General features: G+C 62.6%; 245 protein-coding genes, 5 tRNA genes and 2 pseudogenes (2 of these 252 cut by a window edge). 158 read left to right on the top strand and 94 right to left on the bottom strand.

The annotated features are described in order from the left end of the window. Positions 1–1398: the 3' portion of an ArnT family glycosyltransferase gene (locus AC0NIH_RS23545; protein ID WP_473465979.1), read on the top strand. The gene continues 252 nt to the left of window position 1, outside the view; only the last 1398 of its 1650 coding nucleotides appear in the window; its start codon lies beyond the left edge, outside the window; it ends in the stop codon at positions 1396–1398. 75 nt (positions 1399–1473) lie between these two features. Further along, positions 1474–2244: a phosphatase PAP2 family protein gene (locus AC0NIH_RS23540; RefSeq protein ID WP_473465977.1), complete on the top strand. Its 771-nt coding sequence runs from the start codon at positions 1474–1476 to the stop codon at positions 2242–2244. Positions 2245–2251: 7 nt separating this feature from the next. Here the strand turns inward: AC0NIH_RS23540 and AC0NIH_RS23535 are convergent, their stop codons facing one another. Both AC0NIH_RS23535 and AC0NIH_RS23530 read right to left on the bottom strand, forming a co-directional pair. Further along, positions 2252–2920, bottom strand: a complete 669-nt coding sequence (locus AC0NIH_RS23535) for an FMN-binding negative transcriptional regulator (protein WP_473465974.1) — start codon at positions 2918–2920, stop codon at positions 2252–2254. Positions 2921–2963: 43 nt separating this feature from the next. Further along, positions 2964–3638, bottom strand: coding sequence for an alpha/beta hydrolase (locus AC0NIH_RS23530; protein WP_013895905.1), 675 nt, complete (start codon positions 3636–3638; stop codon positions 2964–2966). 238 nt (positions 3639–3876) lie between these two features. Between AC0NIH_RS23530 and AC0NIH_RS23525 the strand changes: the two genes are divergently transcribed. The 7 genes from AC0NIH_RS23525 to sufA all read left to right on the top strand — a co-directional run bounded on the left by AC0NIH_RS23525 (position 3877) and on the right by sufA (position 11207). Then, positions 3877–5055 (top strand): cysteine desulfurase family protein, encoded by a 1179-nt coding sequence (locus AC0NIH_RS23525; RefSeq protein ID WP_473466066.1) that lies wholly within the window; start codon positions 3877–3879, stop codon positions 5053–5055. A gap of 243 nt (positions 5056–5298) precedes the next feature. Next, complete coding sequence (gene sufB / locus AC0NIH_RS23520) at positions 5299–6816, top strand: Fe-S cluster assembly protein SufB (protein ID WP_023776296.1); 1518 nt, start codon at positions 5299–5301, stop codon at positions 6814–6816. 26 nt (positions 6817–6842) lie between these two features. Next, a complete protein-coding gene (gene sufC, locus AC0NIH_RS23515; protein ID WP_023764151.1) occupies positions 6843–7598 on the top strand; it encodes a Fe-S cluster assembly ATPase SufC in 756 nt (251 codons plus the stop codon). A 25-nt stretch (positions 7599–7623) separates the two neighbouring features. Then, the gene (sufD, locus tag AC0NIH_RS23510; protein ID WP_473465970.1) at positions 7624–8892 is read left to right on the top strand and encodes a Fe-S cluster assembly protein SufD; all 1269 of its coding nucleotides are present in this window, start codon (positions 7624–7626) and stop codon (positions 8890–8892) included. A 188-nt stretch (positions 8893–9080) separates the two neighbouring features. Then, positions 9081–10322 carry a cysteine desulfurase gene (locus AC0NIH_RS23505; protein WP_473465967.1) on the top strand — a complete coding sequence of 414 codons (1242 nt, stop codon included), beginning with the start codon at positions 9081–9083 and terminating at the stop codon, positions 10320–10322. A 5-nt stretch (positions 10323–10327) separates the two neighbouring features. Next, a complete protein-coding gene (locus AC0NIH_RS23500) occupies positions 10328–10720 on the top strand; it encodes an SUF system Fe-S cluster assembly protein (protein ID WP_023776294.1) in 393 nt (130 codons plus the stop codon). A gap of 106 nt (positions 10721–10826) precedes the next feature. Next, a complete protein-coding gene (gene sufA, locus AC0NIH_RS23495) occupies positions 10827–11207 on the top strand; it encodes a Fe-S cluster assembly scaffold SufA (RefSeq protein ID WP_013895897.1) in 381 nt (126 codons plus the stop codon). A gap of 135 nt (positions 11208–11342) precedes the next feature. On the opposite strand, the gene AC0NIH_RS23490 is transcribed toward sufA, so the two are convergent. After that, on the bottom strand, positions 11343–11840 hold the full coding sequence (locus AC0NIH_RS23490; RefSeq protein ID WP_287268704.1) for a GFA family protein: 498 nt from the start codon (positions 11838–11840) through the stop codon (positions 11343–11345). Between the two features lie 92 nt (positions 11841–11932). On the opposite strand from AC0NIH_RS23490, the gene AC0NIH_RS23485 reads away from it, so the two are divergent. Next, entirely contained in the window at positions 11933–12256 is a 324-nt protein-coding gene (locus AC0NIH_RS23485; protein ID WP_473465963.1) for a TfoX/Sxy family protein, read from the top strand. A 24-nt stretch (positions 12257–12280) separates the two neighbouring features. Here AC0NIH_RS23485 and AC0NIH_RS23480 read toward each other — a convergent pair whose 3' ends face one another. Both AC0NIH_RS23480 and AC0NIH_RS23475 read right to left on the bottom strand, forming a co-directional pair. After that, on the bottom strand, positions 12281–13198 hold the full coding sequence (locus AC0NIH_RS23480; RefSeq protein ID WP_473465960.1) for a pseudouridine-5'-phosphate glycosidase: 918 nt from the start codon (positions 13196–13198) through the stop codon (positions 12281–12283). Positions 13199–13271: 73 nt separating this feature from the next. Beyond that, a complete protein-coding gene (locus tag AC0NIH_RS23475) occupies positions 13272–14216 on the bottom strand; it encodes a carbohydrate kinase family protein (RefSeq protein ID WP_473465957.1) in 945 nt (314 codons plus the stop codon). Between the two features lie 280 nt (positions 14217–14496). Between AC0NIH_RS23475 and recA the strand changes: the two genes are divergently transcribed. The 4 genes from recA to AC0NIH_RS23455 all read left to right on the top strand — a co-directional run bounded on the left by recA (position 14497) and on the right by AC0NIH_RS23455 (position 20308). After that, the gene (gene recA, locus AC0NIH_RS23470) at positions 14497–15597 is read left to right on the top strand and encodes a recombinase RecA (protein ID WP_013895892.1); all 1101 of its coding nucleotides are present in this window, start codon (positions 14497–14499) and stop codon (positions 15595–15597) included. Positions 15598–15859: 262 nt separating this feature from the next. Next, the gene (gene alaS / locus AC0NIH_RS23465) at positions 15860–18526 is read left to right on the top strand and encodes an alanine--tRNA ligase (protein ID WP_473465954.1); all 2667 of its coding nucleotides are present in this window, start codon (positions 15860–15862) and stop codon (positions 18524–18526) included. A 10-nt stretch (positions 18527–18536) separates the two neighbouring features. After that, entirely contained in the window at positions 18537–19832 is a 1296-nt protein-coding gene (locus tag AC0NIH_RS23460; RefSeq protein ID WP_287268716.1) for an SDR family oxidoreductase, read from the top strand. Beyond that, positions 19829–20308: a DUF2269 family protein gene (locus tag AC0NIH_RS23455; RefSeq protein WP_473465951.1), complete on the top strand. Its 480-nt coding sequence runs from the start codon at positions 19829–19831 to the stop codon at positions 20306–20308. The genes AC0NIH_RS23460 and AC0NIH_RS23455 overlap by 4 nt, the downstream gene beginning before the upstream one ends. On the opposite strand, the pseudogene AC0NIH_RS23450 reads toward AC0NIH_RS23455, so the two are convergent. The 4 genes and pseudogenes from AC0NIH_RS23450 to AC0NIH_RS23435 all read right to left on the bottom strand — a co-directional run bounded on the left by AC0NIH_RS23450 (position 20305) and on the right by AC0NIH_RS23435 (position 22970). Continuing rightward, positions 20305–20892 (bottom strand): annotated as a pseudogene (locus tag AC0NIH_RS23450) (demethoxyubiquinone hydroxylase family protein). The gene AC0NIH_RS23455 and the pseudogene AC0NIH_RS23450 overlap by 4 nt on opposite strands. A gap of 20 nt (positions 20893–20912) precedes the next feature. After that, positions 20913–21527, bottom strand: coding sequence for a glutathione S-transferase family protein (locus AC0NIH_RS23445; protein WP_287268720.1), 615 nt, complete (start codon positions 21525–21527; stop codon positions 20913–20915). Between the two features lie 10 nt (positions 21528–21537). Then, positions 21538–22749 (bottom strand): NADP-dependent isocitrate dehydrogenase, encoded by a 1212-nt coding sequence (locus tag AC0NIH_RS23440; RefSeq protein ID WP_013895889.1) that lies wholly within the window; start codon positions 22747–22749, stop codon positions 21538–21540. A gap of 74 nt (positions 22750–22823) precedes the next feature. Beyond that, a complete protein-coding gene (locus tag AC0NIH_RS23435) occupies positions 22824–22970 on the bottom strand; it encodes a hypothetical protein (RefSeq protein WP_473465948.1) in 147 nt (48 codons plus the stop codon). Here AC0NIH_RS23435 and AC0NIH_RS23430 point away from each other — a divergent pair. Both AC0NIH_RS23430 and murI read left to right on the top strand, forming a co-directional pair. After that, positions 22963–23880 (top strand): RNA methyltransferase, encoded by a 918-nt coding sequence (locus tag AC0NIH_RS23430; RefSeq protein WP_473465946.1) that lies wholly within the window; start codon positions 22963–22965, stop codon positions 23878–23880. The genes AC0NIH_RS23435 and AC0NIH_RS23430 overlap by 8 nt on opposite strands. Further along, on the top strand, positions 23873–24700 hold the full coding sequence (gene murI, locus AC0NIH_RS23425) for a glutamate racemase (protein WP_013895887.1): 828 nt from the start codon (positions 23873–23875) through the stop codon (positions 24698–24700). Before AC0NIH_RS23430 ends, murI begins: the two co-directional genes overlap by 8 nt. Here the strand turns inward: murI and AC0NIH_RS23420 are convergent. Further along, a complete protein-coding gene (locus AC0NIH_RS23420; RefSeq protein ID WP_473465943.1) occupies positions 24670–26049 on the bottom strand; it encodes an RNB domain-containing ribonuclease in 1380 nt (459 codons plus the stop codon). The genes murI and AC0NIH_RS23420 overlap by 31 nt on opposite strands. A gap of 112 nt (positions 26050–26161) precedes the next feature. Here AC0NIH_RS23420 and AC0NIH_RS23415 point away from each other — a divergent pair, with 112 nt between their 5' ends. Continuing rightward, positions 26162–26350 carry a DUF3008 family protein gene (locus tag AC0NIH_RS23415; RefSeq protein ID WP_023810328.1) on the top strand — a complete coding sequence of 63 codons (189 nt, stop codon included), beginning with the start codon at positions 26162–26164 and terminating at the stop codon, positions 26348–26350. 73 nt (positions 26351–26423) lie between these two features. On the opposite strand, the gene AC0NIH_RS23410 is transcribed toward AC0NIH_RS23415, so the two are convergent. Continuing rightward, positions 26424–26621 carry a hypothetical protein gene (locus tag AC0NIH_RS23410; RefSeq protein WP_013895884.1) on the bottom strand — a complete coding sequence of 66 codons (198 nt, stop codon included), beginning with the start codon at positions 26619–26621 and terminating at the stop codon, positions 26424–26426. A gap of 376 nt (positions 26622–26997) precedes the next feature. On the opposite strand from AC0NIH_RS23410, the gene rpsD reads away from it, so the two are divergent. The 5 genes from rpsD (at position 26998) to AC0NIH_RS23385 (ending at position 30422) form a co-directional block, all read left to right on the top strand. Continuing rightward, on the top strand, positions 26998–27615 hold the full coding sequence (gene rpsD / locus AC0NIH_RS23405; RefSeq protein ID WP_023759539.1) for a 30S ribosomal protein S4: 618 nt from the start codon (positions 26998–27000) through the stop codon (positions 27613–27615). A 133-nt stretch (positions 27616–27748) separates the two neighbouring features. Beyond that, entirely contained in the window at positions 27749–28624 is an 876-nt protein-coding gene (gene ttcA, locus AC0NIH_RS23400; RefSeq protein WP_473465939.1) for a tRNA 2-thiocytidine(32) synthetase TtcA, read from the top strand. After that, positions 28614–29441 (top strand): inositol monophosphatase family protein, encoded by an 828-nt coding sequence (locus tag AC0NIH_RS23395; RefSeq protein ID WP_473465936.1) that lies wholly within the window; start codon positions 28614–28616, stop codon positions 29439–29441. The genes ttcA and AC0NIH_RS23395 overlap by 11 nt, the downstream gene beginning before the upstream one ends. 198 nt (positions 29442–29639) lie before the next feature. Then, the gene (locus tag AC0NIH_RS23390; RefSeq protein ID WP_287387301.1) at positions 29640–29924 is read left to right on the top strand and encodes a hypothetical protein; all 285 of its coding nucleotides are present in this window, start codon (positions 29640–29642) and stop codon (positions 29922–29924) included. A 63-nt stretch (positions 29925–29987) separates the two neighbouring features. Further along, positions 29988–30422, top strand: a complete 435-nt coding sequence (locus AC0NIH_RS23385; protein ID WP_473465933.1) for a VOC family protein — start codon at positions 29988–29990, stop codon at positions 30420–30422. A gap of 58 nt (positions 30423–30480) precedes the next feature. On the opposite strand, the gene AC0NIH_RS23380 is transcribed toward AC0NIH_RS23385, so the two are convergent. The 5 genes from AC0NIH_RS23380 to purL all read right to left on the bottom strand — a co-directional run bounded on the left by AC0NIH_RS23380 (position 30481) and on the right by purL (position 35521). Further along, positions 30481–31749, bottom strand: a complete 1269-nt coding sequence (locus tag AC0NIH_RS23380; RefSeq protein WP_434221411.1) for a multidrug effflux MFS transporter — start codon at positions 31747–31749, stop codon at positions 30481–30483. 173 nt (positions 31750–31922) lie between these two features. Beyond that, on the bottom strand, positions 31923–32258 hold the full coding sequence (gene grxD / locus AC0NIH_RS23375) for a Grx4 family monothiol glutaredoxin (protein ID WP_013895877.1): 336 nt from the start codon (positions 32256–32258) through the stop codon (positions 31923–31925). A 152-nt stretch (positions 32259–32410) separates the two neighbouring features. After that, on the bottom strand, positions 32411–32644 hold the full coding sequence (locus AC0NIH_RS23370) for a BolA/IbaG family iron-sulfur metabolism protein (protein ID WP_010909092.1): 234 nt from the start codon (positions 32642–32644) through the stop codon (positions 32411–32413). Positions 32645–32768: 124 nt separating this feature from the next. Continuing rightward, positions 32769–33293: a hypothetical protein gene (locus tag AC0NIH_RS23365; protein ID WP_473465929.1), complete on the bottom strand. Its 525-nt coding sequence runs from the start codon at positions 33291–33293 to the stop codon at positions 32769–32771. Then, positions 33290–35521 carry a phosphoribosylformylglycinamidine synthase subunit PurL gene (gene purL / locus AC0NIH_RS23360; protein ID WP_473465926.1) on the bottom strand — a complete coding sequence of 744 codons (2232 nt, stop codon included), beginning with the start codon at positions 35519–35521 and terminating at the stop codon, positions 33290–33292. Before purL ends, AC0NIH_RS23365 begins: the two co-directional genes overlap by 4 nt. A 163-nt stretch (positions 35522–35684) precedes the next feature. Here purL and AC0NIH_RS23355 point away from each other — a divergent pair, with 163 nt between their 5' ends. After that, positions 35685–35849, top strand: a complete 165-nt coding sequence (locus AC0NIH_RS23355) for a hypothetical protein (protein ID WP_023764173.1) — start codon at positions 35685–35687, stop codon at positions 35847–35849. Positions 35850–35909: 60 nt separating this feature from the next. On the opposite strand, the gene AC0NIH_RS23350 is transcribed toward AC0NIH_RS23355, so the two are convergent. Next, on the bottom strand, positions 35910–37325 hold the full coding sequence (locus AC0NIH_RS23350; RefSeq protein WP_473465924.1) for an aminotransferase-like domain-containing protein: 1416 nt from the start codon (positions 37323–37325) through the stop codon (positions 35910–35912). A 93-nt stretch (positions 37326–37418) separates the two neighbouring features. Between AC0NIH_RS23350 and AC0NIH_RS23345 the strand changes: the two genes are divergently transcribed. Then, positions 37419–37664 (top strand): DUF1127 domain-containing protein, encoded by a 246-nt coding sequence (locus tag AC0NIH_RS23345; RefSeq protein ID WP_473465921.1) that lies wholly within the window; start codon positions 37419–37421, stop codon positions 37662–37664. A 6-nt stretch (positions 37665–37670) separates the two neighbouring features. Here AC0NIH_RS23345 and AC0NIH_RS23340 read toward each other — a convergent pair whose 3' ends face one another. The 7 genes from AC0NIH_RS23340 to purC form a co-directional block, all read right to left on the bottom strand. Continuing rightward, entirely contained in the window at positions 37671–38312 is a 642-nt protein-coding gene (locus AC0NIH_RS23340) for a Pr6Pr family membrane protein (RefSeq protein WP_473465918.1), read from the bottom strand. Between the two features lie 2 nt (positions 38313–38314). Beyond that, on the bottom strand, positions 38315–38722 hold the full coding sequence (locus AC0NIH_RS23335; RefSeq protein WP_473465915.1) for a hypothetical protein: 408 nt from the start codon (positions 38720–38722) through the stop codon (positions 38315–38317). Beyond that, positions 38719–39384 carry a glutathione S-transferase family protein gene (locus AC0NIH_RS23330; protein ID WP_473465913.1) on the bottom strand — a complete coding sequence of 222 codons (666 nt, stop codon included), beginning with the start codon at positions 39382–39384 and terminating at the stop codon, positions 38719–38721. Before AC0NIH_RS23330 ends, AC0NIH_RS23335 begins: the two co-directional genes overlap by 4 nt. 70 nt (positions 39385–39454) lie before the next feature. After that, positions 39455–40123: a phosphoribosylformylglycinamidine synthase subunit PurQ gene (gene purQ, locus AC0NIH_RS23325; RefSeq protein WP_140780367.1), complete on the bottom strand. Its 669-nt coding sequence runs from the start codon at positions 40121–40123 to the stop codon at positions 39455–39457. Then, positions 40120–40374: a hypothetical protein gene (locus AC0NIH_RS23320; RefSeq protein ID WP_473465910.1), complete on the bottom strand. Its 255-nt coding sequence runs from the start codon at positions 40372–40374 to the stop codon at positions 40120–40122. Before AC0NIH_RS23320 ends, purQ begins: the two co-directional genes overlap by 4 nt. A gap of 19 nt (positions 40375–40393) precedes the next feature. Continuing rightward, on the bottom strand, positions 40394–40636 hold the full coding sequence (gene purS / locus AC0NIH_RS23315) for a phosphoribosylformylglycinamidine synthase subunit PurS (protein WP_013895864.1): 243 nt from the start codon (positions 40634–40636) through the stop codon (positions 40394–40396). 29 nt (positions 40637–40665) lie between these two features. Next, entirely contained in the window at positions 40666–41460 is a 795-nt protein-coding gene (gene purC, locus AC0NIH_RS23310) for a phosphoribosylaminoimidazolesuccinocarboxamide synthase (protein WP_013532127.1), read from the bottom strand. A 276-nt stretch (positions 41461–41736) separates the two neighbouring features. Here purC and AC0NIH_RS23305 point away from each other — a divergent pair, with 276 nt between their 5' ends. Then, a complete protein-coding gene (locus tag AC0NIH_RS23305; RefSeq protein ID WP_013895863.1) occupies positions 41737–42057 on the top strand; it encodes a DUF1476 domain-containing protein in 321 nt (106 codons plus the stop codon). 165 nt (positions 42058–42222) lie between these two features. Then, the gene (locus AC0NIH_RS23300) at positions 42223–42996 is read left to right on the top strand and encodes an HpcH/HpaI aldolase family protein (RefSeq protein WP_023776270.1); all 774 of its coding nucleotides are present in this window, start codon (positions 42223–42225) and stop codon (positions 42994–42996) included. A 31-nt stretch (positions 42997–43027) separates the two neighbouring features. On the opposite strand, the gene AC0NIH_RS23295 is transcribed toward AC0NIH_RS23300, so the two are convergent. After that, positions 43028–43237 carry a hypothetical protein gene (locus tag AC0NIH_RS23295; RefSeq protein WP_031249726.1) on the bottom strand — a complete coding sequence of 70 codons (210 nt, stop codon included), beginning with the start codon at positions 43235–43237 and terminating at the stop codon, positions 43028–43030. 107 nt (positions 43238–43344) lie between these two features. Beyond that, positions 43345–43893: an RBBP9/YdeN family alpha/beta hydrolase gene (locus tag AC0NIH_RS23290; protein ID WP_352711770.1), complete on the bottom strand. Its 549-nt coding sequence runs from the start codon at positions 43891–43893 to the stop codon at positions 43345–43347. Positions 43894–44133: 240 nt separating this feature from the next. Here AC0NIH_RS23290 and AC0NIH_RS23285 point away from each other — a divergent pair, with 240 nt between their 5' ends. Next, a complete protein-coding gene (locus tag AC0NIH_RS23285; protein WP_473465904.1) occupies positions 44134–44946 on the top strand; it encodes a VOC family protein in 813 nt (270 codons plus the stop codon). Between the two features lie 194 nt (positions 44947–45140). On the opposite strand, the gene purB is transcribed toward AC0NIH_RS23285, so the two are convergent. Genes purB through AC0NIH_RS23270 form a run of 3 tightly spaced genes read right to left on the bottom strand, consistent with a single transcriptional unit; the run spans position 45141 to position 47742 of the window. Further along, on the bottom strand, positions 45141–46448 hold the full coding sequence (gene purB / locus AC0NIH_RS23280; RefSeq protein ID WP_023764185.1) for an adenylosuccinate lyase: 1308 nt from the start codon (positions 46446–46448) through the stop codon (positions 45141–45143). A 59-nt stretch (positions 46449–46507) separates the two neighbouring features. After that, positions 46508–47020: a hypothetical protein gene (locus AC0NIH_RS23275; protein WP_473465901.1), complete on the bottom strand. Its 513-nt coding sequence runs from the start codon at positions 47018–47020 to the stop codon at positions 46508–46510. Next, complete coding sequence (locus tag AC0NIH_RS23270) at positions 47017–47742, bottom strand: DUF2259 domain-containing protein (protein ID WP_473465898.1); 726 nt, start codon at positions 47740–47742, stop codon at positions 47017–47019. The genes AC0NIH_RS23275 and AC0NIH_RS23270 overlap by 4 nt, the downstream gene beginning before the upstream one ends. Before the next feature lie 133 nt (positions 47743–47875). Between AC0NIH_RS23270 and AC0NIH_RS23265 the strand changes: the two genes are divergently transcribed. Next, the gene (locus AC0NIH_RS23265; RefSeq protein ID WP_013895855.1) at positions 47876–48130 is read left to right on the top strand and encodes a DUF2171 domain-containing protein; all 255 of its coding nucleotides are present in this window, start codon (positions 47876–47878) and stop codon (positions 48128–48130) included. Between the two features lie 9 nt (positions 48131–48139). On the opposite strand, the gene AC0NIH_RS23260 is transcribed toward AC0NIH_RS23265, so the two are convergent. Beyond that, positions 48140–49165 carry a P1 family peptidase gene (locus AC0NIH_RS23260; protein WP_473465895.1) on the bottom strand — a complete coding sequence of 342 codons (1026 nt, stop codon included), beginning with the start codon at positions 49163–49165 and terminating at the stop codon, positions 48140–48142. 16 nt (positions 49166–49181) lie between these two features. Next, positions 49182–50249: a branched-chain amino acid ABC transporter substrate-binding protein gene (locus AC0NIH_RS23255; protein WP_473465892.1), complete on the bottom strand. Its 1068-nt coding sequence runs from the start codon at positions 50247–50249 to the stop codon at positions 49182–49184. Positions 50250–50429: 180 nt separating this feature from the next. Here AC0NIH_RS23255 and AC0NIH_RS23250 point away from each other — a divergent pair, with 180 nt between their 5' ends. From AC0NIH_RS23250 to AC0NIH_RS23220, 7 genes are all read left to right on the top strand, one after another. Beyond that, a complete protein-coding gene (locus AC0NIH_RS23250; protein ID WP_473465889.1) occupies positions 50430–50957 on the top strand; it encodes a flavin reductase in 528 nt (175 codons plus the stop codon). Beyond that, complete coding sequence (locus AC0NIH_RS23245) at positions 50954–51883, top strand: AAA family ATPase (protein ID WP_023764191.1); 930 nt, start codon at positions 50954–50956, stop codon at positions 51881–51883. The genes AC0NIH_RS23250 and AC0NIH_RS23245 overlap by 4 nt, the downstream gene beginning before the upstream one ends. Before the next feature lie 3 nt (positions 51884–51886). Continuing rightward, entirely contained in the window at positions 51887–53185 is a 1299-nt protein-coding gene (locus AC0NIH_RS23240; protein ID WP_473465885.1) for a vWA domain-containing protein, read from the top strand. Further along, positions 53182–53520: an XdhC family protein gene (locus AC0NIH_RS23235; RefSeq protein ID WP_023764193.1), complete on the top strand. Its 339-nt coding sequence runs from the start codon at positions 53182–53184 to the stop codon at positions 53518–53520. The genes AC0NIH_RS23240 and AC0NIH_RS23235 overlap by 4 nt, the downstream gene beginning before the upstream one ends. A gap of 6 nt (positions 53521–53526) precedes the next feature. Further along, on the top strand, positions 53527–54231 hold the full coding sequence (locus AC0NIH_RS23230; protein ID WP_473465882.1) for an XdhC family protein: 705 nt from the start codon (positions 53527–53529) through the stop codon (positions 54229–54231). Then, positions 54228–55838: an NTP transferase domain-containing protein gene (locus AC0NIH_RS23225; RefSeq protein ID WP_473465879.1), complete on the top strand. Its 1611-nt coding sequence runs from the start codon at positions 54228–54230 to the stop codon at positions 55836–55838. Before AC0NIH_RS23230 ends, AC0NIH_RS23225 begins: the two co-directional genes overlap by 4 nt. Positions 55839–56068: 230 nt before the next feature. Beyond that, positions 56069–56920 (top strand): alpha/beta hydrolase family protein, encoded by an 852-nt coding sequence (locus tag AC0NIH_RS23220; protein WP_473465876.1) that lies wholly within the window; start codon positions 56069–56071, stop codon positions 56918–56920. Between the two features lie 28 nt (positions 56921–56948). Here AC0NIH_RS23220 and AC0NIH_RS23215 read toward each other — a convergent pair whose 3' ends face one another. Then, the gene (locus AC0NIH_RS23215) at positions 56949–58001 is read right to left on the bottom strand and encodes a DUF1176 domain-containing protein (RefSeq protein WP_473465874.1); all 1053 of its coding nucleotides are present in this window, start codon (positions 57999–58001) and stop codon (positions 56949–56951) included. A 140-nt stretch (positions 58002–58141) separates the two neighbouring features. Here AC0NIH_RS23215 and AC0NIH_RS23210 point away from each other — a divergent pair, with 140 nt between their 5' ends. Continuing rightward, positions 58142–58648, top strand: coding sequence for a DUF1993 domain-containing protein (locus AC0NIH_RS23210; RefSeq protein ID WP_023764198.1), 507 nt, complete (start codon positions 58142–58144; stop codon positions 58646–58648). Between the two features lie 53 nt (positions 58649–58701). Here AC0NIH_RS23210 and AC0NIH_RS23205 read toward each other — a convergent pair whose 3' ends face one another. Then, on the bottom strand, positions 58702–58866 hold the full coding sequence (locus tag AC0NIH_RS23205; protein ID WP_013895844.1) for a hypothetical protein: 165 nt from the start codon (positions 58864–58866) through the stop codon (positions 58702–58704). 496 nt (positions 58867–59362) lie between these two features. On the opposite strand from AC0NIH_RS23205, the gene AC0NIH_RS23200 reads away from it, so the two are divergent. From AC0NIH_RS23200 to AC0NIH_RS23190, 3 genes are all read left to right on the top strand, one after another. After that, the gene (locus AC0NIH_RS23200; protein ID WP_473465871.1) at positions 59363–59782 is read left to right on the top strand and encodes a hypothetical protein; all 420 of its coding nucleotides are present in this window, start codon (positions 59363–59365) and stop codon (positions 59780–59782) included. Positions 59783–59902: 120 nt separating this feature from the next. Then, on the top strand, positions 59903–60970 hold the full coding sequence (locus tag AC0NIH_RS23195) for an aldo/keto reductase (RefSeq protein ID WP_473465868.1): 1068 nt from the start codon (positions 59903–59905) through the stop codon (positions 60968–60970). A 48-nt stretch (positions 60971–61018) separates the two neighbouring features. Continuing rightward, entirely contained in the window at positions 61019–62287 is a 1269-nt protein-coding gene (locus AC0NIH_RS23190) for a cysteine desulfurase-like protein (RefSeq protein ID WP_473465865.1), read from the top strand. 15 nt (positions 62288–62302) lie between these two features. Here AC0NIH_RS23190 and AC0NIH_RS23185 read toward each other — a convergent pair whose 3' ends face one another. From AC0NIH_RS23185 to AC0NIH_RS23165, 5 genes are all read right to left on the bottom strand, one after another. Next, the gene (locus tag AC0NIH_RS23185; RefSeq protein ID WP_352711801.1) at positions 62303–63331 is read right to left on the bottom strand and encodes a histone deacetylase family protein; all 1029 of its coding nucleotides are present in this window, start codon (positions 63329–63331) and stop codon (positions 62303–62305) included. After that, a complete protein-coding gene (locus tag AC0NIH_RS23180; RefSeq protein WP_473465862.1) occupies positions 63328–63831 on the bottom strand; it encodes a GNAT family N-acetyltransferase in 504 nt (167 codons plus the stop codon). Before AC0NIH_RS23180 ends, AC0NIH_RS23185 begins: the two co-directional genes overlap by 4 nt. Positions 63832–64052: 221 nt before the next feature. After that, positions 64053–64982, bottom strand: coding sequence for a 3,5-dioxohexanoate:acetyl-CoA acetone transferase (gene kce, locus AC0NIH_RS23175; protein WP_473465859.1), 930 nt, complete (start codon positions 64980–64982; stop codon positions 64053–64055). A 4-nt stretch (positions 64983–64986) separates the two neighbouring features. Then, the gene (locus AC0NIH_RS23170; RefSeq protein WP_473465856.1) at positions 64987–66372 is read right to left on the bottom strand and encodes an aminotransferase family protein; all 1386 of its coding nucleotides are present in this window, start codon (positions 66370–66372) and stop codon (positions 64987–64989) included. A gap of 1 nt (position 66373) precedes the next feature. After that, a complete protein-coding gene (locus tag AC0NIH_RS23165) occupies positions 66374–68014 on the bottom strand; it encodes a N,N-dimethylformamidase beta subunit family domain-containing protein (protein ID WP_473465855.1) in 1641 nt (546 codons plus the stop codon). Between the two features lie 157 nt (positions 68015–68171). On the opposite strand from AC0NIH_RS23165, the gene AC0NIH_RS23160 reads away from it, so the two are divergent. From AC0NIH_RS23160 to AC0NIH_RS23150, 3 genes are all read left to right on the top strand, one after another. Continuing rightward, the gene (locus tag AC0NIH_RS23160) at positions 68172–68420 is read left to right on the top strand and encodes a ParB N-terminal domain-containing protein (protein ID WP_008875526.1); all 249 of its coding nucleotides are present in this window, start codon (positions 68172–68174) and stop codon (positions 68418–68420) included. 168 nt (positions 68421–68588) lie between these two features. Continuing rightward, entirely contained in the window at positions 68589–69074 is a 486-nt protein-coding gene (locus tag AC0NIH_RS23155) for an SRPBCC family protein (protein ID WP_473465853.1), read from the top strand. A 44-nt stretch (positions 69075–69118) separates the two neighbouring features. Beyond that, positions 69119–70069, top strand: coding sequence for an alpha/beta fold hydrolase (locus AC0NIH_RS23150; protein WP_473465850.1), 951 nt, complete (start codon positions 69119–69121; stop codon positions 70067–70069). Positions 70070–70117: 48 nt separating this feature from the next. On the opposite strand, the gene AC0NIH_RS23145 is transcribed toward AC0NIH_RS23150, so the two are convergent. Then, a complete protein-coding gene (locus AC0NIH_RS23145) occupies positions 70118–71161 on the bottom strand; it encodes an isopenicillin N synthase family dioxygenase (RefSeq protein ID WP_473465847.1) in 1044 nt (347 codons plus the stop codon). Between the two features lie 114 nt (positions 71162–71275). On the opposite strand from AC0NIH_RS23145, the gene AC0NIH_RS23140 reads away from it, so the two are divergent. The 6 genes from AC0NIH_RS23140 to AC0NIH_RS23115 all read left to right on the top strand — a co-directional run bounded on the left by AC0NIH_RS23140 (position 71276) and on the right by AC0NIH_RS23115 (position 76129). Further along, on the top strand, positions 71276–71674 hold the full coding sequence (locus AC0NIH_RS23140; protein ID WP_013895825.1) for a GFA family protein: 399 nt from the start codon (positions 71276–71278) through the stop codon (positions 71672–71674). Between the two features lie 151 nt (positions 71675–71825). Further along, complete coding sequence (locus AC0NIH_RS23135; RefSeq protein WP_013895824.1) at positions 71826–72023, top strand: hypothetical protein; 198 nt, start codon at positions 71826–71828, stop codon at positions 72021–72023. Positions 72024–72250: 227 nt separating this feature from the next. Continuing rightward, positions 72251–73123, top strand: coding sequence for an undecaprenyl-diphosphate phosphatase (locus tag AC0NIH_RS23130; protein ID WP_473465845.1), 873 nt, complete (start codon positions 72251–72253; stop codon positions 73121–73123). A 143-nt stretch (positions 73124–73266) separates the two neighbouring features. After that, complete coding sequence (locus AC0NIH_RS23125) at positions 73267–73893, top strand: transglutaminase-like cysteine peptidase (RefSeq protein WP_023764212.1); 627 nt, start codon at positions 73267–73269, stop codon at positions 73891–73893. Positions 73894–74052: 159 nt separating this feature from the next. Next, positions 74053–74844: a phosphodiester glycosidase family protein gene (locus AC0NIH_RS23120; protein ID WP_473465842.1), complete on the top strand. Its 792-nt coding sequence runs from the start codon at positions 74053–74055 to the stop codon at positions 74842–74844. A gap of 217 nt (positions 74845–75061) precedes the next feature. Next, positions 75062–76129, top strand: a complete 1068-nt coding sequence (locus tag AC0NIH_RS23115) for a glycoside hydrolase family 25 protein (protein ID WP_023776241.1) — start codon at positions 75062–75064, stop codon at positions 76127–76129. Between the two features lie 33 nt (positions 76130–76162). On the opposite strand, the gene AC0NIH_RS23110 is transcribed toward AC0NIH_RS23115, so the two are convergent. Further along, the gene (locus AC0NIH_RS23110; protein WP_473465839.1) at positions 76163–76351 is read right to left on the bottom strand and encodes a hypothetical protein; all 189 of its coding nucleotides are present in this window, start codon (positions 76349–76351) and stop codon (positions 76163–76165) included. A gap of 399 nt (positions 76352–76750) precedes the next feature. Then, positions 76751–77140 carry a VOC family protein gene (locus AC0NIH_RS23105; RefSeq protein WP_473465835.1) on the bottom strand — a complete coding sequence of 130 codons (390 nt, stop codon included), beginning with the start codon at positions 77138–77140 and terminating at the stop codon, positions 76751–76753. A 111-nt stretch (positions 77141–77251) separates the two neighbouring features. On the opposite strand from AC0NIH_RS23105, the gene AC0NIH_RS23100 reads away from it, so the two are divergent. Continuing rightward, complete coding sequence (locus AC0NIH_RS23100; protein WP_473465833.1) at positions 77252–78217, top strand: DUF3592 domain-containing protein; 966 nt, start codon at positions 77252–77254, stop codon at positions 78215–78217. A 13-nt stretch (positions 78218–78230) separates the two neighbouring features. Here the strand turns inward: AC0NIH_RS23100 and AC0NIH_RS23095 are convergent, their stop codons facing one another. Next, positions 78231–78590 (bottom strand): hypothetical protein, encoded by a 360-nt coding sequence (locus AC0NIH_RS23095; RefSeq protein ID WP_473465831.1) that lies wholly within the window; start codon positions 78588–78590, stop codon positions 78231–78233. A gap of 196 nt (positions 78591–78786) precedes the next feature. Here AC0NIH_RS23095 and AC0NIH_RS23090 point away from each other — a divergent pair, with 196 nt between their 5' ends. The 3 genes from AC0NIH_RS23090 (at position 78787) to AC0NIH_RS23080 (ending at position 80295) form a co-directional block, all read left to right on the top strand. Further along, the gene (locus AC0NIH_RS23090) at positions 78787–79065 is read left to right on the top strand and encodes a TfoX/Sxy family DNA transformation protein (RefSeq protein WP_473465828.1); all 279 of its coding nucleotides are present in this window, start codon (positions 78787–78789) and stop codon (positions 79063–79065) included. A 95-nt stretch (positions 79066–79160) separates the two neighbouring features. Then, complete coding sequence (locus AC0NIH_RS23085; RefSeq protein ID WP_473465825.1) at positions 79161–79682, top strand: hypothetical protein; 522 nt, start codon at positions 79161–79163, stop codon at positions 79680–79682. Then, complete coding sequence (locus tag AC0NIH_RS23080; RefSeq protein WP_473465823.1) at positions 79675–80295, top strand: hypothetical protein; 621 nt, start codon at positions 79675–79677, stop codon at positions 80293–80295. The genes AC0NIH_RS23085 and AC0NIH_RS23080 overlap by 8 nt, the downstream gene beginning before the upstream one ends. Before the next feature lie 23 nt (positions 80296–80318). On the opposite strand, the gene AC0NIH_RS23075 is transcribed toward AC0NIH_RS23080, so the two are convergent. From AC0NIH_RS23075 to AC0NIH_RS23040, 8 genes are all read right to left on the bottom strand, one after another. Then, entirely contained in the window at positions 80319–80525 is a 207-nt protein-coding gene (locus AC0NIH_RS23075) for a type II toxin-antitoxin system HicB family antitoxin (RefSeq protein WP_473465820.1), read from the bottom strand. A gap of 4 nt (positions 80526–80529) precedes the next feature. Further along, on the bottom strand, positions 80530–80730 hold the full coding sequence (locus AC0NIH_RS23070) for a type II toxin-antitoxin system HicA family toxin (RefSeq protein WP_473465817.1): 201 nt from the start codon (positions 80728–80730) through the stop codon (positions 80530–80532). A 6-nt stretch (positions 80731–80736) separates the two neighbouring features. Further along, entirely contained in the window at positions 80737–84519 is a 3783-nt protein-coding gene (locus AC0NIH_RS23065; protein WP_473465814.1) for a vitamin B12-dependent ribonucleotide reductase, read from the bottom strand. Between the two features lie 663 nt (positions 84520–85182). Continuing rightward, positions 85183–85494 carry a PilZ domain-containing protein gene (locus AC0NIH_RS23060; RefSeq protein WP_023764226.1) on the bottom strand — a complete coding sequence of 104 codons (312 nt, stop codon included), beginning with the start codon at positions 85492–85494 and terminating at the stop codon, positions 85183–85185. A gap of 108 nt (positions 85495–85602) precedes the next feature. Further along, positions 85603–86091 (bottom strand): NUDIX hydrolase, encoded by a 489-nt coding sequence (locus tag AC0NIH_RS23055; RefSeq protein ID WP_023776232.1) that lies wholly within the window; start codon positions 86089–86091, stop codon positions 85603–85605. A 213-nt stretch (positions 86092–86304) separates the two neighbouring features. Then, positions 86305–86805: a xanthine phosphoribosyltransferase gene (gene gpt / locus AC0NIH_RS23050; protein ID WP_013895807.1), complete on the bottom strand. Its 501-nt coding sequence runs from the start codon at positions 86803–86805 to the stop codon at positions 86305–86307. 116 nt (positions 86806–86921) lie between these two features. Then, positions 86922–87755, bottom strand: a complete 834-nt coding sequence (locus AC0NIH_RS23045) for a universal stress protein (protein ID WP_023764228.1) — start codon at positions 87753–87755, stop codon at positions 86922–86924. Between the two features lie 139 nt (positions 87756–87894). Further along, positions 87895–88638 carry a competence/damage-inducible protein A gene (locus tag AC0NIH_RS23040; protein WP_473465810.1) on the bottom strand — a complete coding sequence of 248 codons (744 nt, stop codon included), beginning with the start codon at positions 88636–88638 and terminating at the stop codon, positions 87895–87897. Positions 88639–88797: 159 nt separating this feature from the next. On the opposite strand from AC0NIH_RS23040, the gene AC0NIH_RS23035 reads away from it, so the two are divergent. Both AC0NIH_RS23035 and AC0NIH_RS23030 read left to right on the top strand, forming a co-directional pair. Next, on the top strand, positions 88798–89814 hold the full coding sequence (locus AC0NIH_RS23035; RefSeq protein WP_473465807.1) for an alpha/beta fold hydrolase: 1017 nt from the start codon (positions 88798–88800) through the stop codon (positions 89812–89814). Between the two features lie 53 nt (positions 89815–89867). Further along, positions 89868–90155 (top strand): hypothetical protein, encoded by a 288-nt coding sequence (locus tag AC0NIH_RS23030; protein ID WP_023776229.1) that lies wholly within the window; start codon positions 89868–89870, stop codon positions 90153–90155. Between the two features lie 111 nt (positions 90156–90266). Here AC0NIH_RS23030 and AC0NIH_RS23025 read toward each other — a convergent pair whose 3' ends face one another. From AC0NIH_RS23025 to AC0NIH_RS23010, 4 genes are all read right to left on the bottom strand, one after another. Further along, complete coding sequence (locus AC0NIH_RS23025; protein WP_013895802.1) at positions 90267–90506, bottom strand: DUF2188 domain-containing protein; 240 nt, start codon at positions 90504–90506, stop codon at positions 90267–90269. A 28-nt stretch (positions 90507–90534) separates the two neighbouring features. Continuing rightward, positions 90535–90813 (bottom strand): DUF982 domain-containing protein, encoded by a 279-nt coding sequence (locus tag AC0NIH_RS23020; RefSeq protein ID WP_013895801.1) that lies wholly within the window; start codon positions 90811–90813, stop codon positions 90535–90537. Between the two features lie 170 nt (positions 90814–90983). Then, positions 90984–91301 carry an SH3 domain-containing protein gene (locus AC0NIH_RS23015; RefSeq protein ID WP_473465803.1) on the bottom strand — a complete coding sequence of 106 codons (318 nt, stop codon included), beginning with the start codon at positions 91299–91301 and terminating at the stop codon, positions 90984–90986. 130 nt (positions 91302–91431) lie between these two features. Beyond that, on the bottom strand, positions 91432–92535 hold the full coding sequence (locus AC0NIH_RS23010; protein ID WP_473465800.1) for an NADH:flavin oxidoreductase/NADH oxidase: 1104 nt from the start codon (positions 92533–92535) through the stop codon (positions 91432–91434). A 157-nt stretch (positions 92536–92692) separates the two neighbouring features. On the opposite strand from AC0NIH_RS23010, the gene AC0NIH_RS23005 reads away from it, so the two are divergent. Continuing rightward, positions 92693–93289 carry an NUDIX domain-containing protein gene (locus AC0NIH_RS23005; RefSeq protein WP_023764235.1) on the top strand — a complete coding sequence of 199 codons (597 nt, stop codon included), beginning with the start codon at positions 92693–92695 and terminating at the stop codon, positions 93287–93289. Positions 93290–93963: 674 nt separating this feature from the next. Here the strand turns inward: AC0NIH_RS23005 and AC0NIH_RS23000 are convergent. Together AC0NIH_RS23000 and AC0NIH_RS22995 are read right to left on the bottom strand one after the other, a co-directional pair. Then, a tRNA-Leu gene (locus AC0NIH_RS23000) sits at positions 93964–94049 on the bottom strand. 284 nt (positions 94050–94333) lie between these two features. Continuing rightward, entirely contained in the window at positions 94334–94999 is a 666-nt protein-coding gene (locus AC0NIH_RS22995; RefSeq protein ID WP_023764267.1) for an outer membrane protein, read from the bottom strand. Between the two features lie 273 nt (positions 95000–95272). Between AC0NIH_RS22995 and ade the strand changes: the two genes are divergently transcribed. Next, positions 95273–97090: an adenine deaminase gene (gene ade / locus AC0NIH_RS22990; protein WP_473465796.1), complete on the top strand. Its 1818-nt coding sequence runs from the start codon at positions 95273–95275 to the stop codon at positions 97088–97090. Positions 97091–97110: 20 nt separating this feature from the next. Here ade and AC0NIH_RS22985 read toward each other — a convergent pair whose 3' ends face one another. Beyond that, a complete protein-coding gene (locus AC0NIH_RS22985) occupies positions 97111–98268 on the bottom strand; it encodes an alpha/beta hydrolase (RefSeq protein WP_352711891.1) in 1158 nt (385 codons plus the stop codon). Between the two features lie 143 nt (positions 98269–98411). Next, positions 98412–99485 (bottom strand): alpha/beta hydrolase, encoded by a 1074-nt coding sequence (locus tag AC0NIH_RS22980; RefSeq protein ID WP_031257478.1) that lies wholly within the window; start codon positions 99483–99485, stop codon positions 98412–98414. 411 nt (positions 99486–99896) lie between these two features. Here AC0NIH_RS22980 and ilvA point away from each other — a divergent pair, with 411 nt between their 5' ends. Both ilvA and AC0NIH_RS22970 read left to right on the top strand, forming a co-directional pair. Beyond that, the gene (gene ilvA, locus AC0NIH_RS22975) at positions 99897–101153 is read left to right on the top strand and encodes a threonine ammonia-lyase IlvA (RefSeq protein WP_140780359.1); all 1257 of its coding nucleotides are present in this window, start codon (positions 99897–99899) and stop codon (positions 101151–101153) included. Continuing rightward, a complete protein-coding gene (locus AC0NIH_RS22970; RefSeq protein WP_473465792.1) occupies positions 101150–101704 on the top strand; it encodes a DUF1697 domain-containing protein in 555 nt (184 codons plus the stop codon). The genes ilvA and AC0NIH_RS22970 overlap by 4 nt, the downstream gene beginning before the upstream one ends. Before the next feature lie 2 nt (positions 101705–101706). Here the strand turns inward: AC0NIH_RS22970 and AC0NIH_RS22965 are convergent, their stop codons facing one another. Both AC0NIH_RS22965 and gloA read right to left on the bottom strand, forming a co-directional pair. Then, positions 101707–102000, bottom strand: a complete 294-nt coding sequence (locus AC0NIH_RS22965; RefSeq protein ID WP_013895789.1) for a DUF2218 domain-containing protein — start codon at positions 101998–102000, stop codon at positions 101707–101709. Between the two features lie 139 nt (positions 102001–102139). Further along, positions 102140–102580, bottom strand: coding sequence for a lactoylglutathione lyase (gene gloA / locus AC0NIH_RS22960; protein WP_023764274.1), 441 nt, complete (start codon positions 102578–102580; stop codon positions 102140–102142). A 216-nt stretch (positions 102581–102796) separates the two neighbouring features. On the opposite strand from gloA, the gene AC0NIH_RS22955 reads away from it, so the two are divergent. From AC0NIH_RS22955 to AC0NIH_RS22940, 4 genes are read left to right on the top strand one after another with little or no spacing between them, the layout of a single operon-like run. Next, positions 102797–103393 (top strand): cold-shock protein, encoded by a 597-nt coding sequence (locus AC0NIH_RS22955; protein WP_013895787.1) that lies wholly within the window; start codon positions 102797–102799, stop codon positions 103391–103393. A 22-nt stretch (positions 103394–103415) separates the two neighbouring features. Next, positions 103416–103976, top strand: a complete 561-nt coding sequence (locus tag AC0NIH_RS22950) for a DUF192 domain-containing protein (RefSeq protein ID WP_224686774.1) — start codon at positions 103416–103418, stop codon at positions 103974–103976. Positions 103977–103996: 20 nt separating this feature from the next. After that, positions 103997–104764 (top strand): alpha/beta fold hydrolase, encoded by a 768-nt coding sequence (locus AC0NIH_RS22945; RefSeq protein WP_023764276.1) that lies wholly within the window; start codon positions 103997–103999, stop codon positions 104762–104764. A gap of 53 nt (positions 104765–104817) precedes the next feature. After that, positions 104818–104967, top strand: a complete 150-nt coding sequence (locus AC0NIH_RS22940) for a hypothetical protein (protein ID WP_473465788.1) — start codon at positions 104818–104820, stop codon at positions 104965–104967. Between the two features lie 32 nt (positions 104968–104999). Here AC0NIH_RS22940 and AC0NIH_RS22935 read toward each other — a convergent pair whose 3' ends face one another. After that, positions 105000–105605 carry an HD domain-containing protein gene (locus AC0NIH_RS22935; protein ID WP_473465786.1) on the bottom strand — a complete coding sequence of 202 codons (606 nt, stop codon included), beginning with the start codon at positions 105603–105605 and terminating at the stop codon, positions 105000–105002. 145 nt (positions 105606–105750) lie between these two features. Here AC0NIH_RS22935 and cysE point away from each other — a divergent pair, with 145 nt between their 5' ends. Then, positions 105751–106599, top strand: coding sequence for a serine O-acetyltransferase (cysE, locus tag AC0NIH_RS22930; RefSeq protein WP_013895783.1), 849 nt, complete (start codon positions 105751–105753; stop codon positions 106597–106599). Between the two features lie 152 nt (positions 106600–106751). Further along, entirely contained in the window at positions 106752–106955 is a 204-nt protein-coding gene (locus AC0NIH_RS22925; RefSeq protein WP_023764279.1) for a DUF3126 family protein, read from the top strand. Between the two features lie 57 nt (positions 106956–107012). Here AC0NIH_RS22925 and AC0NIH_RS22920 read toward each other — a convergent pair whose 3' ends face one another. Further along, positions 107013–107744 carry a hypothetical protein gene (locus tag AC0NIH_RS22920; protein ID WP_013895781.1) on the bottom strand — a complete coding sequence of 244 codons (732 nt, stop codon included), beginning with the start codon at positions 107742–107744 and terminating at the stop codon, positions 107013–107015. A 123-nt stretch (positions 107745–107867) separates the two neighbouring features. Between AC0NIH_RS22920 and AC0NIH_RS22915 the strand changes: the two genes are divergently transcribed. Both AC0NIH_RS22915 and AC0NIH_RS22910 read left to right on the top strand, forming a co-directional pair. Continuing rightward, on the top strand, positions 107868–108209 hold the full coding sequence (locus AC0NIH_RS22915) for a DUF6949 family protein (RefSeq protein WP_473465782.1): 342 nt from the start codon (positions 107868–107870) through the stop codon (positions 108207–108209). A 20-nt stretch (positions 108210–108229) separates the two neighbouring features. Then, positions 108230–108757, top strand: a complete 528-nt coding sequence (locus AC0NIH_RS22910) for a gamma carbonic anhydrase family protein (RefSeq protein WP_473465779.1) — start codon at positions 108230–108232, stop codon at positions 108755–108757. 43 nt (positions 108758–108800) lie between these two features. On the opposite strand, the gene AC0NIH_RS22905 is transcribed toward AC0NIH_RS22910, so the two are convergent. From AC0NIH_RS22905 to AC0NIH_RS22890, 4 genes are all read right to left on the bottom strand, one after another. Then, positions 108801–109361 carry an ankyrin repeat domain-containing protein gene (locus AC0NIH_RS22905; protein WP_473465776.1) on the bottom strand — a complete coding sequence of 187 codons (561 nt, stop codon included), beginning with the start codon at positions 109359–109361 and terminating at the stop codon, positions 108801–108803. A 279-nt stretch (positions 109362–109640) separates the two neighbouring features. Beyond that, positions 109641–110249, bottom strand: coding sequence for a transglutaminase-like cysteine peptidase (locus tag AC0NIH_RS22900; protein ID WP_473465773.1), 609 nt, complete (start codon positions 110247–110249; stop codon positions 109641–109643). Positions 110250–110530: 281 nt separating this feature from the next. Then, positions 110531–111148 (bottom strand): PilZ domain-containing protein, encoded by a 618-nt coding sequence (locus AC0NIH_RS22895; protein WP_013895776.1) that lies wholly within the window; start codon positions 111146–111148, stop codon positions 110531–110533. Positions 111149–111266: 118 nt separating this feature from the next. Next, the gene (locus AC0NIH_RS22890) at positions 111267–111899 is read right to left on the bottom strand and encodes a PAS domain-containing protein (protein ID WP_023764285.1); all 633 of its coding nucleotides are present in this window, start codon (positions 111897–111899) and stop codon (positions 111267–111269) included. 393 nt (positions 111900–112292) lie between these two features. Here AC0NIH_RS22890 and AC0NIH_RS22885 point away from each other — a divergent pair, with 393 nt between their 5' ends. Continuing rightward, positions 112293–113048 carry a rhomboid family intramembrane serine protease gene (locus AC0NIH_RS22885; RefSeq protein WP_473465770.1) on the top strand — a complete coding sequence of 252 codons (756 nt, stop codon included), beginning with the start codon at positions 112293–112295 and terminating at the stop codon, positions 113046–113048. Between the two features lie 87 nt (positions 113049–113135). Next, entirely contained in the window at positions 113136–113567 is a 432-nt protein-coding gene (locus AC0NIH_RS22880; RefSeq protein WP_023764287.1) for a CBS domain-containing protein, read from the top strand. Between the two features lie 46 nt (positions 113568–113613). Here the strand turns inward: AC0NIH_RS22880 and AC0NIH_RS22875 are convergent. Next, positions 113614–113730: pseudogene (locus AC0NIH_RS22875) on the bottom strand (YjhX family toxin); the annotation flags it as partial. Between the two features lie 192 nt (positions 113731–113922). On the opposite strand from AC0NIH_RS22875, the gene gatB reads away from it, so the two are divergent. The 3 genes from gatB (at position 113923) to AC0NIH_RS22860 (ending at position 116773) form a co-directional block, all read left to right on the top strand. Continuing rightward, a complete protein-coding gene (gene gatB / locus AC0NIH_RS22870) occupies positions 113923–115422 on the top strand; it encodes an Asp-tRNA(Asn)/Glu-tRNA(Gln) amidotransferase subunit GatB (protein WP_023776208.1) in 1500 nt (499 codons plus the stop codon). 4 nt (positions 115423–115426) lie between these two features. Further along, on the top strand, positions 115427–115918 hold the full coding sequence (locus AC0NIH_RS22865) for a GNAT family N-acetyltransferase (protein WP_224689746.1): 492 nt from the start codon (positions 115427–115429) through the stop codon (positions 115916–115918). A gap of 156 nt (positions 115919–116074) precedes the next feature. Then, on the top strand, positions 116075–116773 hold the full coding sequence (locus AC0NIH_RS22860; protein WP_473465767.1) for an AIM24 family protein: 699 nt from the start codon (positions 116075–116077) through the stop codon (positions 116771–116773). Between the two features lie 13 nt (positions 116774–116786). On the opposite strand, the gene panC is transcribed toward AC0NIH_RS22860, so the two are convergent. Then, entirely contained in the window at positions 116787–117638 is an 852-nt protein-coding gene (panC, locus tag AC0NIH_RS22855) for a pantoate--beta-alanine ligase (protein WP_473465764.1), read from the bottom strand. Beyond that, positions 117635–118483 (bottom strand): 3-methyl-2-oxobutanoate hydroxymethyltransferase, encoded by an 849-nt coding sequence (panB, locus tag AC0NIH_RS22850; RefSeq protein ID WP_473465761.1) that lies wholly within the window; start codon positions 118481–118483, stop codon positions 117635–117637. The genes panC and panB overlap by 4 nt, the downstream gene beginning before the upstream one ends. A 230-nt stretch (positions 118484–118713) precedes the next feature. Here panB and AC0NIH_RS22845 point away from each other — a divergent pair, with 230 nt between their 5' ends. The 3 genes from AC0NIH_RS22845 to AC0NIH_RS22835 all read left to right on the top strand — a co-directional run bounded on the left by AC0NIH_RS22845 (position 118714) and on the right by AC0NIH_RS22835 (position 120333). Next, on the top strand, positions 118714–119112 hold the full coding sequence (locus tag AC0NIH_RS22845; protein ID WP_023764293.1) for an NADH:ubiquinone oxidoreductase subunit NDUFA12: 399 nt from the start codon (positions 118714–118716) through the stop codon (positions 119110–119112). A gap of 160 nt (positions 119113–119272) precedes the next feature. Then, positions 119273–119866, top strand: a complete 594-nt coding sequence (locus AC0NIH_RS22840; protein WP_473465758.1) for a DUF2155 domain-containing protein — start codon at positions 119273–119275, stop codon at positions 119864–119866. A gap of 77 nt (positions 119867–119943) precedes the next feature. After that, positions 119944–120333: a hypothetical protein gene (locus AC0NIH_RS22835; RefSeq protein ID WP_023764295.1), complete on the top strand. Its 390-nt coding sequence runs from the start codon at positions 119944–119946 to the stop codon at positions 120331–120333. A gap of 3 nt (positions 120334–120336) precedes the next feature. On the opposite strand, the gene aat is transcribed toward AC0NIH_RS22835, so the two are convergent. From aat to AC0NIH_RS22805, 6 genes are all read right to left on the bottom strand, one after another. Then, complete coding sequence (gene aat, locus AC0NIH_RS22830) at positions 120337–120954, bottom strand: leucyl/phenylalanyl-tRNA--protein transferase (protein WP_473465755.1); 618 nt, start codon at positions 120952–120954, stop codon at positions 120337–120339. Between the two features lie 12 nt (positions 120955–120966). Continuing rightward, positions 120967–122310, bottom strand: a complete 1344-nt coding sequence (accC, locus tag AC0NIH_RS22825) for an acetyl-CoA carboxylase biotin carboxylase subunit (protein ID WP_023764297.1) — start codon at positions 122308–122310, stop codon at positions 120967–120969. A 10-nt stretch (positions 122311–122320) separates the two neighbouring features. Further along, positions 122321–122779, bottom strand: a complete 459-nt coding sequence (accB, locus tag AC0NIH_RS22820) for an acetyl-CoA carboxylase biotin carboxyl carrier protein (RefSeq protein WP_013895761.1) — start codon at positions 122777–122779, stop codon at positions 122321–122323. 26 nt (positions 122780–122805) lie between these two features. Beyond that, positions 122806–123240 carry a type II 3-dehydroquinate dehydratase gene (aroQ, locus tag AC0NIH_RS22815; protein ID WP_013895760.1) on the bottom strand — a complete coding sequence of 145 codons (435 nt, stop codon included), beginning with the start codon at positions 123238–123240 and terminating at the stop codon, positions 122806–122808. A 145-nt stretch (positions 123241–123385) separates the two neighbouring features. Then, entirely contained in the window at positions 123386–124225 is an 840-nt protein-coding gene (locus AC0NIH_RS22810; protein WP_473465751.1) for a DsbA family protein, read from the bottom strand. Between the two features lie 64 nt (positions 124226–124289). Further along, positions 124290–125681 (bottom strand): M48 family metalloprotease, encoded by a 1392-nt coding sequence (locus AC0NIH_RS22805; protein WP_023764299.1) that lies wholly within the window; start codon positions 125679–125681, stop codon positions 124290–124292. A gap of 145 nt (positions 125682–125826) precedes the next feature. On the opposite strand from AC0NIH_RS22805, the gene AC0NIH_RS22800 reads away from it, so the two are divergent. Continuing rightward, positions 125827–126975: a pyridoxal phosphate-dependent aminotransferase gene (locus tag AC0NIH_RS22800; RefSeq protein WP_473465748.1), complete on the top strand. Its 1149-nt coding sequence runs from the start codon at positions 125827–125829 to the stop codon at positions 126973–126975. A 118-nt stretch (positions 126976–127093) separates the two neighbouring features. After that, positions 127094–127981 (top strand): glutaminase, encoded by an 888-nt coding sequence (locus AC0NIH_RS22795; RefSeq protein ID WP_249491038.1) that lies wholly within the window; start codon positions 127094–127096, stop codon positions 127979–127981. A 105-nt stretch (positions 127982–128086) separates the two neighbouring features. On the opposite strand, the gene AC0NIH_RS22790 is transcribed toward AC0NIH_RS22795, so the two are convergent. After that, a complete protein-coding gene (locus tag AC0NIH_RS22790) occupies positions 128087–131074 on the bottom strand; it encodes an Rne/Rng family ribonuclease (RefSeq protein WP_473465743.1) in 2988 nt (995 codons plus the stop codon). Between the two features lie 652 nt (positions 131075–131726). Here AC0NIH_RS22790 and AC0NIH_RS22785 point away from each other — a divergent pair. The 5 genes from AC0NIH_RS22785 to AC0NIH_RS22765 all read left to right on the top strand — a co-directional run bounded on the left by AC0NIH_RS22785 (position 131727) and on the right by AC0NIH_RS22765 (position 138085). After that, complete coding sequence (locus tag AC0NIH_RS22785) at positions 131727–132986, top strand: N-acetylmuramoyl-L-alanine amidase (protein ID WP_473465740.1); 1260 nt, start codon at positions 131727–131729, stop codon at positions 132984–132986. 213 nt (positions 132987–133199) lie between these two features. Continuing rightward, entirely contained in the window at positions 133200–135644 is a 2445-nt protein-coding gene (locus AC0NIH_RS22780; protein WP_473465738.1) for a penicillin-binding protein 1A, read from the top strand. Between the two features lie 163 nt (positions 135645–135807). Then, a protein-coding gene (prfB, locus tag AC0NIH_RS22775; RefSeq protein ID WP_150111225.1) for a peptide chain release factor 2 occupies positions 135808–136939 on the top strand; the annotation gives its coding sequence in 2 pieces (ribosomal slippage) (positions 135808–135873 and positions 135875–136939; 1131 coding nt in all). 34 nt (positions 136940–136973) lie between these two features. Continuing rightward, positions 136974–137396 carry a GFA family protein gene (locus AC0NIH_RS22770; RefSeq protein ID WP_473465735.1) on the top strand — a complete coding sequence of 141 codons (423 nt, stop codon included), beginning with the start codon at positions 136974–136976 and terminating at the stop codon, positions 137394–137396. 311 nt (positions 137397–137707) lie between these two features. Continuing rightward, positions 137708–138085, top strand: coding sequence for a hypothetical protein (locus AC0NIH_RS22765; protein ID WP_473465732.1), 378 nt, complete (start codon positions 137708–137710; stop codon positions 138083–138085). A 76-nt stretch (positions 138086–138161) separates the two neighbouring features. Here the strand turns inward: AC0NIH_RS22765 and AC0NIH_RS22760 are convergent, their stop codons facing one another. Then, positions 138162–139031: an NmrA/HSCARG family protein gene (locus AC0NIH_RS22760; protein WP_473465730.1), complete on the bottom strand. Its 870-nt coding sequence runs from the start codon at positions 139029–139031 to the stop codon at positions 138162–138164. Positions 139032–139135: 104 nt separating this feature from the next. Here AC0NIH_RS22760 and AC0NIH_RS22755 point away from each other — a divergent pair, with 104 nt between their 5' ends. From AC0NIH_RS22755 to AC0NIH_RS22740, 4 genes are all read left to right on the top strand, one after another. Beyond that, the gene (locus AC0NIH_RS22755; protein ID WP_473465727.1) at positions 139136–140026 is read left to right on the top strand and encodes a LysR family transcriptional regulator; all 891 of its coding nucleotides are present in this window, start codon (positions 139136–139138) and stop codon (positions 140024–140026) included. Between the two features lie 106 nt (positions 140027–140132). Further along, the gene (locus AC0NIH_RS22750) at positions 140133–140501 is read left to right on the top strand and encodes a GFA family protein (RefSeq protein ID WP_023764310.1); all 369 of its coding nucleotides are present in this window, start codon (positions 140133–140135) and stop codon (positions 140499–140501) included. Between the two features lie 152 nt (positions 140502–140653). Further along, the gene (locus tag AC0NIH_RS22745; protein ID WP_023764311.1) at positions 140654–141304 is read left to right on the top strand and encodes a YiaD family glycine zipper/OmpA-like lipoprotein; all 651 of its coding nucleotides are present in this window, start codon (positions 140654–140656) and stop codon (positions 141302–141304) included. Between the two features lie 246 nt (positions 141305–141550). Next, positions 141551–142156 carry a hypothetical protein gene (locus AC0NIH_RS22740; RefSeq protein WP_023776187.1) on the top strand — a complete coding sequence of 202 codons (606 nt, stop codon included), beginning with the start codon at positions 141551–141553 and terminating at the stop codon, positions 142154–142156. 84 nt (positions 142157–142240) lie between these two features. On the opposite strand, the gene AC0NIH_RS22735 is transcribed toward AC0NIH_RS22740, so the two are convergent. The 3 genes from AC0NIH_RS22735 to glf all read right to left on the bottom strand — a co-directional run bounded on the left by AC0NIH_RS22735 (position 142241) and on the right by glf (position 146599). Beyond that, a complete protein-coding gene (locus tag AC0NIH_RS22735) occupies positions 142241–143851 on the bottom strand; it encodes a DEAD/DEAH box helicase (protein WP_031249699.1) in 1611 nt (536 codons plus the stop codon). Between the two features lie 192 nt (positions 143852–144043). Then, positions 144044–144817, bottom strand: a complete 774-nt coding sequence (locus tag AC0NIH_RS22730; RefSeq protein WP_023764314.1) for an NAD kinase — start codon at positions 144815–144817, stop codon at positions 144044–144046. A 597-nt stretch (positions 144818–145414) separates the two neighbouring features. Continuing rightward, entirely contained in the window at positions 145415–146599 is a 1185-nt protein-coding gene (glf, locus tag AC0NIH_RS22725) for a UDP-galactopyranose mutase (RefSeq protein ID WP_473465723.1), read from the bottom strand. Between the two features lie 117 nt (positions 146600–146716). Here glf and AC0NIH_RS22720 point away from each other — a divergent pair, with 117 nt between their 5' ends. From AC0NIH_RS22720 to AC0NIH_RS22705, 4 genes are all read left to right on the top strand, one after another. Next, positions 146717–147772, top strand: coding sequence for a hypothetical protein (locus AC0NIH_RS22720; protein WP_473465720.1), 1056 nt, complete (start codon positions 146717–146719; stop codon positions 147770–147772). Positions 147773–148173: 401 nt separating this feature from the next. After that, positions 148174–149208: an extracellular solute-binding protein gene (locus AC0NIH_RS22715; RefSeq protein WP_473465718.1), complete on the top strand. Its 1035-nt coding sequence runs from the start codon at positions 148174–148176 to the stop codon at positions 149206–149208. Between the two features lie 111 nt (positions 149209–149319). Further along, the gene (locus AC0NIH_RS22710; RefSeq protein WP_473465715.1) at positions 149320–150747 is read left to right on the top strand and encodes an amidase; all 1428 of its coding nucleotides are present in this window, start codon (positions 149320–149322) and stop codon (positions 150745–150747) included. 48 nt (positions 150748–150795) lie between these two features. Continuing rightward, on the top strand, positions 150796–151512 hold the full coding sequence (locus tag AC0NIH_RS22705) for a TetR/AcrR family transcriptional regulator (RefSeq protein ID WP_473465712.1): 717 nt from the start codon (positions 150796–150798) through the stop codon (positions 151510–151512). Between the two features lie 18 nt (positions 151513–151530). Here the strand turns inward: AC0NIH_RS22705 and AC0NIH_RS22700 are convergent, their stop codons facing one another. The 5 genes from AC0NIH_RS22700 to AC0NIH_RS22680 are packed head-to-tail and all read right to left on the bottom strand — an operon-like array spanning position 151531 to position 156133. Next, the gene (locus AC0NIH_RS22700; RefSeq protein WP_473465709.1) at positions 151531–152292 is read right to left on the bottom strand and encodes an MBL fold metallo-hydrolase; all 762 of its coding nucleotides are present in this window, start codon (positions 152290–152292) and stop codon (positions 151531–151533) included. Positions 152293–152294: 2 nt separating this feature from the next. Next, entirely contained in the window at positions 152295–153359 is a 1065-nt protein-coding gene (locus tag AC0NIH_RS22695; protein WP_473465706.1) for an ABC transporter ATP-binding protein, read from the bottom strand. Beyond that, positions 153356–154138: an ABC transporter permease gene (locus tag AC0NIH_RS22690; protein WP_473465703.1), complete on the bottom strand. Its 783-nt coding sequence runs from the start codon at positions 154136–154138 to the stop codon at positions 153356–153358. The genes AC0NIH_RS22695 and AC0NIH_RS22690 overlap by 4 nt, the downstream gene beginning before the upstream one ends. Positions 154139–154140: 2 nt before the next feature. Then, positions 154141–155028: an ABC transporter permease gene (locus tag AC0NIH_RS22685; protein ID WP_473465701.1), complete on the bottom strand. Its 888-nt coding sequence runs from the start codon at positions 155026–155028 to the stop codon at positions 154141–154143. Positions 155029–155041: 13 nt separating this feature from the next. Further along, on the bottom strand, positions 155042–156133 hold the full coding sequence (locus tag AC0NIH_RS22680) for a polyamine ABC transporter substrate-binding protein (RefSeq protein WP_473465698.1): 1092 nt from the start codon (positions 156131–156133) through the stop codon (positions 155042–155044). Between the two features lie 90 nt (positions 156134–156223). Here AC0NIH_RS22680 and AC0NIH_RS22675 point away from each other — a divergent pair, with 90 nt between their 5' ends. From AC0NIH_RS22675 to AC0NIH_RS22665, 3 genes are all read left to right on the top strand, one after another. Then, on the top strand, positions 156224–156838 hold the full coding sequence (locus tag AC0NIH_RS22675) for a TetR/AcrR family transcriptional regulator (RefSeq protein WP_473465694.1): 615 nt from the start codon (positions 156224–156226) through the stop codon (positions 156836–156838). A gap of 115 nt (positions 156839–156953) precedes the next feature. Continuing rightward, positions 156954–157523: a DUF2569 domain-containing protein gene (locus AC0NIH_RS22670; RefSeq protein ID WP_473465691.1), complete on the top strand. Its 570-nt coding sequence runs from the start codon at positions 156954–156956 to the stop codon at positions 157521–157523. 134 nt (positions 157524–157657) lie between these two features. Further along, complete coding sequence (locus AC0NIH_RS22665) at positions 157658–158845, top strand: IS481 family transposase (protein WP_023764329.1); 1188 nt, start codon at positions 157658–157660, stop codon at positions 158843–158845. Between the two features lie 37 nt (positions 158846–158882). On the opposite strand, the gene AC0NIH_RS22660 is transcribed toward AC0NIH_RS22665, so the two are convergent. Continuing rightward, positions 158883–158958: transfer RNA gene (locus tag AC0NIH_RS22660), tRNA-Thr, on the bottom strand. A gap of 158 nt (positions 158959–159116) precedes the next feature. On the opposite strand from AC0NIH_RS22660, the gene AC0NIH_RS22655 reads away from it, so the two are divergent. The 3 genes from AC0NIH_RS22655 to AC0NIH_RS22645 all read left to right on the top strand — a co-directional run bounded on the left by AC0NIH_RS22655 (position 159117) and on the right by AC0NIH_RS22645 (position 160201). Continuing rightward, entirely contained in the window at positions 159117–159284 is a 168-nt protein-coding gene (locus tag AC0NIH_RS22655) for a hypothetical protein (RefSeq protein WP_473469700.1), read from the top strand. 196 nt (positions 159285–159480) lie between these two features. After that, positions 159481–159672 carry a hypothetical protein gene (locus AC0NIH_RS22650; RefSeq protein ID WP_473469702.1) on the top strand — a complete coding sequence of 64 codons (192 nt, stop codon included), beginning with the start codon at positions 159481–159483 and terminating at the stop codon, positions 159670–159672. Positions 159673–159895: 223 nt separating this feature from the next. Next, positions 159896–160201, top strand: a complete 306-nt coding sequence (locus tag AC0NIH_RS22645) for a BA14K family protein (protein ID WP_473469704.1) — start codon at positions 159896–159898, stop codon at positions 160199–160201. A gap of 68 nt (positions 160202–160269) precedes the next feature. Here AC0NIH_RS22645 and AC0NIH_RS22640 read toward each other — a convergent pair whose 3' ends face one another. Continuing rightward, positions 160270–160665: a hypothetical protein gene (locus tag AC0NIH_RS22640; protein WP_473469705.1), complete on the bottom strand. Its 396-nt coding sequence runs from the start codon at positions 160663–160665 to the stop codon at positions 160270–160272. A 164-nt stretch (positions 160666–160829) separates the two neighbouring features. On the opposite strand from AC0NIH_RS22640, the gene AC0NIH_RS22635 reads away from it, so the two are divergent. Beyond that, positions 160830–161189, top strand: a complete 360-nt coding sequence (locus AC0NIH_RS22635; RefSeq protein WP_473469707.1) for a hypothetical protein — start codon at positions 160830–160832, stop codon at positions 161187–161189. Here AC0NIH_RS22635 and bhcR read toward each other — a convergent pair whose 3' ends face one another. Continuing rightward, on the bottom strand, positions 161190–162011 hold the full coding sequence (gene bhcR, locus AC0NIH_RS22630) for an HTH-type transcriptional regulator BhcR (RefSeq protein WP_473469709.1): 822 nt from the start codon (positions 162009–162011) through the stop codon (positions 161190–161192). Between the two features lie 213 nt (positions 162012–162224). On the opposite strand from bhcR, the gene gcl reads away from it, so the two are divergent. From gcl to AC0NIH_RS22615, 3 genes are all read left to right on the top strand, one after another. After that, complete coding sequence (gene gcl, locus AC0NIH_RS22625; RefSeq protein ID WP_473469711.1) at positions 162225–164006, top strand: glyoxylate carboligase; 1782 nt, start codon at positions 162225–162227, stop codon at positions 164004–164006. 10 nt (positions 164007–164016) lie between these two features. Then, complete coding sequence (otnI, locus tag AC0NIH_RS22620) at positions 164017–164814, top strand: 2-oxo-tetronate isomerase (protein WP_473469713.1); 798 nt, start codon at positions 164017–164019, stop codon at positions 164812–164814. Between the two features lie 218 nt (positions 164815–165032). Further along, positions 165033–165914, top strand: coding sequence for a 2-hydroxy-3-oxopropionate reductase (locus tag AC0NIH_RS22615; RefSeq protein ID WP_473469715.1), 882 nt, complete (start codon positions 165033–165035; stop codon positions 165912–165914). A gap of 133 nt (positions 165915–166047) precedes the next feature. Here AC0NIH_RS22615 and AC0NIH_RS22610 read toward each other — a convergent pair whose 3' ends face one another. Next, entirely contained in the window at positions 166048–166893 is an 846-nt protein-coding gene (locus AC0NIH_RS22610; protein ID WP_473464399.1) for a TrmH family RNA methyltransferase, read from the bottom strand. A gap of 200 nt (positions 166894–167093) precedes the next feature. On the opposite strand from AC0NIH_RS22610, the gene AC0NIH_RS22605 reads away from it, so the two are divergent. Together AC0NIH_RS22605 and AC0NIH_RS22600 are read left to right on the top strand one after the other, a co-directional pair. Beyond that, positions 167094–167178, top strand: a tRNA-Tyr gene (locus tag AC0NIH_RS22605). A gap of 91 nt (positions 167179–167269) precedes the next feature. Further along, positions 167270–167343 (top strand) — tRNA-Gly (locus tag AC0NIH_RS22600). A gap of 130 nt (positions 167344–167473) precedes the next feature. Here the strand turns inward: AC0NIH_RS22600 and AC0NIH_RS22595 are convergent. After that, a complete protein-coding gene (locus AC0NIH_RS22595) occupies positions 167474–167938 on the bottom strand; it encodes a YidB family protein (RefSeq protein WP_473464402.1) in 465 nt (154 codons plus the stop codon). A gap of 128 nt (positions 167939–168066) precedes the next feature. On the opposite strand from AC0NIH_RS22595, the gene AC0NIH_RS22590 reads away from it, so the two are divergent. Continuing rightward, on the top strand, positions 168067–168324 hold the full coding sequence (locus AC0NIH_RS22590; protein ID WP_473464405.1) for a GlsB/YeaQ/YmgE family stress response membrane protein: 258 nt from the start codon (positions 168067–168069) through the stop codon (positions 168322–168324). Between the two features lie 87 nt (positions 168325–168411). Here the strand turns inward: AC0NIH_RS22590 and AC0NIH_RS22585 are convergent, their stop codons facing one another. Next, positions 168412–169299 carry a DMT family transporter gene (locus AC0NIH_RS22585; protein ID WP_473464407.1) on the bottom strand — a complete coding sequence of 296 codons (888 nt, stop codon included), beginning with the start codon at positions 169297–169299 and terminating at the stop codon, positions 168412–168414. A 289-nt stretch (positions 169300–169588) separates the two neighbouring features. Here AC0NIH_RS22585 and tuf (AC0NIH_RS22580) point away from each other — a divergent pair, with 289 nt between their 5' ends. The 8 genes from tuf (AC0NIH_RS22580) to AC0NIH_RS22545 all read left to right on the top strand — a co-directional run bounded on the left by tuf (AC0NIH_RS22580) (position 169589) and on the right by AC0NIH_RS22545 (position 175375). Continuing rightward, positions 169589–170764, top strand: a complete 1176-nt coding sequence (tuf, locus tag AC0NIH_RS22580) for an elongation factor Tu (RefSeq protein WP_013895701.1) — start codon at positions 169589–169591, stop codon at positions 170762–170764. A gap of 163 nt (positions 170765–170927) precedes the next feature. After that, positions 170928–172571, top strand: coding sequence for a COG3904 family protein (locus AC0NIH_RS22575; protein ID WP_473464410.1), 1644 nt, complete (start codon positions 170928–170930; stop codon positions 172569–172571). Positions 172572–172660: 89 nt separating this feature from the next. Beyond that, positions 172661–173146 (top strand): group II truncated hemoglobin, encoded by a 486-nt coding sequence (locus AC0NIH_RS22570; protein WP_473464412.1) that lies wholly within the window; start codon positions 172661–172663, stop codon positions 173144–173146. A gap of 31 nt (positions 173147–173177) precedes the next feature. Beyond that, on the top strand, positions 173178–173732 hold the full coding sequence (locus AC0NIH_RS22565) for a putative glycolipid-binding domain-containing protein (protein WP_473464414.1): 555 nt from the start codon (positions 173178–173180) through the stop codon (positions 173730–173732). Positions 173733–173817: 85 nt separating this feature from the next. Then, positions 173818–173893, top strand: a tRNA-Trp gene (locus AC0NIH_RS22560). A gap of 98 nt (positions 173894–173991) precedes the next feature. Further along, positions 173992–174579, top strand: a complete 588-nt coding sequence (locus tag AC0NIH_RS22555; RefSeq protein ID WP_473464416.1) for a cation efflux transmembrane domain-containing protein — start codon at positions 173992–173994, stop codon at positions 174577–174579. Between the two features lie 95 nt (positions 174580–174674). Then, positions 174675–175058, top strand: coding sequence for a type II toxin-antitoxin system RelE/ParE family toxin (locus AC0NIH_RS22550; RefSeq protein ID WP_473464419.1), 384 nt, complete (start codon positions 174675–174677; stop codon positions 175056–175058). Further along, positions 175055–175375: a helix-turn-helix domain-containing protein gene (locus AC0NIH_RS22545; protein WP_224690386.1), complete on the top strand. Its 321-nt coding sequence runs from the start codon at positions 175055–175057 to the stop codon at positions 175373–175375. The genes AC0NIH_RS22550 and AC0NIH_RS22545 overlap by 4 nt, the downstream gene beginning before the upstream one ends. A 405-nt stretch (positions 175376–175780) precedes the next feature. Here AC0NIH_RS22545 and AC0NIH_RS22540 read toward each other — a convergent pair whose 3' ends face one another. Further along, entirely contained in the window at positions 175781–176230 is a 450-nt protein-coding gene (locus AC0NIH_RS22540; protein ID WP_474025069.1) for a gamma-glutamylcyclotransferase family protein, read from the bottom strand. 736 nt (positions 176231–176966) lie between these two features. Between AC0NIH_RS22540 and secE the strand changes: the two genes are divergently transcribed. The 9 genes from secE (at position 176967) to AC0NIH_RS22495 (ending at position 190028) form a co-directional block, all read left to right on the top strand. Beyond that, entirely contained in the window at positions 176967–177170 is a 204-nt protein-coding gene (gene secE, locus AC0NIH_RS22535; RefSeq protein ID WP_013895711.1) for a preprotein translocase subunit SecE, read from the top strand. Between the two features lie 27 nt (positions 177171–177197). Continuing rightward, a complete protein-coding gene (gene nusG / locus AC0NIH_RS22530) occupies positions 177198–177725 on the top strand; it encodes a transcription termination/antitermination protein NusG (protein WP_013895710.1) in 528 nt (175 codons plus the stop codon). A 188-nt stretch (positions 177726–177913) separates the two neighbouring features. Next, entirely contained in the window at positions 177914–178342 is a 429-nt protein-coding gene (gene rplK / locus AC0NIH_RS22525) for a 50S ribosomal protein L11 (protein ID WP_010909262.1), read from the top strand. A 4-nt stretch (positions 178343–178346) separates the two neighbouring features. Further along, entirely contained in the window at positions 178347–179045 is a 699-nt protein-coding gene (gene rplA / locus AC0NIH_RS22520; protein ID WP_287268997.1) for a 50S ribosomal protein L1, read from the top strand. 373 nt (positions 179046–179418) lie between these two features. After that, complete coding sequence (gene rplJ, locus AC0NIH_RS22515; protein ID WP_013895708.1) at positions 179419–179937, top strand: 50S ribosomal protein L10; 519 nt, start codon at positions 179419–179421, stop codon at positions 179935–179937. A gap of 54 nt (positions 179938–179991) precedes the next feature. Next, complete coding sequence (gene rplL, locus AC0NIH_RS22510; protein ID WP_006202136.1) at positions 179992–180369, top strand: 50S ribosomal protein L7/L12; 378 nt, start codon at positions 179992–179994, stop codon at positions 180367–180369. Between the two features lie 264 nt (positions 180370–180633). Continuing rightward, entirely contained in the window at positions 180634–184770 is a 4137-nt protein-coding gene (rpoB, locus tag AC0NIH_RS22505; protein ID WP_013895707.1) for a DNA-directed RNA polymerase subunit beta, read from the top strand. A 129-nt stretch (positions 184771–184899) separates the two neighbouring features. Next, entirely contained in the window at positions 184900–189096 is a 4197-nt protein-coding gene (gene rpoC, locus AC0NIH_RS22500) for a DNA-directed RNA polymerase subunit beta' (RefSeq protein ID WP_287269004.1), read from the top strand. A 266-nt stretch (positions 189097–189362) separates the two neighbouring features. Further along, positions 189363–190028 carry an O-methyltransferase gene (locus AC0NIH_RS22495; protein WP_473464425.1) on the top strand — a complete coding sequence of 222 codons (666 nt, stop codon included), beginning with the start codon at positions 189363–189365 and terminating at the stop codon, positions 190026–190028. Between the two features lie 157 nt (positions 190029–190185). On the opposite strand, the gene AC0NIH_RS22490 is transcribed toward AC0NIH_RS22495, so the two are convergent. Together AC0NIH_RS22490 and AC0NIH_RS22485 are read right to left on the bottom strand one after the other, a co-directional pair. Continuing rightward, complete coding sequence (locus AC0NIH_RS22490) at positions 190186–191112, bottom strand: Gfo/Idh/MocA family protein (protein ID WP_473464428.1); 927 nt, start codon at positions 191110–191112, stop codon at positions 190186–190188. A 167-nt stretch (positions 191113–191279) separates the two neighbouring features. After that, complete coding sequence (locus AC0NIH_RS22485; protein WP_023776149.1) at positions 191280–191561, bottom strand: hypothetical protein; 282 nt, start codon at positions 191559–191561, stop codon at positions 191280–191282. A gap of 492 nt (positions 191562–192053) precedes the next feature. Here AC0NIH_RS22485 and rpsL point away from each other — a divergent pair, with 492 nt between their 5' ends. From rpsL to AC0NIH_RS22290, 39 genes are all read left to right on the top strand, one after another. Then, positions 192054–192425 carry a 30S ribosomal protein S12 gene (rpsL, locus tag AC0NIH_RS22480; protein WP_006333356.1) on the top strand — a complete coding sequence of 124 codons (372 nt, stop codon included), beginning with the start codon at positions 192054–192056 and terminating at the stop codon, positions 192423–192425. 71 nt (positions 192426–192496) lie between these two features. Beyond that, positions 192497–192967 (top strand): 30S ribosomal protein S7, encoded by a 471-nt coding sequence (rpsG, locus tag AC0NIH_RS22475; RefSeq protein WP_008875664.1) that lies wholly within the window; start codon positions 192497–192499, stop codon positions 192965–192967. A 29-nt stretch (positions 192968–192996) separates the two neighbouring features. After that, entirely contained in the window at positions 192997–195087 is a 2091-nt protein-coding gene (gene fusA / locus AC0NIH_RS22470; protein ID WP_013895702.1) for an elongation factor G, read from the top strand. A 67-nt stretch (positions 195088–195154) separates the two neighbouring features. Continuing rightward, entirely contained in the window at positions 195155–196330 is a 1176-nt protein-coding gene (gene tuf / locus AC0NIH_RS22465; protein ID WP_013895701.1) for an elongation factor Tu, read from the top strand. Between the two features lie 69 nt (positions 196331–196399). Continuing rightward, the gene (gene rpsJ, locus AC0NIH_RS22460; protein WP_010909272.1) at positions 196400–196708 is read left to right on the top strand and encodes a 30S ribosomal protein S10; all 309 of its coding nucleotides are present in this window, start codon (positions 196400–196402) and stop codon (positions 196706–196708) included. A 61-nt stretch (positions 196709–196769) separates the two neighbouring features. Beyond that, entirely contained in the window at positions 196770–197483 is a 714-nt protein-coding gene (gene rplC, locus AC0NIH_RS22455; RefSeq protein WP_013895700.1) for a 50S ribosomal protein L3, read from the top strand. Further along, positions 197483–198103, top strand: coding sequence for a 50S ribosomal protein L4 (gene rplD, locus AC0NIH_RS22450; protein ID WP_013895699.1), 621 nt, complete (start codon positions 197483–197485; stop codon positions 198101–198103). Before rplC ends, rplD begins: the two co-directional genes overlap by 1 nt. After that, positions 198100–198393, top strand: coding sequence for a 50S ribosomal protein L23 (locus tag AC0NIH_RS22445; RefSeq protein WP_010909275.1), 294 nt, complete (start codon positions 198100–198102; stop codon positions 198391–198393). The genes rplD and AC0NIH_RS22445 overlap by 4 nt, the downstream gene beginning before the upstream one ends. Positions 198394–198416: 23 nt before the next feature. Beyond that, positions 198417–199250, top strand: a complete 834-nt coding sequence (gene rplB / locus AC0NIH_RS22440; protein WP_013895698.1) for a 50S ribosomal protein L2 — start codon at positions 198417–198419, stop codon at positions 199248–199250. 16 nt (positions 199251–199266) lie between these two features. After that, positions 199267–199545: a 30S ribosomal protein S19 gene (gene rpsS / locus AC0NIH_RS22435; RefSeq protein WP_006205463.1), complete on the top strand. Its 279-nt coding sequence runs from the start codon at positions 199267–199269 to the stop codon at positions 199543–199545. 2 nt (positions 199546–199547) lie between these two features. Continuing rightward, the gene (gene rplV / locus AC0NIH_RS22430) at positions 199548–199937 is read left to right on the top strand and encodes a 50S ribosomal protein L22 (protein ID WP_006205462.1); all 390 of its coding nucleotides are present in this window, start codon (positions 199548–199550) and stop codon (positions 199935–199937) included. After that, positions 199937–200662, top strand: a complete 726-nt coding sequence (rpsC, locus tag AC0NIH_RS22425) for a 30S ribosomal protein S3 (RefSeq protein WP_473464433.1) — start codon at positions 199937–199939, stop codon at positions 200660–200662. The genes rplV and rpsC overlap by 1 nt, the downstream gene beginning before the upstream one ends. Positions 200663–200689: 27 nt before the next feature. Next, entirely contained in the window at positions 200690–201103 is a 414-nt protein-coding gene (gene rplP, locus AC0NIH_RS22420) for a 50S ribosomal protein L16 (RefSeq protein WP_006205460.1), read from the top strand. Positions 201104–201116: 13 nt separating this feature from the next. Then, positions 201117–201317, top strand: a complete 201-nt coding sequence (gene rpmC / locus AC0NIH_RS22415; protein ID WP_006205459.1) for a 50S ribosomal protein L29 — start codon at positions 201117–201119, stop codon at positions 201315–201317. 11 nt (positions 201318–201328) lie between these two features. Beyond that, positions 201329–201568, top strand: a complete 240-nt coding sequence (rpsQ, locus tag AC0NIH_RS22410; protein WP_010909280.1) for a 30S ribosomal protein S17 — start codon at positions 201329–201331, stop codon at positions 201566–201568. A gap of 85 nt (positions 201569–201653) precedes the next feature. After that, positions 201654–202022, top strand: coding sequence for a 50S ribosomal protein L14 (gene rplN, locus AC0NIH_RS22405; protein WP_006205457.1), 369 nt, complete (start codon positions 201654–201656; stop codon positions 202020–202022). A 12-nt stretch (positions 202023–202034) separates the two neighbouring features. Beyond that, positions 202035–202349 carry a 50S ribosomal protein L24 gene (rplX, locus tag AC0NIH_RS22400; protein WP_006205456.1) on the top strand — a complete coding sequence of 105 codons (315 nt, stop codon included), beginning with the start codon at positions 202035–202037 and terminating at the stop codon, positions 202347–202349. Further along, positions 202342–202920 (top strand): 50S ribosomal protein L5, encoded by a 579-nt coding sequence (rplE, locus tag AC0NIH_RS22395; protein WP_013895696.1) that lies wholly within the window; start codon positions 202342–202344, stop codon positions 202918–202920. Before rplX ends, rplE begins: the two co-directional genes overlap by 8 nt. A gap of 27 nt (positions 202921–202947) precedes the next feature. Then, entirely contained in the window at positions 202948–203253 is a 306-nt protein-coding gene (gene rpsN / locus AC0NIH_RS22390) for a 30S ribosomal protein S14 (protein ID WP_013895695.1), read from the top strand. Between the two features lie 12 nt (positions 203254–203265). Beyond that, positions 203266–203664 carry a 30S ribosomal protein S8 gene (gene rpsH / locus AC0NIH_RS22385; protein ID WP_006205453.1) on the top strand — a complete coding sequence of 133 codons (399 nt, stop codon included), beginning with the start codon at positions 203266–203268 and terminating at the stop codon, positions 203662–203664. An 89-nt stretch (positions 203665–203753) separates the two neighbouring features. Next, the gene (gene rplF / locus AC0NIH_RS22380) at positions 203754–204287 is read left to right on the top strand and encodes a 50S ribosomal protein L6 (protein ID WP_473464440.1); all 534 of its coding nucleotides are present in this window, start codon (positions 203754–203756) and stop codon (positions 204285–204287) included. 140 nt (positions 204288–204427) lie between these two features. After that, positions 204428–204787, top strand: a complete 360-nt coding sequence (gene rplR, locus AC0NIH_RS22375) for a 50S ribosomal protein L18 (protein ID WP_010909284.1) — start codon at positions 204428–204430, stop codon at positions 204785–204787. Positions 204788–204863: 76 nt separating this feature from the next. Further along, the gene (gene rpsE / locus AC0NIH_RS22370; RefSeq protein ID WP_006333394.1) at positions 204864–205427 is read left to right on the top strand and encodes a 30S ribosomal protein S5; all 564 of its coding nucleotides are present in this window, start codon (positions 204864–204866) and stop codon (positions 205425–205427) included. Positions 205428–205451: 24 nt separating this feature from the next. Continuing rightward, positions 205452–205649 carry a 50S ribosomal protein L30 gene (rpmD, locus tag AC0NIH_RS22365; protein WP_006205449.1) on the top strand — a complete coding sequence of 66 codons (198 nt, stop codon included), beginning with the start codon at positions 205452–205454 and terminating at the stop codon, positions 205647–205649. A gap of 22 nt (positions 205650–205671) precedes the next feature. Then, positions 205672–206145, top strand: a complete 474-nt coding sequence (gene rplO / locus AC0NIH_RS22360; RefSeq protein ID WP_023768599.1) for a 50S ribosomal protein L15 — start codon at positions 205672–205674, stop codon at positions 206143–206145. Between the two features lie 194 nt (positions 206146–206339). Continuing rightward, the gene (gene secY, locus AC0NIH_RS22355) at positions 206340–207680 is read left to right on the top strand and encodes a preprotein translocase subunit SecY (protein ID WP_013895692.1); all 1341 of its coding nucleotides are present in this window, start codon (positions 206340–206342) and stop codon (positions 207678–207680) included. Beyond that, the gene (locus AC0NIH_RS22350; protein ID WP_140576791.1) at positions 207677–208285 is read left to right on the top strand and encodes an adenylate kinase; all 609 of its coding nucleotides are present in this window, start codon (positions 207677–207679) and stop codon (positions 208283–208285) included. Before secY ends, AC0NIH_RS22350 begins: the two co-directional genes overlap by 4 nt. A 206-nt stretch (positions 208286–208491) precedes the next feature. Continuing rightward, positions 208492–208860: a 30S ribosomal protein S13 gene (gene rpsM / locus AC0NIH_RS22345; protein ID WP_006205445.1), complete on the top strand. Its 369-nt coding sequence runs from the start codon at positions 208492–208494 to the stop codon at positions 208858–208860. A gap of 161 nt (positions 208861–209021) precedes the next feature. Further along, positions 209022–209411, top strand: a complete 390-nt coding sequence (rpsK, locus tag AC0NIH_RS22340) for a 30S ribosomal protein S11 (RefSeq protein WP_006205444.1) — start codon at positions 209022–209024, stop codon at positions 209409–209411. Positions 209412–209511: 100 nt separating this feature from the next. Continuing rightward, the gene (locus tag AC0NIH_RS22335; RefSeq protein ID WP_006205443.1) at positions 209512–210522 is read left to right on the top strand and encodes a DNA-directed RNA polymerase subunit alpha; all 1011 of its coding nucleotides are present in this window, start codon (positions 209512–209514) and stop codon (positions 210520–210522) included. 104 nt (positions 210523–210626) lie between these two features. Next, a complete protein-coding gene (gene rplQ / locus AC0NIH_RS22330) occupies positions 210627–211058 on the top strand; it encodes a 50S ribosomal protein L17 (RefSeq protein WP_013895690.1) in 432 nt (143 codons plus the stop codon). Positions 211059–211239: 181 nt separating this feature from the next. Beyond that, complete coding sequence (locus AC0NIH_RS22325; protein ID WP_023776148.1) at positions 211240–212733, top strand: DegQ family serine endoprotease; 1494 nt, start codon at positions 211240–211242, stop codon at positions 212731–212733. Positions 212734–212774: 41 nt separating this feature from the next. Continuing rightward, positions 212775–214082, top strand: coding sequence for a replication-associated recombination protein A (locus AC0NIH_RS22320; RefSeq protein ID WP_023776147.1), 1308 nt, complete (start codon positions 212775–212777; stop codon positions 214080–214082). Positions 214083–214087: 5 nt separating this feature from the next. After that, positions 214088–214765 (top strand): DUF930 domain-containing protein, encoded by a 678-nt coding sequence (locus AC0NIH_RS22315; protein WP_473464450.1) that lies wholly within the window; start codon positions 214088–214090, stop codon positions 214763–214765. A 159-nt stretch (positions 214766–214924) separates the two neighbouring features. Beyond that, positions 214925–215755: an aspartyl/asparaginyl beta-hydroxylase domain-containing protein gene (locus AC0NIH_RS22310; protein WP_224731338.1), complete on the top strand. Its 831-nt coding sequence runs from the start codon at positions 214925–214927 to the stop codon at positions 215753–215755. 340 nt (positions 215756–216095) lie between these two features. Next, positions 216096–217754, top strand: coding sequence for a hypothetical protein (locus AC0NIH_RS22305; RefSeq protein ID WP_473464452.1), 1659 nt, complete (start codon positions 216096–216098; stop codon positions 217752–217754). A 67-nt stretch (positions 217755–217821) separates the two neighbouring features. After that, positions 217822–218196: a fluoride efflux transporter CrcB gene (crcB, locus tag AC0NIH_RS22300; protein WP_473464455.1), complete on the top strand. Its 375-nt coding sequence runs from the start codon at positions 217822–217824 to the stop codon at positions 218194–218196. 61 nt (positions 218197–218257) lie between these two features. Then, on the top strand, positions 218258–219238 hold the full coding sequence (locus tag AC0NIH_RS22295) for an RluA family pseudouridine synthase (protein ID WP_473464457.1): 981 nt from the start codon (positions 218258–218260) through the stop codon (positions 219236–219238). Between the two features lie 41 nt (positions 219239–219279). Beyond that, a protein-coding gene (locus AC0NIH_RS22290; RefSeq protein WP_473464852.1) for a DMT family transporter crosses the window boundary here: on the top strand, positions 219280–219337 show its start. 815 nt of this gene lie beyond the right edge of the window; 58 of the gene's 873 nt are visible here — the first part of the coding sequence; the start codon lies at positions 219280–219282; its stop codon lies off the right edge, out of view.

Here is a 219337-nt window from a genome sequence, read left to right as displayed (position 1 = left end):
TGGGTCTACCGCACGGTGTCGGCGCTTGGCATCGCCATTGCCGTGCTGGCGATCGCCTGGACGGGAACCAATCTTTTCGGAGCGAATGCCGGTGTCGTCGCCGGCCTGGTGCTGGCCGCGATCTTCGCCACCGCCTTCGAGGGACGCGATGCCAAGACCGACGCGATGCTTTTGGCCTGCTGCGTGGCCGCGCAAGGCGCGCTGGCGCAGATCTACCTGGCATCGCGCCGCAACGAACCGGTCGCCGGCCATCTCTGGTGGATTTTCTGGATCGCGCAAGGGGCTGCGATCCTCATCAAGGGGCCCATCGCGCCGCTGCTTTCGGCGCTGACCATCGCGGTGCTGTTTGCCTTCGAGCGCGATGGGCGCTGGCTGTCGAAGCTCAGGATCGGGCGCGGCCTGCTGCTTGTCGTTGTGATTGCGCTGCCCTGGCTCGCCGCGATCACCTGGAAAAGCCATGGCGCGTTCCTGCAGCAGGCCGTCGGCAAGGACATGCTTGGCAAGGTCGCGTCGGGTGAGGAATCGCACGGCTTGCCGCCGGGCTTCTATATGCTGACCTACTCGCTGTTCATGTGGCCGTTCGGCCTGATCGCGGTCGGCGCCGGGCTGCAAGCTCTCAACCGGTTGCGCGACGACCCCAGGCTGCGCTTCTGCCTTGCCTGGTACATCCCGTTCTGGCTGGTCTTCGAGTTGATCCCGACCAAGCTGCCGCACTATGTCCTGCCGGCCTATCCCGGCATGGCGCTGCTGATCGGCTGGCTTTTGACCTTGCAGCCCGAGGATGCCAATGCGCCGCTCAAGCGCTGGCAGACCTGGTTATGGTGGTCGACGGCATTTGGCCTGGTCGTGGTCAGCCTCGGTCTGGCGGCGGTCTGCGTGGGCGCACCGATCTACCTCACGCACACATTCTCATGGTGGAGCATCCCGGCCGCGGTGGCGGCGCTCGGCGCCGGCTACCTCGCTTTTTCGCGGCAATTGCAGGTGCCGCTGCCCCGCATCGGCGCCATCGCAGCCTGTGCGGGCATCACCTATGGCTTGCTGTTTGGCGTCATCGCGCCGTCGCTCAAGCCGATCTGGCTGAGCCCGGCCATCGAGGCGGCGGTCAGCGCCAACAAGCCTTGCGACACGACGGTGCTGGCTTCGGCTCGGTATCAGGAACCGAGCCTGGTGTTCCTGGTGGGCACCAAAACGGTGCTGACCGATGTCGGCGGCGTCGCGGAGCACCTGCTTTCCGATCCCGCCTGCGCACTGGGACTGGCACCGACCGAGGACGAGCAGAAACTGAACGGCATGCTGTCTGTGCAAGGCAAATCCGTGAACCGCGTCGCCGAGGTCGATGGCCTCAACTATTCGTCGGGAGACAAACTGTCGCTCGGCCTCTATCGTGTGGCGCCATGACGGCTGGTCCATGACGGGGTCGAATTCCCAATGCTCGTGAAAACGCGCCCTTCCGTTTTCGCAAGGCTTGTTGCGGTGAGACGCCGCTCCCTCGACAATTTTCGCGACACGTTGCGGATCGTGAGAAGGCGCTTTGCCGTTCGTCCGGCGCGTTACCCCAACGTCGCATGGCCGGTTTGGGTCGTGGTTTGGGTGTTGCTGACGGCGGCCGCCTTTGTTCGCCTCGACACACCGGCAGGGATTGCTCATGGCCAATGGTCGGGGGCAAGGTTTGCCGACTTCATGACCCAGTTCGCTCTCGGCGGCTGGTATCTGATCCCATCGGCGCTCTTGCTCGTGGCGGCCAATCTGATCGATTGGCGAAGCCTTTCACGGCGATCGTTGATGCTTGTCTACAACTGGACCTGCCTGGCATTCCTGGTGCTGAGTTCGGTTGGCCTTTCCGGCTTGCTGGTCAATGTCCTGAAATATGCGATCGGCCGCGCCCGCCCACTCTACTTCCAGGATTTTGGTGTCCTGGCCCTGCATCCTTTTGCCTTCGATGCGCGCTTCGCCGGTTTTCCATCCGGCCATGCCACGACCATGGGCGCCGTGTTCGGCGTCCTTCTGCTCTTGTTTCCACGACGCTGGACCGTCGCCCTTGTGGTCACGGCCTGCATCGCCTCGACCAGGGTCTTCGTCGGCGCGCACTATCCGAGCGACACCGTTGCCGGCTTCGGCCTCGGCTGCGCCTTCGCGCTCGCATGCGGGCTGGTCTTTGCCAGGCTGGGCTTCATTTTCCGCCCGGCAGCCGCGGGCCTGCCGGTCCGTAAAGCGTCATTCCGGCTGATTGCTCCGAGGAACTAAGTCGCGACTAATTGCCGTCCAGGCCGCCATAGGACCGCACCAGGCGAGCCATGTCGGCTGCGTTGGCCACTTCGCTTTCAAGTCCGTGCGCGACGCCGACGCGATCGGCGACGGGACGGTTCTGGCTCACCTTCCACTTGCCGTGGATCTCGCCGATCTCGATCTCCAGCCCAATGATGCCCTTGATCTGCGACTGGATGAAAGGCGCCGGCGCGTCCGTCACCGCCCAGGGCGCCTCGCGAACGCCTTCCTGCGAGGCGGTCAGATCGGCGATCTGCCGCGCCAGCCAGTCCTGGTCATCTATCACCTTGACGGTGCCGCGCACCTGCACGATGGCGTAGTTCCAGGTCGGCACCACCTTGCCGGTCTCGCGCTTGGTCTCGTACCAGGACGGCGTCACATAGGCATCGGTGCCCTGGAAGACGATCAGCACGGGCGACGCCGGATTGTCGGCGATGAGGCGCCATTGCGGGTTGGCCCTGGCCAGGTGCGCGCGCAGCCTGCCGTTCGGCGGCAGGCTTTCACTAAGTTCAGAGGGGGCATCGAGCAGGAACGGAATGGCGTTGGCGACCGGGCCGTCCGGCCCGTTCGAGATCAGCATGCCGAGCGGATGCGCCCGGATCAGTCCGTGCAGGACATCAGGCCGCATTTCCTGGAACTGGGGAGGCTCATACATCCGCGCTCGTACCTTCCTTTTGCTTATCTCAGCCGCCCTTTTGCTATCTCAACCGCTTGGGCCGCGGATCCGACAATTCTCCAGCCAGCCGGCGGTCGAGGTAGTCGGAGCATTCCTCGATCAGCAGATCGGCGTCGTTGGCGAAGAAATGATTGGCGCCGGGCAAGGTCTTCTGCGTGATGGTGATGCCCTTCTGGGTGTGCAGCTTGTCGACCAGGCCCTGCACATCCTTCGGCGGCGCCACCTTGTCGGCGTCGCCATGGATGATCAGGCCCGATGACGGGCAGGGCGCCAGGAACGAGAAGTCATAAGTGTTGGGCTGCGGCGCGATCGAGATGAAGCCTTCGATTTCGGGCCGGCGCATCAGGAGCTGCATGCCGATCCACGAGCCGAAAGAATAACCGGCGACCCAGCAGCTCTTGGAATCCGGATGCAGCGACTGCACCCAGTCGAGCGCCGCCGCCGCGTCCGACAACTCGCCGGTGCCGTGGTCGAATTCGCCCTGGCTGCGGCCGATGCCGCGGAAATTGAAGCGCAGCGTGGTGAAATCGCGCTTCTGGAACATATAGAAGAGGTCGTAGACGATCTTGTTGTTCATCGTGCCGCCGAACTGCGGATGCGGGTGCAACACGATGGCAATCGGCGCGCTCTTTTCCTTGGAGGGTTGGTAGCGCCCCTCCAGACGGCCGGCCGGACCGGTGAAAATGACCTCAGGCATGAAATACTCCACTTGTAATACGAATGCGCGGCGCCCGGAACGAACCTTCCTCTGGCCTTGACGCAGGGCGAGCGTCTTCCTAGAAGCTAGTTTAGAACTGTTCAAAACTGAGTGGCCAGACGTCGAGCCCGGCCACCCGCGCCGCAAGCCGCGTAAATAGGACGGCTCGCCTTGGAATTTCAAGGAAATAACGCCATACGACAACCGAATGGCTTCTGACGGGACCAACTGGACGAAAATGGCCGCAAAACGCGTCTATCTCGACTACAATGCCAGTGCGCCGCTGCTTGCCGCGGCGCGCGAGGCCATGGTCGCGGCACTTGATGTTGCCGCCAACCCGTCATCGGTTCACGCGGAGGGGCGCGCCGCGCGGCGCCTGATCGAGACGGCGAGGCGTGAGGTGGCGGCGCTGGTGAATGCCAGGCCCGAACATGTCGTGTTCACCTCCGGTGCGACCGAAGCCGCCTCGACGCTGCTTTCGCCCGAGTGGCAGATGGGACGCGGCAGCGTGCGCATAAGCCGGCTCTACGTCTCCGAGGCGGACCATCCCTGCCTTTTGAACGGCGGGCGCTTTCCCGCGGCGCAGGTGACGCGCATCGGCGTCGATGCCAACGGCATTGCCGATCTCGGCGCGTTGGCCACGGCGCTTGGCGGTCACGACAAGGCCGACGGCCTGCCGCTGGTCGCGATCCATGCCGCCAACAACGAGACCGGCGTCATCCAGCCGATCGATCGCATCGCCGAAATCGTCAAGGCGGCAGGCGGCGTCCTGGTGGTTGACGCAGTCCAGGCCGCGGGCCGCGTTTCGATCGATGTGTCAGCGGGTTACGCAGATTATTTGATTCTGTCGTCGCACAAGGTCGGCGGCCCCAAGGGTGTCGGCGCCATTGTCGCCGCCGCGGACCTGATGATGCCCAAGCCCCTGGTCAATGGCGGCGGCCAGGAAAAGGGCCATCGCGGCGGCACGGAGAACCTCGCCGCCATTGCCGGTTTTGGCGCTGCTGCGCGTGAGGCCCTGAGCGGGCTGCAGGCGATCGATACGGTGCGCAAGCGCCGCGACGAGATCGAGGCCATTGTGAAAACCCTGGTGCCCGAGGCGGAAATCTTTGGAACCGGCGCGCCAAGGCTTGCCAACACGACATTCTTCGCTATTCCCGGCATCAAGGCCGAAACCGCGCAGATCGCCTTCGATCTTGCCGGCGTGGCGCTGTCGGCGGGCTCCGCCTGTTCGTCGGGCAAGGTCGGGCCGAGCCATGTGCTGAAAGCCATGGGTTATGGTGACGGTCTTGGCGCCTTGCGCGTGTCGATCGGTTCGGCGACGGGCGCCGAGGATATCGAGCTGTTCAGGACCGCTCTGGCGGGCATCGCTGCAAGGCAGGCCGCCAGGGAAAAGGCGGATAGAGAAGAAGCCGCGTAGCGGTTGGGAGCATCGGACCGAAAAGTGCGTAGCGGTTTTCGGGAAAATCCGATGCTTGACTAAAATGTTTTGGGTCTTTTTGACCTGGTAGAGCCGTGCGTTTCATGTTGGCCGGGTGAATTTCCGGTCGAGACGCACTATATGGAACTTACGCTGCCGCGAGCGCTTCTTTGGCGGTCATTTCGGCGGTGCCATAGTTTGAAAACTGTCGGGCCTTGACCCCGGCGTGGATGGAGAACGCATATGCCTGCTGTGCAGGACACGATCGATCGGGTCCGAAAGATCGACGTCGACCAATACAAATATGGATTCCAGACCGAGATCGCCGTCGACAAGGCTCCCAAGGGGCTGAGCGAAGACATCATCCGTTTCATTTCGGCCAAGAAGGACGAACCGTCCTGGATGCTGGAGTGGCGCCTGGAAGCCTATCGGCGCTGGCTGACGCTGGAAGAGCCGACCTGGGCGCGCGTCAACTATCCCAAGATCGATTTCCAGGACATCTACTACTACGCGGCGCCCAAGAGCACGCCCGGCCCGTCGTCGCTCAGCGACGTCGATCCCGAACTCTTGAAGGTCTACGAGAAGCTCGGCATTCCGCTGCGCGAGCAGGAAATCCTTGCCGGCGTGCAGAAGACGGATGTTTCCGAGCTCGAGGAAGCCAGCGACAATGTCTACAAGTCGGGCCGTGTCGCCGTCGACGCGGTGTTCGATTCCGTCTCGGTGGTCACGACCTTCAAGAAGGAACTGGCGCAGGCCGGCGTCATCTTCTGCTCGATCTCGGAAGCCATCCGCGAGCATCCGGAACTGGTGAAGAAATATCTCGGCTCGGTCGTGCCGACGTCGGACAATTTCTATGCCACGCTGAATTCGGCTGTCTTCACCGACGGCTCGTTCGTGTTCGTGCCCAAGGGCGTGCGCTGCCCGATGGAGCTGTCGACCTATTTCCGCATGAACGAGAAGAACACCGGCCAGTTCGAGCGCACGCTGATCATCGCCGAGGAGGGGGCTTACGTCTCCTATCTCGAAGGCTGCACGGCGCCGCAACGCGATGAGAACCAGCTTCACGCCGCCGTCGTCGAACTGGTCGCGCTCGACGATGCCGAGATCAAATACTCGACGGTGCAGAACTGGTACCCCGGCGACGCCGAGGGCAAGGGCGGCATCTACAATTTCGTCACCAAGCGCGGCGATTGCCGTGGCGACCGCTCGAAGATTTCGTGGACGCAGGTCGAGACCGGCTCGGCCATCACCTGGAAATATCCGAGCTGCATCCTGCGCGGCGACGATTCCCAGGGCGAGTTCTATTCGATCGCCGTGTCGAACGGCTACCAGCAGGTCGATAGCGGCACCAAGATGATCCATCTCGGCAAGAACACGTCGAGCCGGATCATCTCCAAGGGCATCGCCGCCGGCTTCTCGCAGAATACCTATCGCGGCCAGGTTTCGGCGCACCGCAAGGCGACCAATGCCCGCAACTTCACCAACTGCGACTCGCTGCTGATCGGCGACCAGTGCGGCGCGCACACCGTGCCCTACATGGAGGCCAAGAACTCGACGGCGCAGTTCGAGCATGAGGCGACGACCTCGAAGATTTCCGAGGACCAGAAATTCTACGTCATGCAGCGCGGCATTCCCGAAGAAGAGGCGATAGCGCTGATCGTCAACGGCTTCGTCAAGGACGTCATCCAGCAACTGCCGATGGAATTCGCGGTCGAGGCGCAGAAGCTGATCGGCATCTCGCTCGAGGGCTCGGTCGGCTGACCGGACAATATTCAGGAAACAAAAGAATGCTTGAGATCAAGAACCTGCACGCCCGCATCGTTGATGATGGCACCGAGATCATCCGCGGCCTGAACCTGACGGTGAAAGCCGGCGAGGTCGCCGCGATCATGGGACCGAATGGCTCGGGCAAATCGACGCTGTCCTACATCCTCGCCGGCCGCGAGGACTATGAGGTGACCGAGGGCGACATCCTCTACAACGGCCAGTCGATCCTCGAAATGGATCCGGCCGAGCGCGCCACGTCGGGCATCTTCCTGGCCTTCCAATACCCGATGGAAATACCGGGCGTGGCGACCATGGAATTCCTGAAGGTGGCGATGAACGAGCAGCGCAAGGCGCGCGGCGAGGAACCGCTGAAAATCCCTGAATTCCTGAAGCGGGTGAAAGAAGCGGCAGCCTCGCTCAACATGGACATGGCGATGCTGAAGCGGCCGCTCAATGTCGGCTTCTCCGGCGGCGAGAAGAAGCGTGCCGAGATCCTGCAGATGAAGCTCCTGGAGCCGAAGCTCTGCGTGCTCGACGAGACCGATTCCGGCCTCGACATCGATGCGCTGAAGATCGTTTCCGACGGCGTCAACGCGCTGCGCGCGCCGGACCGGGCGTTCCTGGTCATCACCCACTACCAACGCCTGCTCGAACACATCGTGCCCGACAGCGTGCACGTGCTCTACAAGGGCCAGGTCATCAAGTCCGGCGACAAGTCGCTGGCGCTCGATCTGGAAGCCAACGGCTATGCCGGCGTGATCGGGCAAGCCGCGTGAGATGCCAGAAGGCAAGGTCAAACTGATGAATATGCACACACAACCGCAGCGGACACCGGCCGAGACAGCGTTGATCGACGCCTTCGGCGACCGTCTGTCGCTGTTGCCGGGCGATGGCGCGGTGATGCTGAAGCGCGACGACGCCATTGAAGCGATCAAGCACGGCCTGCCGACGCGGCGCGTCGAATCCTGGCACTACACGGACCTTCGGCGGCTGCTGAACGCGGTGCCGGACTTCGATCCGGCCGCCGCCCCCAAGGCCGTCGCGCCGATCGTCGAAGGCTCTGCCGTGTTGGCGATCCTGAACGGTAAGTCCGATGCGAAGACGCCGGCTGTGGACGGCGTCGCCGTTGAGCGCCTGTCGGAAAAGCTGACCGACGGCAGCATCGCGCCGGAGCTCGATCCCTATGGCAGCGACGATGCCATTGGGGCGCTGAACACGGCTTTCGTCGCCGATGGGTATTTTGTCGACATCGCCGACGGTGCCGAACTGGAAAAGCCGATCGAATTGCAGAATTTACAGGCCGGCGGCCAGACGCACGTACGCCTGCCGGTGCGTGTCGGTGCCGGCGCCAAGGCGGTCATCGTCGAACGCCAGGCCGGCGAGGGCGCGGCGTTGACTAGTTCGGTCAGCCAACTCGTGCTCGGCGAGGGCGCCGAGGTGACATGGCTGATCGTCCAGGAACAGCCCGAGACCGCGACGCATCTGGCGCAGTTCAAGGCCCATATCGGCAAGGACGCGAAACTGACCCTGTTCGTCATGAATGCCGGCGGCAGGCTGGTGCGCCAGGAGATCGTGGTCAGGACAACCGGCGAAGGCGCCGATTTCAAGCTGCGCGGCATCAATCTGCTGGCTGGCGACACCCACACCGACGTGACCATGGTGCTCGATCACGCCGTGCCGCACACGACCTCGACCGAGATCGTCCGCAACGTGGTGACGGGCAAGGCGCGCGGCGTCTTCCAGGGCCGCATCAACGTCCATCAGTATGCCCAGAAGACCAACGCCAAGATGGCCTGCAACACGCTGCTGTTGTCGGACGATGGCGAGTTCTCGACCAAGCCTGAGCTCGAAATCTTCGCCGACGACGTCGTCTGCGGCCACGGCGCGACGGTCACCGAGATCGACCACGACCATCTGTTCTACCTGATGGCGCGCGGTGTCGACGAGAAGAGCGCCCGGGGCCTTCTGGTCAAGGCGTTCGTCGCCGAGGTGATCGAGGAACTGGATGACGAAGCGATCGTCGACGCGCTCGAAGCGCGGCTCGACGGGTGGTTCGTGGCGCACGGGTAATTATTGGATGGGGCCCGGCAAAGCCACCCCTCATCCGTCTCGGCGCTATGCGCCGATCCACCTTCTCCCACAAGGGGAGAAGGTTGGGCGCTCTTCCTTCTCCCCTTGTGGGAGAAGGTGGCCGAGCGAAGCTCGGTCGGATGAGGGGTGTTGCGAGGAACGCGGCCTAGGACGGCAAGGACTTTGAAATGGACCAGAAAGTCGAAAATATCCCTTACGACGTCGAGGCGATCCGCCGCGACTTCCCGATCCTGTCGCGGGAAGTCTATGGCAAGCCGCTGGTCTATCTCGACAATGGCGCCTCGGCGCAGAAGCCGCAGGTGGTGCTGGATACGATCCAGCATGCCTATTCCCAGGAATATGCCAACGTCCATCGCGGCCTGCATTTCCTGTCCAATGCGGCGACCGACGCCTATGAAAAGGCGCGGGAAACGGTGCGTCGCTTTCTCAACGCGCCAAGTACCGACAACATCGTCTTCACCTCGAACACGACCTCGGCGATCAACACAGTCGCCTATGGCTATGGCATGCCCAACATCGGTGAGGGCGACGAGATCGTGCTGTCGATCATGGAGCATCACTCCAACATCGTGCCCTGGCATTTCATCCGTGAGCGGCAGGGCGCAAAGCTGGTCTGGGTGCCGGTCGACGATCTCGGCATCTTCCACATCGAGGAATTCGAGAAGCGCCTGACCGATCGCACCAAACTGGTCGCCATCACGCAGATGTCGAACGCGCTGGGCACGGTGACCCCGATCAAGGAAATCGTGCGCATCGCGCACGCGCGGGGCATTCCGGTGCTCGTCGATGGCAGCCAGAGCGCTGTTCATATGCCCATCGACGTCCAGGATCTCGACTGCGACTTCTTCGTCTTCACCGGCCACAAGGTCTACGGCCCATCGGGCATCGGCGTGCTCTATGGCAAGAAGGATATTCTCCAGGGCATGCGCCCCTTCATGGGCGGCGGCGAAATGATCGAGGAGGTGACGGAAGACGTCGTCACCTACAACGAGCCGCCGCATCGCTTTGAGGCCGGCACGCCGCCGATCGTCCAGGCGATCGGGCTCGGTGCCGCGCTGGAGTATATGGAAAAAGTCGGCCGCGAGCGCATTGCCGCGCATGAGGAAGGCCTCAAGATCTATGCTCATGAACGGCTGCGCGCCATCAACTCGCTGCGCATTTTCGGCGACGCTCCAAGCAAGGGCGCGATCATCTCCTTCGAACTGCAGGGTATTCATGCCCATGACGTGTCGATGGTGATAGACAGGCAAGGTGTGGCGGTCCGCGCCGGCACCCATTGCGCCCAGCCGCTGTTGAAACGCTTCGGCGTAACCTCCACATGCAGGGCATCGTTCGGCATGTATAATACCAGGGCCGAAGTCGACGCTTTCGCCGAGGCGCTTGAAAAAGCGCGCAAATTCTTCGGGTGACGATGATGGATGACGCGAGCACCACTGCCGAGACCACCGCGGAAACCGCCGCCAACGCCGTGGTTTCGGCGTCCGCCATTCCCGCCGACGAACTGGCGCGGTTGACCGACGACATCGTCTCCGCGCTGAAGACGGTCTACGACCCGGAAATCCCCGCCGACATTTACGAGCTCGGCCTTGTCTACAAGATCGACATCGAGGACGACCGCTCGGTCAAGATCGACATGACGCTGACCGCCCCCGGCTGCCCGGTGGCAGGCGAAATGCCGGGCTGGGTCGAAAATGCCGTTGGCGCCGTCGAAGGCGTTTCCGGCGTCGAGGTCAACATGACCTTCGACCCGCCCTGGTCGCCCGACCGCATGTCAGAAGAGGCGCAGGTCGCGGTGGGCTGGTATTAAGTGCAAGCCGGAGGGCGCACTTGCGCCAGCGGTAAAACTTCACCATTTTAAGGTGAGGAATCATTCGGCAGGCCTTGAACCTGCATGGAATGGAGAAGGAAAAAGAATGGGACGCTTTGCCGTCATCACCATGACCGAAAAGGCCGCCGACCGGGTGCGCGAGATCGTGGCCACGCGTGAAAACGCACATGGCATCCGCCTCGGCATCAAGAAGGGTGGCTGCGCCGGCATGGAATACACGGTTGACCTGGTGACCGAACCCAACACCAAGGACGACCACATCGAGCGCGACGGCGCCCATGTCTATGTGGCACCCGAGGCCGCGCTTTTTCTGTTCGGCACCGAGATGGATTTCGAGCAGACGACGCTGCGCACCGGCTTCACCTTCCACAACCCGAACCAGAGTTCGGCCTGCGGCTGCGGCGAATCCGTCGAGCTGAAGCCGGCCGACCTGAAGGCGCTGGCCGAGGCACGCGCTAGCGCCTGATTTTGCCTTCTCCCCGTTCACGGGGAGAAGGTGTCACGAAGTGACGGATGAGGGGCAGCGCTTCCCTATCCGAAGTTTGCTCCGCCCCTCATCTGCCTGCCGGCATCTTCTCCCCGTAAAACGGGGAGAAGGACGCTACTTCACCCACATCCCCGTCCGCTTGTGCCAGTCGGCGATCGATTCCTCGGGATAGACGTCAAAAGTCTTGTCGCCTTTGCCGACATCCGGCTCGACCCAGTTCGCCTTGTATTTCAGCATCAGATGCACCTTTTCAGGCGGTTTCGGCAGGTCGCTGTCGATCGCCGAGGCGAAGGGATGCACCAGCTCCGGCCAGGTCGGGTCGTAGAGCCAAAGTGCTGATCCACATTTCTTGCAGAAATTGCGCTCGCCGGTCGAGACTTCGCAATGCGGATGCTCGTCGTCCTCGATCTCGGCACGGTAGACGCCAAGGCTCGTCTTGCCCCGGATGTTCAGGGTCTCATAGTCGGCGCCCAAATTGATGGCGAAACCGCCGCCGCCTTGCTGCTTTCGGCAGATCGAGCAGTAGCACAGCATGAACGGCACCGGCGTGTGGCTTTCCACCTCGAAACGGACGGCATTGCAGCGGCAGGAGCCTTTGAGCAGGACAGGCATGGCGGGAAACTCCGATCGATCCTCTTTCAACCTGTCAGCATGATTTTGGTTGCGGCGATGACAAGGCCTGACGCCGATGACATGATCGCGGCATGGACAATGAACGCATCGCCGAACTCTTCGAGGGCCTCGGACCGGTCAGCATCCGCAAGCTGTTCGGCGGCAAGGGCATCTATTTCGACGGCGTCATCGTCGCCATCGTGCTGCGCGGCGAATTGCTGCTGAAGGCCGACGAGCAAAGCGCACCCGACTTCGAAGCTGCCGGCTGCAGGCAATGGACCTACACCGGCTCGCGCCACGGCAAGCCGGTCGCCATGCCCTATTGGAGCGTTCCAGACAGTGCTTTCGATGATCCCGACGAGATGACGGTGTGGGCGCGCCGTGCGTATGAGGCGGGGCGGCGGGCTGGGAAGTGATGCCAACTTGCGGATGTCGGTGGGCTACAGCGCCTTCGCGATCCTCGCCGCCAGCCGTGCATTGTTCTCAACCAGCGCGATGTTGGTCTTCAAACTGCGGCCGCTGGTCAGTTCGAGGATTTTCGACAACAGGAACGGCGTCACCGCCTTGCCCGTCACATTGAGCGCCTCTGCCGCCTTCTGAGCCGCCTCGATGTAGCCAGCCATCTCCTCAGCCGGGATTTCGTGGTTTTCCGGCACCGGATTGGCGATCAGCATGCCGCCATTCAAGCCTAGTGCAGCCCTGGTCCGGAAGAAATGCGCGATCTCTTCCGGCTTGTGCAGGGTCAGCGGCGCGCGGAACGGCGACTGCCGTGACCAGAAGGCCGGCATCGTTTCGCAGCCAGCGCCGACGACAGGCACGCCGCGCGTCTCCAGCACCTCCAGCGTCTTTTCGATGTCGAGGATCGCCTTGGCGCCGGCCGAGACGACGATGACCGGCGTGCGCGCCAGTTCGTCGAGGTCGGCCGAGATATCGAAACTCTTTTCCGCCCCCTTGTGCACGCCGCCGATGCCGCCGGTGGCGAACACTTTTATGCCGACCATGTGCGCCGCGATCATGGTGGCGGCGACCGTGGTGCCGCCGGTGCGCCCTTGCGCGACGGCAAAGCCGAGATCGGCGCGCGACAGCTTCATGGCGTCACCCGTCATGGCCAGCGATTCCCGCTCTCCATCCGACAGGCCGATCTTGATGCGGCCGCCGACCACGGCGATCGTCGCCGGCACGGCGCCGCCGTCGCTGATGATCTTTTCCACATCCGCCGCCATGGCGCCATTGTCGGGGTAGGGCATGCCATGGGTGATGATGGTGCTCTCCAGCGCCACCACCGGCTGGCCGGCGGCGAGGGCCCGCGCCACCGGCGCATGGACGTCGATGAAGGGGTGGGCGGTTTCCGGGTTCATCTGGATCTCCAAGCTGGAGCGCCCGCATCTATCTCGACGCTGGCCGGCGCTGCGGACCATGAATTTGCCGGTCTCATGCCATTTCCTGCGCATCCGGCACAAGGGCCAGTGCTTGCACGAAGGATGCCTCGCTGAAATCGGGAACGGCGTCGGCGCTTTCGATGGCCAGCGTCGCCGCCGCGACTCCGTCGCGCAAGGCCGCGCGAAAAGGCAGACCGCGCAGCAAGGCCGCGATCGTTGCACCTGCCAATGCGTCGCCGGCTCCGGTGACATCGGCGATTTTTCTCGGGGCAGGCGGCAAGATCGAAAAGGCGCCTGCTTGGTCGAAACCCAGCACCGCGCCGCCACCTGCGGTGACCACACCGCTTCTGAGACCGCTGCAGCGCAGCCCGTCGACGACAGCCGGATTCGCGGCATTTGCGTTGACGCCCGCCAGCACGATGGCCTCGCTCCGGTTCATGAAGACCAGCGCCAGCGCGCCGAGCACCGGCATCAGCCGCACCACCTTGGCCGGCGAAATGGCAATCGCGTACACCGGCTTGCCCGAAGCGAGTGCGACGAGCCGCTCCAGCGCCGAGGACGGCAAATTGGCGTCGCACAAGATGGCATCGGCGGCCGCGACCACCTCCCGCACCTTGGAACGCCTGATCTGCTTGGGGAACGCCATGTCGTAGAGAGCCATGTCGGCAAAGCCGACGATCAGTTCGCCCTCGCGGTCGATCAGCGCCGTATAGCTCGGCGTGGTTCGGTCAAGGAACACCGCCGAGAGATCGGCGATGCCAGCTTCCGCTATGGCGCGCGAAACGGTGTCGCCCGCCGCATCGCCGCCGCGCATCGACATCAGCGAGGCCGATACGCCGCGCCGCACCGTGCTGCGCAACGCATTGAAGACGCCGCCGCCGACATCCTCGCGCATCGTGCCGGGATTGGACGCGGCGGGCACATAGGCGCCGGACACCTGGCCACGCCGGTCTATGTGGGCGCCGCCCACGGCCAGTATCTTTGCGGATTTCACCATGCCGGCGATATGCCCTTTGTTATTCCTGCCGCACAAGCGTTAGGCTGCGGATGGAGTTTCGCACGCAAGGCAGCGATTCGGCGAACCGAAACAATCGAACTGTCTGGCCCAATGCGAGGTGCATTGCTGTTCGATCTCTTGGTACGAAAAAAGAACAAATCCGGATATCACTTGTTTTTCAGATGTTTGATCCCTCTTGCCAAACGAGAACAAAAAAGGTACAAAATGGTAGGGATTACGGATTGTCCGGCCTTCATTGACGACCAAGGGGTGATGTATCATGGCTCAGAATTCTTTGCGGCTTGTAGAGGATAAGGCAGTGGACAAATCAAAGGCTCTGGATGCGGCGCTGTCGCAAATCGAGCGGGCTTTCGGCAAGGGCTCGATCATGCGGCTCGGCGCGAACGAGCAGGTCGTCGAGATCGAGACGGTGCCAACGGGCTCGCTCGGCCTCGACATCGCGCTTGGCGTCGGTGGCCTGCCGCGCGGCCGCATCATCGAGATCTACGGGCCGGAAAGCTCGGGCAAGACGACGCTGGCGCTGCACACGGTGGCGGAAGCCCAGAAGAAGGGCGGCATCTGCGCCTTCGTCGATGCCGAGCATGCGCTCGATCCGGTCTACGCCCGCAAGCTCGGCGTCGATCTCGAAAACCTCCTGATCTCGCAGCCCGACACTGGCGAGCAGGCGCTGGAAATCTGTGATACGCTGGTGCGTTCCGGCGCCATCGACGTGCTGGTGGTCGATTCGGTCGCGGCGCTGACGCCACGCGCCGAAATCGAAGGCGAGATGGGCGATTCGCTGCCGGGTCTGCAGGCCCGTCTGATGAGCCAGGCGCTGCGCAAGCTCACCGCCTCGATCTCGCGCTCCAACACCATGGTCATCTTCATCAACCAGATCCGCATGAAGATCGGCGTCATGTTCGGCTCGCCCGAAACCACCACTGGCGGCAATGCGCTGAAGTTCTACGCTTCGGTGCGCCTCGACATCCGCCGCATCGGTTCGGTCAAGGACCGTGACGAGGTCGTCGGCAACCAGACCCGCGTCAAGGTGGTCAAGAACAAGCTGGCGCCGCCCTTCAAGGTGGTCGAGTTCGACATCATGTACGGTGAAGGCGTGTCCAAGACCGGCGAACTGGTCGATCTCGGCGTCAAGGCCGGCGTGGTCGAGAAATCGGGCGCCTGGTTCTCCTACAATTCGCAGCGTCTCGGCCAGGGCCGCGAAAATGCAAAACTGTTCCTGCGCGACAATCCCGATACGGCGCGTGAGATCGAACTGGCGCTGCGGCAGAATGCCGGGCTGATCGCCGAGAAATTCCTCGAAAATGGTGGCTCTGAGGGCAATGGCGACGACGGTTTCGAGGATGAAGCCGGCGCGATGTAGGCTAATGGCCGGAGTTCGGACATAATTCCTGCCTATGATCCAATGCTTATGTAATCGAGTTCTTTAGTACCGCGTCCAAAACCGCCGGCCTTCGAGCCGGCGGTTTTTGTTTTTGGACTGCCGGCAAGCTGGTGGATTGGCCCAATTCCGTGTTTCTGGACAGGGTGAAGCGTGCCCGCTAAAAGGCCCAGTCTATCTCTGCAAAAAGCAGAGCCCATTTCCGCCGGGTCGCCGGCGGTTTTCGCAAAAAAAGGCAGCAGTCATGAGTGGCGTGAACGAAATCCGGTCGACATTCCTCGACTATTTCCGCAGGGAGGGCCACGAGGTCGTCGCCTCGAGCCCGCTCGTGCCGCGCAACGACCCGACATTGATGTTCACCAATGCCGGCATGGTGCAGTTCAAGAACGTCTTCACCGGTTTGGAGAAGCGGCCCTATTCGCGCGCCACGACTGCTCAGAAGAGCGTTCGCGCCGGCGGCAAGCACAACGACCTCGACAATGTCGGCTACACCGCGCGCCACCTGACCTTCTTCGAGATGCTCGGTAATTTCTCGTTCGGCGATTACTTCAAGGAACGCGCCATCGAACTTGCCTGGAACCTGATCACCAAGGAGTTCGGGCTGAAGAAGGACAAGCTGCTGGTCACCGTCTATCACACCGACGATGAGGCGGCCGGCTTCTGGAAGAAGATCGCCGGTTTTTCGGACGACCGCGTTATCCGCATCCCGACCTCGGACAATTTCTGGGCGATGGGCGACACCGGTCCATGCGGCCCGTGCTCGGAAATCTTCATCGATCGTGGCGAGCATATCTGGGGCGGTCCTCCCGGCAGCCCCGAAGAAGATGGCGACCGGTTCCTCGAATTCTGGAACCTGGTGTTCATGCAGTATGAACAGGTGACGAAGGAGGAGCGCATCGACCTGCCGCGTCCCTCGATCGACACCGGCATGGGCCTGGAGCGCATGGCCTCCATCCTGCAGGGTGTGGAAAGCGTCTTTGAGACCGACCTGTTCCGGTACCTGATCGACGTGGCGTCCTCCGCACTCGGGCGCGCTCCCGATGCGGAAACCGTGGCCTCCTACCGCGTCATCGCCGATCACCTGCGCTCGTCCTCCTTCCTGGTCGCCGACGGCGTGCTGCCGTCGAACGAAGGACGCGGCTATGTGTTGCGCCGCATCATGCGCCGCGCCATGCGCCACGCGCAGTTGCTCGGCGCGAACGAGCCGCTGATGTGGAAGCTGGTGCCGGCGCTGGTGCGCGAGATGGGCCAGGCCTATCCCGAACTGCTGCGCGGCGAACAGTTGATCACCGAGACGCTGAAGCTCGAGGAGACGCGCTTCCGCAAGACGCTGGTGCGCGGCCTCGGCCTGCTCTCGGAGGCGACGGAAACTTTGCATGCCGGCGACATGCTGGACGGCGAGACGGCCTTCAAGCTCTACGACACCTACGGCTTCCCGCTCGACCTGACGCAGGACGCGCTGCGCCAACGCAACATCTCGGTCGACCTTGCCGGCTTCACCAATGCGATGGAGCAGCAGAAGGCCGAGGCGCGCAAGCATTGGACCGGATCCGGCGAGGCCGCCACCGAGACGGTCTGGTTCTCCGTGCGTGAAAAGACCGGCGCCACCGAGTTCCTCGGCTACGAGACCGAGCAGGCGGAAGGCCTCGTCCAGGCGCTGGTCAAGGACGGCAAGACCGTCGACGCCGCCGGCAAGGGCGATGCGGTTGCGGTGGTCGTCAACCAGACGCCGTTCTATGGCGAGTCCGGCGGCCAGATGGGTGACACCGGCATCATCTCGGGCGAAGGGTTTTCGATCGAGATCTCCGACACGCAGAAAAAGGCCGACGGGCTGTTCGTGCATCTCGGCAAGGTGGCAAGCGGCACCGTCAAGGTAGGCGCTGCCGTCGAACTCAAGGTCGACCATGCGCGGCGCACCAGGCTGCGGGCTAACCACTCCGCGACGCACCTGATCCATGAGGCGCTGCGCGAGGTGCTGGGCACCCATGTCGCGCAGAAGGGCTCGCTGGTCGCGCCCGAGCGCCTGCGTTTCGACATCTCGCACAACAAGCCGATCTCACCGGAGGACCTCGAAGAGGTCGAGCGCATGGCCAATGAGATCGTCGTCCAGAACGGCCCGGTGACCACGCGCCTGATGTCCGTCGACGACGCCATCGCCGAGGGCGCCATGGCGCTGTTCGGCGAGAAATACGGTGACGAGGTGCGCGTCGTCTCGATGGGCACCGGTGTGCATGGCGCCAAGGCCAACCGGCCCTATTCGGTCGAACTCTGTGGCGGCACCCATGTCCGGGCGACCGGCGATATCGGCTTGGTGCGTGTCGTGTCGGACAGCGCCGTCGCCGCCGGCGTGCGCCGCATCGAGGCACTGACGGGCGAAGCCGCGCGCAAACATCTCGATGAACAGGACAGGCGTTTGAAGGCGACGGCAGCCGTGTTGAAGATTTCGCCCGCCGATGTGCCGGCGCGCGTCGAGACGCTGCTCGAAGAGCGCAAGAAGCTTGAGAAGGAATTGACCGAGGCGCGCAAGAAACTGGCGCTCGGCGGTGGTGCCGCGGCGGACGCTCCAGCCACCAACGAGACCGTCGCCGGTATCGGCTTCCTCGGCAAGGCGGTCTCCGGTGTCTCGCCGAAGGATCTGAAGCCGCTGGCCGATGCCGGCAAGACGTCACTCGGCTCCGGCGTCGTCGTCTTCGTTGGCGCCGGCGAGGACAACAAGGCCAGCGTCGTCGTCGCCGTCACTGACGACCTCGTCGGCCGCTTCAGCGCCGTCGATCTCGTCCGCGTCGCGTCGGCCGCGTTGGGCGGGCAGGGCGGTGGCGGACGGCCGGACATGGCGCAAGCCGGAGGCCCGGATGCGTCGAAGGCCGGTGATGCGATTGCAGCGGTAAGGGCGGCACTCGAAGCGGCTTGAAAGCCACGACATGAAAATTCTCGTCCTCGGTGGCTATGGTTTGATCGGGGACGCCGTCATTGGCCGTTTGCTTCGCGACGGTCACCATGTGGCCGGTCTTGGTCGCGATATTCTGGATGCGCAACGACGCCGGCCAGTGGTTCGCTGGATCGCGGCAGACATGTCCAAATTGCTTGCTGCTGAAGATTGGCTGCCGGTGGTCGCAGGGATGGACGCGGTCGTCAATGCAGCAGGCGCGCTGCAGGACGGCCCGCGCGATCGTCTCGACGCCGTTCACCGGGGTTCGGTGGTGGCGCTGGTCGCGGCCTGCGAACAGGCCGGCGTGCGCCGTTTTGTGCAGATTTCCGCGATCGGCACCGACCCTGCCTCGGCAAATCCTTTCTTCAGCACCAAGGCGGAAGGCGACAAGGCCGTCACAAGCTCGTCGCTGGAATGGACGATCCTTCGCCCGGGTTTGGTGATCGCGCCTGCCGCCTATGGCGGGACAGCACTTCTGCGCGCTCTCGCGGCCTTCCCGGGCTTTATCCCCGCCGTCATGTCGCGCCAGCCGATCCAGACCGTGTCGGTGACCGACGTTGCCGAGGCGGTCTCGCGCGCGGTTGCCGGAGCACTGCCGCCGCGCTCTGCTCTCGATCTGGTTGAAACCGAGGCGCACTCGCTCGCCGACGTTCTCCTGGCCTTCCGCGCATGGCTTGGCCTCCCACCGGCCCGCATTGTGCCGATACCGGCCTTTCTCGGCCGGATCGCGGCTGTTGTCGCCGATGGCCTCGGCTTGCTTGGCTGGCGATCGCCTCTGCGCAGCGCAGCGTTGGTCGCGCTGGCGCGCGGCGTGACCGGCAATACCAGGTCCTGGAACGAGATTTCCGATCATAGGCTGCAGCCGCTTGAGGCAACGCTGGCCGCCATGCCGGCGCATGTCCAGGAGCGATGGTTTGCTCGCCTGTGGCTTCTGAAACCGCTCGTGTTCGGCGTCCTTTCGCTGTTCTGGCTGGTTTCCGGCATCGTCGGCTTGATCAGGCAGGATGCGGCCGCCGACATTCTGGTCTCGCATGGCCTGTCGCCGGCGCTTGCGCTGGGAACGGTGCTTGCTGGAAGTGTTGCCGACGTCGTTGTCGGAGCTGCTATTCTGGTGCGATCCTTCGCACGTGCCGCGCTGATGGGGATGATTGCCATCACCTTGGGTTATCTCAGCGCGGCAACCATGCTAGCACCCGATCTGTGGCTCGATCCTCTGGGGGCAATGGTCAAGGCGATACCCGCGCTTTGCCTTGTCCTGGTGGCCTTGGCTATTTTGGACGAGCGATGAGCCTCTGGATCGACATACTGCGCTGGCTGCATATCATCGGTGCGACGGTTCTCTTCGGCACCGGCGCCGGCATCGCCTTCTTCATGCTGATGGCGCAGCGCACCGGTCGCGCCGACCTCGTCGCTCATGTCGCGGGCACGGTCGTCATCGCTGACACCATTTTTACGGAAACCGCCGTCATCGTGCAGCCGATCACGGGTGTGCTGCTCGCGCAGGCAGTGGGCTGGTCGCTCTCCGAAGGCTGGATTTTATTGTCCTTGCTGCTTTATGTCGTGACCGGTCTGTTCTGGCTGCCGGTGGTCCGGATTCAGATCCGGATCCGCAATCTGGCGCGACAGGCGGCCATCGAAAACGCGCCGCTGCCCGCCGAAGAGAAGCGCCTGTTTCGCATCTGGTTTGCGTGCGGCTTCCCGGCTTTTGCCGCCGTGCTTGCCATTCTCTGGCTGATGGTCACCAGACCCGAAATCGGACTTTAGACCTGGCTCTGTTTCGCCGCCTTCAGCGCGTGCGTCATTCTGCTGGAATCGCCCCAGGTGGACAGCCAGATCAGCACATCAGTGGCGATCGAAATCAGCGACCGCAGAAGGTTCAGCGCCGGGCCGGACGATTTCAGCTGCTCTTCGGCGTGATGGAGATGGGCTAGCTCTTCCTCGCGGATTGCCAGGATGATGCCGTGAAGGTCGCGGTCGCGGTCGGCCAGAAAGAAAAGCTGGTCGTCTAGATGCCGGTGGACTGCCGCCTCGACCGCCGCTGTGCAGGCCCAGATGCCTTACGGGCCGAGCAGGGCGGTCACAAAACCCAACAGCCAGCCGCCCCAGCTCCAGAATTGCATCACCCGGCAGGGTCGCGACCGCCGCGCCGGCATGGCTCCGCGGAAAGCAGCGCAGTGAGTACGCTCATGCCCGAGCATCTCCGATAGGGATGGCACGCAATCCGGCCAGAAGCGCCTGGCGACCAGAATCTGCGCCGAATAAATCCTGATCGCACCGAACTCACCGGCGTGGTTGACCCTGACTATTCTGGCAATGGTGAGCGCATCGTGGCGAGAAAGCTCAGCCATGGGCGCTCCCCAACCCCATGTCAGCCCGCCGCCAGGCTCGAACGTTGTGCGATGCGGTCCCACCAGGCCTGGATATCGGCAAACGCGGCAAGCAACTTTTGCCCCTCGGGGGCCTTGAGGAAATAGCCAACGATGGATGCCGCATGCAGGTCGGCCAGCGTCAGCTGATCGCCGAGCAGCCACGGCCCGGGCGCTTTGAGTGCGGTGAGCACTTTGAGCACTGTATCTGCCTGGCGCAGCCCGTTGGCGACCAGCGCCTCGTCGGGCGCTTCCTTCTCCAGCCGCTCGACGGCGACGTCCCAGACCATCGACCGGTAGCCATAAGCGTCGAGCATGCCGATGATCTGGTTCATGGTTGCGCGGGTACGGGCGTCTTTGGGCTGCAATGCCGGGCCGTCGAACGCTTCGTCGACATAACGCGCGATCGCGCTGGTCTCGAACAGGCGAAAGCCGTCGTGCTCGAAGGCCGGGATACAGCCGAACGGATGATGCTCGAAATACCAGGCGGGAGTGCCTTCGGCGGCAAAGACATCGACCGGCACAAGCTCGTAGTCGATGCCTTTTTCCGTGAGCACGAGGCGGACGATGCGCACATAGACGCTGTAGTCCGCCCCGTAGACAACCGGCTTGGCCATGGCTGCCGGCTTACGCCATCGCCTTCTGCAAATTCTCGTCGATCTTGTCGAGGAAGCCGGTGGTCGAGAGCCATGGCTGGTCGGGGCCGATCAAGAGCGACAGGTCCTTGGTCATGAAACCGGACTCGACGGTCTGGATGCAGACCTTCTCCAGCGTGTCGGCAAACCGCTTCAGCTCGGCATTGTCGTCGAGCTTGGCGCGGTGGGCGAGGCCACGTGTCCAGGCGAAGATCGAAGCGATCGAGTTGGTCGAGGTTTCCTCGCCCTTCTGGTGCTGGCGATAGTGGCGAGTGACGGTGCCGTGCGCGGCTTCGGCTTCCACCGTCTTGCCGTCCGGCGTCATCAGCACCGAGGTCATCAGGCCGAGCGACCCGAAGCCTTGCGCCACCGTGTCGGACTGGACGTCGCCATCGTAGTTCTTGCAGGCCCAGACATAGCCGCCCGACCATTTCAGGGCGGAGGCCACCATGTCGTCGATCAGGCGGTGTTCGTACCACAGCTTCTTCGACTTGAACTCGGCCTCGAATTCGGCCTCGTAGACTTCCTGGAAAATGTCCTTGAAACGGCCGTCATAGGCCTTGAGGATGGTGTTCTTGGTCGACAGGTAGACCGGATAGTTGCGCAGCAGGCCGTAGTTCAGCGAGGCGCGGGCGAACTCGCGGATGGATTCGTCGAGATTGTACATGGCCATGGCGACGCCGGCGCCGGGCGCATCGTAGACATCGTGCTCGATCACCTGGCCGTCCTCACCGACGAACTTGATGGTCAGCTTGCCCTTGCCGGGGAAGCGAAAATCGGTGGCGCGGTACTGGTCGCCGAAGGCGTGACGGCCGACGATGATCGGCTTGGTCCAGCCGGGCACCAGGCGCGGTACGTTCTTCATGATGATCGGCTCGCGGAAGATCGTGCCGCCGAGGATATTGCGGATGGTGCCGTTCGGCGACTTCCACATCTTCTTCAGCTTGAATTCCTCGACGCGCTGCTCGTCGGGGGTGATCGTCGCGCATTTCACGCCGACACCGTATTTCTTGATGGCGTTGGCCGAATCGATCGTCACCTGGTCGTTGGTGGCGTCGCGATGCTCGACGCCGAGGTCGTAATATTCGAGCTTGAGGTCGAGATAAGGGTGGATCAGCTTGTCCTTGATAAACTGCCAGATGATGCGGGTCATCTCGTCGCCGTCGAGTTCGACGACCGGGTTCGCCACCTTGATCTTCGCCATGGAAAGAATGCCTCGTTGCTGGGATATGGACGGCCTTGCCCGCGTGGCGTTCGGCCGGGGGATGCGCCCGTATATCAAAGCGTTTTTGGCCACGCAAACGGCGATCCGTCACGAATGCGAGCCAAGACCGCGATCATTTGCGAATGCTTCATTTTCGCGGCCGAATATGGCAGGGGACGCTGAAATGCCGCAAACAGCAGTTCATTGACAATCATGCCCATCACCAAAGATCCCGACAACGCTTCAGCCGCCGGTCCGGCCATCATCCTCGTCGAGCCGCAGCTTGGTGAGAACATCGGCATGGTCGCTCGCGCCATGGCCAATTTCGGCCTCTCCGAGCTGCGCCTGGTCAACCCGCGCGACGGCTGGCCCAGCGAGAAGGCACGCGCGGCCGCCAGCCGTGCCGATCACGTCATCGATGCGGTCAAGGTGTTCGACGATCTCGCCTCGGCCCTTGCCGACCTGAATTTCGTTTTCGCCACCACTGCAAGGCAACGCGATGGCTTCAAGACCGTGCGCGGCCCGGTCGAAGCGGGCAGGGTGCTGCGGGCCCGTCACGGAATGGGCCAGCGCACCGGCATCCTGTTCGGCCGCGAGCGTTTCGGCCTCTACAATGACGAGGTCGGCCTCGCCGACGAGATCGTCACCTTCCCGGTCGATCCCGACTTCTCCTCGCTCAACATCGCCCAGGCAGCACTTCTGATGTCCTATGAGTGGATGAAGTCAGGCCTCGAGGACGAGACCAGGACGAATTTCTCCGGTCCGGACATGAAGCCGGCCAGCAAGGAAGAACTGCACGGCCTGTTCGCCTATCTCGAAGGCGCTTTGGAGGCACGCGGCTATTTCCGGCCGGCGCCGAAGAAGCCGAAGATGGTCGACAATCTGCGCGCCGTGCTGACGCGCGCCGGCTTTGCCGAGCCGGAGCTGAAAGTGCTGCGCGGCATTATCTCGTCGCTCGACAGGTTCTCACCGGCAATGCCGCGCGGCGATGGTTCGCCGGGCGACGATCCACGGCGGCTTCCGGCAGCCGCGCGCGCCGCCAAGGCAGAGGCCGATCGCCAGGCTCACCGGCCGGCCGGCGACGATGAAGACACGCCGCCGCTCGGCGGCAAGGGAACCGACAATGACTGACCAGCCGATCCTAATGTTCGATTCCGGCGTCGGTGGCCTAACCGTGTTGCGCGAGGCGCGCGTGCTGATGCCGGACCGCCGTTTCGTCTATGTCGCCGACGATGCGGCCTTTCCTTTCGGCGCCTGGGAAGAACCGGCGCTGCGCACCCATATACTGGAACTGTTCGCCAGGCTGCTCGACCGGTTTTCACCGGTCATTTCGGTCATCGCCTGCAACACCGCCTCGACGCTGGTCATCGATGCGCTGCGCGACAGATTTCCCGGCCACCCCTTTGTCGGCACGGTGCCTGCGGTCAAGCCGGCGGCGGAGCGCACGCGCTCGGGCCTGGTCTCTGTGCTGGCCACGCCGGGCACGGTCAAGCGGCAATACACGCGCGACCTGATCAGCAAATGGGCGCAGAAATGCCATGTCCGCCTGGTCGGCAGCGACAGGCTGGCGGGGCTTGCTGAGGCCTATATGCGCGAGGGCTTCGTCGACGAGGAGGCCGTGCGCGCCGAGATCACCCCCTGTTTCATGGAACATGACGGGCGCAGGACCGACATCGTCGTGCTGGCCTGCACCCACTATCCATTTCTGGTCAATCGCATGCGCAAGACCGCGCCCTGGCCGGTCGACTGGATCGATCCGGCCGAAGCGATCGCGCGGCGGGCGCTTTCCCTCCTGCCGCCCGTCGATGGGGCGCTGCCGCAAGGTGAGCCTGATATCGCCGTGTTCACCTCGGGCAAAGCGGATTTCGCCGTCAGCCGGCTGATGCAGGGCTTTGGACTGGTGGCGGAAGCGTCCGCTGTTCAGGCAGGTTCGAACACGATTCGGCGTTGATCCGGATCGGCCAGGACCAGCCTTAGCGTTAGGCCGTCACCCTGTCCGAGCCCGGTCGCGTTCAGGTTGGCAACGACAGGCATGTCGGCAAGCTGGACGCGCACGCCATGGTTGACGTCGGTCACGACGGCCTTGAACGTTTCCCCCTCGCGTCCCCTGAGCATGACGGCCTCGGCAAGGTCGATGGCCGCATGGTTGATCTGCGAAGCGCGGGCACCCGCCCGTCCCATCACTTTCGGCGATCTGGTGAACGCATCGGTGACGGCGTGCGGTGCGGGCTGGCCGTTGGCGATTGCCAGCACGCAGCGCACGACGTAGCGATCGGCCAGTCGCCTGAGCGGCGCGGTTGCATGGGCATAGGTCGCCGCCATCGCCTCATGCCAGGGGACGACACCCTCCTGATAGGGTTGGTAAGACGCGCCGGGGCTCGCATGGCGGATTTCCAGCATCAGCGCCGCCTGTTGCGGATCGGCCGGGTCAAGGGTTCGCTGGTAGTCGTGCAAGCTGGTGGAGGCCGGCCAGGACAGCCCCAGAGCCAGTGCCGCGTTGCGCAGTCTTTGCACCTTGGAAGCATCCGGCTCCGACATCACACGGAACAACCCGGTATGGTGCGCAAGCATGGCGTCGGCAATCGCCATGTTGGCGGCCAGGGAAAGCGCGGCGTTGTCTTGCTCGGATTGCAGCAGCGGTCTGAACGAAAGCCGGAACGTGCCGTCGGCGAGCCTTTCCACCTCCTGCTCGGGCGGGTCGACGCGGGACGCGCCACGCCGCTTTTCGTTCATCGCCATGCGCCGTGCCATTTCGGCGAAGCCGGCCGGGAGATCGGAGGCCTGCACGCTGTCATAGGCGAGCTTGGCGCGGCTTTGAATGATTGCCCGCTCCGCGCCGTCCAATTTCACCAGACCGTCCTCGGCGACCCGGACGGTGAAGACGACCGCCGGGCGCGGTCCATCCGGCAACAGGCTCGCTGCACCTTCGGCAAGTGCCGGCGGGTAGAGCCCGGCCTTGCCGTCCGGGAAGTAAAGCGTCTCGCCCCGCGTCCACGCCTCGAGATCGATCGCGTCGCCGTCCTCGACGAACCAGGCTACGTCGGCAATGGCATAATGCAGCAGAAGATCGCCGCCGCTCGCCTCGATTGAAAACGCCTGATCAAGATCGGTGGAGCTTGCCGGATCGAGTGTGACGAAGGGCATCGCTGTTCGATCGCTGTGCTGGTTGGGCACGCGTTTGGCCGCCGCCTCCGCTGCGGCCATTACGACTGCCGGAAATCCTTCCGGCACGTGGAATTCGGTGCGGATTTTCGCTAGGCCCGTGGAGAGTGCTTGCGAGGGATCGGTCAGTGATTTCATGCCGCCGTCCTACACTGGCGCTCCGGACACGGGAAGGCGGGAACTGCGCCGCTGGCGAGGGAACCGCCGCCAAGGCGCGGGCGTTTCTCCTGACAGCAAAGGAGTAACGGCCATGCCAGCCACCTCGAAAGCCCAGCAGAAAGCCGCCGGCGCCGCCCTGTCGGCCAAGCGCGGAGAGACGAAAAAGAGCGAACTCCAGGGCGCTTCCAAGGGCATGTATGAATCGATGAGCGAAAAGCAGCTTGAGGAATTCGCCGAGACCAAGCGCAAGGGACTGCCGGAGAAAAAATCCAAGGATTGAGCGCTTCGAGCCAGCCTGATCATTGAAAAGGCCAGCGACGGTTCGCTGGCCTTGGATTGTTGCTTGGGGCAGCTTACCAGCGGTGGCAGCGCCTCACCCTCTGTACGATCACCCGGCGATGGCCGTGCCGCCATACCACCCTTTTCTTGACGATAACGCGGCACACCTGTTTGTGCCCGTGCCAATGACGGGCCATCGCCGGCTCCGGCGCAACCGCCATCGACCCGGCCAATACCGCGGCACCGGCCAAGGTAAGGAAGAACTTTTTCATGCTAATTGGACTCCTCTAACTCCAGTCGCTTCCTGGTGCCGTTGGCGCAAACCTCCCGCCACAACCGGCATCGCATCTACGTCCCGGACGGTATAGGCTTGCGCTACGCCGCGCCACTCACAAGCTTGACACCGGTTAAATCTCGGTTTAACCAGCCGCCAACGCCGGGCAGCGATGTCCGGTGTTTGTTTTGTATGCGCAAGGTCGGCGACCCTGGTTGTTTCTGGTCTTGTTTGAACTGACGTGTCCCGTGGGTTTTCCGCCGCGTTGCGTGGGAAAACCCTGTCAGGTCTCGAAAACGGAGGCCAGAGGAGGGCGCGTTTCCTTCACCCGGACCATGAGGTGCCGGGTGTGTTGTTTTTGAAAAGGGAATGCGATGAGCAAGCGCGAATCCGCGAAATACAAGATCGACCGCCGTCTCGGCGAAAATATCTGGGGCCGCCCGAAGTCCCCGGTCAACAAGCGTGAATACGGCCCCGGCCAGCACGGCCAGCGCCGCAAGGGCAAGCTTTCGGACTTCGGCCTGCAGCTGCGCGCCAAGCAGAAGCTGAAGGGTCACTATGGCGACGTTTCGGAAAAGCAGTTCCGCAAGGTCTATGAAGAGGCGGACCGCCGCAAAGGCGACACCTCGGAGAACCTGATCGGCCTGCTCGAATCGCGTCTCGACGCGGTCGTCTACCGCGCCAAGTTCGTGCCGACCATTTTCGCCGCCCGTCAGTTCGTCAACCACGGCCACGTCAACGTCAACGGCAAGCGCGTCAACATCGGTTCGTACCGCTGCAAGCCGGGCGACGTCGTCGAAGTGCGTGAAAAGTCGAAGCAGCTGGTGATCGTCCTGGAAGCGGTCGGTCTCGCCGAGCGCGACGTTCCGGACTACATCGAAGCCGATCACAACAAGATGGTCGCGACCTTCTCGCGCATCCCCGGCCTGGCGGATGTTCCGTTCGCCGTGCAGATGGAGCCGAACCTGGTCGTCGAATTCTATTCGCGCTAAGCGAACGCTTTTCTGCGATATCGGAAAGGCCGCCCTCGAGGCGGCCTTTTTGTTTCGTGCATTCGCTTTGCCGTTTCGGTTTTCCTGCCGATGCGCTAATCCGGTCGGTAGTTACATACGGGGCCGTCGCGCCATGAACATGCAGCCGGACATCGAAACGCTTGAACCGATCGCCGAAGGTGGTTTCCACCCGCTGTTCGCCGATGTGCCGTCCTCGGTCGAGTTCAACAAGCTGCGCAAGCGGCTGCTGCGGCTGACCCGCCAGGCGATCGAGGATTTCTCGATGGTCAGGCCTGGCGAGCGCTGGCTGGTCGCGCTGTCGGGCGGCAAGGATTCCTACGGCCTGCTTGCCGTGCTGCTGGACCTCAAATGGCGCGGACTGCTGCCGGTCGATTTGCTTGCCTGCAATCTCGACCAGGGCCAGCCGAATTTCCCCAAGAACATCCTGCCGGACTATCTCAACGCCAACGGCATCGCGCATCGGATCGAATACCAGGACACCTATTCCGTCGTCACCGACAAGCTGCCGCAGGGCAGCACCTACTGCTCACTGTGCTCGCGGCTGCGCCGCGGCCATCTCTACCGGATCGCGCGCGAGGAGGGGTGTTCGGCCCTGGTGCTTGGCCACCACCGCGAGGATATCCTCGAGACCTTCTTCATGAACCTGTTCCATGGCGGCCGGCTCGCCGCCATGCCGCCAAAGCTGCTCAACGACGACGGCGACGTCATGGTGCTGCGGCCGTTGAGCTACTGCGCCGAGATCGACCTCGAAAAATTCGCTGCCGCGATGCGGTTCCCGATCATTCCCTGCGACCTCTGCGGAAGCCAGGAGGGCCTCCAGCGCAATGCCATGAAGGCGATGCTGGACGACATCGAAAAGCGCATGCCTGGCCGCAAGGACACGATGCTGCGTGCGCTCTCCAACTCCAGGCCGTCGCATCTGCTGGACCGGAAACTGTTCGATTTTGCTGCCCTCAACGAAACCCCCAGGCAAGCCGATGACATTTGACGATACTGCGATCGACTGGCTGGCCAGCCTGCTGGCTGAAGCAGCCGACACCGAAATCATGCCCCGCTTTCGCCGGCTGGGCGATGGCGACGTCAGGCAGAAGACCTCCGCCGCCGACCTGGTGACCGAAGCGGACGTCAATGCCGAACGGTTGATCACCGCCAGGCTGCGCCAACGCTATCCCGGCGCCATGGTTGTCGGCGAGGAGGCCTGTTCCGACGATCCGGCGCTGCTCGACGGTCTGGGCGACGCCGATCTTGCTTTCGTCATCGACCCGGTCGACGGCACCTTCAACTTCGCTTCCGGGGTGCCGCTGTTCGGCGTCATGCTTGGCGTGGTGGTCAAGGGCGAGACGGTCGCCGGCATCATCCACGATCCGGTCGGCAAGGACTGGCTGATCGGCGCCAGGGGTGCCGGCAGCCATATCCGTCATGCGCATGGCACGCTGGAGAAAGTCCGGGTTGCCGCGAGAGCGCCGCTCTCTGAGATGACCGGCGCGGTCTCCTGGCAATACATGGCCGAGCCCGACCGCACGCGGCTGGCCCGCAACCAGACCAAAACGCTGTCGCAGTTCAACTACCGCTGTGCCGCCCACGAATACCGCTTGCTGGCCAGCGGCCACGGCCATTTCGTCGTCTACAACAAGCTGATGCCCTGGGATCATCTGGCCGGCGTGTTGATCCATGCCGAGGCGGGCGGCCATGCCGCGCGGTTTGACGGCACGCCCTATCTGCCGTCGCATGTCGGCGGCGGTCTGCTGGTCGCGCCCGACCGGGAAAGCTGGCAGGAATTGCGCCGCGAACTGTGGTCGGAATAGCTCAAATTTCCGCGGGCGGCGTTCGCGCCGCCGGCTTTTACCGGCAAAGAAGTGATGCGGCCACCCGCGAACCCAAAGATCCGGCGAATATGGTGCGCGGTGGTCGCGGCGGCCATCGCCTTGTTTGCGGGCTCCAGTGAGGCCTGGGCACGGCAACGGGGTTGCCGCAGCCCTGATCCCATCGACACCATCGAGGAAATGTCCAAGGCCATCTTCGCGTGTTGGAAGCCGCCAGCTGGAACCGCCGGCATGTCCCTGACATTGCAGTTCTCGCTTCGCCGAAACGGCACACTGATCGGCAAGCCTCGCGCCACCTATTCCGATCTCGGGACTGATGCCCGGCTTAGCCGTGCCTTCGTGGCTTCCATCCTCAAGGCTCTCGATGATGCCTTGCCATTGCCCTTTTCGGACAGCATGGGCGGGGCAATCGCCGGGCGTATGCTGACCCCTCGCTTCACGGCAACTCTTGAAGGTGCCTCCTAAGCGCAGCGGTTTTGGGACAGTTTTATGAGTTGCGGCCTGGACGGCACCTTGTAGATTGGACGCATGGCACTCAAGCGGATGGACAACATAGGAATCGTCGTCGATGACCTCGAAGAGACGATCGATTTCTTTCGCGAGCTCGGCCTTGAGCTCGAAGGGCGGGCCACGATCGAAGGAGAATGGGCCGGACGTGTCACTGGACTGGGCGATCAGCATGTCGAAATCGCCATGATGCGCACGCCGGACGGCCACAGCCGGCTCGAACTTTCCCGCTTCCTCGCGCCGCCTGTCGTGGCGGATCACCGCAACGCCCCTGTCAACGCCCTGGGCTACCTCCGCGTAATGTTCACCGTGGACGATCTCGACGAGACGCTTGAAAGGCTCCGCAATCGAGCGCGGCTCGTAGGCGAAGTCGTCCAGTATAAGGACGTGTATCGGCTCTGCTACATCCGCGGGCCTGGAGGACTTCTCATCGGCCTCGCCCAGGAACTCGGCTGAGCGCAATACGACGACGATGACAAAGGGCGACCAGCGTCAGCGTCTCGTCTAAACCAGACTAATGCAGGTCGGTGATGTGCCCCGAAACCGGCGGGTTGTGCGGCTGGAACATCTTGCCGCGCTCGGCGATGAGGATCATCAGCAGCGCTGCGACCGAAACACTGCAGAAGCCGGCGGCAAGCGGCGTCACCGTGCCGTTGAAGGCCTGGCCGATCAACGTGCCGAGAATGCCGCCGAGAAAAGTCTGCATGAAACCCAGGATCGATGACGCCGTGCCGGCCAGTTGCCCGAGCGGCTCCATGGCCAACGCATTGAAATTGGCGCCGAGCGCACCGAACGGCAGCATGGCGCCGGCAAAGAAGGTGACGAACAGCCACAGCGGCATCTTCAATTCCAGCGACACGACCAGCCATGCAAGACTGATGGTCAAGAACAGCAGCAGCGCGCTTTGCGACAGACGGCGCATGCCGATGCGGCCGACGAGGCGCGAGTTCAGGAAGTTCGAGAAGGCGAGCACGCCCGCAACCCCGGCGAAGATGAGCGGGAACATCTCGCCGACGTTGAATATGTCGACATAGATCTGCTGCGCCGAGGCGATGAAGCCGAACATGGCTGCGAAGATGAAGGTGCTGGCGAAGGCGTAGCAGAGCGCGACGCGGTTGGTGAGCACGATGCGGAAACCGCCAAGGACGGATGATGCCGTCAGCGGCCGGCGGTGTTCGGGACGCAGCGTTTCAGGCAGGCGCAGCAGTGACCATGCCGACACCAGCAGCGCCCCGACGGCCATCGTGATGAAGATCCAATGCCAGGTGGCAAACAGCATGATGAACTGGCCGATCCCCGGCGCAATGACCGGTATCGCCATGAACACCATGAAGATCAGCGACATCACCTCGGCCATGCGTCGGCCTTCGAATGTATCGCGCACGATCGAGACGGCGATGACGCGGGTAGCCGCGGCCCCGACGCCTTGCACGACGCGGCACAGCAAAAGTGTTTCAAAGCTGGGTGCGATGGCTGCCGCGCCCGCCGCCGCCACGTAGATGATCAAGCCGGCGACCAATGGCGCGCGACGCCCGAACCGGTCCGAGATCGGCCCGAAGAAAAGTTGGCCGCCGCCGAAGCCGAGCATATAGGCGACCACGACATATTGCCGGTGGTTTTCGTTCTCGACGCCGAGCGAGGCGCCGATCTGCTGCAGCGCCGGCAGCATGATGTCGATGGCCAGCGAATTCAGCGCCATCAGCGCCGCGCACAGCGCGATGAATTCCCAGCGCGGAATAGACAATTTGCTTGCCGATTGCGGCGCTATCGATTGCTGGTCCACGGCAAGTCCGATCTCTAAAAACGAAAACGCGCCGGCGGGCCGGCGCATTGGCTCGTCCTGGTCCCGATATCAGGGGCCTGACATCAGGATGTAAAAATTGCCGAGGTGGGGCCGCCCCGGTGCCCACAAACAGAAGTCAGGCATGTCGACAGCGACATGCCCAAAAACTGGAATCAGGCGGCGCCTTTGACGCTCACGCCTTTTTCGACCAGGAAGGTCTGCAACTCGCCGGCCTGGAACATCTCGCGGATGATGTCGCAGCCGCCCACGAACTCGCCCTTGACGTAGAGCTGCGGGATCGTCGGCCAGTTGGAATAGTCCTTGATGCCCTGGCGCAGTTCGGCCGAGTCCAGAACGTTCACGCCTTTGTAGTCGGCGCCGATATAGTCGAGGATCTGGACGACCTGGCCGGAAAACCCGCACTGCGGGAAACCGGGCGTGCCCTTCATGAAAAGGACGACGTCGTTGCCCTTCACTTCATTGTCGATGTAGTCGTTGATACCGCTCATGGAATATCCTTTCACGCCTGTGGGAGTCAGGCTCGAAGCATGCCTTTCAAATAAACCCATAGGTTGCCCGAAACAAGAGTTTAGCCAAGTCATCGGCCAAATGGCGCAAAGGATGGGGCGTTTTGGGCCAAGCGGGTCTGAGGCTGTATGCCTCAGTCGGGAACGCTGGTCTGCAGCGCCAGTGCGTGCAGCACGCCGCCCATATTGCCCTTCAGCGCGTCATAGACCATCTGGTGCTGCTGGACGCGGCTCTTCCCGCGAAAGCTTTCGGCCACGACCTCGGCCGCGTAGTGGTCACCGTCGCCGGCGAGATCGCGGATCGTCACCTTTGCGTCCGGAATGCCGTCCTTGATCAGTTTTTCGATGTCGTGGGCGTCCATTGCCATGAAAGAAATTCCTGTTTTCGGGCGGGCGGCGGCGTGGCTGCCCGTGCGATGAGAGTCGGTATAAACCTAGAGCCTTTCCGGCCGGGATTGAAGCCGTTCCGTCCAGCACCGTCGCGATTGTGGCCTACGGCGCATTCTCATCGGGACGGATAGCGTCGGCTGGAGGATCGTCTTCGCGCATCGAGAAGGTGCGGCCGAGGCTGAAGGCCAGCACATAGAGCGGGATGTTGACCGCCAGGTTGGCAATCGGCAGATAGCTGGTCGTCCGCCAGGCGGGCGAGAAGAACGGCCGGCCGTAGCCATCGCAGACAAGTGAAGAGCCATACTCCCACAGCGCTCCCAGGATGGCCGCTACGGCGAAAAGCTTGATGCAGGTGATGACGTGCCTGGTCCGCGCCTGGTCCGGCAAGAGCCGGCTCCACAGCACCAGGCAGATGAGCGGAACCGCATAGATGAGGTTCTGCAGCACCAGCATCGGAAGCGTGCCATTGGCCGCTGCGAGGAACTCGGCGCGCGTTTCCAGCCTGGGGCAAACCTCGCTGGAGGTCGTCGACAGCAGGAAAAAGACGAACGGCCCGAGGAACCAGAAGAAGAACAGCGACGGCCAGAAAACGACTGCGAGCAGCGCCCGGGCAGCCAGTCTGCTCAACTGGCCTGATCCATGAAGCGCGGGAACCAGCCTTCGTGAGCGGCGGTCAGATCGCTGACCGGGATCGCCCTGGCATCGCCGAGCTTCAGCGTCTTGCCGCCGGTCGAGCCGATCCACGGCGCGAAAATGCCGAGTTCGCCCTGCTGCTTGCGGATGGCATCCCATTCATCGCCATGCGGATCGATCGACAGCGTCAGGAGATAGCGCCCCTGGTCCTCGCCGAACCAGACCGGAATGGGATCGGTGCCGACGAGGCCGGGAACGGTCGCGCCGATGCCCGACGCCATCGCCATCTCGGCCAAAGCGACCGCGATGCCGCCATCGGAAACGTCATGCGCCGCGGTGACGATGCCGGACGCGATCAGCGAGCGCACATGGTCGCCGACGCGCTTCTCGTGCTCGAGGTCGACCGGCGGCGGCGGACCGTCGGAACGGCCGTGGATGTCCCTGAGATAGACCGACTGGCCAAGATGCGTTCCCCAGGAAGCAGGTGCGCCGACCAGAAGGATCATCTGAGATTCGGCGGCAAAGCCGGTTCGCACCATTTTCGACCAATCGGCGATCAGGCCCACGCCGCCAATGGTCGGTGTCGGCAGGATGCCCCGGCCGTTGGTCTCGTTGTAGAGCGAGACATTGCCCGACACGATCGGGAAGCCGAGCGCGCGGCAGGCATCGCCGATGCCTTTCACCGCGCCGACCAGTTGGCCCATGATCTCGGGCCGTTCCGGATTGCCGAAATTGAGATTGTCGGTGGCGGCGAGCGGCACGGCGCCCGTGGCGGTCAGGTTGCGCCAGCATTCGGCCACCGCCTGCTTGCCGCCTTCATAAGGATCGGCCTCGCAATAGCGCGGCGTGACGTCGGAGGAGAAGGCGAGTGCCTTGGTCGGATGACCCTCGACGCGCACCACGCCGGCATCGCCGCCGGGAAGCTGCAGCGAGTTGCCCTGGATCAGCGTGTCGTATTGCTCCCACACCCAGCGGCGCGAGGAGAGATCCGGTCCGCCGAGCAGCTTCAGCAGCGCATCGGCGACATCGGCCTGCGGAACGTCGTCGGCGGCAAGCGGCGCCGGCTTCTGCGGCTCGACCCACGGCCGGTCGTACTCCGGAGCCTTGTCGCCGAGATCCTTGATCGGCAGGTCGGCGACCTGGTCGCCCTGGTGCAGCACACGGAAGCGCAGGTCGTCGGTGGTCTTGCCGACGATGGCGAAGTCGAGCCCCCATTTGTGGAAGATCGCCTCGGCTTCCTTTTCTTTTTCGGGGCGCAGCACCATCAGCATGCGCTCCTGGCTTTCCGACAGCATCATCTCGTAGGCGCTCATACGCTCCTCGCGCACCGGCACCTTATCGAGGTCGAGTTCGATGCCGAGGTCGCCCTTGGCGCCCATCTCGACCGCCGAGCAGGTGAGGCCGGCCGCGCCCATGTCCTGGATGGCGATAACCGCCCCCGAGGCCATCAGTTCAAGGCTAGCCTCCAGCAGGCATTTCTCGGTGAAGGGATCGCCGACCTGCACGGTCGGGCGCTTCTCGTCGATCTTGTCGTCGAATTCGGCCGAGGCCATGGTGGCGCCGCCGACGCCGTCGCGGCCGGTCTTGGCGCCCAGATAGACGACCGGCAGGCCGACGCCCTTGGCCTCCGACAGGAAGATCGCATCGGTCTTGGCCAGGCCCGCGGCAAAGGCGTTGACCAGGATGTTGCCGTTGTAGCGGGCGTCGAAATTGACCTCGCCGCCGACCGTCGGCACGCCGAAGGCGTTGCCGTAGCCGCCGACGCCGGCAACCACGCCTGAGACGAGGTGCCTGGTCTTGGGATGGTCGGGTGCGCCGAAGCGCAGCGCGTTCATTGCCGCGATCGGCCGCGCGCCCATGGTGAAGACGTCGCGCAAGATGCCGCCGACGCCGGTCGCCGCACCCTGGTAGGGCTCGATGTAGGAGGGGTGATTGTGGCTCTCCATCTTGAAGACGACGCAGTCGCCGTCACCAATGTCGACCACGCCGGCATTTTCGCCTGGGCCCTGGATGACCTGCGGCCCGGTGGTCGGCAGCGTGCGCAGCCATTTCTTCGAGGATTTGTACGAACAATGCTCGTTCCACATCGCCGAGAAGATGCCGAGCTCCGTAAAGCTCGGCTCGCGGCCGACAAGATCGAGGATGCGCTGATACTCGTCGGGCTTCAGCCCATGCGCGGCAATGAGCTCTGGGGTGATCGGCACGGAATTGGAAATGGTCATGGGCGGCGATTGATGTCCATGGGAGCGGGGATTTTGAGTCCCCTCTTATCGCAAGCTTTGCGACCGATACACCCGTCGATCGAGGAAAAAGACAGAAAGCAACATTGGGAACGCCAAGGATGTCCCCGTCGTTAGGGTCTCAACCACCGAGGAGACCCGCACCATGGCTGACAAGCAAGCCAAGAACGACAATCGCCTCTCGGACAAGGAGGCCCTCCATATCGCGGAGACCACCGACGTTTCGCCCCGGCAAGCCAAGGAACTGGCTGAGAAGCACGGCAAGGAGAAGGCCAAGAAGGAAGCCAAGAACTTCAAGGCCGAGGGCTGATCCGAGATCAGGCTCCCGAGAGGCCCAGTTTCGTAAGCTGCCAGTGGAATCGCGAATGGCTCAGGAGAAGCTGTCGTAGCCGGCGCGGCCCTCGTCGAGGAGGCGCCGGATAACCGCAACGCCGTCGGCGACGTCCCCGTGCTGTCTCGGCTGTGAAACGCCGAAGCGGACGCCGTGGAAAACCTGCTCGGAGCGACCGGCCTTGAACTGGTCCTCATCATTGATCAGCACCCCGTGCTCGAGGCAGGCATTCTTGAAGGTGCCGGAAAGCCACGGGTCGGGCAGGGTAAGCCAGACAAAGGGCACCTTCACGTGCGACTTGAACGCGAAGCCGGCCAAAGTCTTGCGCACGATCGCGATGCGGGCGCTAATTTCAGCGATGCTGCGCTTGCGGATATCGCTGGCCTGACCGGAAAGCACCAGCCGCGCATTCACCTCCGCCAGCAGGAAGGGCATGCCGCCTGTCATCATCTTGTGGGCGACACGGATGCGGTGGCGATAGGCGGGCGGACAGGAGAGCCAGCCGCCGCGAACGCCGGCCGCGACCGACTTCGACAGGCCGCCGGCGACAATGGTCCGTTCAGGGGCATATTCAGCGAGCAACGGTGTCGGGTCGTCGGTCAGATGACCATAAAGATCGTCCTCGATCAGGATGACATTGTATTCGCGCGCAACCCGAGCGATCGCCTCGCGACGCGCCGCCGACAAGGTCGCCAGCGTCGGGTTCTGCACCGTCGGCATCAGGAAGATCATCTTGGGATGTTTTTGCGCGCAGACGCGCTCGAAATCATCTGGGTCGAGGCCTTCATCGTCCGATGCCACCAATGCCGTCCGTCGGCCGATCAGGCTGGCGCTGCGGGAAACCTGTGAATAGGTGAGGTGCTCGAAGGCGACATAATCGCCAGGGGTGGTCAGCGCGGCGATCGCTGACATCACCGCGGCAAGCGTGCCGAGCGTCGGGACAACGGCGTCGGCATTTGGGTGGAAAGAATTGCGTGACAGCCAGCGGGCGCCGGCCTCGTACCAGCGGTCGGGAAAATCGCGCGTGTAGCTTGATATCTCATGGGGATGGTCCTGCGCCACGCGCGACAGGACATCGGCGACATCAGCGCCCTGGCCGATGTCGGGCGCCGCCATGCTGTCGAAACGCAGTTCGCCGCGCGGCGCGTCGATAGTGCGTGTGCCTTCACCACCGACGTCCGGAGCCAGGAAGTCCGGTTTTTCGCCATCGGCGCGCTGGCCGACCACATAGGTTCCGCGCCCGACTTCGCCGCTCACCAGCCCCCGTTCGCGGAGCAATTGATAGGCCCGGCCGACCGTGCCGACCGTTGTGCCGATGTCATAGGCGAGGTCGCGCTGTGGCGGCAGTTTTGCGCCAGCATCGATCACGCCCCGGTCGATATCCGTTTCGATGGAATCCGCCAGCCTTTGATACAGCGGACCGGAGCCGGTGAGGTCGGGAAGCCAATTTGTCATGGTAACAATTTTCTACATTGCACCGAATTGTGAGTCAATACATATGGGTCATGTGCCAAAAAGGGTGCAATCAAGACAATTGGCAGAAAGAAAATGGATACAATCGCGACAATACGTCATTCGAGAGCTGAGGGCCAGATTATGCGCCCGTCCGCCCAGCGCGGCTTCGTCAGCCGTCTGGCGCGGCTGGCCAGGTCGCTGGCGAGGTGGATCGACTATCTGCTGGATCGCCGGCGCAGCCGACTGGCATTGCTGGAAATGACCGACGATCAGCTCAAGGACATCGGCATCTCCCGCTGCGACGCCCATCGCGAGGGCATCAGGCCGATTTGGGAATAGACCTGTCTAGCGGACGGTTTTGGTCCGCAGGCGGGCAACTCCCTGGTCTGTCGGGACGGCAACGACGCATATCACCAGGAACAGCCCGGTGATGGCCAACGACGCCATGGCGACGCTGCCCGCGCCGTTCTTGGCGACATCGAGGAACGGGTAGGGCACCTCGCCGGCGAGCGGTGCCCGCGCCAGCGCATAAATCAGATAGACGATGGGATAGAGCACCCACCAGGAGATGTCGCTCCAACGCGTCCTGCCGTCGGCGCCCGACATCAGCCACCACAGCACGAACAGCACCGGTGTCACATAGTGCAGCAGGACATCGCAGAGCAGGAACAGGCCCTGCGGCTGCCAGAGGCGTGCCAGCACCGTGGCATAGACGATCATGACCATGGCGATCGAAACCGCGACACCCGCACGCATCCGTGGCCCGGCGAAGGCAGGCAGCCATGCGTAGCCGGTGGGCGACAGCAGCGAGACGTGCACCAGCACCGCGCCGATGTTGGTCAGGATGGTGAAGAAGCTGAAATAGAAGACGATCGAGCCGAGCAGACCGCGGCCGGCTTCCATCGACGCCGGAACGGTGATGCAGAACTGCAGGACAAGTCCGGCCAGACCGATGATCAGACCAGCGACCTGCAGAAAGCGGCCCACGGCTAGGCGGTTGCCCCGCAGGCCGTATTGCCTGTCTGCCAGCGGGCAATGTCCGAACCGATGCGCGCGCCGAGCGGATCGTTCATCAGCGGTCCGAAGACGTCGACGCGGCTCGAATTGCCTTGCGCCTGCACGACCAGCAAGGGCTTGCCGCCATAATGCTTGGCCGGCACCAAAAGGAAACGCGGCGTGCCGCTGAACGAATTCAGTTCATTGGCCATTTGATATTGCTTGAAGGCCGGGTCCTTGCTGGCGATCCAGCATTTGTGGGCTGCTATCGCCACTTGCTCCATGGCCAGCAGCGCCGCACTTTTGCCCGAAGGGACCGGCGCGCTCTTGGGGGTGGATTGGCAGGAAGCAAGGGCAAAGCCTGCCGCGGCAACCAAAGCGATCGTTCTGGTCTTTATCAAGCGGCACCCATCTCGAGCTCGGATAGAAAGCTCTTCTGGCCATCGGTCATCTCGCCCCACACCCGTGACAACGCCGGATGCTGCAGGGCGATCTGCTCATAGGCATCGAATTTGGGATAGGCGTCGAGCAGGTCGTTGCGGCCTGTCATGGCGCGGAAATTGTTGAAGACGAACCGCGTTGGGGTCAGCCAGGCATCGGCGAAGCTGATGTCGTTGCCGAGCGCGAAGGGGCCTTGCGCCATGCGCGCCTCGATCGCCGCCAGCCCATGGTGCAGGCGGGCGAATTGGGCCTCGATCTCGACATTGTCGCGCTTCGGCACGGAATGCAGTTTGAAGAGCTTCATCATCGGCGTCAGCACGTCGAGATCGGTGATGCGCGCGAACATGCGCACCAGTGCGCGGTCCTTGGAATCGGGTGGCAGCAGCGCCGGCTCCGGAAAGCGCTCCTCGAGATATTCGGCGATGACGACCGATTCGACGATCGTTTCACCCGAGCCGGTGATCAGCACCGGTATCCGGTTCATCGGCGAGATGGCGCGAAATCCTTCAGGGATCGGAAAACCCGGCGGCGGCGCGATGATCTTGATCGGCACGTCCTTGACGTAGGCGAGCGCCCGCACGATCGACGAGTAGGGCGACAACGGCCGCGAATAGAGTTTCATGACCGTCTCTCTCCCCAGAGCAATGGACTTGATGTCCTTGTAAACTTTAGCGCATTCTCGGCTGAAATCGTCAAGCGGCGATGCCGAGCGCGCTCTCGAACAGCGCACGGCCGTCGCTGCCGCCATGGGCGGCTTCGATCAGGTTTTCGGGGTGCGGCATCAGGCCGAGCACATTGCCCTGGTCGTTGATGATGCCCGCGATGTCGTTGATGGAGCCGTTGGGGTTGGTGCCCTCGGCATAGCGGAACACGACTTGTCCTTCGCCTTCGAGGCGCGCAAGTGTGCCGGCATCGGCAAAATAATTGCCGTCGTGATGCGCCACCGGCGAGCGGATGATCTGGCCCGGTTTGTAGCGGCTGGTGAACATGGTGTTGGCATTGGTGATTTCGAGCTTCACCTGCCGGCAGACGAATTTCAGCGAGGTGTTGCGCATCAAGGCGCCGGGCAGCAGGCCGGCCTCGACCAGGATCTGGAAACCGTTGCAGACGCCGATGACCGTCACGCCCTTGGCCGCCTTTTCGGCGACCGCCCGCATGACTGGCATGCGCGCCGCGATCGCGCCGCAACGCAGATAGTCACCGAACGAGAAGCCGCCGGGGATGGCGATCAGGTCGACATCGGGGATTTCAGTGTCGGTCTGCCAGACCGTAACCGGCGGTTTTCCCGAAATCTTGGTCAGCGCCGCGATCATGTCGCGGTCGCGGTTGAGGCCGGGGAGGAGGACGACGGCTGATTTCATTTCGGTTCGTAAGGCCTTTGTGCTTCGGCGAGTTCGCGCAACTCGAGGCGCTGCTCAATCCGTTCGAGACGTTGATCGATGCGACCTGTTATCGCGTAGATATTGTTAATGTCCGTTTGCGTGCTCAACGCCTGCAGCCTGATCGCGACAATCTCGTGCTTGACTTCGCCTAGGCCATTCTCAAGTCGATCCATTCGTGAATGGATTTTCTTCAGAAACTCGTACATCAACTCATTCGTGACTTCAGGCATCCGTGCCTCCGGCACAACCTTAGGTAAGCGTCACACTATAATTCTCAATCACCGTGTTCGCCAGCAGCTTGTCGCACATGGCTTTCAGGTCTGCCTCGGCCTTTGCCTTGTCGCTTTCCGCCAGCTCGACGTCGAACACCTTGCCTTGCCGCACCGCGCCGACGCCATCAAAGCCCAGTCCGGACAGTGCATGTTCGATCGCCTTGCCTTGCGGGTCGAGCACGCCATTCTTGAGGGTAACGGTAATGCGGGCCTTGATCACGCTGGACATGCTCCTGTTCGAACTCTTGGTTAGTGCGGCTTGCCTTTGAGGCCGTCGGTCGAGGCGACAAGCACCGGGCCGGTCGGGCGCGGCGGCTCGTTCTCGTTCATGATGCCGAGGCGGCGGGCGACTTCCTGGTAGGCTTCGACCAGGCCGCCCATGTCGCGGCGGAAACGGTCCTTGTCGAGCTTGTCCTGCGTCGCCACGTCCCATAGGCGGCAGGAGTCCGGCGAAATCTCGTCGGCGACGACGATGCGCATCATGTCGCCCTCGAACAGGCGCCCGCATTCGATCTTGAAGTCGACGAGCTGGATGCCGACACCCATGAACAGGCCGGAGAGGAAGTCGTTGACGCGGATGGCCAGCGCCATCACGTCGTCGATCTCCTGCGGGCTTGCCCAGCCGAACGCCGTGATGTGCTCTTCCGACACCATCGGGTCGTCGAGCGCATCGGCCTTGTAATAGAATTCGATGATCGAGCGCGGCAGAACCGTGCCTTCCTCGATGCCGAGGCGCTTGGACAGCGAGCCGGCGGCGACATTGCGCACCACCACTTCCAGCGGAATGATCTCGACTTCCTTGATCAGCTGCTCGCGCATGTTGAGCCGGCGGATGAAGTGGGTCGGAATGCCCATGCGGTTCAGGTGATTGAAGATATATTCGGAAATGCGGTTGTTGAGCACGCCCTTGCCGTCGATGACCTCGTGCTTCTTCTTGTTGAACGCGGTTGCATCGTCCTTGAAGAACTGGATCAGCGTGCCCGGCTCGGGTCCCTCATAGAGGATCTTGGCCTTGCCTTCATAAATGCGGCGGCGATTTTTCATCTGAATTTTTCTCTGGATTTGCGGGCAGGCGGCAAGCGACCAGTTCCTGTCCGTCTGCCTAAATTAGTATGGCGACGGTTGGGTTCAATGCCGGGTCTATCCCAATCACATCGTTTGCTCAATCCGCAAATCCTTCCAATCAACCGCTTTCGGGACCGAAATGCCGCAGCGCAGCATGCGACGAAGCGTATTGACCGGCCCGCGACCTTTTGGTTTGTGCTTTGGCAACACACATATCCTTTTGCAAACGAATCGCATTTGACCCGGAGGGACGCCATGAGCAGCATGAAAGACCGCGAAGAGGGCTTCGAACGCAAATTCGCATTCGACGAGGAGCTTAGGTTCAAGGCCTCGGCCCGCCGCAACAAGGCGCTCGGCCTTTGGGCCGCCGAAAAGCTCGGAAAATCGGGCGCTGACGCCGATGTCTACGCCAAGGAAGTGGTGGTTTCCGATATCGAGGAAGCCGGCGACCACGACGTGTTCCGCAAGATCCGCAAGGATTTCGATGCCGCTGGCGTCGACCAGTCCGACCATCAGATCCGCCGCACCATGGACGAGTTGATGGCGCAAGCGATCGAGCAGATCAAGAACACCTGATCCGGCCGAATCTGGTTTTCGCAAAAGTGTCCCACGGTTTTGCGACGGAGCCTGCGACAAAAAGAATAACTGGACCAATCGACCGCCCGGTCCAGCCGGGCGGTTTTTCTTTGCCTTTGCCATGGTTTCCGGCTGAAACTGCGATCGTTAACAAGGAAAGTGTCCATGTCCCTGAAGTCCCGTCTCGCCGCCGATGAAACGCTGGTCACCGCATGGTCGGGCGTGCCCGACGCACTGACCGTCGAGATCCTCGCCAAGCAGGGCTTCGATGCCGTGACGCTGGACATGCAGCATGGCGGCCATCACGAGGACAGCGTCCTGCGCGGTCTGATGCCGGTGCTTGCCGCGAACAAACCCGCGCTGGTGCGCATACCGGTCGGCCGTTTCGATATGGCGAGCCGTGCGCTCGATTTCGGCGCCGAGGCCGTCATCGCCCCGATGGTGAACTCGGTGGCCGACGCAAGGCTGTTCGCCGCGGCGATGAAATATCCGCCGCTCGGCGAGCGTTCGTGGGGTCCGACCTACGCCTTTCCACGCCATGGCAAGGGCGACCAAGCCGAATGGCTGCGCGACACCAATCAACGCACCATGGCCTTCGCCATGGTGGAGACGCGCGCCGCGCTCGACGCGCTCGACGGCATTCTCGACACGCCGGGCATCGATGGCATTTTCCTCGGTCCTTCGGATTTCTCGATCGCCTGGACCAACGGCGCTACGGTCAATTCCACGCTGGAGAGCATGATGGAGACGGTGGCGTCGGTTGCCGAGCGCACGCGCAAGGCCGGCAAGCATGCGGCTATCTATGTCGTCGAACCGGCAATAGCCGGTCGTGTCGTGTCGATGGGTTATCGCCTGCTCGCCACGGGCTCGGAGCATGCGCTGATTTCGCTGGGCGCAAAGACCCTGCTCAAGAGCATCAAGGATTCGATCGGATCCTGAACCCGACCCGGCTGCCGCAAGCGTCGCGTGGTCAGGCCTTGGCTGCCGCTGGCCCCGCTGCGATAGGTGCGCCGCGCCTGAACCTGTTGAACAAGGCGCCGACCACCCGGACCCACCAGTTGTTGAAGATCATGAGTGGTAACGCCGCGAGGATCGAACCCAGTATGGCGGCGGCGGCACCGAGTGCGGTGGAACCGCTGGCCAGCACCACGCCCTCCGGCAATGGCGCGAAAGCACGCAAACAATTCCCATTCAGAACAACGAGTGCGGCCTCTCAACAATTCGAGTGAAGCATCCTTGCGCGATGGCCTGCCGAGCAGCTTCGTGTTCAGGCCTTGAACGTATATATTACAGGTCCGTCAGGAACTTGGCGAAGGTCATGGAACCTTCGGGCCAAGGGCCGAAGCCCGAATCCTCGCTGAGATGCCCGGTCTCGCCGGCATCGATGAACAGCGAGCCCCAGGCGCCGGCAATGTCCTCGGCGACATCGAAGGCGCAGAACGGGTCGTTGCGGCTGGCGATCACGATCGAAGGAAAAGGCAGCGGTTCGCGCGGGTAGGGACCGAAGGTCATCAGGTGCCTTGGCTTGATCTTTGGATTGGCGACATCGGGCGGCGCCACGAAAAAGGCCCCGGCGACCCGCTTCTGGAACCGCGGAATGGCTTGCACCGCCGCGGCGACCCCCAGCGAATGGGCGACGATGACAACCGGCCTCTCAGCCTCGTTGACCGCTTTGGCCACGCTCGCCGTCCAGTCCTCGCGCACCGGCTTAGACCATTCCGCCTGCTCGACCCGCCGCGCCGTCGACAATTTCGATTGCCAGCGGGTCTGCCAATGCTCGGGTCCGGAATTGGTGTAGCCCGGAACGATCAGAATATCTGCGTCTTTGACTTTCATGGCGCTGAGATAGCGAGAGCGCTTGTCTCATGCAACCGCTGATGGGCGCCCCTCGTAATGGTGAACACGATGTTCGCTTTTCGCTGTCTTGTGTGAACGATCTCTATCGACGATTTGTCATTGGGAAAGAAACAGCCGTGAAGGACCGGGATTTTGGCGCTGACACGACGTAGGATGATCGGCGGCGCAGGGCTCTTGGCTTTTGGAGTTCCGTGGAGCGTGGCCGCAACGGAGACAATGATGAGCGAACTGCCATTTGCTGCCACCACGCCGGTGAGCGTAGCCCGCGTCGGGCTGAAGGCGCGCGATGCCGAAGGCCTCGCAACCTATTACCGCAGGGTCGTCGGCCTGCAGGAGTTGAGCCGTGCCGATGGCGCGATCACGCTCGGCGCCGGCAGCCGTCCGTTGCTGGTCCTCGAAGCGGATGCTTCCGCCAAGCCGGACGATCCGCGCAGCGCCGGCCTGTTCCATACGGCTTTCCTGCTGCCCAGCCGCGCCGATCTCGGCCGCTGGATCAACCATGCCATATCGGACAAGATCGCCATCGAAGGTGCTTCCGACCATCTGGTCAGCGAAGCGCTGTACCTGACCGATCCCGAAGGCAACGGCATCGAGATCTATGCCGACCGCCGTCCGCAGGACTGGAAATGGAACGGCGACAAGATCGCCATGGCGACCGAGCGCCTGAACATTCCCTCCGTCGTTGCCGAAGTGCCGGCCGGCGATGCCGGCTGGCAAGGTGCGCCGGAAAACAGCATTGTCGGCCACGTTCACCTGCGCGTCGGCAGGCCGGAAGAAGCTGAAGCCTGGTGGAACCAGGAACTCGGCTTCGACACGATGGCCAGATATGGTGGCCAGGCAGTGTTTCTGGCGTCCGGCGGCTACCACCACCACATCGGCGCCAATGCCTGGCAGAGCTCCGGTGCGGGCCGCCGCGACCGGTCACGATCGGGTCTCGCCTGGGTCGAGATGCGTTCGGACAATGTGTCTGGTGAAACGACCCGCGAGGACCCCTGGGGCACGGTGATCAGGACCGTGCGTGGCAAGGCTTGATTTGACGTCGGAACAGCTTCTTTCTCCCCGTCACTATACGGGGAGAAATGCCCGGCAGGGCAATGAGGGGCGCCGCCGAGGTTGGGAGGTTATCGTTTCTGCACAAAGCGATGGGTAGCTTTAGCCGCCGAAGTCCCCGCCGCCCTCATCCGCCCTTCGGGCACCTTCTCCCCGTAAACGGGGAGAAGGAAAGCTCAAGCCTCGCCGAACACCCGCCTGAAAATCGTGTCGACATGCTTGGTGTGGTAGCCCAGGTCGAATTTCTCGCGGATTTCCGCCTCCGGCAGCGCTGCGGTCACTTCCTTGTCGGACAAAAGTTCTTCAAGAAAATCAGCGCCTTGTTCCCACACTTTCATGGCGTTGCGCTGCACCAGCCGGTAGGAATCCTCGCGTGACAGGCCGGCCTGCGTCAACGCCAGCATGACGCGCTGGGAATGCACAAGACCGCGGAACTTGTTCATGTTCTTCAACATGTTCTCGGGATAGACGACCAGCTTGTCGACGACGCTGGTCAGCCGCGACAGCGCGAAGTCGAGCGTCACCGTGGCATCCGGACCGATCATCCGCTCGACCGAGGAATGCGAGATGTCGCGCTCGTGCCAGAGCGCCACATTCTCCATCGCCGGCAATGCCATGGAGCGCACCATGCGGGCGAGGCCGGTAAGGTTTTCCGTCAGCACCGGGTTGCGCTTGTGCGGCATGGCCGACGAGCCTTTCTGGCCGGGCGAGAAAAACTCTTCCGCTTCCAGCACTTCGGTACGCTGCAGATGCCGCACCTCGATCGCCAGCCGCTCGATCGACGAGGCGATGACGCCGAGCGTGGCGAAGAACATGGCGTGGCGGTCACGCGGGATCACCTGCGTCGACACCGGCTCCGGCTTCAGGCCGAGTTTTGCCGCCACATGCTCCTCGACATAGGGTTCGATGTTGGCGAAGGTGCCGACCGCACCCGAAATGGCGCAGGTGGCGATATCCTCCCGCGCATGCACCAGCCGCTCGCGGCAGCGCGAGAATTCGGCATAGGCCTGCGCCAGCTTGATGCCGAAGGTCGTCGGCTCGGCATGGATGCCGTGGCTGCGGCCGATGGTGACGGTGTCCTTATGCTCGAAGGCACGGCGCTTGAGCGCCGCGAGCAGCCCGTCGATATCGGCGAGCAGGATGTCGCTGGCGCGGGTCAACTGCACGGCAAAACAGGTGTCGAGAACATCCGAAGACGTCATGCCCTGGTGGATGAAGCGGGCGTCCGGCCCGACGAATTCGGCGAGATGGGTCAGGAACGCGATGACGTCATGCTTGGTGACGCGCTCGATCTCGTCGATCTTCTCGACGTCGAATTTCGCGGCACCGCCTCTTTCCCAGATGGTTTTCGCGGCCTCTTTCGGAATGACGCCGAGTTCGGCCAGCGCGTCGCAGGCATGGGCCTCGATTTCGAACCAGATGCGGAACCGGGTTTCGGGCGACCAGATGGCGACCATTTCCGGCCGGGAATAGCGTGGGATCATCGGTCAGTCCTGACATATAGAGAGGTTTGCCCGCGTCCTAACAGAGGCGGACAAAATGCTCAACGCCGCCGCCGCGCAAACCAGACGCTCGCGGCGAACAAGGTGATGAAACCGAGCGGGAAGTAAAGCCGGATGCCCAGCACCACGAACTGGTAGAACGCGATCAAGGTCGTGAAGATGAGCTCGAGAGCCCAGGTGTGGGTGAGGGCGGGCGCATGCCACTCGGCATAGTAGGAGCGGTATTGCAGGGCATAGAGCCCGCCGGTCAAGCCGATCGTCGCGGCGGCGAGGCAAACGAACGCTGCCGCGAACGCAACTTCCCGGCGCCTTCCGAGAGACAGCAACTGCGCCGCAAACAGGCCAAACGGAAAAGCGAGGGTTCCACCCATCGCAAAGAGCAGCGACACGGTTCGTATCTTCTCCGGCGTCTCCCAATCGTCCAGCAGCAGATTGAGAAGCGCGCTGCCGCCCATCACCACGGCCCACACCAAGGCGCCGAGAAACGCCGTCCGCCACCCCGGCAAGGCGCGGCGGAAATAGTTCGGGCCGGGGCTGGCGGCGTGCGGTGTCACAGGCGGCCCGTCACGGCAATCCAGCGATAGTCCGGCCCCTCGAAACCGTATTGGCGCACCGCGATCACCACCGCATAGGCGCTGAGGCTGTCCATCGAGAACGTCTGGACCGCACCGATGCTGTAGCCGTTCGGGCAGCCGCGGCTTTTGGGAATCGACTTGTCCTCGTGCAGCAGCTTGGTGGTGCCGCCGTCTCGCGCCTCGACCCGCAGCAACCGAAAGCCGTTGATCTCGCCCTGGCTCTCGCAGCCTTCGGTGTTGTTCATGCCCAGCTCGTCCAGCCGGAATTCGAGCGGCTGGTCGACCGGTGAGAAGATCGGGCGTGGGTTGACCACCATGCGGTGCGGATCGGCCGAAAGTTCGGTCACCGGATTGAAACCGGCGGTGATGCCGCGGTTGGCGCTCAACTCGGCCTGGCTGATAATGGCCTCGCCTTTCTGCCGGGCCTGAAGGCGCGCCGCCTCGATCGTGGCGGTCTCGTCGTCAAGCCGCACACGGATCGGCGTTCCCTTGAGAAAGCTGTCGTCATTGGTGTCGATGTAATAGCGGTTGGCGTAGGGGAACCCGGACCCATCCTGGACGCCATATTCCTCGAAAGCGAACACGCCGCCGTCCTTGGTGAATCCCAGGACTTCGAGCTCGGCGACATCGCCGGCACGGGTCAGGATCGGCGTCGTGACCTGTGCTAACAGGCAAACGACAAACAGCAAAAGGATCCGCATCGTCTTTCACCCCCGGTGTTCGTGATCGTCTAGTCCCTAGCATGATGGAATCAAAACGTCGTGCTGCCTGAAAGCCGATGCATCCAATCGGTCGGTCGTTTGTTATTGTCGGCAATCCCAATGGAGAACCACCATGACCGACACCAGCAAAATTCGTGAGCATATGGAAGTCGTTGGCGCCGATGGCGTACATATCGGCACCGTCGACAAGGTCGACGGCCAGCGCATCAAGCTGACCAAGGCCGACAGCGGCGAGGGTGCTCACAAGGGCCATCACCATTACGTCCCTCTGGCCTTGGTTGCCGAAGTCGACGGCAAGAAGGTTTGGCTGTCGGCGAATTCCGATGTCGCGGTGACCTTCGAGGAAGAAAGATCCGATCGTGTGTGATCGACCGGTTCAGCCCGGGCGCGACGACCAGACCGGGAAAAGATCGTTTTCGGCAGGCGTCGCGGCGAATACGCCGCGGCTGATGGCGCGCGCCATGGTGGCGCCGGCAGCGGCATAGAGGTCGACTGCCGCGTCGGCTTCGAGCCGGATACCGCTCTTGCCGGTCGCCAGCGCGAACACCAGGTCGCCATCGGCTGGCGTGTGCGTCGGCCAGATGGCGCGCACGAAGCCGTCATGCGCCGATATCGCCAGGCGCTTTGCAGCAGCCTTGGTCAGGACCGCATCGGTGGCGATGACGGCGATGGTCGTGTTGCCGCCGGTCTCCATCTGCCTCCCGGCATGCTGGTCGCGGTATTTCAGCAAAATCCTCTTTGCATCGTCCGGCATTGGCGAGGGATAGCCGAGCCCGCCGAATTCGTCGTCGATTTCGAAAGGTGCCGCCCAGAAATAGCGCGTGCGGCCAACGGTCACCGAGCCGGTCGGGTTGACGGCAGCCAGCGCACCGATGGTGACGCCATTGTCCAACAGCGTCGAGGCCGAACCCAGGCCGCCCTTCAGCCCCGCGGTCAGCGCGCCGGTGCCGGCGCCGGCCGTACCGAGCTGGAAATCCATTGCCGCGGTTTGCGCTGCCTCATAGCCGAGGTCGCGGTAGGGTGGATAGCGGCCCCAGTCCTTGGCGCCGCCATTGCGCAGGTCGAACAGGATCGCAGCAGGCACGATCGGCACGCGAAAGCCGCCGACCTCGAAGCCGATACCGCGCTCGCGCAATGCCGCCTGCACGCCGGACGCCGCGTCGAGGCCGAAAGCCGAACCGCCCGACAGCACCACTGCATGCACCGCCTCGACCGAATTGTGCGGTTCGAGCAAGTCCGTCTCGCGAGTACCCGGCGCGCCGCCCAGGATTTGCACGCCGGCGATCGCCGGCTCGTCGCAAAGGACGGTCGTCACCCCGGACTTCAACAGGGCGTCGGTCGCATTGCCGACGCGCAGGCCGGCGACATCGGTGATCAGGTTGCGCGGGCCGGTCCGGAACATCAGTTGCTTTCCAACATCAGTTGCCTTCCAGGGGCACGAAGCGCGTGCCGTCGAAGCGGAACACGCGATAGGGGCTCTGACTGAGGTCGCCCTTGGCGTCGAAGCGGATCGGCCCGATCGCCGTGGTAAAATCATGCCCGGTCAGCACCTCGGTCAGCGGCGTGCCCGAGGATAATGCCGATGCCGCCTTGGCGATTTCGATCGCCGCATAGGCCGGCAGCGTGTAGCCGTCCGGCACGATCTTTTGCGCGGCGAAGCTTTCCAGCACCTTGGGATCGGCGACATCGGCCCATTCGGGCGGCGCGATCATCAGCGTGCCCATCGCATAGGGTACCTCGCCGGGCGGCGTGCGCAGGTTTTCACCGCCGGCAAAGACGATGCCCGCCTGGAGCTGTGCGGCATCGCGGCCCATGATGGCGATGTCGTCGCCATCGCCGCCGGCAAAGACGTGCGTGGCGCCGGCCTTCTTCAGCCGGCCGATCAGGCCGATCTGGTTGTCGAGCTGCGGCCGGAACGTGTCGACGAAGACGGGTTTCAGCGCCGCTTGCTCCGCCGCGGCGCGAAACGTCTCGGCCATTTCGCGGCCATAGATGGTGCCGTCGTCGATAATGGCGAACAGCTCGTTTTGCCACAGGCGGGTGAGGCTGGAGGCAACGGCGTTGCGCTCATCGTCGCCGCGCGGCCCCAGGCGATAGACCGGCCAACCGGTCTTGGCGCGGCGGTCGGTCAGGCTTTCGGTTCGCACGCCAACGGTGATCACGGGAATGTTGGCGTCCTTCAGGATCGGCATCGCCGCCTCGATCGCGTCGGTGCAGAGGAAGCCGACGACGATATTGACCTTGGCCGCCACGAAGTCCCTGGCCGCGGCCGCGCCGCCATCGGCGGTACAGGCGTCATCCACGGTCTTGAGTTCGACACCGTTTGCTTCCGCCGCGAGCCCGGCACCGGCCTCGACCTGCTTGCCGAGAATGGCCGATGGTCCCGACAAGGGTGCGGCAACGCCGATCGTGAGCGTCTGGGCGTTGGCGGCGCCGGCCAGCAGCAGCCAGGCCAGCGCGGCCGATATCGTTGCCCGGGATCGCATCCTGCCGAAGTGTTCCTCCAAGCCCGCGACATCGCGCAGGCACCAGTTCCCGCCAAGACCTAAAGGCTGCCCGGCCTCGGTGCAACACGCGAATTTGGCGAGATGGGCCAAGCACTTCGCTTGTGGCATGTCATGTCTAGCCATATATAGCGGTGAGGTTTCTGGCTGTGGAAAATTCTGGTGCTGAAGAAGAATGACATTGGACCTCAGGCCTATCGCGACGCGATGAGCCATTTTGCCGGTCACGTCCATGTGGTTACCACCGACGGGCCAGCCGGCAAACGCGGCGCGACGGTGATCGCGGCCTGCTCGGTATCGGACACGCCGCCGACCATTCTGGTCTGCCTCAACCGTGAGAATCCCAAGAATGAGCCGTTCGTGAAGAACGGCCAGTTTGCCCTGAACACGTTGGCTTCGCACCAGGAGCCGCTGTCGGTCGGGTTTTCAGGCATCACCGGCCTGCCGGTCGAGGAGCGTTTCGCGCTCGGCGAATGGGATGTGATTTCCACCGGAGCGCCGACCTTGAAAGGCGCGCTCGCCGTTTTCGACTGTGAGCTGATCGACACCAAGGACCTGGCCACCCATCGTGTGCTTTTTGGCAAGGTGACAGGTCTGCGCATGGGCGATAATTTGCGGCCGCTGATCTACCACGCCCGCGGCTACCATGTTCTGGACAGCGGAGCAGCGGCGTTCACGGAGAAAGAATGAACGAGCTGAAACCGCGAGCCGTGCCGCGGACGATCGACGAAACGCTCGATCTTCTGACTGGCGCGGACTATGTAGCGGACCGGTCGCTGGCGACCGTGCTTTTCCTGTCGCTGCGCATGAACCGGCCATTGTTCCTCGAGGGCGAGGCCGGCGTCGGCAAGACCGAGATCGCCAAGGTGTTGGCACAGGCGCTTGGCCGCCGGCTGATCCGCCTGCAGTGCTACGAGGGGCTCGATGTCTCCTCGGCGGTCTACGAGTGGAATTACGCCGCTCAGATGATCGAGATCCGCATGGAGGAGGCGGCCGGGAAGGTCGAGCGCTCCGCCATGGAACGCAACGTGTTCTCGGAAAAATACCTGATCCGCCGCCCGGTGCTCGACGCGCTGACCGGCAAGGCGGGTGCGGCCCCGGTCTTCCTGATCGACGAGCTCGACCGCACCGACGAAGCCTTCGAGGCCTTCCTGCTCGAAATCCTCTCCGACTTCCAGGTGACGGTGCCCGAGCTCGGCACCATCAAGGCGGAAGAGCCGCCGATCGTGATCATCACCACCAACCGCACCCGCGAGATCCACGACGCGCTGAAGCGGCGCTGCCTCTATCACTGGGTCGATTATCCCAACGCCGAGCGTGAGCTTGAGATCGTGCACCGCAAGGTGCCGCAGGCCAACCAGCGGCTCTCGGCCGAGGTGGTCTCCTTCATCCAGAAACTGCGCCAGATCGAGCTGTTCAAGGTGCCTGGCGTCGCCGAAACCATCGACTGGGCCGGTGCGCTGACCGAACTCGACAAGGTCGCGCTCGATCCGGAGACGGTATCCGACACGATCGGCGTGCTGTTGAAATACCAGGACGACATTGCCCGCATCGAACAGGGTGAAGGCCGGCGCATCCTCAACGAGGTGAAGGCCGAGCTTTCGGCGGCGGAGTAGGCGATGCCGCGCCCCGAACCGAAAGAGGCGACAGCGGATGGCCGGATCGCCGACAACATCGTCTATTTCGCCCGCACCTTGCGCAAGGCCGGCATGCGCGTCGGGCCAGCCTCGGTCAAGGATGCCATCGAGGCGGTGCTCGTCGCCGGCATCGGTTCGCGCGATGATTTCTACTGGACGCTGCACGCCGTGCTGGTCTCGCGGCACGAGGATCACGCCATCTTCGACGAAGCTTTCCGGCTGTTCTGGAAATCGCGCGAGTTGATCGAGAAGATGCTGGCGATGTTTTCGCCGGTGGCGCCCGACGCCAGGGAGAAGCAGAAGCCGCGCGCGGCCGAGAACCGCGTCAGCCAGGCGATGTTCGAAGGCCACCAGAAGAACCAGCCGCCGCGGGAAATCCCCGAGATTGAGGTCGATGCCCGCTTCACTTTTTCCGGCAACGAGGTCTTGCGGGGCAAGGATTTCGCCCAGATGAACGCCGCCGAGATCGCCGACGCCAGGAAGGCGATCGCCGGGCTGCGTCTGCCCGTCGACATGGTGCGTATCAGGCGCTTCAAGGCCGATGCGTATGGCCGCCGTATCGACCCGCGCGCCATGATGCGTTCGGCCGCGCGCACCGGCGGCGAACTGATCCTGCCGAAATTCCGCTCGGCCCGTGAAGTCCATCCGCCGCTGGTGGTGCTGGCCGACATATCGGGCTCGATGAGCCAGTACACCCGCATCTTCCTGCATTTCCTGCATGCGTTGACCGAAAAGCGCCGGCGCGTGCACACTTTCGTTTTCGGCACGCGGCTGACCAATCTGACCAGGCAGATGCGCCACCGCGATCCCGATGCGGCACTTGCCGACTGTTCGGCGGCGGTCAAGGACTGGTCGGGCGGCACGCGCATCGGCGATACGCTGGCCGAGTTCAACCTGATTTGGTCGCGGCGCGTGCTGGGGCAGGGCGCGGTGGTGCTTTTGATCACCGACGGGCTGGAGCGCGACGATGTCGCCGGGCTTTCGGAGGAGATGGAGCGCCTGCACAAATCCTGCCGGCGGCTGATCTGGCTGAACCCGTTGCTGCGCTTTGACGGTTTTCAGGCGCGCGCCCGCGGCGTCAAGGCGATGCTGCCGCATGTCGACGAATTCCGTTCGGTGCACAATCTCGACGCGCTCGCCGACCTCTGCGCCTCGCTGGACAAGAAATCGGCGCTGTCGGTCGATCCGCGGCGATGGATGGATGCTGGCGAGAGGCATGCCGCACAACCATATGTTTTCCCTGTTCCCTGGAAAAACAGACCCTGTGAGAAGCAACTATGAGTGACAGTCTTTATCTCGATGAAGCCCGCGATCCGCTGATCATCGCCGAAGGTTGGATGAAGGACGGCAAGGATGTCGCTATCGCGACGGTGGTCGAGACCTGGGGTTCGGCGCCGCGCCCGGTCGGCAGCCACCTTGTCATCGATGCCGAAGGTAATTTCCACGGTTCGGTTTCGGGTGGCTGCGTCGAGGGCGCCGTGGTGACCGAGGCGATCGACGTCATCGGCTCCGGCAAGGCCAGGATGCTGGAATTCGGCGTTGCCGACGAGGCCGCCTGGCAGGTCGGCCTGTCCTGTGGCGGCCGCATCAAGGTGTATGTCGAGCGGTTAGGCTGATCTCAGATGGATCCATATACTCTAAAAACCTTGAATGCCGAGCGCCGCGCCCGCCGTGCGGCGATCCTCGTCACCGATCTTGGTGACGGCCGCGATCGTATCGTGCGAGAGGGCGACCACGTCGCCGGCGATCTCGGAACGGCGATCGCCAAGGCGTTTCGATCGGGCAATTCCGGTTCCGTCGAGGCGGAGGGGCGGACATTCTTTCTCAACGCGCATCTGCCGCAGCCGCGCCTGCTGGTCATTGGCGCCGTCCACATCAGCCAGGCGCTCGCCCCGATGGCACGGATTGCCGGCTATCCCCTGGAGATTATCGATCCGCGCACCGCCTTTGCCACGCCTGACCGCTTTCCCGATGTCGGCTTGCATGCGGAATGGCCCGAGGATGTGCTGACGCGCCAGCCGCTCGACAGCTATACGGCGCTCGCCGCCGTCACCCATGACCCCAAGATCGACGATTTCGCGCTCAAGGCCGCACTCGACGCCAAATGCTTCTATGTCGGGGCGCTTGGCAGCCGCAAGACCCATGCCAAGCGCGTCGAACGCCTGCTGGCGCTGGGCGCGAGCGCCGACCAGATCGCCCGCATCCATGCGCCGATCGGCCTCGATATCGGTGCCGCGAGCCCCGCCGAGATCGCCGTCGCCATTCTGGCGCAGACCATCCTTGCCTTCCGCTCGCGCGGCCTCGATGTAAAAGGTGCGGCAGCGTGAAATTCGGTCCAATTCCGATCGACGCGGCCGAAGGCGCGGTGCTGGCGCATGCCACCACCGCCGGCGAACGGCGGTTTCGCAAGGCGCACAGGCTGACCGCCGAAGACATCTCCATACTCAAGGGAGCCGGGATTTCGCAGGTCGTCGCGGCCGTGCTGGCCCCGGACGATCTGGGCGAGGACGCTGCGGCGCAAAGAATTGCCGAGTGCATGACATTCAGCGGCATCGAGGCGAGGTCCGCCGCCACGGGCCGCGTCAATCTCCACGCCAGGGCGGCCGGCATCTTCACGGTCAATGCCTCGATGATCGATGCCATCAACGCCGTCGATCCCGCCATCACCATTGCCACGCTGGCCCAGCACGCACCGGTCGAGAAAGGGCAGATGGTCGCGACTGTCAAGATCATCCCCTTCGCCGTCGCCTCCATTTTGGTCGACACAGTGACCAAACTCTGCGCCGGCGGCGAGATCTTTGCCGTCAATGTCTACCAGCCGGTGCGCGTCGCCGTCATCCAGACGGTCTTGCCGGGCACCAAGCCTGGCGTGCTCGACAAGACGCTGCGCGTCACCGAAGCGCGGTTGGCGCGCTCGGGTGGCCGGTTGACGGCGGAGCGCCGCACGCCGCATGAGATCGCGCCCGTGGCGGAGGCCGCGGCCGCGCTGGCGCGCGACAACGACATGGTGGTTATCTTCGGCGCCTCCGCGATGAGCGATTTCGCCGATGTCGTCCCGGCGGCGATCGAAAGGGCCGGCGGTACGGTGATCCGCGCGGGCATGCCGGTCGATCCCGGCAATCTTCTGGTGCTCGGCACGCTCCGCGGCAAGCGCGTCATCGGCGCGCCCGGCTGCGCCCGCAGCCCCAAGGAAAATGGCTTCGACTGGGTGCTTGACCGATTGGTCGCCGGCCTCGACGTCACCGCGCGCGACATCGCAGGTATGGGAGTCGGCGGGTTGCTGATGGAAATCCCGACCCGGCCGCAGCCGCGCGAACCGGTGCCGGCCAAGAACCAGCTCAAGGTCGCGACCGTGCTCCTGGCGGCAGGCCGGTCGAGCCGCATGGGCGGGCCGAACAAGCTGCTGGCGCTGTTCGACGGCAAGCCGCTGGTGCGCCGCACCACCGAGCGCGCGCTCGCCTCGAAGGCCGCGGGCACGATTGTCGTCACCGGCCATCAGCGCGAACGGGTGCGCGCGGCATTGTCGGGTCTCGATGTCACCTTCGCCGACAATCCCGATTTTGCCGATGGCCTGTCCACGTCCCTGAAAGCCGGGATCGCCTATCTGCCGCAAGACACTGCCGGCGTGATGATCGTTCTCGGAGACATGCCGGGTGTCGCGTCCGAAGATCTCGACCGGCTCATCGACGCATTCCGTCGGGCCGGAGCAAATTCCGTGGTCCGCGCCTCGCATCTTGGGAAGCGCGGCAACCCGGTGCTTCTGCCGCGCTCGCTATTCCCGGCCATCGCCCATCTCGAAGGCGATACCGGCGCACGCCATCTGGTCGAAGCCGAAGGGCTCGACGTCGTCGACGTCGAGATCGGCGAGGGGGCAGCGGTCGATGTCGACACCCGCGAGGCGCTGGAAGGCGCCGGCGGGGTGCTGCAGGATTGACAAACCCGAACTGAATTAAGCATGGCTTGGGGATGGCTATTCGTACCGTCGCACCCCCCTCTGGCCTGCCGGCCATCTCCCCCTCAAGGGGGGAGATTGGCAGCTTCCGCGTCGACACTCTTTCTCCAGCGGTGGTGATTGGCGAAAGCCGTGATGACATCCGATCTCCCCCCTTGAGGGGGAGATGGCCGGCAGGCCAGAGGGGGGCGTGCCGCGCTGTCCTAGCTGCCTTGCTTTTCTTGTTTTCTTCAGCCGCCAACGCCGACACGTTGTCCCTAAAACCCTTCAAGGATGATCTCTTCGCCTATCCGGCCGCGCTTTCCTCCGACACCAACGGTGCCTACACGGTCATCGACTATCGCGAAATGCGCGACATCAACCAGCGCGACGAGGTGCCGGAAAAGCGCGTGCATGCGCAGTACACCGACACCGGCGTGCGCAAGGTGCAGCAGGATCTGCTCCTGAGGACCGATGCCGGCGACGTCAGGCATGTCGCTGTCGGCAAGACTGAGGGTGCCGGCATCATCGTGCTTTACCTGCACGGGCAGGGCGGCAGTCGCAAGCAAGGCGTCGACGACTTCACCTTCGGCGGCAATTTCAACCGCCTCAAGAACCTGATGGCCGCCAATGGCGGCCTCTATCTCAGTCCCGATTTTCCCGATTTCGGCGACAAGGGCGCGGCACAGGTGGCGGCGCTGGTCGATCACTACGCCGAACAGTCGCCGGGCGCGAAGATCTTCGTCGCCTGCGGCTCGATGGGCGGTGCGCTGTGCTGGAAGCTCGCCGGACGCAACGATACCGGCCGGCGCATCGACGGGCTGCTGCTGCTTGGCTCGCTGTGGGACGACAGCTTTTTCGCCAGCCCTGCCTTCAAGCGCCGCGTGCCGGTCTTCTTCGGCCAGGGCAGCCATGACGTGGTCTTTCCCGTGGCAAGCCAGGAGACCTTCTTCCGTTCCATCATCGCCAAGTCGAAAGCCTATCCGACCCGGTTCGTCCGCTTCGAGACCGGCACCCATGGCACGCCGATCCGCATGGTCGACTGGCGCGGGACGCTCAACTGGATGCTGTCGAAGACGCCGTGATCGACGCGGGCTTGAAGCAGAGCGGCGCTCAGGGCGCGGTGTTGTAGTCGACGACCGTCTGCGGGTTCTCCTCGCCGTCATAGGATGCGTCGACGTCGTACTGGACCAGCGAGAAATTCCCGTTGCGGAACAGATAGGTTCCGGTGTCCGAGGCATCGCCGACGCCGCGCCACTTGTTGAACGTGGTGATCGTATGGGCATCCGGTTCATAGTCGGAATTGACCGCCCAGCCGCTGGTCTGGAAGCCGACGATGCTCATGCCCAGCAATTTGCCATCGCTGTCATTGTTCTCGTAGCGGATATCCATCTTGGGTTCGGCGAACTGCAATTGCTGCACGGCCGACAACTCGTCGGTCATGTAGTAGACCGAGCTTTCATTGTAGGCGGCGGCCGAGCAGGAAAAATGGAACAGCCGCGTCTCCTTGTCGGGATCTCCGGGCTGGGCATCCTTGTCCTTGTACTTGATCGAAAAGACCTCCGGCTCATTGGCCACGAGATCCTTGTCGCACTGGTCGCCATAGGTCGCCAGAAAAGCCTTCTTGGCCTGCTCGAGCGCGGTATCCTTCTTCGGCGGCGGCGGCCCGTCGCCGCAGCTAGGCGGCACGGCCTCCTCGAAATCGGCGGTGGAGGGCTTCAGCGCGCCCTTTTCGATGTGGATCGGGTCGAAAGGCGGCGCGGCCTGGATCTGGGCATTGACCTGGCGCAGTGTGTAGCAGCCGGCGAAAACCGTTTCGCCGCCGGTCTTGTCGGTGGCGCGGATGGCGATTGGGACGTTGTAGAAAATGCTGCCCGCGGCACCTTCGTCCGAGATCGCGCCGGTCTCGACCTCGACCTTGGCGGTGCCGTCATAGCCCTTGACGAAGCTGTCAAAATCCTTTGCCGGCTTTGCATCGCCGAAATAACTCCATGCGCGGGCGAATTCGTGCCGGTTGATGGCGCTGTAGAGCGAATGGATGACCGCCTCGGCGCTCGAACGATCATCGACATAGGGCGCTTCGGCGGCATCATCGGCGGCGAGGGCCGTTTGGCCAGTCGTGGCAAGGGAGAGAAGGGCAGTCGCTGCGAGAAGGGCGCGTCTCATCGGGAATCTCCGCTCGATAACGAAGATTCTACCATGGTGATTGCGGCGGCCTGGTGACGCTGCGTCGCCGGCGCTTGAAGAATCGAGCGCGAAGGCGCTACCTGCCGACCGCCGGCGTTCGGCCGGACGGGAGATTTGACGTGACGATATCGATGTATGAGGCATCCGTGCCCGTGTTTTCAGCCCGGCTGAAAGCACTTTCCAATGTGCTGGCATCAGCCGAACAGAATGCGCTTGACCGCAAGATCGACCCGCAGGTGTTTTTGACGGCGCGACTCGCGCCCGACATGTTCGCGCTGACCCGGCAGGTGCAGATCGCCACCGACCATGCCAAGGGCGCGCCGTCGCGGCTGGCCGGCCGCGAAGTGCCGAAATATGAAGACAATGAGGCAAGTTTTGCCGATCTCGAGGCGCGGATCGCCAAGACGCTCGCGCTTCTGGCAACGTTCTCGGCTGCCGATATCGATGGTTCGGACGACAAGATGATCGAGTTGAAGCTCGGCGGGCGCGAAACCACATTGGGCGGCATGCAGTATCTGCTGCATGTTGCCATGCCCAACTTTTACTTCCACCTCACCACCGCTTACGACATTCTTCGCCACAATGGCGTGCCGCTGGGCAAGTCGACATTCCTCGGATCGCGCTGAGGAATTGGACGTTGAGATGTCCCGGCCGATCCGGGACATCTCGCAATATGTATTTAGCGAATGGACATTTCGCGGGCGATGCGCGGAAAATCGGCGGGCTTGACGCCGATGTCGGCACGGTCGGCATTGCTCATCGAATGAAGCAGCGCGAGAGCCGCGCGATATCTCAGATGTTCCTGCGGGCGCGGCCGGGCGAACATTTCAGTGAAGAAACCCATGACTCAGGCTCCTGGTTGGTCCTCCACATCCGGCAATATAGATGAATCGTGACAATTGTGCAGTGCAGCATTTGCATGCCTGCCATGTCTGAATGATTTGCATAAAATATTTTTGGGCCCGGTGAAACTTTTGGGCGGCAAGACCCGTAGGCTTGAACGCTGGCACATGGCCAGTTTTTCCTCGCCAACTCCTTGCGAATTTCCGGGCTGCATGGAAAGTGCAGTCCGGCTTTTGTTTGAGCAGCTTTGCTCGGGCGGCAATCCTCGCAACGGCTAAATTCCTTAAGATCGGTGGCATGTATTTTTAACGAGCCGGTTCTATGGTCTGTAACCCAGACAGTCGGGCAAGTGGGAGGCTGACATCGCTACCAGCGCCAAGCGCGATTTCGCTTCGCTGCTCGACGACCTCTTCGTTGCGTCCGACAAGGGTGACGGCATCGGGGGTGACGGCATCGGGGGTGACGGCATCGGAGGCGACGGCATCGGAGGAGACGGCATGGAGGGCGACGGGGCCAGTGCGCGTCCATCCATTCCGTTCGATTATCTGTCTGTTGCCGATGAACTGCATTCCGGCCGTATCAAGGTGTCCGCGGCCGAATATCGTGAGGCGGGTACCGACCTGGCGAGCGAATTCGCTGCCTTGCTCGAACACGCCAAGCTCGCTCTGGCCGGCGAAGAACCAAAGCCCGAGGAGAAATTGCCGCCGATCGATCTTGAATCGATCGCGGTCGAACTGGGACTGGATCAGCCAAAGAGCATCGCCGATTTCGGCCGTATTCGCCGCGGCTTCGCCTTCGCCAACCATCCGGACCGTGTCGCCCCGCATCTGCGCCAGCGCGCCATGATCCGCATGCAGGTGGCCAACATGCTGATCGACGAAGCCAAGCGCCGCGCGGTGGCCGGCGCTCGCCGCTAGACAACCCCAACTCACGCAAAAGTCGGCCTGCCGAGGCTTGGAGAGCGCCGCCGCTTTCCCTATAGATGCTGACCTCATTCCCGCGCTGCCGCGCACGCTTTCCCTCGGAGCAGAAATTCCATGCACAAACGCCGTCTCGGTGGGACCGATCTCCTTGTTACCCAGATCTGCCTGGGTTCGATGACCTGGGGTCAGCAGAACACGGAAGCCGAGGGGCATGCTCAGATGGACCTCGCCTTCTCGCGTGGCGTCAATTTCATCGACACCGCTGAACTCTATCCGATCCCGCCGAAGGCCGAGACGCAAGGGCGGACCGAAAAGATCATCGGCAGCTGGATGAAGGCCAAGGGCAACCGCGACAAGGTGATCCTTGCCTCGAAGGTCGTCGGCCGCACCGCCAACAGCTGGTTTCGCGGCGACAGGCCGTCGCAACTGGTGCGCGCCGATATCCTTGACGCCATCGACAAATCGCTGGCCAAGCTCGGCACCGATTATCTGGACCTTTATCAAATTCATTGGCCGGAAAGGGACATTCCGTGGGGCGCCAACCCGACACGCGTCGGCGCCGTAGCGCGTCGTCCCGATGCGATCGGTGCGCCCGCGGACGAAACGCCGATAAAAGAGACGCTTGCCGTCTTCGAGGAACTGGTGAAGGCGGGAAAAATTCGCCATTTCGGCCTGTCGAACGAGAGTTCCTGGGGTGTGATGCGGTTCCTTGCCGAGGCCGACAAGGGCGTTGGTCCGCGCGTCGCTTCGATCCAGAACGCCTACAATCTGGTCAACCGCACCTTCGAGGTGAACCTCGCCGAGGTCTGCGAACGCGAAGGGGTTTCGTTGCTCGCCTATTCGCCGCTGGCACAGGGCTACCTCACCGGTAAATACGACCATGGCGCCCGCCCGCAAGGATCGCGCTCACAGCTGTTCAATCGTGGCCAGCGCTACGAGACGCCAAATGCCGCGGAGGTGCAACTCGAATACAATGAGTTGGCGCGTTCGTTTGGGCTGGAGCCGGCGCTGTTTGCCAATACCTATGTGTCGAGCCGGCCGTTCGTCACCTCGAACATCGTCGGCGCCACGACCATTTCGCAGTTGGAAATGGCGTTGTCCTCGGTGGATGTCGTCTGGACCGAAGAGATGCAGAAGGCGGTGGATGCGATCCATCAGCGGGTCGGCAATCCTTGTCCTTGATTGGTGCAAGGTACGGAATTAATCAGGAATAACAAAAGGGTGGAGACAATGGCGGACTTTCCGATCGAGGCGGTGCGAGCAAGATTCCCGGCTCTGTCCCTGACCGACAAAGGGCGTCGCCGCATCTATCTCGACAACCCCGCGGGCACGCAGGTGCCGCAGGCTGTCGCCGACGCGGTGTCGCGCTGCCTGCTCACCACCAACGCCAATCTCGGCGGCTATTTCGAAACGACGATCGCCGCTCAACAAGTCGTCGATGACGCGCATCAGGCAATGGCCGATTTCCTCGGTGCGCCGAGCCGCGAGGAAATCATCATCGGCGCCAACATGACGACGCTGACCTATCACATGTCGCGCACGCTCGGCCGCACCATGAAGCCCGGCGACGAGATCATCCTCACCCGCATGGACCATGAGGGCAATGTCTCGCCCTGGCTGCAGCTGGCCGAGGATCTTGGCCTCGTGGTGCGCTGGCTGCCCTTCGACGAAAAGAGCTGGCAGGTCGAGGAGGCGACGCTGAATGATCTGCTATCCGACAAGACGCGGCTGGTTGCATTGAACTATGCCAGCAACCTGACCGGTTCGATCAACCGGGTTAAGTCCCTGACTGCCATCGCAAAACAGGCCGGCGCGCTGGTCTATGTCGACGCCGTCCAGTTCGCGCCGCACGGCCTGATCGACGTGCAGGAACTCGGCTGCGATTTCCTGATCTGCTCGGCCTACAAATTCTTCGGCCCGCATATGGGCATATTGTGGGGACGGCTGGATATCATCGATGGCCTGAAGGCCTACAAATGCCGCTGCTCGTCCAATGGCCTGCCGGAGCGGTTCGAACTCGGCACGCCGCAGATCGAGCTGATGGCCGGTCTTACGGCGGCGGTCGATTATTTTGCTGACGTTGGAGCTTCGGCGGGCGAGGGCGGTTCGCGCAGGCAGAAGCTCGCGAGGGCGTTCGAAGCCTCCATTGCCTATGAAAACCGGCTGGCGCAGAGGCTGATCGATGGCCTGGCCGACATTTCAGGCCTGACTATCCACGGGATCACCGACCCGAAGCGGCTCGGAGATCGCGTACCGACAGTCTCCTTCACTGTTGACGGCATCGTTCCCGAAACCATCGTCCGGCAGATGAATGCCGAAAACATCTTCCTGTGGTCCGGCCATAACTACGCTTGGGAGATCGTCCACCAACTGGGCATTCCGGCCGAGCAAGGCGTCGTGCGCATCGGCATCGCACACTACAACACATCCGACGAGATCGACGAGACGCTGGAGAGCGTGCATCGGGTCGTCGCCATGCTTAGGCAGCAGCGATCCTAAAGCCGGTTTGAATTGTCACCGCGCCTTGCCGCCGAAACCGGTGAGGAAGGCGGTGAGATTGTCGCCGAGTGCGTCGCAGAGATAGCCGCCTTCCTGGACGATGACGCTCGGCAGGCCGCGCTCGGCGATCGCCTCGCCAATGCGCGAGAAGCCGGGCGTGGTCACCGAGAGACCGCCGAACGGATCGCCCTCGAACGCATCGAGGCCGAGCGCCACCACCAGCGCATCGGGCGAAAAGGCACGGATGCGCTGGAATGCGACCTCGAGCGCTTCGAGGAACGCCGCGTCGGCGGATTTGCGTGGCAGCGGCAGGTTGAAATTATAGCCGAGGCCCGGCCCTTCGCCACGCTCGTCGGCATGACCCCAGAAGAACGGATAGAAGCGTACCGGGTCGGCGTGCAGCGAAACGGTGAGCACATCGGGCCGTGCATAGAAGATGCCTTGCGTGCCGTTGCCGTGATGCAGGTCGACATCGAGGATTGCCACGCGGGCCGCGTTTCTGCGCAGAACCTGAGCCGCAACGGCCGAGTTGTTGATGAAGCAGAAGCCGCCGGCGACATCGGCAAAAGCGTGGTGGCCGGGCGGGCGGCACAGCGCATAGGCGGCCGGTGCGCCAGCCATCACCGTTTCGGCGGCTTCGACCGCGCTCCAGGCGCTCCACAGCGCGCTTTGCCATGTCTCGCCGGAGATCGGGCAAGCCGTATCGGCCATGTGATAGCCGGCCTGGCCGACCGCCGAGGCCGGATAGGAACCGTTGCGGGCGATCGGGTGGATATTGGGGATCACCTCGGCGGATGCGCCATCGATGCGTTGCCAGCGTTCAAAGATATGCTCGAGAAAGTCGAGATATTCGGGTGTATGCACCGCCGAAACAGGACCGAGCCCGTGATCGCGCGGCCGTTCGATCGCACAGCCTGCAGATTTTGCGCCGGCTAACAATCTCTCGACCCGTTCGGGTCTTTCCGGATTGGGCTGTGCGGCACCGCTGGAAAGAAAGGCCTTGGGGTCGTGGCGCTTCTGCTCCTGCGCATAAAAGGCTTTCATTCCTGCTCCCCATTTTCCGGCGCATCGGCGAAGGCGAAGAAGGCTTCACCAATGATCTTCTGCGTCTGTTCATAGCTCGACCAAGCAATGCCCAGCCTTTCATAGAAAGCCTTGGCGCCTTCATTGTCGGTGTCGACGGACAGTCTGAGATAGACCCCGCCTTCTTTCCGGCATTCAGCCGCGACGCGCCGCAACAGCCGCTCGCCGATCTTGCGGCCGCGAAACCGGTCCTCGACGTAGAGATCCTGCACATAGACGCCAGGCCGCCCCATCCAGGTCGAGAAGATCGGGAAATGCAGGCACAGCCCGGCGAATTCGTCGCCGACTTCGGCGATCAGTGTCGAGAAGGCGGGCTTTGCGCCGAAGCCCCAGGTTCTGAGATCTTCCGCCGTCGAGACGATTTCCTCGGGAGCGCCGATGTGGGTCCCGAGTTTCAGGATTGCCGCGTGTATGGTTTCGACGTCTTCGATGCGGCCGGGGCGGAGGAGGATTTTGGGCAAAACGGCAGTCACTGGAGGTACGGTGCCAAGGCGCCCCCCTCTGTCCTGCCGGACATCTCCCCCTCAAGTGGGGAGATTGGCCATCTTGATCTCGCCCACCATTCTAAACCGTTGGAAATTGGCGAAAGCCGAAATGGCATCCAATCTCCCCCCTTGAGGGGGAGATGTCCGGCAGGACAGAGGGGGGTAGGACTGGACGCCATCATCTCAGATCAATCGTCTCAAAACGCCACCCTATCCCCGCCCTTGAGCGCCAGCATGTGGCGCGCTTCGGCCGGTGTGGCAACTTCCAGCGACAGCCCGTCGAGAATGCCGCGGATGCGCCGCACCTGGTCGGCGTTGGATTTCGCCAGCTGGCGGCCATCATAGAGGCTGTCTTCCAGCCCGACGCGGACATTGCCGCCAATGACTGCCGCGATCGAGATCAGCGGCATCTGGTTGCGGCCGGCGGCCAGCACCGAAAACTGGTAGCTGTCGCCGAACAATTTGTCGGCGATGCGCTTCATGTGGATGAGATTGTCCGGGTCTGCGCCGATGCCGCCCAGGATGCCCAGCACGAACTGGATGAACAGCGGCCCCGACACCAGGCCCCGGTCGCGGAAATGCGCCAGCGAATAAAGGTGGCCGACGTCATAACACTCGAACTCGAAGCGCGTGCCGCAGCCTTTTCCGAGTCTTTCGAGCACGCCCTCCATGTCGGCGAAGGTGTTCTTGAAGATGGTGTCGCGGGTGGCTTCTAGCAGTTTCGGTTCCCATTCGTGCTGCCACTCCCGTGGTTTGTCCAGCATCGGGAACAGCGCGAAGTTCATCGAGCCCATGTTGAGCGAGCACATTTCGGGCTCGGCGCGGAGCGGCGCAGCCAGGCGTTGGTCGAGCGTCATCAGCGACGAGCCCCCGGTGGTGATGTTGATCACCGCGTCGGTTGCCTGCTTGATGCGCGGCAGGAACTGCATGAAGACGTCCGGATCGGCGGTCGGGCGGCCATCCCTGGGGTCGCGTGCGTGGAGGTGCAGGATCGAGGCCCCGGCTTCGGCCGCGGCGATGGCATCCGCCGCGATATGGTCCGGCGTCATCGGCAGGTAGGGCGACATCGACGGCGTATGCACCGAACCGGTGACCGCGCAGGTGATGATGACTTTTCGCGGCGCCATTCCCTTACCCCCGGCCTTCGACCGGCAGGTCGAGCTCGGAAGCCAGAACCTCCAGCGCATCACCGATGATGGAGACGATTTCGCCGACCTGTTCGCTGGTCACGATCATTGGCGGCGCGACCATGAAATTGTCGCCGTCGACGCCACCCTTGACCCTGCGGCCATAGATGATCAGCCCGCGTGCATAGGAAAGGTCGAGCAGCCGCTGCGTCGCTCTCTTGTCCTGGTCGATCGGCCGCAGCGTCTCTGGATCGGCGACCATCTCGGCGCCGGTGAGCAGACCCTTGCCGCGCACGTCGGCGATAAACGGGAAGCGCTTGGCAAGTCCCTTCAATCCGTCCATCAGCACATCGCCCATGGCAGCCGCATTGGCGATCAGGTCGAGCCGGTCCATTTCACCCAGAACCGCAAGGCCGGCGGCGCAGGCCAGCGGATTGCCGGCATAGGTGTGGCCATGCTGGAAGCCGCCGGAGGCGAGCAACGGCTGCACCAGCCGCATCGGTGCGGCGAGCGCGCCGAGCGGCGCGTAGCCCGAGCCCAGTCCCTTTGACAGCGCGATGATATCGGGCCTGCAGTTCCAGTGGTCGCCGCCGAGGAATTTGCCGGTGCGGCCGGCGCCACTCATCACTTCGTCATGGATGAGCAGGATGCCGTGGCGGTCGCAGATCTCGCGAATGCGGGCATAGTAGCTGTCCGGCGCCACCAGGGCTGCTGTGGCGGCACCCCCGATCGGCTCCATGATGAAGGCGACCACGCTTTCCGGCCCCTCGGCCAGGATCTTCTCCTCCAGCATGTCGGCATAGCGAACGCCGCGCTGCTCCATCGAAAGATTGTCGCGGTCGCGCCAGGCGGTCGGCGCCGGCACGGTCGGCATCGGCCGCATCATCGGCGCAAAGGTTTCGGACAGCGCATCGTCGCCGGTGATCGAGAGCGAACCCAGCGTGCCGCCATGGTAGGAGGGGAAGCGGGTGATCACCTTCCAGCGGCTGGCCTGTCCGGTGGCGACCGCCCATTGCCGCGCCAGCTTGATGCAGGATTCGGTCGCTTCCGAGCCGCCCGAGACAAAGAAAATGCGGTCCATGCCCTCCGGCAGTTTCCCCGCGAGTTCCCGCGCGAGTTCTTCCGCCGGCTCGTTCTCGAAATGCAGCCGATAGGCGAAGGTGGCGCGGTCCATCTGCCGCTTCATGGCATCGAGGACGTTGCGGTGGGAATGGCCGATATTGGCGACCATCGGCCCGCTCGATCCATCGATGAAGCGGCGGCCGTCCTGCGTCCACATGTAGATGCCCTCGGCGCGGTCGATCAGCGGTCGGCGCAAGCTGGAGAGATAGAACAGATGCGAGTCTCGCCGGACTTCAGTCGGTTGAGCGGCGGTCTGGACTTTCGACATGTCAGGACTTTCCGAGATAACGATCGAGGACATTTTTTGTGACGCGTTCGACCATCGGGTCTTGTCGTAGCAGGCCGGCAACCCATTCGCAGCTTCCGGCGTGGAACACCTCGCCCTTGCCGCGCGGAAAATTGACGATCATGCCGTTGCCGCGTTTGACTTTCTCCAGATTGGCGTCGCTGCCCTCGCCGAACAGCGTTTCGGCACTGAAGCGGCCATCCTCGTCGGTGAGGAACTGGTCCTCGATCGGGATATCGGCGCTTTCCTCGACCTGGGAGGCCATGCCGACGGCGAGAACCTGCAATCCATCCGGCGCGCCGCTGTGTGCGGTGGGGTAGGGCAGCCCGCCGCGTATCTCGAAGTCGAGCCCGTCCACCTCATAGCCATAGACGTGGCTGTCGGCGCCCAGCAGGTCGCCGTAGTAGATGCCGGCGCCGGCAAAGGCCCAATGCTCCGGTCGATAGACCGGGAAACCGCGCACGCCGCGCGGCGCGCAGCCGCCCCAGCCGGCATAAAGGCCACGGGTGGCATTCAGCCCGAAAGTCGCCGAGCCCGGCCGGCCGATTTCGGGCGCTTCCCAGGAGTTGGTGGCGCGGGTCACGTCGCCGCCGCGATAGGCGGGATCCTCGGCGCGGGCACGGTATTTGTAGCAGACCTGGCGGCGCCCCTCGTCCTCCAGCCGCGTCTGCCACATGAAATTGCCGGCAAAGCGCGCCGCGTGGCCACCGCGCTCCACATAATTGTCGACCGCGTCGCGCATTTCCCAGGTCCAGTACTCGTCATGGCCGACGAAGACGGCGCAGTCATAGCCGTCGAGGATGTCGGGCGAGAAATGCAGGTCGTGCTGGCTGGCGAGGTCGACGGCATAGCCGGCGCGCTCGGCGAAGCGGAAGAAATGGCTGTCGTAGCTGGCCCAACCCGACGAAGCGTATTTCTTCGAATGGCCGGTGGCGAGCGCCCATTCCATGTGAGGATAGCGCGGCACCGTCTTCGGCGGCACGGCGACTTCCAGCGGCACGCGCGGCGCATCCTTGGGCAGCATGACAAAGCCCCGGCACCAGGGGCGCTGCGTCGACACGATGGGCGAATACTGATTGCGGTCAGGTCCGGTGATGCCCTGATAGTGGTTGGAGCCGCCCCAGGTGTTGTAGGCGAGCCAGGTGCCCGTCGCCGCAACCTGCAGCACGCGGCCGGGCTTCTTGCCAGGTTGCGGGCTGACGATGAACAGATGGTGGCACTGGATCGGCTTGCCGTCGCGGCCGCTGGCGGTCAGCTTCACCCGATAGGCGCCGGACGGCCAGTCGCCGCCGATGCGAAATTCGAACGAAGCCTCCCAGCCGCAGCCCTCGGCCGAGCATTGGTCCGGACTGTCCTGCCAGCGTACCGCGATTCCCGATTTCTCGAACACTTTCGTCTCGGTGCAGCCGTCGCGGATGATCGTCATGCCGAAGGATGGAGCCGTCGAACTGACATGCAGCGTCACCGTCTCGCCGGCGCGATAGGAAAATCGGTCCGAGTAGCACCAGATCTCGCCGCGCTCGCCATCCATCCCAGGCCATTCGTAGTAGTGGCCGCGCACCGCGTGGCGGCGCTGCTCTGGCGTCAATCCGAAATCGGGGAATTCCGTGGGTAGATGGGTCATGAACACCGAAGAAGTGGCAAGCCGTCATTTCGGCGATCTGCAGGGCAAGCGTCAAATGGAAACGATCGGGCCAGCATTCGTTGGCCGCGCTCTTGGCCGCCGTTGCCAAAAAGACTATTTCCACAAACGGCGGCGTTTTTCCGCCACGGGGATCGGCATGCTCAGAGTGCAAAAGGTCAAGGTCGACGACATCTACGTGCCGACGGCGCGCAAGAAGACATTGCACCCCGAGACCGTCCGGCATCTCGCCGAGGACATATTGGAGAACGGCATGAAGACGCCGATCCAGGTCCGCCACGACGGCAAGCGCCATATACTGGTCGAAGGCCTGCATCGGCTCGAGGCCGCGAAGTGGCTCGGCGAAACCGAGATCGACGCCTATCTGGTGCAAGCCAAGCGCCACTGACACGGGCCGCTTTCCCGCCCACCCTCCAATCATACAAGCAGTGGCCAGATTTTCTCCAGTCGCCAGATTTTTTCACTGGCGGTGTCGGGTTGCGTTGCATCGGCTCGTCCTTGGGACGGAAGCCGGATCAACCCCCAGATCAAACAGATCAAACCCGAGGAGACCACCGTGGCCACCAAGCTCGACATTGCCCCCGACAACGACCGCGAACTGGTTCTTGCCCGCATCATCGATGCATCGCGCGACAGCGTCTATCGCTGCTGGACCGAGCCGAAGCTGGTCACGCAATGGTTCTCGCCAAAACCGTGGACGACGCCGCGCGCCGAGATGGATGTGCGCACCGGCGGCTCGACTCTGGTTGTCATGGCTAGCCCGGACGGCAATGAGTTTCCCAACCCCGGTGTCTTCCTGGAAGTCATTCCCGGCAAGAAGATCGTCTTCACCGATGCCTACACACAGGCTTGGAAGCCGTCGGAAAAGCCATTCATGACCGTCGTGCTGACCTTCGAGGACGAAGGCGATGGCAAGACCCGCTACATCGCGCGCGTCCGGCACTGGAGCGTCGCCGACCGCGAGCAGCACGAAGCGATGGGTTTTCATCAGGGTTGGGGCCAGTGCGCCGACCAGCTTGAAGGCCTCGCCAAGACGCTTTGACACCGACACGACGCTTTGAACCGGAAGGACTGGAGGAGACCGATATGTCCAGAAACCTGTTTTTCGTCATTCTTGCTTCGGCCACGGCGTTTCTCGCCTGCCCGGGCACCACCAATGCAAAGGAACCTGCCATGACGACCGAAACGAGAACACCGCTGAAGCCGGGAAAGTCCGGCCTGCTGCCGATCAACGGCCTGAATTACTATTACGCCGTCTACGGCAAGGGCGAGCCGCTGCTTCTGTTGCATGGCGGTCTTGGCTCTACCGACATGTTCGCGCCGATCCTGCCCAAATTCGCCGAAAATCGCACCGTCATCGGCGTCGACCTGCAAGGCCATGGCCGCACGGCGCTCGGCGACCGGCCATTCAGCGTGGAGGCGATTGGTGACGACATGGCCGATATCGTCAAGGCGCTCGGCTACGACAAGGTCGACGTCATGGGCTATTCGCTCGGCGGCGGTGTCGCTTTCCGCATGGCGGTCCGCCATCCCGAGATGGTGCGCCGCCTTGTGCTGGTCTCGACCGGCTATGCCACGGACGGGTTCTATGACGAGATGCGCCCGCAGCAGGCTCAGGTGAGCGCCGCCGCCGCGCCGTTCATGAAGGACACGCCGATGTACAAGTCGTACGTGGCGGTCGCGCCGCATCCGGAAGACTTTCCCAAGCTGCTTGACGCGCTCGGCAATTTCATGCGCCAGAATAGGGACTTCTCGGCCGATGTTCCCAAGCTGAAGATGCCGGTCATGCTGGCCTACGGCGACAGCGACATGTACAAGCCCGAGCATGAGATCAAGTTCTACCAGATGCTCGGCGGCGGACTGAAGGACGCCGGCTGGATGCGCGAAAACCTGTCGCGGAACCGCCTGGCGATCCTGCCCAACCGCACCCATTACGACGTCTTCTTCGCCCCGGAACTGACGGCCGCCGCGCTGCCGTTCCTCAACGGCGAGACCAAGGTGAAGAGCTGGGACGAGGTGGTCAGCGAAACGGAGTAGCCTGTCATTTCCCCGCCGGACGTCTCTGCAACGAGAGGCTGGCGTTGCCTATGAAGCCTTGGCGCGGCGCGGCTGCCTGAGATGCTTGATGCCGCTCATCTCGACGAAATTCGTCGCCGCTTCCCAGAGATAGTCACCGTAGAGAAACGGCTCGAAGGGCTCGGCGCCTTTCAATGGCAGCGGCGCAATTTCCGCATCGACGCGGGGTTCGTAGAAGAACGGGATCGACAGCCGCACCGTCTTCGGCGCGATCACCCGGTGCCGCGTCGCACGGACGCGCCCGCCGGTCCAGCGCTCCAGCAACTGACCGAAATTGACCGCCAGCGTGCCGTTCGCCGGCGGCACGTCGATCCATTCGCCGGCGAGGTTTTTGGCCTGCAGGCCTTCGAGGCCGTCCTGCGCCAGCAAGGTGACGAAACCGGAATCGGCGTGCTCGCGCCCGATAATGGTGCGCGTCTCGCCCTTGTGGATCACGGAAAACTCCGGGCCGCTGGTGTCGACGCCGGCATTGGCATCGCGCAGGGGATAGCGGATCAGGCGCAGCGTCGAGATGCCGTCATCGAAACAGGCATCGAAGATCGTTTCCGGCAGGCCAAGCCCACGCGCGATCGACCGCATCAGCGCATTGCCGACGCTCTCCATCGACCGGTAGTAGTCCGCCGCCGCGGCGCGCCAGCCGGGCAGGGCGTCTTCGGCCGGCAATGGCGTCGGCTCAAGCAGCGGATCGTCGGAGGTCGAAACACCTCCGGCATCGGCGATATCCGGTCCCATGATATCTCGCCCTATGTCGATGCCCTCCTTGTAGGAAACGGCTGTCGGCTGCAGCGGGAACCAGCCGCGGTAGACGTTCTTTCTGGTCGGGTCGAAATTCCAGCGCAGCAGCTTCTGCTTCTCGGCTTCGGACAGCGCGAAGATGCGCAGCAATTGTGCTCGCCTGTCCGGCGTCAGCCAGTGATCGCCGGGAAAATCGCGGACGGCCATGAAACCGATCCCCGAGGCGGCGGCCATGATCCTGGTATCAACATGGTCGCGAGCCGGCGAGGGCGGCTCGAACAGGTCGGCAATTCCGATGGTCTCGATCTCTTGCGCCACGACAAACTCCATCGCATTCCGATTATCGATGGCATCGTATCAAGGCTTTTCAATTGACCCTGTCGGCCGTGCGACTACCTTGCCGCTTATTTTCTCGATTTGCGGAACAAGACGATGGCTAAACATCAGGGCGGCTGCCTGTGCGGAGCGGTGCGCTACAGCACCGACGCGGCTCCTATCAACGAACGCATCTGCCACTGCAGGCTGTGCCAGAAGGCGATCGGCGCTGCCTTCAACGCGCGCGTGCTGTTTCGCATCGACGATGTGACGATCGAGGGACCGCTGGCGACGGTGAACAGCTCGCCGGATCTCGAGCGCGGTTTTTGCCCGGGCTGTGGCACGACAATGTTTTCCAGGCGCGCAACCGCCGGCATCATCGGCGTCACCACCGGTTCGCTCGACGACCCGTCGGCCTTCAGGCCGCAGATGCACATCTTCACCGCCTCGAAACAGCCTTGGGTGGTGCTCGATGATGGCTTGCCGCAATATGAAGGCGCTCCGCCACCAGCCTAGACTTTCCCTCGCCACGCGGCGACGCCAGGACAGTAAGGCGATGAACAAAATTTAATCCAAAACATCACGCGATAGCCGGCAAAACGTCATTGGCGGGCCATGATTGTCTTCCTATCTATGCTGCGCGGGCCGGCATTCGAGGAGACGACGGATGAACGACAGCATCAGCACCCTGGACGAGCTTTTGAGCGATCCGATGGTCCTGCTTGTGATGGAGCGCGATCGTGTGCGCCCTGAACAGGTGCGCATGCTGCTCGAACGGGCTCGCCGGCCTTCCGTCGACGAACCCGTCGTTCCGCCGGCGCATGTGATCGCCAGGACCTGCCAGAAGCTCTGGCTGTGTCCGTAATCGCCTTGTCTTTTTCTCCTGCGGGAACACTCCCGGTGAGACCATAGGCCGGCCCATTGGGCCGGTACTGACCGATGCGCGCTCGGTGCTGCGTCACCAGCTTACAAATCCGTAAATTGATTATCCCGTCCATGACGGTAAAGGCTTGCCTGCGACAGGCCAAGGCGCGACGGGCCAAGGCCGGTCGCTCCCGCGCAAGTTCGATCCTCTCACACACGGAACCCGATATGGCTGACATCTGTACCCAAGGCCTGGATACGGGCTTTGTCGGCCTGGGATATGCCAGGGTCGCCTTTCTCGGCCTTGTGCAGGGCATTACCGAACTGCTGCCGATCTCCTCGACCGCCCATATGCGTATCGTGCCGGCGGTGCTCGGCTGGCAGGATCCTGGGTCGGCCTTTTCCGCCGCCATGCAGCTTGCGGCCCTTGCCGCCGTGGTCAGCTATTTTTGGGGCGATGTCAGGGACCTGCTGTTCGGTTCCATCGACGCCCTCACACGCCGCGATTTTGCCGACCGGCATTTCCGGCTGGCTTCCTGGATCGTGTTGGCGACGATCCCGATCGTCATTGCCGGCGTGGCGCTGTCGGGCATCCTCAATGCCTGCGGTTCGCCGCTGCGCAGCCTGAGCGTGATCGGCTGGTCCTGCATCGTCATGGCGGTCCTGCTGGCGCTGGCCGAGATTTTCGCCCGCCACCGGCGCACCATGGGGGAATCCTCGCTCGCCGATGCACTGCTCGTCGGTGTCGCCCAGATCGGCGCGCTGATACCCGGCGTCTCGCGCTCGGGCTCGACCCTGACGGCAGCACTTGGGCTCGGCTTCAAGCGGGCCGAGGCAGCGCGCTTCTCGTTCCTGCTCGGGCTGCCGGCCATCGCTCTCGCCGGCCTCAAGGAGCTTTGGGAACTGCACAAGGTCCATCTCGATGCCCACGGATGGTCGGTTCTCGCCACCGGACTGGGCGTCGCCTCGATTTCCGCCTTCTTCGCCATATGGGGCCTGATGCGCGTGCTGGAACGCTTTTCCGCCTGGCCTTTCGTCATCTATCGTGGCCTGCTCGGCATCGTCTTGCTGCTGGGCGTTGCGATGGGGTGGCTTGCCTAGGCTCGCGGTCGGCTCTGTGTTGCGCGGGAGCAACCCTGAAACCTCCACGCTTCGGCCCGCAAAGATGTGATCAGCCGGCTTGATTGACTTCGGTAGGTAACAGCCCTTAACGTTCTGTTAACAAAACAGATGGGCGGGGCCGGATGGCATCCTCGAAGGGTTGGCGCCGAAAGGCGAAGGGGCTGGGGCTGGCGGTTGCTCTGACCGCGTTGTGTTCAGCAGCGAGTTTCGCCTACGCGGCTCCTGTTTCCATGGTTGTCGGCGGCTCGACCTCCCAGCCGATTGGCCACTATGATTTCTGCAAGATCCATGCCGCCGAGTGTTCGATCCGCTCGCACGACAGCGTGCCGGAACAGATGACCGGCAAGCTGCTGCACGAAATCTCAGCCGTAAATCTCTCGGTCAACACGCGCGTCAAGCCGATGAGCGACGTGGACAATTACGGCAAGGACGAGTGGTGGGCCTATCCGGACAACGGCTTCGGCGACTGTGAGGATTACGCGCTGGAAAAGCGGCGTGAACTGAACAGGCTGGGCATTGCCATAGCCAATCTGCTGATGACGGTGGTTCGCAAGCCTGATGGCGAAGGTCATGCCGTGTTGACGGTGCGGACGGACAAGGGCGACTTTATCCTCGACAATCTGACCGACAAGGTCCGGCTCTGGAACGAGACCAGCTACCGCTACCTGAAACGGCAGGCGAGCGACGACACCGGGCACTGGGTCTCCATTCTTGGTGGCGACGAACAGCTGGTCAGTGCCGTCAAATAGTCTCGTCGGCTCCGCGGCCAGTCCCGTCGGCTCCGCGGCTAGTCCCGTCGGCTCCGCGACATCCCATCGCCGGTTCTGAACCGCGCCGTTCCAGGCCGAGCTTCCACAATGCCGGCCCGCGATGCTATCCACGGTGGCTCGTTGGAGCTGGGTAGGTGCATGGATTTTCTGACGCTTTTCAATTCCGCGCCGCTGCTGCTGGCCTTGCTCAAGGCCGCGTTGCCGCAGGCGGTCGCCACGACGGTGGCATTCGGCCAATGGTTCGCGACGGTGCCGCCGTGCCGCGACTTTACCTTCGAGGCGACCAGCTATCTGGTCTGCGAGGTCGACCCCAAGCAATATTCGGTCGAGCTGTTCTGGAAGGACCAGACAGGCAAGCCATTTCAGTCGCTGCACAATCTCGACGCCGCCCAGCGCATGGCTGGCCGCACGATGCTGTTTGCCATCAATGCCGGCATGTATCATCCCGACCTCAGGCCGGTCGGCCTCTATGTCGAGCGTGGCCGGGAAATGGCGACGGTCAAGACGGGATCGGGCAGCGGCAATTTCTCGCTGCAGCCAAATGGCATCTTCTATGTCAGCGACGGCAAGGCAGCAGTCCGGGCGACCAGGGATTTCGTTAGCAAGCGGCCGGCAACCGACTATGCGACGCAATCGGGGCCGATGCTGGTGATCGACGGTCAGCTTCATCCGAAATTTCAGGCCGACGGCACATCGCGCAAGACCCGCGATGGGGTCGGGGTGCGCAAGGACGGTGTCACGGTCTTCGCCATTTCGAACGGCACGGTGACGTTCCATGCGTTCGCCCGGCTGTTCCGCGATGCGCTCGGCTGCGACAACGCGTTGTTTCTCGACGGTACGATATCGAGCCTGCTCGCCCCGGCGATCGGCCGCAACGACGACTACTGGAATCTGGGGCCGATGATCGGCGTCTTCAGGAAAAGTGGCTAGAATATGGCCAGGTTCGCGCGGCCCGCCAGCCACGCAGCCTGACGACAATCGTCGCGACCTTGATCGTTGCGATGGCGCCGGCGGCGAATGTCCGAAACCGGTCACAGGCATGGTAAAAAACTTGATTCAATCTTTATTGGTAATTTCTCATTCATAACTGGTCCGGTTGTCCGTCGGCCATTGCCCTCGGTCTGTTGCGTTTCGAGTACAGGTCCAGATGCGGTTACCAGGCGTCGTCAGTTTCATGATCGCATCGCTGTTCCTTGCCGGCTGCTCGTCGACATCGGGGATGGACGCGCTCGACGTGCAGAGGCCATCGAACGAGACGACCAGTTCGGTGGTGCGGCCAAGCGCGCCGATCACATCCGTCCCGGTGGCGAAGGCCAGCAATGTGCGCAGGCTGGCCGAGGCCGCGCCAGTGGACGACAATGTTCAGCCTTTCGGCCTGGCGGAGGAGGAGACGGTAGCCTTTCCAGCGCCCGAATTGCCCGACAGCGCCGATGCTCCGGTCGAGCCGGCAGCCTTGGTCTCGCCGCCGAAACTGTTGTCGCGGGCAGCCCCTGCCATGCTCGCCGGTCCGGTCACGCGCTACGGCTTTCGCGACGCCAAGCCGATCAATTTCGGCCGCTCCTCGCCACGGCACCTTGCCGTGCATGGCGTCGACGTGTCGCGCTGGCAGGGCAACGTGAACTGGGAGAAGCTGCGCGCCCAGGGCGCCAATTTCGCCTACATCAAGGCGACCGACGGCGGCGACCATCTCGATCCGATGTTCATGAAAAACTGGCGCAATGCCGACGCCGCCGGGCTGAAGCGCGGCGCCTACCACTTCTTCTACTGGTGCCGCACCGCCGGCGAACAGGCCGACTGGTTCATCCGCAACGTGCCGAAGGTCGACGGCGCCTTGCCGCCGGTGATCGATGTCGAGTGGAACGGCGAGTCCAGCTGCAAGCGACGCCCGTCGCGCGAAAAGGTGCTGGAGAAGATGCAGGTGTTCATGGACAAGCTCGAGCGCCATTACGGCCAGCGGCCGATCATCTACACCGCGCCCGATTTCTACCGGGACAATCTCAGGGGCCAATTCCTCGACTACCCGTTCTGGCTGCGCGCGGTGGCCAGGCATCCCTCAAAGGTCTATCCCGACCGCAAATGGCTGTTCTGGCAATATTCCGGCTCCGGCCTGTCGCATGGCGTCACCGGCCGTATCGACCTCAACGTCTTCAATGGCGACGAGCGGCAATGGCGCGCCTGGGCCGGCGGCCGGCAGATGGTGGCCGACGCGGACTAGCGCTTTTCGCGCGTTGCTGCTCGTTCCGGCTGCCTATTGGAGCTGGTTGCCCCGCTCGTTCCGCTCCTCGCTCAGCCGCAGGCTCCTCCTCAAGGCCATGATCTCGGCAATCGCGGCATCGATCATGGTGAGAAGCGTGGTCGTATCGTGCTGAGTGGGATCGGCCCTGACATAGGCGAGCTGGTTGACGATGTCGGCGTCGTCCTCGGTTTCGTCGCTCATGGCCGCGTTCCGGTTGTTATCTTCCAGACGTTCTCATTCCACCCGATCCGTCGTCAAATTGCACCTATATCACTTCGTCGTGTGCATGGCCGCCCGACCGCCCATCCAACCGGTCCTTTCGCCTTATCTTGGGTGGCGGCGACGCGATTCGTCGAAGGTGGCAAAGGCCAGGACACCGGAAAATGATGCGAAGCTGAGCAGGACTGCGGCGACAACCATGAGGTCGTAAGTCGACATGTTCGTTCTCCCTGGGACGATAGCCGAGGAGACAGCACTGACGACGAGCCTGCGTTGATTTGGATCAACTCGCAGAGCGCCATGCGCGACATTGGGTGACTGTGGCAGAGCCGGAGACTGGCAGGAGCGAGGTACATGTCGCCCTTTCGTTATTCTCGCCGCCTATCGAGGCTGCTGCACCGACGGCTCGTTGATCATCGCCTCGATGTTGTAGCCGTCGGGGTCCAGCACAAAGCAGGCGTAGTAATTCTCGGCATAGTCCGGACGCCGGCCGGGCGCCCCATTGTCTTTGGCTCCGGCCGCCAGTGCTGCCCTATGGAACGCATCGACCTCTGCCTTGCTACCGACGCGGAAAGCGACGTGCAGATGGGATAGCGGTGGCGCTTCGCCGGTTCGCTGGATCTCGAACAGGCAGCCATTGCCGACATCGAAAGCCCAGAACACGCCTTCCTTGCCGAAGGACAGGCTATACTTCAGGGGCGCGAAAGCGCGTTCATAGAAGAGCTTGCTCTTCTCCAGATCACCCACTTCGATGGTTATGTGATCGATCATTTGGTGCTCCGTCTGGGATGTGATGGGGTTGCCTCGCGATTTTGCGAATAAGCGAGACATTGCCGTCGCGGTGCTGTCTAGTGCCGGTTCCTGCACTCCGGGGGGATCAGGGTGGAACTCAAGATTCTGCTTGTCGGCTTTGTCTGCGCGGTCGCCGCCATGTTGTCGTTCATCACCGTCGTGAAATGGCGGGAGGTGCAGGCGCTCAGCCACTGGTTGCCGACGCCGGGAAAGATCATCTCGTCGCGCGTCGAGGCGCGTGAAGTCAGAAGCTCGGGCGCTGGCTCGGACAGCAGCGATACCTCCGAGATGCGCAATTTTCCGGCGATCACCTTCGAATACAAGGTGGGCGGCAAGAAATTTCAAGGCTCGCGCTACAGCGTGAAGGAAAATCTGGGGAATTTCGAGGTTGCCGAGACGCTTGCGCAGTTTCCGCGCGGCGCCGAGGTGACCGTGTTCTACAACCCGGCCGATCCGAGCAAAGCCGTGATCGAGCGCACCATGCCGGACGGCGCCTTCAAGTTCATGTTCCAGCTTTCGGCCGGGCTGGTGATCGGCGCGCTGGTTCTGGTGTTTTCCGTCGGCGGTCTGCTGGAGGCGATCCGGCCGCATCTGCCCAAGCCGCAGAATCTCGGCGCCGCGGCACTGCTGCTGTTCATGGGTCTGTTCGCGCTGCGCATGGGTTTCGCCCAGAAGTCGCTTGCCGAGCAGGCCGCGAAATGGCCGGTCGCCGCCGGCCGCATTGACGCCTCGGGCCTGCAGGCGCTCCGCAACCACAGCGACTATCGACGCTGGCACACCGTCTTCAAATCCCGCATCGTCTACAGCTATGGCGTCGCCGGCCAGCGCTACACCTCCGACCGCGTCACCTTCGGCGCCACGGTCACCGCTTCGCTGCCCGCCCTCGTCAGCGGCCAGGCACGAAGCTATGCCGAGGGCAGCAAGGTCGAAGTCCACTACGACCCCGCCAATCCCGCCTCGGCGGTGCTGGAATGCCGGGTGCGCGGGCTCTGGCTGCTGTGGGTCTGTTCGGCGGGCTTTCTTGGCGGCGCGGCGTTGCTGGTCGGGCTGGTTTGAGACGCCGATTGCTTCAGCAGCGCATGAGCGGCCCGCTGTCGAAGCCAGGCCAGGTGAACCGCAACATGGCGCCATGCCTCTCGATATGGATGACACGAGCGAACGGCTCCTCCAGTGCCGGGTCGGAGCCGTAGCACTGGCTCGCATGCACCACCCAGCCCGTGGCTGTTTTGCGAAAGGCCGCATGCTCGCAACCGAATTCGGGAAGCGACAGAGCCGCTTTGTCCACCGTGAAGACCGTCTGGCGTTGAACGTCGGCGGCCGCACTACAGTTCAGCCGCTCGTGGGACCAGGTCCCGACATAAGGTGGCGCGGCCAGCGCGGTGCCGCTCGCGCATGCGGACATTGCCATCGTCATTGCCAAGCGCCGCATCACCTGTCTCCTCGATCCGCCATGCTCGATCGTATAGCAGTGGTGGGATTTGTGCGGAGTATTCGTCCAGCAGAAAATGCGGCCATTCCGGATTCCGCTTTTGGCCGGATGATGCGACTGTGTGCGACGGCGGTCCAAACAAATCGCCAAATCCTGGAGACTATCTCATGCGCCCTCAACGCTCTGAGGCCCGGCGATGAGCACTCGCATCGAAGACATGATGAACCTCGGACCGGCCATGGCGCGGAAGCTGGCGGAAATCGATATTCTCAGTGAGGAGGATCTGCGCGGTTTCGGCGTGGTTGAAGCTTACCACCGGCTGAAGTTCCGTTTCGGGCGGCAGGTGACGATTCTCGCACTCTATGCGATGGAGGCCGCACTTCGCGGTTGCGATTGGCGAGTGCTTGATACCGAAACCAAGGAGCATCTGCGTGAGCAGGCGCACCGGAACAGCCAACCGGCAGGGAGTGGATAAACGCAGCTGCGCCGAATTTCGCTTATGCTTTTGCGCGGATGATGCGACTGTGCGGGCTGGCACGCGGCCGGGCAACGCTTTCCCAGAGACATTTGATGATCACCCGCAAACTGGTCTTCGTTTTCCTCGGCCTGTTCGGCCCGATGCAGGCAGCGACCGCCAAGGAATGCCTGCTGAGCCATGCCACCTATCGCGAGCCGCGCTCGGGCGCGGTGATGCAATTCCGGCCGATCGACAACGAACCGGCGGCGCTGACGGCCGAGGTGTTTTCGCTGACCGTCCCCAACACCGACAAAAACCTGCCGGCCGACATCACCTGGACCAATGGCAAGAATTCCTTTCCGCTCGGCACCATCCGCCACGCCTGCACCGATGACGACCGCGAGGCGGGCCTGCAGGATGGCAGCGGGCTGTGCAGGCTATGGGATGGCCAGGTCTATGCCTTGACTGGAGGCGGCGCCGAGCAGTTGAACTCGCGCGAAGCGACACCGGCGCCGAAAGGGCTGCTTCTGCCCGATTTCGGCGTGGCTTTCACCGAATGGGCCGATTTCGCCAACGCCAATCCGGAAGGCTCCGCATGGGATGCCTTCGCCCTGACAGGATGCAGCGATGAATAGCGCCGTGAGATCGATCGCCTGGGCCTGTGCCCTGTCTGCGTCCGCGACGCTATCAGCCGTGGCGGACGAGCCGGCGCCGTCGCGCCCGCCGATCGACAAATGCGTCTGGGAAAGGCTGGCCGACAAGACGATCGGACTGGCCGCCTGGGCACAGCGCTGCGATTTCGGCTTCCGCCAGATCCATTTCGAATTCGCCGGCAACGCGCTCGCCATCAAATACAGCGACGGCGGCGCGGCCGATCCGCTGGTCGAGCTATTCGACATTAAACCGGGCGAGACCGCCGAGGCTGCCTTGCAGCGCCTGTTCCTGGAAAAGACCGACAAGACCGTCAGCGATCGCTGTGTGCTCACGCCCTACGCCGAGGGCGCCGTTCCCGCCGGCATCAAGCGCTACACATTCAGCCCCGACGCCGCCTACGCGAAAGAGCTGGAAGCGCTCACCAATCCCGACGAGGTTCCCGAACCGCCCTGCGGCGAGTGGGGCGAAATGCCTGACGGCATCCAGTATTTCGAGGTGCCGGCGGGCGAGGAGCAGAAGCTGCTGTTCGTGCGTGCCGGCCAGGACGAGCCGCTGTTTGATGAGCAGACGCTGCGGGTGTTGCCGGCGGGCTGAGATTCGGATCGCAGCGTTTACGTTTACGCCTCTACGTACTCGGCGAGGCTGACACCATTAGGCACATCCAGTCCATCGGCGCGCAAGCCTTCGATATGGAAGCGTATTGCGTCGCGAATTTCGATTTCCACTTCCGGCACCGTCGCAGCGGTCGCGATGCAGCCGGGCAAGTCGGGCACATAAGCAGAAAAATTGCTTCCCGCTTTTTCAATCACCACCGCGTAGCGCATACCATCACTCCTTCAAACCGGACTGCTTGAGGATGCTGTTCAGTGTTCCTGGTGCAACCTCTTCAGACGGTTTGCCGGCCACGGTGACGCGGCCGGCTTTGACCATGTGCTTATATTGGCGATGGCTGCCTTTGGTTGCAACCAGATACCAGCCGTCGGCCTCCAGCAGGCGAATGACTTCGCGAACCGTAAGCCGAGGTGGCATCAGGCCTCAGCTGCACCCGCTCGTGGCGCCGCACGTATCGCACTTCTCGCAGGTTCCGTTGCGCACCATGGTGAAGTTCTGGCACTCGGAGCAGGAATTGCCGGTGTAGCCTTGGAGCAGCGATTTCGCGCGGCGGTCGGCGGCGAGTTTCTTCGCTTCGGCCGCTTCGTTCGCTGCTGCGTCGGTGAACAGGGTCGCGGTCGCATCCGCTGAAACGCTGGCCGCGTCGGCCGCTTCCTCGAAGGCGATGTCTTCCGCCAATTCCTTGGCCCGGTCCTCATAGTCGCGCTTGTAGGCGACCGCCTCGTCGCTGGCCGGCTTCAGCGCCAGCACGTTGGAGCCGGAGAAGGCTGTCGGCGCCGAACGGGCAGGGGTGCCGGCACCGGCAAAGCCCTTCGGATCGTTGCCGCTTGCCCTGGAAACCAGCTTCACCGGCGAACCGCGGGTCAGGCCCTTGGAAACGGCGTCGGTCTTGCCTTCGCTGATGTTGCGGCCAAGTGCGGTGTTGGAGAAGTCCGACTGGTCGACATGGGCGAGGTCGTTGCGGCCGAGATAGGAAATCGCCAGTTCCCGGAACACGTAGTCGAGGATCGACGTCGCGCTCTTGATCGCGTCATTGCCCTGCACCATGCCGGCCGGCTCGAACTTGGTGAAGGTGAAGGCGTGCACATACTCGTCGAGCGGCACGCCGTATTGCAGGCCGAGCGAGATGGCGATGGCGAAGTTGTTGAGAAGGCCACGCAGCGTGGCACCCTCCTTGTTCATGTCGATGAAGATCTCGCCGAGGCGGCCGTCATCATATTCGCCGGTGCGCAGGAAGATGGTGTTGCCACCGATCTTGGCCTTCTGCGTATAGCCCTTGCGGCGGCCGGGCAGCTTTTCCTGCTCGCGCGACACGCGCTCAATGATGCGCTCGACGATCCGCTCGGTGATCTGCGCGGCGCGGGCGGCGGCCGGTGCCTGGATCAGCTGATCGAGGGCTTCGTCCTCGTCGTCCTCGACATCGGCGAGCAGCGAGGAGTTCAGTGGCTGCGACAGCTTCGAGCCGTCGCGGTAGAGCGCGTTGGCCTTCAGCGCCAGCTTCCACGACAGCATGTAGGCGCCCTTGGCGTCTTCCACCGTCGCGTCGTTCGGCATGTTGATGGTCTTGGAGATGGCGCCCGAGATGAAGGGCTGCGCCGCCGCCATCATCTGGATGTGGCTGTTGATCGAAAGCGAGCGCTTGCCGATCTTGCCGCACGGGCTGGCGCAGTCGAACACCGGCAGGTGTTCGGCCTTGAGGAAGGGCGCGCCTTCCAGCGTCATGGCACCGCAGACATGGATGTTGGCAGCCTCGATGTCCTTCCTGGAGAAGCCGAGCGCCGGCAGCATCTCGAACGAGAAGTCGTTGAGCTGCTCGTCGGTGAAGCCAAACGTCTCCTTCACCCAGTCGGCGCCGAGCGTCCACTGGTTGAAGACAAACTTGATGTCGAAGGCCGACTTCAGCGCGGCATTGAGCGCGGCAATCTTGTCATCGGTGAAACCCTTGGCCTTGAGCGAGCCGGGATTGATGCCGGGCGCCTGGTTGAGGTTGCCGTGGCCGACCGCATAGGCCTCGATCTCGGCGAGCTGGGCTTCGGAATAGCCGAGCGTGCGCAGCGCTTCCGGCACGGCGCGGTTGATGATCTTGAAGTAGCCGCCGCCGGCGAGCTTCTTGAACTTCACCAGGGCGAAGTCGGGTTCGATGCCGGTGGTGTCGCAATCCATGACCAGGCCGATCGTGCCGGTCGGCGCGATCACGGTCGCCTGTGCATTGCGGTAGCCATGCTCCTCGCCAAGCTCGATGGCGCGGTCCCAGGCGGCTTTCGCATGCTCGGCCAGCGCCTGCTGCTTGAGGTCGGAGGCGACCAGAGGCACCGGATTGACGGCCAGCTTCTCATAGCCGTCCTTGTCGCCATAGGCGGCGCGGCGATGGTTGCGCATGACGCGCAGCATGTTCTGGGCGTTGCGGTCGTAGTCCGCGAAGGCACCGAGCTCGGAGGCCATTTCGGCCGAAGTGGCATAGGCGGTGCCGGTCATGATCGCGGTGAGTGCGGCGCAGATCGCGCGGCCCTCGTCGGAATCATAGGGAATGCCCGAGGTCATCAGCAGGCCGCCGATATTGGCGTAGCCGAGGCCGAGCGTACGGTATTCATAGGAGAGCTTGGCGATCTCTTTCGACGGGAACTGCGCCATCATCACCGAGATTTCGAGCACGATGGTCCACAGCCGGACCGTATGCTCATAGGCGGCGATATCGATCGTGCCGTCGGCATTGCGGTAGGGCAAAAGGTTGATCGAGGCGAGGTTGCAGGCCGTGTCGTCGAGGAACATGTATTCCGAGCACGGGTTGGAGGCCCGGATCGCACCGGCCGACGCGCAGGTGTGCCAGTCGTTCATCGTCGTGTTGAAATGCAGGCCCGGATCGGCCGAAGCCCAGGCGGCGTAGCCGATCTTTTCCCAGAGGTCCCTGGCCTTCAGCGTCTTCAAGACCTTGCCGTCCTTGCGGGCGGTCAGGTGCCAGTCGCCATCCTGCTCGACGGCGCGCAGGAAATCGTCCTTCAGCGACACCGAATTGTTGGAGTTCTGGCCCGAGACCGTCAGGTAGGCATCCGAATCCCAGTCGGTGTCGTAGGTCTTGAACGACATCGAGGTGTAGCCCTGCTTGGCGAACTGGATGACGCGGTAGATGTAGTTCTCCGGCACCGCCGACTTCTTGGCCGCCTTGATCTCGCGCTTCAGCGCGGTGTTGATGGCAGGATCGAAGCAGTCGTCGTCATGGCCTTCGCAGTTGACGCAGGCCTTCATGATCGCTTCGAGATGCTTCTTGACGATCTTGGAGCCGGTCACCAGCGAGGCCACCTTCTGCTCTTCATTGACCTTCCAGTCGATGAATTCCTCGATATCGGGGTGGTCGGCGTCGACAATGACCATTTTCGCCGCGCGGCGCGTCGTGCCGCCCGACTTGATGGCGCCCGCCGCGCGGTCGCCGATCTTGAGGAAGCTCATCAGGCCGGAGGAACGGCCACCGCCGGACAGCTTTTCGCCTTCGCCGCGCAGAAATGAGAAGTTCGAGCCGGTGCCGGAGCCATATTTGAACAGGCGCGCTTCACGCACCCACAGATCCATGATGCCGCCCTCGTTGACGAGGTCGTCCTGCACGCCCTGGATGAAGCAGGCATGCGGCTGCGGATGCTCGTAGGAGGACTTCGACTTGGTCAGCTTGCCGGTGAAGGGGTCGACATAGAAGTGGCCCTGGCTCGGACCGTCGATGCCATAGGCCCAGTGCAGGCCGGTGTTGAACCATTGCGGCGAATTCGGCGCCACGCGCTGCGTGGCCAGCATGTAGGCAAGCTCGTCACGGAAGGCGAGCGCGTCGTCCTCCGACTTGAAGTAGCCGCCCTTGTAGCCCCAATAGGTCCAGGTGCCGGCCAGCCGGTCGAAGACCTGGCGGGCGTCGATCTCGGAACCGAAGCGCTCGGCTTCCGGCAGCTTGGCAAGCTCGGCCTCGTCGGCGACCGAGCGCCACAGGAAGGAGGGGACGTCGTTCTCTTCGACCTTCTTCAGCCGCGCGGGGACACCGGCCTTGCGAAAATACTTCTGTGCCAGGATGTCGGCGGCGACCTGGGAGAACTGCGCCGGCACATCGATGTTGTCGAGACGGAACACCACCGAACCATCCGGATTCTTGATCTCGGAAAGCGCCTTGCGGAATTCGATCTCCGCGTAAGCAGATTGTCCCGGCTTGGTGAAACGACGCTCGATGCGCATTGGTCCTGTCCCTTTTGTCTATATATAGCGCTTTCGTCAGGGGATTTCTGCCCCGGATGCGAAACACGCATGTCCGCCGTCTGCCGGCGTTCGAAAACGGCCGGCTCTCCATTTCGCGGTCTCCGTCGGTCCTTGCTGGTCAGGCTCCTTGCGAAGCGTATGTCCAGCGTCCGACGGACTCTCGCGGGTCCCTCAAATCTGATTTTTTCGATTCCCTCACTCGAGGGAAATTCACACTATCTAGCGTCGAACCTACCTGCAAACACTAAATATAGTGTTAACAGACAATTTATTCCAGTCCGACAATTCTCCCTTTCGTCGCCCCGCCACCCACAATCCCAACGCTTCCGCCGGCCTCGTAAACAGGCGGAAATGCGGGCAAAACTCACATAATCCGGGAAAAAGACCGGGCTCAGAACTTTCCGGTCGCGCTCTCAACAGGAGCACATGGCCTATAAAAGGCGACTCGTTTTGCGCCGTCAAGGATTCGTTTGCGTAGCTTTTGTGACCCCAACATCTTGTGTGTCACATATGTGGATAACGGGGACAGATTGACCCGCCGCGATCACTATTTTTCCGGCGACGGGATGCGCGCCGCCGATGGTCGGCGCGATGGCACTCGAAAACGCTTCAGCTCACAGCAAAAGCGGCAGTCCCGAAAAATCAGCCGTAGTGCAACTTCGGCTTTGGCTCGATGCCGGTGAACTTCACGCCAATCCGGTCGTTGCGGCGCCAGCGGACCTCGCAGCGATAGGCGACGCCGTCGAGCGGCACATAGAGAAGAAAACGATCCGGAACCCGGGACTCGAGCGGTACCTTCAACTCGGCGCCGCCCGCATGCTGATTGCGCACGGTAACGCCGACTTCCGAGTTTTGAATGCCGGTGATGATAGTTCCGCCCTTGAGCACGCGCGGACGATGCTCGCGCTGCGGCTCGCCGGGACCTTGCTGAAGGTTGTCTACGGGCTTCATCATCAATCAAACGCCAGATTGATCGATTTGTAGCGGAGAAAAATTAGCAAACCATTCATGGACACAACCAGAAGGTTGTAAATCGGCCATGATGCACGCGTAAGGGGTGGGTTAGGAGAACCTGTGCGGGTCGGCGCAGAAATAGGCGATGATCTGGCAAAGGTCCGGTTCGTTGACCATGCGCACCGCTTCGCTGGAATTGACCCATTTGCGGGTGCGGGCGCGCTTTTCCTTCCAGCGGTCGGCGATCTTTTCGACGTGCAGCGGAAACACCAGCACCTCGCAGGGCACTTCTTCACCAGAAGCCAGCACCTTGGCATAGAAGTAACGGCCGGCTTCGAGATGTGACACGGTTCCGCGCAATCCGGCTTCCTCGCCGGCCTCGCGCGCTGCCGCCTCGCAGAGCGGCTCCCTGGCCTCCGGCCAGCCCTTGGGCAGCACCCAGCGGCCGGTGTCGCGGCTGGTGATCAGCATGATCTCGACACCGTTCCCGGTATCGCGCCAGGGCAGGGCGGCAACCTGCAGACGGCACGGCGCAGTGCCGAAGAGTCGCCGGACCCTTTCGGCCAGATGGTTGTGCGTCGTTGGCCTCGTCAACATCGGAGAAGCTAGCCCCAGCCTCCAGAATCGTTTGCCGTCTCACGAATCTTACGGCGAATCGTAATCTATAAAAGTAAAAAACTTCATATAGACCGGTAAAAATTGCGCCATCGCCCCCTGATCCCACAAAATATTGTGCCTTCAGCTGCCTATTTGGCAGCAAAAGGCACTTGCCGAACTCGTGCCGAGTAGAACGGGGGTTTGTTCTGCGAATCAGCCGGCGTGATCGTCGGCGATCGGCTTCTGATAGGTGAAGCCCATATCCCAGGGGAAATAGATCCAGGTGTCCTGGCTGACCTCGGTGACGAAAGTATCCACCAGCGGCCGGCCCTTGGGCTTGGCGTAGACGGTGGCGAAGTGGGCCTTCGGCATCATTGCCCGCACGATGCCGGCGGTCTTGCCGGTATCGGTCAGGTCGTCGATGATCAGCACGCCGACGCCATCGTCGGCCAGCAGCGCCGGCGTGACTTCCTTGAGCACCTGCAACTGCCCCTGGCTGGTGTAGTCGTGATAGGAGGCGACGCAGACCGTTTCGATGACGCGGATGCCGAGTTCGCGCGAGATGATCGCCGCGGGCACCAGTCCGCCGCGCGTGATGCAGACGATGGCCTTCCATTGACCCTTGTTGGTGCCGGCAAGCCGCCAGGCAAGCGCGCGGGCGTCGCGGTGGAACTGGTCCCAGGAGACCGGGAAAGCTTTTTCGGGAAGGGACATGTCTCGCGCACTCCGCAGCACGCGAGGACCGCGTGCGAGAAAACAGGGGAATGCGCGCGGAATTAACTGGAAAACCTTGGGCTTGGCAAGGGCGGTCGGCAGTGATCGCTGTGGACTTATCGCGACAGGAAGGCCGCCACCTGCGTTGTGCGCAACACCGTGCGCGTCACGCCGCCGAACAGGAGCTGGCGCAGCCACGAGTGGCTGTAGGCGCCGAGAACCAGAAGATCGGCGCCGGTCTCGGCGATCCTGTTCTGGATCATGTCGTCGACCGACGTGCCGCCCGATTTCTGCACCGAGACGCTGACCGTGGCACCGTGGCGTGACAGGGCCGACGCGATCTCGGCACCGGCGGCTTCCGGGCTTTCGTCGAGTGTTTCGGGCGGATCGATGACCAATATGTCGGTTTTCTCCGCCTCGATGATGAAGGGCAGGGCGTCGAAGGCGGCGCGCGCAGCCTCCTTGCTGCCGTTCCAGGCAAGCAGCACGTGCTTGAAGGTGGTGACCAGCGGCCCTGCATGCGGCACCACAAGCACCGGTCGTCCGGCATCATAGACCAGCGTGTCGACATCCGCGCCCGGATCGCCTCCGGTGTCGCGCTGGGCGGCGACAATAAGATCGGCGGCGCGCACCGTCGAAATGCCGGTCAGCGCGCTGTCGCCGGAGAAGCTCTCCAGGCTGCGCCATTCGAAAGAAAGGCCGGAATCCTCAATGCGCCTGAGGAAGACGGCCTGCAGCTTGTCGGCGCGCTCCCGGTTCATGTCGGCCGACACCTGCAGGAACTCGGTATCCGGAAAGCCGGTCGCCGATGTGTAGGGCACCGGAAGCGCCTCGGCGTGGATGCCGATCAGATGGCTCTGGAAACGGCTGGAGAGCGGAATGGCGCAATCAAGCACGCGCTCGGCGTCTTGCTCGTTCTGCAGAATGGCAACGATGGTCTTGAAACGCATGGCGATCCCTCAATCTGGCGAGGCGTTCGATCTCGCGTGCAGGGAAACGCCGCGATGTCTTGCTTGGTTCCGGCTGGAGCCATCCCCTGGGGGAATTGCGCCAAACGGGAATTGCGTCAAAACAAGGAGATAGAGCGGATCAGCCTGCCTTGGCGGCGAAACCCGCGACCATTGCCTCGACATCGGCGCGGGCGGCGTCCAGTGCCTCCTGACTGCGGGCCCGCACGACCAGTTCGGTCCAGAACTTGCCGTCGCCATATTTCGGATAGGAGCCGATGATGGTGTCCGGATGCGCTTTCTGGATATCGCCCAGCGGTCCGCCGACAAGCCCTTCGCCAAACGGACAGTGCACCGTCGCCGACAGCATCTTCGTACCGGCTCTCAGCGTCGGCACGACATTGTCGAGCATGGCCTGGAAGATCGAGGGCACGCCGGCCATGACGTGGACGTTGCCGATGCGGAAGCCGGGCGCCACGGACACCGAGTTGTCGATATGGTCGGCGCCGCGCGGCATCCTCGACATGCGCTTGCGTGCCTCGGTGTATTCGATGCCGCGCTCGGCATAGCTCGCTTCCAGCAGCGCATAGGCCTTGGCATCGTATTCGCAGGGCACGCCGAACGCCTTGGCAATCGAATCGGCGGTGATGTCGTCATGGGTCGGGCCGATGCCGCCGGTGGTGAACACATAGGTGTAGCGTGCGCGCACCGCATTCACCGCCGCGACGATCTCGTCTTCCTCGTCGGGAACGATGCGCACTTCCTTCAGGTCGATGCCGATAGCCGTCATGATGTCGGCGAGGTGGCCGATGTTCTTGTCTTTGGTGCGGCCGGACAGAATCTCATCGCCGATGACAAGCATGGCGGCGGTCACGATTTCAGGCATGGAAGGCTCCGGCAGGACGGGTCGCCTGAAATAGCGCGGCGCGCGGCTGTCGGCAATGCCGGCCGAGCGATGATATCCGGCAATGTCCTGTCCGCTTCGACGCGAGGTTGCGGCGCGACCGGATGCAGCTAAGCTGACCTCGTCTGATCCGGGTGAACGATGCTCCTGTCGATACTGTCGTGGCTGCTGGCCGTTCTGTTGCTGCTGGCGGTCCTCGCCATCGGCTGCCTTGTGCTGGCGACATTGTGGATCGCGGCCAAGGCCGAAAGGCTGGTGCCGCCGGTCGGAAAATTCATCGAGATCGACGGCAACCGCATTCACTATGTCGATGTCGGCGATGGACAGCCGATTGTCTTCCTGCACGGGCTTGGCGCTCAACTCCACCACTTCCGCCACACGCTGTTCGCGCATTTCGGCCCGGGCTACCGGCTGATCGCGCTCGATCGTCCGGGATCGGGCTATTCGGTTCAGGCGCGCGGCGCGACGGGCCGGTTGCCCGAACAGGCAGAGCTCGTGCGGCGTTTCATCGAAACGCTGGGCTTGGAGAAGCCGCTGGTGGTAGGCCATTCGCTGGGCGGCGCCATCACGCTGACACTGGCCGTGGAACATCCCGAAGCGATTTCGGGCATCGCCTTGCTGGCGCCGTTGACCCATATGCAAGCCGGCATGCGCGAGAACTCCGGCTTGCTCAATATTCCATCACCACTCCGGCGCTGGATCATGGCCTACACGGTCGCGATACCGACGAGCCTGCGGTATGCGCGGCCGACCATGGAATTCATCTTCGCCCCGCAGGCTTTTCCAGCAGACTACATGGTCGACGGCGGCGGCTGGCTCGGGCTGCGGCCAGCCCATTTCCAGGCAACATCCGCCGATGTCGTGGCCATCGAACGCGATCTCTGCCGCATCGAGCAACGCTATGGCGAGATCGCCATGCCCGCCGGCATCCTTTTCGGAACCGCCGATGGCGTCATCGACATCGGCATCCATGGCGAGCCGATGCAAGGCAAGATCGAAGGGCTCGACTTCGAACCCGTCGACGGCGTCGGCCACATGCCCCAATTCGTCGAACCGGAACGGGTCGCGGCCTTCATCCAACGCATGGCCGCTCACGCATTTCGTGATGCAACTTCACCGCCGCTTCACAAGGAATTCAAGGAACCATTCGGCGGATGACCGGTTTGCCGAGTGTCGCACCCAAGGCGACAAAGACGAAACGGAGTGATCCAATGTACAAGAAACTTCTCGCAGCGTCCGTTCTGACGATCGGTCTCGCCACATCTGCCATGGCGCAGTCGTCGGACGGCACCTATTCCAACGAACAAGATTGGCTTCACCACAACTGGCTCTGGGGCAACGAAGACTCCTCGAGCGTTGACCGGACCACGACCGGAAGCATCAATGCGGACGGTTCCGGGCTGAACACCTACGGCAACACTGGACCCTGCGCCTTCAATACCCCTGGTCCAGATGCCAATGCCCAGGGCAACATCAACGACCAGTACTGCGGCAAATAGCCAGCCGGGGCCCCGTGCTGGCCGCGGGACGTTTTTCTCTCCTTACGTCCGCGGCCGGCGCGCGACGATCAGGCGATCAGGCTTAAGATTGCATATCAATAGGCTGCGAAATCAGTCGGAGACCTCGGTCTGCGGCCGATCGCGGCCATCAGCCAGTTCCTCGTGCCATTTGCCCTCGGCATCCTCATATTGGATGCCGTCCGTGGAGCCCGCCACCTGTTGCTCGGCTGAAGCGATTTCGGCTGCGCGCAACGCGTCCTGATGCGTGGGAAACGTCTCCGAGAAAGTAGCGCCGACCTTGTAAGCCCAGCCGCCGTCATGTTCGACGATCTTGTAAGTCAGCTTCGCCATGAAAATCTCCGGTTGAAAGTCCGCCTGCTCAATGCAGCCGGTCGTCGGACAGTCTGTCGTCTGGCACCAGCACTTCCGATTCCCTTGCGGCCTCGATCAGTGCTCGACGCGCATCCGCTGTCGAACGATAACCTTCCAGCACTTTGAGGCAAGTGTCGAGGGCATCACGATGGCGCGGGCCGCGATTGAGCGGCCACACCGTCATCAGGCATTCCGCCGCCTCCTGGGCGCTGCGGATTTGCCGATATTTGCCGACATGGCCCAACTCGACCACGACGGGCGTTTCAAAAGGTTTGTTGTCCATCATGGCCGCAACGCAAAGCAGCCAATTTGGTTGCAAAAATGGCCTTCAGCCTGCGCCCAAAAGTCGCGTCGCGCTTGCGACACGCTTCAGTCTTCGTCTTGTGCATGTCCTGCATGTCCCAAAATCACGTGTCCCAAAACCGGATCCAGTTTTGGGCGACATGCGCGGCCACCTCAGTAGCCGCAATCGTTGCGCAGCCAGCGCGCGTTCGCCCATCCGGTCGTGCCGCCGATTTCGACCCGGTACCAATTGCCGCGCCGATCGAAGATCTCGGTGTGATCGCCATTGAACAGCTGCCCGATCATCCGCGACGACGAGTTTGGCCGCGTCCGCACGGCGAGAAAACCGCTGCCCGTCGCCAGATTGTAGCGGCCGGACAGGCCGTGCACAGTACCTTCGCAATATTGCGCGCCGGCCGGCGTCGACGCGTTAAGCCAAAGCCCGGCCGCAGCCACGAACGCAGTTGCCGGCAAGAATGCCCTCATCGACATGATGTCCTCCCCAAGCCCGGCCGCGCCCGCCGCAGCCTTACCCAACGTAACAGGTTGCGGCCGGAATTGAAGCGGGCGAACTGCCCAGGATCGCGGGCAGGAGAGCGCCGGTTTCAGGAAAACGGGCCAGTCAGCCCACCGCTTTCATCCAATGTTCCATCGTCGTCACCGAGCGGGCGAGCTGCGGCGCCGGATGGATCTTTTCGCTGAACGTGGCGGCCGCACGCCATCCCCAGCGCGGGTCGGCGAGGAAGGCACGCGCCAGCGCCACCATGTCGGCGCGGCCCTCGGCGATAATTGTCTCGGCCTGCTTCGGATCGTCGATCAAGCCGACCGCGCGGGTCGGGATACCGGCGCCCCTGCGCACGGCTTCCGCCAGGTGCACCTGGTAGCCGGGGCCGCTGGGCAATTTCTGCAATGGCGAATTGCCGCCGCTGGAGCAGCAGAGATAAGCGACACCCTCGGCCTTCAGGGCTTTCGCCACCTCGATCGCGTCCTCGACGTCGAAGCCGCCATCGACCCAGTCCTTCACCGACAGCCGTGTGCCGAGCATCAGCTTCGGCACCGCTCGCCTCACCGCCCTGGCGATTTCCACGACAAGACGCATCCGGTTTTCCAGCGAGCCGCCCCAGCGGTCCGTGCGCTGGTTGGACAGCGGCGACAGGAACTGGAAGATCAGGTAGCCATGCGCGGCGTGCAGCTCGATGAAGTCGAAGCCGGCGCGTTCGGCCCGCCTCGCGGCCTCGGCGAACCGCTCGATGAGTTGCAGGATCTCCTCGTCCTCCAGGGCGTGCGGCACGTTCCACCCGCTGTCGTAGGCGATGGCCGAGGCCGAGACGGTCTGCCAGGGATCCTCGTCTGGCTGCAGCGGGCCGCCACCCTCCCAGGGCTTGCGGTTCGAGGCCTTGCGGCCGGCATGGGCAAGCTGCGTGCCGAATTTCGTGCCGGGAGCGGCCACCCGCCTGGCGGCGTCCAGCGTCCGCCGCGCGGCGGCTTCATTGTCCTCGGAATAGAGGCCGAGGCAGCCATGGGTGATGCGCCCGCGCCGCTCGACATCGGTCATCTCCACCGTGACCATGCCGGCGCCGGACATGGCAAGGTTCATCCAGTGGTAGAGATGCCAGTCGCTGGCCGATCCATCCTCGGCGGAATACTGGCACATCGGCGCCACCGCTATGCGGTTGGGGAAGGTCAGCCCGTCGAGCGTGATCGGCTGGAAAAGCGATGTCGTCATGAAGAAAACTCCGGGAGGGGAATGCGCTATTTAGGCAGCGGATCTCTTCCATACCACACACGAGACAGTGAAGCGCACTGGACCAATCGCTGGTCCGATTGCGCCGGCGCCGGTTCGCGGCTACGCCTGCATCCGCCAGCAAGCACCGAGGTATCCCATGGAAGATCGCGTTCGCATCCGCTCGGAAGAGGTTCTGTCTGACGACTGGGCGGTCCTGAAGAAGACCGTGCTCGACTATCGCCGGCGTGACGGGCAGTGGGAGACGCAGATCCGCCAGACCTATGATCGCGGCGACGGCGCGGTGATCCTGCCCTACGACCCTCAGCGTTCGACCGTGCTCCTGGTGCGCCAGTTCCGCTATCCGGCCTACGTCACCGGCCACCGTGAACCGCTGATCGAGGCCTGCGCCGGCCTGCTCGACGAAAACGATCCCGAGACCGCCATCCGCAAGGAGGCCGAGGAAGAGCTCGGTTACCGGCTGAAGGATATCGAGCGGCTGTTTTCGCCGTATATGAGCCCCGGCAGCGTCACCGAGCGGCTCTGGTTCTTCATCGCCCGCTATTCACCCGCCGATCGCATCTCGGCGGGCGGCGGCGCGGCCGAAGAAGGCGAGGACATCGAAGTCCTGGAAATGCCGCTCGACGAAGCGCTGGCCGGCATTGCCGATGGCCGCATTATCGATGCCAAGACGATTATTCTGATCCAGCATCTGAAGCTGAACCCGATGGCGCCGGCTGGCTCGAAAGCAACCTAATTCAGGCGCGAGCGTTCAAACAGGGATATGGCGCCAATCGAGAGTGCATATGGGCCCTGGTGAAAAGGCTACTCTGCCGTTCGAGGCTGAACGCGAAGCCCGTCTCGCCAAGAATGCCCGTCTCAGGGAGCTTCGATCTCATGCGTCTTGGCTTGCGCTCGATCCTGACGCTCCGTTTCATGACGAGATCGACCTCTCAGCTGTCTTCGAGGAAAACACATTCGGCAACCGCTAGGTAAGCGGCGTTTTTGCGGCGGATTCTAATGGGAGCAGGGAGCTTCTGGCGCTGCTGTGAAGTGGGCGGAGGTTTTCTATTTCCCAAATATCGCGCTTGAAAGACGAAGGGCCTGAGCCGCCACTATCGCGATCCAGGCCCTTGGCCGTCGGGTTCATCAGTGACATTGCGCCTACTGGAGGCCTGTCACAAGCTGGACCTTGGTCCCCCGGTCTAATGCCTGTTAAGCGGCCCGGCTGCTTTTCCTTCGGGGAGACAACAGCCGGGCCATGCCGGGAAAGTCGAGAGCCCCAGCCTAGCTTTGGAGGTCCCGGGCTGCATGGGTGAAAAGCAGCACGACAAGCAGAACGATGACTGCAGATGCAAACTCGGTAACGAGAGCCGTCCCAACAAACGTTGTTGGCGGTCGGTATGCTCCAAGAGAAAACGGCCGACGTTATGGTGCGGACGACGGGAATCGAACCCGTACGATCAGAGATCGAGGGATTTTAAGTCCCTTGCGTCTACCAATTCCGCCACGTCCGCAGGCCAGCCCTTTTCAGACGCCAGACGCAGGCCGTCAAGTCGTGTTCTTGGCAGTCCGAACGCCGCTCATCCCAGAGGAAGGGGCGTAACGATACTGGTGTGATCGCGGAATTTAGCGCGCCGCGCGCAATGCGTAGGGTGTTTGCACGGCGGACTTGATCCACCGAGGCCGGCGTCTACCAGGCCCAACCCATTCCCCCGCCCACTGGGGGCGCCGGCCGCCCCTCTCATCGCAATTGCCAATCACGCCATATCGGTCGTTCGCCGACCGATATTGGCGATGTTCAGAACTTGTAGCTCAGATTGACGCCGACGGTGTTCAGCTTCGTATCTTGGTCGCGGTCGGTGAAGCCGTTGGATCCATCAAAGTGCTCCGAGCCGAAATCGTAGTAGCGATACTGCGCGCCGACGACGAATTTGTCGGTCAACGCATAGTCGACGCCGGCGCCCACGGTCCAGCCGACATTCGTACGTGTTTCGGAGAAGGCGGCGCCCGCGGCTTGCGAGGTTTCGATGCCGGCGAAGGCGACGCCGCCTATGCCATAGACAAGCACGCGGTCCATGGCATAGCCGGCCTTTGCATTGACCGACCCGAACCACTTGACGTCGGTACCGAACGTGTTTCCCGCGCCTAGGTCGGCCGTCCCGTCGACGGAGGAATAGTTGAGGTCGGCCTCGGCGCCGATCACCGCCTGGTCGAATTGCCACAGCCCGGCGACGTGGCCGCCGACGAAGCCGCCGTCGATGTCGGGCGAGACGGAAAACGGTCCGCCGTCGGTTCCGGAGATATCGGATTGGCCCCAGCCATAACCCGCCTGCATACCGGCATAGTAGCCGGTCCAGTCGAAGCCGGGCGCGGTCATCGGCACATCGACTGCCGGGTCGGCTGCCAAAGCCGGCACGGACAGGGCTGCAAGAAGACCGGCACTTGCGACGATCAGGCGGTACATCGAACTCCCCGGACGAAGAGCCAGAAAAATACTTGCGGGCAACGTAACCTGATTTGCCGCAAAACGGAATCAGATTTCCTATGCCGCCTGCCGCACCCCTGCGGTGGCAAGCCGAAGCCCCGCGACCGGCGAACTCCATCGCCTCGCGGAATGGATTTCGGCCGGCGGGCGCGATAGCCGTGGTGAAGGCTGCGTAGGCCTCACCCTATCCGCGGTTTGGCGCTGGTCAAAACCAGGCAGGATTGGCACAGTCGCGCAAACAGGAGTTCCTTCATGGCAAAGAAGCCGGCGGCGCATGCGACGAAACCCAAGCCCTGGACCGAGATGGCGACCCATCTCGTCGACGTCGCCATGGGTCGCAAGCCCGCCGATCTCGTCATCCGCAACGGCCGCTGGGTAAATGTTCATTCCGGCGAGATCATCGCCGGCACCGACATCGCGATTGCCGGCGGCCGCTTCGCCTATTGCGGACCGAATGCCAGCCACGCGATCGGCCAGGGCACCAAGGTGGTCGACGCCGGCGGGCGCTATCTGGTGCCCGGGCTCTGCGATGCGCACATGCATGTCGAGAGCGGCATGGTGACGGTGACCGAGTTTTGCCGCGCCGTCATCCCGCACGGCACCACCTCGATGTTCATCGACCCGCACGAGATCGCCAATGTGCTGGGCCTGCCCGGCGTGCGGCTGATGCATGACGAGGCGGTGGCGATGCCTGTCAACGTGCATGTCCAGATGCCGTCCTGCGTGCCCTCGGCGCCGGGGCTCGAACATGCCGGCGCCGAACTGACGGTCGCCGATGTAGCGGAAGCGATGAGCTGGGAAAACATCATCGGGCTCGGCGAAGTGATGAATTTCCCTGGTGTCGTGGCCAACGATCCGGTGATGTCGGGCGAGATCGCGGCGACAGTTCATGCAGGCAAGACGGTCGGCGGGCATTATGCCTCGCGCGATCTCGGCCTGCCGTTCCACGGCTATGTCGCCGGCGGCCCCGAAGACGACCATGAAGGCACGCGCGCCGAGGACGCTATCGCCCGCGTGCGTCAGGGCATGAAGGCGATGCTGCGGCTGGGCTCGGCCTGGTACGATGTCGCCTCGCAGATCAAGGCGGTGACCGAAGGCGGCATCGATCCGCGCAATTTCATCCTGTGCACCGACGACAGCCATTCCGGCACGCTGGTTCACGAAGGCCACATGGACAGGGTGGTGCGCCACGCCATCAGCCAAGGGCTGAAGCCGGTGACGGCGATCCAGATGGCGACGATCAACACCGCCCAGCATTTCAGGCTGGAGCGCGAGATCGGCTCGATCGCGCCGGGGCGATTGGGCGACCTGCTGATCGTCTCCGATCTCGCCGCGATGACCATCGACGAGGTCTATGCGCGCGGCGTCAGGCTGGCCAAGGGTGGCAAGCTCGACATCGATATTCCCGCCTATGACTATCCGAAGACGGCGAAGAACACCGTCAAGTTGGGCAAGAAGCTGAAGGCCGGCGATTTCGATATCGCGGCGCCCAAGGGCGCCAACGAGGTGCGGGTGCGGGTCATCGGCGTCATCGAGAACCAGGCGCCGACGCGGGCGCTGGAGGCCGATCTTCCAGTCGAGGACGGGCTGGTCGCCATGGATCGCCGCAACGACATCTGCCAGATCGCGCTGGTCGAGCGGCACAGGGGCACCGGCGGCGTCACCAACGCCTTCGTCTCCGGCTTCGGCTATATGGGTGACTGCGCCATGGCTTCCAGCGTGGCGCATGACGCCCACCACATCATCTGCGTCGGCACCAACAAGCAGGACATGGCGCTGGCGGTCAACCGGCTGGGCGAGGTCGGCGGCGGGGTCGTGCTGTTCTCCAAGGGCAAGGAACTGGCGCTGGTCGAAATGCCGATCGCCGGCCTGATGTCGGACGAGCGGGCCGAGATCGTCGCCGCCAAGGCGGACAAGCTGACCGAGGCGATGCGCAAGATGGGCTGTTCCCTGAACAACGCCTACATGCAGCACTCGCTGCTGGCGCTGGTCGTCATTCCGGAGCTCAGGATCTCCGACGTCGGCCTGATCGACGTCACGACGTTCCAGAAGGTCGATCTTTTCGTCTAGATCAGCCGCCGGTGGCCTGCTTAACCGCCGGTAGCGATGGTCAGCACCTTGAACGGTGTCGTGATGATGACTTCGGCGGCGGAGCCGACGGCCTTGCCTAGGCCTTGGCCGATATTGGCAAGCTGGGCGGGCTCATCGGCAGCCAGGCCAGCCGGCGTACGCAGCCGGTCACCGAGCAATTGCACCAGGAACGGGTTGTCGGCAAACTTCGCGTGGTTGAGGCCACCGTCGCCGCCCTTGGTCTTGGTCAGGTCGACCACGGCCACGCCGTAGCTGGCGAGATCGGCCGCGTTGCCGTAGTCGCCGACACGCGGTTTGTCGCCGGAGATGAATGAAGACAATTTGAGCGCCCGGTCATCGCCTGAAAGCAGCACGGCAAACGGCTTGTCTGGCTTGCCATAGCGGATCATCTGCTTCTTGAACACGTCGACATCGATGTCCGGCGAAGCCAGAATGACGTAACCGAGCTTGCCGCCGAGATCGCGGTCGCCGGTGATGGCAAGCTGGCGCAGCGCCTCCATCGTCAGCCAGGTTCCCATCGAATGCGCGATGATGTCGATGCTCTTGACTCGGGTCTTGGCGAGCATCCTGAGCGTCGCCTCGAGATCGTCACGGGCGGCGGTTGAGCTGTCCTTGTCGTAGATATAGCCCGTGGTCTTGGCGCTCGAGGCCCAGGAAAACAGCACTGGCGTGCCCGGATATTTCGTGTCGTGGGCGATCTGCGTCAGCCGGTAGATGCCGTCGTCGAACCCGTTGTTGAACCCGTGCACGAAAACCAGCGCGCGGTCGCCGCGCATGGCGATGTCGGCGCCGACCGCTTTGGCGAATTGCGGAGCGCCCTCATAGTAGGTGACGTTTTTGGCGGTGAAATCCTTCGCCGGATTGCTGTTGGCCGACCCCTTAACCCGCTCGATGGCGCCGACCTGATGACTTCTCGGAACGGTGACGTCGACGCGGGCGTAGCTGGTGGTCAGAGAACGATCACCGTCGAACACCTGCCGCGGATCTTTCGTTGCCCTCTGGCGCGTCGTTGCAACGAAAATCTCATGCGTAGCCGCGATGTCCGAAGCTGGCGCGGCGACGGTGGTCTTGTTGAGGAGGTCATGCGTAGGGCCCGCGCAGCCGGCGATGGCGAGCGCAAATGCGACGACGAGCAAACCCTTCAAACGCACAGTCACACGCCGGCTCCCGTTGAGGGGGACGTCAGACGCATGACGTCGCTGACTATCCCGATAAGGCCAGAGGCCGGCGCGGTCCAGTTCAAAGTGGATTGATGGCTCGGCAATGGTGAACGGGCACGGCGAAATCCGCTGCGCCGCATCTATTGTCCAAGCAGGCTGATGCGGTCGGTCACGTCGCGGTCGCTGGCAAAGCCGTCATCCTCGCGCAGCCGCTGGCCGATCATCTTTACCAGGGCCGGATTGTCGGCGAATTTCGTATGGTTGAAGCTGTCGCTGCCCTTGACCTTGGAGAGGTCGACCACCGTCACGCCATAGGAGGCAAGATCGGCGGCGTCCTTGTAGTCGCCGACGCGTGGGCGCGCACCGGCGATCAGGCCGGAGAGCCTGAGCGCCCGGTCGTCGTCCGACAAAAGCAGGATGAACGGCTTGTCCGGCTTGCCGTAGCGGCGCATCTGGCTCTTGAACACGTCGACATCGATGTCGGGCGAGGCAAGCACAACGTCGCCGAGCTTGCCGCCGAGGTCGCGGTCGCCGCTGATGGCCATCTGGCGCAGCGTTTCCATGGTCACCCAGGTTCCCATCGAATGCGCGACAATGTCGATACGCCGTGCGCCGGACTGCTGCAGCATGCGCAAGGTCACTTCGAGCTGGTCGCGGGCGGCACTGGCACTTTCCTTGTCGTAGACATAGTCGGTGGTCTTGGCGCCCGAGGCCCAGGAGAACAGCACCGGCGTGCCGGGATAACCGGAATCATGGACGATCTGGGTCAGGCGGTAGACGGCATCGTCGAAGCCGGTGTTGTAGCCATGGACGAAGACCATGACGCGGCCGCCGCGCGCGGCGATGTCGGCGTTGAGCGCGCTGGAGAATTTCGGCTGGGTGTCGTAGCCGACGACCTCGGAGGCCATGAAATACTTGGTCGGATCGTTCGATTTGCCGCGCGAGCGCCGCTCGATCTGGCCGGTCTGGTGGACGCCTGGCACGGTGACGTTGACGCGCGCGTAGTTCAGCGTCGCCGAGCGTTCGCCATCGAAGACCTTGTTTGGATCATCGGATTTCTTGCGCGTCGTGGCGATGAAGATCGAGTGGTTGCCGGCGATTTCCGTCACCGGTACGGCCATGACCGCGCTACCGAGCAGTTCCTCGGTTTGGCGGCCGCCGCAGCCTGCCACCAGCAAGGCAAGCGCAAGAATGCAAATCGTCTTCAAATGCACGTCAAAATTCCACGTCAAAATTCCACCGGGCCCAAACAAGGGCCGTCCACCCTCCGCGATATCTCCCCAGCAGGCCAAAGTGCGGCGGAAGTAAGTCGTGTCCAGCCGAAATCTCATCGGCGTCCGGCGACGGCCCTCCGACTGTTGCGCGAAAGCCAACGCGGCGGCGGGAGGGCTGGAACGCCGCGCAAGGCCAGCACCCCGGAGCCTCGGCCGGATGCCGCGAGCGGCACCGACGATGCGCGCCCGCACCGTTTGCAGAGGACATCAACAAACGCTTTCAAGTGACTGCAATTATGACAGGAATATGTTGCAATTGGCGCGACGCCAATCTGACAATGGTCTTGCCCTGCCGGATGTGCAATAGGGTTGTGTCTAACTCGCCTGCGGGCGGTCCGGGATGATCTTGCCATGACCAGCTTTTCCTCGCGAGTCGCCACCGCTGCTGCCGCGATCCGTCAGATTTTTCCGGAGACGCCGCTGCAGGAGAATGACTATCTGTCGAAAAAGACCGGCGCGCGGGTGCTGCTGAAGCGCGAGGATCTGAGCCCCGTGCGGTCCTACAAGATCCGTGGCGCTTTCAACTTCTTCCGAAAGGCGCTTGCCGCCGGCAACCAGGCCGAACTGTTCGTCTGCGCTTCCGCGGGCAACCATGCGCAGGGCTTCGCGTTCGTCTGCCGCCATTTCGGCAGGAAGGGCGTGGTGTTCATGCCTGTGACCACCCCGCAGCAGAAGATCGACAAGACCAGGCTGTTCGGCGGCGACTTCGTCGAGATCAGGCTGGTCGGCGACTTCTTCGACGACTGCTACCGCGCCGCCTTCGAATTCACCGAAAGTTCCGGCGCCCACATGGTGCCGCCCTTCGATCACAAGGACATCATCGAGGGACAGGCGACGGTCGCTTATGAGATCGCGGACCAGATGCCGGGCGCGCGCATGCCCGACATCGTCATGCTGCCGGTCGGCGGCGGGGGCCTGGCCGCCGGGGTGACGCACTACTTCGCCGATCAGGGCCGGGAGGCGCGGTTCGTCTTCTGCGAGCCGGCCGGGGCGCCCAGCCTGCGCGAGAGCCTTGCGGCGGGAAAACGGCTGAAGCTCGCCAAGGTCGACAATTTCGTCGACGGCGCCGCGGTCGCCGAGATCGGCCGCGAACCGCTGCGGCATCTCAAGGAGTTCGCAGCCGACACGGTGCGGCTCATCCCGGAAAACCGGCTCTGCGCCACCATGATCGAAATGCTCAATGTCGAAGGCGTCGTGCTGGAGCCGGCCGGCGCGCTGGCGATCGATGCGCTGAAGGACTTTTCCAGGAAGGAGATCCGGGGCAAGACCATTGTCGCGGTCGTCTCGGGCGGCAATTTCGATTTCGAGCGGCTGCCGGACGTCAAGGAGCGGGCGCTGCGCTTCGAGGGATTGAAGAAATACTTCATCATCCGCTTTCCGCAGCGGCCGGGCGCGCTGCGCGACTTCCTCGAACTGCTGGGTCCGGACGACGACATCGCGCGCTTCGAATATCTGAAGAAGTCGGCGCGCAATTTCGGCTCGGTTCTGATCGGCATCGAAACCAAGGATCGCCGCAATTTCGATCTGCTGAAGGCGAATTTCGAGGCCGAGGGCGTCCAGTATCAGGACATCACCGACAACGAGACGTTGGCGGGGTTCATCATTTGAGCGCAAAAACCTTCGTCGCCCTGTTTTCCGGGATCAATGTCGGCGGCAACCGCATCGTCAAGATGGCGGAGTTGCGGACGTTCTTCGAGGATCTCGGCTTTTCCGACGTCGCCACCTATGTGCAGAGCGGCAATGCCGTGTTCCGGGCCGGGAAGGGCGATGCCGCCACGCTCGCAAAGCAGATCGAGGCGGCCTTCGAGAAGAAATGGGGTTTTCATTCGCGCATCATGGTGCGCGATCTCTCCTGGTTCGAACGGCTGGTGAACGAAAATCCCTATCCGGAAGCGGCCGCTGACCACACCAAGCTCCATGCCTATGCGCTGGAGCGCGAGCCGACCGCCGAAGAGGTGGCGCGGCTCGCCGAAAAGTGCACCGGCCCCGAGCGCTTCGAAGTCAAGGGAGACGTGCTCTATCTCAGCGCGCCGGACGGGCTCGGCAAATCGGTATTTGCCAACCTCATTCCGCGCGTTCTGAAGGTGCCTTGCACCGCGCGCAACTGGCGCTCGGTGCTGGCGTTGCTGGAAATGGCCGGTAAGGCCGGCAAGAACTAGGATTACGCCGCCGGAGCCCGCTTCCAGTCGAAACTCAACTCTTCGCGGAAGGCAAAGCGCTTGATATGATCGGCAACAACGCTTTCCAGGCGCTCGAGCGAGCCTGCTTCGTCAGTCGATACCGCGATGTGCAGCGCACTTGCATCGGCATCCATTGTGGTGCGGCCGAGCGAGAGATCGATCGTGCCATGGGTGGGATCGAACTCGACCGGGAATTTGTGCGCCCAGTGCTTGCACAATTGCTGCAAATAGCGGCTGGCATGTTCGGTGGCGACGTCGGCATGGCTGGACGGCATGACTGGCTTCTCCGCGGGCGGGCGCCCATTGGCAAGACAAGGCGCCGGCGTTCTCAAAGCCGGCGCGACATCGGACAGATAGGCGCTGCGTTGCCGAACGCCAGAGGCCGGGCAATATTCGTCCGGCACGGTTGGAAGCTTACCAGCTTCCGGTGTTCGCCATCGAAGCCCAGGGCTCGGCCTTGGCCTTGGCCGGACCTTTCTGCAAAAGCTCGATGGAAATGCCGTCGGGTGACCTGACGAAGGCCATGTTGCCGTCACGCGGCGGCCGGTTGATGGTGACGCCGCTGTCCATCAGCCGCTGGCAGGTGGCATAGATGTCGTCGACCTCATAGGCGAGGTGGCCGAAATTGCGCCCGCCCTTGTAGTCCTCCGAATCCCAATTGTAGGTGAGTTCAACCAGCGGTGCCTTCTCGTTGATGCCGCTTTGCTCGTCTTCCGGCGCGGCGAGGAAGATCAGCGTGTAGCGGCCCTGCTCGTTTTCATAGCGGCGCACTTCCTTCAGGCCGAGCTTGTTGCAGTAGAAATCGAGCGAGGCATCGACATCGGCGACGCGGACCATGGTGTGCAGATAGCGCATGTGTTTTCCTCGATTTGTTGGGTTGCGGCGCAACATAGGGTCGGGTCGCTCAAAGGGCAATCGTCGGGCCGCGGAGATGCCGGCAAAGAACAAATACGGTATTCCCGCAATGAACCGTGAAAAAAGGCACGTCAGGTCTTGCACACACGGGAAGCGCCGGTGTTAATCTGGTATCAAGAATCAGTTGCGGTGTTCTTGAAAAGAGGGGGCATTCTTATGGGGGAAAAGGCCTCTTTGACGGGGCGGGCCGATACCCTTGGCGACGCCTTGACGCGCGACGAAGGCGGCGATGCCGCCGACCTCGTCGAAATAGCCGGCGCCATCAAGTGGTTCGATGTGGCCAAGGGGTACGGGTTCATCCTTCCGGATGACGGTATCTCGGGCGATATCCTCCTCCATGTGACATGTCTTCGACGGGACGGTTTCCAGACAGCCTTGGAAGGCGCGCGCGTGGTCTGTCTTGTCAAGCAGGGCGAGCGCGGCCTGCAGGCCTTCCGCGTGCTGTCCATGGATGTCACCACCGCCGTCCATCCCGCGGAAATGCAGGAGCAGCGCACCCATGTCTCGGTGACGCCGGAGAGCGGGCTCGAACGTGCCTTGGTCAAATGGTTCAACCGCACCAAGGGATTTGGCTTCCTGACCCGCGGCGAGGGTACCGAGGACATTTTCGTCCATATGGAGACCTTGCGCCGCTACGGCATCACCGAGCTTCGGCCCGGACAGGTCGTGCTGGTCCGTTTCGGGCGCGGTGACAAAGGCCTTATGGCCGCCGAAATTCACCCCGATATGGGTACCTTGCCGGTCTCGCATTAGGCGACCCGGCCGAGGAATTCGAATGGCTCATAGGAACTGGCTGACGGCGGGCGTGATCTGCGCCGTTGCTGCCGTCATCATCGCCGCAGGCGCTTTCTTCTATTTTCAGGTACCCAGCGCGGCCGAAGGCCGGGCGATGGTCCTTCCTGTCGATCCGACACCGCTGGTCGCGGTCACGAAAAGCGGCGAACGCTCCTTTTCGATCGAAGTCGCCGATAACGAGGCAGAGCGGGAGGCCGGCCTGATGTTCCGCGAGGACATGGCCGACGATCACGGCATGCTGTTCGTCTTCGACGAGACCCGCGAGGTCAATTTCTGGATGAAGAACACGCCGATGCCGCTCGACCTGATCTTTGTCGGCCAGGACGGCAGGATCCGGGCGATCGAGGAAGGCGAGCCGCAATCCGAGGCGATCGTGTCGCCCGGCGAGCCGGTCCGCTTCGTGCTCGAACTCAAGGCCGGCACGGCCGCCCGGGACGGTATCGCGGACGGCGATCTTTTGCGCCATCCGGCGATCGGCACCGCATCGGGGCCTGGCATGCCGCCGGCCGACAAGGGCGATGCGCCCAGCGGCGGCGGTTGAATACGCAGGCGGGATCGCTGATGCAGTATTTTTCACATGACGGGTTCGATCTTGCCTTCCTCGACCGCCAGCCGGCATCGGGCGAGGGCGATCCCGTGCTGATGATCCACGGCTTCGCTTCGAGCCATTATGTCAATTGGGTGTCGCCCGGCTGGTTCAAGACGCTCAACGATGCCGGTTACCGCGCCATCGCCTTCGACAATCGCGGCCACGGCTCGTCGTCCAAAAGCTATCAGGAGGCAGACTACACGCCCGACGCCATGGCCTCCGACGCGGCCGCCCTGCTGGATCATCTCGGCATCGGACGTGCGCACGTGATGGGTTATTCGATGGGCGCGCGTATCGCGGCGTTCCTGGCGCTGTCCGATCCCGACAAGGTGGCGACGCTGGTCTTCGGCGGCCTCGGCATCGGCATGATCGACGGTGTCGGCGACTGGGATCCGATCGCCGCGGCCCTTCTTGCCGACGATCCGGCCACGACCACGCATCCGCGCGGCCGCTCGTTTCGTGCCTTCGCCGACCAGACCCGCAGCGACCGCCGGGCGCTTGCCGCCTGCATTGTCAAATCGCGGGAGTTGTTGAGCGAGGACGATATTGCCCGCATCGCCCAACCGACGCTGATCGCCGTCGGCACCACCGACGACATTGGCGGTTCCCCGGACGAGCTTGCCGCCCTGATGCCGAACGCCAGGGCTTTTCACATCGAGGGCAGGGACCACATGCTGGCGGTCGGGGACAAGACCTTCAAGCAGCGCGTGCTGGAGTTCTACGCCGAAAATCCGCTTTGAAGCTGCGCGCCAGTGCTGGGCCCAGTCTCGGCCCCTTGCGCCTTGAACCGACTTTGCGAGCACGCACAGCGATCAGGCCGAGGGCCTACACGTTCAGTTCCATCCACCGGGTCGCCTACCGCAAGACCAATGCCCAGCGCTCGCTTGTCCAGGCGTTTCTCGGGGCTCTGTTCGATACGATCCCGGTGGCACGAACCACGTAAGGTGGCCCACGCAAGGGCGTCAGGGGGACCGATCACGCAGGCTTCTGCAGCGCCTCCAGCGACCGCGCCATGTTCAGCCTGGCCTGCGGCTCGAAACGCCGGCGAAATTCCTCCGTGTGGAAGATATGCGGACGGGCAAGGAAACTCGTCAGCACCGCGCCGCGGCCGGCACGCCACATAGGCTCCTCGACCCAGTGATATTCGCGGCGAACCGCGCGCTCATAGGCATCGAAGGCATCCGGCTCGGCGCCCAGGATCGACAGATCCATGTCCAGGAAGAGGCTGGCATCCCGCGTCGCCGTCGCGTCGTCGAACCGGGGCAGTTCATGCGTTGCGGTGGCCAGGATCATCGCGCTGATGCGGCTCATGCGCCCGGCATCGATGCGGCCCGCGAGCCATTTTTCGGCAAGCGCCGCGCTTTTGGCCTCGTTGTCCTTGGCCTTGCTGTCGTAGATGGCGTCGTGGAACCAGATCGCCGCCTCGACAGCCTGGGGGTCGCCGAGCAGCCCCCGATAGTCGCCAGCCAGCGCCAGCATCGCCTCGATATGGGCAAGGTTGTGATAGTGGCGATCCTCGGCCTGGTAGAGCGCCGAAAGTTCGGTTTTCACTGCATTGTCGATCAAGGGTTCGTTTTCCATGGCTGCTTGAATTCCTGCGAACCAAATCCATTTGACAGAGCACTAAGGAAAATTGAGTTCAATCGTGCTATGATCTGGCCTATATGTGCGGCCAGATAGCAGGCAGCACCACAGGCAAGCTAGCAGGACGCAGGACAAGACGTCGATGAACAGCATCAGCATTTCCCGCCACAGCGCGTTGCAGCCGGTCGATCCGATCTGGCGTTCGATCCGTGACGAAGCGATGGAAGCGGTCAACCGTGATCCGCTGCTTGCCGCCTTCCTCTATTCGACGATCCTCAATCAGGAGAGCCTGGAAGAGGCCGTGATCCACCGGATCGCCGAGCGGCTCGCCCATCAGGATATCGGCTCCGACCTCATCCGCCAGACCTTCAAATCGATGCTGGCCGACGACAAGGGCTGGCCGACCACGGTGCGCGTCGACATCCAGGCCTATTATGATCGCGACCCGGCCTGCGACCGGTTCATCATGCCGGTTCTCTATTTCAAGGGCTTTCACGCCATCCAGACCCATCGGCTGGCGCATTGGCTGTGGAACCAGGGCCGCAAGGATTTCGCGCTCTACCTGCAGAGCCGCTCTTCCTCGGTCTTCCAAACCGACATCAACCCGGCCGCGCGCATCGGCATGGGCATCTTCATCGATCACGCCACCGGCCTCGTCGTCGGCGAGACCGCGGTCATCGAGGACGATGTGTCGATCCTGCACGGCGTGACGCTGGGCGGCACCGGCAAGGCCGGCGGCGACCGCCACCCCAAGATCCGCCGTGGCGTGCTGATCGGCGCCGGCGCCAAGATCCTCGGCAACATCGAGATCGGCCACTGCTCCAAGATCGCCGCCGGCTCGGTGGTGCTGTCACCGGTGCCGCACAACAAGACCGTTGCCGGCGTGCCGGCCCGTGTCGTCGGCGAGACCGGCTGCGATCAGCCTTCGCGCCAGATGGACCAGTTGCTGCCGTCGCAGACGATGGACCAGGTGGTCAGCTTCGACATCTGATTTTCCACGCCGGCGCGCTGCCTGGCGTGATCGCGATTGCCCTGCGGCGCTGCGGCTTCCGGTGCAATACAGCCGGCTTGCCTTTACATCGCCATTGTCGACGTGCCAGAAGCGCCCTTCAAACCAGCAAGCCCGATGATCGGAGAAGACTGTTGAAGCCGGACGAAATCAGAAAGCTGGACGCCTATTTCAAGCGCGTCTTCCAGAACCCCAAGCTTGTGGTCAAGGCACGGCCGCGCAAAGAGGATTCGGCCGAAGTCTATGTCGGTGAAGAGTTCCTCGGCATCGTCTTCAAGGATGAGGACGACGGCGACTACAATTTCTCGATGGCGATCCTCGACATCGATCTGGCCTGAGCCAGCATTGTTTCACGGCGGGCCGCGTCGAGCGCGGCCGGCCTCGGCACCTGTCCGTCAGTGCCCGGTTTTCAGGATTCGCGCGGCCTCGTCCGTCATTGCCGCGTCGAGCGCCTGCCAATCATCGAGAAACTCTTTCGGAAAACGATAGGTGAGGCTGAGATCCTCGCCGACGTGGATGTCTCGCTCGCAGGGCGCCAGCGATTCGCCGGCGCTCGGCCCGCTCAGGCATCGCGCCACGAAAGGGTCCTTGCCCTCCCGCTTGCCGACGACCAGCACCTCGTTCAGGTACCCTGACTTCTCGTTGAAGCCATAGACCGTCGTGCCGCCTGGCCCGGGAATGCCGGGCTGGACGATCAGCGCACTGTAGATCGGCGCGAACCGGCCGCTCATGTCGCGCGACATCATCTGCTGTTCGAAGGACAGGAAAATGATGTTCTTGGCTGTTCCGGTGTGATTGAAGTCGTCGCTCGCCGCCGCACTGAAGCCGTCCATCTGCGGATAGCGAAGATAAAGGTCGAGACGCGAGGCGATGCCGTCGCGCCGGGCCTGGGCGAACCGGATGGTGTTGGCTGGGACGGCAATGACATTGTTGCCGATCACCACCTGATGGATGGTCGGATCGTCCGTATAGCCGGCCATGGCGATGGAGTGGCCGAACCATTTGCCGCCAAGGCTGATGGCGATCGACAGCAAGGCCAGCGCCGCGAAGGCGTAGAACACCCGCTTCATCAGCACGGAATCGACCACGGTGAGTTCGGGGCCGTCGGCGATCGTTGCCTGCTTCATCTCGGTCCTCGGATCCAGCTTGCCATGCGCCTTGGGTGTCCCTCGGCGGCACACATCGCTCGGCACGGCTCTTGCAGCCTTGCTGAAACGACTGTGCGATTTCATGGTAAATGGAAGGTTAAGATGACTGATATGGAACCCTTCCTGTTCGCTTTTGTCGTCGGGCTGACGGTCTGCGGGCTGATCGGCTCGACGATGGAGCTGGTGTCAGGCCGCAAGGTCGCCTTCGCGGAACCCTATGTATCGCCCTCGCATGTGCTGCGCTCGCTGGCGGCGACCGCCGGCGCCGGGCCCTTCATGCTGATCAACGATGCCCTGGATGCCCGGCGCCAGAACCGCATTTCGACAGTGGCGCTCTTGTCATGCGGTTGCACCGCGATTGCCTGGTCCCTGGCGCTGGGTATCGTCGTGCTTGCCATTGCCTCATGGACGATCCGTCTCCTAGGGTCCGGCATTCCAGCCTGAAGGCGATTCGGAGGCCGAAAATGCCGCTCTATGCGATCGATGGAACGGAGCCCAGCTTCGTGGAAGCCGGCTCGAACTGGATCGCACCCGATGCGACGCTGATCGGCAATGTCAGGGTCGGCCGCAATGCCGGGTTCTGGTTCGGCGTCGTCGTCCGCGGCGACAATGAGCCTGTTGTCATCGGCGCCGACACCAATGTGCAGGAACATACGGTCATGCACGCCGATCCCGGCTTTCCGCTGACCATCGGCGAAGGCTGCACGATCGGCCACCGGGCGATGCTGCATGGCTGCACGATCGGCGACAACAGCCTGATCGGCATGGGCGCCATCGTGCTGAACGGAGCAAAGATCGGCAGCAATTGCCTGGTCGGCGCCGGCGCGCTGGTCACCGAAGGCAAGGAATTCCCGGACAATTCGCTGATCGTCGGCTCACCGGCCAAGGCGATCAGGGTACTGGACGACGCGGCGGTCGCCAGGTTGCGCGGCTCGGCCGCGCATTACGTCGCCAACGGCAAACGCTTCAAGGCGGGGCTGAAGAAGGTTTGAGGGCATTCCTACCTGTCCGTGTTGCCGACGATCGCAGCCCAATTTACCGTCCGCTAGAGCCGCGCCCGGCTATCGCATCACGCAACAATGAAGCACCGGCTTCGAAGCCTGCATTGTCGGCCTCCTCGACGGCTGTCGTATAGTTGTCGATGCGGGTTTCGAGCATCGGGTCGGCGCCCGCCGCCAAAAGCAGGCGGATTGCTTCGGCGCTGCGAATGACCACTGAATAGTGAAGCGGTGTCCAGTCGTTCACGCCCCGCATGTTGGGATCGGCGCCACCGTCGATCAACAGTCTGACGATTTCCAGTCGGTCGGTGCGGTCGGTGGACAGCGCGGCAATGATTGCCGGAAACCCACCGTGATCCTGATAATTCGGATCGGAGCCCGCATCCAGCAACGTCGAGATGAAGCCGACCGAACTCCAATAAATCGCATATTCCAGCGGGTGCCCGAGGCCGAGTTCAAACGGCATGCGTTCGTCGAACCAGCGCGGCGAGCCGCCCAGGGCTTTGCCAAGGCCATCGAAGTCACCGGCCTTGAACGCGTCGTCGATCGCCTTGAACAGACGATGGCGCTCGCATCGATCTTCCGGGACTTCCAACATCACCGTGATCCAGAAGGCGAAGTCAACGGCGTATAGTGCCTCGACCTGCTGCTCGTGGAAAGGTGGGGCGGGATGACACCATTGGCTCGGTCGATCTTCAGGGCCGCCAAGGTGATAGGTTGCTCAAGCGACCGCCAGAAATGGCGGAGCCGGCCCGGGGACGGGGCCGGCTCCTATGACCCGGTCGTTGGGGACGGGGAGGGTGGGGACTCGACCGGGTTTCTCCTTAAAGCGCGTCCCATTCGTGCGACGCGCTTGATCTCAGTTCTCTGCGCGCCCTTAGCGTACGCTGGCGACCGCGTCGGAACGGCCGTCGTTGATCGTCACCCAAACGCCGGAATTCTCCGTCGATTGGCGCTTCAGATAGGTGTAGTCGGTGTCCGTCCAGTACAGCACCTTGGTTTGCAGATTGTCGAGAATGAACTCGCCGAGGCTGGTGCGCACGGTCAGCACGGCATGGCCGTCGCCATTTGGCTGGCGGGCGACCGTCATCAGCAGGTCGCCGGCCGGCACGCCGATATCCATCAGCTCGCGGCGCTTTTCCAGCGCGTAGTCCTCGCAATCGCCATAGCCATTGCCGGGATAGGCCCAGTATTCCTCGACACCGTAGTTTTCCATGTCGGTGCGCGGCTTGACGCGGGTGTTGACCGAGTTGTTGATGTTGATGATCGTTGCCCAGAGCTTGCGGGTCAGGTCGACGGGCGCTCCCTTGGGCGTCTTCTCGTTGCATTCGCCGGGAATGCGCTGGCAGAATTCATAATGGCCAACAGGCTGTGTGGTGCGGCCGCCGGTGTGCATATAGGCCGGTCCCGCGGCATATGCTGATCCCCAAGCGGAAAGCTGCATCGCCATTGCCAGCAGCAATAGCTTGCCCCTCGTTTTTTTCATTTCTAGTCTCCCCGTTCGAAGGAGACATTGCCACAGGTGGATTTATTTGACGCAAAGGCGCGAAGTAGATATTAAGTAAAACGCCTGTAGAATAAACATAAAATTTGAATCATTTGAGTATTGAATTGTTTGGATTGCGGAGCCCGGTGCCTTCGAATATGCAGGCTGTCGACAACCGCGATTTTGAGCTGCCCGGCGGGATTTCGATCGCTGTTGCACTGGACAAAAAACCGGCCGCGAAGGGCCGGTTCGATTGGGGCGTCCTGACCTGACCGATCCGGTCAGGCGCGCGGTGTGTTGAATTCGGAATCGAGCGTCTCGGGGCGCTGGATGACGGCGAATTCGATGGCGACGCCATCCTCGAAATGGCGAACGATCTGCCCGCGCATAGTGCCGAGCGTGACCTGGACGCCGATCGCCGGTTTGACGTCGATCTCGACCGCCGCACCCGACAGCGACAGGTCGATGATCCGGCACTGATACTGGCGGCCGTCGGTGAGCTGCAGCACGCTGGTCGGATTGCGCGGCGCGACGCGCTCGTGGCGGCGGTCTTCCGGCAGGTCGAGCTCGTGCTTGTTGGCAAGCCAGGTCAATTGCGCGGCAAGCTTGTCCTTCTTGCGGTCGGACGCGATCACCGTCATCGCAAAGCCGTCCTGCAGGGTGCGTGTCACGACACCTTCGATGCGGCCGATATGGTCGATATAGGCAATGACTTTTTCGCCGGGCATACCGATGCGATCGGTGCGAAACGCGACGTTGCCGGGCGACATGTCGACGACCTGGCAAGGGTGCTCGGTTCGGTCTTCCAGCATGAAGCGCCCGTATATCTTGACCCGGACGCGCTGAAAGTTACGCCTTTCAGCTTGGGACGGCGCGTAGTCGACCGCCGCTGACCTCATGTCTGCCTACACCCCGTTTGACATTCCGCGCGTCGATGCGGGGAACTTCATCGCAGAACTACAACAAAGCGGGTTAACAAAGGGGAAAAGTGAGCCCGTCGGACCGGCAGATCGTCAACTATTCCTCGCGCCCGCCGTCGAACACGACGAGATGGCGGATGCGGCGCGCGCGGCCGAGTTCCGAGATCGTTTCGGGGGTGTCGATCTCGTCTGGAACGAGCGAGGGAACGCTGATCGCCGGGCGGTTGTTGAGGAGTTCCTTTTCCGGGTCGATCACGCGGATCGAATCGATCAATGCGTCGGTGATTGGATCCGCACCCAGCCAGAACGGCTTCTCCACGGCGCTGATCACGCCGAGGCAGCGCGGGTTTTCGACGCCGCCGTCAAGCGGCAGGGCAAGCAATTCGAACTTGTTGGAGCGGCCGTTGCGGCTAAAGCCCTCGAAGGCGATCAGCACGACCGATTTCTGGTCGAAGACGCCATGGATCAGCCGCGATACCAGCCGCTGGTCTTTTTCGCGCCACAATGACGGGAACGAGAACCCCTTGAGTTCGCGGCCATAACAGGCGCACAGCCTGGTGCCGGCCAGGCGGAACACGGGTTGCCCGCGCGTGTCCCGTTCCAGGATGAACGTATCGGCCAGCAGCGATTTGATGTCGGCCGGCTCGACCTCCGATCGCTTCGGAGCGGGGCGTCCGTCACGCAGGCGGTTCCAATAGTGGAACAGCGTGATCGATCCGTTCTGGTTCATGCTATGCAGCTCCGCGCATTCTGTCGTCTGATGTCCCATCGGTGAACAGAAGGGCGCCCTCCGATGACCTACATGCGTTGCCGAGCAGGAAGCGTGCCAGCGTCGTTAACACTTGTTCACGGGTCGGGGCCGTTAAGGTTAACAAGTGGTTTACGTTGCGCCCGGGCGAGCCCTGTGGCACACCAAAACCACTCCAGAAGCGGTCGTTTCGCGACGATCGGCAGCACTTCAGTCAAGAGTTTTAGGGGAGCAGGGGGCTCGACCGGCCGTTCAAGGGAAACCTTGGACGGCTTCTTTTTTGATTCGCGCTGGGGCGATTCGCCCTTTGTGAGTTGGCTGCCAGTGGTCTAGATGCTCGCCCGACTGAATTCCCTGGATCGAGTGCTGGCGCTTATGAACGAACCCGAAAGTCCCCCCGAAATGGAACAGGCCGGCCTGGAGCCGGAACGGCGTCGCGAGCCGGTTTTCAACCTGCCGCCGGTGGTGCTCGCGATCATCGGCATCTGCGCGGCTGTCTTTCTGCTGCAGCAGTATGTGCTGAACGACACGCAGCAGATGACGCTGTTGTACGACGGAGCCTTCATTCCCGTCCTCTACACCGGACAATACGGCTTCGACTGGTTCCTGTTCACGCGGCCCTTCACCTATGCCTTCATGCATGGAGGTTTTGCCCATATCGCCATCAACATGGTCTGGCTCGCGGCTTTTGGCTCGCCGCTGGCCAATCGTCTGGGCGCACTCCGGTTCGCACTGTTCTTTGCCGTGACCGGACTGGCTTCCGTGGGCCTCTTCTGGGCGATGCATCCGTACGGAGAGGCGCCGCTGGTCGGCGCTTCCGGCGCCATATCGGGCATGATGGGTGCCGCGGCGCGTTTCGGCTTCCACACCGACCGCTCGGCCGGCAAGGCTGCTTTCGCCGGCCCGGTGCTGCCGATCTTGATCGTGCTGCGCTCGCGCGGGGTCGTTATCTTCCTCGCCATGTGGATGATCATCAACCTCGCCACCGGCCTTCTCGGCTTCGCGCCGGGAACAGATGGCCAGATTGCCTGGGAAGCTCACATCGGCGGCTTTATCGCGGGTTTTTTCGGCCTGCGGTGGTTCGACAGAGGATGGCAGGCGCCGGAATGGGAGAGCCTCGACCGCACTTGAAATGCAACCGATCACGGCGCACCATGTTCACTCTTACGTGAAGCCGGTCTGGGCAGGGGACCGGCAGGCGAAGCAGAGGAGGACGCCATGACGGTTAAGGCAATTCTGGAAAGAAAAGGCCATGACGTGTTGACGCTCGGGCCGAACGAAAAGCTGAGCGAAGCCATCCGCATCCTGGCCGAACACAAGATCGGCGCGTTGGTCATCACCAACGGCGATCACAAGATCGTCGGCATCCTGTCCGAACGCGACATCGTGCGGGTGGTCGCCAGGGAAGGTGCCGCAGCGCTCGACATTCCCGTGCGCTCGGCCATGACGCCGAAGGTGAAGATCTGCAACGAGAACCACACCGTCAACGAGGTGATGGAGATCATGACCAGGGGGCGTTTCCGTCACCTGCCGGTGGAAAAGGACGGCCTGCTCGATGGCATCGTATCCATCGGCGACGTGGTCAAGCGCCGCATCGAGGATGTCGAGCGTGAGGCCGAGGAAATACGCGCCTACATCGCCACCGCCTGAGCGGCGAAGGAAAACGCCGGCCGATATTCCGGCCGGCGGCACAAGGCTACCTGTTGTCGAGTTCGGAGCGGACGAGTTCAAGTCCGCGCCTTGTGATGCGGTAGGGACGGCCACCCGACGACGAAACCGCCTTCTTGCGTTTCAGCTTTCGAAACAGGTCGAGATGGTCAGGGCCTTACCGGGACTGAGCGTAAGTGGACATCCACTCTCCATTGGAATGGGAGTATAGGCGAACAGGTCAGAAAAGGCCAACCTGCGGCTTTGCGCTTGTCTCGCCGGGCGGTTTGCACTAGCGAAGGCCAACACCCAAATTCGCGAAAATCGCAATATTCGCGAGCTAGAAGCGCAGGCTACCATGACACTCATCGATACCCGCACGCCCGACGCAAAACGCCTGATTCCCGGCGCCACCGGTGACTGGGAGATCATCATCGGCCTCGAGGTCCATGCGCAAGTGACCTCGGAAGCAAAGCTGTTTTCCGGCGCCTCGACCACTTTCGGCGCGGCCCCCAATGCCAATGTCAGCCTGGTCGATGCGGCGATGCCCGGCATGCTGCCCGTCATCAACGAGGAATGCGTCAAGCAGGCGATCCGCACCGGCCTCGGCCTGAAGGCGCAGATCAACCACAAGTCGGTCTTCGACCGGAAGAATTATTTCTATCCCGATCTGCCCCAAGGCTACCAGATCTCGCAGTTCAAGCAGCCGATCGTCGGCGAGGGCACGGTGATCGTCTCCGTCGGTCCCGACCGCCAGGGCGAATTCGAGGACATCGAGGTGGGCATCGAACGCCTGCATCTGGAACAGGATGCCGGCAAGTCGATGCACGACCAGCATGCGACCATGTCCTATGTCGATCTCAACCGCTCGGGCGTAGCGCTGATGGAAATCGTCTCCAAGCCCGACATGCGCTCCGCCGACGAGGCCAAGGCCTACGTCACCAAGCTGCGTACCATCGTGCGCTATCTCGGCACCTGCGACGGCAACATGGACGAAGGCTCGATGCGCGCCGACGTCAATGTCTCCGTGCGCAAGCCCGGCGGCGAATTCGGCACGCGCTGCGAGATCAAGAACGTCAACTCGATCCGCTTCATCGGCCAGGCTATTGACTATGAGGCAAGACGGCAGATCGCCATCCTCGAGGATGGCGGCAAGATCGACCAGGAGACGCGTCTGTTCGATGCCGTCAAGGGCGAGACGCGCTCCATGCGCACCAAGGAAGAGGCGCACGACTACCGCTATTTCCCCGATCCGGATCTTCTGCCGCTCGAGTTCGACCAGGCCTATGTCGATGCGCTGGCCAAGGAGTTGCCGGAATTGCCCGACGCCAAGAAGGCACGGCTGATCGCCTCGCTCGGCCTCTCGACCTATGATGCCTCGATCCTGGTCTCGGAAAAGCCGATCGCCGACTATTTCGAGAAGGTGGCCGCCGGCCGCGACGGCAAGCTCGCCGCCAACTGGGTCATCAACGATCTGCTCGGGCAACTGAACAAGGCCGGCCAAGACATTGAAAACGCTCCGGTTTCGCCCGATCAGCTTGGTGCTGTCATCGACCTGATCAAGGACGGCACGATCTCCGGCAAGATCGCCAAGGATCTGTTCGAGATCATCTGGAACGAGGGCGGCGATCCGCGCCAGCTGGTCGAGAGCCGCGGCATGAAGCAGGTCACCGACACCGGCGCCATCGAGAAGGCCGTCGACGAGGTGATCGCAGCCAATCCCGACAAGGTCGAGCAGGCGCGCGCCAAGCCGACGATGGCTGGCTGGTTCGTCGGCCAGGTGATGAAGGCAACGGGCGGCAAGGCCAACCCGCAGGCGGTCAACGACCTGGTCAAGGCCAAGCTCGGCATCGAGTAGGGCTATGTTCGTTCGCACCGCAGGGGATCGTGACCTTGCTGCCATCCGGGCGTTGCTGGTCGAAACCTGGCATGCGACCTATGACGCCATCTACGGCCCCGCGCGGGTCACCGCGATAACCGAGGAATGGCATTCGATCGCCGCGCTGAAGGCGCGGCTGACCAAGCCGAACAGCGAATTCCTCGTCGCCGATGACGGAAAGCGCATTGGCGGCGTGGCTTTTGCCGAAAGCGTCGATGGCGGAGAACTGGTTGTCCTGAAACAGCTCTACGTGCTTCCAACCCTGCAGGGCAGGGGCATTGGCGGCATGCTCCTCGACGAGGTCATCGAATGCTTCCCCGAAGCCCAGGCCGTCCGTCTGGAGGTGGAGAAGCGGAACACGCACGCCATCGCCTTCTACGAGGCGAACGGCTTCGTGCGGTCCGGCGATGCCGGCGAGCGCGCACGCGCGACTGGTGAGGCGACGCTCGTCTATCACCGGCCGCTCGCTGGCTGATCCCTTCCCCGCGGACCGGCCTGGATCACCTTCGCGCGAGCGGCGTTGTGGAGGGCTGTTTTCGTTTGACGCCCCTTGGTTCCGGCCCCAAAGCTGCCTCAGCTGACCGTGCGGAAACCGGAATGAACCGGTACGCAAGGCGGCGCTGGGGGGATCATGCCAAGCTTGCCGGAACTGATGCCGACACAAGTGTCGGACGAAACTTTTGGTGGCGTCACCTATCATATAGCGGGCGAGCTGGTGCCCGTGCTTTCCGTCGATGTGACGCGGATGCCGGTCTATTTCGAGCACCACATTCTTTTGTGGAAGAACTCCACCATCACCATCGGGCTGAAATCGCTGAAGGGCGCGCTGAAACGCATGATGGCCGGCATGCAGATCTTTGTCACCGAGGCGTCGGGGGCGGGCATCATCGCCTTCAGCCGCGACGGACCTGGCCACATCGTGCCGATCCATCTCAGGCGCGGCGAGGAGATCCAGGTCCGCGAACACCAGTTTCTCGCCGCTACCGGCAATGTCGACTACACGTTCGAGCGGGTGCGCGGCCTGGCGACGATGCTGTTTGGGCAGAGCGGTTTTTTCATCGACCGTTTTCGCGGCGATGCCGGCGACGGCATCGTCTGGCTGCACGGCTACGGCAATGTCTTCGAAAAGACGCTTGCACCAGGCGAGACCATCGACATCGAGCCGGGCGGCTGGCTGTTCAAGGACACCTCGGTCAAGATGGAAACCAAGATCGACCGCCTGTCGAGCGGCTTCTTCGGCGCCAACATGAATTTCATCGTCAACCGCTTCACCGGCCCGGGCCGTGTCGGCATCCAGTCGATGTACCTGCATATGCCGACCGAGGAATAGCTCCACTTCCGACTTAAGCAGTGGGAACTTCCACATTGTCGATCAGTCGCGTCTTGCCAAGCCAGGCGGCGGCGAGCACGCGCCCTGCTCCGTCGCGGCGCCACGGCGCCAGCGTCAGGCTTTCGCGGGCCTCGACATAGTCGACCTTCTGGAAGCCGGCGGCGATCAGGGCGCGGCCGGCCTCACCGGCCGCGTCATCCTGTTGTGCGCCCGCCGCCAGCGCGGCTGCTGTCTTGCGCAGGACCACGTTGAGCTGGCGAGCGATCTGGAGTTCGGCCTCGCCGAGATAGGCGTTGCGAGATGACATGGCCAGGCCATGCGCATCGCGTATGGTCGGCGCGCCGATGATCTCGACGGGCAGGTCAATGTCGCGGCAGAGCTGCCTGACGACGCAAAGCTGCTGGTAATCCTTCTCGCCAAAGACCGCATAGTCGGGCGTTGCCTGGAGAAAAAGCTTGGCCACCACGGTGGCGACGCCATCGAAAAAGGTGGGGCGAAAATCCGATTCGAGCCCGGCGGACGGGCCGCCGACCGAGATCCTGGTGGCAAAGCCGGCAGGATACATCGCATCGACAGTCGGTGTGAACGCAAGATCGGCCCTGGCCGTCGCCAGCATATCGAGATCGCGGGCGAGCTGGCGCGGGTACTTGTCGAGATCCTCGCTCGGCGCGAACTGCGTCGGGTTGACGAAGATCGACACCACGCAGCGCTCGGCTCTTTCGCGTGCGATCCTGATCAGGGAGAGATGCCCCTCATGCAACGCGCCCATGGTCGGCACCATGGCGACGCGAAGCCCATCGCGCCGCCAGTCACGGATCCGCGCGCGAAGGGCGGCAACGCTGTCGACGACGGCAGGCCGGCTCATGCGTCATCTCCGCCACTTGTGTTCTTGCTCGAAAAGACATGGGCAGGGCCGGGAAATGTGCGGCTTCGCACCTCCGATGCGTAGCGCTCGGCGGCATGGGCGATCACGCCGCGCAGATCGGCATATTCCTTGACGAATTTCGGCACGCGATCGACGGTCAGTCCGACCATATCGTCGATGACCAGGATCTGACCGTCGCAGTCGGCGCTGGCGCCGATGCCGATGGTCGGAATGGCGATGCGGTGCGTGATGTCGGCGGCGATCGCCTCGATGGTGCCTTCGATGACCACCGAGAACGCACCGGCCTTTTCGACGGCCAGCGCGTCCGCCACCAGCGCCGCGACGTTCTCGTTCGTACGGCCCTTGATCTTGTAGCCACCTTCCTTCTCGACCGATTGCGGCAGCAGGCCGATATGGCCCATGACCGGAATGCCGGCGGCCACGATCGCGGCGATCCGCCCGGCCATGTCGACGCCGCCTTCCAGCTTGACCGCCTGGCAGCCGGTTTCGTCGGCGATGCGCCGCGCCGAGCCAACGGCCTGTGCGGCTGAATCCTCATAGGTGCCGGCCGGCATGTCGACGACCACGCAGGCCCTGGCGGAGCCGCGCATCACGGCCTGCCCATGCGCGATCATCATCTCGATCGAGGCGCCCAGCGTCGTCTGATGGCCATGCAGGACCATAGCAACGCTGTCACCGACCAGAAGCAGGTCGACATGGGGATCAAGCAGGCGGGCGACGGGATAGGTGTAGGCCGTGAGACAAACGAGAGGCGTGCCTCCCTTGCGCTGGCGAATCAGGCTTGGACTGATGCGGCTGTCGGTGGTCGGCAATTCCGTGGCCAATCGTCACCTCCGTTGGGCTCGCGGTCAGTTGGATATTGCCGCGCGGACCGCGCCGAGCTTTAGAAACACCGTGAAGACTTGGCAAGCGCGCATCCCGTTATGTGGAAAGATCACAAATCGGTGTCGATCCCGGCGCGCCATTTGCGCGCTCTATACGGCAAAACCCTTGCCTTCCCGAAGGCCTGACGCCATAAGCAGGAAACAGGCGCCGCCAGCGCGAGGGTTCCGAGATGAAGACTTTTCTGACGCAATTTTTCACCTGGTGGAACAGCCAGACGCTGGGAACGCGCCTGCACACCTGGCGGTACGGCAAGAAGGTCGGCCAGGACGAGACAGGTAACGTCTATTACGAAGGCGGTGTCGATTCGGAAGGCCGCACGCGTCGCTGGGTGATCTACCGCAATTATTCGGAAGCCTCGGCCATTCCGCCCGGCTGGCACGGCTGGATTCACCACCGGGTCGATGTCGCGCCACCGAGCGACGACTACAAGCCGCGCGATTGGCAGAAGTCGCATCAGCCCAATCTGACCGGAACGCCGGCGGCCTATCGCCCGAAGGGCTCGGTACTGACCAACCAGCACCGCCCGCAGGTTACCGGCGACTACGACGCCTGGACGCCCGGGTCGTAACAGCCCCGGCTTGCAACGGCGCCCCGACTTGTCACAGCACGAATTGCAGGGCTGGTCCTTTATCGCCACAATTGGTGTTTAGCTGCTTGCTCATCAGAAAACGCCGACTAGCCTTGGCGATCGACGGAATCACCTGGGCGCGAACCACCGGTACCCTTGCATGAGCTTTTTCAACCGAATCTCGACAGGCGGTCTGACGGTAGCCGCCAGCCTCGCCGTCAGCACCGCCGCCTTTGCCGCGTCGCCCGCACCCGCGGCACCCGCGCCGGCTCCGCCCGCGGGATCGGATCGCATCACCAACCCGGTTGCCGAGTTCGCCGGCATCGACAAGATCACTGGCCGCATCATCACCTTCGATGTCTATATCGACGAGACTGTGCAATTCGGCGCTTTGCAGGTGACGCCGCGTGTCTGCTATTCCCGGCCGCAGAACGAGGAGCCGAAGACGGACTCCTTCGTCGAGGTCGACGAGATCACGCTGGACCGCAAGATTCGCCGCATATTCACCGGCTGGATGTTTGCCGAAAGCCCGGGTCTTAACGCCGTCGAACATGCCGTCTATGACGTCTGGCTGAAGGCGTGCAAGCAGAAGTCCGATGTGCCGGCGCCGGATGCCACCAAACCGGACGCCACCAAGGCCGATGCTTCGAAGCCGGCGGTCGCCAAGCCGGCTGCCGCCAAGCCGAACGCTGAGGTCAGCCCGGATGTGGAACAGCCCGATCCCACGGAGCCGGACACCACCGACACCAACTGATCCCCGGGGGAACCGTCGTGGTCATCATGCGTTGGGCCACGGACGACCGCGCATCGATGCGCCCGGAGGACATTCCGATGTCGGACAGCAAGCGGATCACGGCCAGCAAGACAGAGTTGCTCGAACTCGAAAAAGGGTTCTGGACAGGCGATGCCGCTTATTATGCGGCCAATGTCGACACGGAGTGCCTGGTGGCATTTCCGCGGATGGCACGAGCGATGGACAATGCCGATCTGGCCAAGACGGCGACCAATCCCAACCGATGGCGCGATCTCGATATCGAGCTCAAGGGCATAATCGAACCGGGCAGTGATGTCATCATGCTGACCTACGAGGCGCATGCGACGCGGGAGAACGGCGAACCCTATGCCGCGCTGGTCAGCACCGGTTACGTCCACCGCGTCAACGGCTGGAAGATGATGTTCCATTCGCAGACCCCGATCGAGGCCGCGGCCGATAAGGCTTGATCTTTACGGAAAGAAGACCGCTTCGCCCTTCAGGGCCTCGGCCAACATCTTCTCGTATTTGCCGCGCGGCACGTCGACAGCACCAAAGCGCTTGAGGTGCTCGGTGGTGAACTGCGTATCGAGTAGCGCGAACCCGCGCGCCTTCAAGCGTTCGACGAGATGGACGAGGCAGGTCTTCGACGCGTCCGTCTCCTTGGAAAACATGCTTTCGCCGAAAAACACCCGCCCCAGCGACACGCCATAGAGGCCGCCGACCAGCCGCTCCTCGCGCCAGGCCTCGACCGAATGGCAATGACCCATGCGGTGCAGTTGCACATAGGCTTCGCGGATCGGCGCGTTGATCCAGGTCGAGCGGCGCTCCTCGCGCTTTTCGGCGCAGCCGTCGATCGTTGCCTCGAAGTCGAAGTCGAAGCGGATGTCGAACAGGTTTTTGCGGACTGTCTTCCTCAGGCTCTTCGGCATGTGGAACCCGTGCAGCGGAATGATGCCCCGCGTCTCAGGCCGCACCCAGAACACCTCCGGGTCGGCAGCGCTTTCGGCCATGGGAAAGACGCCCGAGGCGTACGCCTTGAGCAGGAGGTCGGTGGGGATGCGATAGCCAGGCGCGTAAGGGCGGGTCATCGCGTCCCCGGCCTACTCTTCCTTGGCCAGGTATTTTTCCAGCCAATGGATATCATAGTCGCCATTGGCGATGTCGGCATTGCCGACGAGATCGCGAAACAGCGGCAAGGTTGTCTTGATGCCGTCGACGACGAATTCGTCGAGGGCGCGGCGCAGCCGCATCATGCACTCGACGCGATTGCGGCCGTGCACGATCAGCTTGCCGATCAGGCTGTCGTAATAGGGCGGGATCCTGTAGCCGGAATACACACCGGAATCGACGCGGATGCCGAGGCCGCCAGGCGTGTGGAAATGCGTGATGGTGCCGGGCGAGGGCGTAAAGGTGCGCGGATCCTCGGCATTGATGCGGCACTCGATGGCGTGGCCGTTGAACTTGATGTCTTCCTGCTTGACCGAAAGTCCGCCGCCGGAGGCGACCCGGATCTGCTCGTGGACGAGATCGATGCCGGTGATCGCTTCCGTCACCGGATGCTCCACCTGCAGGCGCGTGTTCATCTCGATGAAATAGAACTCGCCGTTCTCGTACAGGAATTCGATCGTTCCGGCGCCCGAATAGCCGAGATCGGCAATGGCCGTGGCGCAAATGCTGCCGATACGGGACCGCTCCTCGGCGTTGAGAGCCGGCGAATTGGCCTCTTCCCAGACCTTCTGGTGGCGTCGTTGCAGCGAGCAGTCGCGCTCGCCGAAATGCACGCCGCGGCCAAAGCCGTCGCCGAACACCTGCACCTCGATGTGACGCGGCTTCTGCAGGTATTTCTCGATGTAGACGGCGTCGTCGCCGAAGGCGGCGCCCGCTTCCGAGCGTGCCGTCTGCAAGGCGACCTCGAGGTCGGCCTCGGTATGGGCAACCTTCATGCCGCGTCCGCCGCCGCCGGCCGATGCCTTGATGATCACCGGATAGCCGATCTCGGCGGCGATGCGCTTGGCTTCCTTTTCCTCGGTCACCGCGCCGTCGGAACCCGGCACCACCGGAATGCCAAGGCGTTTGGCGGTACGTTTGGCCTCGATCTTGTCGCCCATGATGCGGATATGGTCGCCGGACGGGCCAATGAAGGTGATGTTGTGGGCTGCCAAAATATCGGCGAACTTGGCGTTCTCCGACAGGAAGCCGTAGCCCGGATGCACGGCGTCGGCGCCGGTGATCTCGCAGGCCGCGACAATCTGGTGGATGTTGAGATAGCTGTCGCGCGACGGCGGCGGGCCGATGCACACGCTCTCGTCGGCAAGCCTGACATGCATGGCGTCGGCGTCGGCGGTCGAATGCACCACAACGGTCTGGATGCCGAGTTCCTTGCAGGCGCGCAGCACCCGAAGGGCGATTTCGCCGCGATTGGCGATGAGGATCTTTTGGAACATCCGGCCCGCTCTACTCGATCACGACAAGCGGCATGCCGTATTCGACCGGCGTCGCGTCCTCGAACAGGATCGCCGTTACCGTGCCGGCGCGCGGCGAGGGAATCTGGTTCATCGTCTTCATCGCCTCGATGATCAGCAGCGTCTGGCCTTCCTTGACCTTCTGGCCGATCTCGATGAACGGCTTGGCGTCCGGTGAGGGCGCCAGATAGGCGGTGCCGACCATCGGCGAAGCCACCGCGTTCTTCGACACATCCGCGGCCGCCGGGGCCGAGGCCACGGGCAGAGCGGCTGCCGCTGGCGCATAGGCGGGTTGGGGGGCCGCAATCGCGTGGACGGCGGGCGCCTGCCGCGACACGCGCACCTTCAGGTCGCCCAGTTCAACCTCGATCTCGGTCAGGTTGGTGTCGTTCAGTATGCCCGCCAGATCGCGGATCAGCTGCTGGTCAACACCGGTCTTCTTTATCGACATTTTCGAGCCTTCTGTTTGTGGGCCGGTCATAGGCGCGCGGCCAGCGCCTGCAGCGCCAGCGTGTAGCCGAGCGGCCCAAAGCCACAGATCATGCCGACGGCGACCGGCGCGACCATGGAGACATGGCGGAATGGTTCCCGCGCGTGGATGTTGGAAAGATGAACTTCGGCGACCGGCAGTGGCGCGACCGAGCGGATGGCGTCGTGGATCGCGATCGAGGTGTGGCTGTAGGCGCCTGGATTGATGACGATGCCTGCAGCCTTGTCGCCGGCTTCCTGGATCCAGTCGACGAGGTCGCCCTCGTGGTTCGACTGGCGGAAATCGATCTCGATCCCAAGCGACGCGCCCGCCTGCTTGCAGTCGTCGGCGATCGCGGCAAGGGTCTTGCCGCCATAGATGCCCGGCTCGCGCTTGCCGAGCGCGTTGAGATTGGGACCGTTCAGGACGAAAACCGTTTTCAAAAAAGCCGACCTTTTTCGGCGCCGGCATCAAGCCGGCTCGCTGGGCCTCTATACCGGGCATAGTCGCCCGCGGAAAGAGCGCAAGTGCGTTCTTTCACTGTCCACAACAGGCCGAAATGCACCCGTGATGAAAATCGGCGGCGGATCAAAGCCCGGCTTTCGCCGCCTCGATCTTCTCCGCCAGCACATCCTGTCCGAGAGCCCCGAACACGACCTCGTTGCCGACGACATAGGACGGCGTCCCGGTGATCGACAGCTTGTTGGCGAGATCGTAGGTCTTGGAGAAGGCTTCGGGGATCGACGGATCCTTCATCTTCTCGCGCAACGTGGCCTCGTCGGCGCCGAGCGAAAGCGCGATCTTGATCGCGGCCGCCTCCGTGGCGCGTCCCTGGCCACCAAGCAGCGCATTGTGGAACTCGCCGTATTTTTCCGGCATCATCAGGTGGAACGCCATCGAGACGACGCTGGCCTTCTGCGAATCCGGGCCAAGGATCGGGAATTCCTTGAGCACGAAGCGCAGGTCCGGATCGGTCTTGGTCAGCGCCCGCATGTCCTCGATGGCGCGTTTGCAGAAGCCGCAATTGTAGTCGTAGAACTCGACGATCGTCACCTTGCCGTTCGGATTGCCGACGACGCCGTCGAAGGCGGAGTTGAAGATCTGGTCCTTGGCGTTCTTGATGACGCCGAGATGGGCGATGCGCTGCTCTTCCTTCTGCTTGGCCTCGAGCGCGTCCTGCACTTCGAGCAGCACCTCGGGGTTCTTCAAGAGGTAGTCGCGGATGATGCCTTCGACCTCGGCGCGGTCGATCTTGGTGTCGGCGCCCGCCATCTGGAGAGGCTCAGCCATCTGGACAGGCTCAGCCGTCTGAACAGGCTGAGCCGTGCCGGCCTTGGCGATCTGCGGGTTGCCGGCGACGAAACCGAAAGCGAGCATCGCAAGGGCTACAGCGATTCCCGTGGTGCCCAGCAGCAGTGCCTTTTTCATTGTTCTCGTTCCTTTTGCCTGTTTCCCGGTCTGGCTATGTCGCAGCGCATGGCCGGAGGGTTCACTAGATCTTGCCTGATGATTTGTAGTTTATGATGTCCTGGGCGCGAATCCAGCGCGGCTCTCCGCGCTTCATCTGCTGCTGCGCCCGCATGGCGAATATCTTCGCATCCTTGTAGTTACCGGAATAGAAATGACCTTCGGCAGTGGCGAGCTCGGCGCCCGGTATGTCCCCCAACTCGCCATAGGCCTGCGCCAGATAGCGGTATCCGATGGAATTTTCCTTGTCGCGCCCCAGACCATTGTTGATCTGCGCGACGGCTTTCTTGAGTGAATCGGGTGTGCCGATGGCCATCAGCGCCTGTCCAAGCGAGACCGGCAGCAAGCCGGACCGTGCCGAATCGAGGCTGACCGCCTTGGCATAGGCTTCCGCCGCATCCTTGGGGTTGTTCGCCTTCATCAGTATGTCGCCGCGCAACTCCTGGAAGTAGGCATTCCTGGGCTGCGCCTTGATCAGTGCGTTGGTCTTGGCGAGCGCTGCGGCGATATTGCCGTAAAGGTAAGTCGACTGGGCGTCGCCATATAGCCCGGCCAGCGTTCCTTGCATCTTTCGCATCAGCCGTGACCCAGCCGCCTGGCCTTCCATGTAGACGGCAATCTTGACCCGCATCATGTCATGGCGCTGCTGCAGCGCGGGCGGATCGACCTTGCCGACATTGGGGCTCTGCTTGACCAGCACTTCGAGATTGGCGATGCGTTCCTGCGGCATCGGGTGGCTGATCCGATAGGGATCGACCTGCGTGCCGGACAAGGACAGCGCGCTCTGGAAGCGGGCGAATGTCTTCAGCATGCCCATGCCGGACTGGCCGGTGGCGTTGAGATAGGTGATCGCCGAGCGGTCGGCGGTCGTCTCTTCGGTGCGCTGATAGGCGAGGATGCTGCGCTGCGCCATCTCGCCGCCGCCAGCCGCCACGCCCATGCCGGCGCCCGCAAGGCCGCGGCTGTTGGTGGTGGCGCCGGCAACCATGGCGCCGGCGCCGAGCAAAGTGGCGATGATGGCCATCGTCTTGGCGCGTTCGAGCTGGTCGCGCAGTTTCTGCTGGTGGCCGCCGGCGATGTGGCCGGCCTCGTGGGCGATGACGCCAATGATCTCGTTCGGCGTTTCAGCCATCATCAGCGCGCCGGTGTTGATGAACAGCCGGCGTCCGGTGACGAAGGCGTTGAAGCTGGAATCGTTGACCAGGACGATGTCGATGCCATCATTCGCCAGCCCGGCCGCCCTGAAGATCGGCCGTGCGTAATCGCGAACGAGGGCCTCGATCTCGGCGTCGCGCACCACCGGCACGGACTGGGCAAAGGCGGTGACCGAACTCGCCACCGCGACGGCGAGGCCGAGCGAAAGTGTCGCGAAAACACGCGCTACCTCTGCAATTGTCGATCTGGGTCGGCTCAACATGACGTGTCCACTGGTAGACGAGCGGGCGAAAGATGAAAAGTCGGCACCGGAAAAACTTCCTCAACTTGTGATCCTCACACCAATCGGGCATTTGTGCGGCGCATGCGTCCAGGGCATGCCGTGCTCAACCCTCGGGATAGATAAAATGGTCGTTTCGCTCTCACGCCGTGGCAATGTCGAGCCGTTCCACGCCATGGATGTGCTGGCTGAAGCCAACCGGCTGAAGGCCCAGGGCGTGCCGGTAATCTCCATGGCGGTCGGCCAGCCATCCGATCCGGCGCCCGCAAAGGTTCGCGCCGCGGCGGCCAAGGCCCTGCAAGAAGGCCGCATCGGCTACACCGACGCGCTGGGTCTGGCCGGTTTGCGCAAGGCGATCGCCCGGCATTACGCCGATCACTACGGGCTCGATGTCGAGCCGGGGCGGATCGCGGTAACCACCGGATCGTCGGCGGCCTTCAATCTCGCCTTCCTGGCGATGTTCGATCCGGGCGACCGCGTCGCCATCGCAGCACCCGGTTACCCCGCCTATCGTAACATCATGGCGGCGCTCGGCATCGATGTCGTCGAGATCGAGCTCGGCGAGGCGGCCTACCTGCATGCCGGCCATCTGGAGGCGGCGCATCGCCAGAAGCCGCTGAAGGGCGTTCTGTTTGCAAGTCCGGCCAATCCGACCGGCGCTGTCATTCCGGCCGACGAACTGTCGGCGCTGGTCAGCACGGCGGAAGCGCTCGGCATCGCCGTCATTTCCGACGAGATCTACCACCGGCTGGCCTACGGCGCACCCGACACCACGGCGCTCGCCTTCGGGGATAGCGTGACGGTGATCAACTCGTTCTCGAAATATTACTGCATGACCGGCTGGCGTATCGGCTGGATGGTGCTGCCCGAGGAGCTGGTGCGGCCGGTCGAGCGCATCGCCCAGAGCCTCTACATCTCGCCACCGGAGCTGTCGCAGATCGCCGCGATCGAGGCCTTTGCCGCGACGGAGGAACTGGAGGCGGTCAAGGGCCGCTATGCCTGGAATCGCGAGCTGCTGATGAAGCGCCTGCCCGAGCTCGGCTTTCCGCTGGCCGCGCCCATGGATGGTGCCTTCTATGCCTTTTGCGATGTCACCCGGCACAGCAACGACAGCATGGCATTCGCGCGCAAGATGCTGGCGGAAGCCCATGTGGCGGCGACGCCTGGCCGCGACTTCGATACCCAGGTGGGGCACCGCACGATGCGGTTTTCCTATGCCGGCAGCCATGACGACATGGTCGAGGCCATGGCGCGCATCGAACGCTGGTTGAGGTAGCGCCATGCCGGAACTCGAACAGGCCCCCAAACTTGATCAGGCCCTCAAACTTGATCAGGCCCCCAAACCTGATAAGGCCCCCAAACTTGATCAGGCATTGGCCGAGGTCGCCGCCGAAATGGCCGAGCGCACCGATCGCGGCGACGTCGCGACCTACATTCCCCAGCTGGGCAAGGTCGATCCGAGGAAATTCGGCATTGCCGCCGTCACCAATGACGGCCGCGTGCTGGTGGCGGGCGATGCCGACCAGCCGTTCTCGATCCAGAGCATCTCGAAGGTCTTCACCTTGACCCTGGCGCTCGGCAATGTCGGCGATGCGCTGTGGAAGCGGGTGGGGCGCGAGCCGTCCGGCAATCCGTTCAACTCCATCGTGCAGCTCGAGCACGAGAACGGCATTCCGCGCAATCCGTTCATCAATGCCGGCGCCATCGTCATTTCCGACATCCTGCTTGCCGGCCACCAGCCGCGCGAGGCGATTGGCGAGATCCTGCGTTTCATACAGTTCCTGGCCGACGACGAGACCATCATCATCGACCGCGAGGTGGCGGCCTCCGAGCGCGCCACCGGCTACCGCAACTTTGCGCTCGCCAACTATATGAAATCCTTCGGCAACCTCCATCATGCACCGGAGCTTGCGCTAGGCGTTTATTTCCATCACTGCGCCATCGCCATGAGCTGCCGGCAACTGGCGATGGCCGGCCGCTTCCTCGCCAATGGCGGCAAGAACCCGGCGACGGGGCATTCCGTGGTGTCGGCCGAGCGAGCACGGCGCATCGGCGCCATGATGCTGACCTGTGGCCATTATGACGGCTCCGGCGATTTTGCCTTCCGCGTCGGCATTCCCGGCAAGAGCGGCGTCGGCGGCGGCATATTGGGCATCGTGCCGGGTGTCGCCTCGCTTGCCGTCTGGTCGCCCGGCCTCAATGCCAACGGCAACTCCAAGCTCGGTTCGATCGCACTGGAAAAGCTGGCCAGGATGATGAACTGGTCGATCTTCGCGCCTTAGCGTTTCCCGCCCTATCGGAACGCCGGATATGAAAAATCCCGCGCCATCTTTTCGATCGCGCGGGATTTCTTCTTGTCGGAAAATCAGCTCAACTAACTGAAAAGCTTAGAAAAAGCCCTTCCGCTGCCACCAGCCGGCACGCTTCGGCTTTTCTTCGGTCTTGGCCTCATCGGCGACGGTCGAAGAGACTACCGGCACGACCGGAGTATCCGCAGCCACCGCCTTGCGCCGCGACGGGCGGGCCTTCGCCGGCTCCTCTTCGGCAACGGACGGCTCGGCAACGACGGTCGCATCGTCCACAGGAGCGGGCTCGACGGCAGCTTCGGGAGCTGCCTCGGTCACCGCCTCTGCGGGGACTTCGGCCGCGGCCTTCTTTGCCCTTGAAGCGCGCTTCTTCTTCGGCTTTTCGGCTGGGGCGTCGTCGTTCGCCGGTGCAGAAGCCGCAGCTTCTTCAACTGCTACGGCTTCACTCGCTACCGTCTCAGCTTCAGCGGCATCGACCACCGAGGCGGCGGCGGCTTCGCCGGCCTCGGCCTCGCCTTCACCGTCCTCGCGGCGGTTGCGCTTGCCGCCGCGCTTGCCGCGCCGGCGCTTCTTGCCCTGGCTGTCATCGGAAGCCTGTACCGCCTCGTCGGACGCGCTGGCAGAGATCGCAGCGGCATCGTCCGTTTCGGTGTCGTCATTGTCCGCCTCATGTGCCGATTCGGCGAAATCGCCGGCCGGTGCGGAGATGGACGAGCCGTCCGTCGGGGCGCCATGTTCGCGGTCGCGATCCTTGCCGCCGCGCCGTCTGCGGCGCTTGCGACGCTTGCGGTCGCGGCCTTCGCCGTCCTCGCCCGATCTCGGCTCGCCCGTCCTGGGTTCGCCAGACCTTGGCTCACCCGACCTTGGCTCACCCGACCTGGGCTGCTGGTGCTGCGATGGCTGGGCGTGCCTTGGCTGCTCGGCCTGGGCCGGTGCTTCCTCGTCTTCCTCGATGACGATCTCGTCCTCGGGTTCTTCCGGCTCGACATAGGCCGGCAGGCTGCGCAACTCGACAAAGCCTTCGGGCTTTTCGGCCAGCGCGCCGCGGAAGATCGCGTAGTGCTGGGCGCCAACCGTATCGTCGGCCTCGATGGTGATGGTCAGGCCGAAGCGGCTTTCGAGTTCCACCAGCGTGCCGCGCTTGTGGTTGAGCACGTAGAGTGCGGTAGCCGACGGCGTGCGCACCGTGATGTGGCTGCGCGAATCCTTGAGCAGGAATTCCTCGATCGCCCTCACCACCATCAGCGCGACCGACGAATCGGAGCGCACATGGCCGGTGCCGCCGCAATGCGGGCAGGGCTTCATGGTCGATTCCAGCACGCTGGCGCGGATGCGCTGGCGCGACATTTCCATCAGGCCGAAATGCGAGATGCGGCCGACCTGGATGCGCGCACGGTCGTTCTTGAGGTGATCCTTCAACCGCTTTTCGACGGAGCGATTGTTGCGGTTCTCCTCCATGTCGATGAAGTCGATGACGATCAGGCCGGCAAGGTCGCGCAGCCGGAGCTGACGCGCGACTTCCTCGGCCGCTTCCAGATTGGTGTGGAGCGCGGTGTCCTCGATCGAGTGCTCCTTGGTGGAGCGGCCCGAATTGACGTCGATGGCGACCAGCGCTTCGGTCTGGTTGATGATGATGTAGCCGCCGCTCTTCAGCGTCACCTGCGGCTGCAGCATGCGGTCGAGCTGCGCCTCGATGCCGTTGCGCACGAAGATCGGCGTTGTGTCGCGGAACGGCTGAACCACCTTGGCGTGGCTCGGCATCAGCATGCGCATGAAGTCCTTGGCCTCGCGGTAGCCTTCGTCGCCGGAGACGAGAATCTCGTCGATATCCTTGTTGTAGAGGTCGCGCACCGAGCGCTTGATCAGGCTGCCTTCCTCATAAACCAGGGCAGGGGCCGTGGACTGGAGCGTGAGATTGCGCACGTTCTCCCAAAGCCGCATCAGATATTCGTAGTCGCGCTTGATCTCGGCCTTGGTGCGGCTTTCGCCGGCGGTGCGAAGGATGACGCCCATGCCTTGCGGCACTTCGAGATCGGCAACGACCTCCTTGAGGCGCTTGCGGTCGACCGCGCTGGTGATCTTGCGGGAAATGCCGCCGCCGCGCGCCGTGTTCGGCATCAGCACGGAATAGCGACCGGCAAGCGACAGATAGGTGGTGAGTGCGGCGCCCTTGTTGCCGCGCTCTTCCTTGACGACCTGCACCAAAAGGATCTGCCGGCGCTTGATCACTTCCTGGATCTTGTACTGGCGGCGCACCGGCTTGCGGCGGTTGCGCACTTCTTCCAGCGCATCCTCGGCACCGACCGATTCGATCTCATGATCGTCCGGATGCGAGGACGACACCTCTTCGAGCATGCCGCGATCATTGTCGGCGGAGGTGGCGTCGCTGCCTTGGTCCGCCTGCGAGAGGGGCTCGGAAATCACATCAGCTTCGACGGAGGCGGCGATCGAGGTGGGGCCACCTTCGCGGGTTTCGCTTTCCTCCTGCTCTGCAGAAGCCTCTTCATGCGAGGATGCATCGGCATCCGCCGACGTATCCGCCGCGTGTTCGACGGTCTCGGAAACGTTGGAGGTGTCCTCGGCGACGGCATCGGCGCCACTGTCGCCGTTTTCACTTGCCTCGCCAGCGGCTTCGTTTGCCTCGCCGGATTCGGCTCCGCCTGCGTCGCGCGGGTGCTCGCCGCGGTCGCGGCTCTTGCCGCCGCGCCGGCGTCCGCGCCGGCCGCGATCGCGGCTCTGGCGATCCTCGCCTTCGCTATCCTCGTTCTCCTCGTCCTCGGCTTCCTGCGCTTCGGCGCGCAGCAGCGCCTGACGGTCGGCGACCGGGATCTGGTAGTAGTCGGGATGTATTTCACTGAAGGCGAGAAAACCGTGACGGTTGCCGCCATATTCGACAAAGGCTGCCTGAAGGGAAGGTTCGACGCGCGTTACGCGGGCGAGGTAGATGTTTCCTTTGAGCTGCTTCTTGTCCTGGGATTCAAAGTCGAATTCTTCGATGCGGTTACCGCGTACGACGACAACTCGTGTTTCCTCCGGGTGGGAGGCGTCTATCAGCATTTTGTTGGGCATTATTTCGTTTCCCCCCGGCAGCCGTCAGCCGCAGCTGGCGGGGCAAAGCCCGCTGCTGTGTGTCTGGATGAATATGGGTGCCGGATAATTGAACGTCCGCCGGACGCTGCCTGCGTGTCATGGCGGTGCCGCCCGCTGCCATATTGGCGCGGTTTGATGCGGACCTTTCCATGATTGCGCTTGAAGCCATCGTCACCAGCAGAACCTTTGAACCAAAGCCCGGAAACCGGACCAGCTTGTTTGCTCGTACAGAGCCGGCGCGGGAACAAACCCGGCCGTTTTCCTCACGCAGGCGATTCCCCCGCCACGGGCGCACACCTGCGAAATTCGTCGCGATCACCTGAAGCCTTTTCGCGTGAAGCGAAAGGAGCCGCCTTTCATCTGACCCTGTAGCAGGAAGCTGCGGAGGAGGGCGGTTCCAGGATTGCAGTGATCCACTATCGCTTTTATGATTTGGCGGGGTGGAAGGCAACCCCGATTTCCGATGCCGGCAAAAAGCAGTTCCGTAGCGTAAACCTAGGCTCCAGCCCTGCATGAAAAGGCTTGGTTAACCTTCTCTGGATACCAATCGTTAATCGACTTCGCGGCCTAACCGGCACTTCGACGAAACGAACGGGCGCCGGGCGCCAAACCGGGAGCGACTGGAAGAGAGATGGGACTGGCAGACCTCGCAGACAAGGGATGTCGTGTCGGCGGCCGGATTCTCGGCGCCTTCTGTCTCGTGCTGCTGGTGGTTTGTTCCACCTTTTCCTCCCTCGCCAATGCCGCCGACGCACCGCTGGTGGCGAAAGGCTACAAAATGGCGGGCGATGCCACCAAGATGCGCATCGTCATGGAATTCGATCGCGAGCCTGACATCAAATGGTTCCTGCTGCGTGGCCCCAATCGTCTGGTCATCGACCTGGCGAACACCAGGCTGGCCATCGACGCCAAGGATCTGAAACCGCGCGGCCTGGTCAGGGGCGTGCGCCTGGGCGAACTCGGCGACGGCGTTTCGCGGCTGATCCTCACCGGCAAGGGGCCGTTCGCCGTCGATAGGCTCGATGTACTCAAGGACGAGGACGGCACCGGCTACCGCATAGCCATCGATATGTCGGCCGCCTCCGCGCGCGAGTTCGATGCAGCCCTTGCCAACCAGGCGCTGACCACCGGCTCCACGGTTTCGACCGACAAGGGCGGGCGGGTCGGCACCGGGCCGGTCTCCAATCCCGGGCACCGCTTCACGGTCGTCATCGATCCCGGCCACGGCGGCGTCGACGGCGGCGCCGAGGGCCTGAACGGCACCATCGAGAAGGACGTCACGCTCGCCTTCGCCACGGAATTGCGCGACAAGCTCGCCGTGGCCGGCAAATACGATGTCTTCATGACCCGCGACAGCGATGAATATTTGCGCCTGGACGACCGAGTACGCATTGCGCGGCAGCATGAGGCCGATCTGCTGATTTCGATCCACGCCGACACCATCAGCGTCAAGGGCATCCGCGGCGCCACCGTCTATACGGTTTCCGACAAGGCGTCGGATCCCGAGGCGCAGGCGCTGGCCGACCGTGAAAATCTCTCGGACCAGTTCGCCGGCATGGTGATCAAGGACGATAAGAAGGAGGTGACGGACATCCTGATCGACCTGATCCGCCGCGAGACGCACACCTTTTCGATGAGTTTCGCCCACACATTGGTCGGCCAGCTTTCGACCAGCGTCGGCCTTATCAACAATCCGCAGCGTTCGGCTGGGTTCAAGGTGCTGAAGGCGCCAGACGTGCCATCGGTGCTGGTCGAACTCGGCTATCTCTCGAATGCCAAGGACGAGGCGCAACTGCTCAACGCAGATTGGCGCGACAAAGCCGCGCAAAGCATCACCAACGCCGTCGCGCTTTTTGCTTCCGCCCGTGCCGGAGCCGGAACCGGAGGCTGACATGCCTGGCCACGCCTACAACCAAAGGCGGCGTTGCTGTATGACAACACCCGATGCCTTTATTTCCAGCACGCGGCCACGAAACAAGGCCTTGCCGTATTTTGTCCACATGGCGGCGACATGGGTTTTCGATTACGGTTTGGGCCCGGCACGAAAGCTTGCGCGGAAGGCGGCTTCGTTTAGGAAATTCCCGAACCAAGGACTGGAGCGGGTATGATTCGTCTCATTGGCTATTTCTTCGGCATCGGCACGACGCTGGCCCTTCTGGTCGCGGCGGGCGTTGCGATTTACATCGGCCATGTGGCAAAGGATCTGCCCGACTACGAAGTGCTGGCCAAATATGAACCGCCGGTGACCACCCGCATCCATGCCTCGGATGGCTCTCTGATGGCGGAATATGCGCGCGAACGGCGCCTGTATTTGCCGATCCAGGCGATCCCGGATCGCGTCAAGGCTGCCTTCCTGTCCGCCGAGGATAAGAATTTCTACAACCACCCTGGCGTGGACATAACGGGATTGGGCCGGGCGGCGCTCACTTACGTTTCGGGTGGACCGATGCAGGGCGGTTCGACGATCACCCAACAGGTTGCCAAGAACTTCCTCCTCACCAACGAGCGCTCCCTGGAACGCAAGGTCAAGGAGGCCATCCTTTCGTTTCGCATCGAACAGGCCTATTCCAAGGATCGCATCCTTGAACTCTATCTCAATGAGATTTTCTTTGGCTTCAACGCCTACGGTGTCGCCGGCGCCGCGCTGACCTATTTCGACAAGTCGGTGAACGAATTGACCGTGGCCGAGGCTGCTTATCTGGCATCGCTGCCGAAAGGCCCAGCCAACTACAATCCCTTCAAACATGCCGATCGGGCGCTTGAGCGGCGAAACTGGGTCATCGGCCAGATGGTCGAGAACGGTTACGTGACTCCCGAAGAGGGTGCGAAAGCGAAGGCCGAACCGCTTGGCGTTGCCCCGCGCCGCACCGGTTCCTATCTTTTCGCCGGCGAGTATTTCACGGAAGAGGTTCGCCGGCAGATCATCGCCCGTTACGGCGAGAACGCGCTCTATGAGGGCGGCCTGTCCATTCGCACCACCCTCGACCCGAAGGTCCAGCTCATTGCCCGCAAGGCGATGCAGAACGGTTTGATGAAATACGACACGCTGCGCGGCTATCGCGGGCCGGTGAAGACGATCGACGTGTCCGGCGACTGGGGCGTCACGCTTGGCGCCGTCAAGGGGCTGGAGGACGTTCCCGAATGGTCGCTTGCCGTCGTGCTCGACAGTTCGGCGACTGGGTTGTCGATCGGCCTGCAGCCCGCACGCCAGGCGTCGGGCGAGATCGTCAAGGAGCGCGTCGAAGGCACCGTCAGCAAGGACGACATGGGTTTCGCCATGCGCCATTTGGTCGATGGCAAGACAGTCAGGGCCAAGTCACCGGCCGACGTGCTGAAGCCAGGCGACGTCATCTTCGTGCAGAAGAACGAAGGCTCCGACAACACCTACAGCCTGCGCCAGGTTCCCGAGGTGGAGGGTGGCCTGATCGCCATGGATCCGCACACCGGCCGCGTACTGGCCATGGTCGGCGGCTTCTCTTATTCGCAGTCGGAATTCAACCGCGCCACCCAGGCGATGCGTCAGCCGGGCTCCTCATTCAAGCCGATCGTCTATTCGGCCGCGCTCGACAATGGCTACACGCCGGCCTCGGTGATCATGGACGGGCCGATTACCATCCAGAGCGGCAATACGACCTGGACGCCGAAGAATTATGACGGCACCGTCGCCGGTCCGGCGACGCTGCGCTCCGGCATCGAGAAGTCGCGCAACCTGATGACCGTGCGGCTTGCCAACGACATGGGTATGAAGCTCGTCGTCGAATATGCCGAGCGCTTCGGCGTCTACGATCATCTGGCACCGTATCTGCCGATGGCGCTTGGCTCTGGCGAGACCACCGTCATGCGCATGGTTTCGGCCTATTCGATCATGGCCAATGGCGGCAAGTCGATCAAACCGTCGCTGATCGACCGCATCCAGGATCGCTACGGCAAGACGGTGTTCAAGCAGGACGAACGTGGCTGTGAAAGCTGCAACGCGCCTGAATGGAAGAACCAGCCGGAGCCGGAACTGGTCGACAATTCCGAGCAGGTTCTCGATCCGATGACCGCCTACCAGATCACCTCGATGATGGAAGGCGTCGTCCAGCGCGGCACCGGCGCCACCATCGGTGAGCTCGGCCGCCACATCGCTGGCAAGACCGGCACCACCAACGACGAAAAGGACGCCTGGTTCATCGGCTACACGCCGAACCTCGTGGTCGGCCTTTACATGGGCTACGACACGCCGCGCGGCCTTGGCCATGGCGCCACCGGCGGCGGTCTCGCGGCCCCGATCTTCAAGGATTTCATGCGCGTGGCGTTGGACGGCACGCCCAATGTCGACTTCAAGGTTCCCGATGGCATGAACCTGGTTGCCATCAACCGCAAGACCGGCATGCGGGCGGCATCGGGCGATCCGGGCACCATCGTCGAGGCCTTCAAGCCGGGCACCGGCCCCGCCGACAGCTATTGGGTGATCGGCATGGGCGCCGACGGCTCCAATGCCTCCGGCGGCACCTTGTCGCCACAGGCCAACCAGGCCATCCAGGACGGCGGCGGCGGACTCTACTAACGGTCCGGTCGTCGGCACGGCTGGCCTTGGGGCTGACCTTGGGCCGGCCCATTCCCTTTGCACATGTCCGCTTTACACATGTTCGCTTTACACATGGCGGCGCCGTCCCTATGTATCGCGCCGACCGAAGTGTCACTTCAGCAACAGGACAAAATACCAGGCCATGCGCGCGGAAACGCAGAATATTGTCGACGAGATCAGGCAGGCGATAACCCTGCTGAGGAGGCATCTTTGACTGGGATCAGGCCATCAAGCGGCTTGAATACCTGAACGTTCGCGCCGAGGACGCCAGCCTCTGGAACGAACCGCTGGAGGCGCAGAAGCTGATGCGCGAGCGCCAGGGCCTCGAGGAAGGCATTGCATCGGTCAAGGGCCTGACGCAGGCGCTGGAGGACAATATCGGCCTGATCGAGCTCGGCGAGGAAGAGGGCGACGAAGGCGTCATCGCCGAGGCCGAGGCCGCGCTTCGCTCCATGCAGGGCGAGGCGAAAGCCCGCCAGGTCGAGACACTGCTGTCGGGCGAAGCCGACGCCAACGACACCTATCTCGAAGTCCACGCAGGCGCCGGCGGCACTGAAAGCCAGGACTGGGCCTCGATGCTTTTGCGCATGTACACACGCTGGGCCGAGCGCCGCCGCTTCAAGGTCGAGGTGCTGGAAGTGCATGACGGCGAAGAAGCGGGCATCAAGTCCGCGACTTTGCTGATCAAGGGCCACAATGCCTATGGCTGGCTGAAGACGGAATCGGGCGTCCATCGCCTGGTGCGCATCTCGCCCTATGACAGCAACGCGCGCCGGCACACCTCCTTCGCCAGCGTCTGGGTCTATCCGGTCATCGACGACACGATCGAGATCGACGTGTCCGAATCCGACGTCCGCATCGACACCTATCGCTCGTCGGGTTCGGGCGGCCAGCACGTCAACACCACCGATTCGGCCGTGCGCATCACCCATATCGCCACCGGTATCGCGGTTGCTTGCCAGGCCGAGCGTTCGCAGCACAAGAACAAGGCCAAGGCTTGGGAGATGCTGCGCTCGCGCCTCTACGAGGAGGAGTTGAAGAAGCGCGAAGCCGTTGCCAACGCGACCGAAGCATCCAAGAGCGATATCGGCTGGGGCCACCAGATCCGCTCCTATGTGCTGCAGCCCTATCAGCTGGTGAAGGACCTTCGTACCGGTGTCGAAAGCACCAGCCCTTCCAGTGTGCTCGATGGCGACCTCGACGATTTCATGGAGGCTTCGCTGTCGCAACGCATCGAGGGCGGTGCGGGTGAAGTGGTGGCGGACCTGGACTAAAAGCAGCCGCTTGAACGACGGAGCTGAACCGACGATGGCACGCAGGCTCTCGGGAAAATGCTTCTGCGGAGCAGTACGCTACGACGTCGCCGACGAATTCGTCTACGCGGCCAACTGCCACTGCTCGAATTGCCGGCGGACCACCGGTTCGGCCTTCAAACCTTTTGCCGGGATCGAGCGAGACAAGCTTGCCTTGGTCGAGGGCAAGGACAGGCTCCTGATCTTCGGCGATCAAAGCGGCGCTCATGACGCCCATTGCCGACTGTGCGGCTCATTGCTCTATTCGCTCGTCCGCGAAGGAGCCTTTTTCCATGTGCCGATGGGAACCCTTGTCGACGATCCTTCCATCCGTCCGACCGCGCACATTTTCGTCGGCTCCAAGGCGGCCTGGTTCGACATCACCGACGACCTGCCGCAATATCAAGAGCACGTGATCGCCGGCTCCGACGCTCGATAGGCTGGAACCGATTCGGGCAATCGCCGTTATTTCGATGCTCGCCCGTTATTCGAAACTCGTATGCCGGGAGTGGGACCTGGCCGAAATCTCGTCAGCAATGGCAGAGGGTTGGCGCCTGCACGGCGATATCGCCGATAGCAGCAACTTCTTGCGCCTGCCAGGGAATCAGCCCAGCATCCAAAGGCTGGGAGAGAAAAAGCATTTATGGCCGGACGCGGCATATCTGCGACCTGACGATCCGGCCACTGGGAAGACACGTTCCGGGAACGGGCAAGCGAAACGCTTGATGCTCGTTTGAAAGGAACGTTTCCATGTCTGCTGCCACATTCCGATCGGCCAGAGCCGTTCAACCGGCTGGCCGACTTATGTTTTCCCTGCTCGCCATCGGTGCGCTCGCGATACTTACGCCATCTGCCTTTGCCCATGACGCCGAGCCCACGGCGGCAAAGCCGCAAGGCTGGAGTTATCCATTCGCTTGCTGTGCCAACTATGATTGTCGTGCCACACACACCGGGGAAGTGCTGGAGAAACCCGAAGGCTATGTGATCGCCGGCACCGGCGAGGTCGTTCCCATGACAGACAAGCGCATCAAGGACAGCCCTGACGGCGAGTTTCACTGGTGCGCTCATCAAGGCGGTCTCGATGCCGGCAGGACGATCTGCCTGTTCGTCCCGCCGCGCTCTTTTTAGGTTGTGACAAATGCATCGGAAGACCGGCCATCGTTCCAGAACCTTGTTGAGATGGCTGACCTGTGGCGCTGTTGCCTCAGGCGGAAGCCGCGAGTGCCGAGGCGAAGTCGCGATATGGGCGTAGTGGGCGGCCCAGAAGCGCGGTCAGGCGCTCGACGTCGCCGGCTTCCGGCAGCATCCCGTCGGTGAAGAAGCGCTCGCCCATCAAACGCATGTCGTAGGCCATCCAGGCAGGCAAGAACTGCTTGAGATTTTGCTCGAAGCCCTCTGTGTTGTCGCCGCTATAGTTGATCGGACGGGCGAGCACGTCTGACCAGATTGCGGCGATATCCGTCCCGGTCAGTGTCTGCGGACCGACGAGGTTGATCCGCTCCAGCGCAAGCGGCTCCGCGGACTGTTCACGGCGCAACAGCTCAAGGGCGGCGATTTCGGCGATATCACGGGCGTCGATCATGGCAAGACCCTTCGCGCCGATCGGCATTGGGTAGGTGCCGTAGCCGGTGATGGTGTCTTCGACCATCAGATCGTTCTGGATGAAGTAGGCCGGGCGCAAGATCGTGGCCTTGAAGTCCATCTGCTCGATCATCCGCTCGACGCCGAACTTGCCGGCGAAGTGCGGCACGTTCACATAGACGTCAGCGTGGATCACCGACAGATAGACGATCCGCTCGATGCCGGCCGATCGGGCGACGTTCAGCGCGACCAAGGCTTGGGTGAACTCGTCCGGTACCACGGCGTTCAAGAGGAACAGAGTGGAAACTCCAGACATGGCTTTGCGCAGCGAATCGACATCGAGGAAGTCGCCCAGCACGACGGATACGCCTGCCGGGAAGCTGGCTTTCGACGGATCGCGGACGAGGGCACGGACATCGGCGCCGCGCTTGACGAGGTGGTCGACGACTTGGCGGCCAATGTTGCCCGTGGCGCCGGTAACGAGAATGGTCATGGAATTTCTCCTGTTGGGGTGCTTGACGCCTCCCATATGCGTGGCTCACAAAGCGCCCAACAGGCGGAAAATTTAGACGCATCGTCTCACTGGTGGAACGCGCCATGGATCTTCTTGCTCTCGCGGATTTCAATCTCGTTGCCCGTCATGCTGGCTTCGGCAAGGCTGCAAGGGCCACCGGCCGGCCCAAGGCAACGCTGTCCCGGCGCGTTGGAGAGTTGGAAAGCAGTCTTGATCTGCGCCTGTTTGAACGAGGTGCGCGTGACTTGAAGCTGACCGAGGAAGGACGGGCCCTCTTCGAGCGGACGGGGACGTTGCTTGCGGAACTGGACGAGACGGCGGCGGCGATTGCCTCGGGCGGACAGAAACCCAAGGGCAGATTACGGATCAGCGCACCTCTCCATTTTTCTCAGACCGCAATGGGCAGGATTGCCGCGGGATTTGCCGTTAAGTATCCGGAGGTTAGGCTCGAGATCACGACCGAGGATCGGTATGTGGACATGATCGAGGAAGGCTATGACCTGGCAATTCGAGTCAATCCAGATCCCGACGAAAGCCTGGTCGGACGGGCGTTTCTGCGCGACCGTCTGGTCGTGGTGGCAAGCCCCGGCCTTCCTCGCACGACAGATGGACTCGCCGCTCCTGGCGTTGCCCGCGGCCCAGGCGATCGGCAAACATGGCACGTGAAGACGCAAGCTGGCCACTCGACGATTACAGTCGAGCCTGTCCTCGCGCTGTCAACGCTCATCATGGTCCGGGATGCGGTGCGAGCCGGCGTCGGTGCGGGACGGCTTCCCATTTCATTGGTGGCCCACGATTTGGCTGACGGCACACTGGTGAATTGGGGGGATATCGACGGCCCCGAGATCTCGCTATGGGCGCTCTACCCATCTCGGCGGCTGCTCAGTGCGCGCGTATCGGCGTTCTTGGACTTCCTGAAACAGGCTTTTCCAAATGGGACGCCGGACGAACTGGCCGCCTATATCGGCAGGTGAAGGCCGAGGCCGCTTTCAGCCGTAGCCTGCTGACGGACAGTTGTCAGCATCGCTTCTTTATGGTGCCCTGTTGCAGGGGCGGCGGACAACGGAGAGGTGATGTTTCATGATCATCAAGGGAAGCTGCCACTGCAAGGCGACGATGTTCGAGGTCTCGCAGGCCCCACAAACGGTGACGCAATGCACCTGTTCGTTCTGCTCGAAGCGCGGTTCGCTGTGGGCCTACTACATCCCGTCGCAGTTCAAGCTCATCACGCCGCCGAACAAGGTTTCCTTCTATCAGTGGGGATCGAAAACCGTAAAACATGGGTTTTGCGCCATCTGCGGCTGCGGCACTTTCACCGAAACACCGGACTGGTCCACCGGCGAGCCGGATTTCGACAATCCAAAGATCAGCGTCAATTCACGGTTGTTCGATGATTTCGATCTCGACAAGGTCGAAGTGGTGGTCATTGACGGCAAGAATCTCTGGTAGCCGGCCAACACGGTTCGTTACCTGACCGGCTCCGGGGAAAAGCCGTTGCGGTCGATTTTCCCGTTCCGCTTTTCGCCGCATTTCATGGTACAAGTCGCGGCAAGGGCTGATTTGGCGCCGTCGAAAAGGCGCGACTTGGAGAGGGACCATCTATGAAGAAGACCGTGCTCGTCGTCGTGGCGACGGCTTTGCTCGTGAGCGCCTGCACCACCACAGATCCGTATACGGGTGACCAGAAGATTTCCAACACGGCCGCGGGTGCCGGTCTTGGTGCCCTGGCGGGTGCCAGCCTGGGTCTGCTTGCCGGCGGCAATGACCGTCGCAATGCGCTGATCGGCGCCGGCATCGGCGCGCTGGCCGGCGGCGCCATCGGCGCCACGATGGATCAGAACGAAGCGGAGTTGCGTCGGCAGCTCGAGGGCACTGGCGTCAGCGTCACCCGCAGCGGCGACCAGATCATCCTCAACATGCCGTCCGATATCACCTTCAATTCGGATCAGGATGCGGTGAAGCCGGGCTTCTACCAGGTGCTGAACTCGGTTGCGCTGGTGCTGAAGAAGTTCAAGCAGACCACGGTCGACGTTTTCGGCCACACCGATTCGACCGGTGGCGACCAGCACAATTTCGACCTGTCCCAGCGTCGTGCGCTGGCGGTCGCCAATTATCTGTCTGGCCAGGGCGTCGATCAGCGCCGCTTTGCCGTCACCGGCTTCGGCAAGACGCGTCCGGTCGCTTCCAATGCGACGTCCGAGGGCCGCGCCCAGAACCGTCGCGTCGAGATACAGCTTTCGCCGCTCACCTGATCTGTCCGGCAAGCGCCCCGACCTGTTCGGCAAGCCACTACGAAACGGCTCCCACGCGGAGCCGTTTTGCTTGAGCGAGGGTGCGCTCTATATTTTAGCAATTTCTAATAAATTTCTTTCCCGCGACCATGGAAAGGAATATTGTCATTCCTGTTCCGGAGGGGATGAGGCGGTACAATCGGCCGCGCAATCAGCATTTTTCCGCCTCGGTCTTGCACGGCCAGATCAGAAGTCTGGGAGGAATGCATGACAAGAACAGCCACCCTTGGGCGCTGCGGCGTCCTTGCTTTGACAGGCATTGCAACTGTATGGCTGGGCCTCGCCGCGGCGAGGGCCGAGGACGCCAACAAGGCCGACATCGATGCCTTGAAAAAATCGCTCGCCAAATATGAGGACTACACCGCCGCCGTCCGCGACCTCTATCTGTCGACGGTCGGCTGCGTCTACTACAGCGGAGAAAAGATAGCGGGCTCGATGGACTACCCGAAGGGCGCCATGGGCATCCATTTCGTCAATGTCCCGAGTGTCGGACAGAAACTCGACCCGATGAAGCCCAACGTCCTGATCTACGAGCCGACCAAGAAAGGCCTGAAGTTGGTCGGTGTGGAATGGCTGGTGCCGCTGACGCCGGACGTCAAAGCGCCGCCGAAGCTGTTTGGCCAGACCTTCATGGGCCCGATGGAGGGGCACTATCCGCTCATCCCGAAGGAATTCGTCCACTACGACCTTCACGCCTGGCTGAACGACAATCCCAACGGCATGTTCAGTCCGACGAACCCGAAGGTGAAATGCAACAAGGCCGAGTTTCCGATGCTGGAGAAACCGACCAAGATGATGCCGGGCCCGATGTAACAGGCACGCCAAGCCGAGGCTTGTCGACATCCATCTGTGCGTCTACCGAGGGCAAGCCGGATCGCTGGCTTGCCCGCCCGGGAATCAGACCTTGGCGACGATTCGCATGAAGGCCGGCATGTCGTCGCCGAAGCCGACGGTAGCGTCGTTGTCTTCCTGATGGCGTTGACGGCCAGGGCGGTTGTTGTCGCCGCGCTGCGGCCTGGTATCACCGCGCTCCGGTGCGCGCTCATTGCGATCGGAGGATTTACGCTCGGTGTTTTCCGAACGGATTGCATCCTTGCGCGCGCGCCGTTCGACAACGTCGGCGACCGGCGTCTCTGCCGCATTGGACTGCTCGTGCTGCTGGGCAGCCACGGCCGGGGCGTCTTCCTCGCTGTGTCTGGCGCGACGTTCGCCGCCCTTCTTGCGCTCGCCCCCGTCCTTACGCTCGCCCCTGTCCTTACGGTCGTCATCCTTGCGGCCGGCACGGCGCGGCGCGCCTTTGCCACGGCGCGGCGCGTCGTCCTCGCCTTCGCTGGCGACCACCGTCGACAGATCGCCGTCGTGCCACTCGATCTCGGTGCCGATCAGCCGCTCGATGGCGTCGATATACTTGGTGTCGGACTTGGTCGCGATGGTGAAGGACTTGCCCGAGCGCCCGGCGCGGCCGGTACGGCCGATGCGGTGGACATAGTCCTCGGCATGGATCGGGACGTCATAGTTGAAGACGTGGCTGACATCGGGGATGTCGAGGCCGCGCGCGGCAACATCCGAAGCGACGAGGTAGCGCAGCTTGCCATCGCGGAAATTGGCCAGCATCTGCATGCGGGCACGCTGGTCCATGTCGCCATGCAGCGCACCGGCGTCGAAATCATACTTCAGCAGCGAGCGGAACAGTTCCGACACCTCGACCTTGCGGTTGCAGAAGATGATGGCGTTCTTCAGCTCGGCATCTTCAGCCTTGATCAGGTTGCGCAGCGTCTCGCGCTTGTCCCAGGGTTTCGAGCCCGACTTGACCAGCCGCTGGATGATGTTGGTCGCGGCCGACGCGGCCTTGGAGACCTCGACGCGCACCGGCGCGTGCAGGAATTTTTCGGTAAGCTTGGTGATTTCCGGCGGCATCGTCGCCGAGAAGAACAGCGTCTGCCGGGTGAACGGGATCATCTCGCAGATGCGTTCGATATCGGGGATAAAGCCCATGTCGAGCATGCGGTCGGCCTCGTCGATGACGAGGATTTCGACGCCGTTGAGCAAGAGCTTGCCGCGCTCGCGGTGGTCGAGCAGGCGGCCGGGCGTCGCGATCAGCACGTCGGCGCCACGCTCCAGCTTCTTGTCCTGTTCGTCGAACGACACGCCGCCGATCAGGAGCGCGATGTTGAGCTTGTGATTCTTGCCGTACTTGATGAAGTTTTCCTCGACCTGCGCGGCAAGCTCACGCGTCGGTTCCAGGATCAGTGTGCGCGGCATGCGGGCACGCGCGCGGCCCTTTTCCAGCCGGGTCAGCATCGGCAGCACGAAGGAGGCCGTCTTGCCGGTGCCGGTCTGGGCAATGCCCAGCACGTCCTTGCCGAGCAAGGCGTGCGGAATGGCGCCGGCCTGGATCGGAGTCGGCTGCGTGTAGCCGGCATCGGTAACTGCGGAAAGCACCTTCGGCGACAGGCCGAGGTCTGAAAAAGTCAACGCTTCTTGAGCGGTCGTGGTGTCTGAGGACAAGTGTTGCTGTCTTTGGCTGGTTCGGGGAAGCGCAACGTTGTTCGTCGCGGCAAGCGCCACGCGCCTGCAAGATTGGTATTGCGATTAGGCGCAAGCCCGCGATTTGTCAACAGAAACGGGCGGGATTGGCGCGATTGTGAAGTCGTAACCTTAATCGCGATGCTTAATCCGGCTGCTTGTGTCTGTGCCGGCTCAATACCGGAACTGTTCGGCCAGGATGCGCTCGTTCCAGGAGTGGTTGGGATCAAACAGCAAGGTCGCCGTCGCCGTCGGCGACTCCCGCACCGTCACGGAGGTCACCGCCTTGACTTCCGTATGGTCGGCGGCGGCGTTCACCGGCCGCTTTTCCGGCTCCAGAATGTCGAAGCGCACGGTCGCCTTGTTGGAGAGCAATGCACCGCGCCAGCGGCGCGGACGGAACGGGCTGACCGGGGTCAGCGCCAGAAGTGGCGCATCGAGCGGCAGGATCGGGCCGTGCGCGGAGAGATTGTAGGCCGTGGATCCGGCCGGCGTCGCAATCATGACGCCATCGCAATTCAGCTCTTCAAGCCGTATTTGATCATCGATGCTGATGCGAATCTTGGCCGTCTGATAGGATTGGCGCCACAGCGCCACTTCGTTGATCGCCAGAGCCGAGACCGTTTCGCCTTCCGAGGTGACGGCCAGCATCTCCAGCGGGCGGATCGTTTCGGCGACCGCTGCCGCGATGCGCTCGGTGAGCCCACCGGAACGGTACTCGTTCATCAGGAACCCGATGGTGCCACGGTTCATGCCGTACACCTTCTTTCCCGTCCCCATCGTGTCGCGCAAGGTCTGCAACAGGAAGCCGTCGCCGCCCAAGGCAACGACAACCCCGGCATCCGCGACTGGACATTGGCCATAGCGCGCCGACAGGCTTTCCAGCGCCGCCTTGGCGTCTGCTGTGTCGGACGAGACGAAGGCGATGCTGTTGGCGGCTGTGCTCATGGCTTCCCGATCGCGACCGATTGGCGGCAGTTCCGACCGCGCCAGCGCCGGGGTAGCATGGGGCGGGCAGGTCTGCAAAGAGAGCCGTTGTGTCGGCGGCAAAGCGATCACGCCGCGGCCTGCCGAAGCGGGCCGGTCGCGGTTGATGTCAAGGCACCAACGAATGTGATGGTTAAGGCCGGGCGTAACCTCTCGTAAAGCTGGATCGATCATGTTAGCCGGCATGGGTGGCGTGGGGCGCCCGCAGCATTGCCGGATCCCTCGGGACATCAAAAGGACGCTGCGGCACTTTTGATCTGTGTGCATGATCCCTCGAGAATATCCTGACGTTCGGGGATCTGCGCGCTAACAGACGAGGCCGACACATTGCCGTTAGCACGCCTGATCATCGTTTTTGTCATCCTGGGAAGCTTTGCGCTGGTCTTCGCCGAGCTGGTTCGCCAGTCGGAAGAAATGAGCAACAGACCAGTGCCCACGGCATCTCGCTGTGGCGACGCCGCCGGAATGCCTTGCCCGCAACGGGCGGAGCTGTAAGCCGTACGGCCTTCATTCCGATCGTAAATTATTTCCGACCGTGAAGTCGTTGCGATCGTGAAACTATGCCGATCGCGGAAGTGAATCGAGCTTGCCTGTGAAATGGGGTGCAAAGACGGTTTCGAAGGCCTTGAGAGCCGCGCCGATCGCCTGGTGCATGTCGAGATACCGGTAGGTGCCCAGCCGTCCCCCCAGATGCAGGTTTTTCTCGGCCGCCGCCCTTTCGAGGTAACGGCGGTAGACCGCCTGGTCCTTGCGTGTGTCGATTGGATAGTAGGGTTCGTCGGCGCGGCCGGCGAAACGGGAATACTCACGGCCGATGAGTGTCTTGTCGCTTCCGTGCTGGCGTTCCGGATTGAAATGCCGGAATTCGACCACGCGGGTGTAGGGCACCGCTTCGTCGGCATAGTTCATGATCGCCGTGCCCTGATGATCCGGTGAGTTCATCACCTCCAGATCGATATCGATGGTCCGCCAGCCAAGCTCGCCCTCGCAATAGTCGAAATAGCGGTCGATCGGGCCGGTATAGACGACCGGCAGGTCTTTCGGCAGCAGGGGCTTGATGTCGAAGAAGTCGACGCCAAGTCGTGTTTCGATGAGCTCGTGCGCAAGCATCTTTTCGAAGATCGCGGTGTAGCCATCCACGGGCTGGCCCTGGAAACGGTCATTGAAATAGCCGTCGTCGAACGTGTAGCGGACCGGCAGGCGCGCGATGATCTGCGCTGGCAGTTCGCGCGGGTCCGTCTGCCATTGCTTGGCGGTGTAGCCCTTGATGAAGGCCTCGTAGAGGGGACGGCCGACAAGGGAGATCGCCTTCTCCTCGAGATTGGCCGGCGGGCGGTCGCCGAGTTCCGCTGCCTGCTCGGCGATCATGCCGCGTGCCTCGTCCGGGCTCAGCCGCTTGCCGAAGAACTGGCAGATCGTGGCGAGGTTGATCGGCAGCGGATAGACCTTGTCGCGATAGGTCGAGAATGCGCGGTGGCGATAGGACGTGAAGCCCGTGAAACCCCGCAGATAGCTCCAGACCTCCTCGTTGGATGTGTGGAACAGATGCGGCCCGTAACGATGGATTTCGACGCCGGTGACGGGATCCTGCTCGGTATAGGCATTGCCGCCGATGTGCGTGCGTCGGTCGATCACCAGCACCCGCCGGCCGAGTTGGGTGGCGATACGCTCGGCGAGCGTCGCGCCGTAGAATCCCGCGCCGACGATGAGGATATCGGCTTTGCTCAGCAAGTTCTTGTCCATTCGGCCGATCCATCCAGCGTTTGAAGTCCGTGCCTTATTCGCTGCCGCCGCTCACGACACAAGCGAAAAACGACATGGGGTTGAAGTGTTTGGAACTCGAGGTGGCAGTCCGAATGGATGGAAATATTTTTTGGCAAGCTACATCAGCTTTGTTGTAGCCTGAAAGAAACTTCAGTATTCGACCACCTGATTTGTCATCGTTGGTCAATCGGCCGACTACACCACCGCCATCACAGGATTGTACGTTTCATGAAGCTGATCGTTGTGACTCCGGCAGGGCGCGAGAAATATCTTCGCTTGCTCAGCCATCACGTTTTGAAAAGCCCCGACGTGCACGAATGGCACCTGTGGGACAATTGCCGCAACGAAGCCGATCGCGCCTACCTTCAACGGCTGGCCGCCTCCGACCCGCGATGCCGGATCAAGAAACTTCCACACGCCGATGGCGGGTTTAACGTCATCGGTGACTTCTATCGCTTCTGCGATGATGCCGAGGCTTTCTACCTGCGCCTCGACGACGATGTGGTTTTTGTCGAGGATGGCTTCTTTCAAAAGTTCATGACGAGGGTCACGGCCGAGAGAGGATCGGCCATCTGGTACGCGCCGCTGATCATCAACAACGCCATCTGCAATTCACTTATCAAGCAGCTTTCCAGGGTCCTAGTGGACGGGCCGCTGACTTGCCAGGCGTCATGCGAATTCTCCTGGGCTCATGCCAGCTTTCCACAGGCGCTTCATCCGGTCTTCATCGACGCCGTCCGCGCCAACCGGCTTGATGACTTCCGCGTGCCGGACAGGGAGATCAGGCTGTCGCGCTTTTCGATCAACGCGCTCGGCTTTTTCGGATCGGATATCGTCAGCCTGGGAGAGAGTTTCCATCCGCCGTCGGGTGATGAGGAGGAGTGGCTTTCGGCGACCTTGCCCACCAGACTGGACCGGCCGGGCAAGATATTTGGTGACCTGATCGTGGCGCATTTCAGCTTCTATCCGCAGGAACGCCAATTGCTGCGTACCAACATCCTCGATGGCTACTATGATCTCGCTGGCCTTGTTCCTCCGATCTACGAGAAGCCTCCGATCCGCCTGAGAGATCGGTTGAAGCAGTGGAGGAGAGGCCGGAAGGCGTCGACACCACCGCACTATACGATCTCGCTTTCACCCGTCACAACCTGAAGGTTGGCATCGCCGTCGGGCGTCCAGGCAAGGTCCGTCGGGTCGCGGACTTCGTGGCAGCGCCTGCCGGCGCCTTGCATGGTCTCACCAGGCAAGCCGGCCCGTCCTCCAGTCGCTGACGTCCCTTTGGAAATCGCTCGGGAAGGCAGCGGCCGCGCACGCCGATGAAGCCGGCCGCACTGGCAAAGGCTGTGAAAACATATTGACTGTATGGTTAGTTATAATTATTCCTGGCGTTAAGAGTTGGCCAGCCGGCATGCGCCGGTGAATGGCCGCGAAAAGGGGAATATCGTGACGGCCATCCGGCCCGCAATCGGGGCGAAGGCGTCATCAGGCTTGTTCATCAGCAGGAAATGGACCTGAGGCGATACGCTGCCGGTCCCAACAATGGGAGCACTCGCATGAACTGGAAATTGACCGCGGCAACCGTCGGACTGTCGCTGCTCGCCGTAACCGGCGTCGCCCGCGCCGATGGCGAACTCAACATCTACAACTGGGGCAACTACACCAACCCGGACCTGATCAAGAAATTCGAGGAGACCTACAAGGTCAAGGTCACCGTCACCGACTATGATTCCAACGACACCGCATTGGCCAAGGTCCGCCAGGGCGCTTCCGGCTACGACATCGTCGTGCCCTCGGCCAGCGTCGTGCCGATCTGGATCAGTGAAGGCCTGCTGCTCGAAACCGATCCCGACAAGATGGAGAATTTCAAGAACGTCGATCCCAGATGGGTAGACGTTCCCTTCGATCCGGGCCGCAAATATACCGTTCCGTGGCAGTGGGGCACGACAGGCATTTCGGTGAACAAGTCGGTCTATGCCGGCGACCCCAACACCTCGGCGCTCTTCCTCGACCCGCCGCCCGAGCTGGTCGGCAAGATCAATGTCGTCCCCGAAATGGGGGACATCATGTTCCTCGCCATCGCCTATGAAGGCGGCCAGTACTGCACCAACGACATGCAGGTGCTGAAGAAGGTCCACGACAAGCTGGTCGAGGCCAAGGCAAAATGGCTTTCGCTCGACTACGCGGCCGTCGACGGCCTGGGCAGGGGCGACATCGCCGCCGGTGTCAACTGGAACGGGATTTCGCTGCGGCAGAGACTGCAGAACGACAAGATCGTCTACGGCTATCCCAAGGAAGGCTTTCCGATCTGGATGGACAATGTCGCCGTGCTCAAGGACGCCAAGAATGTCGAGAATGCCAAGCTCTTCCAGAACTTCATCATGGACCCGAAGAACGCTGCCATGATCTCGGCCTTCGCGCGCTACGCGAACGGCATAAAAGGTTCGGAAGCCTTCATGCCCGACGACATGAAAAACGCGCCGGAGGTGAACGTTCCGGCCGAATTCGCCGCCAAGGGCCAGTTCATGCCGGCCTGTCCGTCGGATGTGCAGGCGCTCTACACGAAGATCTGGACCGACCTGCAGAAGTAGCGCCGCCGGCCGACCCGACGAACAGCCACCGGACCGCAGCGCGCGGTCCGGCCACCCTCATATCCGACCATTGATGCCAAGTGCGGTCTCGCGATCGCGGGGAGATTTCCGATGTCCGATCTCGACCTTTGCTATATGCCGGCCCATGAAGCACTGAGGCTGTTCAAGGCGAAGAAACTGTCGCCCGTCGAATTGATGCGCGCCACCATCCGCCGTGCCGAAGCCACCAAATCGGCGATCAACTGCCTCACCTTCACGCATTTCGAGGAGGCGATGGGGCTGGCGGCCAAGGCCGAGGCAAAATATGCCAAGGGCGCCCGCACCGGCGCGCTCGAGGGCCTGCCGATCGGCATCAAGGACGAGAGCTACATCAAGGGCAAGCCGACATCGCACGGCTCCCTGCTGTCGAAGGACGCCATTGGCGGCCACACCTCGACGATGAACGAGCGCGTCATCAAGGCAGGCGGTATCATCCATGCCCGCACGGCGACGCCCGAGTTCAGCTGTGCCGGCTACACCTGGTCGAAGCGCTGGGGCGTCACCCGCAATCCGTGGAACCGCGACTTCACGCCGGGCGGTTCGTCCGGCGGTTCGGCGGCCACGCTTGCCTCCGGCACGTCGTCGATCGCCACCGGCTCGGACATTGCCGGATCGATCCGCATTCCGGCCTCGGCCTGCGGCCTCGTCGGCTTCAAGCCGCCTTACGGGCGCAATCCGGACGAGCCGCCGTTCAATCTCGACTTCTATTGCCACACCGGTCCGCTGGCGCGAAACGTCAGGGATGCGATCCTGCTGCAGAACGTCATGGCCGGACCGAGCCCGCTCGATATCGCCACGCTGCGCCCGAAGCTGCGTCTGCCGCTCGACTACAAGCCGATCAAGGGCTGGAGAATAGCCTTTTCCATGGATCTCGGCTCCTTTGAAGTCGACCCTGACGTGCGCAAGAACACTCTTGCCGCCTGCGACGTGTTCCGCTCGCTCGGCGCCACCGTCGAGGAGGTCGATCTGGGCTGGGGGGAGGATGTGCTCAAGGCCGGCATGGCTTACCTGGAGCATCTTTTCGGCGCATCGCTGTCGCAACTGCTCGGGAAGCACGGCAAGGACATGACCAGCTATGCCCGGCAGTTCGCCGAGGATGGACAAAAATCCAAGGCGACGGATTTTGTCGCGACGCTCGATGTGGCGGCCAGGATGTACCAGACGCTGGGTCCGCTGCTGGAAACCCATGACGTGCTGATCTGCCCGACCAACGCGCTTCCAGCGGTACCGGCGGAGTTCGACCAGACCAGGGACAGGGTCGAGATCAATGGCAAAGAGGTGAACCCGTCGCTCGGCTGGGTGATGACGACTCCGTTCAACATGATGAGTCGCTGCCCGGTTCTGTCCATACCCTCGGGCCATGCAACCAGCGGCGTGCCGACAGGCATCCAGATCGTCGGCCGTACCTATAGCGACGCCGATGTCTTCCGAGCCGGGCTGGCCTATGAAACAGCTCGGGGGCAATGGTATGGGAACGCCGGGACACGCCCTTCGCTCTGAGTGACCTCTGGAGCGAGCGAAGTAACTAAGGGGCGGGATATTTCCGCCGTGGGTCCGAAAGGCCTGACGAAAATGGCGCAACGCAAGGCAACCGCAAAGCCAGAGAAACGCAAGGCCGCGACGGCCAAGGGCAGGGGGGCGGCAAACGATGCTCCCCCCAAGGACCGTCGGCGCGAGCGCGGCGAAGCGAGCGTGCAGCGCATCATCGACGCCACGATCGAGCTCATCGCGGAGGAGGGCCTGGCGAGCGTCACCATGCAGCGCATCGCCGAACATGTCGGCTCGTCCAACGCGCTGGTCGTCTTTCACTTTCGCAGCAAGGAAAACCTGTTCCGGGCCGTCCTGCAGTATCTCAGCGATCGATATGACGAGCTGTGGGTCACCCTGGTGCGGGCGCCCGGCCTGTCGCCGGTCGAAAGACTGCTGGGCGCCGTCGATTGCGCGCAGCGCTTCGCCCGGCAGCATCCGAAATGGGTTTCGGTCTTTGTCGTGTTCTCCAGCGACCGCAAGAGCATGCAGATCTACAATGAAATCGGCCTGCCGAGCGATCTCGCCTACACCGCCGAAGCGCGCGAACTGCTGATCGAGATTTCGCGCAGCGGTGGTTACACCGGCGTCGACATACACACCCTGTCGGAGAGCCTGAATTATCTGGTTCATGGCGCGTGGTACTGGGACCATCTGAACCCTTCCAGCCGTGACACCGATGTGCTGCGCAAAACCATGCTGCTGCTGCTGCATCAGGCATTTCCGCGACACTTTTGAACTGATGCGTTAAGATCGTCAGGGGCTCTTGCGCAGATGGCAGCCGACCTGCCGTTTTCGCGCCAGGTATTCATCGATCAACTGACGATAGCGGACCTTGCCGAAGCTCGGGAAATGGCCGCCATGCACGACCGAGACGTCGAGGTCGCGCAGGGCGGCGAGTGTCTCGACATAGTCCGGGATATCCGAGTGATAGACGTCGTCGATCAGCGGGCCGTCATAGACGATGTCGCCGGACAGCAGGATGCCGGTTTTCTTCTCATGCAGCGCTATGCCGCCGGGAGAATGGCCCGGCGTGTGGATTACCTCGAAGGCGCGGTCGCCGAGATCGACTATATCGCCGTGTTCGAGCAACCGATTAGCCGGCGCGGCTGAAATGCCGTAGCGCGCGGTGTCCCAACCTTTCGGGACGCCATCGAACATCTCGTCGGTCGCATAGGTATCGGCTACCGTCCATTCGTTGCGCGGATCGGCTAGGATTTCCGCCTCGGCGCGGTGCACGCAGCGGTCGGGAAATTCGTGATGGCAACCGATATGGTCGAAATGCGTGTGGCTGGCCACGCAGGTCAGCTTGCGCTCGGCCACCAGCGGCACGTGGCGCCTGAGGCTGAAATGGCCAAGCCCGGTGTCGAAGAGAAGATCGCGGTCGCGGCCGCGCACATGCCACATGTTGCAGCGGAAGAACGGTTTTATCCATGGCTCATGGATCAGCGTCACGCCATCGGCCATGCGGATGGTCTCGTACCAGTAGGGTGCGTCGATGACCGCAAGCGTGCCCATGTTCAATCCGTCAGCAGGATGATCTGGTCGGTATCGCACGAAGCCGCGACCGTGTCGCCCGGCTGGAGCGTTGCCGCTGCGGGCAGTTTGGCGATGAACTGCACCGAGGGGTCTTCGACGGACATCGCGAGCACACGCTTGAAGCTGCCCTGGAAGACGACGTCGCTCACCTTGGCCGTGCCCAGCCTTGTGGCGCCTGAGGCGGCGCCCAGGCTCAGATGCTCCGGCCGTATAGCCAGCGCAACGGCCGAGCCCACCGGCAACGCACCGCGCAGCGAAACCGCCCCGACAGGCGTCGCGACCGTGCTTGTCTTGTCCTTGGCCTCGGTGACCGTGCCGGCGAGGATCGTGCTTTCGCCCATGAAGGTGGCGGAAAAGCGCGTCGCCGGCCGGGCATAGACGCGCTCGGGCGGTCCTTCGTCCTCGATGCGGCCGTCATTCATCACCACGCAGTGGTCGGCAAGCGCCATCGCTTCTTCCTGGTCATGGGTGACATGGATGAAGGCGGTGCCGACGCGCTTCTGGATCCCCTTCAATTCGTCCTGCATCTGCCGGCGCAGTTTGAGGTCGAGCGCGCCGAGCGGCTCGTCGAGCAACAACACCGCCGGCTCGATCACCAGCGCACGCGCCAGCGCCACGCGCTGCCGCTGGCCGCCTGAAAGCTGGTGCGGCTTCTTGTCGAAGGCGGGGGCCAGCCCGACCAGCGCCAGCGCTTCCCACGCCCGGGCGGCACGGGTTGCGCCGTCGACGCCCTGCATGCGCAGCCCGAAGCCGACATTGCCGCCGACACTCATATGCGGAAACAGCGCATAGTCCTGGAAGACCGTCGTCGTCGGTCGCCTGGCCGGCGGCACCGAAGTGCAATCCTTGCCGCTGATGAACACCTTGCCTTCGCTGGGCGTGACGAAACCGCCAAGGATGGACAACAGCGTCGTCTTGCCCGAACCCGAGGGTCCGAGCAGGATCGTGTAGCTGCCGGGCTCGATCTGCAGCGAGACATTTTTCAGCACGGCCAGCTGCCCGAAACGGTGCGAGACGCCGCGTATGTCGACCAGGGGCGCGGTCATGTCTTTCTCCTGCGGAGCAATGTCAGTTCGAACAGCACGACCAGCAAGATGGAAACGGCGAACACCAGCGAACCGACGGCATTGGTTTTCGGGTTGAGGCCGGAGCGCAGCAGGTTCCAGATTTCCACCGGCAACGTGGTGTCGAAGCGCGTCAGCAGGAAGGAGATCACGAACTCGTCCCAGGAGAAGGTCATCGACAGGAAGAAGCCGGCGAAGATCGCCGGTGCCATCACCGGCACCGTGATCAGCAGCAGCACCTTCCATTCCGGCGCGCCGAGATCGCGCGCGGCGCGCTCGATGTTAATCTGGTGGTCGCCCATCTGGCTGTAGATGATGGCAAAGCAGAGCGGCAAATTGATCACCACATGGCCGATGCCGGCGGCAAGCAGCGATTTCGGCACGCCGGCCCAGTTGAACAGCACCAGCAGCCCCATGCCGATGATCAGGTAGCTGACCGTCAGCGGCAATGTGATCAGCCCGCGTAGCAGGCCCGAGCCGGGCAGCACGAAGCGGGCAAAACCCCAGGCCGAGAGGAAACCCAGCGTGACCGCGGCGAGCGACGAGATGGATGCGACCAGCAGCGAATTGATCAGCGCCGAGGTCAGCCGCGTGTCGCTGAGAACCGCCTCGTACCAGCGCAGCGACGGGCCGGTGAACGGCGGGATTGGGAAAGACGTCGCCTGCAGCGAGAAAAGCACCAGTACGACCACCGGAAGGAAGATGAAGCCGTACACTGCAAGCGCGTAGACCAAGGAAATGACGCGGACAATCCGGTGCATGGTCAGGCCCGCTCGATCTTCAGCCAACGCGCGCAGGCGAGGTAGGCGACGGTGACGACCGCCATCAGGATGATCGACAGCGCCGAGGCGAGCGGGAAGTCGCCGCGCCGGCCGATCTGCATCATCACCAGCTGCGGCATCAGAAGCTCGTTGTTGCCGCCGAGGATCTGCGGCGTGATGTAGTCGCCGATGCACAGCACGAAGGTGAGGAAGGCGCCGACCATGATGCCGGGCAGCGTCAGCGGCAGGACGACGTGCAGGAAGGTGCGCACCGGCCCGGCGCCGAGATCTGCCGCGGCCTTGCGGTAGCTCGGGCTGAGCTGCTTCAGATTGGCGAAGATGGTCAGCGTCAACAGCATGACGAAGAAATGTACGAAGCCGGTGACCGTGGCTAGCCGAGTGTTGGCGAGCTGCAGCGGCTCGGTGATGAGGCCGGAGCCGGTCAGCGCGCGGTTGATGACGCCGTTTTGCGCCAGCACCAGCAGCCAGGAATAGGAGCGCACGACATAGGAGGTCCAGAACGGCAGCACGGCCAGCATCAGCGCCAGCCGCTGCCAGCGTTCCGGCACCTGTTCGGCCAAAATCCAGGCGAAGGGGTAGGCGAGCAGCACCGAGACCACGGTGACGATCGCCGTCACCTCGAGCGAGTTCACCATGGCCTGCCAGTAGGACGGGTCGGTGAAGAACTGGCTGTAATTGGCGCGCGTGAAGCCGCCGCCCTCATGTGCCGTGAGGCTGGAAATCCCCATGGCGATGAAGGGCAGCACGAAGAACAGCAGCGTCCAGCCAAGAGCCGGCGTGACCAGCGCCCAGGGCAGGGCCAGGTTTGCTCGGGGCAGGGCATTGCCCGCCCGGGGCAGGGCGCGCCCGTTTTTTGCAGTCGAATTCACGAGCGGTATCCGCTCACTTCGCCTGCAGCATTTCAGTCCACATATCCTGCATCTTCTTGTCGAGATCGGCGTTCGGCGCCGGATAGGCCTGGGCGCGGGCAAGAAAGCCGGGCTGCTCGTCGAAGCGCAGGATTTTCTTCTGGTCGTCGGTCAGTGCCGCCTTGGAGTTGGAGGGCATGCCCCAATAGCAGGACGAGGTGGCAAGCCGCGCCTGGCCTTCCGGGCTCATGATGTACTGGATGAACTTCAGCGCCATGTCCTTGTTCCTGGAATCCTTGAACATGGCCAGCGACTGCGACCACAGCACCGCACCTTCTTTCGGGATGGAGAAGTCGAGCGCCGGGTTTTCCTTGGCTAGCCCCGCCGTCACCCATTCGCCGCCGCCGACCAGTATGTCGACCTCGCCGGTCGCGAGCGCCGTCTGGCTGGCGGTGACCTCGCCGACCAGCTTGGCGTTGGCCTTCATCTTGAGAAGCTCGGCCTTGATGGCGGGGAGGTCGGCCTCGGTCAGCTCCGCCGTCTTCTTGCCGATGGCGAGTGCCGCCATGCCGATGACCGGCAGGTAATAATCATAGATGGCGACCTTGCCCTTGTACTTGTCGCTGGTCAGCGCCGCCAATGACTGCATGTCGGCCGGGTCGACCTTGGTCTTGTTGAAGCCGATCGTGTTGTAGCCGAACTTTTCGGTGATGCCGTAGCGCTTGCCGCCGACCACGGTCGAGCCGTCCATCTTCACCTGCGGGAACAGGTCGGCCAGCGGCAGCTTGTCTTCCGGCAGTGGCTCGAACAGGCCCTTTTCGACGCCGCGCGGCACATCGATACTGTCGATCACCATCACGTCCCAGTCACCGGGCTGCGACTGTTCGACGATGGCGAGGCCGGCGCCGGTGCCCTCGAATTCCTTGACGTTGACCTTGACGTTGTTGGCCTCCTCGAAGGGCTGCAGCAGCGCCGGATCGGAATGATCGCACCAGATCAGGGCGTTGAGATCGGCGGCCTCGGCGAGACTGCCGGCGCCAAGCAGCAGCGCTGTGGCAGCGCAGGCGGCGCGCAGTTGGTTCTTCAGGACGGAAAGCGGATTCATGGCTTTTGACTGTGCGGACATCGAGTGTTCTCCCTGCCTTCGTGGCTTCTTGCAAAAAATTGAACCAGTTTTAAAATTGAGTCAATTCTATTTTTGTGGCAAGAGGCTGATATGAGCGGATTGCGGGCAAGGCAAAAGGCGGATCGGCACAGGCGCATCATCGAGGCGGCGGCCGCCCTTTTCCGCGACGCCGGCTATGAGGGCGCCAAGATCGAGGCAATCGCCACCCAGGCCGAGGTGTCGGTCGGCACCATCTACAATTACTATGAGAATAAGGGCGACATCCTCGGCGCCATCGTCTCGCTCGAGGTCAATGAGGTGCTCAACGCCGGCCGCGGCGTGGTCGCAAGGCCGCCGGCCAATGTCGGCGACGCGCTGGACACGCTGATCGGCATCTATATCGAGCACTCGCTGCATTACCTCAGCAAGGAGATGTGGCGGCAGGCGATGGCGATCTCGACGCAACTGCCCGACAGTCCGTTCGGCCAGGCCTATACGGCGCTGGACCGCTCGCTGACAGAGCAGATCCGCGCGCTGATTGCGCGGCTGCAGGAGATTGGGCTGGTGCGGCAGGACATCGACGGGGCAGCGCTCGGCGAACTGATCTTCAACAACATGAACATGATGTTCATCGAGTTCGTGAAGCGCGACGAGGCCAGGATTCCGGAGCTGCGCGCGACGATACGGAGGCAGAACCGGATATTGGTGTCGGCGATCGGGGTGTGAGCGAGTCAGGAGCAGGCAGGAGAAACCGTCGCTTCGTCGTTCCGCATCAGTTTCACGTCTTGAGTTGAGGTTGAAATCTGATACAACTTAGGAGGGCATAAAAAGGGGGAGTGAAATGGGGACGTTTTCCATCTGGCATTGGGCGATTGTACTGCTGTTGATCGGCGTACCTGTTTTCTTCGCTGTTCGGTCAGCTGCGAAGCCGTCACAGAATCCTGAGCCACTTGTGGGATTCGGCGGCTGGCTGATGCTGCTGGCGATCGGTCAGGCGTTGTCACCACTGCGCACACTCGCCGATTTGGCCAACTCGGCCGACGGCTACCAGCAACTCATGACCCTCTCAAATGGGCCACTAGCGGTCTATGGCGAGGTTACACTCAATCTGGCCTTTCTGGCTCTTCAGTTGGTTGTGCTCGTTTCAATGCTGCGGAAAAGCCGCCGGTTCCCGCAATTGTTTCTGCTCCAGTGGCTTGCGATCCCTGTCGTTTTTGTCCTGGACACGATCTGGATTTCTTCATTTCTGGGCATTCCGGTGAGCCAGGTGCTCGCAGGTGATGCGCTGGTGACGCCGATAGCCTCCTTTGTGGGGACCGGCATCTGGGTCGCCTATGTCTGCAGGTCCGTCAGGGTGAGGAACACGTTCACCAGGACGAATGCATCTGAGCAAGTCGCCAGCGCCTCATAGAATATCGGCGCTGCGATCGCCCTTGGAAGGCTTTCGGTTCTCGACGATCGTACAGATTGCCCTTCCCGAGAGATGGGTGACAGTTCATTCCGGATAGATGGGTTACACTTTCGGCCCTTTGCAAGGAGAGCAAGGTGCCTTGGAAGGAGTGTAACGTCATGGAAGAGCGGCTGAAGTTCGTCGCCCGGTTGCTGGACGGCGAGAAGATGGCGGTGCTTTGCCGGGAGTTCGATATCTCGCGCAAGACCGGCTACAAGATCCTCACGCGCTACAATGACAGCGGCCTTGAAGGGCTGACGGATCGATCGCGCCGGCCCTATCGCCACGCCAATCAGCTTCCGTTTCAAATCGAGAAGCTGATTGTGCGCCTGAAGCAAGATAAGCCGACATGGGGGGCGCCGAAGATACGCGAGCGGCTGGCCCGGCTGTATCCCGATGTGCACCGGCCCGCGATCTCGACAGTGCATGCGGTGCTCGACCGGCACGGCATGGTCGAGCACCGCAAGCGAAGGCGCAACAGGGCGACGGGGACACCGCTTTCAAACGGCTATCGACCCAACGATCTTTGGTGTGCCGACTACAAGGGCGAGTTCATGCTCGCCGACCGACGTTATTGCTATCCCCTGACCATCACCGACTTCGCCAGCCGCTATCTCATCGCCTGCGAGGCGCTGTCGACCACCAAGGAAGCCTTTGCCTTCACCGTGTTCGAAAGCGTTTTCAAAGAGTTCGGCCTGCCCAGCGCGATCAGGACCGACAATGGCGTTCCCTTCGCCAGCCCCAACGCGCTGTTCAACCTCAGCAAGCTGTCGGTCTGGTGGCTGCGCCTGGGCATCGACATCGAGCGCATCAAGCCGGGCTGCCCGCAGCAGAACGGGCGCCATGAACGCATGCACCTCACCCTGAAGAGGGAAGCCACCAAACCGGCAGGCGCCAATTTCCTTCAGCAGCAGGCCAGGTTCGATGACTTCATCGACGAGTTCAACTCAGAACGCCCGCATCAGGCACTCGGCATGGACTGTCCGGCAGAGCGCTACACGCCCTCAACGCGCCCCTACACCGGCCTGCCGGACCTCGACTATCCGTTTCACGACAAGGCTGTCACCGTCACCACCTGCGGCCGCATCTGCTACAATCGCAAGAAGATCAATCTCAGTCTCGTCTTCGCCGGCCAGACCGTCGGCATCAAACAGGTCGAGGACCATATCTGGCTGGCTACCTTCATGGACTATGATTTGGGATATTTCGACGATGAGACATGCAGGCTCGAACCACTCCAAAACCCTTTCGGGCCAAAAGTGTTACCCATGTCTCCGGTATAAACCGTAACCTATGTGTCCGGAACGGACCGATGAGAACTGGTGCCCCCGGACGGAATCGAACCGCCGACCTTCGGTTTACAAAACCGCTGCTCTACCAGCTGAGCTACAAGGGCATGGCGCTCCGGTTAGCATATTTGTTGCGCCAGTAAAGACAAAACTCCGTTCTCGTTCGCCCCAGCGGTGGATGAGGGCTCAAAGGCGGGATCCTGAAAATCGCCGGATTGCTTCCTAAATATCGGCAAGGTGCAACCGCTTCGGACTGGAGTGTCGCATGATCAGGCTCATCATCATTCTCCCCATCGTCGTCATCGCCTGGATGCTGCTGGTGAAGCTCATCAGCGATGTGAAGAAGGCCAATGTCGACTGGACCGGCGTAACCACGATCATCGGTTTCATCGCGCTCGCCTTCTGGCTTCGCCATGTCACGGGCATGGGGTGAGCGAAGAGAGTGAGTAGGCAATAGTCAGTAGTCGGTAGTCGGTAGTGAGCCGTGCGGCTCGCTTCCACTACTCACTACTCACTTCTCCGGGCCTCGCCGAAAAAAATCCTCGCCCCTTCGAACCTTTTCCCGTGCTGCGCCGACTGATGTTCGGAGGCGAATGGGTCGCCTCGATCAAAAGATCCAGGAGATCATCATGTTCAAGCGCACTCTCACTTCGGGCCTCATCGCCATCTTCGTCGCCACCGGCGCGCTCGCCGGCACTGTCGGCACGTCGTCTGCCCATGGCATGCACGGCCATCATCATCACCACCACTTCAAGAAATTCTGGTGGAAGCACTACAATCATCATCACCACAGGCACGGCAGGGTGATCATTTTCCTTTGATGGAGGGGACCCAATTCCTCAAAAGGGCGGTTTCGGCCGCCCTTTTTGCGTTGAGCGCGGCAGCCACCGGCATTCGCGACACCCGGATTCCAGCTATGCGCGGTGGACGTCATTTCCCCAGTTGCAAAAAAACGAAAAAAGATTCGAACCTTTCTTCTTGCCGCAACGACAGATGATCAAGAGGCGGATGGATCGCCTCGGTCAACGAAGCAAGGAGATCATCATGTTCAAGCGCACACTCGTTTCCGGCCTCATCGCCACCACTGTCGCCGCCACCGCATTGGTTGGCACCGTCCAGCCTTCGGCAGCTCACAGCCATCACCACGGCCTTGGCATCGGCATCGCCGCCGGCGTCGGCGGCTTCGTCCTCGGCAGCCTGCTCGCCCAGCAGCCGCCGCGTACCGTCTATGTCGACGAAGATGGCGGTTCCTGGCACGTCCGTCGCTGTTTCGATCGCTATTCGAGCTACGATCCGGAGTCCGACACCTACATCGGCCGCGACGGCTATAGCCATTACTGCCGGCTCTGAGCGGAAGCCAACCAACGACGTAAAGAGGGGTTGCGGGCAGCCCCTCTCTTCGTTTGAAGGTCGCGGGTCTAGAGCTTCGCGCTAGCCTCGAGAACCGGCAAACCGGCCGCGCGGCAGAGGCCCTGAACTCGAAGCCGGGAATCCGCCGACCCATCGCTCATCGCGACGAGTTCGAAGCTGCTTCCGGCATCGGGGTAGATCTTGGCGACAAACGCTTTGTCATCGCCGTAAGCCCGGGATGAGGTCCTGTTGCTGACGGTGCCGCAGGCCACGATTTCATGGCGGCCGCCCGACGTCCGCTCGCCGGCCAGCATCGTCCCGAACTTGGCGGAGGCCGGATCCGGCAGATGCTGGCGAATGCCGCCCGTAATGATCTCCTCCAGCGCGAGCGAGATCGGGATTGGCGAGACCGGATTGGGATTGGCGCGTTGATCGCCGGCATCGGGTCGAGGTGCCGCCGCCACGCATCCGCAAAGTGAAGCGACAAGCAAAAGCTGGATCGTTTTCCTCATCCGCGCCCTTTCGCATGCATTCGAACGCCACGGCAAGGCGGTCCCATGCAGCGAGCGCTATACAGCGATATTCGGAGCGTCTAGTCTCTTGCAATGGCCAATTGGGGGAGGGTGGCTTGGACGAGCAGGACCTGGAAGAAGACCTGATCGAGACGGTTTTCCGCAATGGCACCGTCACCACGGTCGGCATCCTGCTGGCATTTTCGCTGGGTTTCATCACCCATTGGGCCGCCAACCCGATTCCCTGGCAAACCTACCATCTGGTCGCCGTCCTGCCGATCCTGGCCGGTATCGCCTTGCAGATGCGGGCGCTGTCGCTGCTGCTCGACACAAAGTCGCTGCAGCGGCGCGTCTATGAACGCGCCAACCGCATCTTCATCGCCGGCCTCGTCTTCACTGCCTGCGGTGTCGGCATGGCGATCCTGCTCGATTTCTTCGATATCGCGACCAGGAGCGCGTTGCCCGGGGCGGGCTGATCAGCCCGCTTGCACGCCGCCGATCATCCTTGTCACTTCGGCTGCGGCATTGCGCACCATCGGCCCGATCTCGGCCAGCCGCTCAGGCGTCACCCGCACCGTCGGCCCTGAGACGGAGACACCGCCGATCGGTTCGCCGAACTCGTTGAAGATAGCGGCCGCCACGCAGCGCATGCCGGGGTGCCGTTCCTCGTCGTCGACCGACCAGCCGCGCAGCTTGATGACAGCCAGATCATGCGCAAGCACCGGGATTTCCGAAAGCGTCTTGTCGGTGAAGCGTTGCAGGCCGGCCTTGCGCAAAATGGTGCCGACGCGTTCCGGTTCGAGATGCGCCAGCACCGCCTTGCCGATGCCGGAGGCATGGAAGGGGCTGCGCGTCCCCGGGCGGAAGAAGGCGCGGATCGCCTGGTGCGTCTCGACCTGGCTGACGAACACCACGCAATCGTCCTCGGCGACGCCGAGATTGGCGGTCTCGCCGGTCTTTTCCATCAGCTCCTGCATGACGATACGGGCACGGTCGACGAGCTTGCGGCGGCGCAGGAATGCCGCGCCCATGCGGTAGGTCTCGACGCCGATCGACCACAACTGGTCGCTGGTGTCGAACTCGACCATGCCGTGGTTCTGCAGCGTCGTCAGCATGCGGTAGGCGGTGGAGGCGGCAAGACCGCTTTGCGCGGATATCTCGCTCAGCGACAGGCCGCTGCCTTCGGCGACAATGCCCAGGATGCGCAATGCCCGGTCGAGCGACTGCACCGAATTGGCTTCGGATGGCCCGTTGAAGGCGCGCGGCCGGCCGCGCTGGCGTTTTTCGGTCGTGTCCATGGGCGCCATTCTCCGCCGTTCCGCCAAACATGCAATGAAAAAGTTTTTCACTCATCTAGGCGGCAGAATTCCTGGAAAACGGAAAATCCAACAAAATCAAAAAAAAGCCGCTGTTTTCTAGAAATGAAAAAATATTCTGGAAAAATTGAAAAATAGCCGGCTTGCTGACATTCTCGGCCATCCAACAATGACAACCCTGAGGAGGGCCGGAAAATGGCCAGGATGCGCGCTGTCGATGCCGCGGTTCTCGTTCTCGAAAAGGAAGGCATGGCCTGCGCCTTCGGCGTGCCGGGCGCGGCGATCAATCCGCTCTATTCGGCGCTGAAGGCGAGGGGCACCATCCGCCACGTGCTGGCCCGCCACGTCGAGGGCGCTTCGCATATGGCCGAAGGCTATACGCGCGCCAAATCCGGCAATATCGGGCTTTGCATCGGCACGTCGGGTCCGGCGGGCACCGACATGATCACCGGTCTCTATTCGGCCGCCGCCGATTCCATTCCAATCCTGTGCATCACGGGCCAGGCGCCGCGCGCACGGCTGAACAAGGAAGATTTCCAGGCCGTCGACATATCAGCCATCGCGGCGCCCGTCGCCAAATGGGCGGTCACCGTGATGGAGCCCTATCTCGTCCCCATGGCGCTGCAGAAGGCATTTCACCTGATGCGGTCGTCGCGCCCGGGTCCAGTGCTGATCGACCTGCCGGTCGACGTCCAGCTGGCCGAAATCGAGTTCGATATCGACGCCTACGAGCCGATGACGCCGTTCAAGCCGGCGATGACGCGGGCCCAGGCCGAAAAGGCGTTGACGATGCTCAATGCGGCCGAAAAGCCGCTGATCGTCGCCGGCGGCGGCATCATCAATGCCGACGCGTCCGATCTGCTGATCGAGTTCGCTGAAATATCGGGCGTGCCGGTCATCCCGACGCTGATGGGCTGGGGCGCGATCCCCGACGACCACCGGCTGATGGCTGGCATGTGCGGACTGCAGACCTCGCACCGCTACGGCAATGCGACGATGCTGGAAGCCGATTTCGTCTTCGGCATCGGCAACCGCTGGGCCAACCGCCATACCGGGTCGGTTGACGTCTACACGAAGGGGAAGAAATTCATCCATGTCGACATCGAGCCCACGCAGATCGGCCGTGTCTTCGCGCCCGATCTCGGCGTCGTCTCGGATGCGGGCGCGGCGCTGAAGATGCTGCTCGACGTAGCCACCGAGTGGAAGACGGCGGGAAAGCTGCGCGACTGGTCGGGCTGGGCGAAGGAATGCCAGGCCCGCAAGAAGACGATGAAGCGCAAGACGCATTTCGACCAGGTGCCGCTGAAGCCGCAACGTGTCTATGAGGAGATGAACAAGGCGTTCGGCCGCGACGTCACCTACGTCACCACGATCGGCCTGTCGCAGATCGCCGGCGCGCAATTCCTGCATGTCTACAAGCCGCGCAACTGGATCAATTGCGGCCAGGCCGGCCCGCTGGGCTGGACCTTGCCGGCAGCCCTTGGCGTGCGTGCCGCAGATCCGGACCGCACCATTGTGGCGCTGTCGGGCGATTATGATTTCCAGTTCATGATCGAGGAACTGGCGGTCGGCGCGCAGCACAAGCTGCCCTATATCCACGTCGTCGTGAACAACGCCTATCTCGGCCTGATCCGCCAGGCGCAGCGCGGTTTCTCGATGGATTACGAGGTCAGCCTGGCCTTCGAGAACATCAACCGTTCAGATGATCCCGAGGCCGGCTATGGCGTGGACCATGTCGCGGTCGCCGAGGCGATGGGCTGCAAGGCGGTCAGGGTGCGCAAGCCGGAAGAATTCGCCGGCGCCTTCAAGCAGGCGCAGCGGCTGATGAAGGAACATCAGGTGCCGGTCGTGCTCGAATTCATTCTCGAACGCGTCACCAACATCTCCATGGGCACCGAGATCGACAAGATCACCGAATTCGAAGACCTTGCCGAGCACCAGGAAGATGCGCCGACCGCGATCGTGATGCTGGATTAGGAGAAAAAGAATGCCGCGTTTTTCAGCCAATCTTTCGATGCTCTTTGGTGAGCACGATTTCCTGGACCGCTTCGATGCCGCCGCCCGCGCCGGCTTCAAAGGCGTCGAATATATCGGTCCTTACGATCATGCGCCCGAGGTGGTGGCCGCGAGGCTGAAGAAGAACGGCCTGTCACAGGTGCTGTTCAACCTGCCGGCCGGCGACTGGGGAGGGGGCGAGCGCGGCATTGCGGTGCTGCCGGACCGCGTGCCGGAATTCCGCCAGGGCATCGCCAAGGCGATCACCTATGCGCAGGCGCTCGGTTGCCCGCAGGTCAATTGCCTGGCCGGCATCGCGCCCGTCGGCGCCGATCGCAAGGTGCTCGAGGATGTTTTCGCCGAAAACCTCGCCTTCGCGGCGGAGAAGCTGGAGCAAGCCGGCATCAGGCTGCTGATCGAGCCGATCAACACCCGCGACATTCCAGGCTTCTTCCTCAACCACTCGGGTCAGGCGCTCGATCTCATCGACCGTATCGGCTCGAAAAACCTGTTCCTGCAATACGACATCTATCACATGCAGATCATGGAGGGGGATCTCGCCCGTAAAATCGAGGCTAACCGCGACCGCATCGCGCATATCCAGCTTGCGGACAATCCCGGCCGTCACGAGCCGGGGACGGGCGAGATCAACTATCCCTTCCTCTATGACCACATCGACCGCATCGGCTATTCCGGCTGGATCGGGGCGGAATACAAGCCGAAGGCCGGCACGGAAGCCGGGCTGGGCTGGTTCCGGGACCTGACAGGGCAAGGCAGCGCGGCGGCTTAGCTGTTGCAATTGCAGTCGCGATCCTTCGCGCCCCCCTCTGGCCTGCCGGCCATCTCCCCCACAAGGGGGGAGATCGAATGTCATCTCGGCTTTCGCCAATCTCCAACTTTGCAGGATGAGCGAGGCGCCGAAAGAGCCAATCTCCCCACCTGTGGGGGAGATGGCCGGCAGGCCAGAGGGGGCGCGACAGAACGCTGCCTTCACAAAGGAGAACCACAATGGAAACCATAGGCTTCATCGGCCTCGGCATCATGGGCGCGCCGATGGCGGGGCATCTGCTGGACGCGGGGTTTCATGTCATCGCCAGCGACCACCGCTCCAAGCCGCCGGCGGATCTCGTCACCAAGGGCCTGGAAACCGTGACCGGCCATGCAGCCGTGGCCAAGGCGGCCGACATCGTCATCCTGATGGTGCCCGACACGCCGCAGGTGGCCGAAGTGCTGTTCGGCGACAACGGCGTCGCCTCCGGCCTGACCAAGGGCAAGCTGGTCATCGACATGAGTTCGATCTCGCCGATCGAGACCAAGACCTTCGCCCAGAAGATCAATGCGCTCGGTTGCGACTATCTCGACGCGCCGGTCTCGGGTGGCGAGGTCGGCGCCAAGGCGGCGTCGCTCACCATCATGGTCGGCGGCGAGGAACAGCCGTTCGAGCGCGCAAAACCCATCTTCGAGAAGATGGGCAAGAACATCACTTTGGTTGGTCCGAACGGCGTCGGCCAGACCACCAAGGTGGCCAATCAGATCGTCGTCGCGCTGACCATTGAAGCTGTTGCCGAAGCGCTTGTTTTTGCTTCGAAAGCCGGCGCCGATCCGGCCAAGGTCAGGCAGGCGCTGATGGGTGGGCTGGCGGCCTCGCGTATCCTTGAAGTGCATGGCGAGCGCATGGTCAAGCGCAGCTTCGCGCCTGGCTTCCGCATCGAATTGCACCAGAAGGACCTCAACCTGGCGCTGGAAGGCGCCAAGGCGCTTGGCGTGTCGCTGCCCAACACCTCGACCACGCAGCAGCTGTTCAACTCCTGCGCGGCCAATGGCGGCGCGAAGGAGGATCACTCGGCCCTGGTCAGGGCGCTGGAACGGATGGCGGGGCATGAGGTGTAGGGGCAGTAGGGCAGTAGGGCAGTAGGGCAGTAGGGCAGTAGGGCAGTAGGGCAGTAGGGCAGTAGGGCAGTAGGGCAGTAGGGCAGTAGGGCAGTAGGGCACCCCGTCTGGGCCGCTTCGGAAACCTACTGCCCTACTGCCCTAAAAACTTTCTCGCCGCATAAAGGCTCACGGCCGCGGCATTCGACACGTTGAGCGAACGGATGGCGCCGGGCATGTCGAGCCGGGCCAGCGTCGTCACCGTCTCGCGCGTCTTCTGGCGCAGGCCCTTGCCTTCGGCGCCGAGCACCAGCGCGACCCTGTCCCCGGCAAAGCTCGTCTCTAGTTCCGCCGGCCCATCCGAATCGAGCCCTATGGTCTGGAAGCCGGCCTCGTGCAGTTGCCCGAGCGCGTCGGCGAGGTTCTTGACCTCGATCTGGTCGATATGCTCCAGCGCGCCGGAGGCGGATTTCGCCAGCACGCCCGATTCCTGCGGGCTGTGGCGCGCCGTGGTGATCAGCGCGCCGGCGCCGAAGGCGACCGCCGAGCGCAGGATGGCGCCGACATTGTGCGGGTCGGTGATCTGATCGAGCACCAGCACCAGTTTCGTGTCGCCCAGCGCGTCGAGGCGCTTGGGCTTCAGCGGCTCCGCCTCGATCAGCACGCCCTGATGCACGGCGTCCGAGCCGGTGATCTTGTCAATGTCCCTGGGCTCGACCAGTTCGGCCGTGAACGGCAGGGCGGCGAGATCGGCTATTTCAAGACGCTCGGCCGCATTGCGCGTCACCAGCATTTTCTTGATCCGGCGCCGCGGGTTGTCGAGCGCCGCCCGCACCGTGTGCAGGCCATAGAGCCGCACCAGGCCATCGCCTGCGTTTTCGCCCGGGGGTACAGGCTGGCGTGGCTTGAATGCCGGCGCGCCGCCGCTCTTCTCGTCGCGAAAGGCGCGGCGCAGCTTGGCGTAATGGGTGTCTTTCGGAGTGTTGGTCTTGTTGCTCATGGTCGGCTTCTATAGCCGTCTGCCGCGGCCAGGGATATGGCCCGTCGCCGCAGTCGGCGAACAAGTTCGAAAAAGCCCGGCTGCGCGGTTGACACCCACTGGCCTTGCCGCCATAAGGCGCTTCGCTGATTTCGGAGAAGACATCTATCTCGGGTCCGGATCGGCAAGAATGCCTCGTTGCATGGCTCCGGCGGCAGACTGGAGAGGTGCCCGAGTGGTTAAAGGGGACGGACTGTAAATCCGTTGGCTTAGCCTACGTTGGTTCGAATCCAACCCTCTCCACCACTGCCGGCCCGGAAGCCCTGAAACGCGAAGAGCATCGGAGTAGAAAAGCGCATGGCGCTTTTCGGTTGAATCCGGTACTTCAGTGCAAGGCGCGGGTATAGCTCAGTGGTAGAGCAGCAGCCTTCCAAGCTGAATATGCGGGTTCGATTCCCGCTACCCGCTCCAGATCTCCATTCCCGCTACCCGCTCCAGATCTCCATCGCCCGGATTTCCATCGCCCAGAATTCCATCGCAACCACCTGTAAGCCGGGACACTGCGCAATGCGCGCAGCACTCCGATTGTCTCCGCGCCGCGTCAGCTGTTGAACGCGGACGCCACCTGGTGCTGCTGCGGCACCTGGCCGTTCGGCGTCAGCTTGTCGACGATGCCGGGCAGGGCCGTGGACAGTTGCTTGAGCAGTTCCTGCTCGTCCATGCCGGTCCGTTGCGCGATCTCGCGGATAATTTGGGGTCCAATCGCGTTGCCGAGATCATTGGCGTTGATCGACTGGTTCTGCCCGGTGCCGACCCAGGAGTCGGCGGTGTTGCCGTGACCGGCATCCCTGAGCTTGTCGAGAAGGCCGCCGAGGCCACCGAGCAGGCCGCCGTCACTGGCGGTGGCTTCGGTCGGTACGGGGGCGGGCGGAGCGGCAGCTTCGGGTTGATCCGGCTGTTCGGCACTTCTGCCGCTCAGCATCTTTCCGACCAGCAACGCGCCAAGCGCGATCATCAGCGGTTTGGTGATGTTGCCGCCGGGAACGGCGTTGTCAAAAAGTCCCATAGTGGATCCTCCATCTCAACCAAGCCCAGCCCATTGCACAATGGCGCATTCGGGCGGAATTTCAAGTTGGCTTGAGCTTTCGACAATCATATGAAAATGTCGCGCTGGCGAGGGATGGAGAGGAAAAAATGGGTATCATCAGCTGGATCATTCTCGGCGCCATCGCCGGCTTCCTGGGCAGCAAGATCGTCAACAAGACCGGCCAGGGCCCGATCATGGATATCGTGCTCGGCATCGTCGGCGCTATCGTCGGCGGCGTGATCTGCAGCCAGATCTTTGGCGTGGGTGTCACCGGTCTCAACATCTCCAGCCTGATCGTCGCCGTGGTCGGCGCCGTGGTCGTGCTGTGGGCCTACCACCAGTTCAGCGGACGCAGGACGCTTTAGCCGGAACGCACGCCTTTTTTGCTTGCCGGTGACCGGCTCGTTTCGGGGCCGGTGACCGGCGTCCTAGCGTCATAAAGCGAGCAATGGCTAGGCGACCACGGCCAGCCGGCGCTTGCGTTGGTCCAGCGACACGATGGTCAGCCCGCTGCCCACCACCAGCAGGATGCCGCAGACGGCCAGCACGTTGGGGAATTGTCCGAACACCAGCAGTCCCGAAATGACGGCCCAGACGGTGAAGCAATAATAGAACGGCGCCACCGCGCTGGTCGGCCCGACTCGATAGGCCATGAAGATGAAGAAATGGCCGAAGATCAGGAAAAACCCGGCGCCGGCCATCAGCAGCAGATGACGTGCCTCGGGCATCACCCAGCGCTCGGAAACCAGATGCGCGGCGCCGGCGCCGATCAGCACCACCACGACGGCGGAGATCGCCACGATTATCCCCGGCACCTCGGCCGAGACCCGCCGGCCGGCAAGGTCGCGCGCCGCCGCCAGCGCCGCATTGCCGAGCGCCAGCAGCGCATAGACCGAAATGCCTTGCATCGTCGGCTGCGCCACCATCAGCGCGCCAATGAAGCCGAGCCCGATCAGCGCCATGCGCTGGCCGCCGATGCGCTCGCCAAACAGGATCGACGAGCCGACCAGCATCAGGAGCGGCGTTATCTGTCCGAGCGCGGTGGAATCCGCGATCTGCATGTTGGCGAGCGCCACGACATAACAGAGGATCGCCGCCATCTCGAGCACGTTCCTGCCCAGCACGCGCCTGTCGAAGATCAGCGGGATCTGTTTGCCGTAACCAAGCGCGAACAGCAGCGGAAACCCCCACAACGCCGCCGCGACACCGCGCAGGAACAGCACCTCGTAGGACGGCAGCCCGGCGGTCGCGAGTTTCATCATCGTATCGTTGACGAGATACGACCCGGTCGAGATGATCATGAACAGCGGGCCGCGAACGGTCGTCGGAAGGAAATGCATCGGGTCAGGAGATCAGAGCTCGACGACGACCGCAATGGGCCATCGACGGGCCGTGAAGCGGACACGGATTGGCAGGCAAGGCCGCCGCGGCGGCCCGATCGATCCGGCTTTCACCCATTTCATTCCGTCCAGGGCCTACCTATATCAGCGCCACATCCCCGCAATCGGATCCCAGGTTCGGACTGAGTGACGGCACCCGGCCAAAAGACGCTTGTGTTTTTTGGCCTTTGTCGCTAATCGCCCCGCATTCGACTGAACTGAAGGTCAAGGCCGTCCAAGGAAAGAGACTATGGCAAAAGGTAAATTCGAGCGCACTAAGCCTCATGTGAACATCGGCACGATCGGCCACGTCGATCATGGCAAGACGTCGCTGACGGCGGCGATCACGAAGTATTTTGGCGAATACAAGCGCTATGACCAGATCGATGCGGCGCCCGAAGAGAAGGCGCGCGGCATCACGATCTCGACGGCGCACGTCGAATACGAGACGGCCAACCGCCACTACGCCCACGTCGACTGCCCCGGCCACGCCGACTATGTGAAGAACATGATCACCGGTGCCGCGCAGATGGACGGCGCGATCCTGGTGGTGTCGGCCGCCGACGGCCCGATGCCGCAGACCCGCGAGCACATCCTCTTGGCCCGTCAGGTCGGCGTGCCGTCGATCGTGGTGTTCCTGAACAAGGTCGATCAGGTCGACGACGCCGAGCTGCTCGAACTGGTCGAGCTCGAGGTTCGCGAGCTTCTGTCGAAGAACGAGTTCCCCGGCGACGACATTCCGATCGTCAAGGGTTCGGCTTTGGCTGCGCTTGAGGATTCGAACAAGACCATCGGCGAGGACGCGATCCGCGAGCTGATGGCTCAGGTCGACGCCTACATCCCGACCCCGGTTCGTCCGCTCGACAAGCCGTTCCTGATGCCGATCGAGGACGTGTTCTCGATTTCGGGCCGTGGCACGGTGGTGACCGGCCGCGTCGAGCGCGGCGTGGTCAAGGTCGGCGAGGAGCTGGAAATCATCGGCATCCGCCCGACGACCAAGACGACCTGCACGGGCGTCGAAATGTTCCGCAAGCTGCTCGACCAGGGCCAGGCTGGCGACAACATCGGCGCGCTCTTGCGCGGCGTTGACCGTGAAGGTGTCGAGCGTGGTCAGGTTCTGGCCAAGCCGGGCACGGTGAAGCCGCACAAGAAGTTCGTGGCCGAAGCCTACATCCTGACCAAGGACGAAGGTGGCCGTCACACGCCGTTCTTCACCAACTACCGTCCGCAGTTCTACTTCCGCACCACGGACGTGACCGGCATCGTGTCGCTGCCGGAAGGCACCGAGATGGTGATGCCTGGCGACAACATCACGGTCGATGTCGAGCTGATCGTGCCGATCGCCATGGAAGAGAAGCTGCGCTTCGCCATCCGTGAAGGCGGCCGCACCGTCGGTGCCGGCATCGTCGTCACCATCAAAGAATAATCGAGGCCGGTTTTCGCCGGTTCGACAGGAAAGGGCGGTCTTCGGGCCGCCCTTTTTGTTTCCATCATGGCCGCGTGAGAGGCGCATTTGCCGGCCGCTGAAAGCTGTTGCAAGCGCCATCGCCGCAACTAGTATGGGTTGCACCGAGGGAGCTTGGCCAAGAGTGGTTCCAGGGCGTCGTTTCGATGGGCAGGCATGGTGGTTGCGGGCGCTGGTCCGCCTCGTGCTGGTGCTTGCCGTGGCACTGCCTGTCTGTGCGGCCCGGGCCGAGGAGGAGCAGCCGGACATCCCGCCGATGCGGTTCGCCGTCGTGCGCAGCAGCGCGCCGGGCTGCGAGCCCAACTGTCCGGAATGGATATCGGCGGAAGGCACCATCGAGGCTGGCACGCCGGCCTTGTTCAAGCGCGCACTCAAGACGCTCGCCGGCCGGCAACTGCCGGTCGTCGTCAATTCCCCCGGCGGCAATGTCGAAGCGGCGCTGGCGCTTGGCCGGCTGATCCGCAAGAACAAGCTCGATGCCGCCGTCGGCACGACCGTCTTCACCGGCTGCGAGCCGCGGATGAAAAACTGCACGGACAAGGATAAGGACGGTGACGGTAAGGCAGCCGGCTATTTCGGCATGGCCTATGACAGCGGCGCCATGTGCAATTCGGCCTGTCCGCTGATGTTTTCCGGCGGTGTCCGCCGCGTGGCCGGCGATTTCGCCTATCTCGGTGTCCACCAGATCACAACCACCTTCCAGCGGACGAAGCTGGTCTACCGGACCACCTACCGGATCGTGAACGGCAAGAAGAAGATCATCAGCACCAGGATCGTCAGCCGAAAGAACGCCGGCAGCTACAAGACCTACGAAATGAGCAAGGGGGTCGAGAAACGCCTTGCCGCCTATTTGAAGGAAATGGGCGTCGACCAGGGCGTGCTCGAGACGATGAAGCAGACGCAGGCCAGCGACATCCGGCAGATTGCCCTCGATGCCATGCTGCGCATGAAGCTCGTCACCAGCCTGGACAGCGTCGATGTCATGACCGGGGGGACCGCCTGCAGGCTGGAGCAGCCTCAGGCGAACTGCCGGCAGGTACCGGCAGGCAAGGACACCGCCGGCGTCCCGACCGCCGGGGCCAGGCCTGCCCTGCCTCAGGAAGCGGATATGCGCTTCGTGCTTGTTCGCGGCAGCAATCCGCTGTGCAATCCCGACTGCCCGGAATGGATCTCCGCCGAAGGCTCGATCACCGCACAGACGCCGGAAAAGCTGCGCCAGGCGCTCGATGCCGCCGGTGGGCGGCGGCTGCCGATCGTGATCAGCTCGCGAGGCGGCGATGTCGACGGCGCTCTCGCCGTCGGCAGGATGATCCGGGAGCACAAGCTCGATGTCGTCGTCGCCCGCACGGATTTCGTCGACTGCGGTCCCTCCCTGGACTGCCTGGCCAGGGAGGGCGCCCACACCGGGCTGACCATCGATACGGATGGCGAATGCGCCTCAGTCTGTCCGATCGTGGTCGCCGGCGGCATCAAGCGCCTGATTGGGCCGGATGCGGGCCTCAGCGTGCAGGCGCTCGGACAGGAGGAGAAGGTCAAGGCGTATCTTGAGGAGATGGCGATCGGGCCTGGCCTGTTCGAGGCCATGCAGCGTTCATCGGGCCAAACGCAACTCGATCGAGACACGGCGCTGAGGCTCGGGCTGGCGACAGGGCGTCAGTCCGCCGACGAACTGACAGGTGCCACCATATGCAGAGCGGCAGCGAAACCGGACAATTGCAGGGTTATGCCGTCAGCCAATGCCGAAGCCGAGACGCCGGCGAAACTGTAGTCGCGCAGGCTGGCTGGCCATCGGGGCAGGTTGAGCAGAGCGAGGGCTTTCCGCTATCGTTCTCGGGCAGTCAGGACAGGTGAACTCTGATGCGCAAGGACGTCCCGACACTATACGAATGGGCCGGCGGCAGCGAGGCGCTGAACCGGCTGACGCAGACCTTCTATGACAAGGTGGCGCAGGACCCGACCGTCGGGCCGGTGTTCAAGACCATGTCAACTGACCATCCCGCTCATGTCGCTGCCTTCATCGGCGAGGTTTTCGGCGGGCCGAAAACCTACAGCGAACAGCATGGTGGGCACCGCGAAATGGTCATGCATCACCTGGGCAAGCATCTGACGGAGGAACAGCGCCGCCGCTGGATCGACCTCCTGGCCGACGCCGCCGATGCCGTCGGCCTGCCCGACGATCCCGAATTCCGTTCGGCCTTCATGGGCTATGTCGAGTGGGGATCGCGGCTGGCCAAGATGAATTCCAATCTCGGCGAGACCTGCGACCCGGAAACCGAACCGATGCCTGCCTGGGGCTGGGGTGTGCCTGGCGGACCCTACACACCGCCTGATGCCAAATCATGACCGGCAGAGCCTGCTGAGAGCTTGTGGAGCAATGACTGCCGAGGAATTCAAGATCGTGCGCTGGCGCGAGTGGGAAGGCCCCGGCCTCGAACATCTTGTGCTGCGCGAGCGGGCCGGCGAGGTGTTGGCCGATTCCGTTGTCATTTGCTCCGGCCAAACGCCTTTCGCCGTCCGCTATCGCATAGGCTGCGACGCGAACTGGCGCGCCAGGAGCGTCACGGTCGATATGATCGGCAGCGAACGGACGCTGGTTCTTGCCTCTGACGGCGACGGCCACTGGACCCGGGACGGCATGCCCGTGCCGGAGCTCGACGGCGTCTTCGATCCGGACCTCACCGTCACGCCGTTCACCAACACGCTGCCGATCCGGCGCTTGCGGCTTTCCACCGGGCAAAGTGCCGAGATCACCACCGCTTTCGTCGATTTCCCCGTGCTCACGGTGGTGAGCAACCCGCAGCGCTACTCATGTCTCGAAGAGGGCAGGCGGTATCTTTATGAATCGCGCGCCAGCGACTTCAAGCGGGAACTTGAGATCGACGATGACGGGCTGGTCGTCAGCTATCCCGATTTCTGGCAAAGGGGATGAAGGCGCGTTTGCCTGCAAACCGCTCTTTACAGACAGCGCGGAAGCTTTTAGGAAGCCCCTGCTGCTGCGCCGAGGCGCACACGATACGGGCATAGCTCAGTTGGTAGAGCGGCGGTCTCCAAAACCGCAGGTCGTAGGTTCGAGCCCTGCTGCCCGTGCCATTTTCCAAAATGGCCATCCGAACGATATTTGCTGCTGGACTTGGAAAATCGGCGAACCGCTGGTGGCCGGACATGCTAAATCGTGAGAAGGTTTGGACATGGAAGCCCGTAGCGCGCTCCGCCGTATCGTCCTGCTCGTCGTACTTCTGAACCTGAGCTATTTTGGCATTGAGTTCGCCGTGGCGGTCGCTATCGGATCGGTGTCGTTGTTCGCCGACAGCATCGACTTTCTAGAAGATGCCTCGGTCAACCTGCTCATTCTGCTTGCGCTGGGCTGGTCGATGCGCGCCCGCTCGCGGGTCGGCATGGCGCTGGCGCTTATCCTGCTTGTGCCCGGTTTGGCGACCCTTTGGACGGCGTGGGAAAAATTCAACGCGCCGGTACCGCCGCAAGCCTTGGCCCTGACGCTGACGGGTCTGGGTGCACTCGCGGTCAATCTTTGCTGCGCCTACATGCTCGCCGCCTACCGGCACCACGGCGGCAGCCTGACGCGCGCGGCGTTCCTGTCGGCACGCAATGACGCATTCGCCAACATTGCCATTATTGCTGCCGGGCTGATGACGGCTTTCGTATGGCGATCGGCGTGGCCAGATTTGCTGGTGGGTTTGGGGATTGCGGCCTTGAATGCCGACGCCGCCCGCGAAGTGTGGGAAGCTGCGCGTGAAGAGCGCCGGGCTGCCGCCTGATTGCCGCTGTGACAACAATTTGGCCCCGTTATTTTCCAGGGGTTAAGGGGGTGTCAGGATTTTCTTTGAGAAAACTATAGTCTATGTGCTATAAGGTGGGCGCGAATGAAAAACCAAAAACCCGCGGTATGGATGGGATCGTCGAAGGACGACCTGCGCGAGTTTCCGGTCGATGTTCGCCGTTGATGGGGGTCGCAATCAACGACGCCCAGAATGGTGAAGAGCACCGGGCTGTCAAAGCCCTAAAAGGTTTTGGGGGTCGCAGCATCCTTGAGGTGGTCGACGACTTCGACGGGGACACTTACCGGGCCGTCTACACCGTGCGCTTCGCTGGGGTGATCTACGTCCTTCATTGCTTCCAGAAGAAGTCGAAGAAGGGCAGGGAGACGCCCAAGCACGAGATCGATCTCGTGACAGCGCGATTGAAGGCAGCCGAGGCGCACCACCGCGAAAACCATGGGAAAGGAACAAAGTCATGACTGAAGACATCACCGCCGAAATTAGCAGCGGCAACGTGTTTGCGGACCTCGGCTTTGACAATCCCGAAGAGGAATTGCTCAAGGCCAAGCTGGCCCGCGAGATCCGCGCCATTATCAAGCGCCGGCGCCTAACCCAGGCGAAGTCGGCCGAATTGCTCGGGATGAAACAGCCGGACGTTTCAGCGATCGTCACCGGGCGCACCGGGAAGTTCTCGATCGACAGGCTGGTTCGCTGTCTGGACCGGCTCGACTACAAGGTCGACGTGGTGGTTCGCCATAAGCCTCGACGGTCAACTCGAGCGGCTGAAGCCGCTTGACCAGACAGCGCCCCGGCGTCGGCTCTCTAAGCCAGTATCTAAAGCAGAACAAATAATCGTCGCCCGGCGCCCGACCTAGCTCAGAGGGCCACCACTTGCCGGTTCATCATCCGGTTTCGGGGATGGGTGTGTGTGTGTGTGTGCGACTCCCACCACTTGGCTCGTTGTGGTTGCCTTTCTTCAATCGTGGCGATTTTCGCTGCTACCGACGGAAAGGAATAACCCGATGAAAAAAACAACGGCGCTTAAAGTCCAAGCATATTCAACACTCAAACGTTTAGCGTCCGGCCCAATTAAAGCTATCCTGGCAATCGCTACGACCACAGTGGTGGATACAGTAACTCACCTCATCCATCCGAAAGGCGCTCCCGAAACGATTGAGCGCCTTTTTTTACGGTTGGCAGATCAACCAGATCCGATCCTGACATCCTCACCCAGCGCGTCGAGCATGGCGAGATAGGGAGCAGGCAACCCATGGTGCCGGCCGCCATCGCGCATCAGTGCTAAATACTCGGCATTTGGGGGAGGGGGATTTTCCTGCCGCTCAGCGACATAGGTCTGCATTTCGGTGGGCTCGCCACCCATGGTCACCACTATCGTCATCCGGTTATAACGGTTCTCGCCCGCGGGTCGGCTGGTCTCGTAGCCTTCCTCCCGATCGAGACGGGCCACATCATCGGGCGTCAACCTATAGACAACGCCCCAGACAGCGCCGTCGCGAACCGGCTCTATTGACGATACTCCGCACCCGCGATTGTTTGACAGCCGCGGAAAACAGAGCCGATGGCTCGGCAACATGCCGATGCCTACGACCTGGTGGCCAGGGCAGCGCTTTGCGATCTGCAGCGGGTCCATGTTCGATCCGTAGGCGAAATATAGCATTGGGACACCCTCGAGAGGCCTAGCAGGGCTGCTGATGAATACTCATTTGGCTTTCAGAATGGCTTCGTCGCCGTTGGGATAGGCAATGTGTCTGGAGCGAGCCGTCGTCGAGCAAGTTCGGCGGAGCCATCGCCAATGACCTCGCCCATCCGTCGAAGCCAGCTTATGTAAAGAACACACATCTTATCGGGCCATATCGGTGCTGTCCCTTCCGCATTGAATTGCATCCGCGAAATTCTCGCTTATCTTGCTTGTGCGCATGTGAGCATAAGGTGGCGCCTGGCCAACTGCGGCCGCACCTCCATTCCCGCCGTCGGCCCTAGTCCGGCTGAAAGGGCAGTTTTCGTTGCACGAATGCCCTGTGCGCATCGATATTTTGCGGGTCGGGCCTTTGAAAATCCGCGACCCGCTTGCCATATTAGCCTGATTGGGGCATAAGACAGCCATAGCCGGGACGGAACGACTGGATGGTTCCGAGGCGGTGTTTGGTCATAAAGCGGACACTTGCCACTTGCGTGGATCAAGAATCGGTTTTATGTAGACAGAACAGACACGCGACGCGTGGAGCTGGGAAGCCGGCTTTACGCGTCTGATTTGCATGGGCGAAATGGTTGCGTTGATTCGGCGCGACTCTGGGCTCAGGCGGCACGTCCCGGTCAGCGGGATCATCCAGGGGGCCCGGCCAACGGGTCTTGAAGACAGGCGGCATATGGCTTCGAAAACCACAAATCCTTTCGTCTTTCTCCAGCAGGTCCGCTCGGAGACAGCCAAGGTGACTTGGCCGTCGCGTCGCGAGACCATGATCTCGACGGTGATGGTTCTGGCCTTCGCTGTGATTGCGATGGTCTTTTTCTTCACCGCTGATCAGCTCATGGGCTTCGCGGTCGAACAGATTCTGGGCATTGGACGTTAAGTCCGGCGATTACGGAGAAGTCTAAAAATGACTGCGCGCTGGTACATCGTCCACGCTTATTCGAACTTTGAAAAGAAGGTCGCCGAGGACATCGAGAACAAGGCCAAGCAGAAGGGCCTGTCCGCCGATATCGAGCAGATCGTGGTGCCGACCGAGAAGGTCGTCGAAGTTCGCCGTGGCCGCAAGGTCGATGCCGAGCGCAAGTTCTTCCCGGGCTATGTGCTCCTGAAGGCCAATTTGACCGATGCGGTGTTCTCGCTGGTCAAGAACACGCCGAAGGTCACCGGCTTTCTCGGCGACTCCAAGCCGGTGCCGATCACCGAGGCCGAGGCGCAGCGTATCCTGAACCAGGTCCAGGAAGGCGTCGAACGGCCGAAGCCGTCGGTCACCTTCGAGATCGGCGAGGCGATCCGCGTTTCGGATGGTCCGTTCGCGTCGTTCAACGGTTTCGTCCAGGAAGTGGACGAGGAGCGGGCGCGGCTCAAGGTGGAAGTTTCGATCTTCGGGCGCGCCGTGCCTGTCGATCTGGAATTCGGACAGGTCGAAAAGGGCTGATCCGAAATCCCCGATGTTGGACCGGCGACGCCGGTCGGCGATCGGGGGAGGCGGCGCACAAGCGCGCGGCCTCGAGAACGGTGGGAGGCGAATGCGGCTTTAGCCGGCTGCGCGAACCGCACCACCAGACTGCAACCGCCGGGTTTCCCAGATAGTGGGTGCCGGCATAGACAAAGGCAGGAAAAGAGATGGCTAAGAAAATTGCAGGCCAGCTCAAGCTCCAGGTCTCCGCGGGTTCGGCTACGCCGTCGCCCCCGATCGGCCCGGCGCTTGGTCAGCGCGGCATCAACATCATGGAGTTCTGCAAGGCGTTCAACGCGCAGACCCAGGAAATGGAAAAGGGATCGCCGGTTCCGGTCGTCATCACCTATTATCAGGATAAGTCATTCACCTTCGTCATGAAGACGCCGCCGGTGAGTTATTTCCTGAAGAAGGCTGCGAACCTGAAGTCGGGCTCGAAGGAGCCGGGCAAGGTCAAGGCTGGCACCGTTTCGCGCGACAAGGTTCGCGAAATCGCGACTGCCAAGATGAAGGATCTGAACGCAAACGACGTCGAGGCGGCCATGCGCATGGTCGAGGGCTCCGCCCGCTCGATGGGTCTGGAAGTGGTGGGCTGAGATCATGGCAAAGATTGCAAAGCGTGTATCGAAGACCCGCGAAGGCATCGATCCCAACAAGGCTTACGCCCTGGGTGAAGCGCTGAAGCTGCTCAAGGACCGTTCCACGGTCAAGTTCGACGAGACCATCGAAGTCGCCATGAACCTCGGCGTCGACCCGCGTCATGCCGACCAGATGGTCCGTGGCGTGGTCAACCTGCCGAACGGCACCGGCCGCTCGGTTCGCGTCGCCGTGTTCGCTCGTGGCGACAAGGCCGAGGAAGCCAAGGCCGCCGGCGCCGACATCGTCGGAGCCGAGGATCTGGTCGACATCGTCCAGAAGGGCACGATCGATTTCGATCGCTGCATCGCCACGCCGGACATGATGCCGCTCGTCGGCCGTCTCGGCAAGGTGCTCGGCCCGCGCGGCATGATGCCGAACCCGAAGGTCGGCACCGTCACCACCGACGTCGCCGCCGCCGTCAAGGCATCGAAGGGCGGCGCGGTCGAGTTCCGCGTCGAGAAGGCCGGCATCGTTCATGCCGGTGTCGGCAAGGTCTCGTTCGACGTCAAGGCGCTGGAAGAGAACATCCGCGCCTTCGCCGACGCGGTGACCAAGGCAAAGCCGGCTGGCGCCAAGGGCAACTACGTCAAGAAGGTGTCGGTCACCTCGACGATGGGCCCGGGCCTCAAGCTCGACGTCTCGACGCTCGCAGCGTCCTGATACGACCATTTGGATCGTCTCCCAAGAGACTGATCCGCAAGTGAATTCCGGGCCTCCGACGTGTCGGCGGCCCGGTGCCGGAAGCCGAAAGGCTTCCGGACATCCTGTCCGAGATTGCAGGCGGCCCAAAAGCCTTAATTCATGTGGGCCTGCATGAGACGGGTGAAGACCTGACAACGGAGCAAGTGCTCCAATGAAAGGTTCGAACCGTGTTTGCCTTTTGTCTGCGCATCGTCGGCTTGGCCGCCGGTGTGGCGAAAGGGGGCAGGATCCTCGAGCGTCGTTCGGGAGATCCGTTACTGGATGGCCCGGCCGGCAAAGGCAACCCGACGCCTGTCCTATTTTAGGGGCAGGGGTCAACTGGAGATAGGCAGTGGACAGAGCGGAAAAACGCGAACTCGTCACGGGCCTGAACGATGCGTTTGCAAGCGCAGGTTCAGTGGTCGTGGCCCACTATGCCGGTATCACCGTCGCGCAAATGAACGACCTTCGGTCGAAAATGCGCGCCGCCGGTGGCACCGTTAAAGTCGCGAAGAACCGTCTCGCCAAAATCGCTCTTCAGGGCACGGACTCCGCATCGATCATCGAGCTGTTCAAGGGACAGACGCTGATTGCTTATTCGGAGGATCCGATTGCGGCGCCGAAGGTCGCGTCCGATTTCGCCAAGGGAAATGACAAGCTCGTCATTCTCGGCGGCGCAATGGGCACCACCTCGCTCAACGCCGACGGTGTGAAGGCACTCGCCACACTTCCGTCGCTCGATGAGCTGCGCGCCAGGCTGGTTGGCATGATCGCCACGCCGGCAACCCGGATCGCCCAGATCGTCAATGCGCCAGCGGCCTCGGTCGCGCGCGTCATAGGCGCTTACGCCCGGAAGGACGAGGCGGCATGAGGCCGTTCCTCGCTATCACAAACACACGTTCGAACCTTATGAAGGAATACAACAATGGCTGATCTCGCAAAGATCGTAGACGACCTTTCGAAGCTGACCGTCCTCGAGGCGGCCGAGCTGTCGAAGCTTCTGGAAGAAAAGTGGGGCGTTTCGGCTGCTGCTCCGGTGGCGGTTGCCGCTGCTGGCGGCGCTGCTGCTGCCGCTGCTCCGGTCGAGGAAAAGACGGAATTCGACGTCGTCCTCACCGACGCTGGCGCTCAGAAGATCAACGTCATCAAGGAAGTCCGCGCCATCACCGGTCTTGGCCTCAAGGAAGCCAAGGATCTGGTCGAAGCGGCTCCGAAGCCGGTCAAGGAAGGCGTTTCCAAGGCCGACGCTGACAAGTTCAAGGCCCAGCTGGAAGCAGCCGGCGCCAAGGTCGACCTGAAGTAAGCGTAAAAGCGGCGGGCGGCCTCGCGCCGTCCGCCACTCCCTTCACCTGGAGGGGAGGACCCGTAACGCGAGATGTACGAGAACCTCTTTCCTGAGGGCCCGAACAGGCCTTCAGGAAACGGGTTTTCTCCCGTTTCAGCCGGCCGCCGCCAAGCAATTGGTTGTGGCTGCCGGAGAACAGACAGAGGGCCGCCGCCCAGGCGGCTCGGTATGCAAGGCGAGCCGCGGCGAGGCTCGTCCCGAGTTTAGAGCTAAGGAGCGACGATGGCCCAGACCCAGACTTTCAATGGCCGCAGACGCGTACGCAAGTTCTTCGGAAAGATCCCGGAAGTTGCGGAGATGCCGAACCTGATCGAGGTTCAAAAGGCATCCTATGACCAGTTCCTGATGGTGGACGAGCCCAAGGGCGGACGTCCGGACGAGGGACTGCAGGCCGTTTTCAAGTCGGTCTTCCCGATCTCCGATTTTTCCGGCTCCTCGATGCTGGAGTTCGTGAAGTACGAGTTCGAAGGACCGAAATTCGACGTTGACGAATGCCGTCAGCGCGACCTGACCTATGCCGCGCCGCTGAAGGTGACGCTGCGCCTCATCGTGTTCGATATCGACGAGGATACCGGCGCCAAGTCGATCAAGGACATCAAGGAGCAGGACGTCTACATGGGCGACATGCCGCTCATGACCTTGAATGGCACCTTCATCGTCAACGGCACCGAGCGCGTCATCGTCTCGCAGATGCACCGTTCGCCGGGCGTCTTCTTCGACCATGACAAGGGCAAGTCGCACTCGTCGGGCAAGCTTCTGTTTGCCGCGCGCGTCATTCCCTATCGCGGCTCGTGGCTCGACATCGAGTTCGATTCCAAGGACGTCGTGCACGCCCGTATCGATCGCCGCCGCAAGATTCCGGTGACGTCGCTGCTGATGGCGCTCGGCATGGACGGCGAAGAGATCCTGTCGACCTTCTACAACAAGATCACCTACAAGCGCGCCGGCGACCACTGGCGCATCCCGTTCAACGTCGAGCGTTTCCGCGGCCTCAAGGCCGTCGGCGACCTGGTCGACGCCGATACGGGCGAGGTCGTTGTCGAAGCCGGCAAGAAGATCACCGCCCGTCAGGCCAGAGCGCTTGGCGAAAAGGGTCTCAAGGCGATCAAGGCGACCGACGAGGATCTGCTCGGCAACTACCTGGCCGAGGACATCGTCAACTACGCAACCGGCGAGATCTTCCTCGAAGCTGGCGACGAGATCGACGAAAAGACGCTGAAAGTGCTTCTCGGCACGGGCGAGAACGAGATCAAGGTTCTCGACATCGACCACGTCAATGTCGGCGCCTATATCCGCAACACGCTCAACGTCGACAAGAACGAGAGCCGCCAGGACGCGCTGTTCGACATCTACCGTGTCATGCGCCCCGGCGAGCCGCCGACGCTCGAGACCGCCGAAGCCATGTTCAACTCGCTGTTCTTCGACAGCGAGCGCTACGACCTGTCGGCCGTCGGCCGCGTCAAGATGAACATGCGCCTCGAACTCAAGGCCGAGGACACCGTGCGCGTCCTGCGCAAGGACGACATCCTGGCCGTGGTCAGGACGCTGGTCGAACTGCGCGACGGCAAGGGCGAGATCGACGACATCGACAATCTCGGCAACCGCCGCGTGCGCTCGGTCGGCGAGCTGATGGAGAACCAGTACCGCGTCGGCCTGCTGCGCATGGAGCGCGCGATCAAGGAGCGTATGTCCTCGATCGAGATCGACACGGTGATGCCGCAGGACCTGATCAACGCCAAGCCGGCGGCCGCCGCCGTGCGCGAGTTCTTCGGTTCCTCGCAGCTGTCGCAGTTCATGGACCAGACCAACCCGCTGTCGGAGATCACCCACAAGCGTCGCCTGTCGGCGCTTGGACCGGGCGGTCTGACCCGCGAGCGTGCCGGCTTCGAGGTGCGCGACGTGCACCCGACGCATTACGGCCGCATCTGCCCGATCGAGACGCCGGAAGGCCCGAATATCGGTCTGATCAACTCGCTGGCCACTTTCGCACGTGTCAACAAGTACGGCTTCATCGAGAGCCCGTACCGCAAGATCGTCGACGGCAAGCTGACCAATGACGTCGTCTATCTCTCGGCGATGGAAGAAGCCAAGCACCACGTCGCGCAGGCCAACGCCGAGCTCGACAAGAATGGCGGCTTCGTCGACGAGTTCGTAATTTGCCGCAGCGCCGGCGAAGTGATGATGGCGCCGCGTGAAAACGTCGACCTGATGGACGTGTCGCCCAAGCAGATGGTGTCGGTGGCCGCGGCTCTGATCCCGTTCCTGGAAAACGACGACGCCAACCGCGCTCTGATGGGCTCGAACATGCAGCGTCAGGCCGTGCCGCTGGTGCGCGCCGAGGCGCCGTTCGTCGGCACCGGCATGGAGCCGATCGTCGCCCGTGACTCGGGCGCCGCCATCGGCGCCCGCCGCGGCGGCATCGTCGACCAGGTGGACGCGACGCGTATCGTCATTCGCGCCACCGAGGATCTCGATCCGGGCAAGTCCGGCGTCGACATCTACCGGTTGATGAAGTTCCAGCGTTCGAACCAGAACACCTGTATCAACCAGCGTCCGCTGGTGCGTATGGGTGATCGGGTCAACAAGGGCGACATCATCGCCGACGGTCCGTCGACCGAGCTCGGCGATCTGGCGCTGGGCCGCAACGTGCTGGTCGCGTTCATGCCGTGGAACGGCTATAACTACGAGGACTCGATCCTGCTCTCCGAGCGCATCGTCGCCGACGACGTCTTCACCTCGATCCATATCGAGGAGTTCGAGGTCATGGCGCGCGATACCAAGCTCGGTCCGGAGGAAATCACGCGCGATATTCCGAACGTTTCGGAAGAAGCGCTGAAGAACCTCGACGAAGCCGGCATCGTCTACATCGGCGCGGAAGTGCAGCCTGGCGATATCCTGGTCGGCAAGATCACGCCGAAGGGCGAAAGCCCGATGACGCCGGAAGAGAAGCTTCTGCGCGCCATCTTCGGTGAAAAGGCCTCCGACGTGCGCGACACCTCGATGCGCATGCCTCCGGGCACCTTCGGCACCGTCGTCGAGGTGCGCGTGTTCAATCGCCACGGTGTGGAGAAGGACGAGCGCGCCATGGCGATCGAGCGCGAGGAGATCGAACGCCTCGCCAAGGACCGTGACGACGAGCAGGCCATCCTGGACCGCAACGTCTACGCGCGTCTTTCCGACGTCCTCGTCGGCAAGGAAGCGATCGCTGGACCGAAGGGCTTCAAGAAGGGCTCGACGCTGTCCAAGGACACGCTCGACGAGTATCCGCGTTCGCAGTGGTGGCAGTTTGCCGTGGAGAACGAAAAGCTCCAGAGCGAACTGGAAGCCCTGCGTGGCCAGTACGACGACTCCAAGAAGGCGCTCGAGCAGCGCTTCATGGACAAGGTCGAGAAGGTGCAGCGCGGCGATGAAATGCCTCCGGGCGTCATGAAGATGGTCAAGGTCTTCGTGGCCGTGAAGCGCAAGATGCAGCCGGGCGACAAGATGGCCGGCCGTCACGGCAACAAGGGTGTCGTGTCGCGCATCGTTCCGGTCGAGGACATGCCTTTCCTCGAGGACGGCACGCATGCCGATATCGTGCTCAACCCGCTGGGTGTGCCGAGCCGCATGAATGTCGGCCAGATCCTGGAAACGCATCTGGGCTGGGCTTGCGCGGGCATGGGCAGGAAGATCGGCGAGCTGATCGACACGTATAAGGCGGCCGGCGATATCAAGCCGTTGCGCAAGACGCTCGAGAGCTTCATGCCGGCCAACGACCGCAACGAGCCGGTCCGCGAGTATGACGACGAGAGCATCGTTCGCCTCAGCGAGCAGATGCGTCGCGGCGTCTCGATCGCGACCCCGGTGTTCGACGGCGCGCACGAGGCTGACATCAACATCATGCTGGAGCAGGCGGGCCTGCATACCAGCGGTCAGTCGCAGCTCTATGACGGACGCACCGGCGAGCCGTTCGATCGCAAGGTGACGATGGGCTATATCTACATGCTCAAGCTTCACCACCTGGTGGACGACAAGATCCACGCGCGTTCGATCGGTCCGTACTCGCTCGTCACCCAGCAACCGCTGGGCGGCAAGGCGCAGTTCGGTGGCCAGCGCTTCGGCGAGATGGAGGTCTGGGCGCTGGAAGCCTATGGCGCCGCCTACACGCTGCAGGAAATGCTGACGGTGAAGTCGGACGACGTCGCCGGCCGTACCAAGGTCTACGAGGCGATCGTCCGCGGCGACGACACCTTCGAGGCCGGCATCCCGGAGAGCTTCAACGTGCTCGTCAAGGAAATGCGGTCTCTCGGCCTCAATGTCGAGCTGGAGAACACCAAGCTCGACGACAACCCGATCCGGCTGCCCGACGCGGCGGAGTAAGGCAATGGCGCGTCGCGAAAGCCGCGACGCGCCGATCAAATTTCTTCGGCCGGTGGGCCGACCACTCAGCGGGCATTCTGCCCGCGTTAGATGCAAGGGGTTTTCGAGGACCCCGAAAAGGAGAACGGCATGAACCAAGAGGTCATGAATCTCTTCAATCCGCAGGCGCCTGCGCAGGTGTTCGATTCCATCCGGATCTCGCTTGCCAGCCCTGAGAAGATTCTGTCCTGGTCGTTCGGCGAGATCAAGAAGCCGGAGACCATCAACTACCGCACCTTCAAGCCGGAGCGTGACGGTCTGTTCTGCGCGCGCATTTTTGGCCCGATCAAGGACTACGAGTGCCTGTGCGGCAAGTACAAGCGCATGAAGTACAAGGGCGTCATCTGCGAAAAGTGCGGCGTCGAAGTCACGCTGTCGCGCGTTCGCCGCGAGCGCATGGGCCATATCGAGCTCGCCGCTCCCGTCGCCCATATCTGGTTCCTGAAGTCGCTGCCCTCGCGCATCGGCACGCTGCTCGACATGACCCTGAAGGATATCGAGCGCGTCCTGTACTTCGAGAACTACATCGTCACCGAGCCTGGCCTCACCGCGCTGAAGGAGCACCAGCTGCTCAGCGAGGAAGAGTACATGATCGCCGTCGACGAGTATGGCGAGGATAGTTTCACCGCCATGATCGGCGCCGAGGCCATTCACGACCTCCTGGCCGGCATGGACCTGGAGAAGATCGCAGGCGACCTGCGTTCGGAACTGGCTTCGACCACGTCCGAACTGAAGCAGAAGAAGTATCTGAAGCGGCTCAAGGTCGTCGAGAACTTCATGGAGTCCGGCAACCGTCCGGAATGGATGATCATGAAGGTGGTTCCGGTGATCCCGCCGGACCTGCGTCCGCTCGTCCCGCTGGACGGTGGCCGTTTCGCCACGTCCGACCTGAACGACCTCTATCGCCGCGTCATCAACCGCAATAACCGTCTGAAGCGGCTGATCGAACTGCGGGCGCCGGGCATCATCGTGCGCAATGAAAAGCGCATGCTGCAGGAAGCCGTCGATGCGCTGTTCGACAACGGCCGTCGCGGCCGCGTCATCACCGGCGCCAACAAGCGTCCGCTGAAGTCGCTGTCCGACATGCTCAAGGGTAAGCAGGGCCGGTTCCGCCAGAACCTGCTCGGCAAGCGCGTCGACTATTCCGGCCGTTCGGTCATCGTGACCGGTCCGGAGCTCAAGCTGCACCAGTGCGGCCTGCCGAAGAAGATGGCGCTCGAACTGTTCAAGCCCTTCATCTACGCCCGTCTCGACGCCAAGGGTTACTCCTCGACCGTCAAGCAGGCGAAGAAGCTGGTCGAGAAGGAGCGTCCGGAGGTCTGGGATATCCTCGACGAGGTCATCCGCGAGCATCCGGTGCTGTTGAACCGCGCGCCGACGCTGCACCGCCTCGGCATCCAGGCGTTCGAGCCTATCCTGATCGAAGGCAAGGCGATCCAGCTGCATCCGCTGGTCTGCACGGCCTTCAACGCCGACTTCGACGGCGACCAGATGGCGGTCCACGTGCCGCTGTCCCTGGAAGCGCAGCTTGAAGCCCGCGTGCTGATGATGTCGACCAACAACATCCTGCACCCGGCTTCCGGCGCGCCGATCATCGTGCCGTCGCAGGACATGGTTCTGGGTCTGTACTATCTCTCGATCGTCAACCAGAACGAGCCGGGCGAGGGCATGGTGTTTGCCGACATGGGCGAACTCCAGCACGCGCTAGAGACCAAGGCGGTGACGCTGCACGCCAAGATCAAGGGTCGCTTCCGCACGGTCGACGCCGAAGGCAAGGTCGTGTCGAAGATCCACGACACCACGCCTGGCCGCATGATCATCGGCGAACTTCTGCCGAAGAACGTCAATGTGCCGTACGAGACCGCAAACCAGGAGATGACCAAGAAGAACATCTCCAAGATGATCGACACCGTCTACCGCCATTGCGGTCAGAAGGAGACGGTCATTTTCTGCGATCGCATCATGGCGCTCGGGTTCGCTCACGCCTGCCGTGCCGGCATCTCGTTCGGCAAGGACGACATGCTGATCCCGGACTCCAAGATCAAGCTGGTGTCGGACACCGAGGCTTTGGCCAAGGAATACGAGCAGCAGTACAATGACGGCCTGATCACCCAGGGCGAGAAGTACAACAAGGTCGTCGACGCCTGGGCCAAGTGCTCGGAAAAGGTCGCCGACGAAATGATGGCCCGCATCAAGGCCGTGGAGTTCGAGGACAATGGCCGTCAGAAGCCGATGAACTCGATCTACATGATGTCGCACTCCGGTGCGCGTGGCTCGCCCACGCAGATGCGCCAGCTCGCCGGCATGCGCGGCCTGATGGCCAAGCCGTCGGGTGAAATCATCGAGACGCCGATCATCTCGAACTTCAAGGAAGGCCTGACCGTGCTCGAGTACTTCAACTCGACCCACGGCGCCCGCAAGGGTCTGGCCGACACCGCCTTGAAGACGGCGAACTCGGGTTATCTCACCCGTCGTCTCGTCGACGTGGCGCAGGACTGCATCGTCAACTCCGTGGATTGCGGCACCGACAAGGGCCTCACCATGCAGCCGATCGTCGATGCCGGTCAGGTTGTCGCTTCGGTCGGCCAGCGCGTGCTGGGCCGCACCTCGCTCGACGACATCAACCATCCGGTGACCGGCGACCTGCTGGTCAAGGCCGGAACGCTGATGGACGAGCGTGACGTGGAGCAGATCGAAAAGGCCGGCGTCCAGTCGGTCCGCATCCGCTCGGCACTGACCTGCGAGGTCAGGGTTGGCGTGTGCGCGGTCTGCTACGGACGCGATCTGGCCCGCGGTACCCCGGTCAACCAGGGTGAAGCCGTTGGCGTCATCGCGGCGCAGTCGATCGGTGAGCCGGGCACCCAGCTCACCATGCGTACCTTCCACATGGGCGGTACCGCGCAGGTGGTGGATAGCTCGTTCCTTGAAGCCTCCTACGAGGGCAAGGTCGAGATCCGCAACCGCAACGTGGTACGCAACTCCGACGGCCAGCAGATGGTCATGGGCCGCAACATGGCGGTGCTGATCCTCGACGAAGCCGGCAAGGAGCGCGCCACGCACCGCGTCACCTACGGTTCGCGTATCTTCGTGGACGATGGCGACAAGGTGAAGCGCGGCCAGCGTATCGCCGAGTGGGATCCCTATACCCGCCCGGTCCTCACCGAAATCGAGGGCAAGGTGTCGTACGAGGATCTGGTCGACGGCATTTCCGTCCAGGAAACGGCCGACGAATCGACCGGCATCACCAAGCGTGAGGTCATCGACTGGCGTTCGACGCCACGCGGCAACGACCTCAAGCCGGCGATTGCGATCCTGGACGCCAAGGGCAAGGTCGGCAAGCTGTCGAAGGGTGGCGACGCCCGCTTCCTGCTCTCGGTCGAGGCCATTCTCTCGGTCGAGCCAGGTTCGCAGGTTCGCCCCGGCGACGTCCTGGCGCGTATCCCGATGGAAAGCGCCAAGACCAAGGACATCACCGGCGGTCTGCCGCGTGTTGCCGAACTGTTCGAGGCTCGTCGTCCGAAGGATCACGCCATCATCGCCGAGATCGATGGCACGATCCGCTTCGGCCGCGACTACAAGAACAAGCGCCGCATCATCATCGAGCCGCATGACTCGACGCTCGAGCCGGTCGAATACCTGATCCCGAAGGGCAAGCCGTTCCATCTCCAGGACGGCGACGTCATCGAGAAGGGCGACTACATCCTCGACGGCAATCCGGCGCCGCACGACATCCTGGCGATCAAGGGCGTGGAAGCACTTGCTTCCTACCTCGTCAACGAAATCCAGGAAGTCTACCGCCTGCAGGGCGTGTCGATCAACGACAAGCACATCGAGGTGATCGTCCGCCAGATGCTGCAGAAGGTCGAGATCACCACGCAGGGCGACTCGACCTACATTCCGGGCGACCACGTCGACGTGATCGAGCTGGAAGAGGTCAACGAGCGCCTGATCGAGGACGGCAAGAAGCCGGCCGAAGGTCAGCCGGTGCTCTTGGGCATCACCAAGGCTTCGCTGCAGACGCCGTCCTTCATCTCGGCCGCCTCCTTCCAGGAGACGACCAGGGTGCTGACGGAAGCCGCGGTTGCCGGCAAGACCGACATGCTGCAGGGCTTGAAGGAAAACGTCATCGTCGGCCGGCTGATCCCGGCCGGTACCGGCGGCACGATGAGCCAGATCCGGCGCATCGCCACCTCGCGCGACGAACTGATCATCGACGAGCGCCGCAAGGCCTCCGGTGTGGAAGTCGCCGAGCCGATGCTGGCCGACATGACAACCGCCGCGCAGTAAGCGCGGCGGCAGCAATTCCAGGAAAAGTGTAAAACGGTTTTCCGTCCGGAATTGCGCCAAAACAAGGATAGAGCGGTTCAACGTTTCCATGAAACCATGAACCGCTCTTGGAAATCTCAGGCAACAAGGCCGTCGGGGCAACCCGGCGGCCTTTTTGTTTGTTCGGGGTTTGATGTTGGGTATTCATATTCGTGGCAGCTTTTCGCCCGGGGTGCCTACCCGCATCCTTTCGCGTTTTGGCTTTGAATGGATCGGAGGATAAAACGATGAGCAAGAGAACCTGGGCTGCTGTCGACGACTATATCGTCGATGCCCTGTTCGAGGCAGATCCCACCCTCGACGCCGTTCTGGCGGCCAATCATGACCAGGGCCTGCCGGCGATCGACGTATCGCCGGCGCAAGGCAAGCTGCTTTCACTTCTGGCGCGCATGAAGGCAGCAAGGAAGATCCTCGAGATCGGCACGCTGGGCGGCTATTCGACGATCTGGATGGCGCGCGCACTGCCTGCCGACGGTAAGATCGTGACGCTTGAACTCGACCCGCATCACGCCAAGGTCGCGCGCTCGAATTTTGAGCGGGCAGGGGTGTCGGAGCGGGTCGACCTGCGGGTCGGGCCGGCGCTTCAATCGCTCGCCGCGCTGAGCGCCGAGAACGCCGGCCCGTTCGACCTCATCTTCATCGACGCCGACAAGCCGAACAATCCGAATTATTTGTCATGGGCGATGCGGCTGTCGCGCTCAGGAACCCTCATCGTCTGCGACAACGTCATCCGTGACGGCGCGGTGCTCGACGAGGACGGTCGTGATCCCAATGTCGAAGGCGCACGCGCCGCCTTCTCCTTCATCGGCGGCGACAAGCGGCTGGACGGAACGGCCATCCAGACCGTCGGAGCGAAGGGCTATGACGGTTTTGCGATCGCGATCGTCGAATGATGCCAGAGGGAAGCCGCATCGACGAGCGTTGGCTGCAATAGGTTTGCGCCCTTCCTCTGCCCCGTCGATCGGGGTGGCTCGGCGTAGCCGAGACGGAGTGGGGGTCGACCTGGCACGAGCATTCAAGCCATGTCCGCGACCCCGTCGCGTTCGCAAATCAATCGAAAAACGCCTCGACCACGTTGCGCTTGCCCAGCATGAAGGCGTCGGCGACATGCTGCAGCGGCGCGAGATCGACGTCGGAGATGCCGGCGCGCACGATCTCGGCGAAGCGCTTGTAAAGCATCGGATATTCGGCTTCGGGCTCTTCGTGAACGATCTTGCCGTCGATGGCGAGCTTGGAGCCGCCGCCCGAGAGCACCATCTTGCCGGCATCCGTGTCGGCCAGGATGTCCCAGCTTTGCGGCCCGGTCTGCAGCCAGTCGAGTTCCATCGTCACCGGCAATCCGTTCGAAGTGCGGAAGGCGACTTGCGCCGCGACCGGGGCGGCACGGTTCTCGGGAAAGTCGAGAACCGCCGAAGTGATGAACATCGCCGGCAGGATGTGGGTCGCGATCGACAGCGCGTTGATGCCGGGATCGAAGACGCCGAAGCCGCCTGGTTGCCAGATCCAGTCCTGGTTCGGGTGCCAGCGGCGCACGTCTTCCTTCCAGACGATCGCCGCCGAGCGGATCCGGGTCGATGCCAGAAAGCTCCGCGCTTCCTCCACCGCCGGCGCATAGCGCGAATGCCAGCTGGCGAAGAGGGTAACGCCCTGTCTCGTCGCCAGCGCCTTCAGATCCTCGACCTCGCTGACCGTGGCGCCCGGAGGCTTTTCCAGGAAGACATGCTTCTTGGCCTCGAGCGCGGTGCGCGCGGCATCGTAGCGGAATTGCGGCGGCATGCAGAGCGAGACGGCGTCCAGTTCCGGCACCGCGTCGAGCATCGCCTCGATGGTAGGAAAATTCGGGATGCCGTCGACCTTGCCATGCCGGCTGGCGGCGGCGGTCAGTCGGTAATCCTGGTCTTTCGCCAGGGCCGGCAGGTGCTGGTCGCGGACGATCTTGCCGACGCCGACGATGCCAATCTTGATGGGCTGGGACACGGTCGCTCCGTCTGTTGGGTGATGATCAGCGCTTCTTATCAGAACACTTGCCCCGAACAAGCCAGCGGTGGACGGTCAGTCCCAGCTTTGCCGGACTGCAGCGCCCAACTTTTTCTTTCGCCGGAAGGGGGCTGGCGGCGATTCGAAAGGCGAGGGGTGCCTGATTCTCAGATCGGCTCCTCGAAGGTCACGATCGACACTTCGCCTTCGAGCGCGCCTTGATAGGCTGACAGATGCGGCTCGTCGTCGGGCACGCCGTCCATGTCACCGATCTGGTCGAGCTCGGCCTCGGCGTAACCCTCAGCCGCGAGCGATTCGAGCGCTTTGCGCACAGCCGAATCGTCGTCGGGTGCGACCAGCATGACATGCACGCCCTCCACCTTGCCGCCTTTGCGTTTCCACACCCGGCCGGTGATGATGGTGACCGGACGTTCTTCATTGTCGTTCACGGCTGATTCCTCCTGGCAAAGAGCGGGCGAGGGGACTTTGACTGTTCAGGGCGGCCTTTTCGCACGAAGCGGAGCCATGCGACAGCCAAAAGCCATTCACTTTGCCAAAGGCTTGGCACTTTCTTCCTTGCCATTGCAAAATGGCGAAAGAAAATTACATGCGGTTTTCGCATGGCTGCCAAGCCTCGGCTTCAATGCAATATTTGCCACGCCGGGGTTGACGGTTCGCGGGCTTACGAGTAGAAGCCGGCCAGTCAGAACCGATGTGAGGCTCTCCTTTCCGAAGCGACACGCTTTGGAGTTTGCCTCAAACAGGGTTCGTTTTACGAGCGAAAAGACATTTCCGGCGTGCACGAAGCGGCTTCCGCTTCCTCTGCCATTTGTTCGGGCAAGACCGCGAGGCGCGGTTTGTGGCCCGAATTTGCGTATGGAAATGACGCTTTGAGCGGCCCTGACCGGGCGAGACACGGAATTGAGAGACAAGAGGGTTTAATGCCTACCGTCAACCAGCTGATCCGCAAGCCGCGCATTGCGCCGGTGAAGCGCAACAAGGTCCCGGCCATGCAGCAGAACCCGCAGAAGCGGGGCGTCTGCACGCGCGTCTACACGACGACGCCGAAGAAGCCGAACTCGGCGTTGCGCAAGGTGGCCAAGATCCGCCTGACCAATGGTTTTGAAGTGATCGGTTACATCCCCGGCGAAGGTCACAACCTTCAGGAACACTCCGTGGTCATGATCCGCGGCGGCCGCGTCAAGGATCTTCCGGGCGTTCGCTACCACATCATCCGCGGCGTACTCGACACGCAGGGCGTGAAGAACCGCAAGCAGCGCCGTTCGAAGTACGGCGCCAAGCGTCCGAAGTAAGGCGTCCGAAGTAAGATTTTCCGGCTCTGGCGCTTCAATGCGTCGGGCTACGAGATTGAGAGACAAAAGCCATGTCGCGTCGTCACAGTGCAGAAAAGCGTGAGATCAACCCGGATCCGAAGTTCGGTGATCTGATCGTCACCAAGTTCATGAACGCCGTCATGTATGACGGTAAGAAGTCGGTTGCCGAGACCATCGTCTACGGCGCGCTCGACCAGGTTCAGTCGAAGACCAAGCAGGAGCCGGTCACCGTCTTCCATCAGGCGCTCGACAATGTCGCGCCGCATGTGGAAGTGCGTTCGCGCCGCGTTGGTGGTGCGACCTACCAGGTTCCGGTCGATGTGCGCCCCGAGCGTCGTCAGGCGTTGGCCATCCGTTGGCTGATCGCTGCCGCGCGCAACCGCAACGAGACCACGATGGTCGACCGCCTCTCCGGCGAGCTGATGGACGCGGCCAACAACCGCGGCACGGCCGTCAAGAAGCGTGAAGACACCCACAAGATGGCTGAAGCCAACCGCGCTTTCGCGCACTACCGCTGGTAAAGCGCGAACGAGACTGAGAGGCAGCTACGATGGCCCGCGAATACAAAATCGAAGACTACCGCAATTTCGGTATCATGGCGCATATTGACGCCGGCAAGACGACGACCACCGAGCGCGTTCTCTATTACACGGGCAAGTCGCACAAGATCGGCGAAGTCCACGACGGCGCTGCCACCATGGATTGGATGGAGCAGGAGCAGGAGCGCGGCATCACCATCACATCCGCCGCGACCACGACCTTCTGGAAGGGTCGCGACGGCAAGATGCATCGCTTCAACATCATCGACACCCCCGGACACGTCGACTTCACCATTGAAGTCGAGCGTTCGCTGCGCGTGCTCGACGGCGCCATCGCGCTGCTCGACGCCAACGCCGGTGTCGAGCCGCAGACGGAAACCGTCTGGCGCCAGGCCGACAAGTACAAAGTTCCGCGCATGATCTTCTGCAACAAGATGGACAAGATCGGCGCCGACTTCTACCGCTCGGTCGAGATGATCGGCTCGCGCCTCGGTGCGCAGGCTGTCGTCATGCAGCTGCCGATCGGCGCCGAAATCGATTTCAAGGGCGTCGTCGACCTCGTGGAAATGAATGCGCTTGTTTGGCGCGACGAGACGCTGGGCGCTGCCTGGGACGTCGTCGAGATCCCGGAAGACCTCAAGGCTCGTGCCGAGGAATACCGCGAGAAGATGATCGAAGCCGCCGTCGAAATGGACGAGACGGCCCTCGAAAACTACCTCGAAGGCAAGATGCCGTCGAATGACGAGATCCGTTCGCTGATCCGCAAGGGCACGATCGCGGTCAAGTTCTACCCGATGTTCTGCGGCTCGGCCTTCAAGAACAAGGGCGTGCAGCCGCTGCTCGACGCCGTTGTCGAATACCTGCCGTCGCCGGCCGACGTGCCCGCCATCAAGGGCGTGGACGCCAAGACCGATGCCGAGATCGAGCGCCATGCGGACGATAACGAGCCGTTGTCGATGCTCGCCTTCAAGATCATGAACGACCCGTTCGTCGGTTCGCTGACCTTCGCCCGCATCTATTCGGGCAAGCTGACCAAAGGCATCTCCGTCGACAACACCGTCAAGGGCAAGAAGGAGCGCATCGGCCGCATGCTGCAGATGCATGCGAATTCGCGCGCCGACGTCGAAGAAGCTTTCGCCGGCGACATCGTCGCTCTGGCTGGCCTCAAGGACACGACCACTGGCGACACGCTGTGCGATCCGCTGCATCCGGTCATCCTCGAGCGCATGGAATTCCCCGATCCGGTCATCCAGATCGCCATCGAGCCGAAGACCAAGAACGACCAGGAAAAGATGGGCCTCGCCCTTCACCGCCTGGCTGCCGAGGATCCGTCCTTCCGCGTCAAGACCGACGAGGAAAGCGGCCAGACCATCATCTCCGGCATGGGCGAACTGCACCTTGACATCATCGTCGACCGCATGCGTCGCGAGTTCAAGGTGGAAGCCAATGTCGGCGCTCCGCAGGTGGCCTATCGCGAGACGATCACCCGCAGGTTTGAGCAGGACTACACGCACAAGAAGCAGACCGGCGGTACCGGTCAGTTCGCCCGCGTCAAGGTTGTGTTCGAGCCGAATGCGGAAGGCGAGGACTTCGTGTTCGAGTCCAAGATCGTCGGCGGCGCGGTGCCGAAGGAATACATCCCGGGCGTCGAAAAGGGCATCCAGAGCGTCATGGGCGCCGGTCCGTTCGCGGGCTTCCCGATGATCGGCGTCAGGGCGACGCTCATCGACGGCGCCTACCACGACGTTGACTCCTCGGTCCTGGCCTTCGAAATCGCGTCCCGTGCGTGTTTCCGTGAAGCGGCACCCAAGCTCGGCGTGCAGCTGCTCGAGCCGATCATGAAGGTCGAGGTCGTGACGCCGGAAGATTATGTCGGCAGCGTCATTGGCGATCTGAACGGCCGTCGTGGCCAGATCCAGGGCCAGGAAGCGCGCGGCGTGGCTGTCGTCATCAACGCGATGGTGCCGCTCGCCAACATGTTCAAGTACGTCGACAACCTGCGCTCGATGAGCCAGGGCCGCGCGGCCTACACGATGCAGTTCGATCACTACGAGCCGGTCCCGACCGCGGTCGCCCAGGAAGTCCAGAAGAAATACGCGTAACTCGAAAGAGCTGCCGCGGTAACGCAATTCAAAGCCCGCACGGGCGAGCAGGAAATGGAGACATCACATGGCAAAAGGTAAATTCGAGCGCACTAAGCCTCATGTGAACATCGGCACGATCGGCCACGTCGATCATGGCAAGACGTCGCTGACGGCGGCGATCACGAAGTATTTTGGCGAATACAAGCGCTATGACCAGATCGATGCGGCGCCCGAAGAGAAGGCGCGCGGCATCACGATCTCGACGGCGCACGTCGAATACGAGACGGCCAACCGCCACTACGCCCACGTCGACTGCCCCGGCCACGCCGACTATGTGAAGAACATGATCACCGGTGCCGCGCAGATGGACGGCGCGATCCTGGTGGTGTCGGCCGCCGACGGCCCGATGCCGCAGACCCGCGAGCACATCCTGCTCGCCCGTCAGGTCGGCGTGCCGTCGATCGTGGTGTTCCTGAACAAGGTCGACCAGGTCGACGACGCCGAGCTGCTCGAACTGGTCGAGCTCGAGGTTCGCGAGCTTCTGTCGAAGAACGAGTTCCCCGGCGACGACATTCCGATCGTCAAGGGTTCGGCGCTGGCCGCCCTTGAAGATTCGAACAAGACCATCGGCGAGGACGCGATCCGCGAGCTGATGGCTCAGGTCGACGCCTACATCCCGACCCCGGTTCGTCCGCTCGACAAGCCGTTCCTGATGCCGATCGAGGACGTGTTCTCGATTTCGGGCCGTGGCACGGTGGTGACCGGCCGCGTCGAGCGCGGCGTGGTCAAGGTCGGCGAGGAGCTGGAAATCATCGGCATCCGTCCGACGACCAAGACGACCTGCACGGGCGTCGAAATGTTCCGCAAGCTGCTCGACCAGGGCCAGGCTGGCGACAACATCGGCGCGCTCTTGCGCGGCGTTGACCGTGAAGGTGTCGAGCGTGGTCAGGTTCTGGCCAAGCCGGGCACGGTGAAGCCGCACAAGAAGTTCGTGGCCGAAGCCTACATCCTGACCAAGGACGAAGGTGGCCGTCACACGCCGTTCTTCACCAACTACCGTCCGCAGTTCTACTTCCGCACCACGGACGTGACCGGCATCGTGTCGCTGCCGGAAGGCACCGAGATGGTGATGCCTGGCGACAACATCACGGTCGATGTCGAGCTGATCGTGCCGATCGCCATGGAAGAGAAGCTGCGCTTCGCCATCCGTGAAGGCGGCCGCACCGTCGGTGCCGGCATCGTCGTCACCATCAAAGAGTAATTTGGACTTAAACCGATCTGTCGCGGGCGCGGGAGTTGCCCGCGCCGCGCCAGAACAAGGAAGTGACGCATGAACGGACAGAATATCCGCATCCGCCTGAAGGCGTTTGATCACCGCGTGCTCGACGCCTCGACGAAGGAAATCGTGTCGACGGCCAAGCGTACCGGTGCAAACGTCCGCGGCCCCATTCCGCTGCCGACGCGGATCGAAAAGTTCACGGTCAACCGGTCGCCTCACGTCGACAAGAAGAGCCGCGAGCAGTTCGAGATGCGCACGCACAAGCGTCTGCTCGACATCGTCGATCCGACCCCGCAGACCGTCGATGCTTTGATGAAGCTCGATCTGGCCGCCGGCGTCGACGTCGAGATCAAGCTCTAAGGGAATGAGAGCGCGGTAAGGGGCGGTGCCCCTGGCCCGGAACTCTAAAGGAATTGAACCGATGCGTTCAGGTGTGATTGCAAAGAAGGTGGGAATGACCCGCATCTACAACGATGCCGGGGAACATGTTCCCGTCACCGTTCTCCAGATGGAGAACTGCCAGGTCGTGGCGCAGCGCACGCAGGAGAAGAATGGCTACACCGCCGTTCAGCTCGGCGTTGGCCTCGCCAAGGTGAAGAACACGTCGAAGGCGCTGCGCGGCCATTTCGCGACCGCTTCCGTCGAGCCGAAGGCTAAGGTCGCCGAGTTCCGCGTCTCCGCCGACAACATGATCGATGTTGGCGCCGAGATCACCGTCGAGCACTTCGTCGCCGGCCAGAAGGTCGATGTGACGGGCACGACGATCGGCAAGGGTTTCCAGGGCGTCATCAAGCGCCACCACATGGGTGGTGGCCGCGCGACGCACGGTAACTCGGTTTCGCACCGTACGCACGGTTCGACCGGCCAGCGTCAGGACCCGGGCAAAGTGTTCAAGGGCAAGCATATGGCTGGCCACATGGGCGACACCCGCGTCACCACGCAGAATGTCGAGATCGTCTCGACCGACGCCGATCGCGGCCTGATCCTGATCCGCGGTGCGGTTCCCGGATCGAAGGGCGCATGGATCCTGGTCCGCGACGCGGCCAAGGTGGCGCTGCCGGCCAATGCGCCGAAGCCCGCCGCGATCCGTGCTGTTGCTAAGAACGAGGCTCCGGCCACAGAGGGAGCGGAATAATGGATCTCAAGATCACAACGCTGGGCGGCAAGGACGCCGGCAAGGTGAAACTCTCCGAGGAGATTTTCGGCCTTGATCCCCGCGAGGACATCCTGCAGCGCGTCGTGCGCTGGCAGCTTGCCAAGAAGCAGCAGGGCACGCACAAGGCCAAGGGCCGCGCCGAAATCGCGCGCACCGGCGCCAAGATGTACAAGCAGAAGGGTACGGGCCGCGCTCGTCACCATTCGGCACGCGCTCCGCAGTTCCGCGGCGGTGGCAAGGCTCATGGCCCGGTCGTCCGCAGCCACGAGCACGACCTGCCGAAGAAGGTCCGCGCGCTCGGCCTCAAGCATGCTCTCTCGGCCAAGGCCAAGAGCGCGTCGATCATCATCATCGACGAGCTGAAGCTGACCGAGGCCAAGACGAAGGCGCTGATCGCGAATTTCGCGACGCTGGGCCTGAGCAATGCCCTGGTGATTGGTGGCGCCGAGCTTGATCAGAACTTCAAGCTGGCCGCGACCAACATTCCCAACATCGACGTGCTGCCCATCCAGGGCATCAACGTCTACGACATTCTGCGCCGCGGCACGCTGGTCCTTTCGAAGGCCGCCGTCGAGGCTCTCGAGGAGCGCTTTAAATGACCGACCTTCGTCACTACGACGTGATCGTCAGCCCGGCGATCACCGAAAAGTCGACCATGGCTTCCGAGCAGAACCAGGTCGTCTTCAACGTCGCCAAGAAGGCGTCGAAGCCGGAAATCAAGGCCGCCGTCGAAGCGCTGTTCGGCGTCAAGGTGATGGCCGTGAACACGCTTGTCCGTAAGGGCAAGATCAAGCGCTTCCGCGGCACGATCGGCCGCCAGAGCGACGTCAAGAAGGCGATTGTGACGCTGGCCGATGGCCAGTCGATCGACGTCGCGACGGGTCTCTGAGCAAGGCCGCGAGGACAACAACAATGGCACTGAAAAAATTCAACCCGGTAACGCCGAGCACCCGCCAGCTGGTCATCGTCGACCGCTCGGGCCTCTACAAGGGCAAGCCCGTCAAGGGCCTGACCGAGGGCCTGACCAAGTCGGGCGGCCGCAACAATCACGGCCGCATCACCGCCCGCTTCATCGGCGGTGGTCACAAGCGTTCGTACCGCATCATCGACTTCAAGCGCCGCAAGTTCGACGTCGTCGGTACGGTCGAGCGCATTGAATACGATCCGAACCGCACCGCCTTCATCGCGCTGATCAAGTACGACGATGGCGAGCTGTCCTACATCATCGCCCCGCAGCGCCTTGCCGCCGGCGACAAGATCGTGGCCGGCGAAGCGGTCGACGTGAAGCCGGGCAATGCGATGCCGCTGGCCTCGATGCCGGTCGGTACGATCGTTCACAACATCGAGCTGAAGCCGGGCAAGGGCGCCCAAGTCGCCCGTTCGGCTGGCGGTTACGCCCAGCTGGTCGGCCGCGATCAGGGCATGGCGATCCTGCGCCTCAATTCGGGCGAGCAGCGTGTCGTTCACGGCTCCTGCATGGCCACCGTCGGTGCCGTGTCCAACCCGGACCACGGCAACATCAACGACGGCAAGGCCGGCCGCACGGTTTGGCGCGGCAAGCGCCCGCACAATCGCGGCGTGACCATGAACCCGGTCGACCACCCGCATGGTGGTGGTGAAGGCCGCACCTCCGGTGGCCGTCATCCGGTCAGCCCGTGGGGCAAGCCGACCAAGGGCAAGAAGACGCGGTCCAACAAGGCGACCGACAAGTTCATCCTGCGCTCGCGCCATCAGCGCAAGAGCTAAGAAGAGGTAACGCCAAGTGACTCGTTCTATTTGGAAAGGCCCCTTCATCGACGGCTACCTTCTCAAGAAGGTGGACAAGGTTCGTGAAGGTGGTCGCAATGAGGTGATCAAGATGTGGAGCCGTCGCTCCACCATCCTGCCGCAGTTCGTCGGCTTCACCTTCGGTGTCTACAACGGTCAGAAGCATGTTCCCGTTTCGGTGAACGAGGACATGGTCGGTCATAAGTTCGGTGAATTCGCTCCGACCCGGACCTATTACGGTCACGGCGCGGATAAGAAGGCGAAGAGGAAATAATCATGGGCAAGGCCAAAGCTCCGCGCAGGCTTGCTGACAACGAAGCGCGCGCCGTATTGCGCACGATCCGTATCAGCCCGCAGAAGCTGAACCTGGTTGCCGCGCTGATCCGCGGCAAGAAGGTCGCGACAGCGCTTTCCGATCTCGAATTCTCGGCCAAGCGGATTTCCGGCACGGTCAAGAAGACGCTGGAATCGGCGATTGCCAACGCGGAAAACAACCACGACCTGGACGTCGATGCGCTGATCGTGGCGGAAGCCTATGTCGGCAAGTCGATTGTCATGAAGCGGTTCCACGCTCGTGGCCGTGGTCGCGCCAGCCGTATCGAGAAGCCGTTCTCGCACCTCACGATCGTCGTTCGTGAAGTCGAAGAAAAAGGGGAGGCCGCATAATGGGCCAGAAAGTCAATCCGATCGGTCTTCGCCTTGGCATCAACCGCACCTGGGATTCGCGCTGGTTCGCGAACACCGGCGAGTACGGCAAGCTGCTGCATGAGGACATCAAGATCCGCAAGTATCTTGAGAAGGAACTCAGGCAGGCCGCGATCTCCAAGGTCGTGATCGAGCGCCCGCACAAGAAGTGCCGCGTCACCATCCATGCCGCGCGCCCGGGCCTGATCATCGGCAAGAAGGGCGCCGACATCGAGAAGCTTCGCAAGAAGCTGATGGAGATGACGAAGTCCGAGACGCACCTCAACATCGTCGAAGTGCGCAAGCCGGAAATCGACGCGACCCTGGTCGCCCAGTCGATCGCCCAGCAGCTCGAGCGTCGTATTGCGTTCCGCCGCGCCATGAAGCGCGCCGTGCAGTCGGCGATGCGCCTCGGTGCCGAGGGCATCCGCATCAACTGCGCCGGCCGTCTCGGCGGCGCCGAGATCGCGCGCATGGAATGGTACCGCGAAGGCCGCGTGCCGCTGCATACGCTGCGCGCCGATGTCGACTACGGCACGGCCGAGGCGAACACCGCGTACGGTATCTGCGGCGTCAAGGTCTGGGTATTCAAGGGCGAGATCCTCGAGCACGATCCGATGGCTTCGGAGCGTCGCGCGACCGAGGGTGATGCTGCGCATGGCGGTGGTGGTGATCGCGAACGCGGTCGTCGTCGCGAAAACGCCTGAGACATTTAGGAATTTGGAGTTAGAACGATGCTGCAGCCAAAGCGCACAAAGTTCCGCAAGCAGTTCAAGGGCCGTATCCATGGTACCGCAAAGGGCGGCACCAACCTGGATTTCGGTGGTTTCGGGCTGAAGGCGCTTGAGCCGAACCGCGTCACCGCGCGTGAGATCGAGGCGGCCCGCCGCGCGATCACTCGTGAAATGAAGCGCGCTGGCCGCGTCTGGATCCGTATTTTCCCGGACGTGCCGGTCACCTCGAAGCCGACCGAAGTCCGCATGGGCAAGGGCAAGGGCGCGGTCGACTACTGGGCGGCGCGCGTCAAGCCGGGCCGCATCATGTTCGAGATCGACGGCGTCAATGAAGAAACCGCCCGTGAGGCGCTGCGTCTCGGCGCGGCCAAGCTCTCGGTCAGGACGCGCTTCGTACAGCGCATCGCAGAATAAGGACGGGCTGATCATGAAAGCCGAAGACATCCGGACCAAGACCCAGGACCAGCTGACCGACGACCTGGCCAGCCTGAAGAAGGAGCAGTTCAACCTGCGCTTCCAGAAGGCCACCGGCCAGCTAGAGAAGACCGCGCGCGTGAGGCAGGTCCGTAAGGATATTGCGCGTATCAAGACCATCGCTGCGGAAAAGTCCGCGGCCAAGAAGGCTTAAGGACGAAAACCATGCCAAAGCGCATTCTGCAGGGCACCGTCGTCAGCGACAAGAACGAGAAGACGGTTGTCGTCAAGGTCGAACGGCGCTTCACGCATCCCGTGATGAAGAAGACCGTGCGCATGACCAAGAAGTACAAGGCGCACGACGAGAACAACGCCCACAAGGTTGGCGATCAGGTGTTCATCCAGGAATCGAAGCCGATTTCCAAGGACAAGCGCTGGATCGTCGTATCCTCGGACCAAGCCTGACCTCTGGGCGTAAACAACGAATTTTGGACAGACCGGGGAGGGGCTTTGAGGCCCGTCCCGTTAGAAAAGAAGAAGGCGGCCAGTCATGATTCAGATGCAAACAAACCTCGACGTGGCGGATAATTCCGGCGCGCGTCGTGTCATGTGCATCAAGGTGCTGGGCGGCTCGAAGCGGAAATACGCTTCCGTGGGCGACATCATCGTGGTGTCGATCAAGGAAGCCATTCCGCGCGGCCGCGTTAAGAAGGGCGATGTGATGAAGGCGGTCGTGGTTCGCACGGCCAAGGACATCCGCCGCCCGGACGGCAGCGTGATCCGTTTCGACAAGAACGCGGCCGTTCTCGTCGACAACAAGAAAGAGCCGATCGGCACGCGTATCTTCGGACCGGTTCCGCGCGAACTCCGCGCCAAGAACCACATGAAGATCATCTCGCTCGCGCCTGAAGTGCTGTAAGGAGCCGGACCAATGCAAAAGATTAGAAAAGGCGACAAGGTCGTCGTTCTGGCCGGCAAGGACAAGGGCCGTTCGGGCGAAGTCCTCTCGGTTCAGCCGAAGGATGACACCGCGCTGGTGCGCGGCGTCAACATGATCCGTCGTCACCAGAAGCAGTCCCAGTCCCAAGAGGGTGGGATCATCACCAAGGAAGCGCCGATCCAGCTGTCGAACATCGCGCTGGCCGACCCCAAGGATGGCAAGCCGACCCGCGTCGGTTTCATCTTCCAGAAGGACGGCAAGAAGGTGCGCGTCGCCAAGCGCTCGGGAGAAGTCATCAATGGCTAAGGCTCAAAGCAAGCAGGCGACTGCCACCAACACTCCGCGCCTCAAGCAGGTCTACAACGAGACCATCCGCAAGGCGCTGCAGGAGCAGTTCGGCTACGACAACGACATGCAGGTTCCGCGCCTCGACAAGATCGTGCTGAACATGGGCGTCGGTGAAGCGACCGCCGATTCGAAGAAGCCTTCGGTTGCCGCCGAAGACCTGGCGATGATCGCCGGCCAGAAGGCCGTCGTCACCCGCGCCCGCAATTCGATCGCCGGCTTCAAGGTCCGCGAGAACATGCCGATCGGCGCCAAGGTCACGCTGCGCAAGGAACGCATGTACGAGTTCCTCGACCGCCTCGTGAACATCGCGCTGCCGCGCGTCCGCGACTTTCGCGGACTGAATCCGAAGAGCTTCGATGGCCGTGGCAACTACGCCATGGGCATCAAGGAACACATCGTGTTTCCGGAGATCAACTACGACAAGGTTGATCAGATCTGGGGCATGGACGTCATCGTTTGTACGACTGCGAAGACGGACGACGAAGCCAGGGCATTGCTCAAGGCCTTCAACTTCCCCTTCCGCCAGTAACGGCAGCGAGAAAAGGAAAAATCTGAAATGGCAAAGACCAGCTCAGTCGAGAAGAACAACAGGCGCCGCAAGCTTGCCGACCAGTACGGTCCCAAGCGTGCTGCCCTCAAGGCGATCATAATGGATCAGTCCAAGCCGATGGAAGAGCGCTTCCGCGCTCAGCTCAAGCTTGCCGCCATGCCGCGCAACTCGGCCAAGATCCGCATCCGCAACCGCTGCGAAGTCACCGGGCGCCCGCGTGCCTATTATCGCAAGCTCAAAGTATCGCGCATCGCGCTTCGTGATCTCGGCAATAACGGCCAGATCCCGGGCCTGGTCAAGTCGAGCTGGTAAGGAGGACATAACATGTCATTGAGCGATCCTCTCGGCGATATGCTGACCCGCATCCGCAACGCCTACGGCCGCAAGAAGTCGAGTGTCTCGACGCCGGCTTCGCGTCTGCGCACCCGCGTCCTCGACGTGCTGAAGGCTGAAGGCTATATCCGCGATTACAGCCAGACCGACTTCGACAACGGCAAGTCCGAAATCGAGATCGAGCTGAAGTATTTCGACGGCGCGCCGGTCGTGCGTGAAATCGCCCGCGTCTCGAAACCGGGCCGCCGCGTTTACGTTTCGGCCAAGTCGATCCCGCACGTCGCCAACGGCCTCGGCATCGCCATCCTTTCGACACCGAAGGGCGTGATGGCCGACCACGAAGCACGCGAACAGAATGTCGGCGGTGAGATCCTCTGCCAGATCTTCTGATCTGGCAGCTGACCGCAAAGTGGAATCCGGTCTTCGGATCGTTTCCGAAGACAGAGACCTGAAACAAGAGAAGTGACGAGGACAACAAAATGTCTCGTATTGGAAAGAAACCCGTTTCGCTGCCGCAGGGCGTGACCGCGACCGTCAACGGCCAGACCGTGACGGCGAGGGGCCCCAAGGGCGAGCTGAAGTTCGTGGTGAACGACGAAGTCCTGGTCAAGATGGAAGGCAGCGAGATCGCTGTCCAGCCGCGCGACCAGACCAAGACGGCCCGCTCCAAATGGGGCATGTCGCGCACGCAGATCGTCAACATCCTGCAGGGCGTGAAGGACGGCTTCGAGAAGAAGCTCGAGATCACCGGCGTCGGCTATCGTGCCGCACTTCAGGGCAAGAACCTGCAGCTGGCACTTGGCTTCAGCCATGACGTCGTCTACGAGACGCCGGCTGGCATCACCATCACGGTGCCGAAGCCGACGGAAATCACCGTGGCCGGCATCGACAAGCAGCAGGTCGGCCAGGTGGCCGCCGAGATCCGCGAATACCGCGGTCCCGAGCCCTACAAGGGCAAGGGCGTCCGCTACGCCGGCGAGAAGATCGTCCGCAAGGAAGGCAAGAAGAAGTAGTGGGCTTGGCCCCGAAAAGTTGAAGACTTTTCGGAAAGGGCCAAGCTGAAGAAGTGCAACGCCGCGGGGAGCGGTCGCGGGAGGCGCTTTCGCCTACCGCACATGGCGGCCCCCGTTTTTTGAAGGCAAGGAAAACCATCATGGGTACCAAGGAATCCACGCAGCGCCGTGCGCAGCGCGTTCGCCGCCAGATCAGGAAGGTCGCCGGCGAGCGTCCGCGTCTGTCGGTTCACCGCACCTCGAAGAACATCTATGTCCAGGTGATCGACGACGCCAAGGGCCACACCATCGCTGCCGCCTCGACGCTCGAGAAGGACCTCAAGGGTTCGCTCAAGACCGGCGCCGACACCGCCGCCGCCGCCGCGATCGGCAAGCTGATCGCCGAGCGCGCCACCAAGGCAGGCGTCAAGGAAGTCGTCTTCGACCGTGGCCCGTACATCTATCACGGCCGCGTCAAGGCGCTGGCTGAAGCTGCCCGCGAAGGCGGCTTGAGCTTCTGATCTTTCACCGTCGGCGACCCAAAGCGGCGCCGGCAATCAGCAACCCGTGCTTCCGGAAAAGAACAAGGAACAGGATATGGCACAGGAACGTAGGGATGGCGGCCGCGGCCGCGATCGTGAAGAACGCGATGACGGCATGGTGGACAAGCTGGTCCACATCAACCGCGTCGCCAAGGTCGTCAAGGGCGGCCGTCGCTTCGGCTTCGCCGCACTCGTCGTCGTCGGCGACCAGAAGGGCCGCGTCGGCTTCGGTCACGGCAAGGCACGCGAAGTGCCGGAAGCGATCCGCAAGGCAACCGAATCGGCAAAGCGCGACATGATCTTCGTGCCGCTGCGCTCGGGCCGCACGCTGCACCACGACGTCGAGGGACGCTGGGGCGCCGGTCGCGTTCTGCTGCGCGCTGCCAAGCAGGGTACCGGCATCATCGCCGGCGGCCCGATGCGCGCTGTCTTCGAGACGCTCGGCATGCATGACGTGGTCGCCAAGTCGATGGGTTCGTCGAACCCCTACAACATGGTTCGCGCCACCTTCGACGCGCTGAAGAGCCAGATGCATCCCAAGGATGTGGCTGCCGCGCGCGGCATCAAGTATTCGACCCTTCAGGCCCGCCGCGGCACCGCCGTTGCGGCTGAAGAATAGTCGATCTGACCAGGGATTTTGACCATGGCCAAGAAAGCAACCAAGACCATCACCGTTGAGCAGATCGGTTCGCCGATCCGCCGCCCGAAGGAACAGCGCGCGACGCTGGTCGGCCTCGGCCTCAACAAGATGCACAAGCAGCGCACCCTGGAAGATACGCCTTCCGTGCGCGGCATGATCGCTGCCGTTCAGCATCTCGTCCGCGTCGTGGACGAGGGCTGAGCCAAAGCGCAGGAGAACCCAGATGAAACTCAATGATCTGCGTGACAAGGACGGCGCAACGCACTCCAAGAAGCGTCTCGGCCGTGGCATCGGTTCCGGCTCGGGCAAGACCGCCGGTCGCGGCGTCAAGGGCCAGAAGGCGCGCTCCGGCGTCGCCGTCAACGGCTTCGAGGGTGGCCAGATGCCGCTTTACCGGCGCCTGCCGAAGCGTGGCTTCAACAACATCTTCGCCAAGAGCTTCACCGTCGTCTCGCTGGCCCGCATCCAGGTGGCCATCGATGCCAAGAAGCTCGATGCCAAGGCAACCGTGACGGCTGAATCGCTGGTTGCCGCCGGCGTCATTCGTCGCGTCAAGGACGGCGTGCGCATCCTTTCGGACGGCGAGATCAAGGCGAAGCTCGCCTTCGACGTCGCCGGTGCCTCCAAGGCCGCGATCGAGAAGATCGAAAAGGCCGGCGGCTCGGTCAAGCTGCCGGAAAAGGCAGCCGCGGAGTAACGGCAATTTGAAGCGCGACCGGTAAGAATGGGATCCCGTTTTTGCCCACGGTCGCGCTTTGATCTGCTCAATTAAGCGGCCGCGTCAACGCGGCCGCTTGCATGTTTAGAGCCCGGAGCTTATCTCGTGAGCTTCGGTGAAACGCACCGCCTGACCTCACGGGCCATCAAGCGTTACCAAGCGGAGAATCAGGCATGGCTTCGGCTGCTGAACAATTAGCCTCGAATCTGAATTTCTCGGCCTTCGCCAAGGCGGAGGACCTGAAGAAACGCATCTGGTTCACCATCGGCGCGCTGCTCGTCTATCGCCTCGGCACCTACATACCGCTTCCCGGCATCAATCCCGACGCCTTCGCCCAGGCCTTCTCCTCGCAGAGCAAGGGCGTGCTCGGCATGTTCAACATGTTCGCCGGCGGCGCCGTGCAGCGTATGGCGATCTTCGCGCTTGGCATCATGCCCTACATCTCCGCCTCCATCATCATGCAGCTGATGACCTCGGTCATCCCTTCGCTGGAAGCGCTGAAGAAGGAAGGCGAGCAGGGCCGCAAGGTCATCAACCAGTACACGCGCTACGGCACCGTGCTGCTCGCGCTGGTCCAGGCCTATGGCATTTCGGTCGGGCTGGAGAACGGCAACGGCATCGTCAGCGATCCCGGCATGTTCTTCCGCATTTCGACCGTCGTCACCCTGGTCGGCGGCACCATGTTCCTGATGTGGCTCGGTGAGCAGATCACCGCGCGCGGCATCGGCAACGGCATTTCGCTGATCATCTTCTCGGGCATCGTCGCCGGCCTGCCGCACGCCATCTCCGGCACGCTGGAACTCGGCCGCACCGGCGCCCTGTCGACCGGCCTGATCCTGGCGATCATCGTGCTGGCCATCGTCGTCATCGCACTGATCGTGTTCTTCGAGCGCGCCCAGCGGCGCCTGCTGATCCAGTATCCGAAGCGCCAGGTCGGCAATCGCATGTTCCAGGGCGACACCTCGCACCTGCCGCTCAAGCTGAACACGTCGGGCGTTATCCCGCCGATCTTCGCCTCGTCGCTGCTGTTGCTGCCGGCCACCATCGCCGGCTTCTCCCAGACGACCAACATGCCGGCCTGGGCCAGCACCATCCTGGCCTCGCTCGGCCACGGCCAGCCGCTCTACATGGCGTTCTACGCGGCGATGATCGTGTTTTTCGCCTTCTTCTACACAGCGATTGTCTTCAACCCGAAGGACACCGCCGACCAGCTCAAGAAGCATTCGGGCTTCATCCCGGGCTATCGTCCGGGCGAGCGCACCGCCGATTACATCGATTACGTTCTCACCCGCATCACCGTCGTCGGCGCCATCTATCTGGTGCTGGTGTGCCTGCTGCCGGAGTTCCTGATCTCGGCGACTGGCGTACCATTCTACCTTGGTGGCACATCGCTTCTGATCGTGGTCAGTGTCACGCTCGATACGGTTGCGCAGATTCAGGGCCACCTGATCGCGCACCAGTATGAAGGCCTGATCAAGAAGTCGAAGCTGCGCGGGGGGAAGAAAGCCAGATGAGGTTGATTTTGCTTGGGCCGCCAGGAGCGGGCAAGGGGACACAAGCACAAAGACTGGTAGAGAAACACGGCATACCCCAGTTGTCGACGGGCGACATGCTGCGTGCCGCCGTTCAAGCCGGCACCGAAGTCGGCAAGCGTGCCAAGGCGGTGATGGATGCCGGTGAACTGGTGTCCGATGCCATCGTCAACGCCATTGTTGCCGAGCGGATCGACCAGGCCGACTGCGCCAAGGGCTTCATCCTCGACGGCTATCCGCGCACGCTGGTGCAGGCCGATGCAGTCGAGCAGATGCTTGCCGAGCGTGGCATCGGCCTCGATACGGTCATTGAACTGGTCGTCGACGACAGGGCCCTGGTCGGCCGCATCGTCAAGCGCGCCGAGGATGCCAAGGCAGCCGGCCAGCCGGTGCGCAAGGACGACAATCCCGCGGTGTTCGAAGAGCGCCTGCGCGAGTACTACAAGAAGACCGCTCCGCTGACCGGTTACTATTACGCCAAGGGCAGGCTCAAGACTGTCGACGGAATGGCCAGCATCGACGCGGTAACCGCCGAGATCGAGGCCGTGCTCGCAGCGGCCGCTCAAGGGGCGGAGTCGGTAAATTAACGATTGCGCTTGACGGGAGCGGTTCGCTGCGGTATGGCGGCCCGTCTTCCTATCAGGCATGGGCTTTGCTTGTCCGCAAGGGCAAGGCAGTCGCTTTGAACTGGAAACTCCCGCATGGGCCGGCCTCCACCGGACGCGGGGCAACTTTGACAGCGCCGGATCTGCCTTTTTGAGGGTTGGCCGGCCCACATGGAGAAGAGAAGAACATGGCTCGTATAGCCGGCGTCAACATTCCGACCAACAAGCGCGTCGTCATCGCGCTTCAGTACATTCACGGCATTGGCAAGAAGTTCGCCCAGGAGATCGTCGACAAGGTCGGCATCCCGGCGGAGCGCCGCGTCAACCAGCTCACCGACGCGGAAGTGCTGCAGATCCGTGAGACCATCGACCGCGACTACCAGGTCGAAGGCGACCTGCGCCGCGAAGTGTCGATGAACATCAAGCGTCTCATGGACCTCGGCTGCTACCGCGGCCTGCGCCACCGCCGCTCGCTGCCGGTTCGCGGCCAGCGCACCCACACCAATGCACGCACCCGCAAGGGCCCGGCCAAGTCGATCGCCGGCAAGAAGAAGTAATTTTTTAGGGGAATAAGGGAGTAGGGGAGTAAGGCAGTAGGGAATGCCCGCCGAGCGGGTCGCACTTTTCCCTACTCCCTTACTGCCCTATTCCCCTACTCCCTTACGAAGGTGGAGCCGCTGGCATTACGGCGGTGTAGAGATCAACTGAAAGGACTATCATGGCCAAGGAAGCCGCTCGTGTTCGCCGTCGCGAACGCAAGAACATCTCGTCGGGCGTTGCCCACGTCAATTCGACCTTCAACAACACGATGATCACCATCACCGACGCGCAGGGCAATTCGATCGCCTGGTCGTCGGCCGGTGCCCAGGGCTTCAAGGGTTCGCGCAAGTCGACCCCGTTCGCCGCCCAGATGGCGGCCGAGGACGTTGCCAAGAAGGCCCAGGAACACGGCATGCGCATGCTCGAAGTCGAGGTCTGCGGACCTGGCTCGGGCCGCGAATCGGCGCTGCGTGCCCTGCAGGCGGCCGGCTTCACCATCACCTCGATTCGTGATGTGACGCCGATCCCGCACAATGGCTGCCGCCCGCGCAAGAAGCGCCGCGTCTAACATTATTGAACGCCGTGCGAACGCCGAAAGGCGTTCCTCCACGGTATTCCAGGTCGCCCGCCACGATTGGATGGTGGCGGGTCAACGGAAGGAAAGCATCATGATCCAGAAAAATTGGCAGGAACTGATCAAGCCGAACAAGATCGAGTTCTCGTCGAAGAAGAAGACGCTGACCACGCTGGTCGCCGAGCCGCTCGAGCGCGGCTTTGGCCTCACGCTCGGCAACGCGCTGCGCCGCGTGCTTCTGTCTTCGCTGCGCGGTGCGGCCGTCACCGCAGTGCAGATCGACGGTGTCCTGCATGAATTCTCGTCCATCGCCGGCGTGCGCGAGGACGTGACCGACATCGTCCTGAACATCAAGGAAATCGCCATCCGCATGGAAGGCGATGGACCCAAGCGCATGGTCGTGCGCAAGCAGGGACCGGGCGCGGTTCTGGCCGGCGACATCCAGACGGTTGGCGACGTCGAGATTCTCAACCCCGACCACGTCATCTGCACGTTGGACGAAGGCGCTGAAATCCGCATGGAATTCACCGTCGACACCGGCAAGGGTTACGTACCGGCAGAGCGCAACCGCGCCGAGGATGCGCCGATCGGCCTGATCCCGGTCGACAGTCTGTATTCGCCGGTCAAGAAGGTCTCCTACAAGGTCGAGAACACCCGCGAGGGCCAGGTTCTCGACTACGACAAGCTGACCATGACCATCGAGACGGACGGTTCGATCTCGGGCGAGGACGCAGTGGCGTTCGCCGCTCGCATCCTGCAGGACCAGCTCGGCCTGTTCGTCAACTTCGACGAGCCGCAGAAGGAAGTCGCGGCGGAAGCCGTCACCGAGCTCGCCTTCAACCCGGCGCTGCTCAAGAAGGTCGACGAACTCGAGCTTTCCGTGCGTTCGGCCAACTGCCTGAAGAACGACAACATCGTCTACATCGGCGATCTCATCCAGAAGACCGAAGCCGAGATGCTGCGCACCCCGAACTTCGGCCGCAAGTCGCTGAACGAGATCAAGGAAGTGCTGGCAGCGATGGGCCTGCACCTCGGCATGGAAGTGCCGGACTGGCCGCCGGAAAACATCGAAGACCTCGCCAAGCGTTACGAAGATCAATATTGAGCATGAATTCCAAGGATCGGCGGCCTTGGCCGCTCGATCCGACGGTCATGCGGAAAACCATCAGAGGCCGTGTCCTCTTGAACAACTGAAGAAGGAAATGAGCCATGCGCCACGGTTTCAAAGGCCGTCGCTTCGCCCGAAGCATTAGCCATCGCAAGTCGATGTTCGCCAACCTCGCCGTGTCGCTGCTCGAGCACGAGCAGATCGTCACCACCTTGCCGAAGGCGAAGGACCTGCGTCCGATCGTCGAGAAGCTGGTGACGCTCGGCAAGCGCGGCGACCTGCACGCCCGCCGCCAGGTGATCGCGCAGATCGGCAATGAAGGCGTCGTCAAGCGCCTGTTCGACACGATCGCCCCGCGCTACGCCAACCGTAACGGCGGCTACCTGCGCATCATGAAGGCGGGCTTCCGTCACGGCGACAATGCCGCGATGGCCGTCATCGAGTTCGTCGATCGCGACACCTCGGCCAAGGGCGCCGGTGACCGTGCCCGCCTCGAAGCCGAAGGCACCGAAGCGGACGCCGCGGCCGCATAAGGTCACGTCTTTCCAGAATGAATTGAAGGGGCCTGCGGGCCCCTTTTTCATGTTCTGCGCGGTTCAAAGCACGCCCATAAAGATCTGCTTGCGCGAAAATAATCGGATTTCAGCGGCTTAGCCTTTCATTTTGCACAATCGTCGGGACAATGCGCCCGAACTTGCCTTGGAGGATTCGCGAATGCGCGCCAAAAGACTGTCCCTTGTCCTGCTCTGCGCCTTCATAGTGTTCGCAGCCGCACCGGCAGTTCGGCAGGCGTTGGCCGAAGACGCCGCAAAGCCAGCCGATCCGGGCCTGTCGGACGTGCTGACCGATCTGTTGCATGGTGTCGAGGGCGAAAACGCTACCTCGGGACCCGACAAGCGCGTGCCGTTCGGCCGCGAAGAGGTGCAGCTGTCGTTCGCGCCGCTGGTCAAGCAGACGGCGCCGGCCGTGGTCAATGTCTACGCCTCCCAGACGGCCAAGGTCACATCGCCTTTTGAAGGCGATCCGTTCTTCGAGGAGTTTTTCGGCCGTGCCCGGCCGCGCGCGCAGTCCTCGCTGGGTTCGGGCGTGCTTGTCGATCCGAGCGGCGTCATCGTCACCAATTTCCACGTCATCAAGGATGCCGACGAGGTCAAGGTGGCGACCGCCGACGGGCGCGAATTCACCAGCAAGGTAATGCTGAAGGACGAGACGCTCGACCTTGCCGTGCTCAAGATCGAATCCGACAAGCCATTCCCGGTGATCGCCATCGGCGATTCCGACGCGCTCGAAGTTGGCGATTTGGTGCTGGCCATCGGCAATCCCTTCGGCGTCGGCCAGACCACCACAAGCGGTATCGTCTCCGCACTTGCCCGCAGCCATATCGGCGTCTCGGACTCGGGCTACTTCATCCAGACCGACGCCGCCATCAATCCCGGCAATTCCGGCGGCGCGCTGATCAACATGGGTGGCCAGCTGGTCGGCATCAACACCGCCATCTATAGCCGCAGCGGCGGCTCGATCGGCATCGGCTTTGCTATCCCGGCCAATATGGTGCGGGCTTTCGCCGATGCCGCCAAGGCCGGCCTCGATTTCTTCGAGCGCCCCTATATCGGCGCCGAGTTCGAGGCGGTGACGCCGCAGATCGCCGAATCGCTTGCCATGGAAAAGCCGACCGGCGCCCTGGTCTCGTCCGTCGATGCGACGGGACCGGCGGGCAAGGCGGGGCTGAAGCCGGGCGACGTTGTGCTGCAGATCAACGGCAAGCCGGTCGAGAGCATCGAGGCGCTGGATTATCGCATGGCGACGCTGTCGATCGGCACCAAGGCCAATTTCGCGATCCTGACCAAGGGCCAGCAGGCGGCGATGGACATCGCGCTGGAGCGCGCGCCGGAGGGTGCGAAAGCCTCGGAGGTGACGCTGCATGGCCGCAGCCCGTTCTCGGGCGCCAAGGTCGCGGAGCTGTCGCCACGGCTTGCCCAGAAGCTCGGCCTGCGCACCGATCTCAAGGGCGTGACGGTGATCGACATCAACCGCGACTCTCCGGCCGCCGATTTCGGTTTCATGCCGGGCGACATCGTGCGCGAGGTCAACGGCACCGCGATCGACACTGCCGCGACGCTGGCGCAGGCTGCCCAGCAGGATACGCGCTGGTGGCGCTTTACCGTCGAGCGCGGCGGGCAGATACTGCGCCAGGTGTTGCGTTACTGAGCTCGATCTGAAGAGATCGCGCTCCAAACCAAAAGAAGTGCATGGCCGATCTGTTCAGCGTTGACGAACCGGAAAAGACGCCGCCTGGACGGCCGCTGGCCGACAGGCTGCGGCCGAAGAATCTTGGTGAGGTCGTTGGCCAGGAACATCTGACCGGGCCAGATGGCGCGCTGACCCGGCTGATCGGCTCGGGTTCGCTCGGCTCGATGATCTTCTGGGGCCCGCCCGGCACCGGCAAGACCACGGTGGCAAGGTTGCTTGCCGGCGAGACCAGCCTTGCCTTCGAGCAGATATCGGCGGTGTTTTCCGGGGTCGCCGACCTGAAGAAGGTCTTCGAGGCCGCCAAGCTGCGCCGCGCCAATGGGCGCCAGACATTGTTGTTTGTCGACGAGATACATCGTTTCAATCGCGCCCAGCAGGATTCCTTTCTCCCCGTCATGGAGGATGGGACAGTCGTCCTGGTCGGTGCCACGACCGAAAACCCGTCCTTCGAACTCAACGCGGCGCTGTTGTCGCGCGCGCGCGTCATGGTCTTTCATTCGCTCGGCGAGGACAGCATCGCCAAGCTGATGACGCGGGCGGAGGAGACGGAGGGCAGGGCACTGCCGCTAGACGATGAGGCGCGGACAATGCTCATCCGCATGAGCGATGGTGACGGACGCGCCTCCCTGACGCTCGCCGAGGAAGTCTGGCGTGCCGCCAAGCCCGGCGAGGTGTTCGATCCCGAAGGGCTGCAGCGCATCGTGCAGCGCCGTGCGCCGATCTACGACAAGGGCCAGGATGGCCATTACAATCTGATCTCGGCGCTGCACAAATCGGTGCGCGGCTCGGATCCCGACGCCGCGCTCTACTATCTCGCGCGCATGTTCGATGCCGGCGAGGATCCGCTCTATCTCGGCCGCCGGCTGGTGCGCATGGCGATGGAGGACATCGGCCTTGCCGATCCGCAGGCACTGGTCGTCGCCAACGCCGCCAAGGACGCCTACGACTATCTCGGCTCGCCCGAGGGCGAACTCGCCTTTGCCGAGGCCACCGTCTATCTCGCCACCGCGCCCAAATCCAACGCCGTCTACACCGCCTTCAAGGCGGCCACGCGCGCTGCCAAGGAGCACGGCTCGCTGCTGCCGCCAAAGCATATTCTGAACGCGCCGACCAAGCTGATGAAGGAAGAGGATTACGGCGCGGGCTATCGCTACGATCATGACGAGCCGGACGCCTTTTCGGGCCAGGACTATTTTCCCGAGAAGATGGGCCGCCAGACCTTCTACGATCCGCCTGAACGTGGTTTCGAGCGCGATATCAGGAAGCGGCTCGATTATTGGGCAAAGCTGCGCAAAGAGCGGGAATAGCCGGCTTGCGCGGCCCGGTGGTCGTCACGCTTCGAAACGAGGCTTCGCCCTGGGGTGTTTCCGCCTCTGTTGTCTTGCACACGCTGCTCGCCGCCACGCTGGCCCTAATGCCATTGCCGAAGCCGCCGAAACGGCTGGAGGAAGAGCGCGTGTCGGTCGACATACTGACGCCCCGGCAATTCGAGGCCTCGACCAGGCCGCCACCGGCGCCAACACCGCCTCCGGCCCCGGAGGCACGAACCCCGGCGCCAAGGCCACCGCCGAGCGCTCCTCAATCTCGACCGACCACCGCGCCGGCCATGATCCGGCCGACCGAGATGCTGTCGGCCAAGACGCTCGCCGATCCACGCAGCCGGCAGGCGCGCGCCGATCTCGCCACCTTCGCCTCCGACGAGCGCATGGTGCAATTGTGCAATCTGGAGGCCATGGACCAGATTCGACGGTGGCGGGCGGACTTTCATCCGGAACGCGTCGTGCCTTACGCGACGGCGGAGGAAAAAATCACTGGGACCACGATTGCCGCCAATGGTGCGGCTTTCCGCAGCCGCAAAAACTGGTACAGTTTGACGTTCAAATGCCAGCTCGCACGAGACGGCGAAAGCGTCATCGGCTTTGAGTTTCTGGTCGGCGATCCCGTGGCCAGGGAAAAATGGGACGAGCTTGGTTTGCCGGCGGTGCATTGACCGAAGTCCGGCGACCTCCACGAGGCAGCCGCCAGGCACGATGCCGTGACCGTTGTGTGGTGACCCAAAAGACCTTATCAAGGCGCACGGCCGGGCGGTGGTCGTTGCCGTGACTTTGGCAGTTCATTCGCAACAGGATCGCGCTCCGCGCGTGGAAAAATGACAAAAACCCTTCGCAAATCCCTTCGCAAATTCGCCATTGCCGTCCCGCTTCTCGCCCTTGGCTTCTATTTCATCCCCATCCTGACGACGATCTTCATCGTCTGCGGCCTGATCGACGTGCTGCGCAACGACAGGAAGGATCTGTCGCTGTTCTCGGGCTACTTCCTCGGCAACGGCCTGTTCACCTGGCTGCTGTCGCCGTTCAACCTGCTGGTCGATCTGCTCTGCTACAGGAATCCCGGCGTGTGGAAACTGGAGCAGTTTCCCGCCGATTATCAGCGCGAGGTCAATGAGGTCCTGGACATCTTCAAGGCGCGCAAGGACGAGATCATCGCCGACATCGATGCCAATTTCGGCGCCGGCCGGCGCGGCATGTATGTCTACCAATGGTACGGCAAGCACCGGATCGACAACGTCGCCGAGTTCAACAAGGATTTCAAATACATCAAGACGATCGCCGTTTCCGTCTTCAGCAAGCGCGAATCGACCTCGTGGCACTTCGGCCCGCTGCGGCTCAGCCTGCGCATTCTCTACAATCTGATCCCGGTGAAGTCGGAGATCTTCGTCGAATGCGGCAACGTCAAGAATTACTGGTACGACAATCCGCTGTTCATTTTCGACGACACGCTGCTGCACCGCTCGGTCAACGAGTATGACGGCCGCCGCTACTGCGTGTTCATGGACATCATCAGGCCGTCCCCGGTTCCCCGCCTGATAGCAGGCATGCTCGCCATCGTCTCGGTCAGCGTGGAGCGCATCAATTCGATGTTCTACAAGAACTGGAAAATGATCGGCTCGACCAAGCCGAAGAAAGTCGAAACCACCTGAGTTGAAAGCATCGACGCTGTCGGGCTCCGCCGGCAGCGTCCTGGTGGCTTGCGAGGTGTGGTCAACTTTGACAGTGCTCGTGCACAGGCTTGGCATCCAAGTCTTGAATCTCCGCTACCCCCCTTGAGCCTCCGGCACCGGGACTCCACTCGACAATGCCGTCGCTGGGCTTGAGGCGAGCAAGGCGTCTCCGCGCCTGTTCTTCACCGCCATTTGGGCTCTCGACAATTCATTATATGAATCGTCTCGCTAGATTCGCATTTGCCGGAACGGCTCCTGCGTTGCGAGTTGGTGCGGTTCGGGTTCCACGGCTCTGTCTTTTCCTCCCAGGCGGCCTCCAGTGACAAAGAACAAAATCTTCGGATTCTGGACGGGAGCTTACATCTGCACCCTGATACCGGGCCTTGTTCTGAGCGCCATATATATAGGCCTTGAAGAGCCCGTCTATTATTGGGACTTCGTCGCCTACTTCAATATATTCCAGCATCAAGGGGCGCTCCTCATCGAGAGTCCTTTTCAATGGCTAAGCCAGTTGGCCACCTCTATCGCGACAGATGACTATGGTTCGGCGATTTTGGCGCCGTTGATGCCGATTTATGTACTTTTCGGAGGTTCGCGATATGCGTTTGTCGCCGGAATAGTCGCGGTCTATCTGGTACCGACGGTTCTCCTCATAGCCCGAATGAGCTATTTGGAGGCGACTTCCGAGACGTCTTCGCCCCGAGCCTGGCTCGCCGTCTGGATTGCGGCCTTCCTCTACGTTCCGTTCTGGGCGCCGACGCTTCGTGGAATGCCGGACATTGCCGGTTGTCTTGCCATTACCACGGCGACCTATTTTCTTTGGAAGTCAAAGTTTCTTACCCGCGAGCCGGTGATCAGCGGGATTTGCGTGGGCGTGTGCCTGTGGCTGGCGTTCATGCTGCGTCGCTGGTACGCCTACGCCGTCATTGGCATCGCCGTTTCCGCCGCCTTCTTTTGTTTGCTGCAGATTGCAAGGGATCGGAGCTATCCGTCCTTCGGCAAAGCGGCATTGGGCGGCCTGTGTGCGATTTTCGTTATTGCCGCGGCCGCATTGAACTTCCAGCTACCGCTGATCGCCAGGATTCTGGGCACCAGCTATGGCGATCTCTACAGCGGATACAGGACGACCTTCCTCATCCAGCTTGGCGAGATGGAATCCCGGCTCAGCTATGTGAACTGGCTGCTGATCTTCGTTGGCCTCTATCTCTCGGTCGTGCGCCGCAATGGGTTTTCGCTGTTGTGCGCCTTTGCCTCGGTGTTCGCTTTCTTGATCTTTATCCGCACGCAGGATCCGGAGCGGCACCATTCATTGCCGATGTTTCTTTGGCTGTTCCCGGCATACGCCCAAGCAATCGTTGCGATCGTTTGGATGCCGGCACTGAAACCACGATGGTCGGCCGCCGCGATCGCTTGTGCCGCCGGATTTGCTTTTTTCGGCACGTTTTTTCCAATTGGTCGTCAACTGTTGTCGCCGGTTGGCTTCGTTTTCGCCGAGGAAGCGACGCTCCCGCTACACCTCGACAATCTTCCCGAATACAGACGCCTGATTGCCGACCTGCTTGGCAAAATGAAAGCTGAGGATCGTTTTTCGGTGTTTGCCTCGGGCGCGGTTTTGAGCGACTCGCTGTTGTTTGGTTTGGATCCCAAGCTCATTCCGCACGTCGGATGGATTTGTCAGGTGGATAGTCGCGATCAATTCCGGCCGGAGGCTTTGAAATCCAGATATGTCGTCGTGGCTGACCGCCCTGTCATCCATCTGCAGCCGGGTGCGCAGATCTGTGTCACGCTCCCCAACCAGTATATTCTCGAGGGAAAAGGCATCGGCGCTGCCTACAAACGCGTTGAAACCTACCAATTGTCCGACGGCCTTACCGGTTACCTCTATGAGCAGGTGCGCCCGGTCGGCAAAGCCGAAGTCGATGCCCTCTACAGCGAGTTCCAGAAGAAATATCCGAACTGGACGGCGCCCGAGTGGTGAAGGCGGGGTCGACTGTCGGGCCTTGAAGGGATTGACGCCACCGCCCTTGCATGGGCAGTAAATGTCCATGTTCAATCTGCTTCTCGTGGTCGTCGGCGGCGGCATCGGCGCCGGCATCCGTCATTTCGCCAATATGGGCGCGCTGCGCCTCGTCGGCCCCAACTATCCCTGGGGGACGATGGCGATCAACATCGTCGGTTCCTTTGCCATGGGTCTGTTCATCGCCATCCTGGCGCGCCGTGGCGGATCGACCGAAGTCAGGCTGTTTATCGCCACCGGCATCCTTGGCGGCTTCACCACCTTTTCCGCTTTCTCACTGGATTTCGCGACATTGTGGGAGCGGGGAGCCACGCTGCCTGCGTTTGGATATGCGCTTGCCAGCGTCATTGGCGCCATTATCGCCCTGTTTCTGGGACTTTGGCTCGCAAGAAGCCTGCCTTAGTGCTATTGCCGCGCCGAGAGCAGGGCCGGGCCCTGCCGGGAAATGGATAAGCGAAGAAAATATGGCAGGCGTTGAACAGATCACGGTGGAGGCCGGCGAGGCGGGCATGCGGCTCGATCGCTGGTTCAAGACCCATTTCCCGGGCCTCGGCTTTGGCCATCTGCAGAAGCTGCTGCGCTCGGGCCAAATCCGCGTCGATGGCGGCCGGGTCAAGGCGGACAGCCGTGTCGAGCCTGGCCAGGTGGTGCGTGTTCCGCCGCTCGAGGTCGACAAGAAGGGCGAGAGCCCGCTCACCGGCCACTCGATCCGCAACCAGGGCGATGCCGACGTCCTGGCCAAAATGCTGATCCATGAGGATCCGAAGGTTTTCGTCTTCAACAAGCCGGCGGGTCTGGCGGTGCAAGGCGGTTCGGGCGTTACCCGCAATGTCGACGACATGCTGGAAGCCTGGCGCAACCAGAAGGGCGAGAAGCCGCGGCTGGTCCACCGGCTCGACCGCGACACGTCGGGCGTGCTGGTCGTTGCCCGCACGAGGCTGGCCGCGATGAAGCTCTCGGAGGCATTCCGCGCCCGCGAGACCAAGAAGACCTACTGGGCGCTGGTCAAGGGCGTGCCTCCCAAGCGCGAGGACAAGGTCTCGACCTGGCTGATCAAGGAGCCGACACCCGACGGCGACCGGGTGCGCATCGCCGCGCATGGCGAAAAAGGCGCCGACCATGCCGTATCCTACTACCGCATCATCGAGCAGGCGGCGCAGACGATGACCTGGCTGGAAATGGAGCCCTATACCGGCCGCACCCACCAGTTGCGTGTCCATGCCGCCTATATCGGCTGCCCCATCATCGGCGATCCGAAATATTTCGAGGCCGACACCAATTGGGATTTTCCCGGCGGCATCCAAAATCGCCTGCATCTGCACGCGCGGCGCATCGTTATCCCGCACCCGGACAAGGGCTTCATCGACGTCACCGCGCCGATGCCGCCGCATATGCGCCAGAGCTGGAACCTGATCGGCTTCGACGACGCCAGCGCGGAGGATTGATCGTGGTCACCGACACGCTCGATCGGCGCGACACGGTCGACATGGCCGCCGCCGCGATCATGGTCGGCCTGACTTTTTCCTGGGGACTGAACTACGTCG

This window comes from Mesorhizobium sp. WSM1386 (genome assembly GCF_055901595.1).
This window is presented reverse-complemented; position numbering and strand designations above follow the sequence as displayed.

Excerpts from the sequence above, each read along its gene's own strand:
- AC0NIH_RS23535 (WP_473465974.1), bottom strand. The coding sequence starts at position 2,920 with ATGTATGAGCCTCCCCAGTTCCAGGAAATGCGGCCTGATGTCCTGCAC.
- AC0NIH_RS23530 (WP_013895905.1), bottom strand. The coding sequence starts at position 3,638 with ATGCCTGAGGTCATTTTCACCGGTCCGGCCGGCCGTCTGGAGGGGCGC.
- AC0NIH_RS23525 (WP_473466066.1), top strand. The coding sequence starts at position 3,877 with ATGGCCGCAAAACGCGTCTATCTCGACTACAATGCCAGTGCGCCGCTG.
- sufB (WP_023776296.1), top strand. The coding sequence starts at position 5,299 with ATGCCTGCTGTGCAGGACACGATCGATCGGGTCCGAAAGATCGACGTC.
- sufC (WP_023764151.1), top strand. The coding sequence starts at position 6,843 with ATGCTTGAGATCAAGAACCTGCACGCCCGCATCGTTGATGATGGCACC.
- sufD (WP_473465970.1), top strand. The coding sequence starts at position 7,624 with ATGAATATGCACACACAACCGCAGCGGACACCGGCCGAGACAGCGTTG.
- AC0NIH_RS23505 (WP_473465967.1), top strand. The coding sequence starts at position 9,081 with ATGGACCAGAAAGTCGAAAATATCCCTTACGACGTCGAGGCGATCCGC.
- AC0NIH_RS23500 (WP_023776294.1), top strand. The coding sequence starts at position 10,328 with ATGGATGACGCGAGCACCACTGCCGAGACCACCGCGGAAACCGCCGCC.
- sufA (WP_013895897.1), top strand. The coding sequence starts at position 10,827 with ATGGGACGCTTTGCCGTCATCACCATGACCGAAAAGGCCGCCGACCGG.
- AC0NIH_RS23490 (WP_287268704.1), bottom strand. The coding sequence starts at position 11,840 with ATGCCTGTCCTGCTCAAAGGCTCCTGCCGCTGCAATGCCGTCCGTTTC.
- AC0NIH_RS23485 (WP_473465963.1), top strand. The coding sequence starts at position 11,933 with ATGGACAATGAACGCATCGCCGAACTCTTCGAGGGCCTCGGACCGGTC.
- AC0NIH_RS23480 (WP_473465960.1), bottom strand. The coding sequence starts at position 13,198 with ATGAACCCGGAAACCGCCCACCCCTTCATCGACGTCCATGCGCCGGTG.
- AC0NIH_RS23475 (WP_473465957.1), bottom strand. The coding sequence starts at position 14,216 with ATGGTGAAATCCGCAAAGATACTGGCCGTGGGCGGCGCCCACATAGAC.
- recA (WP_013895892.1), top strand. The coding sequence starts at position 14,497 with ATGGCTCAGAATTCTTTGCGGCTTGTAGAGGATAAGGCAGTGGACAAA.
- alaS (WP_473465954.1), top strand. The coding sequence starts at position 15,860 with ATGAGTGGCGTGAACGAAATCCGGTCGACATTCCTCGACTATTTCCGC.
- AC0NIH_RS23460 (WP_287268716.1), top strand. The coding sequence starts at position 18,537 with ATGAAAATTCTCGTCCTCGGTGGCTATGGTTTGATCGGGGACGCCGTC.
- AC0NIH_RS23455 (WP_473465951.1), top strand. The coding sequence starts at position 19,829 with ATGAGCCTCTGGATCGACATACTGCGCTGGCTGCATATCATCGGTGCG.
- AC0NIH_RS23445 (WP_287268720.1), bottom strand. The coding sequence starts at position 21,527 with ATGGCCAAGCCGGTTGTCTACGGGGCGGACTACAGCGTCTATGTGCGC.
- AC0NIH_RS23440 (WP_013895889.1), bottom strand. The coding sequence starts at position 22,749 with ATGGCGAAGATCAAGGTGGCGAACCCGGTCGTCGAACTCGACGGCGAC.
- AC0NIH_RS23430 (WP_473465946.1), top strand. The coding sequence starts at position 22,963 with ATGCCCATCACCAAAGATCCCGACAACGCTTCAGCCGCCGGTCCGGCC.
- AC0NIH_RS23435 (WP_473465948.1), bottom strand. The coding sequence starts at position 22,970 with ATGGGCATGATTGTCAATGAACTGCTGTTTGCGGCATTTCAGCGTCCC.
- murI (WP_013895887.1), top strand. The coding sequence starts at position 23,873 with ATGACTGACCAGCCGATCCTAATGTTCGATTCCGGCGTCGGTGGCCTA.
- AC0NIH_RS23420 (WP_473465943.1), bottom strand. The coding sequence starts at position 26,049 with ATGAAATCACTGACCGATCCCTCGCAAGCACTCTCCACGGGCCTAGCG.
- AC0NIH_RS23415 (WP_023810328.1), top strand. The coding sequence starts at position 26,162 with ATGCCAGCCACCTCGAAAGCCCAGCAGAAAGCCGCCGGCGCCGCCCTG.
- AC0NIH_RS23410 (WP_013895884.1), bottom strand. The coding sequence starts at position 26,621 with ATGAAAAAGTTCTTCCTTACCTTGGCCGGTGCCGCGGTATTGGCCGGG.
- rpsD (WP_023759539.1), top strand. The coding sequence starts at position 26,998 with ATGAGCAAGCGCGAATCCGCGAAATACAAGATCGACCGCCGTCTCGGC.
- ttcA (WP_473465939.1), top strand. The coding sequence starts at position 27,749 with ATGAACATGCAGCCGGACATCGAAACGCTTGAACCGATCGCCGAAGGT.
- AC0NIH_RS23395 (WP_473465936.1), top strand. The coding sequence starts at position 28,614 with ATGACATTTGACGATACTGCGATCGACTGGCTGGCCAGCCTGCTGGCT.
- AC0NIH_RS23390 (WP_287387301.1), top strand. The coding sequence starts at position 29,640 with ATGTCCAAGGCCATCTTCGCGTGTTGGAAGCCGCCAGCTGGAACCGCC.
- AC0NIH_RS23385 (WP_473465933.1), top strand. The coding sequence starts at position 29,988 with ATGGCACTCAAGCGGATGGACAACATAGGAATCGTCGTCGATGACCTC.
- grxD (WP_013895877.1), bottom strand. The coding sequence starts at position 32,258 with ATGAGCGGTATCAACGACTACATCGACAATGAAGTGAAGGGCAACGAC.
- AC0NIH_RS23370 (WP_010909092.1), bottom strand. The coding sequence starts at position 32,644 with ATGGCAATGGACGCCCACGACATCGAAAAACTGATCAAGGACGGCATT.
- purL (WP_473465926.1), bottom strand. The coding sequence starts at position 35,521 with ATGACCATTTCCAATTCCGTGCCGATCACCCCAGAGCTCATTGCCGCG.
- AC0NIH_RS23355 (WP_023764173.1), top strand. The coding sequence starts at position 35,685 with ATGGCTGACAAGCAAGCCAAGAACGACAATCGCCTCTCGGACAAGGAG.
- AC0NIH_RS23350 (WP_473465924.1), bottom strand. The coding sequence starts at position 37,325 with ATGACAAATTGGCTTCCCGACCTCACCGGCTCCGGTCCGCTGTATCAA.
- AC0NIH_RS23345 (WP_473465921.1), top strand. The coding sequence starts at position 37,419 with ATGGATACAATCGCGACAATACGTCATTCGAGAGCTGAGGGCCAGATT.
- AC0NIH_RS23330 (WP_473465913.1), bottom strand. The coding sequence starts at position 39,384 with ATGAAACTCTATTCGCGGCCGTTGTCGCCCTACTCGTCGATCGTGCGG.
- purQ (WP_140780367.1), bottom strand. The coding sequence starts at position 40,123 with ATGAAATCAGCCGTCGTCCTCCTCCCCGGCCTCAACCGCGACCGCGAC.
- AC0NIH_RS23320 (WP_473465910.1), bottom strand. The coding sequence starts at position 40,374 with ATGCCTGAAGTCACGAATGAGTTGATGTACGAGTTTCTGAAGAAAATC.
- purC (WP_013532127.1), bottom strand. The coding sequence starts at position 41,460 with ATGAAAAATCGCCGCCGCATTTATGAAGGCAAGGCCAAGATCCTCTAT.
- AC0NIH_RS23305 (WP_013895863.1), top strand. The coding sequence starts at position 41,737 with ATGAGCAGCATGAAAGACCGCGAAGAGGGCTTCGAACGCAAATTCGCA.
- AC0NIH_RS23300 (WP_023776270.1), top strand. The coding sequence starts at position 42,223 with ATGTCCCTGAAGTCCCGTCTCGCCGCCGATGAAACGCTGGTCACCGCA.
- AC0NIH_RS23290 (WP_352711770.1), bottom strand. The coding sequence starts at position 43,893 with ATGAAAGTCAAAGACGCAGATATTCTGATCGTTCCGGGCTACACCAAT.
- AC0NIH_RS23285 (WP_473465904.1), top strand. The coding sequence starts at position 44,134 with ATGAGCGAACTGCCATTTGCTGCCACCACGCCGGTGAGCGTAGCCCGC.
- purB (WP_023764185.1), bottom strand. The coding sequence starts at position 46,448 with ATGATCCCACGCTATTCCCGGCCGGAAATGGTCGCCATCTGGTCGCCC.
- AC0NIH_RS23270 (WP_473465898.1), bottom strand. The coding sequence starts at position 47,742 with ATGCGGATCCTTTTGCTGTTTGTCGTTTGCCTGTTAGCACAGGTCACG.
- AC0NIH_RS23265 (WP_013895855.1), top strand. The coding sequence starts at position 47,876 with ATGACCGACACCAGCAAAATTCGTGAGCATATGGAAGTCGTTGGCGCC.
- AC0NIH_RS23260 (WP_473465895.1), bottom strand. The coding sequence starts at position 49,165 with ATGTTCCGGACCGGCCCGCGCAACCTGATCACCGATGTCGCCGGCCTG.
- AC0NIH_RS23255 (WP_473465892.1), bottom strand. The coding sequence starts at position 50,249 with ATGCGATCCCGGGCAACGATATCGGCCGCGCTGGCCTGGCTGCTGCTG.
- AC0NIH_RS23245 (WP_023764191.1), top strand. The coding sequence starts at position 50,954 with ATGAACGAGCTGAAACCGCGAGCCGTGCCGCGGACGATCGACGAAACG.
- AC0NIH_RS23240 (WP_473465885.1), top strand. The coding sequence starts at position 51,887 with ATGCCGCGCCCCGAACCGAAAGAGGCGACAGCGGATGGCCGGATCGCC.
- AC0NIH_RS23235 (WP_023764193.1), top strand. The coding sequence starts at position 53,182 with ATGAGTGACAGTCTTTATCTCGATGAAGCCCGCGATCCGCTGATCATC.
- AC0NIH_RS23230 (WP_473465882.1), top strand. The coding sequence starts at position 53,527 with ATGGATCCATATACTCTAAAAACCTTGAATGCCGAGCGCCGCGCCCGC.
- AC0NIH_RS23215 (WP_473465874.1), bottom strand. The coding sequence starts at position 58,001 with ATGAGACGCGCCCTTCTCGCAGCGACTGCCCTTCTCTCCCTTGCCACG.
- AC0NIH_RS23205 (WP_013895844.1), bottom strand. The coding sequence starts at position 58,866 with ATGGGTTTCTTCACTGAAATGTTCGCCCGGCCGCGCCCGCAGGAACAT.
- AC0NIH_RS23200 (WP_473465871.1), top strand. The coding sequence starts at position 59,363 with ATGGAGGGCGACGGGGCCAGTGCGCGTCCATCCATTCCGTTCGATTAT.
- AC0NIH_RS23195 (WP_473465868.1), top strand. The coding sequence starts at position 59,903 with ATGCACAAACGCCGTCTCGGTGGGACCGATCTCCTTGTTACCCAGATC.
- AC0NIH_RS23190 (WP_473465865.1), top strand. The coding sequence starts at position 61,019 with ATGGCGGACTTTCCGATCGAGGCGGTGCGAGCAAGATTCCCGGCTCTG.
- AC0NIH_RS23185 (WP_352711801.1), bottom strand. The coding sequence starts at position 63,331 with ATGAAAGCCTTTTATGCGCAGGAGCAGAAGCGCCACGACCCCAAGGCC.
- kce (WP_473465859.1), bottom strand. The coding sequence starts at position 64,982 with ATGGCGCCGCGAAAAGTCATCATCACCTGCGCGGTCACCGGTTCGGTG.
- AC0NIH_RS23170 (WP_473465856.1), bottom strand. The coding sequence starts at position 66,372 with ATGTCGAAAGTCCAGACCGCCGCTCAACCGACTGAAGTCCGGCGAGAC.
- AC0NIH_RS23165 (WP_473465855.1), bottom strand. The coding sequence starts at position 68,014 with ATGACCCATCTACCCACGGAATTCCCCGATTTCGGATTGACGCCAGAG.
- AC0NIH_RS23160 (WP_008875526.1), top strand. The coding sequence starts at position 68,172 with ATGCTCAGAGTGCAAAAGGTCAAGGTCGACGACATCTACGTGCCGACG.
- AC0NIH_RS23150 (WP_473465850.1), top strand. The coding sequence starts at position 69,119 with ATGTCCAGAAACCTGTTTTTCGTCATTCTTGCTTCGGCCACGGCGTTT.
- AC0NIH_RS23140 (WP_013895825.1), top strand. The coding sequence starts at position 71,276 with ATGGCTAAACATCAGGGCGGCTGCCTGTGCGGAGCGGTGCGCTACAGC.
- AC0NIH_RS23135 (WP_013895824.1), top strand. The coding sequence starts at position 71,826 with ATGAACGACAGCATCAGCACCCTGGACGAGCTTTTGAGCGATCCGATG.
- AC0NIH_RS23130 (WP_473465845.1), top strand. The coding sequence starts at position 72,251 with ATGGCTGACATCTGTACCCAAGGCCTGGATACGGGCTTTGTCGGCCTG.
- AC0NIH_RS23125 (WP_023764212.1), top strand. The coding sequence starts at position 73,267 with ATGGCATCCTCGAAGGGTTGGCGCCGAAAGGCGAAGGGGCTGGGGCTG.
- AC0NIH_RS23120 (WP_473465842.1), top strand. The coding sequence starts at position 74,053 with ATGGATTTTCTGACGCTTTTCAATTCCGCGCCGCTGCTGCTGGCCTTG.
- AC0NIH_RS23115 (WP_023776241.1), top strand. The coding sequence starts at position 75,062 with ATGCGGTTACCAGGCGTCGTCAGTTTCATGATCGCATCGCTGTTCCTT.
- AC0NIH_RS23110 (WP_473465839.1), bottom strand. The coding sequence starts at position 76,351 with ATGAGCGACGAAACCGAGGACGACGCCGACATCGTCAACCAGCTCGCC.
- AC0NIH_RS23105 (WP_473465835.1), bottom strand. The coding sequence starts at position 77,140 with ATGATCGATCACATAACCATCGAAGTGGGTGATCTGGAGAAGAGCAAG.
- AC0NIH_RS23095 (WP_473465831.1), bottom strand. The coding sequence starts at position 78,590 with ATGCGGCGCTTGGCAATGACGATGGCAATGTCCGCATGCGCGAGCGGC.
- AC0NIH_RS23090 (WP_473465828.1), top strand. The coding sequence starts at position 78,787 with ATGAGCACTCGCATCGAAGACATGATGAACCTCGGACCGGCCATGGCG.
- AC0NIH_RS23085 (WP_473465825.1), top strand. The coding sequence starts at position 79,161 with ATGATCACCCGCAAACTGGTCTTCGTTTTCCTCGGCCTGTTCGGCCCG.
- AC0NIH_RS23080 (WP_473465823.1), top strand. The coding sequence starts at position 79,675 with ATGAATAGCGCCGTGAGATCGATCGCCTGGGCCTGTGCCCTGTCTGCG.
- AC0NIH_RS23075 (WP_473465820.1), bottom strand. The coding sequence starts at position 80,525 with ATGCGCTACGCGGTGGTGATTGAAAAAGCGGGAAGCAATTTTTCTGCT.
- AC0NIH_RS23070 (WP_473465817.1), bottom strand. The coding sequence starts at position 80,730 with ATGCCACCTCGGCTTACGGTTCGCGAAGTCATTCGCCTGCTGGAGGCC.
- AC0NIH_RS23065 (WP_473465814.1), bottom strand. The coding sequence starts at position 84,519 with ATGCGCATCGAGCGTCGTTTCACCAAGCCGGGACAATCTGCTTACGCG.
- AC0NIH_RS23060 (WP_023764226.1), bottom strand. The coding sequence starts at position 85,494 with ATGATGAAGCCCGTAGACAACCTTCAGCAAGGTCCCGGCGAGCCGCAG.
- AC0NIH_RS23055 (WP_023776232.1), bottom strand. The coding sequence starts at position 86,091 with ATGTTGACGAGGCCAACGACGCACAACCATCTGGCCGAAAGGGTCCGG.
- gpt (WP_013895807.1), bottom strand. The coding sequence starts at position 86,805 with ATGTCCCTTCCCGAAAAAGCTTTCCCGGTCTCCTGGGACCAGTTCCAC.
- AC0NIH_RS23045 (WP_023764228.1), bottom strand. The coding sequence starts at position 87,755 with ATGCGTTTCAAGACCATCGTTGCCATTCTGCAGAACGAGCAAGACGCC.
- AC0NIH_RS23040 (WP_473465810.1), bottom strand. The coding sequence starts at position 88,638 with ATGCCTGAAATCGTGACCGCCGCCATGCTTGTCATCGGCGATGAGATT.
- AC0NIH_RS23035 (WP_473465807.1), top strand. The coding sequence starts at position 88,798 with ATGCTCCTGTCGATACTGTCGTGGCTGCTGGCCGTTCTGTTGCTGCTG.
- AC0NIH_RS23030 (WP_023776229.1), top strand. The coding sequence starts at position 89,868 with ATGTACAAGAAACTTCTCGCAGCGTCCGTTCTGACGATCGGTCTCGCC.
- AC0NIH_RS23025 (WP_013895802.1), bottom strand. The coding sequence starts at position 90,506 with ATGGCGAAGCTGACTTACAAGATCGTCGAACATGACGGCGGCTGGGCT.
- AC0NIH_RS23020 (WP_013895801.1), bottom strand. The coding sequence starts at position 90,813 with ATGATGGACAACAAACCTTTTGAAACGCCCGTCGTGGTCGAGTTGGGC.
- AC0NIH_RS23015 (WP_473465803.1), bottom strand. The coding sequence starts at position 91,301 with ATGTCGATGAGGGCATTCTTGCCGGCAACTGCGTTCGTGGCTGCGGCC.
- AC0NIH_RS23010 (WP_473465800.1), bottom strand. The coding sequence starts at position 92,535 with ATGACGACATCGCTTTTCCAGCCGATCACGCTCGACGGGCTGACCTTC.
- AC0NIH_RS23005 (WP_023764235.1), top strand. The coding sequence starts at position 92,693 with ATGGAAGATCGCGTTCGCATCCGCTCGGAAGAGGTTCTGTCTGACGAC.
- AC0NIH_RS22995 (WP_023764267.1), bottom strand. The coding sequence starts at position 94,999 with ATGTACCGCCTGATCGTCGCAAGTGCCGGTCTTCTTGCAGCCCTGTCC.
- ade (WP_473465796.1), top strand. The coding sequence starts at position 95,273 with ATGGCAAAGAAGCCGGCGGCGCATGCGACGAAACCCAAGCCCTGGACC.
- ilvA (WP_140780359.1), top strand. The coding sequence starts at position 99,897 with ATGACCAGCTTTTCCTCGCGAGTCGCCACCGCTGCTGCCGCGATCCGT.
- AC0NIH_RS22965 (WP_013895789.1), bottom strand. The coding sequence starts at position 102,000 with ATGCCGTCCAGCCATGCCGACGTCGCCACCGAACATGCCAGCCGCTAT.
- gloA (WP_023764274.1), bottom strand. The coding sequence starts at position 102,580 with ATGCGCTATCTGCACACCATGGTCCGCGTCGCCGATGTCGATGCCTCG.
- AC0NIH_RS22955 (WP_013895787.1), top strand. The coding sequence starts at position 102,797 with ATGGGGGAAAAGGCCTCTTTGACGGGGCGGGCCGATACCCTTGGCGAC.
- AC0NIH_RS22950 (WP_224686774.1), top strand. The coding sequence starts at position 103,416 with ATGGCTCATAGGAACTGGCTGACGGCGGGCGTGATCTGCGCCGTTGCT.
- AC0NIH_RS22945 (WP_023764276.1), top strand. The coding sequence starts at position 103,997 with ATGCAGTATTTTTCACATGACGGGTTCGATCTTGCCTTCCTCGACCGC.
- AC0NIH_RS22935 (WP_473465786.1), bottom strand. The coding sequence starts at position 105,605 with ATGGAAAACGAACCCTTGATCGACAATGCAGTGAAAACCGAACTTTCG.
- cysE (WP_013895783.1), top strand. The coding sequence starts at position 105,751 with ATGAACAGCATCAGCATTTCCCGCCACAGCGCGTTGCAGCCGGTCGAT.
- AC0NIH_RS22920 (WP_013895781.1), bottom strand. The coding sequence starts at position 107,744 with ATGAAGCAGGCAACGATCGCCGACGGCCCCGAACTCACCGTGGTCGAT.
- AC0NIH_RS22915 (WP_473465782.1), top strand. The coding sequence starts at position 107,868 with ATGACTGATATGGAACCCTTCCTGTTCGCTTTTGTCGTCGGGCTGACG.
- AC0NIH_RS22910 (WP_473465779.1), top strand. The coding sequence starts at position 108,230 with ATGCCGCTCTATGCGATCGATGGAACGGAGCCCAGCTTCGTGGAAGCC.
- AC0NIH_RS22905 (WP_473465776.1), bottom strand. The coding sequence starts at position 109,361 with ATGTTGGAAGTCCCGGAAGATCGATGCGAGCGCCATCGTCTGTTCAAG.
- AC0NIH_RS22900 (WP_473465773.1), bottom strand. The coding sequence starts at position 110,249 with ATGAAAAAAACGAGGGGCAAGCTATTGCTGCTGGCAATGGCGATGCAG.
- AC0NIH_RS22895 (WP_013895776.1), bottom strand. The coding sequence starts at position 111,148 with ATGAGGTCAGCGGCGGTCGACTACGCGCCGTCCCAAGCTGAAAGGCGT.
- AC0NIH_RS22890 (WP_023764285.1), bottom strand. The coding sequence starts at position 111,899 with ATGAACCAGAACGGATCGATCACGCTGTTCCACTATTGGAACCGCCTG.
- AC0NIH_RS22885 (WP_473465770.1), top strand. The coding sequence starts at position 112,293 with ATGAACGAACCCGAAAGTCCCCCCGAAATGGAACAGGCCGGCCTGGAG.
- AC0NIH_RS22880 (WP_023764287.1), top strand. The coding sequence starts at position 113,136 with ATGACGGTTAAGGCAATTCTGGAAAGAAAAGGCCATGACGTGTTGACG.
- gatB (WP_023776208.1), top strand. The coding sequence starts at position 113,923 with ATGACACTCATCGATACCCGCACGCCCGACGCAAAACGCCTGATTCCC.
- AC0NIH_RS22865 (WP_224689746.1), top strand. The coding sequence starts at position 115,427 with ATGTTCGTTCGCACCGCAGGGGATCGTGACCTTGCTGCCATCCGGGCG.
- AC0NIH_RS22860 (WP_473465767.1), top strand. The coding sequence starts at position 116,075 with ATGCCAAGCTTGCCGGAACTGATGCCGACACAAGTGTCGGACGAAACT.
- panC (WP_473465764.1), bottom strand. The coding sequence starts at position 117,638 with ATGAGCCGGCCTGCCGTCGTCGACAGCGTTGCCGCCCTTCGCGCGCGG.
- AC0NIH_RS22845 (WP_023764293.1), top strand. The coding sequence starts at position 118,714 with ATGAAGACTTTTCTGACGCAATTTTTCACCTGGTGGAACAGCCAGACG.
- AC0NIH_RS22840 (WP_473465758.1), top strand. The coding sequence starts at position 119,273 with ATGAGCTTTTTCAACCGAATCTCGACAGGCGGTCTGACGGTAGCCGCC.
- AC0NIH_RS22835 (WP_023764295.1), top strand. The coding sequence starts at position 119,944 with ATGTCGGACAGCAAGCGGATCACGGCCAGCAAGACAGAGTTGCTCGAA.
- aat (WP_473465755.1), bottom strand. The coding sequence starts at position 120,954 with ATGACCCGCCCTTACGCGCCTGGCTATCGCATCCCCACCGACCTCCTG.
- accC (WP_023764297.1), bottom strand. The coding sequence starts at position 122,310 with ATGTTCCAAAAGATCCTCATCGCCAATCGCGGCGAAATCGCCCTTCGG.
- accB (WP_013895761.1), bottom strand. The coding sequence starts at position 122,779 with ATGTCGATAAAGAAGACCGGTGTTGACCAGCAGCTGATCCGCGATCTG.
- AC0NIH_RS22810 (WP_473465751.1), bottom strand. The coding sequence starts at position 124,225 with ATGAAAAAGGCACTGCTGCTGGGCACCACGGGAATCGCTGTAGCCCTT.
- AC0NIH_RS22805 (WP_023764299.1), bottom strand. The coding sequence starts at position 125,681 with ATGTTGAGCCGACCCAGATCGACAATTGCAGAGGTAGCGCGTGTTTTC.
- AC0NIH_RS22800 (WP_473465748.1), top strand. The coding sequence starts at position 125,827 with ATGGTCGTTTCGCTCTCACGCCGTGGCAATGTCGAGCCGTTCCACGCC.
- AC0NIH_RS22795 (WP_249491038.1), top strand. The coding sequence starts at position 127,094 with ATGGCCGAGCGCACCGATCGCGGCGACGTCGCGACCTACATTCCCCAG.
- AC0NIH_RS22790 (WP_473465743.1), bottom strand. The coding sequence starts at position 131,074 with ATGCCCAACAAAATGCTGATAGACGCCTCCCACCCGGAGGAAACACGA.
- AC0NIH_RS22785 (WP_473465740.1), top strand. The coding sequence starts at position 131,727 with ATGGGACTGGCAGACCTCGCAGACAAGGGATGTCGTGTCGGCGGCCGG.
- AC0NIH_RS22780 (WP_473465738.1), top strand. The coding sequence starts at position 133,200 with ATGATTCGTCTCATTGGCTATTTCTTCGGCATCGGCACGACGCTGGCC.
- AC0NIH_RS22770 (WP_473465735.1), top strand. The coding sequence starts at position 136,974 with ATGGCACGCAGGCTCTCGGGAAAATGCTTCTGCGGAGCAGTACGCTAC.
- AC0NIH_RS22765 (WP_473465732.1), top strand. The coding sequence starts at position 137,708 with ATGTCTGCTGCCACATTCCGATCGGCCAGAGCCGTTCAACCGGCTGGC.
- AC0NIH_RS22760 (WP_473465730.1), bottom strand. The coding sequence starts at position 139,031 with ATGACCATTCTCGTTACCGGCGCCACGGGCAACATTGGCCGCCAAGTC.
- AC0NIH_RS22755 (WP_473465727.1), top strand. The coding sequence starts at position 139,136 with ATGGATCTTCTTGCTCTCGCGGATTTCAATCTCGTTGCCCGTCATGCT.
- AC0NIH_RS22750 (WP_023764310.1), top strand. The coding sequence starts at position 140,133 with ATGATCATCAAGGGAAGCTGCCACTGCAAGGCGACGATGTTCGAGGTC.
- AC0NIH_RS22745 (WP_023764311.1), top strand. The coding sequence starts at position 140,654 with ATGAAGAAGACCGTGCTCGTCGTCGTGGCGACGGCTTTGCTCGTGAGC.
- AC0NIH_RS22740 (WP_023776187.1), top strand. The coding sequence starts at position 141,551 with ATGACAAGAACAGCCACCCTTGGGCGCTGCGGCGTCCTTGCTTTGACA.
- AC0NIH_RS22730 (WP_023764314.1), bottom strand. The coding sequence starts at position 144,817 with ATGAGCACAGCCGCCAACAGCATCGCCTTCGTCTCGTCCGACACAGCA.
- glf (WP_473465723.1), bottom strand. The coding sequence starts at position 146,599 with ATGGACAAGAACTTGCTGAGCAAAGCCGATATCCTCATCGTCGGCGCG.
- AC0NIH_RS22720 (WP_473465720.1), top strand. The coding sequence starts at position 146,717 with ATGGAAATATTTTTTGGCAAGCTACATCAGCTTTGTTGTAGCCTGAAA.
- AC0NIH_RS22715 (WP_473465718.1), top strand. The coding sequence starts at position 148,174 with ATGAACTGGAAATTGACCGCGGCAACCGTCGGACTGTCGCTGCTCGCC.
- AC0NIH_RS22710 (WP_473465715.1), top strand. The coding sequence starts at position 149,320 with ATGTCCGATCTCGACCTTTGCTATATGCCGGCCCATGAAGCACTGAGG.
- AC0NIH_RS22700 (WP_473465709.1), bottom strand. The coding sequence starts at position 152,292 with ATGGGCACGCTTGCGGTCATCGACGCACCCTACTGGTACGAGACCATC.
- AC0NIH_RS22695 (WP_473465706.1), bottom strand. The coding sequence starts at position 153,359 with ATGACCGCGCCCCTGGTCGACATACGCGGCGTCTCGCACCGTTTCGGG.
- AC0NIH_RS22690 (WP_473465703.1), bottom strand. The coding sequence starts at position 154,138 with ATGCACCGGATTGTCCGCGTCATTTCCTTGGTCTACGCGCTTGCAGTG.
- AC0NIH_RS22680 (WP_473465698.1), bottom strand. The coding sequence starts at position 156,133 with ATGTCCGCACAGTCAAAAGCCATGAATCCGCTTTCCGTCCTGAAGAAC.
- AC0NIH_RS22675 (WP_473465694.1), top strand. The coding sequence starts at position 156,224 with ATGAGCGGATTGCGGGCAAGGCAAAAGGCGGATCGGCACAGGCGCATC.
- AC0NIH_RS22670 (WP_473465691.1), top strand. The coding sequence starts at position 156,954 with ATGGGGACGTTTTCCATCTGGCATTGGGCGATTGTACTGCTGTTGATC.
- AC0NIH_RS22655 (WP_473469700.1), top strand. The coding sequence starts at position 159,117 with ATGATCAGGCTCATCATCATTCTCCCCATCGTCGTCATCGCCTGGATG.
- AC0NIH_RS22650 (WP_473469702.1), top strand. The coding sequence starts at position 159,481 with ATGTTCAAGCGCACTCTCACTTCGGGCCTCATCGCCATCTTCGTCGCC.
- AC0NIH_RS22645 (WP_473469704.1), top strand. The coding sequence starts at position 159,896 with ATGTTCAAGCGCACACTCGTTTCCGGCCTCATCGCCACCACTGTCGCC.
- bhcR (WP_473469709.1), bottom strand. The coding sequence starts at position 162,011 with ATGGACACGACCGAAAAACGCCAGCGCGGCCGGCCGCGCGCCTTCAAC.
- gcl (WP_473469711.1), top strand. The coding sequence starts at position 162,225 with ATGGCCAGGATGCGCGCTGTCGATGCCGCGGTTCTCGTTCTCGAAAAG.
- otnI (WP_473469713.1), top strand. The coding sequence starts at position 164,017 with ATGCCGCGTTTTTCAGCCAATCTTTCGATGCTCTTTGGTGAGCACGAT.
- AC0NIH_RS22615 (WP_473469715.1), top strand. The coding sequence starts at position 165,033 with ATGGAAACCATAGGCTTCATCGGCCTCGGCATCATGGGCGCGCCGATG.
- AC0NIH_RS22610 (WP_473464399.1), bottom strand. The coding sequence starts at position 166,893 with ATGAGCAACAAGACCAACACTCCGAAAGACACCCATTACGCCAAGCTG.
- AC0NIH_RS22595 (WP_473464402.1), bottom strand. The coding sequence starts at position 167,938 with ATGGGACTTTTTGACAACGCCGTTCCCGGCGGCAACATCACCAAACCG.
- AC0NIH_RS22590 (WP_473464405.1), top strand. The coding sequence starts at position 168,067 with ATGGGTATCATCAGCTGGATCATTCTCGGCGCCATCGCCGGCTTCCTG.
- AC0NIH_RS22585 (WP_473464407.1), bottom strand. The coding sequence starts at position 169,299 with ATGCATTTCCTTCCGACGACCGTTCGCGGCCCGCTGTTCATGATCATC.
- tuf (WP_013895701.1), top strand. The coding sequence starts at position 169,589 with ATGGCAAAAGGTAAATTCGAGCGCACTAAGCCTCATGTGAACATCGGC.
- AC0NIH_RS22570 (WP_473464412.1), top strand. The coding sequence starts at position 172,661 with ATGCGCAAGGACGTCCCGACACTATACGAATGGGCCGGCGGCAGCGAG.
- AC0NIH_RS22565 (WP_473464414.1), top strand. The coding sequence starts at position 173,178 with ATGACTGCCGAGGAATTCAAGATCGTGCGCTGGCGCGAGTGGGAAGGC.
- AC0NIH_RS22555 (WP_473464416.1), top strand. The coding sequence starts at position 173,992 with ATGGAAGCCCGTAGCGCGCTCCGCCGTATCGTCCTGCTCGTCGTACTT.
- AC0NIH_RS22545 (WP_224690386.1), top strand. The coding sequence starts at position 175,055 with ATGACTGAAGACATCACCGCCGAAATTAGCAGCGGCAACGTGTTTGCG.
- AC0NIH_RS22540 (WP_474025069.1), bottom strand. The coding sequence starts at position 176,230 with ATGGACCCGCTGCAGATCGCAAAGCGCTGCCCTGGCCACCAGGTCGTA.
- secE (WP_013895711.1), top strand. The coding sequence starts at position 176,967 with ATGGCTTCGAAAACCACAAATCCTTTCGTCTTTCTCCAGCAGGTCCGC.
- nusG (WP_013895710.1), top strand. The coding sequence starts at position 177,198 with ATGACTGCGCGCTGGTACATCGTCCACGCTTATTCGAACTTTGAAAAG.
- rplK (WP_010909262.1), top strand. The coding sequence starts at position 177,914 with ATGGCTAAGAAAATTGCAGGCCAGCTCAAGCTCCAGGTCTCCGCGGGT.
- rplA (WP_287268997.1), top strand. The coding sequence starts at position 178,347 with ATGGCAAAGATTGCAAAGCGTGTATCGAAGACCCGCGAAGGCATCGAT.
- rplL (WP_006202136.1), top strand. The coding sequence starts at position 179,992 with ATGGCTGATCTCGCAAAGATCGTAGACGACCTTTCGAAGCTGACCGTC.
- rpoB (WP_013895707.1), top strand. The coding sequence starts at position 180,634 with ATGGCCCAGACCCAGACTTTCAATGGCCGCAGACGCGTACGCAAGTTC.
- rpoC (WP_287269004.1), top strand. The coding sequence starts at position 184,900 with ATGAACCAAGAGGTCATGAATCTCTTCAATCCGCAGGCGCCTGCGCAG.
- AC0NIH_RS22495 (WP_473464425.1), top strand. The coding sequence starts at position 189,363 with ATGAGCAAGAGAACCTGGGCTGCTGTCGACGACTATATCGTCGATGCC.
- rpsL (WP_006333356.1), top strand. The coding sequence starts at position 192,054 with ATGCCTACCGTCAACCAGCTGATCCGCAAGCCGCGCATTGCGCCGGTG.
- rpsG (WP_008875664.1), top strand. The coding sequence starts at position 192,497 with ATGTCGCGTCGTCACAGTGCAGAAAAGCGTGAGATCAACCCGGATCCG.
- fusA (WP_013895702.1), top strand. The coding sequence starts at position 192,997 with ATGGCCCGCGAATACAAAATCGAAGACTACCGCAATTTCGGTATCATG.
- tuf (WP_013895701.1), top strand. The coding sequence starts at position 195,155 with ATGGCAAAAGGTAAATTCGAGCGCACTAAGCCTCATGTGAACATCGGC.
- rpsJ (WP_010909272.1), top strand. The coding sequence starts at position 196,400 with ATGAACGGACAGAATATCCGCATCCGCCTGAAGGCGTTTGATCACCGC.
- rplC (WP_013895700.1), top strand. The coding sequence starts at position 196,770 with ATGCGTTCAGGTGTGATTGCAAAGAAGGTGGGAATGACCCGCATCTAC.
- rplD (WP_013895699.1), top strand. The coding sequence starts at position 197,483 with ATGGATCTCAAGATCACAACGCTGGGCGGCAAGGACGCCGGCAAGGTG.
- AC0NIH_RS22445 (WP_010909275.1), top strand. The coding sequence starts at position 198,100 with ATGACCGACCTTCGTCACTACGACGTGATCGTCAGCCCGGCGATCACC.
- rplB (WP_013895698.1), top strand. The coding sequence starts at position 198,417 with ATGGCACTGAAAAAATTCAACCCGGTAACGCCGAGCACCCGCCAGCTG.
- rplV (WP_006205462.1), top strand. The coding sequence starts at position 199,548 with ATGGGCAAGGCCAAAGCTCCGCGCAGGCTTGCTGACAACGAAGCGCGC.
- rpsC (WP_473464433.1), top strand. The coding sequence starts at position 199,937 with ATGGGCCAGAAAGTCAATCCGATCGGTCTTCGCCTTGGCATCAACCGC.
- rplP (WP_006205460.1), top strand. The coding sequence starts at position 200,690 with ATGCTGCAGCCAAAGCGCACAAAGTTCCGCAAGCAGTTCAAGGGCCGT.
- rpmC (WP_006205459.1), top strand. The coding sequence starts at position 201,117 with ATGAAAGCCGAAGACATCCGGACCAAGACCCAGGACCAGCTGACCGAC.
- rpsQ (WP_010909280.1), top strand. The coding sequence starts at position 201,329 with ATGCCAAAGCGCATTCTGCAGGGCACCGTCGTCAGCGACAAGAACGAG.
- rplN (WP_006205457.1), top strand. The coding sequence starts at position 201,654 with ATGATTCAGATGCAAACAAACCTCGACGTGGCGGATAATTCCGGCGCG.
- rplX (WP_006205456.1), top strand. The coding sequence starts at position 202,035 with ATGCAAAAGATTAGAAAAGGCGACAAGGTCGTCGTTCTGGCCGGCAAG.
- rplE (WP_013895696.1), top strand. The coding sequence starts at position 202,342 with ATGGCTAAGGCTCAAAGCAAGCAGGCGACTGCCACCAACACTCCGCGC.
- rpsN (WP_013895695.1), top strand. The coding sequence starts at position 202,948 with ATGGCAAAGACCAGCTCAGTCGAGAAGAACAACAGGCGCCGCAAGCTT.
- rpsH (WP_006205453.1), top strand. The coding sequence starts at position 203,266 with ATGTCATTGAGCGATCCTCTCGGCGATATGCTGACCCGCATCCGCAAC.
- rplF (WP_473464440.1), top strand. The coding sequence starts at position 203,754 with ATGTCTCGTATTGGAAAGAAACCCGTTTCGCTGCCGCAGGGCGTGACC.
- rplR (WP_010909284.1), top strand. The coding sequence starts at position 204,428 with ATGGGTACCAAGGAATCCACGCAGCGCCGTGCGCAGCGCGTTCGCCGC.
- rpsE (WP_006333394.1), top strand. The coding sequence starts at position 204,864 with ATGGCACAGGAACGTAGGGATGGCGGCCGCGGCCGCGATCGTGAAGAA.
- rpmD (WP_006205449.1), top strand. The coding sequence starts at position 205,452 with ATGGCCAAGAAAGCAACCAAGACCATCACCGTTGAGCAGATCGGTTCG.
- rplO (WP_023768599.1), top strand. The coding sequence starts at position 205,672 with ATGAAACTCAATGATCTGCGTGACAAGGACGGCGCAACGCACTCCAAG.
- secY (WP_013895692.1), top strand. The coding sequence starts at position 206,340 with ATGGCTTCGGCTGCTGAACAATTAGCCTCGAATCTGAATTTCTCGGCC.
- AC0NIH_RS22350 (WP_140576791.1), top strand. The coding sequence starts at position 207,677 with ATGAGGTTGATTTTGCTTGGGCCGCCAGGAGCGGGCAAGGGGACACAA.
- rpsM (WP_006205445.1), top strand. The coding sequence starts at position 208,492 with ATGGCTCGTATAGCCGGCGTCAACATTCCGACCAACAAGCGCGTCGTC.
- rpsK (WP_006205444.1), top strand. The coding sequence starts at position 209,022 with ATGGCCAAGGAAGCCGCTCGTGTTCGCCGTCGCGAACGCAAGAACATC.
- AC0NIH_RS22335 (WP_006205443.1), top strand. The coding sequence starts at position 209,512 with ATGATCCAGAAAAATTGGCAGGAACTGATCAAGCCGAACAAGATCGAG.
- rplQ (WP_013895690.1), top strand. The coding sequence starts at position 210,627 with ATGCGCCACGGTTTCAAAGGCCGTCGCTTCGCCCGAAGCATTAGCCAT.
- AC0NIH_RS22325 (WP_023776148.1), top strand. The coding sequence starts at position 211,240 with ATGCGCGCCAAAAGACTGTCCCTTGTCCTGCTCTGCGCCTTCATAGTG.
- AC0NIH_RS22320 (WP_023776147.1), top strand. The coding sequence starts at position 212,775 with ATGGCCGATCTGTTCAGCGTTGACGAACCGGAAAAGACGCCGCCTGGA.
- AC0NIH_RS22310 (WP_224731338.1), top strand. The coding sequence starts at position 214,925 with ATGACAAAAACCCTTCGCAAATCCCTTCGCAAATTCGCCATTGCCGTC.
- crcB (WP_473464455.1), top strand. The coding sequence starts at position 217,822 with ATGTTCAATCTGCTTCTCGTGGTCGTCGGCGGCGGCATCGGCGCCGGC.
- AC0NIH_RS22295 (WP_473464457.1), top strand. The coding sequence starts at position 218,258 with ATGGCAGGCGTTGAACAGATCACGGTGGAGGCCGGCGAGGCGGGCATG.